General features: G+C 71.5%; 203 protein-coding genes, 1 tRNA gene and 2 pseudogenes (2 of these 206 cut by a window edge). 81 read left to right on the top strand and 125 right to left on the bottom strand.

Going from position 1 to position 229546, the window contains the following annotated elements:
• On the bottom strand, positions 1-371 hold the 5' end (the start) of the coding sequence (locus AB0J55_RS16875) for an FAD-dependent monooxygenase (protein WP_364248718.1). 841 nt of this gene lie to the left of the window's left edge; the window shows 371 of its 1212 coding nt (coding positions 1-371); the start codon lies at positions 369-371; its stop codon lies off the left edge, out of view.
• Positions 372-448: 77 nt separating this feature from the next.
• On the opposite strand from AB0J55_RS16875, the gene AB0J55_RS16870 reads away from it, so the two are divergent.
• Both AB0J55_RS16870 and AB0J55_RS16865 read left to right on the top strand, forming a co-directional pair.
• Positions 449-982: a TetR/AcrR family transcriptional regulator gene (locus AB0J55_RS16870; protein ID WP_364248716.1), complete on the top strand. Its 534-nt coding sequence runs from the start codon at positions 449-451 to the stop codon at positions 980-982.
• Positions 983-1063: 81 nt separating this feature from the next.
• Positions 1064-1558, top strand: coding sequence for a pyridoxamine 5'-phosphate oxidase family protein (locus AB0J55_RS16865; RefSeq protein WP_364248714.1), 495 nt, complete (start codon positions 1064-1066; stop codon positions 1556-1558).
• Here AB0J55_RS16865 and AB0J55_RS16860 read toward each other — a convergent pair.
• The 3 genes from AB0J55_RS16860 to AB0J55_RS16850 are packed head-to-tail and all read right to left on the bottom strand — an operon-like array spanning position 1555 to position 4255.
• Positions 1555-3177 (bottom strand): acyl-CoA dehydrogenase family protein, encoded by a 1623-nt coding sequence (locus AB0J55_RS16860; protein WP_364248712.1) that lies wholly within the window; start codon positions 3175-3177, stop codon positions 1555-1557. The genes AB0J55_RS16865 and AB0J55_RS16860 overlap by 4 nt on opposite strands.
• Entirely contained in the window at positions 3161-3766 is a 606-nt protein-coding gene (locus AB0J55_RS16855; protein ID WP_364248710.1) for a TetR/AcrR family transcriptional regulator, read from the bottom strand. The genes AB0J55_RS16860 and AB0J55_RS16855 overlap by 17 nt, the downstream gene beginning before the upstream one ends.
• Before the next feature lie 33 nt (positions 3767-3799).
• Positions 3800-4255, bottom strand: a complete 456-nt coding sequence (locus AB0J55_RS16850; protein WP_364248708.1) for an SRPBCC family protein — start codon at positions 4253-4255, stop codon at positions 3800-3802.
• A gap of 22 nt (positions 4256-4277) precedes the next feature.
• On the opposite strand from AB0J55_RS16850, the gene AB0J55_RS16845 reads away from it, so the two are divergent.
• Positions 4278-4889: a TetR/AcrR family transcriptional regulator gene (locus AB0J55_RS16845; RefSeq protein WP_364248706.1), complete on the top strand. Its 612-nt coding sequence runs from the start codon at positions 4278-4280 to the stop codon at positions 4887-4889.
• Here the strand turns inward: AB0J55_RS16845 and AB0J55_RS16840 are convergent.
• Positions 4873-5436 carry a helix-turn-helix domain-containing protein gene (locus AB0J55_RS16840; protein ID WP_364248704.1) on the bottom strand — a complete coding sequence of 188 codons (564 nt, stop codon included), beginning with the start codon at positions 5434-5436 and terminating at the stop codon, positions 4873-4875. The two genes, AB0J55_RS16845 and AB0J55_RS16840, sit on opposite strands and share 17 nt — an antisense overlap.
• 43 nt (positions 5437-5479) lie before the next feature.
• On the opposite strand from AB0J55_RS16840, the gene AB0J55_RS16835 reads away from it, so the two are divergent.
• The 5 genes from AB0J55_RS16835 (at position 5480) to AB0J55_RS16815 (ending at position 8762) form a co-directional block, all read left to right on the top strand.
• A complete protein-coding gene (locus AB0J55_RS16835; protein WP_364248702.1) occupies positions 5480-5995 on the top strand; it encodes an N-acetyltransferase family protein in 516 nt (171 codons plus the stop codon).
• A gap of 32 nt (positions 5996-6027) precedes the next feature.
• Positions 6028-6474, top strand: a complete 447-nt coding sequence (locus AB0J55_RS16830; RefSeq protein WP_364248700.1) for an SRPBCC domain-containing protein — start codon at positions 6028-6030, stop codon at positions 6472-6474.
• Complete coding sequence (locus tag AB0J55_RS16825; protein WP_364248698.1) at positions 6471-6803, top strand: helix-turn-helix domain-containing protein; 333 nt, start codon at positions 6471-6473, stop codon at positions 6801-6803. Before AB0J55_RS16830 ends, AB0J55_RS16825 begins: the two co-directional genes overlap by 4 nt.
• Positions 6804-6805: 2 nt before the next feature.
• Positions 6806-7246: an SRPBCC domain-containing protein gene (locus AB0J55_RS16820; protein WP_364248696.1), complete on the top strand. Its 441-nt coding sequence runs from the start codon at positions 6806-6808 to the stop codon at positions 7244-7246.
• Between the two features lie 535 nt (positions 7247-7781).
• A complete protein-coding gene (locus tag AB0J55_RS16815; protein ID WP_364248694.1) occupies positions 7782-8762 on the top strand; it encodes a tyrosine-type recombinase/integrase in 981 nt (326 codons plus the stop codon).
• Between the two features lie 124 nt (positions 8763-8886).
• On the opposite strand, the gene AB0J55_RS16810 is transcribed toward AB0J55_RS16815, so the two are convergent.
• Positions 8887-9267, bottom strand: a complete 381-nt coding sequence (locus AB0J55_RS16810) for a hypothetical protein (RefSeq protein WP_285991781.1) — start codon at positions 9265-9267, stop codon at positions 8887-8889.
• Positions 9268-9333: 66 nt separating this feature from the next.
• On the opposite strand from AB0J55_RS16810, the gene AB0J55_RS16805 reads away from it, so the two are divergent.
• Positions 9334-10125: a glycerophosphodiester phosphodiesterase gene (locus AB0J55_RS16805; RefSeq protein WP_364248691.1), complete on the top strand. Its 792-nt coding sequence runs from the start codon at positions 9334-9336 to the stop codon at positions 10123-10125.
• A gap of 43 nt (positions 10126-10168) precedes the next feature.
• On the opposite strand, the gene AB0J55_RS16800 is transcribed toward AB0J55_RS16805, so the two are convergent.
• Complete coding sequence (locus AB0J55_RS16800; protein WP_364248689.1) at positions 10169-10837, bottom strand: transglycosylase family protein; 669 nt, start codon at positions 10835-10837, stop codon at positions 10169-10171.
• A 234-nt stretch (positions 10838-11071) separates the two neighbouring features.
• Between AB0J55_RS16800 and AB0J55_RS16795 the strand changes: the two genes are divergently transcribed.
• The 3 genes from AB0J55_RS16795 to AB0J55_RS16785 all read left to right on the top strand — a co-directional run bounded on the left by AB0J55_RS16795 (position 11072) and on the right by AB0J55_RS16785 (position 13820).
• A complete protein-coding gene (locus AB0J55_RS16795; protein ID WP_364248687.1) occupies positions 11072-12472 on the top strand; it encodes an MFS transporter in 1401 nt (466 codons plus the stop codon).
• 21 nt (positions 12473-12493) lie between these two features.
• The gene (locus AB0J55_RS16790) at positions 12494-13246 is read left to right on the top strand and encodes a thymidine kinase (protein WP_364248685.1); all 753 of its coding nucleotides are present in this window, start codon (positions 12494-12496) and stop codon (positions 13244-13246) included.
• A gap of 226 nt (positions 13247-13472) precedes the next feature.
• A complete protein-coding gene (locus tag AB0J55_RS16785) occupies positions 13473-13820 on the top strand; it encodes an RNA polymerase-binding protein RbpA (RefSeq protein WP_003081521.1) in 348 nt (115 codons plus the stop codon).
• A gap of 233 nt (positions 13821-14053) precedes the next feature.
• Here AB0J55_RS16785 and AB0J55_RS16780 read toward each other — a convergent pair whose 3' ends face one another.
• On the bottom strand, positions 14054-14662 hold the full coding sequence (locus AB0J55_RS16780; RefSeq protein WP_364248683.1) for an NUDIX domain-containing protein: 609 nt from the start codon (positions 14660-14662) through the stop codon (positions 14054-14056).
• Between the two features lie 48 nt (positions 14663-14710).
• Between AB0J55_RS16780 and AB0J55_RS16775 the strand changes: the two genes are divergently transcribed.
• On the top strand, positions 14711-15460 hold the full coding sequence (locus tag AB0J55_RS16775) for a DeoR/GlpR family DNA-binding transcription regulator (protein ID WP_364248681.1): 750 nt from the start codon (positions 14711-14713) through the stop codon (positions 15458-15460).
• On the opposite strand, the gene AB0J55_RS16770 is transcribed toward AB0J55_RS16775, so the two are convergent.
• From AB0J55_RS16770 to AB0J55_RS16755, 4 genes are read right to left on the bottom strand one after another with little or no spacing between them, the layout of a single operon-like run.
• Positions 15393-16187 (bottom strand): PIG-L family deacetylase, encoded by a 795-nt coding sequence (locus AB0J55_RS16770; RefSeq protein ID WP_364248679.1) that lies wholly within the window; start codon positions 16185-16187, stop codon positions 15393-15395. The genes AB0J55_RS16775 and AB0J55_RS16770 overlap by 68 nt on opposite strands.
• 34 nt (positions 16188-16221) lie before the next feature.
• Positions 16222-16989 (bottom strand): polyprenol monophosphomannose synthase, encoded by a 768-nt coding sequence (locus AB0J55_RS16765; protein WP_364248677.1) that lies wholly within the window; start codon positions 16987-16989, stop codon positions 16222-16224.
• A gap of 26 nt (positions 16990-17015) precedes the next feature.
• Entirely contained in the window at positions 17016-18626 is a 1611-nt protein-coding gene (gene lnt / locus AB0J55_RS16760; protein ID WP_364248675.1) for an apolipoprotein N-acyltransferase, read from the bottom strand.
• Between the two features lie 11 nt (positions 18627-18637).
• Positions 18638-20233, bottom strand: coding sequence for an amidohydrolase (locus AB0J55_RS16755; protein WP_364248673.1), 1596 nt, complete (start codon positions 20231-20233; stop codon positions 18638-18640).
• A 120-nt stretch (positions 20234-20353) separates the two neighbouring features.
• Here AB0J55_RS16755 and AB0J55_RS16750 point away from each other — a divergent pair, with 120 nt between their 5' ends.
• The 9 genes from AB0J55_RS16750 to AB0J55_RS16710 all read left to right on the top strand — a co-directional run bounded on the left by AB0J55_RS16750 (position 20354) and on the right by AB0J55_RS16710 (position 42753).
• Positions 20354-21742: a lysine 2,3-aminomutase gene (locus tag AB0J55_RS16750; protein WP_364248671.1), complete on the top strand. Its 1389-nt coding sequence runs from the start codon at positions 20354-20356 to the stop codon at positions 21740-21742.
• A gap of 424 nt (positions 21743-22166) precedes the next feature.
• Positions 22167-22673, top strand: coding sequence for a hypothetical protein (locus AB0J55_RS16745; RefSeq protein ID WP_364248669.1), 507 nt, complete (start codon positions 22167-22169; stop codon positions 22671-22673).
• An 896-nt stretch (positions 22674-23569) separates the two neighbouring features.
• Complete coding sequence (locus AB0J55_RS16740) at positions 23570-25144, top strand: hypothetical protein (protein ID WP_364248667.1); 1575 nt, start codon at positions 23570-23572, stop codon at positions 25142-25144.
• A gap of 73 nt (positions 25145-25217) precedes the next feature.
• A complete protein-coding gene (locus AB0J55_RS16735) occupies positions 25218-26843 on the top strand; it encodes a hypothetical protein (RefSeq protein WP_364248665.1) in 1626 nt (541 codons plus the stop codon).
• Positions 26836-31419, top strand: a complete 4584-nt coding sequence (locus AB0J55_RS16730) for a DUF6603 domain-containing protein (protein WP_364248663.1) — start codon at positions 26836-26838, stop codon at positions 31417-31419. The genes AB0J55_RS16735 and AB0J55_RS16730 overlap by 8 nt, the downstream gene beginning before the upstream one ends.
• Before the next feature lie 16 nt (positions 31420-31435).
• Entirely contained in the window at positions 31436-32593 is a 1158-nt protein-coding gene (locus AB0J55_RS16725; protein ID WP_364248661.1) for a kelch repeat-containing protein, read from the top strand.
• Positions 32590-35733, top strand: a complete 3144-nt coding sequence (locus AB0J55_RS16720; protein ID WP_364248659.1) for a hypothetical protein — start codon at positions 32590-32592, stop codon at positions 35731-35733. The genes AB0J55_RS16725 and AB0J55_RS16720 overlap by 4 nt, the downstream gene beginning before the upstream one ends.
• Positions 35730-40949, top strand: a complete 5220-nt coding sequence (locus tag AB0J55_RS16715) for a hypothetical protein (RefSeq protein ID WP_364248657.1) — start codon at positions 35730-35732, stop codon at positions 40947-40949. The genes AB0J55_RS16720 and AB0J55_RS16715 overlap by 4 nt, the downstream gene beginning before the upstream one ends.
• Positions 40942-42753 (top strand): hypothetical protein, encoded by a 1812-nt coding sequence (locus AB0J55_RS16710; RefSeq protein ID WP_364248655.1) that lies wholly within the window; start codon positions 40942-40944, stop codon positions 42751-42753. Before AB0J55_RS16715 ends, AB0J55_RS16710 begins: the two co-directional genes overlap by 8 nt.
• 206 nt (positions 42754-42959) lie before the next feature.
• On the opposite strand, the pseudogene AB0J55_RS16705 reads toward AB0J55_RS16710, so the two are convergent.
• Both AB0J55_RS16705 and AB0J55_RS16700 read right to left on the bottom strand, forming a co-directional pair.
• Positions 42960-43772, bottom strand: a pseudogene (locus AB0J55_RS16705) (NACHT domain-containing protein); the annotation flags it as partial.
• Between the two features lie 136 nt (positions 43773-43908).
• Complete coding sequence (locus tag AB0J55_RS16700; RefSeq protein WP_364248653.1) at positions 43909-44553, bottom strand: TetR family transcriptional regulator; 645 nt, start codon at positions 44551-44553, stop codon at positions 43909-43911.
• Positions 44554-44655: 102 nt separating this feature from the next.
• On the opposite strand from AB0J55_RS16700, the gene AB0J55_RS16695 reads away from it, so the two are divergent.
• Genes AB0J55_RS16695 through AB0J55_RS16685 form a run of 3 tightly spaced genes read left to right on the top strand, consistent with a single transcriptional unit; the run spans position 44656 to position 48382 of the window.
• Complete coding sequence (locus tag AB0J55_RS16695; RefSeq protein WP_364248651.1) at positions 44656-45144, top strand: 2Fe-2S iron-sulfur cluster-binding protein; 489 nt, start codon at positions 44656-44658, stop codon at positions 45142-45144.
• Complete coding sequence (locus AB0J55_RS16690; protein WP_364248649.1) at positions 45141-46136, top strand: xanthine dehydrogenase family protein subunit M; 996 nt, start codon at positions 45141-45143, stop codon at positions 46134-46136. The genes AB0J55_RS16695 and AB0J55_RS16690 overlap by 4 nt, the downstream gene beginning before the upstream one ends.
• The gene (locus AB0J55_RS16685; protein WP_364248647.1) at positions 46133-48382 is read left to right on the top strand and encodes a xanthine dehydrogenase family protein molybdopterin-binding subunit; all 2250 of its coding nucleotides are present in this window, start codon (positions 46133-46135) and stop codon (positions 48380-48382) included. The genes AB0J55_RS16690 and AB0J55_RS16685 overlap by 4 nt, the downstream gene beginning before the upstream one ends.
• On the opposite strand, the gene AB0J55_RS16680 is transcribed toward AB0J55_RS16685, so the two are convergent.
• The 11 genes from AB0J55_RS16680 to AB0J55_RS16630 form a co-directional block, all read right to left on the bottom strand.
• Positions 48372-48551, bottom strand: a complete 180-nt coding sequence (locus AB0J55_RS16680) for a hypothetical protein (RefSeq protein WP_364248645.1) — start codon at positions 48549-48551, stop codon at positions 48372-48374. The genes AB0J55_RS16685 and AB0J55_RS16680 overlap by 11 nt on opposite strands.
• 374 nt (positions 48552-48925) lie before the next feature.
• On the bottom strand, positions 48926-49231 hold the full coding sequence (locus AB0J55_RS16675; protein ID WP_364248643.1) for an AraC family transcriptional regulator: 306 nt from the start codon (positions 49229-49231) through the stop codon (positions 48926-48928).
• 7 nt (positions 49232-49238) lie between these two features.
• Positions 49239-50093 carry a hypothetical protein gene (locus AB0J55_RS16670; RefSeq protein ID WP_364248641.1) on the bottom strand — a complete coding sequence of 285 codons (855 nt, stop codon included), beginning with the start codon at positions 50091-50093 and terminating at the stop codon, positions 49239-49241.
• 98 nt (positions 50094-50191) lie between these two features.
• A complete protein-coding gene (locus AB0J55_RS16665) occupies positions 50192-51922 on the bottom strand; it encodes a hypothetical protein (RefSeq protein ID WP_364248639.1) in 1731 nt (576 codons plus the stop codon).
• Between the two features lie 101 nt (positions 51923-52023).
• Positions 52024-52641: a hypothetical protein gene (locus tag AB0J55_RS16660; RefSeq protein WP_364248637.1), complete on the bottom strand. Its 618-nt coding sequence runs from the start codon at positions 52639-52641 to the stop codon at positions 52024-52026.
• A 14-nt stretch (positions 52642-52655) separates the two neighbouring features.
• The gene (locus AB0J55_RS16655; protein ID WP_364248635.1) at positions 52656-53486 is read right to left on the bottom strand and encodes a G1 family glutamic endopeptidase; all 831 of its coding nucleotides are present in this window, start codon (positions 53484-53486) and stop codon (positions 52656-52658) included.
• Between the two features lie 106 nt (positions 53487-53592).
• The gene (locus tag AB0J55_RS16650) at positions 53593-54354 is read right to left on the bottom strand and encodes an AfsR/SARP family transcriptional regulator (RefSeq protein ID WP_364248633.1); all 762 of its coding nucleotides are present in this window, start codon (positions 54352-54354) and stop codon (positions 53593-53595) included.
• A 120-nt stretch (positions 54355-54474) separates the two neighbouring features.
• Positions 54475-55935 carry a non-reducing end alpha-L-arabinofuranosidase family hydrolase gene (locus AB0J55_RS16645; RefSeq protein ID WP_364248631.1) on the bottom strand — a complete coding sequence of 487 codons (1461 nt, stop codon included), beginning with the start codon at positions 55933-55935 and terminating at the stop codon, positions 54475-54477.
• 190 nt (positions 55936-56125) lie between these two features.
• Positions 56126-56575 carry a redoxin domain-containing protein gene (locus tag AB0J55_RS16640; RefSeq protein ID WP_364248629.1) on the bottom strand — a complete coding sequence of 150 codons (450 nt, stop codon included), beginning with the start codon at positions 56573-56575 and terminating at the stop codon, positions 56126-56128.
• Between the two features lie 13 nt (positions 56576-56588).
• Entirely contained in the window at positions 56589-57113 is a 525-nt protein-coding gene (locus tag AB0J55_RS16635; protein ID WP_364248627.1) for an RNA polymerase sigma factor, read from the bottom strand.
• Positions 57114-57181: 68 nt separating this feature from the next.
• On the bottom strand, positions 57182-58084 hold the full coding sequence (locus tag AB0J55_RS16630) for an alpha/beta hydrolase (protein ID WP_364248625.1): 903 nt from the start codon (positions 58082-58084) through the stop codon (positions 57182-57184).
• 120 nt (positions 58085-58204) lie between these two features.
• On the opposite strand from AB0J55_RS16630, the gene AB0J55_RS16625 reads away from it, so the two are divergent.
• Positions 58205-59119, top strand: a complete 915-nt coding sequence (locus tag AB0J55_RS16625; protein ID WP_364248623.1) for a helix-turn-helix domain-containing protein — start codon at positions 58205-58207, stop codon at positions 59117-59119.
• Here the strand turns inward: AB0J55_RS16625 and AB0J55_RS16620 are convergent.
• Complete coding sequence (locus tag AB0J55_RS16620; RefSeq protein ID WP_364248621.1) at positions 59036-62011, bottom strand: hypothetical protein; 2976 nt, start codon at positions 62009-62011, stop codon at positions 59036-59038. The two genes, AB0J55_RS16625 and AB0J55_RS16620, sit on opposite strands and share 84 nt — an antisense overlap.
• A 445-nt stretch (positions 62012-62456) precedes the next feature.
• Here AB0J55_RS16620 and AB0J55_RS16615 point away from each other — a divergent pair, with 445 nt between their 5' ends.
• The 4 genes from AB0J55_RS16615 (at position 62457) to AB0J55_RS16600 (ending at position 70716) form a co-directional block, all read left to right on the top strand.
• On the top strand, positions 62457-65996 hold the full coding sequence (locus tag AB0J55_RS16615) for a hypothetical protein (protein WP_364248619.1): 3540 nt from the start codon (positions 62457-62459) through the stop codon (positions 65994-65996).
• Between the two features lie 6 nt (positions 65997-66002).
• Positions 66003-66770, top strand: coding sequence for a hypothetical protein (locus AB0J55_RS16610; protein ID WP_364248617.1), 768 nt, complete (start codon positions 66003-66005; stop codon positions 66768-66770).
• 61 nt (positions 66771-66831) lie between these two features.
• A complete protein-coding gene (locus AB0J55_RS16605; RefSeq protein ID WP_364248615.1) occupies positions 66832-70491 on the top strand; it encodes a hypothetical protein in 3660 nt (1219 codons plus the stop codon).
• The gene (locus AB0J55_RS16600) at positions 70492-70716 is read left to right on the top strand and encodes a hypothetical protein (protein ID WP_364248613.1); all 225 of its coding nucleotides are present in this window, start codon (positions 70492-70494) and stop codon (positions 70714-70716) included.
• Here AB0J55_RS16600 and AB0J55_RS16595 read toward each other — a convergent pair whose 3' ends face one another.
• From AB0J55_RS16595 to AB0J55_RS16495, 21 genes are read right to left on the bottom strand one after another with little or no spacing between them, the layout of a single operon-like run.
• Complete coding sequence (locus AB0J55_RS16595) at positions 70717-70998, bottom strand: hypothetical protein (RefSeq protein WP_364248611.1); 282 nt, start codon at positions 70996-70998, stop codon at positions 70717-70719. It abuts the gene before it with no gap.
• The gene (locus AB0J55_RS16590) at positions 70995-73067 is read right to left on the bottom strand and encodes an ATP-binding protein (protein ID WP_364248609.1); all 2073 of its coding nucleotides are present in this window, start codon (positions 73065-73067) and stop codon (positions 70995-70997) included. The genes AB0J55_RS16595 and AB0J55_RS16590 overlap by 4 nt, the downstream gene beginning before the upstream one ends.
• Positions 73064-74638: a hypothetical protein gene (locus AB0J55_RS16585; RefSeq protein ID WP_364248607.1), complete on the bottom strand. Its 1575-nt coding sequence runs from the start codon at positions 74636-74638 to the stop codon at positions 73064-73066. Before AB0J55_RS16585 ends, AB0J55_RS16590 begins: the two co-directional genes overlap by 4 nt.
• Positions 74635-75180 (bottom strand): hypothetical protein, encoded by a 546-nt coding sequence (locus AB0J55_RS16580; RefSeq protein WP_364248605.1) that lies wholly within the window; start codon positions 75178-75180, stop codon positions 74635-74637. The genes AB0J55_RS16585 and AB0J55_RS16580 overlap by 4 nt, the downstream gene beginning before the upstream one ends.
• Positions 75180-76310: a hypothetical protein gene (locus AB0J55_RS16575; RefSeq protein WP_364248603.1), complete on the bottom strand. Its 1131-nt coding sequence runs from the start codon at positions 76308-76310 to the stop codon at positions 75180-75182. The genes AB0J55_RS16580 and AB0J55_RS16575 overlap by 1 nt, the downstream gene beginning before the upstream one ends.
• Entirely contained in the window at positions 76307-78250 is a 1944-nt protein-coding gene (locus AB0J55_RS16570) for a hypothetical protein (RefSeq protein WP_364248601.1), read from the bottom strand. Before AB0J55_RS16570 ends, AB0J55_RS16575 begins: the two co-directional genes overlap by 4 nt.
• 2 nt (positions 78251-78252) lie before the next feature.
• A complete protein-coding gene (locus AB0J55_RS16565) occupies positions 78253-79431 on the bottom strand; it encodes a hypothetical protein (protein WP_364248599.1) in 1179 nt (392 codons plus the stop codon).
• Positions 79432-79444: 13 nt separating this feature from the next.
• On the bottom strand, positions 79445-81322 hold the full coding sequence (locus tag AB0J55_RS16560; protein WP_364248597.1) for a phage tail protein: 1878 nt from the start codon (positions 81320-81322) through the stop codon (positions 79445-79447).
• Positions 81319-83283: a putative baseplate assembly protein gene (locus AB0J55_RS16555; protein ID WP_364248595.1), complete on the bottom strand. Its 1965-nt coding sequence runs from the start codon at positions 83281-83283 to the stop codon at positions 81319-81321. Before AB0J55_RS16555 ends, AB0J55_RS16560 begins: the two co-directional genes overlap by 4 nt.
• Positions 83280-85145: a baseplate J/gp47 family protein gene (locus AB0J55_RS16550; protein ID WP_364248593.1), complete on the bottom strand. Its 1866-nt coding sequence runs from the start codon at positions 85143-85145 to the stop codon at positions 83280-83282. The genes AB0J55_RS16555 and AB0J55_RS16550 overlap by 4 nt, the downstream gene beginning before the upstream one ends.
• Positions 85142-85537 carry a GPW/gp25 family protein gene (locus tag AB0J55_RS16545; protein ID WP_364248592.1) on the bottom strand — a complete coding sequence of 132 codons (396 nt, stop codon included), beginning with the start codon at positions 85535-85537 and terminating at the stop codon, positions 85142-85144. The genes AB0J55_RS16550 and AB0J55_RS16545 overlap by 4 nt, the downstream gene beginning before the upstream one ends.
• Complete coding sequence (locus AB0J55_RS16540; RefSeq protein ID WP_364248590.1) at positions 85534-86229, bottom strand: phage baseplate assembly protein V; 696 nt, start codon at positions 86227-86229, stop codon at positions 85534-85536. Before AB0J55_RS16540 ends, AB0J55_RS16545 begins: the two co-directional genes overlap by 4 nt.
• Complete coding sequence (locus AB0J55_RS16535; RefSeq protein ID WP_364248588.1) at positions 86229-87404, bottom strand: type IV secretion protein Rhs; 1176 nt, start codon at positions 87402-87404, stop codon at positions 86229-86231. Before AB0J55_RS16535 ends, AB0J55_RS16540 begins: the two co-directional genes overlap by 1 nt.
• A 10-nt stretch (positions 87405-87414) precedes the next feature.
• Complete coding sequence (locus AB0J55_RS16530) at positions 87415-88086, bottom strand: LysM peptidoglycan-binding domain-containing protein (RefSeq protein WP_364248586.1); 672 nt, start codon at positions 88084-88086, stop codon at positions 87415-87417.
• Positions 88083-88265 carry a putative phage tail protein gene (locus tag AB0J55_RS16525; RefSeq protein ID WP_364248584.1) on the bottom strand — a complete coding sequence of 61 codons (183 nt, stop codon included), beginning with the start codon at positions 88263-88265 and terminating at the stop codon, positions 88083-88085. Before AB0J55_RS16525 ends, AB0J55_RS16530 begins: the two co-directional genes overlap by 4 nt.
• Before the next feature lies 1 nt (position 88266).
• Positions 88267-88749, bottom strand: coding sequence for a phage tail protein (locus AB0J55_RS16520; protein WP_364248582.1), 483 nt, complete (start codon positions 88747-88749; stop codon positions 88267-88269).
• Entirely contained in the window at positions 88746-90212 is a 1467-nt protein-coding gene (locus AB0J55_RS16515) for a phage tail sheath subtilisin-like domain-containing protein (protein ID WP_364248580.1), read from the bottom strand. Before AB0J55_RS16515 ends, AB0J55_RS16520 begins: the two co-directional genes overlap by 4 nt.
• A gap of 2 nt (positions 90213-90214) precedes the next feature.
• Positions 90215-90670, bottom strand: a complete 456-nt coding sequence (locus AB0J55_RS16510) for a phage tail protein (RefSeq protein WP_004561206.1) — start codon at positions 90668-90670, stop codon at positions 90215-90217.
• Between the two features lie 20 nt (positions 90671-90690).
• On the bottom strand, positions 90691-92934 hold the full coding sequence (locus AB0J55_RS16505; RefSeq protein WP_364248577.1) for a phage tail sheath C-terminal domain-containing protein: 2244 nt from the start codon (positions 92932-92934) through the stop codon (positions 90691-90693).
• 22 nt (positions 92935-92956) lie between these two features.
• Complete coding sequence (locus AB0J55_RS16500; RefSeq protein WP_364248575.1) at positions 92957-93640, bottom strand: carboxypeptidase regulatory-like domain-containing protein; 684 nt, start codon at positions 93638-93640, stop codon at positions 92957-92959.
• The gene (locus AB0J55_RS16495) at positions 93637-94215 is read right to left on the bottom strand and encodes a DUF4255 domain-containing protein (RefSeq protein ID WP_364248573.1); all 579 of its coding nucleotides are present in this window, start codon (positions 94213-94215) and stop codon (positions 93637-93639) included. The genes AB0J55_RS16500 and AB0J55_RS16495 overlap by 4 nt, the downstream gene beginning before the upstream one ends.
• 182 nt (positions 94216-94397) lie before the next feature.
• Here AB0J55_RS16495 and AB0J55_RS16490 point away from each other — a divergent pair, with 182 nt between their 5' ends.
• Positions 94398-94616 carry a hypothetical protein gene (locus tag AB0J55_RS16490; protein WP_364248571.1) on the top strand — a complete coding sequence of 73 codons (219 nt, stop codon included), beginning with the start codon at positions 94398-94400 and terminating at the stop codon, positions 94614-94616.
• A 94-nt stretch (positions 94617-94710) separates the two neighbouring features.
• Complete coding sequence (locus tag AB0J55_RS16485) at positions 94711-95439, top strand: bacterial transcriptional activator domain-containing protein (RefSeq protein ID WP_364248569.1); 729 nt, start codon at positions 94711-94713, stop codon at positions 95437-95439.
• A gap of 63 nt (positions 95440-95502) precedes the next feature.
• Here AB0J55_RS16485 and AB0J55_RS16480 read toward each other — a convergent pair whose 3' ends face one another.
• Both AB0J55_RS16480 and AB0J55_RS16475 read right to left on the bottom strand, forming a co-directional pair.
• Complete coding sequence (locus AB0J55_RS16480; RefSeq protein ID WP_364248567.1) at positions 95503-96444, bottom strand: GH25 family lysozyme; 942 nt, start codon at positions 96442-96444, stop codon at positions 95503-95505.
• A 108-nt stretch (positions 96445-96552) separates the two neighbouring features.
• Positions 96553-97071 (bottom strand): MauE/DoxX family redox-associated membrane protein, encoded by a 519-nt coding sequence (locus AB0J55_RS16475; RefSeq protein WP_364248565.1) that lies wholly within the window; start codon positions 97069-97071, stop codon positions 96553-96555.
• Between the two features lie 133 nt (positions 97072-97204).
• Here AB0J55_RS16475 and AB0J55_RS16470 point away from each other — a divergent pair, with 133 nt between their 5' ends.
• The 5 genes from AB0J55_RS16470 to AB0J55_RS16450 are packed head-to-tail and all read left to right on the top strand — an operon-like array spanning position 97205 to position 99666.
• Complete coding sequence (locus tag AB0J55_RS16470) at positions 97205-97885, top strand: hypothetical protein (protein WP_364248563.1); 681 nt, start codon at positions 97205-97207, stop codon at positions 97883-97885.
• Positions 97882-98403 (top strand): hypothetical protein, encoded by a 522-nt coding sequence (locus AB0J55_RS16465; protein WP_364248561.1) that lies wholly within the window; start codon positions 97882-97884, stop codon positions 98401-98403. Before AB0J55_RS16470 ends, AB0J55_RS16465 begins: the two co-directional genes overlap by 4 nt.
• The gene (locus AB0J55_RS16460; RefSeq protein WP_364248559.1) at positions 98369-98935 is read left to right on the top strand and encodes a hypothetical protein; all 567 of its coding nucleotides are present in this window, start codon (positions 98369-98371) and stop codon (positions 98933-98935) included. Before AB0J55_RS16465 ends, AB0J55_RS16460 begins: the two co-directional genes overlap by 35 nt.
• Entirely contained in the window at positions 98932-99093 is a 162-nt protein-coding gene (locus tag AB0J55_RS16455) for a hypothetical protein (RefSeq protein ID WP_364248557.1), read from the top strand. The genes AB0J55_RS16460 and AB0J55_RS16455 overlap by 4 nt, the downstream gene beginning before the upstream one ends.
• 18 nt (positions 99094-99111) lie before the next feature.
• Positions 99112-99666 carry a hypothetical protein gene (locus tag AB0J55_RS16450; RefSeq protein ID WP_364248555.1) on the top strand — a complete coding sequence of 185 codons (555 nt, stop codon included), beginning with the start codon at positions 99112-99114 and terminating at the stop codon, positions 99664-99666.
• Here the strand turns inward: AB0J55_RS16450 and AB0J55_RS16445 are convergent.
• From AB0J55_RS16445 to AB0J55_RS16430, 4 genes are all read right to left on the bottom strand, one after another.
• Entirely contained in the window at positions 99641-102958 is a 3318-nt protein-coding gene (locus tag AB0J55_RS16445; protein WP_364248553.1) for a S8 family serine peptidase, read from the bottom strand. The genes AB0J55_RS16450 and AB0J55_RS16445 overlap by 26 nt on opposite strands.
• 230 nt (positions 102959-103188) lie before the next feature.
• Positions 103189-104166 carry a trypsin-like serine protease gene (locus AB0J55_RS16440; protein ID WP_364248551.1) on the bottom strand — a complete coding sequence of 326 codons (978 nt, stop codon included), beginning with the start codon at positions 104164-104166 and terminating at the stop codon, positions 103189-103191.
• A gap of 384 nt (positions 104167-104550) precedes the next feature.
• On the bottom strand, positions 104551-105684 hold the full coding sequence (locus AB0J55_RS16435; RefSeq protein WP_364248549.1) for an aminotransferase class V-fold PLP-dependent enzyme: 1134 nt from the start codon (positions 105682-105684) through the stop codon (positions 104551-104553).
• A complete protein-coding gene (locus AB0J55_RS16430; protein WP_364248547.1) occupies positions 105681-106826 on the bottom strand; it encodes a fatty acid desaturase family protein in 1146 nt (381 codons plus the stop codon). Before AB0J55_RS16430 ends, AB0J55_RS16435 begins: the two co-directional genes overlap by 4 nt.
• A gap of 698 nt (positions 106827-107524) precedes the next feature.
• Here AB0J55_RS16430 and AB0J55_RS16425 point away from each other — a divergent pair.
• Positions 107525-108739, top strand: coding sequence for a helix-turn-helix transcriptional regulator (locus AB0J55_RS16425; RefSeq protein WP_364248545.1), 1215 nt, complete (start codon positions 107525-107527; stop codon positions 108737-108739).
• Positions 108740-108742: 3 nt separating this feature from the next.
• Here the strand turns inward: AB0J55_RS16425 and AB0J55_RS16420 are convergent, their stop codons facing one another.
• The 3 genes from AB0J55_RS16420 to AB0J55_RS16410 form a co-directional block, all read right to left on the bottom strand.
• Positions 108743-109138, bottom strand: a complete 396-nt coding sequence (locus tag AB0J55_RS16420; RefSeq protein ID WP_364248543.1) for a RidA family protein — start codon at positions 109136-109138, stop codon at positions 108743-108745.
• Between the two features lie 20 nt (positions 109139-109158).
• On the bottom strand, positions 109159-110133 hold the full coding sequence (locus tag AB0J55_RS16415; RefSeq protein ID WP_364248541.1) for an alpha/beta hydrolase: 975 nt from the start codon (positions 110131-110133) through the stop codon (positions 109159-109161).
• A 251-nt stretch (positions 110134-110384) separates the two neighbouring features.
• A complete protein-coding gene (locus AB0J55_RS16410) occupies positions 110385-113546 on the bottom strand; it encodes a BTAD domain-containing putative transcriptional regulator (protein WP_364248539.1) in 3162 nt (1053 codons plus the stop codon).
• A gap of 145 nt (positions 113547-113691) precedes the next feature.
• Here AB0J55_RS16410 and AB0J55_RS16405 point away from each other — a divergent pair, with 145 nt between their 5' ends.
• From AB0J55_RS16405 to AB0J55_RS16385, 5 genes are all read left to right on the top strand, one after another.
• Complete coding sequence (locus tag AB0J55_RS16405; protein WP_364248537.1) at positions 113692-115128, top strand: M1 family metallopeptidase; 1437 nt, start codon at positions 113692-113694, stop codon at positions 115126-115128.
• Between the two features lie 68 nt (positions 115129-115196).
• Positions 115197-115838: a pyroglutamyl-peptidase I gene (gene pcp / locus AB0J55_RS16400; RefSeq protein ID WP_364248535.1), complete on the top strand. Its 642-nt coding sequence runs from the start codon at positions 115197-115199 to the stop codon at positions 115836-115838.
• A 120-nt stretch (positions 115839-115958) separates the two neighbouring features.
• Positions 115959-116321 carry a hypothetical protein gene (locus AB0J55_RS16395; RefSeq protein ID WP_364248533.1) on the top strand — a complete coding sequence of 121 codons (363 nt, stop codon included), beginning with the start codon at positions 115959-115961 and terminating at the stop codon, positions 116319-116321.
• A gap of 4 nt (positions 116322-116325) precedes the next feature.
• A complete protein-coding gene (locus AB0J55_RS16390; protein ID WP_364248531.1) occupies positions 116326-117387 on the top strand; it encodes a hypothetical protein in 1062 nt (353 codons plus the stop codon).
• A complete protein-coding gene (locus AB0J55_RS16385) occupies positions 117380-117847 on the top strand; it encodes a YbaB/EbfC family nucleoid-associated protein (RefSeq protein WP_364248529.1) in 468 nt (155 codons plus the stop codon). Before AB0J55_RS16390 ends, AB0J55_RS16385 begins: the two co-directional genes overlap by 8 nt.
• Position 117848: 1 nt before the next feature.
• Here AB0J55_RS16385 and AB0J55_RS16380 read toward each other — a convergent pair whose 3' ends face one another.
• Together AB0J55_RS16380 and AB0J55_RS16375 are read right to left on the bottom strand one after the other, a co-directional pair.
• Positions 117849-119534 carry an Hsp70 family protein gene (locus AB0J55_RS16380; RefSeq protein WP_364248527.1) on the bottom strand — a complete coding sequence of 562 codons (1686 nt, stop codon included), beginning with the start codon at positions 119532-119534 and terminating at the stop codon, positions 117849-117851.
• 241 nt (positions 119535-119775) lie between these two features.
• Positions 119776-122331, bottom strand: a complete 2556-nt coding sequence (locus AB0J55_RS16375; RefSeq protein ID WP_364248525.1) for an ATP-dependent Clp protease ATP-binding subunit — start codon at positions 122329-122331, stop codon at positions 119776-119778.
• Between the two features lie 363 nt (positions 122332-122694).
• Between AB0J55_RS16375 and AB0J55_RS16370 the strand changes: the two genes are divergently transcribed.
• The gene (locus tag AB0J55_RS16370; protein WP_364248523.1) at positions 122695-123507 is read left to right on the top strand and encodes a (2Fe-2S)-binding protein; all 813 of its coding nucleotides are present in this window, start codon (positions 122695-122697) and stop codon (positions 123505-123507) included.
• 1 nt (position 123508) lies between these two features.
• On the opposite strand, the gene AB0J55_RS16365 is transcribed toward AB0J55_RS16370, so the two are convergent.
• Entirely contained in the window at positions 123509-124078 is a 570-nt protein-coding gene (locus AB0J55_RS16365; RefSeq protein WP_364248521.1) for a TIGR03086 family metal-binding protein, read from the bottom strand.
• Between the two features lie 35 nt (positions 124079-124113).
• Here AB0J55_RS16365 and AB0J55_RS16360 point away from each other — a divergent pair, with 35 nt between their 5' ends.
• On the top strand, positions 124114-124977 hold the full coding sequence (locus tag AB0J55_RS16360) for a helix-turn-helix domain-containing protein (RefSeq protein WP_364248519.1): 864 nt from the start codon (positions 124114-124116) through the stop codon (positions 124975-124977).
• 138 nt (positions 124978-125115) lie between these two features.
• Here the strand turns inward: AB0J55_RS16360 and AB0J55_RS16355 are convergent, their stop codons facing one another.
• Positions 125116-125466, bottom strand: a complete 351-nt coding sequence (locus AB0J55_RS16355) for an Lsr2 family protein (protein WP_020641935.1) — start codon at positions 125464-125466, stop codon at positions 125116-125118.
• 147 nt (positions 125467-125613) lie between these two features.
• The gene (gene lysS / locus AB0J55_RS16350; protein ID WP_364248517.1) at positions 125614-127125 is read right to left on the bottom strand and encodes a lysine--tRNA ligase; all 1512 of its coding nucleotides are present in this window, start codon (positions 127123-127125) and stop codon (positions 125614-125616) included.
• A gap of 77 nt (positions 127126-127202) precedes the next feature.
• Between lysS and AB0J55_RS16345 the strand changes: the two genes are divergently transcribed.
• Together AB0J55_RS16345 and AB0J55_RS16340 are read left to right on the top strand one after the other, a co-directional pair.
• On the top strand, positions 127203-127964 hold the full coding sequence (locus AB0J55_RS16345; RefSeq protein ID WP_364248515.1) for a class I SAM-dependent methyltransferase: 762 nt from the start codon (positions 127203-127205) through the stop codon (positions 127962-127964).
• A 45-nt stretch (positions 127965-128009) separates the two neighbouring features.
• A complete protein-coding gene (locus AB0J55_RS16340; RefSeq protein WP_364248513.1) occupies positions 128010-128411 on the top strand; it encodes a DUF6640 family protein in 402 nt (133 codons plus the stop codon).
• A 6-nt stretch (positions 128412-128417) separates the two neighbouring features.
• Here the strand turns inward: AB0J55_RS16340 and AB0J55_RS16335 are convergent, their stop codons facing one another.
• From AB0J55_RS16335 to AB0J55_RS16305, 7 genes are all read right to left on the bottom strand, one after another.
• Positions 128418-129194 (bottom strand): type III pantothenate kinase, encoded by a 777-nt coding sequence (locus AB0J55_RS16335; RefSeq protein WP_364248511.1) that lies wholly within the window; start codon positions 129192-129194, stop codon positions 128418-128420.
• 5 nt (positions 129195-129199) lie between these two features.
• A complete protein-coding gene (gene panD, locus AB0J55_RS16330; RefSeq protein WP_086853279.1) occupies positions 129200-129697 on the bottom strand; it encodes an aspartate 1-decarboxylase in 498 nt (165 codons plus the stop codon).
• 10 nt (positions 129698-129707) lie between these two features.
• Positions 129708-130613 (bottom strand): pantoate--beta-alanine ligase, encoded by a 906-nt coding sequence (gene panC, locus AB0J55_RS16325; protein WP_364248509.1) that lies wholly within the window; start codon positions 130611-130613, stop codon positions 129708-129710.
• A complete protein-coding gene (locus tag AB0J55_RS16320) occupies positions 130610-131515 on the bottom strand; it encodes a DUF2520 domain-containing protein (RefSeq protein ID WP_364248507.1) in 906 nt (301 codons plus the stop codon). The genes panC and AB0J55_RS16320 overlap by 4 nt, the downstream gene beginning before the upstream one ends.
• 143 nt (positions 131516-131658) lie before the next feature.
• Positions 131659-132762, bottom strand: coding sequence for a PrsW family intramembrane metalloprotease (locus AB0J55_RS16315; protein ID WP_364249527.1), 1104 nt, complete (start codon positions 132760-132762; stop codon positions 131659-131661).
• 362 nt (positions 132763-133124) lie between these two features.
• Positions 133125-135509, bottom strand: coding sequence for a DUF6779 domain-containing protein (locus tag AB0J55_RS16310; RefSeq protein WP_364248505.1), 2385 nt, complete (start codon positions 135507-135509; stop codon positions 133125-133127).
• A gap of 69 nt (positions 135510-135578) precedes the next feature.
• Positions 135579-136040 (bottom strand): DUF3180 domain-containing protein, encoded by a 462-nt coding sequence (locus AB0J55_RS16305; protein ID WP_364248503.1) that lies wholly within the window; start codon positions 136038-136040, stop codon positions 135579-135581.
• 61 nt (positions 136041-136101) lie between these two features.
• Between AB0J55_RS16305 and AB0J55_RS16300 the strand changes: the two genes are divergently transcribed.
• On the top strand, positions 136102-137037 hold the full coding sequence (locus tag AB0J55_RS16300; RefSeq protein WP_364248501.1) for a MerR family transcriptional regulator: 936 nt from the start codon (positions 136102-136104) through the stop codon (positions 137035-137037).
• A gap of 325 nt (positions 137038-137362) precedes the next feature.
• Here the strand turns inward: AB0J55_RS16300 and folK are convergent, their stop codons facing one another.
• From folK to dacB, 13 genes are all read right to left on the bottom strand, one after another.
• Complete coding sequence (gene folK / locus AB0J55_RS16295; protein ID WP_364248499.1) at positions 137363-137854, bottom strand: 2-amino-4-hydroxy-6-hydroxymethyldihydropteridine diphosphokinase; 492 nt, start codon at positions 137852-137854, stop codon at positions 137363-137365.
• Positions 137851-138210: a dihydroneopterin aldolase gene (gene folB / locus AB0J55_RS16290; protein ID WP_364248497.1), complete on the bottom strand. Its 360-nt coding sequence runs from the start codon at positions 138208-138210 to the stop codon at positions 137851-137853. Before folB ends, folK begins: the two co-directional genes overlap by 4 nt.
• Positions 138203-139009, bottom strand: coding sequence for a dihydropteroate synthase (gene folP, locus AB0J55_RS16285; protein ID WP_364249524.1), 807 nt, complete (start codon positions 139007-139009; stop codon positions 138203-138205). The genes folB and folP overlap by 8 nt, the downstream gene beginning before the upstream one ends.
• 35 nt (positions 139010-139044) lie before the next feature.
• Positions 139045-139650, bottom strand: a complete 606-nt coding sequence (gene folE / locus AB0J55_RS16280) for a GTP cyclohydrolase I FolE (protein WP_364248495.1) — start codon at positions 139648-139650, stop codon at positions 139045-139047.
• Positions 139628-142036 carry an ATP-dependent zinc metalloprotease FtsH gene (ftsH, locus tag AB0J55_RS16275; protein ID WP_364248493.1) on the bottom strand — a complete coding sequence of 803 codons (2409 nt, stop codon included), beginning with the start codon at positions 142034-142036 and terminating at the stop codon, positions 139628-139630. Before ftsH ends, folE begins: the two co-directional genes overlap by 23 nt.
• A gap of 186 nt (positions 142037-142222) precedes the next feature.
• Positions 142223-143050, bottom strand: a complete 828-nt coding sequence (locus AB0J55_RS16270) for an ESX secretion-associated protein EspG (protein WP_364248491.1) — start codon at positions 143048-143050, stop codon at positions 142223-142225.
• A gap of 95 nt (positions 143051-143145) precedes the next feature.
• Positions 143146-143907, bottom strand: a complete 762-nt coding sequence (locus AB0J55_RS16265; protein ID WP_364248489.1) for an ESX secretion-associated protein EspG — start codon at positions 143905-143907, stop codon at positions 143146-143148.
• A gap of 60 nt (positions 143908-143967) precedes the next feature.
• Positions 143968-145359 (bottom strand): hypothetical protein, encoded by a 1392-nt coding sequence (locus AB0J55_RS16260; RefSeq protein ID WP_364248487.1) that lies wholly within the window; start codon positions 145357-145359, stop codon positions 143968-143970.
• A 22-nt stretch (positions 145360-145381) separates the two neighbouring features.
• Positions 145382-145747: a hypothetical protein gene (locus tag AB0J55_RS16255; protein ID WP_364248485.1), complete on the bottom strand. Its 366-nt coding sequence runs from the start codon at positions 145745-145747 to the stop codon at positions 145382-145384.
• 157 nt (positions 145748-145904) lie between these two features.
• On the bottom strand, positions 145905-146456 hold the full coding sequence (gene hpt / locus AB0J55_RS16250) for a hypoxanthine phosphoribosyltransferase (protein ID WP_125308269.1): 552 nt from the start codon (positions 146454-146456) through the stop codon (positions 145905-145907).
• A 3-nt stretch (positions 146457-146459) separates the two neighbouring features.
• A complete protein-coding gene (gene tilS / locus AB0J55_RS16245; protein WP_364248483.1) occupies positions 146460-147428 on the bottom strand; it encodes a tRNA lysidine(34) synthetase TilS in 969 nt (322 codons plus the stop codon).
• Complete coding sequence (locus AB0J55_RS16240; protein ID WP_364249521.1) at positions 147425-148435, bottom strand: zinc-dependent metalloprotease; 1011 nt, start codon at positions 148433-148435, stop codon at positions 147425-147427. Before AB0J55_RS16240 ends, tilS begins: the two co-directional genes overlap by 4 nt.
• A 91-nt stretch (positions 148436-148526) precedes the next feature.
• Positions 148527-150881, bottom strand: a complete 2355-nt coding sequence (gene dacB, locus AB0J55_RS16235; RefSeq protein WP_364248481.1) for a D-alanyl-D-alanine carboxypeptidase/D-alanyl-D-alanine-endopeptidase — start codon at positions 150879-150881, stop codon at positions 148527-148529.
• Positions 150882-151056: 175 nt separating this feature from the next.
• Here dacB and AB0J55_RS16230 point away from each other — a divergent pair, with 175 nt between their 5' ends.
• Positions 151057-151569 (top strand): inorganic diphosphatase, encoded by a 513-nt coding sequence (locus tag AB0J55_RS16230; RefSeq protein ID WP_364248479.1) that lies wholly within the window; start codon positions 151057-151059, stop codon positions 151567-151569.
• A 51-nt stretch (positions 151570-151620) separates the two neighbouring features.
• Here the strand turns inward: AB0J55_RS16230 and AB0J55_RS16225 are convergent, their stop codons facing one another.
• The 6 genes from AB0J55_RS16225 to AB0J55_RS16200 all read right to left on the bottom strand — a co-directional run bounded on the left by AB0J55_RS16225 (position 151621) and on the right by AB0J55_RS16200 (position 157821).
• Complete coding sequence (locus AB0J55_RS16225; RefSeq protein ID WP_364248477.1) at positions 151621-153276, bottom strand: MDR family MFS transporter; 1656 nt, start codon at positions 153274-153276, stop codon at positions 151621-151623.
• A gap of 171 nt (positions 153277-153447) precedes the next feature.
• A complete protein-coding gene (gene glyA / locus AB0J55_RS16220; RefSeq protein ID WP_364248475.1) occupies positions 153448-154716 on the bottom strand; it encodes a serine hydroxymethyltransferase in 1269 nt (422 codons plus the stop codon).
• Between the two features lie 143 nt (positions 154717-154859).
• Positions 154860-155285 (bottom strand): 50S ribosomal protein L11, encoded by a 426-nt coding sequence (gene rplK / locus AB0J55_RS16215; protein WP_364248473.1) that lies wholly within the window; start codon positions 155283-155285, stop codon positions 154860-154862.
• Between the two features lie 33 nt (positions 155286-155318).
• Positions 155319-155837, bottom strand: coding sequence for a gamma carbonic anhydrase family protein (locus AB0J55_RS16210; protein ID WP_364248471.1), 519 nt, complete (start codon positions 155835-155837; stop codon positions 155319-155321).
• 84 nt (positions 155838-155921) lie between these two features.
• Entirely contained in the window at positions 155922-157127 is a 1206-nt protein-coding gene (locus AB0J55_RS16205; protein ID WP_364249518.1) for a M14 family metallopeptidase, read from the bottom strand.
• A gap of 106 nt (positions 157128-157233) precedes the next feature.
• The gene (locus AB0J55_RS16200) at positions 157234-157821 is read right to left on the bottom strand and encodes a TetR family transcriptional regulator (RefSeq protein ID WP_013230483.1); all 588 of its coding nucleotides are present in this window, start codon (positions 157819-157821) and stop codon (positions 157234-157236) included.
• 124 nt (positions 157822-157945) lie between these two features.
• Between AB0J55_RS16200 and AB0J55_RS16195 the strand changes: the two genes are divergently transcribed.
• Complete coding sequence (locus AB0J55_RS16195; protein ID WP_364248469.1) at positions 157946-158401, top strand: GreA/GreB family elongation factor; 456 nt, start codon at positions 157946-157948, stop codon at positions 158399-158401.
• Positions 158402-158744: 343 nt separating this feature from the next.
• On the top strand, positions 158745-159059 hold the full coding sequence (locus AB0J55_RS16190) for a hypothetical protein (RefSeq protein ID WP_364248467.1): 315 nt from the start codon (positions 158745-158747) through the stop codon (positions 159057-159059).
• A 766-nt stretch (positions 159060-159825) separates the two neighbouring features.
• On the opposite strand, the gene AB0J55_RS16185 is transcribed toward AB0J55_RS16190, so the two are convergent.
• Positions 159826-161109: an IS256 family transposase gene (locus AB0J55_RS16185; protein WP_364249515.1), complete on the bottom strand. Its 1284-nt coding sequence runs from the start codon at positions 161107-161109 to the stop codon at positions 159826-159828.
• A gap of 196 nt (positions 161110-161305) precedes the next feature.
• Between AB0J55_RS16185 and AB0J55_RS16180 the strand changes: the two genes are divergently transcribed.
• Complete coding sequence (locus AB0J55_RS16180) at positions 161306-161764, top strand: hypothetical protein (RefSeq protein WP_364248465.1); 459 nt, start codon at positions 161306-161308, stop codon at positions 161762-161764.
• Positions 161765-161976: 212 nt separating this feature from the next.
• Positions 161977-164682 (top strand): tetratricopeptide repeat protein, encoded by a 2706-nt coding sequence (locus AB0J55_RS16175; protein WP_364248463.1) that lies wholly within the window; start codon positions 161977-161979, stop codon positions 164680-164682.
• Between the two features lie 114 nt (positions 164683-164796).
• On the opposite strand, the gene AB0J55_RS16170 is transcribed toward AB0J55_RS16175, so the two are convergent.
• On the bottom strand, positions 164797-165948 hold the full coding sequence (locus tag AB0J55_RS16170) for a helix-turn-helix transcriptional regulator (protein WP_364248461.1): 1152 nt from the start codon (positions 165946-165948) through the stop codon (positions 164797-164799).
• A 73-nt stretch (positions 165949-166021) separates the two neighbouring features.
• On the opposite strand from AB0J55_RS16170, the gene AB0J55_RS16165 reads away from it, so the two are divergent.
• The 6 genes and pseudogenes from AB0J55_RS16165 to AB0J55_RS16140 all read left to right on the top strand — a co-directional run bounded on the left by AB0J55_RS16165 (position 166022) and on the right by AB0J55_RS16140 (position 167528).
• Entirely contained in the window at positions 166022-166261 is a 240-nt protein-coding gene (locus AB0J55_RS16165; protein ID WP_364248459.1) for a hypothetical protein, read from the top strand.
• A complete protein-coding gene (locus AB0J55_RS16160; RefSeq protein ID WP_364248457.1) occupies positions 166258-166455 on the top strand; it encodes a hypothetical protein in 198 nt (65 codons plus the stop codon). Before AB0J55_RS16165 ends, AB0J55_RS16160 begins: the two co-directional genes overlap by 4 nt.
• Positions 166452-166748, top strand: coding sequence for a hypothetical protein (locus AB0J55_RS16155; RefSeq protein ID WP_364248455.1), 297 nt, complete (start codon positions 166452-166454; stop codon positions 166746-166748). The genes AB0J55_RS16160 and AB0J55_RS16155 overlap by 4 nt, the downstream gene beginning before the upstream one ends.
• Before the next feature lie 49 nt (positions 166749-166797).
• A complete protein-coding gene (locus AB0J55_RS16150) occupies positions 166798-167001 on the top strand; it encodes a hypothetical protein (RefSeq protein ID WP_364248453.1) in 204 nt (67 codons plus the stop codon).
• Positions 166931-167158, top strand: a pseudogene (locus AB0J55_RS16145) (helix-turn-helix transcriptional regulator); the annotation flags it as partial. The gene AB0J55_RS16150 and the pseudogene AB0J55_RS16145, both read left to right, overlap by 71 nt.
• A 160-nt stretch (positions 167159-167318) precedes the next feature.
• Positions 167319-167528: a HEAT repeat domain-containing protein gene (locus tag AB0J55_RS16140; protein WP_364249512.1), complete on the top strand. Its 210-nt coding sequence runs from the start codon at positions 167319-167321 to the stop codon at positions 167526-167528.
• 440 nt (positions 167529-167968) lie between these two features.
• On the opposite strand, the gene AB0J55_RS16135 is transcribed toward AB0J55_RS16140, so the two are convergent.
• Positions 167969-168042: transfer RNA gene (locus AB0J55_RS16135), tRNA-Thr, on the bottom strand.
• A 133-nt stretch (positions 168043-168175) separates the two neighbouring features.
• Here AB0J55_RS16135 and AB0J55_RS16130 point away from each other — a divergent pair.
• Positions 168176-169843, top strand: coding sequence for a hypothetical protein (locus tag AB0J55_RS16130; protein ID WP_364248451.1), 1668 nt, complete (start codon positions 168176-168178; stop codon positions 169841-169843).
• A gap of 52 nt (positions 169844-169895) precedes the next feature.
• Here the strand turns inward: AB0J55_RS16130 and AB0J55_RS16125 are convergent, their stop codons facing one another.
• The 8 genes from AB0J55_RS16125 to topA all read right to left on the bottom strand — a co-directional run bounded on the left by AB0J55_RS16125 (position 169896) and on the right by topA (position 179876).
• Positions 169896-171101 (bottom strand): DNA polymerase III subunit delta', encoded by a 1206-nt coding sequence (locus AB0J55_RS16125; RefSeq protein ID WP_364248449.1) that lies wholly within the window; start codon positions 171099-171101, stop codon positions 169896-169898.
• The gene (locus AB0J55_RS16120; protein WP_364248447.1) at positions 171098-173209 is read right to left on the bottom strand and encodes a dTMP kinase; all 2112 of its coding nucleotides are present in this window, start codon (positions 173207-173209) and stop codon (positions 171098-171100) included. Before AB0J55_RS16120 ends, AB0J55_RS16125 begins: the two co-directional genes overlap by 4 nt.
• Before the next feature lie 138 nt (positions 173210-173347).
• Entirely contained in the window at positions 173348-173965 is a 618-nt protein-coding gene (locus AB0J55_RS16115; RefSeq protein ID WP_364248445.1) for a hypothetical protein, read from the bottom strand.
• Between the two features lie 326 nt (positions 173966-174291).
• The gene (locus AB0J55_RS16110; RefSeq protein WP_364248443.1) at positions 174292-175083 is read right to left on the bottom strand and encodes a hypothetical protein; all 792 of its coding nucleotides are present in this window, start codon (positions 175081-175083) and stop codon (positions 174292-174294) included.
• 110 nt (positions 175084-175193) lie between these two features.
• On the bottom strand, positions 175194-175355 hold the full coding sequence (locus tag AB0J55_RS16105; protein WP_364248441.1) for a hypothetical protein: 162 nt from the start codon (positions 175353-175355) through the stop codon (positions 175194-175196).
• A gap of 34 nt (positions 175356-175389) precedes the next feature.
• Positions 175390-176187 (bottom strand): ESX secretion-associated protein EspG, encoded by a 798-nt coding sequence (locus AB0J55_RS16100; RefSeq protein WP_364248439.1) that lies wholly within the window; start codon positions 176185-176187, stop codon positions 175390-175392.
• A gap of 86 nt (positions 176188-176273) precedes the next feature.
• Entirely contained in the window at positions 176274-176882 is a 609-nt protein-coding gene (locus tag AB0J55_RS16095; RefSeq protein ID WP_364248437.1) for a hypothetical protein, read from the bottom strand.
• Positions 176883-176999: 117 nt separating this feature from the next.
• Entirely contained in the window at positions 177000-179876 is a 2877-nt protein-coding gene (gene topA / locus AB0J55_RS16090; protein ID WP_364248435.1) for a type I DNA topoisomerase, read from the bottom strand.
• A gap of 296 nt (positions 179877-180172) precedes the next feature.
• Here topA and AB0J55_RS16085 point away from each other — a divergent pair, with 296 nt between their 5' ends.
• Complete coding sequence (locus AB0J55_RS16085; protein ID WP_364248433.1) at positions 180173-180979, top strand: serine protease; 807 nt, start codon at positions 180173-180175, stop codon at positions 180977-180979.
• Positions 180980-180997: 18 nt separating this feature from the next.
• Here the strand turns inward: AB0J55_RS16085 and AB0J55_RS16080 are convergent, their stop codons facing one another.
• From AB0J55_RS16080 to AB0J55_RS16070, 3 genes are all read right to left on the bottom strand, one after another.
• Positions 180998-181642: a hypothetical protein gene (locus tag AB0J55_RS16080; protein WP_364248431.1), complete on the bottom strand. Its 645-nt coding sequence runs from the start codon at positions 181640-181642 to the stop codon at positions 180998-181000.
• A 51-nt stretch (positions 181643-181693) separates the two neighbouring features.
• Positions 181694-182272 (bottom strand): hypothetical protein, encoded by a 579-nt coding sequence (locus tag AB0J55_RS16075; RefSeq protein ID WP_364248429.1) that lies wholly within the window; start codon positions 182270-182272, stop codon positions 181694-181696.
• A gap of 145 nt (positions 182273-182417) precedes the next feature.
• Positions 182418-184715, bottom strand: coding sequence for a sodium-translocating pyrophosphatase (locus tag AB0J55_RS16070; protein WP_364248427.1), 2298 nt, complete (start codon positions 184713-184715; stop codon positions 182418-182420).
• A gap of 350 nt (positions 184716-185065) precedes the next feature.
• On the opposite strand from AB0J55_RS16070, the gene AB0J55_RS16065 reads away from it, so the two are divergent.
• Entirely contained in the window at positions 185066-187960 is a 2895-nt protein-coding gene (locus AB0J55_RS16065) for a DEAD/DEAH box helicase (protein WP_364249509.1), read from the top strand.
• A gap of 84 nt (positions 187961-188044) precedes the next feature.
• Here AB0J55_RS16065 and AB0J55_RS16060 read toward each other — a convergent pair whose 3' ends face one another.
• From AB0J55_RS16060 to ssd, 7 genes are all read right to left on the bottom strand, one after another.
• The gene (locus AB0J55_RS16060) at positions 188045-188662 is read right to left on the bottom strand and encodes a bifunctional DNA primase/polymerase (protein ID WP_364248425.1); all 618 of its coding nucleotides are present in this window, start codon (positions 188660-188662) and stop codon (positions 188045-188047) included.
• 573 nt (positions 188663-189235) lie between these two features.
• On the bottom strand, positions 189236-189607 hold the full coding sequence (locus AB0J55_RS16055; protein ID WP_364248423.1) for an Rv3654c family TadE-like protein: 372 nt from the start codon (positions 189605-189607) through the stop codon (positions 189236-189238).
• On the bottom strand, positions 189594-189932 hold the full coding sequence (locus AB0J55_RS16050; protein ID WP_364249506.1) for a TadE family type IV pilus minor pilin: 339 nt from the start codon (positions 189930-189932) through the stop codon (positions 189594-189596). Before AB0J55_RS16050 ends, AB0J55_RS16055 begins: the two co-directional genes overlap by 14 nt.
• A gap of 20 nt (positions 189933-189952) precedes the next feature.
• Entirely contained in the window at positions 189953-190129 is a 177-nt protein-coding gene (locus AB0J55_RS16045) for a DUF4244 domain-containing protein (RefSeq protein WP_364248421.1), read from the bottom strand.
• Positions 190130-190151: 22 nt separating this feature from the next.
• Positions 190152-190874, bottom strand: a complete 723-nt coding sequence (locus AB0J55_RS16040; protein WP_364248419.1) for a type II secretion system F family protein — start codon at positions 190872-190874, stop codon at positions 190152-190154.
• Positions 190875-191971: 1097 nt separating this feature from the next.
• Entirely contained in the window at positions 191972-193117 is a 1146-nt protein-coding gene (locus tag AB0J55_RS16035) for a TadA family conjugal transfer-associated ATPase (RefSeq protein WP_364248417.1), read from the bottom strand.
• A 187-nt stretch (positions 193118-193304) separates the two neighbouring features.
• On the bottom strand, positions 193305-194375 hold the full coding sequence (gene ssd / locus AB0J55_RS16030; protein ID WP_364248415.1) for a septum site-determining protein Ssd: 1071 nt from the start codon (positions 194373-194375) through the stop codon (positions 193305-193307).
• Between the two features lie 616 nt (positions 194376-194991).
• Between ssd and AB0J55_RS16025 the strand changes: the two genes are divergently transcribed.
• The 7 genes from AB0J55_RS16025 to AB0J55_RS15995 all read left to right on the top strand — a co-directional run bounded on the left by AB0J55_RS16025 (position 194992) and on the right by AB0J55_RS15995 (position 204734).
• Positions 194992-195822, top strand: coding sequence for an HAD family hydrolase (locus AB0J55_RS16025; RefSeq protein ID WP_364248413.1), 831 nt, complete (start codon positions 194992-194994; stop codon positions 195820-195822).
• A gap of 824 nt (positions 195823-196646) precedes the next feature.
• Positions 196647-198392, top strand: coding sequence for a glycoside hydrolase family 3 protein (locus AB0J55_RS16020; protein ID WP_364249503.1), 1746 nt, complete (start codon positions 196647-196649; stop codon positions 198390-198392).
• Positions 198389-199645: a DUF1343 domain-containing protein gene (locus tag AB0J55_RS16015; protein WP_364248411.1), complete on the top strand. Its 1257-nt coding sequence runs from the start codon at positions 198389-198391 to the stop codon at positions 199643-199645. Before AB0J55_RS16020 ends, AB0J55_RS16015 begins: the two co-directional genes overlap by 4 nt.
• Positions 199646-199656: 11 nt before the next feature.
• Positions 199657-201423, top strand: a complete 1767-nt coding sequence (locus AB0J55_RS16010) for a serine hydrolase (protein WP_364248409.1) — start codon at positions 199657-199659, stop codon at positions 201421-201423.
• Between the two features lie 211 nt (positions 201424-201634).
• Positions 201635-202636 (top strand): MurR/RpiR family transcriptional regulator, encoded by a 1002-nt coding sequence (locus AB0J55_RS16005; protein WP_364248407.1) that lies wholly within the window; start codon positions 201635-201637, stop codon positions 202634-202636.
• A 23-nt stretch (positions 202637-202659) separates the two neighbouring features.
• On the top strand, positions 202660-203589 hold the full coding sequence (locus tag AB0J55_RS16000; RefSeq protein WP_364248405.1) for an N-acetylmuramic acid 6-phosphate etherase: 930 nt from the start codon (positions 202660-202662) through the stop codon (positions 203587-203589).
• A gap of 53 nt (positions 203590-203642) precedes the next feature.
• Entirely contained in the window at positions 203643-204734 is a 1092-nt protein-coding gene (locus AB0J55_RS15995; protein ID WP_364249501.1) for a HoxN/HupN/NixA family nickel/cobalt transporter, read from the top strand.
• Here AB0J55_RS15995 and AB0J55_RS15990 read toward each other — a convergent pair.
• Positions 204731-205453, bottom strand: a complete 723-nt coding sequence (locus AB0J55_RS15990) for an oxidoreductase (protein WP_364248403.1) — start codon at positions 205451-205453, stop codon at positions 204731-204733. The two genes, AB0J55_RS15995 and AB0J55_RS15990, sit on opposite strands and share 4 nt — an antisense overlap.
• Entirely contained in the window at positions 205446-205943 is a 498-nt protein-coding gene (locus AB0J55_RS15985; protein WP_364248401.1) for a phosphoribosyltransferase, read from the bottom strand. The genes AB0J55_RS15990 and AB0J55_RS15985 overlap by 8 nt, the downstream gene beginning before the upstream one ends.
• A 112-nt stretch (positions 205944-206055) precedes the next feature.
• Between AB0J55_RS15985 and AB0J55_RS15980 the strand changes: the two genes are divergently transcribed.
• The 3 genes from AB0J55_RS15980 to AB0J55_RS15970 all read left to right on the top strand — a co-directional run bounded on the left by AB0J55_RS15980 (position 206056) and on the right by AB0J55_RS15970 (position 209351).
• On the top strand, positions 206056-206658 hold the full coding sequence (locus AB0J55_RS15980; protein ID WP_364248399.1) for a GNAT family protein: 603 nt from the start codon (positions 206056-206058) through the stop codon (positions 206656-206658).
• Positions 206659-206758: 100 nt separating this feature from the next.
• Positions 206759-208741: an acetate--CoA ligase gene (gene acs / locus AB0J55_RS15975; protein ID WP_364248398.1), complete on the top strand. Its 1983-nt coding sequence runs from the start codon at positions 206759-206761 to the stop codon at positions 208739-208741.
• 142 nt (positions 208742-208883) lie between these two features.
• Positions 208884-209351 (top strand): DUF6319 family protein, encoded by a 468-nt coding sequence (locus AB0J55_RS15970; protein WP_364248397.1) that lies wholly within the window; start codon positions 208884-208886, stop codon positions 209349-209351.
• Positions 209352-209407: 56 nt separating this feature from the next.
• Here AB0J55_RS15970 and AB0J55_RS15965 read toward each other — a convergent pair whose 3' ends face one another.
• Positions 209408-209761, bottom strand: coding sequence for a cupin domain-containing protein (locus AB0J55_RS15965; RefSeq protein ID WP_364249499.1), 354 nt, complete (start codon positions 209759-209761; stop codon positions 209408-209410).
• Between the two features lie 117 nt (positions 209762-209878).
• Here AB0J55_RS15965 and AB0J55_RS15960 point away from each other — a divergent pair, with 117 nt between their 5' ends.
• Complete coding sequence (locus AB0J55_RS15960) at positions 209879-210607, top strand: VIT family protein (RefSeq protein ID WP_364248396.1); 729 nt, start codon at positions 209879-209881, stop codon at positions 210605-210607.
• On the opposite strand, the gene AB0J55_RS15955 is transcribed toward AB0J55_RS15960, so the two are convergent.
• The gene (locus AB0J55_RS15955) at positions 210604-212061 is read right to left on the bottom strand and encodes a peptide MFS transporter (protein WP_364248394.1); all 1458 of its coding nucleotides are present in this window, start codon (positions 212059-212061) and stop codon (positions 210604-210606) included. The two genes, AB0J55_RS15960 and AB0J55_RS15955, sit on opposite strands and share 4 nt — an antisense overlap.
• A 188-nt stretch (positions 212062-212249) precedes the next feature.
• Here AB0J55_RS15955 and nhaA point away from each other — a divergent pair, with 188 nt between their 5' ends.
• The 3 genes from nhaA to AB0J55_RS15940 all read left to right on the top strand — a co-directional run bounded on the left by nhaA (position 212250) and on the right by AB0J55_RS15940 (position 214971).
• Complete coding sequence (gene nhaA, locus AB0J55_RS15950) at positions 212250-213449, top strand: Na+/H+ antiporter NhaA (protein ID WP_364248392.1); 1200 nt, start codon at positions 212250-212252, stop codon at positions 213447-213449.
• 98 nt (positions 213450-213547) lie between these two features.
• Positions 213548-214042 carry a phage holin family protein gene (locus tag AB0J55_RS15945; protein ID WP_364248390.1) on the top strand — a complete coding sequence of 165 codons (495 nt, stop codon included), beginning with the start codon at positions 213548-213550 and terminating at the stop codon, positions 214040-214042.
• A gap of 5 nt (positions 214043-214047) precedes the next feature.
• Complete coding sequence (locus AB0J55_RS15940) at positions 214048-214971, top strand: alpha/beta hydrolase (protein WP_364248388.1); 924 nt, start codon at positions 214048-214050, stop codon at positions 214969-214971.
• Here the strand turns inward: AB0J55_RS15940 and AB0J55_RS15935 are convergent.
• Positions 214958-216046: an FAD-dependent monooxygenase gene (locus AB0J55_RS15935; RefSeq protein ID WP_364248386.1), complete on the bottom strand. Its 1089-nt coding sequence runs from the start codon at positions 216044-216046 to the stop codon at positions 214958-214960. The two genes, AB0J55_RS15940 and AB0J55_RS15935, sit on opposite strands and share 14 nt — an antisense overlap.
• Before the next feature lie 109 nt (positions 216047-216155).
• Between AB0J55_RS15935 and AB0J55_RS15930 the strand changes: the two genes are divergently transcribed.
• A complete protein-coding gene (locus AB0J55_RS15930) occupies positions 216156-217037 on the top strand; it encodes a GntR family transcriptional regulator (RefSeq protein ID WP_364248384.1) in 882 nt (293 codons plus the stop codon).
• Here the strand turns inward: AB0J55_RS15930 and AB0J55_RS15925 are convergent.
• From AB0J55_RS15925 to nth, 4 genes are read right to left on the bottom strand one after another with little or no spacing between them, the layout of a single operon-like run.
• Positions 217034-218218 carry a MarP family serine protease gene (locus AB0J55_RS15925; protein WP_364248382.1) on the bottom strand — a complete coding sequence of 395 codons (1185 nt, stop codon included), beginning with the start codon at positions 218216-218218 and terminating at the stop codon, positions 217034-217036. The genes AB0J55_RS15930 and AB0J55_RS15925 overlap by 4 nt on opposite strands.
• On the bottom strand, positions 218215-218913 hold the full coding sequence (locus AB0J55_RS15920) for a CoA pyrophosphatase (RefSeq protein WP_364248380.1): 699 nt from the start codon (positions 218911-218913) through the stop codon (positions 218215-218217). The genes AB0J55_RS15925 and AB0J55_RS15920 overlap by 4 nt, the downstream gene beginning before the upstream one ends.
• A complete protein-coding gene (locus AB0J55_RS15915) occupies positions 218910-219509 on the bottom strand; it encodes a TlpA disulfide reductase family protein (RefSeq protein WP_364248378.1) in 600 nt (199 codons plus the stop codon). The genes AB0J55_RS15920 and AB0J55_RS15915 overlap by 4 nt, the downstream gene beginning before the upstream one ends.
• The gene (gene nth / locus AB0J55_RS15910; RefSeq protein WP_364248376.1) at positions 219506-220189 is read right to left on the bottom strand and encodes an endonuclease III; all 684 of its coding nucleotides are present in this window, start codon (positions 220187-220189) and stop codon (positions 219506-219508) included. The genes AB0J55_RS15915 and nth overlap by 4 nt, the downstream gene beginning before the upstream one ends.
• Positions 220190-220415: 226 nt before the next feature.
• On the opposite strand from nth, the gene AB0J55_RS15905 reads away from it, so the two are divergent.
• From AB0J55_RS15905 to AB0J55_RS15890, 4 genes are all read left to right on the top strand, one after another.
• Positions 220416-220667 carry a hypothetical protein gene (locus tag AB0J55_RS15905; RefSeq protein ID WP_003081722.1) on the top strand — a complete coding sequence of 84 codons (252 nt, stop codon included), beginning with the start codon at positions 220416-220418 and terminating at the stop codon, positions 220665-220667.
• Between the two features lie 149 nt (positions 220668-220816).
• Positions 220817-221491: a Crp/Fnr family transcriptional regulator gene (locus AB0J55_RS15900; RefSeq protein ID WP_003081747.1), complete on the top strand. Its 675-nt coding sequence runs from the start codon at positions 220817-220819 to the stop codon at positions 221489-221491.
• Between the two features lie 419 nt (positions 221492-221910).
• Positions 221911-223167 (top strand): MFS transporter, encoded by a 1257-nt coding sequence (locus tag AB0J55_RS15895; protein WP_364248374.1) that lies wholly within the window; start codon positions 221911-221913, stop codon positions 223165-223167.
• A gap of 51 nt (positions 223168-223218) precedes the next feature.
• Positions 223219-224280, top strand: coding sequence for a DNA polymerase III subunit beta (locus tag AB0J55_RS15890; protein WP_364248372.1), 1062 nt, complete (start codon positions 223219-223221; stop codon positions 224278-224280).
• Here AB0J55_RS15890 and AB0J55_RS15885 read toward each other — a convergent pair.
• The 8 genes from AB0J55_RS15885 to AB0J55_RS15850 all read right to left on the bottom strand — a co-directional run.
• Complete coding sequence (locus AB0J55_RS15885; RefSeq protein ID WP_364248370.1) at positions 224270-225238, bottom strand: hypothetical protein; 969 nt, start codon at positions 225236-225238, stop codon at positions 224270-224272. The genes AB0J55_RS15890 and AB0J55_RS15885 overlap by 11 nt on opposite strands.
• A gap of 62 nt (positions 225239-225300) precedes the next feature.
• On the bottom strand, positions 225301-225552 hold the full coding sequence (locus tag AB0J55_RS15880; protein ID WP_003068087.1) for a glutaredoxin domain-containing protein: 252 nt from the start codon (positions 225550-225552) through the stop codon (positions 225301-225303).
• Positions 225549-226319, bottom strand: coding sequence for an MBL fold metallo-hydrolase (locus AB0J55_RS15875; protein WP_364248367.1), 771 nt, complete (start codon positions 226317-226319; stop codon positions 225549-225551). The genes AB0J55_RS15880 and AB0J55_RS15875 overlap by 4 nt, the downstream gene beginning before the upstream one ends.
• A complete protein-coding gene (locus AB0J55_RS15870) occupies positions 226316-227134 on the bottom strand; it encodes an NUDIX hydrolase (protein WP_364248365.1) in 819 nt (272 codons plus the stop codon). The genes AB0J55_RS15875 and AB0J55_RS15870 overlap by 4 nt, the downstream gene beginning before the upstream one ends.
• A gap of 111 nt (positions 227135-227245) precedes the next feature.
• Positions 227246-228373, bottom strand: coding sequence for a hypothetical protein (locus tag AB0J55_RS15865; protein ID WP_364248363.1), 1128 nt, complete (start codon positions 228371-228373; stop codon positions 227246-227248).
• A 36-nt stretch (positions 228374-228409) separates the two neighbouring features.
• Positions 228410-229036, bottom strand: coding sequence for a hypothetical protein (locus AB0J55_RS15860; RefSeq protein ID WP_003068077.1), 627 nt, complete (start codon positions 229034-229036; stop codon positions 228410-228412).
• Positions 229036-229491 carry a RidA family protein gene (locus AB0J55_RS15855; protein WP_364248361.1) on the bottom strand — a complete coding sequence of 152 codons (456 nt, stop codon included), beginning with the start codon at positions 229489-229491 and terminating at the stop codon, positions 229036-229038. The genes AB0J55_RS15860 and AB0J55_RS15855 overlap by 1 nt, the downstream gene beginning before the upstream one ends.
• Before the next feature lie 4 nt (positions 229492-229495).
• Positions 229496-229546 carry the 3' portion of a DUF4177 domain-containing protein gene (locus AB0J55_RS15850; RefSeq protein ID WP_003068074.1) on the bottom strand. The gene runs 111 nt beyond the window's last position, so 51 of the gene's 162 nt are visible here — the last part of the coding sequence; its start codon lies beyond the right edge, outside the window; its stop codon occupies positions 229496-229498.

Here is a 229546-nt window from a genome sequence, read left to right as displayed (position 1 = left end):
TCGCCGAAGAGGTACTCGACGTCGTCGCGGCCGGCGTCGTAGTAGATCTCGCTGAGGTCGTCGCGCATGATCTCGACGTGCCGGTCCGAGGCGGCCTGGAAGACCTTGGCCAGGTCGACCCGGAGGGGACGGCGGCTGCCCTCGCGGTGCAGCGTCATCCGGGTCGTGCCGGTGGCCAGCGCCTCGACGCGGGGCAGCACGCCCATCCGTTCGGTGATGTCCATGGCGGGCCGGAACAGGTCGACGGCGTGGCCGCCGGTTTTGCGCAGTGCCGGGGCGCGCTCCACGACCGTGACGTCGAAGCCGTGCCGGGTGAGCCAGTACGCCAGCACCGGGCCGGCGATGCTGGCGCCGGAGACGAGAATCCGCATGAGTACCTCCCTGACTTAACGGTAGGTAAGTTGTACCACGAGTCCTTACCTATCGTTAAGTCAGTTATGCTGGGACCGTGCCGAAGCCCTCCGACACCAAACAGCGCATCCTCGACGTCGCCCGCGACCTGTTCACCACCCAGGGCGTGCAGCGCACCAGCCTGCAGGACATCGCCGACCGCCTCGGCATCACCAAACCCGCGCTCTACTACCACTTCCCGTCCCGAGACGACCTCGTCCTGAGCATCGTCCAGCCGATGCTCGACGACGGCGAGAAGTTCCTCCTCGACCAGGAAGCCCGCGGAGACGCCCCCGTGCGTGAGCTGATCGAGGGCTTCTTCGAGTTCAACCACCGCCACCGCGGCGACGTCATCATGCTGCTGGCCGAGATGCCGACCCTGGCCGACCTCGGCCTGATCGACCGGGTCCTGGGCTGGCGCACCCGGCTCACCGCGCTCATCTGCGGCCCGTCACCCACACTCGAACAGCAGGCCCGCGCGATCCTCGCCCTCGGCGGCCTGCAGGACGTCTGCATGCAGTTCCCCGACGTCCCCGTCGCCGAACTCAAGGCCGCCGCGGTCGCCGGCGCCCTCGACGCGCTCGGCCGCTGAAAACACTTCCGCCGAGCGTGTCGAGAACACGACGGCGGCTCCGTCCCCGGGATGTCAGCCACCCCGAGAACGGAGACGACCATGCAGCCGCACGAGATCGCCGAGATCCTGGACCGCCCGCTCAGCCGCGAACTGCTCGCCCGCGACCTGACCCGCCTGGCCTACGTCGCGAAGGACGGCACCCCGCGCACGATCCCGATCGCCTTCACCTGGAACGGCTCGCAGATCGTCATGTGCACCTCGAAGAACGCCCCGAAACTGCCGTCCCTGCGCGCCAACCCCGCGGTCGCCCTGACCATCGACACCGAAGTGCACCCGCCCAAGATCCTGCTCGTCCGCGGCCGCGCCGAACTCGACGTCGTCGACGGCATCCCGCAGGAGTACCTGCAGATGAACGGCAGCTACGAGATGACGCCCGAGCAGCGGGTCGAATGGGAACGCGAGGTGCGCTCCCTCTACGACGGGATGGTCCGCATCGTGGTGACGCCGACCTGGGCCAAGCTGATCGACTTCGAGACCACCCTGCCCAGCGCGGTCGAGGAACTGGCCCGGCAGCGCGCCGAACGCGTCGGCTAACGCGCCGCGGCACGCTCGATGATCGCTCCCGTGTCGACGCCGGCCGGGAGCGTGCCGAACGCGATGCCCCAGTCACCGCCGAAGCGGGACGCGCAGAACGCGTCGGCGACCGCCGGGTGACCGTGGCGCACCAGCAGGGAACCCTGCAGCACCAGCGCCATCGCCTCGACCAGCCGCCGCGCCCGGTACTCGATGCCGTCCAGATCGGTCAGCTCCTTGCGGAGACGGTCGACGGCGTCGTCCAGCCGGGCGTCACCCCCGGCCGCCTGCCCGACCTCGGCGAAGAACGCCGCCACCGACTCCGGCTGCCTGCCCATCGCCCGCAACGCGTCCAGCGCGGCGACGTTGCCCGAACCCTCCCAGATCGACGACAGCGGCGCCTCCCGGTAGAGCCGCGGCATCCCCGACTCCTCGACGTACCCGTTGCCGCCGAAGCATTCGAGGGCCTCCGCGGCGTGCACCGGCGCCCGCTTGCACACCCAGTACTTCGACACCGCCAGCCCCAGCCGCCGGAACGCCTGCTCCTGCGCGTCACCCGGCCGGTCGCCCGCCGCGGCCAGCCGCATCGCCACCGTCGTCGCCGCCTCGGCCTCCAGCACCAGGTCGGCCAGCACGTTCGCCATCAGCGGCTGGTCGACCAGCGCCTTGCCGAACGCCCGCCGGTGGGTCGCGTGGTGCACCGCGCGCACCGCACCCAGCCGCATGCCCGACGCACTGCCCAGCGTGCAGTCCAGCCGGGTGTTGTTGACCATCTCGATGATCGTGCGGACCCCGCGGCCCTCCTCGCCGACCAGCCAGCCCACCGCGTTGTCGTACTCGATCTCCGAAGAGGCGTTCGAGCGGTTGCCGAGCTTGTCCTTCAGCCGCTGCAACCGGATCGCGTTGCGCGAGCCGTCGGGCAGGACGCGGGGGAGCAGGAAGCACGACAGCCCGCCGGGCGCCTGCGCCAGCGTCAGGAACATGTCCGACATCGGCGCCGAGGTGAACCACTTGTGCCCGACCAGGGTGTAGCTGCCGTCCGCGCTCGGGGTCGCCGTCGTCGTGTTCACGCGGACGTCGGAGCCGCCCTGCTTCTCGGTCATCGACATGCCCGCGATCAGGCCGCGCTTGCCGGTCGGCTCACGCAGCCCGAAGTCGTACTCCGTCGCCGCCAGCAGCGGCTCGTACCGCGCCGCCAGATCCGGGTTCGCCCGCAGCGCCGGGATCGCCGCGTACGTCATCGAGATCGGGCAGCTGTGCCCGGCCTCGGCCTGGCTCCAGACGTAGAACTTCGCCGCCCGCGCCGCGTGCGCGCCCTCCCGCGGATCCCGCCACGGCGTGCCGTGCATCCCGTGCGACACCGCGACCGTCATCAGCTCGTGCCAGTACGGGTGGAACTCGACCTCGTCGATCCGGTGGCCGTACCGGTCGTGCGTGCGCAGCACCGGCTCGTTCTCGTTGACCAGCCGCCCCCACTCCTGCACCTGCTCGCTTCCGGCCAGCCGGCCCAGCTCGTGCAGTTCCTCGGCGGCCCAGCCGGCCCCGGCCCGCTCGAGCCCGGCCAGCAGCGCCGGGTCGTCGGCGACGTCGTGCCCCGCCAGCGGCGGAACCTGGTTGGTGACCTCATGCGTGGCGGGCATCGGAACCTCCTAGAGCGCGCAGGATGAAGGTGCGGAGCTCGGCGACGTCGCCGGCGTTCCCGCTGGTCAACGGGCCGATCAGAACTTCGGCGGCGGCACCGACCAGCGCCGCGGCGGTCAGCCGCCCGTCCTGGGGCGGCAGCACGCCCTGCCGCACCCCGGCGGCGACGTGCTCGGCGATGACCTCGGTGTAGGCCCGCCGGAACTCGAGCCGCTCGGCGTCGATGAGCGCGTCGACCGGCTCGGCGAGCAGGGCGTACGCCTGCTTCGGCGCCTTGAGCGCACGCTGGGCGAACGTCTCGACCGCGGCCAGCACCCGCTCGGCGGGCTCGCCTGCCGCCGCGGACGCCACCCGGACCGCGTCCACCTCCCGCGTCACCACCTGCCGGAACACGTGCACCACCAGGTCGGCCTTGGTGGGGAAGTGCCGGTAGACGCTGCCGACGGCCACCCCCGCCCGCTCGGCGACCGCGGCCACGGAGCACCCGCTGTAGCCGTGTTCGGCCAGCTGGCGCGTGGCGGCGGCGACGATCGTCTCGCGCTGGGCGTCCAGGCGTTCCTGCACCTTCGGGGTGCGGCGGTAGGGCACGGCAAGAAGTGAAGCACTGATTCAGTGCTTCAGTCAACGCTCCAGCAGCCGCTTCGCACCCCGGACCTCCGCCTCGACGTCGGCCCGCAGCTTCCGCCGCAGGATCGGCTCGACCAGCGGGCGCAGGGGAGCAGCGAACCCGAACGCGATCCGGCGCGTCACCCGGATCCCGCCGTCCACGGGCACGCACTCGAAATGCGCCTCGAACGTCGAAAACCGCCGCGCCAGGCGGTTCTCCGGCCGATCCGGCAGCCGCACGTCGACCCGCCGGCCGGGGGTCAGCGTCATCCGCGACACGACCTTCGGCCCCGGCCCGAGCCCGGGCAGCACCGAGCGGAACCGGAACTCGGTGACGTCGCCGTCCCGGCGCACCCACTCGATCCGGCCCAGCTTGCGGTCGACCTCCGCGTACCGCCGCGGGTCCATCACCAGGGCCAGGAACTCTTCCGCGGGACACGACACGGTCTCTTCCACGATCACTTCCACCATAGAAAGAGAGTAGTTTCTCACTATGGCTCGAACAACCCCCGGCGTCACCCGCCGCCGCATCCTCGACGAAGCGATCCACCTCTTCGCCACTCGCGGCTACGACGCCACGTCCATCGCCGACATCCAGACCGCCTGCGGCCTCAACCCCGGCAGCGGCGCCCTGTACAAGCACTTCCCCTCCAAGGCGGCTCTGCTGGAAGCGGCAGTGCACGACAACCTCGAGCGACTGGCCGCCCGCACGGCGGGCACCGCCGACGCCCGGCTGCCCGACGACCCCCGCGAAGCACTGCGCGTGCTCGCCGACGTCGTCTGGGCGTTCATGGCCGCCGACCGCGAGCTGATCCGCCTGATGATCCGCGAATTCACCGGCTTCCCCGGCCTGTTCGAGCAGATGTGGCAGGGGGTCGTCGCCACGGTCTACCGCCGGGGGACCGAGTGGATCACCACGCTGCGGGACCAGGGGAGAGCGGCGGTGACCGACCCCGAAGCCACCGCCGCGGTGCTCGTAGCGTCCCTGACCTACTACCCGATCCTCGACGTCCTCATCGGACACACGCCGGGAGACCTTGCTCCGGACCGCTTCCTCGCCGCCTGGCTCGATTCTTCGGTCGCCGCCCTCAACCTGCGCGCTTGACCAGCGCCACCAGATACCGGCACGGCACCGCACCCGGGTTCACGAACACGCAGTCCGCCGGCGGGCCCAGCTGCAGGCAGTCCCCGGCCTCGAGCTCGTGCACCTCCGGCCCCTCGTGGAACCGCAAGTGCCCCGCCAGCACCCAGATCTGCTGGTGCAGGAACGCATACGTCCCCGACACCAGCGGCACCTCCACCCCCGGCGGCAGCTCGACCTCCACCAGCTCCAGCGGACGGCCGGCCGCGGGGGAGACCGATCGCCGCCGGTAGCCGGTGTCCGGGTCCACCCACACCGGCTGCTCCGCCGCCCGCACCAGGCGCCGCTCGTCGCCCTCGGCCCGGGCGATCAGCTCCGACAACGTCAGGCCCAGTGCCGCCGACAGCTTCGCCAGCAACGCCGCCGTCGGCTGGACGTCACCCCGCTCGATCTTGCCGATCATCGCCCGCGACACCCCCGACACTTCGGCCAATGCCGCCGCCGAAAGGCCTCGGGACGTCCGGGCTGCGTGCACCGTGGCGGCCAGGCGGGCAGTCAGGGGATCGGTCATAACTCTGGATACTATACGAGTCTCTGTGGCTACCATATGAGCCATGATCCGAGCCGCCACCGAACACGACGCCGCCGCCTGCGCCACCCTCTACGCCCCCTACGTCACCGACACCGCAATCTCCTTCGAAACCGAACCACCCGGCACCGCCGAAATGGCCCGCCGCATCGCCGGCGCCCACGCCTGGCTCGTGCTCGAAGACCACGGCCACATCGCCGGCTACGCCTACGCCGGCCCCTTCGCCCCTCGCGCCGCCTACCGCTGGTCCTGCGAAACGAGCATCTACCTCGAACAGCACCGCCGCCGCACCGGCGCCGGCCGCGCGCTGTACGAAGCCCTGTTCGAGCACCTGCGCGAACGCGGCTTCTGCCGCGCCTTCGCCGGCATGACCCTGCCGAACGAAGCCAGCGCCGGACTGCACCGCGCGCTCGGCTTCGAACCCGCGGGCGTCTTCCGCCGCGTCGGCTGGAAGCACGGCGCCTGGCACGACGTCGCCTGGGTCCAGAAGGACCTACGCGCAACTGAAGGTTGCACATCGGAGCCCATCGAGCTAACGTGACACGCAACCGAACGTTGCACAAGGAGCCACCGATGGACCACGGCACACTCGAACGCGAAATCCACATCGACGCCGCCCCCGAAGTCGTCTTCGACGTCGTCAGCGACCCCGAACACGTCCGCGAATGGTGGCCCGACGAAGCCGAATACCCCGTCGAACCCGGGGGAGCGGGCCGCATCGCCTTCGGCGGCAACTGGGTCCAGTTCACCGTCGTCGACGCGATCCCCCCGAAACTCTTCTCCTTCCGCTGGGCCCACGCCGAAGGGGAGACCGCCGCACCCGGCAATTCGTTCCTCGTCGTCTTCGAACTCGAACCCGCCGGCACCGGCACCCGCCTCAAGATGACCGAAACCGGCTTCCGCGAGCGCGGCTGGGAAGAAGCCAAGCTCATCGCCGAATACGACGACCACGCCGCCGGCTGGGACCACTTCCTGTCCCGGCTCCCCGCCTACGCCGCCAAGGCCGGAGCCACCCGGTGACCACCACCGTCGACGACGACCTCTGGTCGGCCATCGGCGACCCCACCCGCCGCCGCCTGCTCGACCTGCTCCTGAACGAGGGGAGCGGCACCGCGACCAGCCTCAGCGAACACCTCCCGGTCACCCGTCAAGCCGTGGCCAAACACCTCGCCGTCCTCGACCGCACCGGCCTCGTCCACGCCCAGGCCGAAGGACGCGAAAAACAGTTCCGCGTCGACGAAGACCAGCTCGCCCGCGCCGTCGCCCAGCTCGCCGACGTCGGCCGCGCCTGGGACGCCCGCCTCCGCCGCATCAAGCGCATCGCCGAAACCATCGAAAGGAACCGCTAGCCATGGACATCCTGCACCGCATCGGCATCCGGAACACCACACCCGCCGCCGTCTACGACGCCCTCACCACCATCGACGGCCTCGCCGGCTGGTGGACCGAGAAAACCGAAGGGGAAACCGGCCTCGGCGGCGTCATCGCGTTCCGCTTCATCCCGGGCGGCTTCGACATGAAGGTCACCGAACTCGACCCGGGCCGGCTCGTCCGGTGGGAAGTCGTCGACGGCCCGCCCGAGTGGATCGGCACGACGATCCGCTGGGACATCGACCAGCGCGACGACCACACGATCGTCCTGTTCAAGCACGAAGGCTGGCGTGAGGCCGGCGAGTTCATGCACCACTGCAGCACCAAGTGGGCCATCTACCTGATGAGCCTCAAGCAGCTCCTGGAGACCGGGGAAGGCGCCCCGGCGCCGCGGGACGTGATGATCAGCGACTGGCACTGACGTTACTTGACATAATGTACATTATCGGCACTTGGTGACGTGCTGCGCCGAGGGCTGAGAGGGGTGCGAAACCGAGGGTTGCACCAAGCTTGCGCGCAAGCAGGCACGGCTTCGCCAGGACGGCTCCTGTGGCAGTTTCTCGGCCGCCCGGCCGGCGGCTGCACGCCTCGGAGCTTCCAGGAGATCCGAGAGGATCCCCTGGAAGGCGTGAGCCCGAGGTCCAGCCACTCGACCGTAAAACGTCACGGTGACGAAACTATGCAGGCGCCGACAGGTCCAGGGAGCGCCGTGCGGCATGGTTTCGGAGGTATCGGGTTCACGTCGCTGACTCCGCCGCGGCGTCCGGTCGCCGGTGTCGAACAGGTGTGCGCATGCCCCGCCGCGCGTCTCAGAGGCGTCTCAAGGCCCATGACGGGCTCGAGAGAGATCTGGATCCCCCGGGAAGCGGGTCCTGGGTTGCACCGGTGTTTCATGCATAATTGCGGTTATGCATGAAACACCGGGTGACCGGCCGGGCACGGAAACTGTCGGTGGTGTGCGGTACAAGATCCACATGAAGGTTCCCGAGGCGCAGCAAGCCTTCTTCGCCGCCCGCCGTCCCCGCAAGGACTCCCCGCACACCACCGACGCCTACCGCCGGGACCTTGCCGGGATCACCACTCTCCTGGCTTCGGAGCTCGGCCGCCCGGTCGAGGACCTGGAGGTCGCGGACCTGACCGGGCCGGCGCTGCGGGCGGCGTTCGGCGTGTTCGCGGACGGGCACGCGAAGAGCTCGGTGCTGCGGGCGTGGTCGACGTGGAACCAGTTCCTGACGTTCTGCGTGGCGGACGGGCTCTTGGCGGGCAATCCGATGGGTGCGGTGGCGCGGCCGCGGACGCCGGCGTTGACGCCGAAGCCGTTGCGGGGTGAGGAAACTCCGGAGCAGCTGCTGTCGGCGGCGGCCGCGGGGTCGCGGCGCGCGCGGGATCCGTGGCCGGAGCGGGACGTGCTGGTGATCGCGCTGGGGCTGGTGGCGGGGTTGCGGGCGGCGGAGATGCGGGCGTTGACGTCGCGGTCGCTGGTGGGGCGTGCGGGTGAGCTGCGGTTGCACGTGAAGGGCAAGGGCAGCCGGGACCGGTCGATCCCGGTGCAGCCGGTGCTGGCGGAGCTGATCGAGCGGTACCGGGCGTCGTGCCGGGTGCGGTTCCCGAACGTGCGGTTCTCCCCCGGTTCGCCGTTGCTGCTGGACCGGGCGGGTGAGCCGATCGGGCGGGGTGCGCTGGAGTACCTGGTGAAGTCGTGTTACCGGGGTGCGGGGTTGCACGATCGGGTGCCGGTGGGGGCGAATCTGCACGCGTTGCGGCACACGTTCGCGACGCGGCTGGCGGAGGACGGGGCGACGGCGTCGGAGATCATGGCGTTGCTGGGGCACGCGAGTCTGGCGACGAGCCAGAACTACATCGAGGCGACGGGCCGTGAGCAGCGTGCGGCGGCGGCGAGCAACCGGACGTACCGGGCGTTGGACACCTTGAGCTGAGGTGCCGGAACGGACGACACGCGTGCTTGAACGGACGACACGTGTGTCTGGATGGACGACACGGCGCCGGGCAGGTGGTGCGCTGTGTCGTGGCTGAGTACGCGTGTCGTCCGGCTGGGGCGGGTCAGCGGAGTTGTTCGAGGTCTTTGGCGGCGCGGGCGATCTCTTCGGCGAGGCCGCGGAGTTCGCGGGCGTCGGCGCCGTCGTCGGCGGCGGTGACGATGTCTTCGGCGGCGCAGCGGAGCTGGAAGAGGCGGTCCTGGAGGGCGGCGATTTCGGTGTCGGAGAGCACGACGGCGTCTTCGGGGAGGCCGCTGCGCTGGAGGGCGGTGCGGCGTTCGTAGGCGCGCTGGCGGCAGGACTGGCCGCAGTAGCGGCGGCGGCGGCCGACGTTGCCGCCTTCGGGGAGGCGTCGTCCGCACCAGCCGCAGTGCTTGGGGGCGCCTCGGCGGGCCGGGGCGAGTTCGATCGTGGTCGGCTGGGTCAGTTCGGCGGCTTCCCTCACCCGGGAGACCCTAGCTGGCCACCGGTTGCTCATGCCGGGGTCATGGCGGAAGGGCACACTTGGGGGATGCAGGCGTCGTTTCCGTACCTGGCCGATCCGCTCCCCCGTGCCTTCGCTCACCGGGGGTGGCACCTCGGTGAGCTGGAGGGGCTGGAGAATTCGCTGCCGGCGTTCCAGCGGGCGTGTGCGGAGGGGTATCGGTACCTCGAGACGGATGTGCACGCGACGGCGGACGGTGTGGTGGTGGTGCACCACGACGCGAGCCTGGACCGGACGACGGACGGTGCGGGGCCGATCGCGGCGCAGACGTGGGAGCAGCTGAAGAACGTCAAGGTGGGCGGGAAGGTGCCGCTGTCGCGGCTGGAGGACGTGCTCGAGGAGCTGCCGGACGCGCGGTTCAACGTGGATGTGAAGGCGGATCGGGCGGTGGAGCCGTTCGTGCGGGTGCTGGAGCGGACGAAGGCGTTCGACCGGGTGGCGGGGGCGGCGTTTTCGGATGCGCGGCTGGTGCGGTTGCGGAAGCTGGCGGGGCCGAGGCTGGTGACGGCGATGGGGCCGCGGTCGGCGTTCGCGTTGTGGGCGCGGGGGAAGCTGCCGCTGCTCCCCCTGGGCCGGCTGGTGCTGGGGGCGATGGCGCAGGTGCCGGTGCGGCAGGGGGCGCTGCGGGTGGTGGACAAGGCGTTCCTGACGATCGCGGGGCGGTCCGGGATCGAGGTGCACACGTGGACGATCGATGATCCGGCGGAGATGCGGATGCTGCTGGACCTGGGGGTGCACGGGATCGTGACGGACCGGCCGGACCTGTTGCGCGAGGTGCTGATCGAGCGGGGTGTGTGGCGGCAGTCGCAGGAGTCGTGAGTGGGTAACAGTGTTCTAACACTGTTACCCACTCACGAGGGGGTCAGCGGGGTGGTTTGCCGGTCCAGGCGGCGTCCCAGGTTTTGGGGCCGAGGAGGCCGCTGTCCTTGATGCCGTTGGCGCGCTGGAGGTCGAGGACGGCGGTGCGGGTCTTCTCGTAGTAGCAGCCGGTGCCGCTGAAGCCGTAACCGAAGGCGTTCATGCGGAGCTGGAAGGTCTTGAGCGGGGTGGCGCAGTCGCCGTAGTTGTAGACGACGCCGGGCCAAGCGGGGCGGGGGCCGCCGGGGCCCGGGGGTGGTGCGGGGAGGCCGCCGCCGCCGATGTAGGCGGCTTCGGCGTAGGTGGGGACGCGTTTGCTGCGGGCGTCGGCGTCGCCGGTGAGTTTGAGGGTGCCGGCGCACTGCCAGGGTTGCCAGCCGCGCATGCGGTAGAGGTAGAGGGCGCGGTAGTCCTGTTCGGCGGGGGCGGCCTGGTCGGGGCGGCCCTGTCCGCCGACGCTGCGCCAGGTGGGCAGGTTGAACTGGTAGGCGCCGTAGTAGCCGTTGCCGGTGTTGGTGTTGTAGCGGTTGCTGGACTCGCACATGCGGAGTTTCGCCCAGGCGGCCGAGGCGGGGTCGGCGGCGGCGAGGCCGGGGGTGGTGAGGGGCAGACCCGTGACGGCGAGCGCGAGGAGCAGGAGTCTCAGCACGGTGCGCGGACGGTTACGGATCATGCGAGCACAGTAAGAGCGTGTCCCGTTGTCCACAACAGACACAGTGCGCTCACGAGTCTCGCATGAAACACCGTTCACATTTGCCGGCGACACGGGATGGAGGGTGGCCGCGGGCGTGCGGGGTGATCATCAAGCGACAAACCGGACACGGTTTCGGTGGTGTGGTCACGGGGGTGGTCCGCGGCCCGTAGTCTCCGCGCTGACCTGGAAGTTCTTGACCTGAAGGAGCCGTGGATGACGCTGGCCGGGACGCGCTCGACCAAGCGCGAGCGCTGGGGCTGGTATTTCTACGACTGGGCGAACTCGCCGTTCTATTCGTCGACGACGACGGTGTTCGGCGCGCTGTCGATGAGCTCGATCGCGGCGGAGGACGCGAAGACGAACTTCACCCTTAACGGGGATCGTCCGTGCGTGAACGCGGCGGGGGCGGCGGACACGCTGCAGCACTGCGACGTGACGTTGTTCGGGCTGCACTTCCCGGCCGGCTCGGTGTGGGGTTATCTGCTGTCGGTGGCGACGGTGGTGCAGGTGCTGGTGCTGCCGATCGCCGGTGCGGTGGCCGACCGCAGCCACAACAAGCGGCGGATCCTGGGCGGGTTCGCGTTCCTGGGTGCGGCCGCGGCGGCGGCGATGTTCTTCCTGGCCGGGTCGGACTGGCAGCTGGGGGTGGTGCTGTTCGTCGTGGCGAACATCGGATACGGGGGTTCGCTGGTCGTCTACTACTCGTTCCTGGTCGACATCGGCGGGCCGGACGAGCGGGACGGCATTTCGGCGAAGGGCTGGGCGTTCGGGTACCTGGGTGGCGGGCTGGCGCTGGCGTTGCAGCTGGGGTTCTACCTCGGGCACGACAGTTTCGGGGTGAGCAAGGGCCTGGCGGTGCAGATCTGCTTCCTGACGTCGGGGCTGTGGTGGGCGGCGTTCACCGTGCCGGCGGTGCGGGCGCTCCCCCGCCGGCACACGCCGGTCGACGTCGCGCCGGGGCGTTCGGTGTTGCGGGCGGGCTTCGCGGAGTTGCGGCAGACGCTGGTGGCGGCGAAGGCGTACCCGTTGACGCTGGCGTTCCTGGGCAGCTACCTGGTCTTCACCGATGGGATCAACACGGTGGTGACGGTGTCGGCGCAGTACGGCAAGGACGAGCTGGGGTTCGGCAACGAGGTGCTGATCGTCACGATCCTGGTGATCCAGTTCGTGGCGTACCTGGGTGGCACGCTGCACGGGCTGGTGGCGCGGCGGATCGGGGCGAAGCGGACGATCCTGGGGAGCCTGGTGCTGTGGGTGGTGGTGCTGGCCGGGGCGTACTTCGTGCAGCCGAAGCAGATGCTGCAGTTCCTGGCGGTGGCGGTGGGGATCGGGCTGGTGCTGGGCGGGACGAACGCGCTGTCGCGGTCGCTGTTCAGCCAGATGATCCCGGCGGGCAAGGACGCGCAGTACTACTCGCTCTACGTCGTGGGTGAGCGCGGGACGTCGTGGCTGGGGCCGCTGGTGTTCGCCGGGGTGGGGCAGGCGACGGGGTCGTTCCGGCTGGCCATCGTGGCGCTGGTGGTGTTCTTCGCGGCGGGGCTGGTGCTGGTCGCGCTGGTGCCGGTGCGGCGGGCGATCGTGGCGGCGGGCAACCGTCCGCCGGAGGTTCTGTAGTCACCGATAGGGTCGGGCGTCGTGACCTTGCTCAACGACCCAGATCCCACGGACGCGCTGTCGTCGGTCCCGGCGGCCGGTTCGCGCCGCGGGACGCCCCCGGTGGGCAGGCTGAAGTTCTGCTACGGCCCGATGGACTGCGGGAAGTCGACCCTGGCGCTGCAGATCGACCACAACCACGCCCGGCAGGGCCGCCGGGGGCTGGTGCTGGTCCGCCACGACCGATCGGGCGCGCCGCAGATCTCCAGCCGGATCGGGCTGACCCGGCAGGCGGTGGAGGTCGGCGAGGACACCGACGTGCGTGACCTGGTGCGGCGGGAGTGGGCGCAGGGCAGGCACGTGGACTACGTCGTGGTGGACGAGGCGCAGTTCCTCTCCCCCGGGCAGGTCGACCAGCTGGCGGAGCTGGCCGACGAGGTCGAGATCGACGTGTACTGCTTCGGGATCGCCACGGATTTCCGGAGCCGGTTGTTCCCGGGGGCCGCTCGTCTGTTCGAACTGGCGGACGAGTTGCAGCCGGTTCAGGTGGAGGTGCTGTGCTGGTGCGGGCTGCCCGGGCGGTTCAACGCGCGGGTGGTCGACGGCGAGGTGGTGCGCGAGGGCGACACCGTCGTGGTGGCAGATACCGAACAATCCGTAGTTGAAACTTCAGCTTCAGCACGTTTCGAGGCCGAATTCGCTACCGTGCGTTATCAGGTATTGTGTCGGCGCCACTTTCGATCGGGTGACTTGGGCGCGGTTACCGCTCATCACGGTCAGTTACGGTTGACCTGAGCGAGACGCTAGTAGCCCATCCGGGGGATATCAGCACTAAGAAGGCCGTATTGACGTCACGCCGGAGCGCGAAACGCCTCCTACTAGAGGAAGCTGATCCCGGTGGGTGACGCAGCTCATCGTGAGCAACGACATGGTGCTCCGGGAATCCTCCCGGGGCCTGGGTCGTTGCATAGGGTGAGCACCACCCTGGCTCCACCCCGGAGCTGACTGAAAGGACCCCATCATGGCCGACCGTGTTCTTCGTGGAAGCCGGCTGGGAGCGGTCAGCTACGAGACCGACCGCAACCACGACCTCGCCCCACGCCGCACCGTGCGCTACGCCTGCCCGAAGAACCACGAGTTCGAGGTGCCGTTCTCCGACGACGCCGAGATCCCGACGGTCTGGGAGTGCCGCCTGCACGGGAGCGAATCGGAGATCGTCGATGGCGGGCAGCCCGAGCAGAAGAAGGTCAAGCCGCCGCGCACCCACTGGGACATGCTGCTCGAGCGGCGCACGATCCCCGAGCTCGAGGACCTGCTCAACGAACGTCTCGCCGAGCTGAAGGGCCGCCGCACCTCCCGGTCGGCGTGACCCCGCGGAACTCGGCCCAGTAGCCCAGCTCCCACCACAACGGAAAGGCCCCCGCGACCTCCCCCCGCGGGGGCCTTTCGCATGCCCGCCCCGAGCGTCGGCTTACGTACCTGGGCGGTCGGCTCGCGTACCCGAAGGGTCGGGTGGCGTACCCGAAGGGTCGGCCGGGCAGCCGACCGTCCAGGTACGCAAGCCGACCGCCGGGGTACGCGAGCCGACCCTTCAAGTACGCGTCAGGCTGGGCGGAAGGGGCCGTGGAGGGCCGCCCACTGCAGGAGCATGATCGTCTTGGCGTCCGCGATCTCGCCTGTGGCGATCATCTCCAGGGCCTTGGTGAACGGGAGCTCCAGGACCTCGATGTCCTCGCCCTCCTCCGCCAGCCCGCCACCGGTGCCGCGGTTGGCCGGGTCGTAGGGGGCCGCGTAGCAGTGCAGGCGCTCGGTGACCGAGCCCGGGCTCGTGTACACGTCGAACACGTGCTCCAGCGCGCCGATCCGCACCCCCGTCTCCTCCTCCGCCTCCCGCCGGATCGCCGTTTCCGGGTCGTCGGTGTCCAGCAGGCCCGCCGCGGTCTCGATGAACATGCCGTCCGGGTGGTCGTTGACGTAGACCGGGTAGCGGAACTGGCGGGTCAGCAGGACCGTCCCGCCGGCCAGGTCGTAGAGCAGTACCGTCGCGCCGTTGCCGCGGTCGTAGGTCTCGCGCTGCTCGGTCGTCCAGCGGCCGTCGGTGTGCTGGTAGTCGAACGTCGTGCGGCGCAGCACGTACCAGGCCGAGGACAACAGCTCGACGCCGGTGACCCGGACCCGCGGGTTGCGGGACAGGCTTGTCGAAGAGGTCATGCCCCGACCATAATGTGCACGACTCGGAAGAAACAAGGAGGATCGTGCATGCTGGTCGCGGAACGCCGTGAACTGCTGCTCACCCGGCTCGCCGCCGACGGCAAGGTGCTGGCCAAGGACGTCGCCGCCGAGCTGGGGGTGTCCGAAGACAGCATCCGCCGCGACCTGCGCGACCTCGCCGCCGCCGGGCTCTGCCAGCGCGTCTACGGCGGCGCGCTGCCTGTCTCCCCCGCCGTCGCCGACTACGCCAGCCGGACGGCCATCGCCCAGGACGGCAAGGACCGGGTCGCCAAGGTCGCCGCCACGCTGGTCCGGCCCGGCTCCACGGTCATCCTCGACGGCGGCACCACCACGCTCGCCGTCGCGAACGCGCTCCCGGACGACCTCGAAGCCACCGTCGTCACCCACAGCCCGACCGTCGCGGTCGCCCTGCTCGGCCACCACGGCGTCGAGGTCTTCCTGCTCGGTGGCCGGCTGTTCCGGCACTCCGCCGTCACCTGCGGCGCCGCCGCGGCCGAGGCCGCCCAGTCGATCAGCGCCGACGTCTTCCTGCTCGGCGTCACCGGCGTCCACCCCGAGGCCGGGCTCACCACCGGCGACGCCGACGAAGCCGCGATGAAACGCGCGCTCGCCCGGCGCGCGGCCGACACCTACGTGCTGGCCAGTGCCGAGAAGCTCGGCACGGCGTCGCGGTTCACCGTGCTGCCGTTCGCCGATGTCGCCGGCGTGATCACCGACGCCGACGACCAGAACGTGCAGAAACTTGCAGACCAGGGTGTGGCGGTCCTGCCGGCGTGACCTCGGTGTACCACTCGCGGCCGGCCACCAGCCCGAACAACGGCGCCGGCAGCCACACGAGCAGCCGCAGCACCGCCGAGAGCCGCCCGGTACCGCGGACGTCGGACACGTGCGCGGCCAGTGCCGCCTGCTTGCGCCCGGCGAAGCGCCGCACGTCGAACCGGTGGGTGACCGCCGAGGCCGGGCTGTAGGCGTGTTCGAGCGCGTCGACGTCGTAGTCGAACGGGATCCGCAGCGCCCGGACCACCCGCACGAACCGCAGCGCGAAGTCGCGCGGCAGGGTGGCCTCCAGCAGCCGAGTCCCGGTCAGCCGGGCCGCCCGGCGGGCGACCTCGTGCACCTTCACGTGGTCGCGGTGCCCGTACCCGCCGTTGCCGTCGTAGCCGAGCAGCAGGTCGGCGCGCTCCTCGTGCAGCAGCGCCGCGAGCCGGTGCGCGGCCTCCTCGGTGTCCGCGCGGGCGAAGCGCTGCCGTCCGGGCGGGTCCGCGTACAGCTGGGGGCCGTGACCGCTGTCGGCGTACCCCAGGTGCACCACGCGCCGGACGCCGAGGATCGCCGCCGCGGCCTCCAGCTCGGCCCAGCGCGGTGTCGGGTGCTCGGCGGCCATCCCGTCGGTGGCCACCACGACCACCACCCGGTGCCCGTCGGCCGCGGCGCGGGCCAGGGTGCCGCCGCTGAGCAGGACCGGATCGTCGGCATGGGCGTGGAAGGCCACGATGGTCGTCACCGGGCCATCATGGCCCAGAACGGCCGGAACCGGCTCAGGCGCGCTTGACCAGCCGGCGCAGCTGGTGCCAGCGGCGCCCCAGGCCCCACTTGGCCACCCGCAGGAACGCCTCCTGGATGATCGAGCCGTTCATCTTCGACTCGCCGATCTCGCGCTCGGTGAAGGTGATCGGGACCTCGACGATCTCGAAACCGGCCTCGTCGGTGCGGATCGTCAGGTCGATCTGGAAGCAGTAGCCGTGCGAGTTGACCTCGTCCAGGGCCAGCTTCTCCAGCACCGGACGGCGGTAGGCGCGGAACCCGGCGGTGATGTCGCGCACCCGCATGCCCAGCGCGATCTGCGAGTAGAGGTTCGCGCCGCGGGAGAGGACCTGCCGTTTGACCGGCCAGTTCACCACCGCGCCGCCCGGCACGTACCGCGAGCCGATCGCCAGGTCGGCGTCGCCGACCGCGTCCAGCAGCCGCGGCAGGTCCTCCGGGGCGTGCGAGCCGTCGGCGTCCATCTCGACGATCGTGTTGTACTCGCGCGCCAGGCCCCAGCGGAACCCGGCGATGTAGGCCGCGCCCAGGCCGGCCTTCTCGGTGCGGTGCAGCACGTGGACGTGGTCGTCGGCCGCCGCGCGCTCGTCGGCGAGCTCGCCGGTGCCGTCCGGGCTGCCGTCGTCCACCACGAGCACGTGCACGTCCGGGAGTGCCTTGTGCAGGCGGTCCAGGATCGGGCCGAGGTTCTCCCGCTCGTTGTAGGTCGGGATCACCACCAGCACCGGCTCGATTTCCCGGGCCCCCCGCGGCGCCTGCGACATCCGTGCTCCTCCGATATCCGCGGCGGTCAGTCCGCCGCTTCCCCTGCCGTGCCGGCGCTGCCGCGCCGGGTGCGAAAACGGAGTACGAGCCCACCGGCCACCCCGGCGATCGCCAGAGCCAGCAGCCCGTACTCCGTCCACGCACCTAGTTGATCCGACAGCGTAGTCTGCGTCCGCAGCGGGACGCGCCCGACCAGGGAATCCGCCGTGAAAAGGCCCGTTGAGCTGGTCACCGTCCCGTCGGGGGCGACGATGGCGCTCACCCCGGAGACCGCCGACACCACGACCGCGCGGCCGTGTTCGACCGCCCGCAGCCGCGACATCGCCAGCTGCTGGTAGCTCATCTCGCTGCGGCCGTACCAGGCGTTGTTGGTCGGCACGACCAGCAGTTCGGCGCCGTCGCGCACGGCGTCGCGGGCCGGGTAGTCGAAGGCGGATTCGTAGCAGATGAACACGCCGACCTTCGTGCCCGCGGCGGTCATGGCCTGGTTCGCCCCGTCGCCGGGGACCATGTCCACGGTCTCGGCGTCGAGGAACGGCGTGACCAGCTCGGCGACCTTGCGGGCCGGGACGTACTCGCCGAAGGGCACCAGCTGCTGCTTGGCGTACCGCGGCCCCGGCCCGGTGCGCGGGTCCCAGGCGAGCACGGAGTTCTGCAGGTGCCCGTCCGGCAGCGCGTAGATCGCCCCGATCAGCGCCGGCACGCCGAAGTTCGCCACCAGCCGGTCGACCTGCGGGTCCGGGCCGGTGACCGTGGTCGCGCTCTCCGGCCACACCAGCAGGTCCGGCTTGGGGACCTGCCCGGCTTGGACGGCCGCCAGCAGCCGTTCGCTCTCGGCGAGGGTGTTGCGGCGCAGCAGCGTCCGCTCCCCCTGCAGGGCGAGCCCGATGTCGGGGGCGTTGCCCTGGACGGTCGCGACCGTGCGCTCGCCGTCCTGCGCGCCGGTGCCGATCGACGGCCACAGCGCGAGGCCGGCGGCGACGGGCAGCAGCGTGCCGAGGGCGGCGAAAACCGCAGGCCGGGTCGGCTTGCGGGTCTGCCACAGCCGGGCGGTGAGCGCGGCCAGGCCGAAGCCGGTGCCGACGACGGCCAGGCCGACCAGCGGGGCACCGCCGATCGAGGCGAGCGGCAGGAACGCGCCCTCGGGCTGGCTGAACGCGACCCGGCCCCACGGGAACCCGCCGAACGGGAACCAGGCCCGCGGGGTCTCCAGCGCGATGAACACCAGCGCCGACCACAGCGGCGCGGCGGGCAGGCGGGACACCAGCGTGATCAGCCCGCCCGCCAGGCCGTGGTAGAGCGCCAGCGCGAAGGACAGGCCCAGCCACGGCCACGGGCCGAAGTCCGGGCCGAGGAAGTCCAGCAGCCAGGTCAGCAGCGGCAGGAAGAACGCCAGGCCGAACGCGAAACCGTAGCCGAAGCCGCCCCGGAACCGGCGGCCGCGCAGCACCAGCGCGAACCCGGCGAACGCCAGCGGCGCCAGCCACCACAGCGGGCGCGGCGCGAAGCTCAGGTAGTAGGCGAAGCCGGACACCAGCGCCCCGGCCGTGCGCAGCAGCCAGGCACGGGGGAACCGCCGCGGGCGGGCGGACTGGTGCGGGGCGCCCGGCTCGGGGTCCGCCACGGTGACTGCCACAACCCAGAACTCTAGGTGATGGTGTCGTGGAGGACTTCACCCGCGCGGACCGTGCGCAGGCAGTGCGGGAGGGTGGCGTCCGGTTCGAGCCGCGGCAGCGGGGGGACACCGGCCCGCGGGTCGGTGGACCAGCGCTGCACGCGGCTGTCCGGAGTGGCCACGACCAGGTCGGTGGCGTCCCAGATGGCGTAGTGCGCCGGCGCGCCCGGGACGAGGCTGCCGGTGACGCCGTCGTTGACCCCCGCCGCGCGGTGCCCGGCGCGGGTGTGGGCGGTGAACGCCGCCCGCGGCGACAGGCCCGCGCCCGGGGTGCGGTGGTAGGCCGCGGCGCGGACGCTCGCCCACGGGTCCAGGGGCGTCACGGGCGCGTCGGAGCCGAAGGCGAGCAGGACGCCTTCGGCGGCCAGGGCCGCGAAGGGGTTGAGGGCGGCGGCGCGGTCCGCGCCGAGGCGTTCGGCGTACATGCCTTCCGTGCCGCCCCAGAGCGCGTCGAACACCGGCTGGGCCGAGGCGACGACACCCCAGCCGGCCAGCAGCCTGGCCTGCTCGGCGGTGACCATCTCCAGGTGTTCCAGCCGGTGGTGGCGGGCGGCCAGGGCGCGCTGCCCGACCTCCTTCTCCGCCAGCCGGAACCCTTCGACCACCTCGCCGACCGCGGCGTCGCCGATGACGTGGAAGCCGGCCTGCAGCCCGGCTTCGGTGCAGGTGGCCAGGTGCTCGGCGATGCGGTGGGCGTCGAGGTAGAGCGTCCCCGCGCCGGGGTGGTCGGCGTAGGGCTCGCTCAGGGCGGCGGTGTGGGAGCCGAGGGCGCCGTCGACGAACAGGTCGCCGGCCAGGCCGCGGGCGCCCAGCGCGCGGGCGGTTTCGACGGCGCCGAGCTCGCCCCAGTAGCCGACGACCTCGGGTGTGCCGGGCCCGGCGAGGGCGAGGAGGGCGGTGAGGTCGTCGCGGCCGGAGATGTCGGGGCCGGCGCATTCGTGGACGCTGACGATGCCCTGCTTGGCGGCCTCGGCGAGGAACGCGCGCTGGGCGCGTTCGCGCTGCTCGGGCGTGACCGCGGCGCGCACGGCCGCGCGGACGGCGTGGTGGGCGGCGCGGGTCAGCGGGCCGTCGGACGACCAGCCGTCGGCTTTTTCGGCGGCCGGGGCCAGTTCGACCAGGGCGGTGGAGACCAGCGCGGAGTGGACGTCGACGCGGCTGAGGTAGACGGGCGCGCCGGAAGCGGCGTCGTCGAGCTCGGCGCGGCTGGGCAGGCGCGGGTCGGTCCAGGTGGTCTCGTCCCAGCCGTGGGCGAGCAGGACCTGCCCGTTCCCGGCGGTTTCGCGCACGCGGGCCAGCAGCTGGGCGGCGCTGCGGACGCCGGTGAGGTCGAGGCCGGTCAGGTGCAGGCCGGTGGCGGTGGCGTGGACGTGCGCGTCGACGAACGCGGGGGCGACGAAGGCGCCCTGGAGGTCGATTTCCTCGGCGCCGGGGTGCAGGGCGCGGGCCGGGGCGTCCTGGCCGACCCAGACCACGGTGCCGCCGGTGACCGCCATCGCCGTGGCGTCGGGGCCGGAGGGGGTGTAGATGCGCCCGCCGAGCAGGAGCGTCGTGTGTTCGTCCGTCACGTCCCTGAGTCTGCCCCCTTCGTCCACGTGGGGGAACGCGACCCGGCAGGCAGGAAGATTTACTCCGTGAGAACGTTATGACAGGATATTTTAACGCGTTCCCGACGACTAGGAGTACAAGTGACTGCGATCCAGGAACCTGTGACGCCTGCCGCCGCCTTCGACCAGCCCTACGAGTACGCCCGCGCCGAGCTGGTGGAACCCGACTGGCGCCGCTTTCCTGGCTGGCACGACGTGACCGAAGCCGAGTGGCGTGACGCGCAGTGGCAGCGGGTGCACTGCATCCGCAACGTCAAGCAGCTGCGCGCGCTGATGGGCGACCTGCTGGAGGAACGCTTCTACGACGACCTGCTCGCCGACCAGCGCGAGCTGGCGACGATGTCGATGCTGCTGCCCCCGCAGATGCTCAACACGATGGCCCCGACGGCCGGCACCGACCCGGCCAAGGTCACCGAGGCGTTCTACGCCGACCCGATCCGCCGCTACATGCTCCCGGTGCGCAGCGACCGCGACCCGGTCTGGACGAGCCACCCGCACGCCGAACGCGACTCCCTGCACGAGGCCGAGATGTGGGTCGTGGAGGGCCTGACCCACCGCTACCCGACCAAGGTGCTGGCCGAGATGATCTCGACCTGCCCCCAGTACTGCGGCCACTGCACCCGCATGGACCTGGTCGGCAATTCGACGGAGACGGTCGAGAAGCACAAGCTGACCCTCAAGCCGGTCGACCGCCAGGACGCGATGATCGCGTACCTGAAGAAAACCCCGGGCGTCCGCGACGTGGTCGTCTCCGGTGGCGACGTGGCCAACGTCCCGTGGCCGCAGCTGGAGTCGTTCCTGATGCGCCTGATGGACATCGAGACGGTCCGCGACATCCGCCTGGCGACGAAGGCCCTGGCCGCACTGCCCCAGCACTGGATCCAGCCGAAGGTCGTCGAAGGCCTGGAGCGCGTCGCGGTGACCGCCCAGCGCCGGGGCGTGAACCTGGCGATCCACACGCACGTCAACCACGCCCAGTCGGTCACGCCGCTGGTGGCCGAGGCGGCGCAGACCGCGCTGAACGTCGGGGTCCGGGACGTGCGCAACCAGGGCGTGCTGATGCGCGGGGTCAACGCGACCCCGGCGGCGTTGCTGGACCTTTGCTTTGCGCTGCAAGGGGAAGCGAACATCCTGCCGTACTACTTCTACATGTGCGACATGATCCCGAACGCCGAGCACTGGCGGGTCGCGGTGTGGGAGGCGCAGGAGCTGCAGCACGCGATCATGGGATACCTGCCGGGGTACGCGACGCCGCGGATCGTGTGCGATGTGCCTTATGTGGGGAAGCGGTGGGTGCACCAGCTGGCCGAGTACGACCGGGAGCTGGGGATCTCGTACTGGACGAAGAACTACCGGACCGGGATCGAGCTGGAGGACCCGGAGGCGTTGCAGCGGCGGTACCCGTACTACGACCCGATCTCGACGCTGCCCGAGGCCGGCCAGGCCTGGTGGGCGAACCGCTCCAGCTGACGCCGGCGCGCCACCGTCCCAGAGGTGTGTCGAGGGGGTGCCGCGGAGCCCGATCGGGGCCGCGCACACCCCTCGGCCGTCTCGGACGCTTGGGCTGGTCAGGGCCGGTGAGGACCGGTTGCGACCGATCACGATATGCCCCGGATATGCCCCCGAGATTCCATTGTAGACAGACAGGTGCGCCTGGCGACCAGTGTAGGCGAGTCAGTCAACCAAGCCTCTTCGAGCCCTTTTCGTGGAGCTGATTCCTCTGTCTGCACGTCACAAATCCCGAAATAGCGCGGTATCCTTAGGGTGGGATTGTGAGACCATTCTTCTCGGCTTATTGTCGTGCGGAAAAAAATTGCTACATGGCCCGAGTCGGGGTTGATCAGGACGGTCACTTAGCGTAGTTTCGTCACAGGGTGAGACACGAGGTAGCGCCGTGCCCTGGTGGTCCGAGCTGCGAGAACGGTCGACTGACCCGAAGGCGCCCAAGCGCCCCGACGTCGATCTGCGCCCATCGATCGTGCGGCAGTACTCCGCCAAGACACTCGCGTGCTACCGCGCCCGACTCGGGCACTACCAGCACTGGTGCCGCATCCGCGGCTACCAGCACGCGACCGATGCGATCACGACCTCCAAGCTCGTCGAGTACGTCCACGACCAGATCAACCGCTGGGACGACTCCCCCGATGCCCCGGACCCCGCCGGTTACCCGCGGTACCGGCCAGACACCATCCGGCAGACCGTCAACGCCCTCATCTACTGGGCCGAACGCAGCACCGGCCAGCCACCCGACGACCGCGCCGAGAAGGAAGCTCTCCGCCGCTTCGCCGACGACTTAAACCAGACCCATCCCGCAGCGTGGCGAGTAACCGCACGCCGATCGCCGAAGGTCACCGGAGCGGACCATCGCCGCCAGGAGCTGCTGCTGGAACTGGTGGACTGAGTCGTCAACGTGCCAGAAGCCGGCAGGCGCACCTGGAAGCGGCATCCGTCGTCGGGATCGTGCCGACCGGCCCATCCGCACCAGCAGCCTCAACTCGGCGCGTTGGCGTTCGCCGCTGCCGTCGCGGCGCAACCCCGCCGCGGTCGGCACCAAACAGCCCCTCCATCGTGAACGGCCCACCGCTCCCGCCCTTCAGGCGGTTCGTCGTGTAGACGACGGCCGGCCACTGGTTCGTCCACGTCAGCCGGACGTGGCCGACGCTGCCGGCGAGGTGGTCCTGATGATCGTCGTGTCGGTTGCCGCGGCCGCGCTGGGTGCGGGTCCGCCGGGACGGCCGCTCTGCGTTCTTGATCCAGGCTGTGTGACCGCCGCATCGCCGAGATGGCAGCCAAGCACGACCGCTCCAGCCGAATGATCGCGCGGTAGTCGTACCGGCTGCTCAGTCGATTTTCAGGTCAGGGAGAATACCTATTTCGGTTGCGCCAGACCGTTGAGCACGCCATGCGCAGCCGCCCGGCCAAGTACTTCGCTCGACCGCGCGGTGAATGCGCCAGAACTCGAGGTCCCCTCAGGCAGCTTCGTGACCGCTCCGCCCGACGGTGAATCGACGAAAGTCAGGCGGATCAACGCAAATTTGACGACCATCCGAAATACTGGACAAAAGCCGGTCAAGGCTTCACAGCGCGTGATGGGCATATTGCACCCAGGACGGCTCGTGGCTTACCGTCGCCGGACCGGAACCAGCACGGCAGGCGCTGAACGGCCCACCCGGGATTTCCTCCGCCGGCCTGAAACGGTTCGACACGACCGAGCGACAAAGGAGTAGCTCGCGATTTGGGCGACGGTGTCCCGTCACCGGAAATGACCGCGGCGTGCCTGATGAAGGGAGCTGGGGGGTGGCGACGGACGAGGCGCGACTGTTCGAGATCAAAGAACGCGCCGCAGCTGTCTTCATGGCGATGCCCGGCGTCACGGGCGTCGGCATCGGCGGCCGCTGGCGGGACGGACGACCCACAGGTGAGGTCGTGCTCAAGGTCTTCGTCGAGCGGAAGCGGCCGGCCGGCGAACTGCCGGCCGACCAGGTGCTGCCCGAACGGTTCGAGGGCGTCGCGATCGACGTGGACGAGTTGCCGCCGTCCCGGCTGGAGGCCGGGCCCCCACAGCCACCGACACCCGGGTCGCCCGAGGTGCCGACCACCTCGACCGACGGCACCAAGTACCGCCCGCTGGTCGGCGGGTCCCGGATCGAGGTCGACCTGACCGGGTCGGGGTTCGGCACGCTCGGCTGCTTCCTGCGCCACACCACCGACGCGAACCGGGTCTTCGCGCTGACGAACTTCCACGTGGTCAGCGTGCGCGAGGCGGGCGGGACGCGGATCCTGCGGTCACCCACCGCGAACAGCACGCAGGTCGGGAACCCCACCAACTCGACCAGCTCGACGAAGTGCTGCGACGACACGTTCGGCGTGTTCGTCGCGGGCAGCAAGGACACCGTCCGGGACGCCGCGCTGGTCCAGCTCCGGCCCGGTACGCAGTACCTCGCCGAGGTCGTGGGCATCGGGCGGCTGACCGGCACCCACGACATCACCGTCGCGGAGGCGGCCACCGGGACCTACCAGGTGCGCAAGCGTGGCGCGCGCACCCTGCTGACCGGCGGTGTGGTGGAGGCGATCAACACCACGCACACGACCGGCGGCTTCACCCGCACCAACGTGACCGTGGTCCGGCCCAACCCGAACGCGGCCATCCCGGCCACCGGCACCACGTACTTCAGCGACAGCGGCGACTCCGGCAGCGTCGTGGTCAACGCCGCCGCCGAGGTCGTCGCACTGCACTTCGCCGGGTCGCCCAACCCCGCAACGAAGGTCCACAAGGGACTGGAGTTGCCGATCGCCACGATCCTCGGCCTCTTCAACACCGTGGACAGCACCGCCGTCACGGTCGCGACCGCGGCGACCGACGGGCTGGTGCAGACCGTTCCCGGTGGGTCGGCGCAGCGCATCCCTGCCGAACTGGTGCCCGGTCTCGTGCAGCCGCCGCCGGGGGTGCGGGTGCTGGCAGCGGGGGCGGACCCGGCAGGCCCGTCCCCCACGCCGGACCTGCTCGCGGGCGTGCGGGCGCGGCTGGACCGCTCGCCAGGCGGCAGACAGGTCGCCGCACTGTGGGTGGACCACCGGCCGGAACTGGTGTCGCTGGTGAACGAGCACCGCAGGGTCGCGGTGGTGTGGCAGCGCAACGGCGGGCCCGCGCTGGTGCAGACGCTCATCCGGATGACGGACCAGCCCCAGCTCAGACTCCCGGCGACGGTCAACGGCGAGCCGCTGACCAGCTGCATCGACCGCATCCACGACGCGTTCGCCGCGCAGGCGGGGCCGGACCTGCGGCACGCTCTCGGCTCGGCCCGCGCGGCGCTACCCGACCTGGCCGGGCTCACGTACTCGCAGATCGTCGCCGCACTCGGCGCGGACTGAGGTGGGCGACGTCTTGCACTCGCAGATCGTCACCGCGCCCCGCGCGGACTGCGCGGACTGAAGGAGGAGCGCGATGCCCGACCAGCATCCACTGCCGGACGCCGCGCGGGTCGCGCACGTCGAGCGGGTTCACCGTGACGCCGCGGCCTCGTTGCTCGCGATCCCCGGCGTCCGGCTGGTGGCGCTCGGCGGCAAGGAGGTCGACGGCCGCAACACCGGTGAACTGGTCATCCGTGTGCATGTCGCCGCGAAACTGCCCGAGGGCGAAGTTCCGCCAGAGGAGCTGATCCCCGCCGAGATCGAGGGTGTGCGCACCGACGTGATCGTCAACGGTGGCAAGAGGACCATCGCGGCACCGCCCGGTGGCCTGGTGCGCGACACCAGTACGGACGGGCAGACGAAACGGCCGATCGCGGGCGGGGTGCGGTTGAACACCGCGAACGCTCCTGGCGCGGGCACACTCGGCTGCGTGCTGTGGAACACCAACAGCCACGACGCGGGCTACGCGCTGACCAACCAGCACGTGATCGACATCGTGGGCACGTTCACCGTCACCAAGGACGTCACCGAGGTCGGCCAGCCGGACGGCAACGACAGTTCCTGCTGCTGCAACGACATCATCGGCGTCTACGTGGCCGGTGAGCGGACCGCGAACAGCGACCAGGCGATCGTCCGCCTGTCAGCGGGCGAGAAGTGGGTCGCCGAGATCGTGGACATCGGCGTGGTCAAGGGCACTCACGTGTTGACCGCGATCGACGCCGTGGTCAACACGCCGGTTCGCAAACGTGGCGCCCGCACCCGGTTGACCGGCGGCATCGTGACCGACGTCGGCGGTCTCGACCCCTCCGGTGACCTGTCGGTGCTGGTGAAGGCGAACGACAACCCGGACCGCAAGCCGAACGAGCTGCTGTTCTTCGTCGACCAGGGCGACTCCGGGTCGGTGCTCGTCGACGACGACAACAAGGTGTGCGCGCTGCTCTACGCCCGCGAGCTGACCGGAGCGGAGGTGACCGCCGGCGGCGGGACACCTTCTCCCCTGCCGCCCGACGGCATCGAACGGCCCAAGGCCTACGCCTACCCGATCAACGACGTCCTGACCCGCTTCGCGAACGGCCCCTCCGGGCGACCGCTGGAGGTCGCGACGGCGACCGCCCCGAACCAGGTGCACACGGTCCCCGGCGCGTCCACGGTCGCGGTGCCCGCCGAGCTGGCCGCGACGATCGCCGACGACGACTTCCTCGGCGAAGGCCTGCGCGCCCCGGTCGGCAGGCCGTGGTTCGCCGGGAACCCGCCACCGGCCGAGACGGTCGCCGCGGTGCGTGCGCAGCTGGCCAGGTCGGCGGCGGGGCAGCTGCTCGCCGAACTCACGGACCGGCGAAGAGCCGAGGTCACCCGGCTGGTGCGCACCGACCGGCGGGTCGCGATCGCGTGGCACCGCGGCGGCGGGGCCGCGCTCTTCCAGCTGCTGCTGCGCATGCTGGCCCGCCCGGAGGTGGAGATGCCCTCGACCATCGCGGGCACCCCGGTCCTCGACGTCGTCGACGACTTGATCCGGATCCTGTCCGAACGCGGCAGCCCCGGCCTCGCCACCGACCTCCGGCTCGGGCGTGCCGTGCTGCCGGACCCGGCGGGCCGGACCCTGCCGGAGATCATGGCCGGGCTCGGTTCGGCGCACGTGGTGGTGAGCGGCAATGCCTGACCAGGCCGGGACCCTCGAGCGGCTGGCGATCGAGCTGGCCCGCGCGATCGCGCGGATCGCCGGGAAGCTCTCCGACGACGTCGTCCTCGACACGTTCGAGGAACTCGGTGTGCGGTTCCCCGACGCCTTCGTGACCGACCCGGTGATCGCCGCCGCGCGGAACACGATCGTCACCGTCACCGGCGAACTAGACGGTCTCGTCGCGCAGGTCGGCGATGCCATCGACAGCGGCGACACCGCCGGCATGGTCGCCGCCGGGCTCGCGCTCGTCACCCAGGTCGGCCGCGTCGCCGCCGCGATTCCCGAGCTGGGCACCGCGGTCCAGAACCGTGGCCCCACCTTCCCCGGTGTCACCCCGGCCCAGATCACCGAGCTGGTCACCGACCTGCCCCGCAAGCTCACCGACCTCGCGTTCGCCGACATCCTGGAGCTGAGCCCGTCCACCGGCGCCGTCCTGACGCTGCTCGGCATCGTCGAGCGCACGTTCGTCCCCGCCGATCCGGCCAACCCGACCAGGCCGCCGCACGAACGCGTGTCCGTTCACCTCGACCGGCTCCTGCCCGCGTTCACCAACCCGGTCGCCCACCTCCAGTCGCTGTACGGGTGGGGCGGCGGCACGTTCGACGCGCTGCGGGTGCTGACCGTGCTGGAAGGGGTGGTCGGCAGGCTCGGGCTGCCGGTGCTGCTGGTCCCGGGCAACCCGCCGGAACTGCAGGCGTTCGCGGTCGACCTCAAACCCAGCGCGGACGGGCAGGGGCTGTCGATCTCGTTGGTGCTACGTGGTTCCGGCGGCCTCACGACCGACATCCCGGTCTCCCCGCCGACGTGGCACGCGCACGTCGTGATCAGCGGCGAGCTGGCCGCCGAGGCGACGGGCACGCTGCGACCGCCGTTCGACATCGAGCTGTCCGCGCCGGAGGGGGTGATCTCCGGTGAGGTGTCCGTCGGCCTGACCGCAGCACCGGCCGAGCCGTTCGTCCTGCTCGGCCAGGCGGGCGGCAGCCGCATCGAGTTCGGCGAGCTGTCGCTGGACGCGGGGCTCGCGCTCGAGTTCGACGCGGCGACCGGGCAGTTCCGGGCGTCGCCGACCGCGTCGGGTGAGGTTCTCGGCGGCAAGCTCGTGATCGACACGTCTTCCGGTGACGGCTTCGTCGCCACGCTCCTCGGCGGTGCCCGCATCGAGGCAGGCTTCGGCGTCGGGTTCGGCTTCACCGCGGCGGGTGGCCTGCAGTTCCACGGCAGTGGCGCGCTAGAGATCGCCGTGCCGGTGCACGTGGAACTCGGGCCGGTCGAGGTGCAGACGGTCTACCTGGCCGCGAAGATCGCGGGCGGCAGTGTCCCCTTGGAACTGTCAGCCGCGCTGTCCGCGGAACTGGGCCCGATCACGGCGAGCGTCGACCGGCTCGGTGTGGTCGTCGACCTCGGTTTCCCCGACGGTGGCGGCAATCTGGGGCCCGCCAACGTCGCGTTCGCGTTCAAGCCACCCAACGGCGTCGGTCTCGCGCTGGACGCCGGGCTGATCGCCGGTGGCGGTTACCTGTTCGCCGACCCCGGCCGCGGTGAGTACGCGGGTGCACTGGAGCTGGAGTTCGCGGGGTTCATCGCGCTCAAGGCGATCGGGCTGATCTCGACGCGGATGCCGGACGGCTCCGAGGGGTTCTCGCTGCTCGTGGTGATCGCCACCGAGTTCGGCGGCGGCGGGATCCAGCTCGGCTACGGCTTCACGCTGCTCGCGGTCGGCGGGATCGTCGGGCTCAACCGGGGCATGAACCTGGCTGCACTGGTCGAGGGCGTGCGCAGCGGATCGATCGAGTCGGTCGCATTCCCCCAGGACGTGGTGGCGAACGCGCCGCGGATCCTGTCCGACCTGCGGGCGTTCTTCCCGCCGGAGCAGGGCACGTTCCTCGTCGGCCCGATGGCCAAGATCGGCTGGGGCACACCGACGCTGGTGAGCGTCTCGCTCGGGGTGATCATCGAGATCCCTGGCAACATCGCGGTTCTCGGTGTCCTGAAAGTGGTTCTGCCCACCGAGCAGCTGCGCCTTCTGGTACTTCAGGTGCAGTTCGTCGGCGCGCTCGAGTTCGACCGCAGCAGGCTGTGGTTCTTCGCGCAGCTCTTCGACTCGCGGATCCTGACCATGTCGCTGTCCGGCGGGATGGGCCTGCTGGTCGACTGGAGCGACAACCCGGACTTCGTGCTGACCGTCGGCGGTTTCCACCCGTCGTTCAAGCCGCCGCCGCTGCCGTTCCCGGTGCCGGACCGGCTGTCCGTGGACATCCTCAACCGGCCGGGTCAGCTGATCCGGGTGTCCGGCTACTTCGCGGTGACCAGCAACACCGTGCAGTTCGGCGCACGCGCGGAGCTCCGGCTGGGGTTCGGCGGGTTCGGCGTCGAGGGGCACATCGCGTTCGACGCGTTGTTCCAGTTCTCGCCGTTCCGGTTCATCATCGGCATCTCGGCCCACGTGTCGCTCAAGGCGTTCGGGGTCGGCGTGTTCGGCATCTCGCTGGAGTTCGAGCTGGAGGGCCCGTCGCCGTGGCGGGCACACGGACGTGGCTCGATCGGGTTCCTGTTCTTCGAGATCTCCGCCGACTTCGACATCACGTGGGGCGAGAACCGCGACACCACGTTGCCACCGGTCGACGTGCTTCCGTTGCTGGAAGCCGAGATCAAGAAGGTCGAGGGGTGGCAGACCCGGCTCCCGGCCGGCCGTGCCGCGCTGGTCACGTTGCGGACGCTGCCGCCGGCTGACGAGCTGGTGCTGCACCCACTGGGCACGTTGCTCATCCGCCAGCGCGCCATCCCGCTCGACGTGCGGATCGACCACATCGGCGGCCGGAAAGCCCGCGACGGCCACCGGTTCGTCATCGAGCCGGCGCACGACAGCGGGCTCGTGCGGGTGTCGGTGACGACGGACAAGTTCGCACTGGCGCAGTTCCAGAACCTCACCGACGCACAGAAGCTGTCCCTGGCCGCGTACGGCGACGAGGACGCGGGGCTGGAGCTGGCCGCCGCGGATGGGGTGCTCCAGACGCCGCGCGTCGTGAAACGCAGCGCCCGGTACGAGGCGATCGTGCTGGACACCAAGGGACGGCAGTCCGCGAGCCTGGTGCGGACCTCCGTGGCCGGGCGTCCGGCCACGGCCGCACCCCGGGCGGCGGTCGGCAGCGGTGTCCCGGCGGGACGCCGGCTGACGAGCGTCAGCACGACCGTGTTCGGGCAGATGCTGAACGGGAGCAGCACGAGCAGATCGGTGCTGTCGCACCAGGACGCGGTCCGCAAGCAGCCGTTCGCGCCGGAGGACAAGGTCCGGATCTCCGGGCAGCGGTTCGTCGTGGCGTATGCGCGGAACAACCTGCAGGCGTTGCCGCCGACCGTCGAGGGCCTGCCGCCGACCGCGACGTTCCGCAGCCTCGCCGCCGCGGCAGGCGCGCTGGCCGACTGGATCACCGCGGCCCCCACCCTGCTGGGTGCCCTGCACGTGATCCCGGCCGCGGACGCGTCGGCACCACTCACGGTCCCGGGCGGCTGGTCGAGCGCCGGTGCGCTGCCGACCGCCACGGCGTCGACCACCGCGGTACGGCTGGCGAACGGGCGGCTGCTGGTCACCGGCACGGCGACCGCGTTGTTCGACCCGGTCGGCAACCGGTGGACCGCGGGCCCCGCGCCGGCCACACCTCGGCGCGGGCACACGACGGTGGTGCTGGCGAACGGCCGGGTGCTGGTCGCCGGTGGCCGGACCGCCACGGGTGTGCTGGCGTCGGCGGAACTGTACGACCCGCTGTCGAACACGTGGACCGCCACCGGCAGCCTGTCGACGGCCCGCACGGACCACTCCGCGACCGTGCTGCCGGACGGCAGGGTCGTCGTCGCGGGTGGCACCGGCACCCGGGCTTCCCTCGCGTCGGCGGAGATCTACGACCCCGAGACCGGCACCTGGTCCACGGCCGCGCCGATGACCGAGGCACGCGCCGGGCATCCAGCGGTACTGGTCGGCGGGAAAGTGCTGGTGGTGGGAGGAACCGTCGCGACCGACGGCCCGCCCGCGCCGCTGGCGTACTGCGAGCTGTACGACCCGGCCACGAAGACGTGGACCCCGGCCGGTGACCTGGCCACCCCGCGCACCGGCCACCAGGCGACCCGCCTCCCCGACGGCACCGTGCTGGTCACCGGCGGCGATACGGCAGGCACGCGCGCGGACGGCACGTACAGCGCGCGCAGCCTCGCCACCACCGAGCGGTTCCACCCGGCGACGGGTCAGTGGACGGCCGCCGCGCCGATGCCGGGACCACGCACCAGGCACCGCGCCATCGTCGTCCGCACCGGACGGCTCCTGGTGACCGGCGGCACCGGCGGTCCGACGTTCACGGCCGGGTACCCCGGCGCACTGACCTACGACCCGGCCGCCGACCGCTGGACCGCGACCAGTGCCATGCGCACCGGCCGCTGGGCACACCTCGTGGCCGAGCTGACCGACAGCCGGATCGTGGTCGCGGGCGGGATCACCGCGGCGGGCGCCGCCACCCGCGACCGGAAACCGGCACTGACCGCCACCACAGAACTGTTCACGCCATGACCCCGGAGGCCACGCCATGACCGCGATCTCCCCGGCCGCCACCGGCGCCTGGACCACGACGGACGAGCTGCCGACCCCCGGCAGCTGGGGCGGACAGCACGACGGACCGGTCGTGCTCGGCGACGGCAAGGTCCTCGCCGCGGGCGGTGCCGGTGCCACCGGTGGCCCGCTGAACCGGGTCGCCCGCTACGACCCGGCCGCCGGCACGTGGGCCACCACCGGCAACCTCCTCACCGCGCGCCGCCTGCACTCGGTGACCCTGCTCGCCGACGGGAAGGTCCTCGTGGCCGGCGGCACCAGCGTCGGGAGCGCGCAGTTCCCGCCACCCGGGCTGGCCGCCGCCGAGGTGTACGACCCGGCCGCCGGCACCTGGACCTCCACGGGGAACCTCCACACCGGACGGTGGGGCCACAGCGCCACCGTCCTCGCCGACGGTTCCGTTCTCGTGGCGGGCGGGAGTGCGGTCCGGTCCAGCCAGTCCCTGACCGCGCTGCGCACGGCCGAACGGTGGGATCCCGGCTCCGGTCACTGGACCGAGGTCGGCCCCATGACCGACGCCCGCAGCGGCCACACCGCCGTGCGCCTCCCGAACGGCACGGTCCTCGTCGCGGGCGGCAGTGTCCCGACCGGACGGAACACCGACGCAGCGCTCGCGTTCTGCGAGCTGTTCGACCCGGGCGACGGCAGCTGGGCGCCGACCGGTTCCCTGACCGTGCCCCGGGCCTGCCACCAGGCGACCCTCGCGGGCACCACGGTCCTCGCCACCGGCGGCACCGCACCCGGTCCCCGTGGCGACGGCACGTTCGACCCGTTCGCCAGGGCCACCGCCGAGATCTACCAGCAGGCGACCGGCCTCTGGACCGCGACGGACAGCATGCCCGCCGGCCGTGAGCTGCACCGCGCGGTCGCCATGAGCGCCGACCGGATCCTGGTCGTCGGCGGCACCGACGGGGTCACCGACACGGCCGGGTTCGCGAGCGCGTTGCTCTACGACGTCTCCGACGGCAGCTGGGAGGAGGCCACGGGGCTCGACGCGGGCCGCTGGTCGTTCGGCGCGGCGAAACTGGCCGGGCAGAAGGTGCTCGTCACCGGTGGGGTCGCGCGGTCCGGTCAGGCCGGGTCGGCGCTCGCCGCCAGTACCGAGGTGTTCGACGCGACGGGCCCCACGCCGTGAGCGAGAACGCCTACTCCTTCCTGCCGTGGCTGCGTACCGGGCTCGCCACGCAGATCACGACGCCGCCCGGTGCCGCGGACCGGGCGAGCATCGAGGTGCGGCTGCTCATCACCGGTGACGGCGGTGCGCTCACCAAGGACGTCAAGCAGGACGTGCAGGTGTACGGGCCGGGTGACGTGCTGGGCATCGACCCGCGCGCGATCTCCCGGGTCGAGCCGCGCGGCTGGGTCACCAACGCCGAACCGGACTTCCTGCCCCACGTCGAGTTCTACGACGAGGACTTCCCGTGGCGGTACAGCCCGGCCGTGCCGGACGAGGGCACGATCCGCCTCGCGCCCTGGCTCGCGCTGGTGGTCCTCGCGGGCGGGCGCGACCCCCACGACCCGGACGCGGAGTTCGACGAGGGCGCGAGCGCGGACCAGCCACTGCCGTTCATCACGGTGAAGGACCCGGACGGCACGCTGCCGCCGCCCGGCCAGCTCGGCGCCTGGGCACACGTGCACGTCAACGGCCCGCTCGCCAATCTGATCGAGACCAACGACATGTCGGTCGCGCTGCCCGCGTTCCGTGCGCTGCTCGCGGCGAACCCGGACAACGCGTGTTCCCGGCTGGTCTGCCCGCGCCACCTCGAACCGGACACCGGCTACCACGCGTTCGTGGTGCCCGCGTTCGAGACCGGCCGCCTCGCGGGCCTCGGTCTCGACCCCGCCGCCGCACCGGGTGCGCTGCGGTACGCGTGGCGCGACCCATATGACGGTCAGCAGCTGCCCGGGATGCTGCCGTACTACCACCGCTGGTTCTTCACCACCGGCAGCGCGGGTGGCTTCGAGGAGCTGGTGCGCCTGCTGCAACCCCGCGAGCCGGACCCGATGACCGGCCGCAGGGACATCGACGTGCACGCCTCTCCCGGCTTCGGCCTGCCCGGCATCACGACGCCGGCGACGATCGGCGGGGTGCTGCGCCTCGGTGGCGCACTCCAGGTGCCGTTGCGGGACGAGGACGACTTCGACACGTGGGACGAGCCGTACCCGCACGACTTCCAGAAGGCGCTCGCCGCGCTGATCAACCTCGGCGACGACTACCTCGACCTCGAAGCACCCGCCGCCAACGCGCGGCTGTCCACGGTGCACGCCGTGCCGGATCCCGGGCCGGACCCGGTGATCACGCCGCCGATGTACGGGCGGTGGCACGCGCTGACATCCCGGCTGCTGGTCGGCCGGGACGGCACGACACCCGTCGAGAACAACCGCAACTGGGTGCACAAGCTCAACCTGGACCCCCGGTTCCGGGTTGCGGCCGGGTTCGGCACGAAGGTCGTGCAGGACCGGCAGGAAGAGTTCATGAACGCCGCGTGGGCGCAGGTCGGCGACGTGCTCGCGGCCAACGCCCGCATCCGGGCCGCGCAACTGGCCCGCGAGGTCGGGCACGTGCTGCAGACCCGCCACCTCGACCCACCGGCGGCCGCCACCTTCGCCGCCGCCGAGGGCACTCCGCCGTCCGGCCGCGCGCTGACCGTCACCGCACCGGCCCACAACCGGCTCACCGCACCGGCGTCGGCGTCGCTGCGGCCCCTCGCCGACGGCGACGTGGAGACCGTCGCCGTCGGGTGCCGGGTCGCCGAGAGCCGGGTCGGCCCGGCACCCGTGTCGGCCGCCATGCGCCGGATCATCCGGCCCGGCGCCCGCGTGGCCCGCACGGTCTTCGACCCCGCCCACCCCGCCGACGCGCTGCTCCCCCGGCTCGACGACGAGGTCGGCGGGATCACCGCCGCACCACCGAAAGCCGTCCCGGAGGCCGTCGTCACCGCCGACCGGCTCGACGACGTCCTGCACCCCGTGGTCGGCGTGCAGGCCGCCGACCCGGACGACCTCCCGACGAACCAGAACTTCGTGATCTCCCTGCCCGGCGACGGGTTCATCCCCGCACCGGGCGGGCCGGACAGCCCGGAAGCGTTGCGGTACAAGGAAGCCCTGCGGGACGTGAACCGCGGGCAGGGCGCCGCGGAGCTGGGCGGCAGCGTGACACCGCCGGATCCGCTCGGCGTGGTGAGTGCGACCGGGTCCGTCCTCGATGGACTCCGCGCGGACAAGACGGTGCCGCGGACACTGCTGTCGGCGCTCTCGCTGCCGGAGCGGTTGCAACCGTTCGCGGCGCGGTTCATCGAGGCGATGGCGTACCCGGTGATCGACCTGCCGATGTACCAGTCGCTGATCGACCTGTCGACCGAGACGTTCGTGCCGAACCTGAACTCGTTGCCGCCCAACACGATCACGCTGCTGGAGACCAACCAGCAGTTCATCGAATCGTTCCTCGTCGGGCTCAACCACGAACTGGCGCGGGAGCTGCTGTGGCGGGAGTACCCGACCGACCAGCGCGGCACGCCGTTCCGCCAGTTCTGGGACCCGCGCACGGCCCTGTCCCGCCCCGGCGAGACGGCGGACGAGCGCCGGGAGCGGCTGTACGACATCCGCCCGATCCACAAGTGGCTCCCGGCGAACAAGCTCGGCGACAACGACAACCGCGAGGAAGGCGGACCGGCCGAGGAGGAGCTCGTCCTGGTGATCCGCGGTGAGCTGCTGAAGAAGTACCCGACCGCGGCGATCTACGCGCACCGCGCCCGCTGGGACCCGAGCAACGCCAACCCCGACCCGGATCGGGAACGCGTGCCGGTCGGCATGTTCGAGGTGAACGGCCCGAGCGACGATGACATCCTGCTGCCGCTGTACGAGGCGAAGGTCGAGCCGGACATCTCCCTGCTCGGTTTCGACCTCACCGCGGAGAAGGCAGCGGGTGGCGGGCCGGGCGGTGACCCCGGCTGGTTCTTCGTCATCAAGGAACGGCCCGGCGACCCAAGGTTCGGCCTGGACGCCGGGCCCGCCGTGGAGGTCGAGACCTGGAACGACCTTTCCTGGCCGGTGGTCGACCCCGGCAACCGCCGCTTCATCGAGCTGGACGCGAACACCCCGCAAGTCACGCTGGACGAACTCGAACTACCGGCCGACCAGGAGAAGGAGATGCAGGCACGGGAGGACGCCGCGCTCCCCCTCTGGCACGCCGGGCTCAGCTCCGCCGACCTCGCCTACATCCTGTTCCAGGCGCCCGTGCTCCTGGCCGTCCACGCACAGGAGATGCTGCCGTGACCGCCCCGCTCAGCGACGACTTCCCGGTCCTGCTCGGCCCGGTCCGGGTGGAGACCCGGTTCACGGCCACCGAACTGCTGGTCCGAATGTTCCCCGACGAGTGGCAGATCGAGAAGTTCGAGCCGAAGCCGACCGCCGCCGAGGTCAGCGCGCTCGACGCGTACTGGACCGCGTTGTGGCGCGGTGGCGACGACGCAGTCGCCGAGCGGGCCGCGTTCGCCGAGCTGACCACGCGGATCCCGGCGGGCCGGGCGACGTGGCTGCTGCAGAACCGGGCGCCTGCCAACCCGGCGGACCGGCCGTCCGGGGTGCCAAAGGATACGACGGTGCTGGTCGTGCTCACCACGACCGCGGTCGCCGCCAACGACCGGGCGCCCAGCGTCACCTACTGGATCGCCGTCTGGCGTGCGCACGGCGACCGGGAGGCGATCCGGACCGCCGACCGCGCGTTGATCACGGCCGTCGGAAACACCCGGGCCACCACGATCCGGCGGCGCAGACCAGTCGGCGTCGACGCGTCGCTCACCGAACTGAGCGACGCCGTCCAGGTCGTCTTCCTCGTACTGCCGACGCCGGCAGCCGCCGACCTCGCGACGCAGTCGTGGACACAGGCCGCGTGGGCGCGGCTGCTGCCGGACCGGTTCACCGTGCTCGGTTTCCGCGGCGGCCAGCAGGTGATCTCCGTGACCGGCGCGGCGATCCCCGACACCCTCGCGGTCAGCCCCGACCCGGCCGGGCAGCAGTTCAGCGTCAACGAGCAGACCGGCGCGCTGACCGTGCCCGACCAGCTGAAGTGGCTCACCGACTTCACCAGGGCCGTACAGGTCGGCATGGGCGTGCGGATCCCGCTCACCGACCAGATCCGCGGCGGCGTCGACCGGTTGGTCGTCCTCGGGCTGCGCCGCAAGTCCGCCCCCGCACAGGCGGCGGCGGAGCTGGCCGACCTCGTCACCAGGCAGGTCCGCAGCCCCAACGGTTTCTCGGTGCTGCCGCAGGGCACCACCACCAACAACTCCGAGCAGGCCGACGCCGGTCCCGACCCGGCAGCGCAGGCCGACGCGGCACTGCGAGCGGCCACGTTCACCACGGCCGCCGCCCCGGCCGACTGGGCCGCCAAGAGCGACGGGCAGTGGCTCGCCGAACTGCTCGGCATCGACCCGGTGGCACTCACCGGCGCACCGAACGCCGACCGCACCGACATCCGCGACGCCCGCGCGGCGAACACCGCGCTGTGGCCTGCGACCTGGGGATACTACCTGCAAGCCGTGCTACACCCGGCGCTCGGCGCGGCCACGGTAGACGCCACCCGTGCGTACTTCACCGGCCACGTCTCCGGCCGCGGCCCGGTCCCGGCCGTCCAGATCGGACGCCAGCCGTACGGGATCCTGCCCACGACCGCGTTCTCCCGCCTCGCCTGGCCCGACACGCACCCGGCTGCCGGACACCGTCGCGGGCTGCACCAGCTGCTCACGAAGATCACCGGGGACTGGCGGGTGGCGAGCAAGAAGGTCTCGCGGCTCGGCAGCGACAGCGATGGGAGCGACGACCCGCACCAGGTGCTGCTCGACATCCTCGCGCTGCACCCGACGTCCGCGGAGTTCCACCAGCGGTACGCCCGCAGCGTCGAGGACATCTACAACCGCGAGCAGCTCGGCGGTGCAGGCCCGACCGTCGTGTCGACGCTCGAGACCCTGCACATGCCGCAGCCGATCCGCGCGCTGCTGACCCGCCTCGGCCTGCCCGCCGCGCTCGAACCGGGTGTGGTGCGCAGGCTGTTCGTCGGCACCCAGTTCCCGCTGCTGGCGCCGCTGGTCGACGACGTGCCGCTGTCGGAGACGAACCCGATCCGCGACTACACCACCGACCAGCGCAACTACCTCCAGTGGCTCGCGGACCTGGCCGCCACCGACCTGGACGCGATCCGCCTCGAGGCAGGGTTCGCCGGCGACCGGCCGCCCGCCACGCTGCTGTACATGCTGCTGCGGCACGCTGTCCTGCTCGGGTGGGCCGACGCCGCGGCCGCGCTCGCCGCCGCCGCGGGCAGCCCGGTGGCGCCGCCGAGCCCGGCCGACGAGCTGTTCATCCACATCCGGCAGTCCACGTCGGGCAGCGAGAGCCGCTTCCGGCAGCTGTACTCGCCGGATCCCGCGGTCACCGGAAACCCGAACACGCTCGTGGTCGACCACCTGCCGTCCACACTGGACGACCGCCCCGCGACCCGGCCGCTCGCCGAGCAGATCCAGGCACTGGGGCTGCTGGCGGACCTGCCGACCGCGCGCCTGGAGCGGGTGCTGGTCGAGCACCTCGACTGCGCCACCTACCGGCTCGACGCCTGGCGCCTCGGCCTCGCCAACGAACGGCTGACCGAACTGCGGTACGGCGCCGCGGGCACGCCGCCCCGGCGTGGCGTGCACCTCGGCGCGTACGGCTGGCTCGACGACGTCCGCCCGCGCACCGGCACCCTCACCCCGGTACCGCTGACCGGCGACCTCGCGCAACTGTTCACCCCGCCCGGCTCGGCGCCGCTCCTGCACGACCCCGGGAACGCCGGGTACGTGCACGCGCCTTCGCCCGCTCAGGCGACGACCGCGGCCGTGCTGCGTTCCGGTTATCTGGCGAACGCGACGCCGGAGAACCCCGGCACGTTCGCGGTGAACCTCAGCTCCGACCGGGTCCGCGAGGCACTGTCCATTCTGGACGGTCTGCGGCAGGGACAGTCCCTGGGCGCGTTGCTGGGTTACCGGTTCGAGCGTGGCCTGCACGACCGGTGGGCAGAGGCCGAGCTGGACTCGCTCATCACCGCGCTGCGGGGCGCGTTCCCGTTGCGCGCCGGCCGGTTGACCGAGACCGAGCCACCACCCGGCACCCCGGTCGAGGTGGTCGAGGCACGGAACGTGATCGACGGCCTCGAACTCGTCCGCCGCGTCACCCGCACCGCCGACACGACGTACCCGTTCGGCGCCGACGGCCTGCCGGAGGACCCGTCCGAGGCCCAGCTAACCGCGATCGGCGCCGAGGTCGACCGCCTGCTGGCACTGCACGACGCGCTCGCCGACCTGGCCGTGGCCGAGAGCACCCACCAGACCCTGGCGGGCAACACCGAACGCGCGGCGGCGACCCTCGACGCGTACGCGAAGGAGGGCTTCCCACCCGACCCGGCCGTGATCCGCACGCCCCGCAGCGGCATCACGCTCACCCACCGACTCGGGCTCGAGTTCGACGCCAAGGTGGCGCCGCCCGGACCGAACCGGACTCCGCGCGCACAGGCGGAACCGGCGGTCGACGACTGGCTGCCCAGCCTACTGCCGGACCGCCACGACGTGGGCGTGGTCGTCCGGTGGACCGACCCCGACGGCGACCACCGCAGCCGGGTGGTCACCCAGGAGGACGTCGACCTCGCGCCGATCGACCTGCTGTGGGCGGTCCGCCCGGCCGGTGAGGCCACCGCGACCGACCTGGACGACCGGATCATCGGCGTCGTCGTGGACCGCGACCACCCGCGCCCGGACGTGTCACTGACCATCCACTACACCGAGCGGATCACCGGCAAGGTCTCGTTCTTCGAGCTGTCGCCGCTGATCGCGGCGCTGCGCACGATGATCACGACCGCCCGGCCGCTGCGGCCGTCGGATCTGGTGCCCGCCGCCGGTCCGGCCACTGTGGACCGTGCGGCGGACGACGCGGTGACCGTGCGGCGCAACCGCCCGGAGGCCGTCCGTGAGTCACTGGACGACCTCGCCGAGGAGATCGAGGACCTCCTGGATGACCTCGCGCCGCTCTACCCGGCGCCCCCGGCCGAACAGACCCAGGCGCAACTCGACCACATCGTCGAGGGCATCGACTCATTCCTCACCCGCTACGCCGGCCTGGTGACCGTGGCCGGTGGGTTCGGCATGCTCCGCAGCGGCTGGGGTGAGCTGACCGCGTGGCGGCGCGGTGTGTTCACCGATGTGCTGGCGGCGGTCGCGGCGACCGCCGAGCGCATGGGCAAGTCGCTGTCCGCGGCGAACGCGTTGATCACCCAGTACGAGGCCTTGCCCGGGAACACACCGAACGAGGTGCGGTTCTCGCTGCTTCAGCGGGCGGAACGGCTCCTCACGACCACCCCGACGAGCCCGCGCCCAAGCCAGCCGAGTGCGCTGCGGGCCATCGTCCTCAACCGGCGCAACGCCTTCGACAACCAGCTCGACGACCTGCGGGACGTGGCGGGCACGAACCGGAACACGCTGTCCGGCCTGCTGGACAAGGTGTCGTCGCTGCTGCCGCTGACCCAGTTCGACGCGACGGGCCTCGATCTCGGGCCGTTCCGTGACCGGGTCGTGGTGTTCGGCCGTGACCTGCTGGACCGCACGCTGATGTTGCAGAAAGAGGTCACCACGCGGTTCGAGACAGCCGGCGCGGCACTTGCGGACTACGACCTGGCGGTCACCGGTCCCGACCGGGTGACCGCCGCGACCGCCGCGCTGACCGCCATGATCGGCGAAGACGTGCTGGTGGTCCCCGAGTTCACGCCGAGCGACGCGCTCCACGACGAGCTGCGCGCAGCCCGCCGGGACAGCGACGACCTGGTAGAGCACCTGGTGGACGCCGGGCGGGACTTCCCGGTCGACGACTGGCTGCACGGCGTCGCGCGGGTCCGCGAGGCACCTCGGCTGTGGGAACGCGTGGTCCTGCTGAGCGATGCACTCCGCGCCCGGGGTCTCGGCGACCTGTTCGACCACGACGACCCGGCGCTGGAACCGATCCAGCTGCCGTACCGGGAGAACGACCACTGGCTAGGCATGGAGTTCGCGCAGGGCACCAGCATCACCGAGGACCGGTTGCTGTACACGGCGCACTACGCGAGCGACCCGCCGCTGCTGGGTGGCGGCAACCAGGTCGGCCTGCTGCTCGACGAGTGGACCGAGGTGATCCCCGCGGTGCGGGAGACGACCGGGATCGCGGCCGACCTCGACCGCCCGAACTCCGAGCCACCGCAGGCGATGCTGCTCGTGGTGCCGCCGGTGAAGACGGGCGCCTGGCAGACGGACGACCTCGTCGCCGCGATCGCGGACACCTCCGAGCTGGCGCGGCTGCGTGCGGTGGAGCCGAGTCACCTGGACGACACGGCCTACGCCCAGCTGTTGCCCGCGACCGTCCTGTCCGCCACGCGCCGGCCCATCACGATCAGCACCGACCTCGCGGTCGCCAACCTGCGCTGGAGAGCCCGTGACTGAGCCGCCCCGCATCACCGACCTCCGCGAAGCCCTGACCGGGCGGCAGTTCCCGACCCTCGGCATGTGGAACCGGCTCGAAGGGCGACCGCGTGCCACCGACTTCGGGCGTGCCCTGCAGGCCGAGGTCCGCGACCCGCTGTGGCTGCTCACGCGGCAGTGGCAGCTCGGCGAGTTCCTCGGCGAGGACGCCGGTTCGCCGGTCACCGCGACGTACTCGGTCGCGACGGCCGTGCCGTCGCGGTTCCGGGCGCAGGACGGGACAGTCGTCGACCTTCCGACCGACCGTCCATTGGAGACACTGGCGGAGCGGCGCGCGATACCGTTCACAGCCGGCCCCGACCGGGTGTCCTACGACCTGCGGCTCGTACTCGGGCGGCATTGGCTGAAGCTCCTCGCCGCGCGGGCCCAGCTGCGGCACTTCCGGCAGGACTACGTGGCGCGGTGGCCGATCGAGCTGCCGGACGCGACCGACGACTCCGACACCGAGATCGTCGCGCACCCCGAGGTGTGGGCCGGGGTTGCCGCGGTGGCGGGTCGCAGAATGGACGGCTACCTGTTGTACCGCCACATCAAGGACGGCGGGAAGGCCTACGACGGCATCACGAACAACAACTCGCTGCGCAGCCAGCTCACGACGCTGGGCACGCGGCTGGTGAACTGGTTCGAGGGGTTGATCGACCAGCCGGCCTCGGGTGCCGCGTGGGACGGCCGACGGCTGGAGCACCGGTTCTCGGTGTCCGCGGTCGACGGCTCCGAGACCGTGCTGACCGCACCCGAGTACCCGGGCGGCGAGCTGGACTGGCACGCGTTCTCGGTGGACCCGCGTGGCCCGCTCGGCGGCGCAGACCCAGCGCCCGCGCCGCTGAACCGGACCGTTTTCCCGTCACCGGTGCGGTTTTCCGGCATGCCGCTCGCGCGGTGGTGGGCCGTCGAGGACGGGCAGACCAACTTCGCGGCCGTGCGCCCGGACAGCACCGACCTGGCGCGGCTGATCTTCCTCGAATTCGCGCTCGTGCACAGCAACGACTGGTACCAGCTGCCGTGCGACCTCCCGGGAGGCACCCTGGCCCGGATCCGCGGCCTCGCCGTGACGGACGTGTTCGGCCAGAAGCAGTGGATCACCCCGGCGGGAGCGGGAGACGACGAGAACTGGCAACGCTGGTCGATGTTCACGCTGGACACCCTCGGCACCGAGGACGTAGCCGCCGACACCCGGCTGTTCCTCCCGGCGACCGTGCCCGCGACAGCCACCGGGCCGGCGCTGGAGGAGGTGTCGCTGATCCGGGACGAGAACGCGAACCTGGTGTGGGGCGTGGAACGCACGGTTCGCGTCCCGACCGGCGAGCCCCGGCGCGGCGTCGAGGTCGCGAACGAGGTGGTCGCGCACCGCCGCCGCCTGTTCCCGGCCCCGGACCCCGGCGACCCGACGGCGGCCGTCGCGTATCAGGTGATGAGCGCGGTGCCGGAGAACTGGATCCCGTTCCTACCGGTCCACGTGCCCGACGACACCCGCAAGGTCCAGCTGCAGCGGGCGACACTCCCGAGTGCCGTGGACGGCAGGCTGATCCGCCCACGCACGGCATTGTTGCGCGAGGGCCTGGACAGCCCGGTGCCGCATTCGTACTTCGTGAACGAGGAGGAGGTGACGCAAACCGGTACCACGATCAGCCTCGCGTACAACAGAACCCGCTGGCACGACGGCCGGGTGACGGTGTGGCTGAGCGCAAGCCGGGGCACGGGCCGGGGCGCGGGTTCGAGCGGGCTGCGGTTCGACTTCCTGACGGACACCGCCCCGTCGTCGTGAGGTATCACCGGGCTGCTTGCCGCATCTCTTCTCGGACAGATGCCGTTCGGCAACTTACGGAGAGACCATGAGACGACGGGTGTAGACCGAGCCACGCGCGTTGTCCTGAGCCCGGATGGAGGGTCACGCCTTCGAAGTTGCCGGTCAGGGAGTGCCCCGGGCCGAGATCGGTACCCCTGCGGACGGGACGTGATCACGAAGTCGTTGGCCGGGTGGTGGTGGATCTGCCGCTCGATCCAGTCCGCGACCTTCCGGCGGTCCTCCTGCCGGGCGACTTCGTCCAGCCCGTCCAGGAGCACGACGCAGTTCCCGTCGCGCAGCCGGTGTTCGAACCAGCCGGGTGGCTCTTCCCCGCAATGGCGTCCGGCGGCGCGGCGGACGAGCTCGGCCAGGCCGATTTCGGGCTCCGACACCACGGCGTCGACGTGGTCGCGCAGGTGCAGCAGGATCGGCACCCGCCGGTGGTGGCGCCGGTGGTCGAGGCAGATCAAGCGCGCGGTGTGCCGCAGCAGCGTCGTCTTCCCGCTGCCGGGCGCGCCGACGAGAGCCAGGACCACCGGCCGCGGTCGCCCCAGGAACTCCTGCAGCGACCGCCGGTCGGCGCCGGTCGGCCGGCGGTCGGGGAGCAGGCTGTCGGTCACGTCCTGTGGCGGGCGGAAGGTGAGGCTGACGTCGACGAAGACCTCGTCCAGCTCGGGGGTGTGGAAGCCGATGGTGGCCAGGCCCTTGAGATCGATGAAGCGCAGGCTGCCGAGCAGGAAGTCCCGGTAGCGGCGGCCGAACAGCGAAAGCCGCCGGACCAGCCACCGGTCGACGCGGTCCACGATCCGCGCCCGCCATCGTCCGCGCAGCTCCCGGGCGATCTCCCCGGTGACGGCGAGCGCCCCGGCGACCAGCGCGTATCCGGTCAGCAGCAGGACCGCCGACACCGGCCGGCCCGCCCAGACCGCGACGACGACGGGCGAGGCGGCCAGCGGCAGCAGCACGAGCTTGCGCACCGTACCCGTTCGGCTCCCCATGGTGACCCCACGATACGGGCCCGGCTTCCGTTTCGCCGCGTTTTTCGCCGAGAACCGGCCGTATGGAAGCCGGCGCGATTTTGACCAGGATTTGTCGGGTATTGATCGTGAATTGCCGGGACAATTCGACGGGTATTCAGCGCAGGGACGGCAAGCCGGCGGCGAAGGCGGCGAGCGCGCGCTTCAGCGTCGGGACGAGAGGCACGCACGCCGCGGCGAGGTCGGGGTTCTGCGCGTAGACCTCGAGCAGCGTCGGCGGCGGGTTCGCGGCCGGGTAGAGCATCCCCGCCAAGCCGCTGGCCACCGCAGCCAGCTCGAATCCCTCGCCCTCGGTCAGGTCCGGGTGCGCCTGGGCGACCGCCGCGCCGAGTTCGGTGATGGTGCCCAGCACCAGTCGCTTGAAATCGCGGGCGGTCGGGACCGAGACGTTGTGCTCCAGCGAAGTCGCGGTGTGACCCAGCAGGTCGCAGAACAGAGTCCGTTCGGCGAGCGTCTCGGCCAGGACGTCGACGACGTCGTTCCCGGACGCGAGCCGGCGGGTGACCTCGGCCGCCCAGTCGCGCCAGCAGGCGGAGGCCAGCTCGAGGTAGATCTCCTCGCGGGTGCCGAAGTAGCGGGTGACGTTGGACTTGGCCAGTCCCACGGCCGTGGCCACGCTGCCCAGGCTCACGTTGCGCACGCCGGATTCGAGCGCGAGCTCGCGGGCCGCCGCCAGGATGGCCGCGCGCCGCTGCTCCTTCTGCTCCGGCCGCCTGGCCCGCATGAACATCGACTGAGACATATCTCAGCCATCATACGGTCCACTTAACAGAACAACGTTCTCTTGTTAAGAGAACATCGTGCTGTTAAGTTGGCGGCACCGTCACGAGCGAAGGGGATCCACGTGGTCGAGGTGCGATTGCGGGTCAACGGGGTCGACGAGCTGCTCGATCTCCCACCACAAGTCAGCCTGCTCGACGCCCTGCGCGAGCGGCTGGGGCTGACCGGCACGAAGAAGGGCTGCGACCAGGGCGCCTGCGGCGCGTGCACGGTCCTCGCCGACGGCGAGCGGATCAACTCCTGTCTCGCGCTGGCCGCGCAGTACACCGGCCGCGAAATCACCACCATCGAGGGCGTCGACGACCCGTTGCAGCGGGCTTTCGTCCGCAACGACGGCTTCCAGTGCGGTTACTGCACCTCCGGCCAGATCTGCTCGGCGATCGGGATGCTGGCCGAGCACTCCGGCGGCGCGCCGAGCGCGGTCACCGAACACCTCGCCGCCACCGGCGGCGAGCTGACGGACGCGGAGATCCGGGAGCGCATGAGCGGCAACCTGTGCCGCTGCGGCGCCTACAACGGGATCGTCCAGGCCATCCAGGAGGTCGCGAGATGAGGTCGTTCACCTACCTGAGCGCCCCGGACGTCGAGACGGCCGTCCGCGCGATCGCCACCGAACCGAACGCGAAGTTCCTCGGCGGCGGGACGAACCTCGTCGACCTGATGCGCGAGGACATCGAACAGCCCGACGTGGTCGTCGACATCACCCGGCTGCCGCTGACCGGGATCGAGGAGCTGCCCGGCGGCGGCCTGCGGATCGGCGCGCTCGTGCGCAACAGCAGGCTCGCGGCCCACCCCCTGGTCCGGACCCGCTACCCGGTGCTGGCCCAGGCCATCCTCAACGGCGCTTCGGCCCAGCTGCGGAACATGGCGACCGTCGGCGGCAACTTGCTGCAGCGCACCCGGTGCCTGTACTTCTACGACGGAGCGGCCGCGTGCAACAAGCGCGCACCGGGCAGCGGGTGCGCCGCGATCGGCGGGTTCGCCCGGAACGCCGGCGTCCTCGGTGTCAGCGAGCACTGCGTCGCCACCCACCCCTCGGACATGGCCGTCGCGCTGGCCGCGCTCGACGCGGAAGTCGAGGTGGAGAGCACCCGCGGCGTCCGCCGCCTCCCGCTGACCGAGCTGCACCGCCTGCCCGGCCGCACTCCGCAGGTCGAGACCGCGCTGGCCGCGGACGAGCTGATCACCGCCGTCGAGCTGCCGGCCCTCCCGGTGGCCGCGCACTCCCGCTACCGCAAGGTGCGCGACCGCGCGTCCTACGCCTTCGCCCTCGTCTCCGTCGCGGCCGCGATGGAGATCGACGACGGCCTCGTGGCCGACGTCCGGCTGGCGCTGGGCGGCGTCGCCGCGAAACCGTGGCGCGCCCGCGAGGCCGAGCGGATCCTGCTCGGCGCACCGGCGACCGAAGAATCCTTCCGGCGGGCGGCCGCGGCCGAGCTCGCGCCCGCGGTGGGCCGGCCGGACAACACCTTCAAGATCGAGCTGGCGCAGCGCACGATCGTGGCGACACTGCGCCACCTGCGCACCGACGGGAGCGCGGCATGACCACGACCCTGCCCGCCACGGAGACCGTCGGCCCGGTCGTCGGCAAGCCGATCGACCGGGCCGACGGCACGGCCAAGACCACCGGCGCCGCCCGCTTCTCGGCCGAATACCCCCTCCCCGACCTGGCACACGCGGCGCTGGTGCACTCGACCATCAGCCGCGGCCGGATCACCGCGATCGGGACCGAGGCCGCGGCGGCCGTCCCCGGCGTCGTCGCGGTCCTCACCCACCTGAACGCTCCCCCGGTGAAACCGGCCCCGAAGGTGAACCCGCTCAACCTCGCCACCCTGGTCTCCGGCACTTCGGTCGACTACCTCAACACCGACGAGGTGCACTGGGACGGCCAGCCGGTGGCGGTCGTCGTCGCCGACACCCTCGAGGCCGCTCGCGAAGCCGCCGGGCTGGTCACCGTGACCTACGAACCGCGGCCGTCCATCGTGGACTTCGCGGCCGAGGAGAAGAACGCCAAGCCGCAAAAGAGCAACCTCATCATGTCCGGCCGAGCGAGGAAGGGGGACGCCGAGGCCGCGCTCGCCGCGGCACCGGTGTCGCTCGACCTGCGGTTCACCACGCCGACGCACCACCACAACGCGATCGAGCCGCACGCGACCACCGCGGCCTGGGACGGCGACCGGCTGACCGTCCACGACGGCACGCAGAACATCGACTGGGTCCGCACGCACCTTGCCCTGCGGTTCGGTATCCCGGCCGCGAACGTGCGGGTCATCGCCCCCTTCGTCGGCGGTGGCTTCGGCGGCAAGGGCTCGGTCTGGCCCGGCACGATCCTCGCCGCGCTCGCGGCCCGCGCGACCGGACGGCCGGTCCGGCTGATGCTCACCCGGGAAGGCGTCTACCGCACGGTCGGCGGCCGCACGCCGTCCACGCAGCGGGTCGCTCTCGGCGCCGGTACCGACGGCAGGCTGACCGCGCTCATCCACACCAGCGTGACCCGCACCGGGCGGGTCGGCGGCGGACCCGAGCAGGTGACATCGCAGTCGAGGCACCTCTACGCCGCCGAAAACATCCTGGTCCAGCAGAACCTGGTCGAGCTGGACCTGATCTCGAACACCTTCATGCGCGCGCCCGGTGAGTCGATCGGGACCTACGCGCTGGAGGCGTCGATCGACGAGCTCGCCTACCGGGTCGGCGTCGACCCGATCGAGCTGCGGATGCGGAACGAACCGGCGGTGAATCCCATCGACGGCAAGAAGTTCGCGCACCGGATGCTGCGGGAGGCCTACGCGCAGGGCGCCGAGCGGTTCGGCTGGGCCGACCGGACGCTGGAACCGGGCTCGATGCGCGACGGGCGGTGGCTGGTCGGGATGGGTGTCGCGTCGGCGTACCACCCGGCTCTGCAGTTCGCCGCCAGCGTCACGGTCCGGCTTTCGGTCGACGGCACCGTCCTGGTGCGGTGCGGCTTCCACGAGATGGGCATGGGCGGCGCGACGGCGCAGGCGCAGATCGCCGCCGACGCGCTCGGGGTGCCCTTCGAAGCGGTCCGGGTCGAGTACGGCGACTCCACGCTGCCGGTGAGCCCCGGGGCCGGCGGGTCCATGCAGACGGCGAGCATCGCCAACAGCCTGCTGGCCGCGTGCGAGAAGCTGAAGAAAGAACTGGACGCACTGGCGAAACGCTCAGGCTCCACCGGCGAAAGCCCGACGACGATCCTGGCCGAGGCCGGCGTGCCGTCGGTCGAAGCCGCCGTCGGCTCCGACACCCGGTTCGGCCGGGTGGCCGGGCAGCTGAAGTTCATGGCGAAGTTCGTCCGCGACCAGCGGCGCTGGGTGAAGGCCGCCTGCGGGGCCCAGTTCTGCGAGGTGCGCGTCGATCCGGACACCGGCGAGGTGCGGGTGTCGCGGTGGGTCGGGGTGTTCGACGTCGGCCGGGTCATCAACGCGAAGACCGCGTCGAGCCAGCTGCGCGGCGGGATCGTGATGGGTATCGGCATGGCACTGGCCGAGGAGACCCTGGTCGACCCGCGCACGGGACGGATCATGAACCCGAGCCTCGCCGAGTACCACGTCCCGGTGCACGCCGACATCCCGCCGATCGACGTCGGCTACCTCGACGACCCGGACCCGACGATGCCGCTCGGCCTGATCGGGGTGGGCGAGGTGGGCATCACCGGCGTCGCGGGAGCGATCGCGAACGCGGTCCACCACGCGACCGGCAAGCGGATCTACGACCTTCCCATCACCCTCGACAAGCTGTTGCAGGCCCCGGCGGCTTCCGTGCTCAGGCCTTGAGGTCGAACCCCGTGACGTACCAGGCGCCCTCGTGTTCCGCCACCTTGATGCCGAGGCTGAACGAGCCGGTGTCGCCGGTGGTACCGACGAGTTCCAGATCGCGCAGGGTACGTCCGTCGAGCTTGACCGCCGTGTCCGGCACGATGGCCTTGCCGTCCTTCGGAGTCACGGCGGCCACCTCGACCTTCCCCCGCGGGGGAAGGTCGAGGCCCGGCTTCGCCCAAGCCGCGTGCAGCGACTCGGGCCGGGCTCGCCGACCCGGCCCCGCGGGCCGGATCGCACGCCGCCACGACCAGGATCGCCGGCGGGAGGAACCACCGCGCCGCCGACCGCATCGGGCTGCCGATCAAGGACTTCCTCCTGGCTCAGCCAGCGTTCCGGCGCCGGGCTCCGACCGCCGGATTTCGTGGCCGGAGCCCGGGAAGGTCAACCAGCGCCGGGGAAGACTGCCTCTTCGGCCATCTTCGGGTGCCCGCCGCCGACGCCGCGAAGTCCGGCAGCCGCGCCGGTCGCGAGCCTCACCGCAACCCGGATCAGCCGCGGTCAGGCGAGCGCCCGCCGGCGGAACTCCGCCGGGGTGACGCCGACGGCCGCCTTGAAGCCCTGGCCGAAGTGGGGCGGATCGCCGAACCCCCATCGGGCTCCGATCGCCGCGACCGGGACGTCGCGGGCGGCCGGGGTTCGCGAGGTCGCGTTGGCAGGCTTCCACGCGGCGGTGCCGGATCCACCCGGCCACCGTGTGGCCGCTGTCGCGGAACAAGGCGTGCAGGTGGCGCACGGTAACGAAGCAGGCGGCCGCGATGGTGTCGACGTGACCGATGAGGCCTGCGCCGCGGCCGCCGACCTCATCCGACGGCTACGGCCGCGATCCGGGTGACTCGGCGGCCGGGGCACCACCGGTTGCCGAGGCACCCGCCGTGGTGGTCCGCGGCCCGGCCAGGCGGCGCTGGAGGTCGAGCACCGCTTTGGCCCTCGCGAATTCCACCGGGGTGAACGGCAGCAGGGGCCGGCTCACCACCACCGCGCCGCCGTCGGTGTCCAGCCGCAGCACCGTTCCGTCGATGCCTTCACCGGCCCCTCTCCCCCGGCGTCCGGCAGGTTTCCGTTCGACGGCGCAAGCGCCCAGCACCGCCGGCAGCAACTGGACCAGGTCCGTTTCCGCCGCGGCCGCCATCGTCAGCACGCGGGTCGGCAGATCGACGAACTCGTGCAGGTCCGCCGGCACCACCCGCACATCCCGGCCGCCGCCCAGCTCGACGACCGTGGCGATGTCCGCCGCGGTCGCGCCGGCGGGCGCGCGGACGAGGAATTCGTCCACCACGCCGTCCGGTACCGCGAGCACCTGCAACGAGACGATGTCGTAGCGGTGCGCCGCCAACGCGGCCGTCACCCCCGCCAAGCTCCCCGGTACGTCGCGGACCGTGGCGCGCATCCGCCACGCGACCCCGGTCCGCCCCGGAACTTCGTCCGCGGCGCGGCGTGCCGGGTCGGGCCGCGGACGGTGGGTCCACCACCGGCGCGCCGCGGCGGTGGCGATCAGCAGCCCACCCAGTCCGAAGAGCGCGATCGGCCCGACTCGGTTGTGCGACAACGTGCTGACGAACAGATCGGCGACCCCGGTGGCGATGAACAGCGCGGCGAGCTCGATCAGCTCACGGGTGATCGAGCTCGCTCGCCCGGCGGTTTTCGGCGGTACCTCGGCTTCGGTCATGCAGCCAGCGTCGGTGCCTTCCTTTACCCCGCCCTCGCTGTTCTGTCACGATTCAGTTAACCAAGGCGACCGGCTGCGGCTGGGCGCGCCGGGCCGAGTCAGCGGAACCACCGTTCGAACGTCCCGTCACCGTGAGCGTCGTCCAGCTTGCGGAAGATCTTCAGGTACACGGCGAGGTCGCCGGGCTGGCCGGCCATGGCCTTCTGCACGGCGGCCACGAGGGGGCCGCCGCGGTGCTCCACCAGGACACGGATGTCCTCGGCTTCCGGGTCGAACAGCACCGGCTTGAGCTTCTCCTCCGAGGAGAGGTGCGCCCGGCCTTCGTGGATGTTGAGCGACGGGGAGTCCGGCAGCCCTTCGTGGACGGACGGGCGTTCGATCGTTCCGGTGCTGCTCTCGACCTTGACGGTGTCGGGCGCTTGGCCGAACTTCCCGCCCATCAGGCGCTCGAACCGTCTCGGCGGCAGGTAGCCGGCGATCGTGTCCAGGCCGGACTTGACGTTGGGAGAATGGGTGTTCCGGCCCGTCGTCGTGACGACGATGGTTCCCCCCGAGGACTGCGGCAGGATCTTCGCGGTCAGGAAGAACTCGAGGAGTTGCTCCACGCTCTTCGCCTTTTCGGAGCCTGGGATGAGCTCCTTCCGTTCCCCTGCGGTCAGTTTGAGGTAGGAGGACACGGGAATGGAGTGCGTGACGTGCTGGATCTTTTTCGGGGTCACTTTGTTGGCGTTTCCGAGAATTCGCAGCCCCGGCGCGAGGCGCGCCAGCGCAGCGGTCCCCTCCCATCCTGCGGATTCGAGGGCCGCTGACGCGGCGCCGGAGGTGGTTCCGAAGTCTCGCACCGGGAAATTCCTGATGGATTCGTCGATTTTCTTCTTTAGGTCGGCCGGCTTTCCGCCGGCAAGTTCGGCGTTCTTGAAGGGACGGGTCCGGAACTCGATCTGCACGAGCGGTTCCCCGCTCTCCTCCCGGATGTCGTCGATGAGGAACTCGAGTGCGTCGGTGGTGGCGAGCGTGACGTTGATCAGGCTTTCGGCCATGGCCTTGAACCTGGGTTTGACGACGAAGTGGTTCCCCGTCTCGATCTCGAAGCCCATTCTCGTCGTCGGTTCCACCAGCGACCGGAGCTTCCTGACCCGCCCCTGCACCATCGTCACGTAGTCCCGGCACAGCCTGAGGTCGGAAACCGTGATGCCGTCGCCGCCCAACCGCTCGGCGAAGTGGCCGATGTTGGACCACAGCACGTCCACGGAGAGGGAACGAGCGGCCAGCGGAACCGACTTGAGCACGCCTTTCACCGCTTCGTCCCACCTCGGGGCGCGTGCGACGCCCAAGATCTCCTGACCCACGGCGGCGTGGATGTCGTTGACCTTCACGGTGATGCCGGGGAGATAACGACGGCACAGATCCAGCTCCGCGGCGTCCGGTGGATCCGTGCGGCGGAGCAGATACCGCACGTTGCCCCACCACACGGCGAGCGACGCCTGCTCCGCCTCGGCGGGGAATTCACGTATCGTATCTTCGACTATCCGGGTGAAGGTTTCCCCGTGACGGTTGACCGGGCCCGCCACGTAGGCGCGCAGCGACTGGAGGTCGATCGGGCCGGTGAGGACCACGTCGGGGTGATGTGCCCCGTCGATGACCCGCTGGACCACCGTGCGCGCGGACCGGGAACCGGTCACCAGGCCGGTGACCGCGCGGTTTCCGGCGGCGCACTGCAACTCGAGGAAACGAGCCCGGTGCCCGGGCACCGGCCCGTCCACCGGCGGGCGGCGAGCGCGAACGGGGTGCACTTCCGGTGCGGATTCCCTTTCGTGACCCGTTTCCATGGCACCCACCGCGCTCGGTTTTTTTCAAAATATCAGCGCGGCTCCGGCGTGTCGATGGGCGGCGGTCGCGCAGAGCCGCACGACCGCCGCCCGGGAAGCGGTCAGCCGGTGGTGCCCGGCGGGCGGGCGCACGCCGCCAGCACCGTGCCGCCCATCTTGATCCGCAGCTGCGTCGCCGTGGCCTCGCCGAACAGCTGGCCGGTCGGGACCAGCGGTGGCGGGCCCGGGCAGAGGATCGTGCCGTTGTCACTGCGGTAGATGCCCAGCCCCGCGACCGTCGTCCCGGTGGGCGCGAACACGAAGAACGCGTCGCCGGTTCCCACGCTGAACTGGACGCCCGGTGAGCTCACCGCCGCCGAACCGGCCAGTACCGACAGGATCGGCCGCTCGGTGGGGGGTGTGGTCGTGAAGTCCACCAGCGACACCGAACGGGTGCCGCCGCCGGTCGGCGTCTCCAGGAACAGGACATGGTTGCGGGTGCCGATGAACATGTACCTGGACACGCCGAGCGTCTGGTGGAACACCGACCCCGTCGGGCCGCTGGCGACCAGGCCCGTGGCGCTGCGGGTGACGGTCCGGTCCCCCATGGTCGTCGTCGGCGCCGAGGACCAGGCCAGCGCGGCGCTGTTGTTGAACAGGCCGTTGGAGATCGTGATCGGGTTCGCCGCCACCGCCGGTGCTCCGACCGCGATCACCGCCGCCAGGACGGCGCCCGCCACCGTCGCCGCCCGCCTCACTGGTGCGCCCAGGTGACCGCGAAGTTCTGGCCGTTCGTGCTGGTGTCACCGGTCGTGGCGTAGGTGGTGGTCGCGTCCTGCTCCTGGATCTTGGTCCGCTGCCAGGTCGAGCTCGCCGTCATCGACCCGCTGTGGCCGGCGTCGTCGCTGCCGACCGAGTTGTTCATCAGGGCCCGGCCGTAGTTCGCCAGGGGGAAGAAGTCGCCGGTCCCGAACCGGCCCACGTCCTCGACGACCCAGTCGGCGCTGCTGCGCGAACAGACGAGGCCGGCCGCGCAGGTCTGGGTGGTGGTGAAACTCGTGTGCTGGGTGGCGTCGGCGACGGTGATCGTGTACTGCGCGGTGGCCGCGTTGTAGGTGACGTCCGCGCTCACCGAGTCGCCGGCGTTGATGGTCAGGACCGGCTGGATGGCGTTGGTCGGGAACATCTCCCACCACAGCTGGTAGACCGGGGTGCCGTTGATGCACCGGGCCGAGCTGCCGCCCTGCTCGACCGTGCCGTTGGTCCACCCGTCGAAGCCGACCCAGAACACCGCCCAGGCGTCCGACGCCGGGCAGGTGACCGGCCGCTGCGTCCACGAACCGTGCACGTGGGTGAAGGTGGCGGCGGGCGAGGACAACGAGGTGATGGCGTAGCCGGCCCAGTTCCGCGAGGTCGCGTTGACCAGCGGACCGGCGACCGCGGGAGCGAAACCGGTGTGCTGGGCTGGGCCGCCGGCGTACCCGGTGGGTGCGCTCGCGGCGCCGGCCGGAGCCGTGGCCCCGGCGCTGGACACCACCGCCGCCGCCGCGAGTGCGGCCAGCGGCAGAAGCCGTCGAAGTTTCATGCGAGTCCCTGTCTGCGAAGATCGGCGCCGGCATCGGCAGCCGGGCCCGCGCCGACTCTGGCAACCGGCGCTGAAACGGCCCTGATGCGGCGCTGAAAACCGGTGGTCAGCCGGCCAGCAGCCGGACGGCGAGCGCGGATTCCTCGAGCACCGGGTCCTGCCGCAGGATCGCGATCTCCAGGTCCCGCAGCCGCTGGTTCGGGTCGATGCCCAGGTGGTCGGCCAGCGTCGTGCGCAGCCTGCGGTACACCGACAGCGCGTCAGCCTGCCTGCCGGTGCGGTACAGCGCGAACATCAGCTGCGCGTGCACCTGCTCGTCGAACGGGCGCGCGTCGGCCAGCCGCTCCAGGTCCGGTTCGAGCTGGGCGTGCTCACCGAGGGCCAGCCGGGCCCGGACCAGCGCCAGCTGGGCCCGCGTGCGCAACCGCTCCAGCCCGGCGGCCTGCTCGTCCAGCCACGCCACCCCGCCGACGTCGACCAGCGACCGGTCCCGCCACAGGGCCAGCGCCGCCCGCAGCGTCGCGGCACTCTCCACCGGGTCGTCCGCGCGTTCACCGCGCTCGACCAGGCGCCGCGCCTCGGCCACGTCCGTGGTGCCGGTGGCGAGCAGGTAACCGGGTGGCCGGGCGATGATCGCGTTCCGGTTCCCGAGCAGGCGCCGGAGAGCGGACACGTGGCTCTGCAGGGTGTTCGGCGACACCTTGGCCGCCTGGTCGCCCCACGCCGCTTCGATCAGCCGGCCGGTGGCGGCTATGCCTCCGTCGTGCAGGCCGAGGACCGCGAGGCCCGCTTTCCGCCGCAATCCCGGTATCGCCACCGGCGCACCGCCGACGACGGCGTCGACCGGGCCGAGGAGTCTGACACGCACATGGCCTCCCGTCCATCGCGGGGACTGGCCCGTCCCCCGCGTTGGACATTCCCATGCTCCGTCGACAATCGGTCGACAGTGTGTGGGGGGACCCCGGCCGGGGTCCCCCCACACAGTTCGCTAACGCTGCAGGGTCAGCACGCCCGGCCGCCAGGGCAGCTGGTCGTACGGGCCGCTCGCGTTCGGGGCCTTGCCCTGGTACAGCAGCTGCAGGTTGCACGGGTCGACCGTCATCGTCTGGTCCGGGTTGGTGCGGACCAGGTCGCCGTGGCTGATGTCGTTCGTCCAGGTTGCTCCGCTGTTGGCCTTGCCCGCGAACGGGTTGCTTTCGCTGGCCGCCTGCGGGGTCCACGAGCCGCTCAGGCTGCTTGCCGTAAACGAGCGGAAGTACCGGCCGCCCGAGCCCATGGCCTCGACGATCATCAGGTACTGGTTCTGGCCCTGGACCTTGTACACCTGGACCGCTTCGAACAGGTTGGCCTGCGAGTCGCTCATGATCGTCGTGTAGTTGGAGCCGAAGCTGCCCGGGAAGTTGCCGATCGGCATGCTGGCCCGGTAGATCTTGCCGTTGTCACCGGCGAAGAACAGGTACATGTTCTGGCCGTCGGCGATCAGGGTCTGGTCGATCGGGCCGGTGCCGGAGCCGGAGATGCTGCCGGTGAACAGTGGCTGCGGCGACGACCAGCCGTTGGGGTTGGTCGGGTCGCTCGACGTGCGGTAGATGAACGGCCACGCGCCCCACTGGTAGGCCAGGACCCAGATGTTCTTCGGCGCGAAGTAGAACAGCGTCGGCGCCACCGTGCCCTGGTTCATCCCGGTCTGGCCGGCCGAGGCCATGTCGGACCAGTTCGTGAACGGCGTGAAGGCCATCGAGCCGTACGAGGAGCCCGAGACGTTCGACGCGTAGACGAGGTGCTTGCCGTTGTAGACGACGTTGGTGAAGTCCTTGAGCGAGACCCACCCGTTCTTCGGCTGCGCCAGCGCGCCGGTCGACGACCAGCGGTAGGAGGACGGCAGGGAGCAGGTGCCGCCCGGGGTCGTCGTGGTGGTCGTGGTCGTCGGCGTCGAGCCCGACAGGCCCGTCCACTTCTGGTTGCTGCCGCCGTTGCACGTCCAGATCTCGACGGCGGTGCCGTTGGCCGTGCCCGCGCCCGTGACGTCCAGGCAGAGCCCGGACTGCACCCCGACCACCGTGCCGTCGGCGTTGACCTGCCACTGCTGGTTGGCGCCGCCGTGGCAGGTCCAGATCTGCACCCGGGCGCCGGCGGTCGTCGCGGCCCCGGCCACGTCCAGGCACTTGCCGCCGAGGACCGTCAGCTGGCCGCTGGCCGTCGACGTCCACTGCTGGCCCGCGCCGCCCGAGCAGTCGTAGATCTGCAGGGCGGTTCCGTCGGTCTGGCTGGCGTTCGGGACGTCCAGGCACCGCCCCGAGCCGACGCCGCGCAGGGCGCCGGTGACGTCGGCCGAGGCCGGGCCGGCCCCCAGCGTCACGCCCACCACCGAGGCCGCCGCGACCGTGACCGCGGCGGCGAGCACGGCGATCCGGGAGCGGCTGCCGCCGCTGGTCCTTGCTCTGTTCATGACGACTTCTCCCCGTCACCTGCAAGTGTTATCGCTAACATTGAGTTGCGACAGCCTGGGCCGGGGCCGGAAGGATTGTCAATCCGCGTGCCCGGCCGTCCGGGGGCCGGACGGCCGGGCACGCGACCTTGCCACCTCACGGGCGTGCGTCGGGTCCACAGTGGACAGCCGGGCGATGAAAGTTACACGGTCAGGCGGTGGTGCGCAGCCGCGCGACGGCGGCGAAGATGCCCTTCCGGTCGTAGCTGCCGGTGGGCAGGGTGGCGCCGTGGGCGTGGCGGACGATGCCCTGCGCGTCGACGAGGACGCTGCCGGACTGCTGCATCGAGCCGAACACCTTCCGGCTGAGGCCGACCAGCTCGTGGGGCGTGTCGCGGCGGCCGGTGAGGACCGGGAACGGGATCCGGTGCTTCGCCCGCCACGCGGCGGCCTCGGCGCGGTCCTCGGGGACGGCGATGTACACCCGGACGCCGGCCAGCGCGCCGGCGCTCTCGACGAGGTCGCGGACGTGCCGGTTGCAGACCGGGCAGGAGGTCGACCGCATGAAGTAGAGCAGCGCCGCGTGATCGGCGAGGCGGACGGTCCGGCCTTCGGTGTCCTCCAGTTCCAGGGGCGGTGCGGGTGATCCGGCTTCGAGCACAGGGAACTTCCTTTCAGGCGTGGGGAGAGCCGTGCAGCCGGAGCCGGACGGTGGTCCGGGCCCGGTGGAGGTGGGACTTCATCGCCGCGGTGCTCAGGCCGAGGCCGTCGGCGACCGCGCGGCCCGGCTGCCCCAGGACGTCGCGCATGATGAGCACGCGGCGCTGGACGTCCGGCAACGCCCGGATGGCTTCGGCGACGCGCTCGGCTTCCAGGCGCCGGAGCACCTCGTCCTCGGCCGACGCCGCGAGGGCGGGCTCCGCCGCTTCGTCGCGGAGCCGCTGGACGCGGCGCAGGCACTCGTTGCGGACGATCCGGAACATCCAGGACGCCAGCGCCGCCGTGGCCCGCAACGACCCGATCTTGCGGTAGAGGACGATCAGCGCCTCCTGCGCGGCGTCCTCGGCGTCCTGCGGCGAGGCGCACAGGTGGTCGGCGAAGCGCCGCACGTGGGGGTGCGCCCCGTGCACGACCGCGGTGATCGATTCCAGGTCACCCTGCTGCGCGGCTTCGACGAGCTGCTCGCTGACCCACCCCATCGCACTCTCTCTCCCTCTCGACGTGACCAACACCCATAAGAGGGGCCGTCCCCGCGAAAGGATTCACCTCACCGGCCGAGGTGGGCGGTGTAGAACCCGGCCAGCTCGTCGACGGCCGGCCCAACGTACTGCTCGCGGTCGTACAGGTCGACGTGGGTCGCCCCCTCGATCCACCGCAGCTGCGCCGGCTCGGCGGCGACCTCGGTCGACATCCGCGCGGTGACCGCCTCCGTGCCGACGACCATCAGCAGCGGCCGGGGCGCGATCAGCGGGGCGAAGCGGCCCGCGTCGAACGCGACGATCCGGTCGAGGCTGTCCCAGGTGAACTCCGCGGCCGCGCGGGGGTGGAACGCCCGGCCGGTGCGGTAGTAGTCGAACCCCTCGAAGCCGTGCTGCCCGCCGGCGGCGCGGGCGTCCTCGGCGGTCGGCGGGAAGATCGGGAACGACGTCATCTTCTCGCCGCGGGCTTCGGCGGTGCGGGCCGCGGCCGCGGCGTCGAGCATGCCCTGGACGACCGCGGGGTCCTGGGTGCCGTCGGCGCCCTCGCGGAACATCCGGCCGATGTCGGCGGCGCTGACCGTGGCGACGGCTTTGATCCGGTGGTCGGTGGCCGCCGCGGGGAGCACGTAGCCGCCGGAGGCGCAGATGCCGAGGGCGCCGATGCGGCCGGCATCCACCTCGGGCCGCGTCGTCAGGAACGACACGGCGGCCTTGAGGTCTTCGACGCGCTGTCCCGGGTCCTCGAGGCCGCGCGGGAGGCCACCGCTCTCGCCCTGGTGGGCGGCGTCGAAGGCGAGGGTGACGAATCCGCGTTCCGCCAGGCGGCGGGCGTAGAGGCCGGCGGTTTGTTCCTTGACGCCGCCGGCCGGGTGGCCGACGACCACGGCCGGGTGCGGGCCGTCGTGGGCGGGCAGGTACAGGTGGCCGGCGATGTCGACGCCGGCGCTGGGGAAACTCACGTTCTCGGGCATGCCTCCACCTTCGGCTCCCTCACGCCGCGGGGTAAGAGACAGGTCTTTGCCCGGGACAGCGCGTTCGGGGGAAGGATCCTGCCCACCCTGGGGCGTCGCGGGCGAGGGACAATCGGCGGTATGGAGCCCACCGGACGGCCGAAGGAGCTCGGCGACTTCCTCAAGGCGCGCCGCGCGCAGTTGAGCCCGCGCGAGGTCGGGCTGCCGGACACCCGGCGCCGCGTCGCGGGCCTGCGCCGGGAGGAGGTCGCCCAGCTGGCGGCGATCAGCGTCGACTACCTGACGCGGCTGGAGCAGGGGCGCGTCCAGGCGTCGGCGTCGGTGCTGGCGACGCTCGCCCGGGCGCTGCGGTTGAGCGAAGACCAGCAGTCCTACGTGTACGAGCTGGCGGCCAAGCCGTTCCGCCGACCGCGCCGCCGGACCGCGGAGAAGGTGCGTCCGGCGATGAAGCGGCTCCTGGACCAGCTGGCGGAGACGCCCGCGATGGTGCTGGGGCGGCGGCTGGACATCGTGGCGTGGAATCCTTCGGCGGCGGCGCTGTTCACGGACTTCGCCCGGTATCCGGCTGCGCGGCGGAACTACGTGTACCTGCTGTTCGCGGACGCCGCGGTGCGCTCGCTGCACGTCGACTGGGAGGACGCGGCCCGGACGGCGGTGGCGGCGCTGCACCTGGAGGCGGCGCAGGATCCGGATGCGCCGGAGCTGGCGGATCTGGTGGGTGAGCTGGCGGTGCACCATCCGGAGTTCCGGAGTTGGTGGGCGGCGCATCATGTGACGAGTGCGAGTTATGGGGTCAAGCGGTATCGGCATCCGGTAGTGGGGGAGCTTTCACTGGACTGCGATATGTGGGAGAGCCCGGATGGGAGTGGGCAGCGGCTGATGGTGCTGACAGCGGAGCCGGGGTCGGCTTCGCATGAGGGGTTGCGGATTTTGGCGTCGTGGACGGCGGTTTCACCTGGTGACGGTCGGGACGCGGGCGAGGGCCGCACGAATGGTGTCTCCGAGGTCGGGGACCTGGATGCCCAACTGCCGTAGCCAGTCGACGACCTGCGCTATCGAGGTGTGGTTCCGGCGGGACAGGTCGATCAACGGCTGCAGCAGCAACGGTGCCTCCGGTTCCAGATTGATGTCTTCCAGGCCGTTGTACTCCAGCAGGCTCAGCGCGCTGTCCGACGTCAGGCCCCGGGGCAATACGGAACTCGAGATGTCCAATCCGTACGAGCGGACGAGGTTTTCCAGCTCGGACATCGGTGCGCGGAGCCGACCGGATGCCAGGATGAGGTAGCCGTACGGCATGGCCTGGTCGGTTCGGAAGTTCCACCACGTGGATGGCTCGAACAGTGATCGTTCCAGGTTGGTCAGCTCGTCCGGCACGTGGAGGTGCACGTCGAACCCGAATCCGCGCAAGCGTTCGACAACCTCGCCGATCCGGAGATCCAAATTTTCCGCAAGCTCGAAAATGTGCCGATACGGAATCGGGCCGGGTGGAACGAGCATATTCCGGATATGCCTGCCGAAGAACCACACCGAATCGAAAGAGTTGACTCCGCGCGGCAAAGAGATGCGTCTTCGGTGGCCGCCACCAGTAGGCCGCGGCTCGCAGGCGAATTTCGCGCGCAACTCGGCAATCCGCGTTTCCGCCTCCCGTGCGGTCCAACCCAACGTGGCGACCACATCGCCGACGACAGTGCTGACATATTCGCTCTCGCTTCGCCATCTGAGCCTGACTCCGTCAGGAAAACCCGTCGCCAAAATCAGTTCATCCGATGGTAGAGCGGGCCGCAGGTCGTCGAAACCTGACAGTTCGGGACAGAAGGCCGTCAGCTCGTCGAGTATGGGGCTCGATCGGTGGGCTAGCAGCCGCCAAAGAAGAATGCTATTGGGTACCGGACCGGGGAATTCTACCATTTGGCGATAAGTCAGTTTTCTTTCATTGATTCCGGCAGTCCAAAAAATCTTGAAGTCCGCCGGTAAGCAGCCGGACCGCGCGAGCTCGACCGAACGGTCACCGAGGCTCACGGTGCGGCCCGCACCGATGCATGCCTCGGTCACCAAGTCGGCGATGATCGGGCTCCCGGCTGCGACGTGGCAGATCCATGCATAACTGAGCGGGATGTGCTCCGAAGCCGCCAGCTCCCCGGCCGCCGCCGTCAGGAGCGATTCGACGAGGTCCGACACGTCGTCGACCAGTTCGGTGCGGTCGACCGAGAGCCGCTCGGGCGCACACGGTCCGCTGAGGTCGACCACGACTCCGCGGACCGTCACGCCGGGACCGGCGCACACTCCTCGCCGCTGTGCCGGGTGCACGACCAGGCCGTCGACGAGCAGTGCGCCTCCTTCTTTGCACCAGAAGACCCGGCCCCCTTCTACCGCGCCACGCCATTTGGCGATTTCTCCACTCGCATGGAAACCGAACCGCTCGCCCGCGACGGCCGAACGGGCCTGCAGTTCTCCGGGACGCCAGGTGGCCGTCTCCTCGCCGTCCTGGGCCGTTGTGTCGAATTCGGCCACCGCGAGCAGCCGCCGTAACACCTTGACGCACGACCACGGCCGGTCGCTGTTGAGGTACAGCCGGACCGTCGTCCCCGGCTCGTCACCCCGCTCCGCCACCCGGACGATCCGGAACAGGTGCGCCGGACCGTGGATCCCCACCTCGAACACGGGCCCGGGAACCCCGTCCAGTCCCATCCGGCACGTCGTGACCCGGATCTCGTCGGCCAGCATGAAGTAGCTGAACACGCCGATCCCGAACCGGCTGTTCGGGTAGAGCCGGATCGGCGGATCGAGTTCCTCCCAGCCCGCCCGCTCGTGCCGGAACTCCGCCTGTCCGGGGAACCGCCCACCGGCGTTGGAGAACACCCCGCGCAGCTCGCTCTCCCCCATCCCGATCCCGTTGTCCCGGCACTCGAGGTACGGCCGCCCATCCTCGACGCCCTGCGCGAACGAAATCGCGCCCGCGTACGAGTACGCCGCCGGGCGGGTGCGGTCCAGGTACTGCGTCCGGGTTGAGCGGTAGCGGCACGCGTCCAGGGCGTTCTGGTACAGCTCCCGCACCGCCAGGTCCGGGTCCTTGTACAGCTGCACCCCCATCAGCAGGTCGCGCATCCGGTGCTGGTCCAGCCGGAACCGCGCCCAGCTGTCGAACATGCCCGGCGCCGGACCGACCCCGGCCGCCGACAGGCGGGCAGGCAGCTCCGGCATCGGGTGGGTGATGCGTTCCCGCACCAAGCGGCGCACGCCGTGCAGGAGCTCGTCGGCGATGGCCGTGTGCTCGCGCAAGCCCTCGACCAGTGCCTCGTGGGGGCAGCGCGCCCGCAGCACCGGCAAGTCGTGCGGGCCTCCCCACACCGCGTCGTCGAGGCACGAGACCGCCGCGGCCGGGTCGACCGGGACAGGGATGCCCAGGTGCTCGCCCACGACGTCCGGCAGCGCCGTCACCTCGATCGCCAAGGCGGCCGCCAACGCCGTCATGAGCCCCAGGCGCTGGTCGCGGATCCGTTGGCGGCCTGGGGCCCGGACGTGGTCCTCCGGTGACAGGGCACCGAGGAACTCCGGGTGGCACACGTCCGGCCCGAGCCGCAGGCCCTCCAGCAGCGCACCCACGCGATCGACCGCGAACGTCTCCCCCAGCTCCGCCACCGGGGCGCCGATGTCGCGAAGCAGCTGCCCGATCCGACCAGCGTCCACGAACGACTCGTGCCGCGCCAGCCAGCGGTGGAACAGCCACCAGCCGATCGACGGCGCGGACTCCGGTCGCAGGCCCGCTCGGTGGACCAGGACGTCGTGGCCGTCGAGGAACGCCTCGAACGAGCGGGCCCCCGCCGTGTCGCCGGCATCGCGGCCCAGCTGGGCCGGGTTCAGGCCCGCGTGCTCGACGGCCAGCCGGAGGAGGTTCGCCTGCCGGAGGAACGGGAGCAGCGTGAGCAACGCCGCCTCGGACGCGCTCAGTTCCGGGGCCGGTTCGTTCCAGAGCCACTCGATGCGCTCGAGGAACCGCGTCGCGAACCCGGGCTCCAGCCACGGGTCGTCCGCCAGCCGCGGCAGCAGCGCCGTGACCACGTCCTCCAGAAGCGCGGCCGCGGCGCACACCCGGCCGCGGTAGAAGTCCGTCTCCTGGCCGACGTGCTCCCACAGGCTGGAGCCGAAGACGCGGGCCGCCCACCCGTCCGGCGCCTCCGACACGCCGCCGACGTCCCGGGCCTGCACGACCGAGCCGAACACGACCGAATCCCGGATGACGTTGTGCGTTTCGCCCCCTCGATCGGCCTTCATCCACCCTCCCGTGGTCCGGCGGGCAGTCTAGTCCGCCGGACCACGGCGTGATGACGTCGTCGTGACGCTGCGGTCATCCCCGGGCTGGCATGCTGCGGCGATGGCGCCGCCCCTCAAGGTTCTCGCGCCGCAGCCCGCGGTCACGGCGGCGCCCGAGGCTCCGGTTGCCGCCAGGAAACCGCCGGCGGGCCGGGGGCCCGCGCCGGTGTCGAACGCCGCCGTGTCCGCCTTGCTGGCCAAACGGGTCGCCCTCCCGCCGGCCGCCGGGCAGGACCTCGTGGGCAACAGCGCCGTGGCCGCGGAGAAGACGGCCACGGAGAAACCGGCCAGGGGGCCCGGCTCGGATCCGAAGTTCGCCGCGCTGAAGAAGGACGTCCAGCACAAGAAACGCACGCTCGCCGCGTCGCACCCGCCGCCGAAGGCCGAAGCCGGTGCGGCGCAGGATGCCGCGCGGCCGCCCAAGGACGACGAAGAGGCGCAAGGCAAGACCGCCAACGCCGAGAAGATGAACGACGCCAAGCCGAAGGAGTTCGACAAGGCCGCGTTCATCCGGGCCGTCGAGAAGGCCATCGCCGACAAGGCGCCCAAGAACCTCGACGAGGCCGACAAGTTCGCCGAGTCCGGCAAGCCGGCGGAGATCAAGGCGGACGTCCAGGGCCAGGTCGGCGCCGGCAAGCAGACCTCCGCCGAAGAGATCTCCGCGACCACGTCCGCGGCGCCCGACACGGCCGCGGCGGTGCCGAAGAAGGTCGTCCCGATGCAACCCGACCGGCCGCCGGGGACGCCGGCCGCGCCGAACGCCGCCGACGCCGTCCCCGGCAAGCTGCCGCCGTCGGCCACCGACCTGTCCGCCGGCCCCGCCAAGGTCGACCGGCAGCTGGCCGACGCGCACGTCACCGAAACCCAGCTGCAGAAGTCCAACGAACCCGCGTTCACCGGCGCCCTCAACGACAAGAAGACCGCCGAACGCGACGCGGAGGCCGCGCCCGGGCGGATGCGCAAACACGAAGCCCAGCAGCTGCAGGCGTCCACCGCGCAGGCCCACCGGCTCGGCGCCGCGGCGATGGGTGCCATGCGGGCCCAGCGGGTCCGCACCGGCCAGCAGGTCACCGCGGGCAAGGGCGGCGCGAAAGGCCGGGACGAGGACAAACGCGCCGAAGTCACCGCGATCCTGCAGGCGGTCTTCGACACGATGCAGAAGGACGTCCAGCACATCCTCGACGGTCTCGACAAGAAGGTCGACGACCAGTTCACCCGCGAGGAGAAGGACGCGCGCGACGCGTTCACCGCCGAACACCGCCGGAAGATGGACGAGTACAAGGACCGGCGGTACTCCGGCGCGATCGGCAAGCTGCGCTGGGTCAAGGACCAGTTCGCCGGGCTCCCCGACGAAGCGAACCGGATCTTCGACACCGCCCGCGACCACTACCTGCAGCGGATGCGGCAGGTCATCTCCGACGTCGCCGACACCATCGGCACCGAGCTGGGCCGCGCCAAGCAGCGCATCGCCCAGGGCCGCACCGAACTGCAGGCCGCGGTCAAGAAGCTCCCCGCCGACCTGCAGAACATCGGCAAGCAGGCCGCCGCCGACTTCGACGGCAAGTTCGACGAGCTGTCCGAATCCGTCGACGACAAGGGCACCGAACTCGTCGACACCCTGGCCACCAAGTACACCGACGCACTCAAATCCGTCGACGACGAAATCGCCGAGGAGAAAGAGAAGAACAAGGGCCTGGTCGACAAGGCCGTCGACGCGGTCAAGGGCGTCATCAAGACCATCATGGAACTCAAGGACCTGCTGCTGTCCGTGCTGGCCAAGGCCGCGCAGGCGGTGTTCCTGATCCTCGGCGACCCGATCGGGTTCCTGCGCAACCTGGTCACCGGCGTCGGCGCCGGGCTGCGGCAGTTCCTCCGCAACATCGGCACGCACCTGCAGCAGGGCATCATGAGCTGGCTTCTGGGCAAGGCCACCGAAGCCGGGCTGCAGCTGCCGGACAAGTTCGACACCCGCGGTGTCCTGACGCTGCTGGCCGGGCTGCTCGGCCTGACCTGGCAGGCGATCCGCGCCCGCATCGTCCGGCGCGTGCCCGAGCAGGCCGTCGCCGCCGCGGAGACCGCCGTGCCGCTGGTGGCCGAGGTGCGCCGGCGCGGGGTCGCGGGCATGTGGGACGACCTGCGCGAGCGCGTCGGCGATCTGCGCAAGACGCTGCTGGACAAGGTCATCGAGTACGTCACGCCGACCATCGTCGTCGCGGGCATCACCTGGATCATCTCGCTGTTCAACCCGGCCTCGGCGTTCATCCGCGCGGTCAAGCTGATCATCGACATCGTCACGTTCGTCGTCACCCGCGCCCGGCAGATCCTCGAGTTCGTCAACGCGGTACTCGACGCCGTCATCGCCATCGCGCGCGGCGCCGTCGGCGGGGTGGCCGGGCTGATCGAGCGGGCGCTGGCGAAGTCGATCCCCGTGCTGCTCGGCCTGCTGGCGTCGATCCTCGGCGTCGGCGGCATCGCCGACCGGGTCAAGAAGATCGTCCAGGCGCTGGCCAGACCGGTCGGGAAAGCGGTCGACTGGGTGATCGGCAAGATCGTCGGCCTGGTCAAACGCCTGTGGGGCAAGCGGCGCACGAAACCCGGGCGCGCGAAGCCGAAGAAGCCCGCGAAACCGGGGAAGAAGGACTTCCAGCGGATGCTGGCCGCGGCGATGCGGGACGCCCGGGCGCTGGTCAAGGCCGGGCTGACGGTGCGGCAGATCAAGCCGAAGCTGGCCGGGATCCGCCGGCGGCACAAGCTGACCAGGCTGGACATCGTCGTCGAGGGGGTCAGGGGCACCGAGCACGTCGCCCATTTCGCCGCGGCGGTCAACCCGGAGCTCGACGGGCCGAAGGAGAACATCGCCTTGACCCGGGAGGAAGTCCGGGCCGACTACGGCATCCTGTCGGCCAACCAGAGCGAATTCCAGCGTTATGCGGACCTGAACGAGCTGATCATCGAGGTCCGGCCGACCAACCCGGCTTCCGTGCGGCACCTGGAAAAGAAAAAGGCCATGTACAAGCCGCAGGCCATCAAGGCCAAGACGATCAACGACGCCGACCTCCTGCTCGGCCAGCCGCCGGTGATCAAACCCGCGAAACGCGGCCTCGTCGGGTTTTTCCTCCGCACCCCGCCGCAGCCCCGCCCGGGCCTGAAGGCCGAGCGGCGGGAGGCGGCCGTCAAACGGTGGAACAAGCGGGAGGAAGAACGGCAGGAATACGGCGACACGATGCGGAAACTCCGGAACGGGAAGCGGGGACCCGGCCGGTTCGACGTGATCGACTACGTCGTCTTCGGCTACGACGAGCACGGCAGGCGGCGGCCGATCGCCGGGGACCACGACCTGTACGACATCCGCTTCGCCGATGGCAGTGAACTGTCCGAGGCCGAGTACGAGGAATTCATCCAGGAGCTGATCGAACGCGAGATCGGCGTGATGCACGGTGCCGTCGTGCGCTGGAAGACGAAAACGGAAAAAGAGGCGAAGATCCGGGAAGAACTCGTCGAACAGGGCAAGCGTGGCGGCGAAGGGGTGGTCCGGTTCGCGCCCGGCCAGCCGGTACGGTTCGTCTACGCCGAAACCCCGCTGAGCCGGAGGAGAAGCTGATCCGCGATGACCGAGGACACCGGTGCCGAGCGAAAGCGGCTGACCGCCGAAGCAAACGAGTTGAAAGCACGTGCGCTCGAACTGCGTGCCGCCGGCCGCGGCGAGGAGGCGTTCCCGCTGTGGGACCGCATCACGGAGATCAACCGCTGGTACCGCCGGATGCTGCCGGCGGTGACTGTCGCCCGGTGCCCGGACACCGGCGAGGTGGTGCGGTGGCCCATCGACACCTACGGGCTGGACGGGAAGTTCTGGGCGTACGACGCCACGATCCGCCGGCTCCCCACCTCGGTGCCGCCGGCCTGGCTGGCGATGGCCGGCGCGATGCGTCTCGCGGATCCGGTGGAGGACATGCCTTTCACGGCGGTTCCGGGCCCGGGGGTGCCGTTCGTGGTGCCGCGGATCCTGGCCGCGCCCGGTGTCCGCGCGGTGCTCGCCGAGGTGCCCGTCGGCCGGCACACCGGCTGGACGATCAGCTACTTCGGGCCGGAACCCGAGGGGGTCCCGCTGATCAACCTGTGGGGCACCAACGACTACCCGGTCTACGAGCCCGGCGAGCCCCGCGGCTGGGCCACCGCCGCGGCCGACGTGGCGGACTACGACTTCGAGCTGGCCGGCTGGCTGGAATCGGGGAAGCTGCGGTGGATCGAGCCGGGTGACGAAACGGCGTCGCTGCGCGAAGGCGCCGACGGGTGCCCGTTCCTGGGCCTGCCGGGTGAGCGGCTGATCGCAGTCGTCACGAACGGGTCGGTCCGCCGGGTGGAGGCTCTCGGGTAGCGGACGGTCCGGCGATCCCTCGGTGACGGTCTGGCCACGGCCTGGCTGGCAGCCTTGGCCGATGCCACCGCCTCCACTGGCCCTCGCGCCGCGAGTCGAGGCGGCGGCGCCCACCGTGGCCGCGGCCAAGGCGACCCGGGAACGGCCGGCCGACGCGGCGCCGGTTTCGAACGCCGCGGTGTCCGCACTGCTGGGCCGTCGGGGTGCGCTCCCCCTGCCGCCCGGGCCGGTTCCGCGCGGCGGCCAGGACCAGGTGGGCAACGGCGCTGTCGCGGCCGCCCGGCAAGCCGAAGGGCCCACGGAGCCGGCCGCACCCGATCGGCGGCCGGGTCCCCACGCCGATCCGAAATTCGTCGCGCTGAAGAAGGACGTCCAGCACAAGAAGCGCACCGTGGCGGGGTCCCATCCGCCGCCGAAGGCCGAGGCGGGTGCGGCGCAGGACGCCGCGCGGCCGCCCAAGGACGACGAGGAGGCGCAGGGTAAGACGGCCAACGCCGAGAAGATGAACGAGGCGAAGCCGAAAGAGTTCGACAAGGCGGCCTTCATCGCCGCGGTGGAAAAGGCGATCGAAGCCAAGACGCCCAAGAACCTCGAGCAGGCGGACGATTTCGCCGGCTCGGGCAAGCCCGAGGAAATCAAGGCGGACGTCCAGGGCCAGGTCGGCACCGGCAAGAAGGACTCGGCCGAGGAGATCTCCGCGACCACGGCCGCTCCCCCGGACACTTCCGGCGCGGTGGCGAAGAAGGTCGTCCCGATGGCGCCGGACCGGCCCCCGGGGGCACCTGCCGCGCCGGATGCCGCCGACGCCGTCCCGGACAAGCTGCCGCCGTCGGCCACCGATCTGTCCGCCGGTCCCGCCAAGGTCGACCGGCAGCTGGCCGACGCGCACGTCACCGAAACCCAGCTGCGGAAATCGAACGAGCCGGTGTTCACCGGTGCCCTCGACGACAAGAAAGCCGCCGAGCGTGATTCCGAGGCGGCGCCCGGGCGGATGCGCAAGCACGAGGCTCAGCAATTGCAGGTGTCGACCGCGCAGGCCAAACGGCTCGGCACCGCAGCGATGGGCGCTATGGGGGCGAAACGCGTCGCCGCGGGGCAACGGGTGGGCGCGGGCAAGTCCGGCGCCAAGAGCCGTGACGAGGCGAAACGCGCGGAGATCACCGCACGGCTGCAGAGTGTCTTCGACACGATGAAAACCGACGTCGAAGGCATTCTCCACGGCCTCGACAAGCTGGTCGACGACCAGTTCACCCGCGGCGAGAAGCAGGCTCGCGCCCAGTTCACCGTCGAATATTCGCGCAGGATGATCGACTACAAACGCCGGCGGTACGGCGGTCCGCTCGGCGCGTTCAAGTGGGCGGGCGACAAGCTGTTCGGCCTGCCGGACGAGGTCAACCAGTTCTACGACGAGGCCCGGGCCGGCTACGTCCAGCGGATGAAGCAGGTCATCTCCGACGTCGCCACGACCATCGGCACCGAGCTGAACCGGGCGAAGAAGCGGATCGCGCAGGGCCGCAGCGACATCCAGGCCGAGGTCAAACGGCTCCCGGAGGATCTGCGGGCGATCGGCCGGGAAGCCGCGGAGGGTTTCGCGGAGAAGTTCGACGAGCTGGCCCAGGAGGTGGACGACAAGGGCACCGAGCTGGTCGACACCCTGGCCACCAAGTACACCGACGCGCTCAAGGCCGTCGACGACCAGATCGCCGAGGAGAAGGAGAAGAACAAGGGACTCGTCACGAAGGCCGTCGAGGCGATCAAGAGCGTGATCGACACGATCCTCGAACTCGGACGGCTCCTGCTCGCGATCCTCGCGAAGGCGGCCCAGGCCGTCGGCGCCATCCTCGGCGACCCGGTCGGCTTCCTCGGCAACCTCGTCTCCGCCGTCGGCGCCGGGTTGCGGCAGTTCATGCGCAACATCGGCACGCACCTGCAGCAGGGCATCTTGAGCTGGCTGCTGGGCAAGGCCACCGAGGCCGGGCTGCAGCTGCCGGATAAGTTCGACACCCGCGGCGTGCTGACGCTGCTGGCCGGCCTGCTCGGCCTGACACCGCAGGCGATCTGGGCCCGGATCAGCCGCCGCCTGCCCCCGCAGGCCGCGGCGGCCGCGGAAACCGCCGTCCCGCTGGTGGCCGAGGTGCGCCGGCGTGGCATCACCGGGATGTGGGACGACCTGCGGACCCGCATCGGCGACCTGCGCAAGACCCTGCTCGACAAGGTGATCGAGTACGTCACGCCGACCATCGTGATCGCGGGCATCACCTGGGTGATCTCGCTCCTGAATCCGGCGTCGGCATTCGTCCGCGCGGTCAAGCTGATCATCGACATCGTCCGGTTCGTGGTCACCCAGGCCCGCCAGATCTTCGACTTCGTCAACGCGGTCCTCGACGCGGTCATCGCCATCGCCCGCGGCGGCGCGGGCGGTGTTCCGGGCCTGATCGAGCGGGCGCTGGCGAAGGCGATCCCGGTGCTGCTGGGCTTCCTGGCGTCCCTGCTGGGGCTCGGCGGCATCGCGGACAAGGTCAAGAAGATCGTCCAGGCCCTGGCCAAACCGGTCGGGAAGGCGATCGACTGGGTGATCGACAAGATCGTCGGCCTCGTCAAGGCGGCGTGGCGGAAACTCAAGGCCAAGCTCGGCCGGAAGAAGAAGCCGAAGCGTCCCCGGCACAAGCGTCCCGACGGCCGCAAGCCACGGATACCCCGAAAGCCGCGGAAGGATCCACGCGACACCCCGCACCAGGCCGCCGGACACCGCAAACCCGACCAGGACGCCCCCGTGAAGGGCGCGGTGGCGACGGCGCTGCGGGAGGCGATGGCCCTGGCCCGGCCCGGCGCGTCGGTGACGGGGATCGACGAGGGTCTGAAGCCGATCAAACGGAAGTACAAGCTCAAGCAGCTGTCGCTGATCATCGACCGCTTCGGGCCGACGAAGACGACACTGCGGTTCGCCGGGGTGAACAGCCCGGAGGAGAAGAGCGGGCCGGTCAACCTCTGGCACAAGTCCTACGACGGGATCCGCCACCTGGTGGAGCTGACGAAGGGAATTCCCCAGCTGGTCGTCAAGCGGACGCCTTTGGACGAATCGGTCGAGGTGGAACTGCTCACGTTCAAAACCGGGGAAAAGGCGGTGCGAAAGGTTCCGGTTGACGACTCCGACATCATGCACCTGGTCTCCCCGTCGGAGCGGCGGGTCCTACGGACCGGGCACGACCGCGCCGACGCCGAACGGCTGGGTGCCGCCGTCTCCCGCGCCGTCGGGGCGCCGGTTCCGGCGGCGTTCCGCTACTCGCAGACCGAGGTGCTGATGGACTACGCCGAGGGAAGGCGAGGACTCCTCCTGCCCGAGGCCGAACAGGAGCGGCTGATGGCCTCCGAACGGGGCAGGCGTATCGGTCTCCTGGACGTGCTGATCGGCAATCCGGACCGGAACCCCGGCAACTACGTGGTCCTCGACGGCAAGGTCACCGGGATCGACCAGGGCGAGGCGTGGTCGGAGGCCGGCAAGGAGCTCTCGGGCTGGACGTACCAGACCTTCGGGAAGGCCTATTACGACTTCGCCCGGAATGAGTGGCGCAAGAACGATTTGAGCCGCAGCGAGGTCGAACGACTACAGGCGGCACTCGAAGCCCTCCGGCCGGAATTCCTTCCGTCGCGGCAGGAATGGTACGATGACATGATGAAACGCTTCGCGGAAGTGAAAAAGCAGAGTCGCTGGGGCGAATAGATGACCACTCGCATCCTCTACGCGGTCGACACCTCCACAGGTGAGAGGTTGCGCTTGATGACGTTGCACCCCGACGGATCGCTCACCGCCGAAGCGTCCTACATCGCCGAAGCCGTCCCCGTCTACCGCGACAAACACGGGTTTTCCGACGAGTTCATCTTCGAGTACACGAAACGCCGGGGCAACGGCTACGTGCGGTACGTCGAAGAGACCGTCGAGGACTGATCAGCGGCCCGGGTGCGTCTCCGCTTTCGGCAGCGCCATCGGGATCATCCGCATCGCCGCGCCCGCCACGGCGGCGTTGCCGGCGCGGTCCTGACCGGCCGCGATGGCGGACTCGACGGGCCCGGTCTTCGACTCCATGCTTTTGGCCGTCTGGGCGTTGCCGACGACGGCGGGGACCAGGACCAGCGGCGTGTGACCCCGTTCGGCGGCGGCCGCCACCCGCAGTTCCTGGGCCGTGACCGGTGGCGCCGGTGGGCGCTGGGGCGGGAGCAGTTCGGTCATGGCGCCTCCGGATCCAGCAGGTGTGCGAACGAGCCGAGTTCCGCGGGGCGCAGCAGGCGGGCCTCGCGGTGGAACTGGCGGGCCACGCCGCGGACGACGTGCGGCATCCCGATCGACGCGGCCGTGGCGTCGGCGGCGGCCAGTGCGGCGGTGCGGGCCGCCGCCGCGATGCTCGCCCCGGTCATGTCCAGGCGGGCGAGGACGTCGAAGTCGACGTCGGTGGCCAGGGGCGCTTCGGGTGGGAAGGCGAGGCGCCACAGGCGGCGGCGTTCGCCGGCGCCGGGGCGCGGGAAGTGCACGACGAAGTGGAAGCGGCGGGTGAACGCCGGGTCGATGTTCTCCTTGAGGTTGCTGGTCAGGATGACCAGGCCGTCGCTGGCTTCGAGCCGCTGGAGCAGGTAGCCGACTTCGAGGTTGGCGTACCGGTCGGTGCCGTGCCGGACCTCGCCGCGCTTGCCGAACAGCGCGTCGGCCTCGTCGAACAGCAGCACCGCGTGGCTTTCCTCGGCCCGCCGGAACACCGTCTCCATGTTCTTCTCGGTCTCCCCCACCCACTTCGAGACGACCTGGGCGAGGTCCACCTTCAGCAGTTCGAGCCCGAGCATCCCGGTGACGATTTCGGCCGACATCGTCTTCCCGGTGCCGGGTTCGCCGGTGAACAGCGCCTTGACCCCGCCGTGGGCCGTGCGCCGGGCGAACCCCCACGTCTCGGCGATCCGCGGCCAGGCGCGGAACGCCGACGCGATCTCCAGGATCTGGTTGAGCTGCGGGCCGGGCAGGACCAGGTCGTCGAGCCCGCGCCGCGGCAGGATCGCCTGGACGGCGCCGCCGGAGCGGCCGCGGGTGACGGTCGCGATCGCGGGTTCGACGTGCTCGGCGACCGGCTGCCCGTCGCCGGCGAGGCGGGCCCCGGCACCGGCCACCGAGGCGACCGCGCGCAGCTCGCCGCCGCTCATCCGGTACCGGACGGCGAGCTCCTCCAGCAGCGGCCCGGTCAGCCCGGGCAGCGCCGCCGACCACATCGCCCGGCGGTCCTGGAAGCCCGGCGACGGGATCGTCAGCTCGCCGTACGAGCGCGCCGCCAGCAGGCTCGCCGGGCGCCACGGTTTGAGGCCGGTCAGGCAGACCGGCACCCGGGACCGCACCAGCGCGGCCACCAGCGTCTCGTCCGGGACGTCGTCGACCGGGATCCACAGCAGGGCGTCCACCGCGGCCGCGATCCGCAGGTCGTCTTCGACGGCGGAAGTCAGCCGCCGCAACGGCTTCCCGGCCGCCTGCGCCAGCGCGCGGACCGCGTCGAGCTGCCCGTCGGGCGGGCCGGCGGGAGGCGGGAACCACAGCCCGGCCAGGTCGACGTCGCCGGTCCCCAGCGCCCGTCCCAGCCGCGTCAGGCCGTCCGACGACAGGACCGGCAGGACGACCCGCGGGGCCGCGACCTCGCCGGGATCGTGGCCGAGCAGGCCGACGTCGCCGCCCCAGCCCAGCAGGAACTCGAACACGCCCGGCCCGAGCACCAGCTCCTGGTCCAGTTCCAGCGGCGCCTCACCGGACGCGCGCAGCAGGCCGAAGCGCCGCAGCGGGCCCGCCGGGCCGAGCGCGCGCCGGCGCGCGAGCCGCGGGCCGTCGCCGACGGTGACCAGCAGCTCCACGCTCGGCAGGCGCCGGTTCAGGTTGTCCACGATGTAGGCGTAGATCCGGCCGTAGCCGGGGTCGAGCTCGGGCGCCGCGACCAGCACGAGCGCGTCCTGGTCGGCGCGGGAGAGCCCGAACCGGGTCGCGAGGGCGTCCAGCGGCAACGTCCGCCCGGCCGCGGCCGCCGCGCGCCGCAGATCGCGTTCGGCGCCGGTTTCCGGCGGTGCCCCGGCCTCCGGTTCGGTCATCGCGCCGGCGATCGCGTCGACCTGGTCGAGCAGCACGCCGACCTGTTCGTCGGTCACGCAGTACGGCGTGAGGTCGGGCCGGGTCAGCCGGGCGGCCAGGGCGGCCTGCCGCTCGACCGCCGCGCGCAGCGCCCGGTGCGCGCCGGCCAGGCGGATCCGCAGGTGCTCGATCGCGGTGTCCATGCTCATCCGCCCGAGAAGGTCAGGGTCCGGCCGCCGAGCCAGGGGACCCGGGGCACGTCGGCGAGCAGCCCGGCCCGCAGCAGGTCCGCGTGCCGGCGGCCCAGCGGGATCCGCACGCGCACCGCGTGGGCCTCGAACCGCACCGACGCGTCCAGGTCGCCGAACCGGCTCAGCGCGAGCACCGGCTCCGGGGTTTCCCGGTCGTGCCACAGCTGCCAGGCGATCAGGCCCAGGCTCAGCGACGCCGCCAGGGTGACGCTGCGTTCGAGGTCGGGCGCGGCGGCGAGCGGGACGGCCCGGCGTTCCAGCACCAGGGCACGGACGAAGCCGGCCAGCCGCGCGGAGTGGGCCGGGAAGTCCGCGGCGAGCCGGAGGTCGACCGCGCCGGCCGTCCACAGCGGGGTGCGCCAGGGCAGCCGGGCCAGCGGGTCGCCGCGCACCGGCCGGACGTCGGTGATCAGGGGCACCCCGGCCGCCACCAGGTCCGCGAGGCACCGGCGTGGCAGGGGGCTGTCGCAAACCAGGACCGGCGGCCGCCCGCACGCTTCCCAGTGCGGCAGCAGGTCCGCCAGCGACCCGGACCACGCGATCGGGAACAGGCCCTGCGCGTCGGCCAGCAGCAGCCCGCCGGCGGCCCCCGCGAGCAGCAGCGGCACACCGGGGTCGTGACCGCGGCACAGCGAGAGCGCGAGCACGCCGTCGAGCACGCCGAGCGCGGGCCGACTGCGGCGGGCGAACGCGGTGAGGTCGTCGTCGGGCACGTCGGCCAGCCCGGCGAAGGCGGCGGCGGTCCCGCGGTCGGCGTCGGTGCGCCGCCAGCCGCGCGCGACCGGGCCGAGCACCTTGTACGCCAGTGCCGCGGCGAACAGCGGCGCGTCCTCGGCCAGCACCGGCCCGATGGCGTCGAGGTACCCGATCCGCGCCAGCGGTCCGGTCAGCAGGAACGGCAGCGCCGACGCGGTCTCGACCGCGGTGCCCGGCCGCGCCGCCGGGATGTCCACTGTGGACTCGGTCGCGGAGTTCACCGGCGGCCCGGGCGCGTCCGGCGCCGGCAGTGCGGCCCGCAGCCGGTCGGCGACCGCGGGCGGCAGCGCGCCGGGATCGGCACGGAGGTGGTCGAGCGCGGCCTGCACGTAGTGCCGGCGGGCGGTCTCGGGCAGCAGGGCCAGCATCGGTTCCAGTTCGCCGCGCTCGGCCAGTTCGGCGAAGAATCCGGCGATGGTCTGCGGTTCCGGCGGGCTCTCCCCCGTGACCGGCTCTTCGAACGCCGCCGGAGCCGCGGCCGGTTCCGGCGCGGCCGGCGACGGCGCCGGCGTATCGGTCACGACGACCGGGGAGGCCCGCACCGCCGTCATCGTCGCGGCCCGGACCACCAGCGTCACCGGGGCCGCGATCTCCACGTCCGGCCCGGCACCGGCCAGCTCGGCGGCGTACTCCGCGGCGAGCAGGTCCGGCAGCCGGGCGAGCAGCTGCCGGACCAGGCCCTCGGGGTCCGGGCCCCAGCTCCACCCGCCCTGCCGCACGAGGGTGACGCGGCACTGCCGCACGGTCACCTCCGGCGCGGTGGGTGCGCTCACGCGTCCGCCACCACCTTCGCCGCCAGCAGCCCGGCCTGCCCGGCGATCAGCACCAGCACGCCGTGCTCGTCGCCGTTGCGCAGCCGCACCTGCACGCCCACCTCCTGCTGCCCGGCCTGCAGCTGCCCGCTGGTCACCGACGGCTCGGTGTCGCCGGAGACCAGCACGAGCACCGGCGTGCCCCGGGTGACCGGCGCCGGCAGCGTGACCGACAGCGTGGACGTCGTCAGCGTCACCGGATCGGTGACCGGCCACGGCGAAAGCTGCGCCAGCGCCGGTTTCGGCTGACCGGCCGCGGTCAGCTCGACGCCGAAGGCCAGCGGGTCGGTGAACGCCCCCGGCTCGTCGTCGACCGCGGCCGCCCCGAGCCGCCGCGCGGCCATCGGCAGGTTCAGCGCCGTGCCGCCGAGCTTGGCGGTGACGCGCAGGGGCAGGCCCGGGCCGACGAGCGCCGCTACGTCGGCGGGGGTGCCGCCGCCGGTCAGCTCCAGCGCACCCAGGACGTGCCCGGTGTCCGCCGCGTACACCACGGACAGGCTCATCAGTCACCTCCGTTCGTCGCCGCGACCGCGGCCAGCACCAGGAAGTCGACCGCCCCGGGCCGTTCGGCGATCTCCGGCGGCGCGGTCTGCAGGTCGTAGGTCCGGATCCGGCAGCGCACCCGCCGGTCCGCGTCCACCCCGGCCTCGGCCGCGCTGTGCAGCTGCATCCCGGTGACCGGCGGGATCCGCGGCGTGACCTGGACGTGCAGCACCGCGCGGCCGTCGGCGACCTCCTGCGCGGTGACGCCGGCGGGCAGCGGCAGCAGCATCCCGTCGGTGGCGGTCCCCGACGTCACCAGCACGCTGCCCACCGACATCCGGCCGGCGAAACTGCCCTTGATCGACAGGTTGCCGTTGGCGGCGACGGTCAGCAGCGGATCGACCTCGCCGTTGCCCTGGTACAGGCCGAAGACCAGGCTGGGCGGGTCCTCGCCGGACAGCACCACCGCCGGCTTGCCTTCGCTCGCCGACGTGCGCAGCGTCAGGGTGCCCGACTGCGCGGCCACGACGTCGGCGCGCACGCCCGCGTACCGCAGCCCCACCCGGCGCGCGGACTTGGTCACCCCGGTGAAGTGCCCGTCGGTCCAGCGCACGTACCCGAGCAGGACCAGCCAGCGCACCGGCGGGTCGGCCGAGGCCGCGGCCACCGACGGCGGCTGCTGCCCGGCGACCAGCCGCTCGTCGCCCAGCCGGCCGAACAGGATCTGGTACGACTCCTCGACGCGCGTGCGCACCGCCGGAGCCCCGCACGAATCCGGCCGCGCGGGGCCGCCGGGATCGCGGTCGACGGCGGCGAGGAACACCGGGTACGGATCGGTGGTGGCGGGTGCGGCGCCGTTGACCGCCTCGAAGTCGGCTTCGCGCAGCACGACCGGCCGCGGGACGACCACCTCGCGCCCGGTCCCGTCGACCGCCAGCCCGGCGGACACGGTGACCTCGGTGAACCGCGCGCCCGACAGCGGGTCCGTCCGGGGTGCGGTGACCAGCGCCAGTCCCTCGACGATCCCCCACTCGTGCAGGTACCGCGCGTGCCGGGCGGCGGCGGTGCGCGCGTGCTCGACCGTGGCCGACAGGTCCGCCGCGGCCAGGACCTGGCCTTCCCCGAACGCGGGGCGCAGCGGGCCGGTCATGACGTCTCACCGGTCGCCGGTTTCCGGGCCCGGGTGGCCCGCGGCCGCTTCGGCTTCTCCGGCTCACCCTCCGCTTCCGCCGGTTCCGCCGGTTCCGGAGCCGGCTCCGGCACCCGCTCGGCGACGGCGGACACCTGCTCCTGCGCCGAGGCCAGCTGCGCCCGCAGCCCCTCGACCGTGGTGGCCAGGTCGCTCACCCGGGCCCGCAGCACGGCGAGTTCCTGCAGGCTGTCGACGACCTCGCTCGGCGTGGCCTGGACCTGTTCGTGCAGCGCCTTCGGCGGTGTCTCGCCCGGTGCGCGCGTGAACACCAGCTCCAGCAGCTGGTCCAGCTCGTCGGTGCGCGGCCACGCCTCGAGCAGCTCTTCGACGTACCGGCGGGGCACCGGCCCGTCCGCCGGCAGCTCCGGCTTCTGGTACGCCGGAACGGGACGGCAGCACAGGCGTTCGGCCAGCTCCCGCAGCGGGTACAGCTTCGGCAGCCACTCGCCGTAGGCCGAGCCGCCCGGCAGGACCTGCTCCCGGGTCGCCGAGCAGACCCGCACGACGTCGCAGTCCGCCAGCTCGACGTGCGCGAGCAGGACGTCGGTGTCGGCGCAGTCCGGGGACGGCGGGTTCAGCGTCGCGCAGGCCGCGTCGGTCACGAACCGCCGGAACGCCACGGTCAGGCGGGCGGCCGCCTCCTGGATCTGCTGCAGGCCGACCAGCGGGACACGCTCGGCGCTGTCCGGTTCCGGCGACGGCAGCAGCACCGGCAGGGCCGTCCCGGCGACATCGGCGCGCAGGCCGCAGTCCCCGCCGCCCGACTGGTCGAGCCGGCCCAGCAGCCAGTCGCGGATCCGGTCGAGGTCGCCGCGGAACGCGGCCTGCAGCGCGTCGCCGACCGGCGTGCCCTGCGCCAGCAGGCGGACCTGCGCGGGCGCCTCCGCGTCCGGCTGCACGACCCGGGCCCGGGTTTCGGTCACCACCGCGACGGCGATCGCGCGGTGCACCGCATCCGGCCACACCACCGAAGCATCGGCCGCGGCCAGCCGCCCGCACGCCGCCGCCAGCACCTCGCGGGCCCCGGAAACACCGTCCAGGTCGGTGAAATCCTTGACCAGCTGGGCCTGTCCGGCCGGGTCGTAGGTGTCGAACCGGGCGATCGCGCTCGCCACCGCGCGGACCTGTTCGGTCATCGCCCGCGCCAGCGGCGGTTCCGGCGGTCCCTCACCGGAACCGTTCTCGCGCAGCCAGGCCACCCCGTCGCGGAAGCGGGCGGCGTCGGCGGCGTCGAACCGGAACGTCCGCCCGGACGCGGTCACCGCGGCCGACAACGGGTCGAGGTACCGCCCGAGCCGCGCGGCCAGGGCGCGGATCTCCTCGAACCGGTCCGGGTCGCCGAGGCTCGCCAGCAGCCGGGTGCGCGGGTTGTGCCGGTGGTCGTCGGCGTCGTCGCACTTCACGACGAACTTGAAGCCCTCCCGGACCCGCGACGGCACGCACGCCGGTGACGGGCACGGCTCCTCGGTGGCGAACGGCGTCACCGGCTCGACGGGCAGCTCCTCGTACCGCACGAACAGCCCGTAGGAGCGGTCGTCGTCGCAGCCGGTGCCGCAGTCGACGCCGAGCCCGCTGACCCGCAGTTCCCGCACGAGCGCGTCGACGTCGACCTTCTCCGGGCAGGTCAGCACGATGTCGTTGCCCGCGCAGTCCAGGGCGTGCCCGGGCTGCACGACGACGGCGCCGCCGCCGCAGGGGTCGCAGCTCACCTCGAGACCGCACACCACACCGGGCCCGGACAGGCTCCGGTTGTGCAGCCGGTTCTTGCCCGTCAGGTACGTCACCAGCAGCCCGAGATCGTCCTCGGTGAGCAGCTGGCCCGCGAAGAAGCGGGGCCGCACGAAGGTGGACGGCCGGGCCGAAGTCCCCCCGCAGCCGCAGCCGCAGTCTGTGCGCATGATCAGCCCTCCTTCACGAAGAACCAGCTCTCGAAGACGTCCCCGCCCGCGCCGGTGCCGGACGTCCACGGCCCGATGCCCGACGGCGGCCGCGCACACCCCCCGCCGGGCGTGGAGTCCTCGGCCCCGATCAGCGGCACGCGGCCACCGACATTCGTGCCGTCGACCGGGCGGCAGCAGCGGTCGAGCAGGAACGCGGCCCGGACGGTGATCACCACCTGGTCGCCGTCCTGCAGCGTCTCCCGCGTGGTCTGCCGGTAGCGGAACTCCCGGGTGAACTCCCCGGCCGAGCCGTCCGGCGCGGTGAACTTCCCGCCCATGTACCAGGTGTCGGCGTTGCGGCCGGCGCCGCCCTCGATCACCTGGACCTGCACGACCCCGGGCTGCAGCGAGTCGACGCGGACGTCGTCGGAGAACCGGACCACCAGCCCGGCCGCCTCGTCCTGGGTGCCGAGCAGCTTCTTCGCCTCGTCGACGCCGTAGGTGTGGCCGTGGATCCAGTTGACGCCGGTGATGACCGTGGGCACGTGCCTGCCGAACGGGCGCCGGATGTCCTGGCGGATCCGCTCCTGGCGCACCGGCTCGCCGAAGTCGACGCCGGTGATCTCGGCCAGCCACAACGTCCGGTGCGCGCACGGCTCGCAGCAGGTGTCGCAGCGGTCGTCCACCGGGGGCTCGCACCCGGTCACGCGCACCGAGAAACACTCCTCGATCCGGGTGAACTCGCACTCCGGCGAGTCGGCGCAGCCGTCGTCGAACACCGCACGGGCCGGCTCCACCGGCCGCTCCGCGTACCGGACACCGACCCAGACCGTGGTCTTGTCCCGTTCCTCCGGCGGCAGCGCCTTCCAGAGGTCCACCGCGCAGCTGCCGCGGACGACGACCTCGTTGCCCTCGCAGTCCACCGCCAGCCCCGGGGTGATCCGGACCTTCGCGCGGTGCCGGTGCGCCCCCTCGGACTCGGCCTCGGCGGCCGCGTGCTCGTCGTCGGACGCCGGCTCGACGTGCAGGCCGCACACCACGCCGTAGCCCAGCAGGCAGCGCAGGCGCAGCTTCAGCTTGTCGCGGAAGTAATCCTGCTCCCGCTGAAAATCCCGCGCGCTGAGCAGCTCGCCGTGGAAGTACCGGAGCCGGCGCAGCGGCGGGGCGTCGAACCCCGTGGTTTCCTGTGTTTCCGTCATCTCCCCTGCCTTCTCAGGACATCTGTGTGTGCACGCCGACGGCGGAAACCACCCCGACGCCCACTCCGTCGCGGGGACCGCGCGGACCCGGCCGCAGCACCCCGCCCTGGTTCAGCCGGACCCGGCCCAGCACGGCCCGCGGCGCCGGCACGAACGCGCTGTCCACCCCGACCCTCGACCGCGTGCCGACCACGAACCCGCGCCGTCCGGACCGCACCGAACCCGCCGTGTGCGCGGGCGCCTGGCGCGCGGCCAGCCGCCGGACCGCGTCCTCGTCGGCCGCCCCCGCGGGCAGCAGCAGCCGGTACCGGTGGGCGTGCGCGGTCAGCGGATCGTCGGCGGGATCGCCGAACGCCCGCAGCGGCGCCGAACCGAGAGCCGAGGCCCCGATCCGGAACCGCGCCGAGGACCGCCCGGCCAGCCGCACCGAACCGAGACCGCTGCCGCCGCCGACCCGGGCCCAGTTCCGCTCGGCAGGCAGCTCGTCGATCACCGGCGTCACCCCGGTCACGAGCTCGACGGCCTTCCCGACCGCCCACGGCGTGCCGCGCCGCCGGTACAGCTCGGGCGCGGCGGCCAGCAGCGCCCGCCGGGCCGGCGCGTCCCACCCCGCCTCGAACGACAACCCCAGCAACCCGGCCAGCCACGGCAGCACCCGGTCCGGCACCCCGGCCGGGTCCAGCAACGCCGGGTACCGCTCGATGACCTCGTCCAGCTCGGCCAGGGTGGCGTCGAACAGCGCCAGGAACCGCTCGGTGAAGTCGTCGGCCACCGGGTCCTGCCGGAACGCCGGCGGCAGCAGGTCCGCGCTGGTCGACCGCGGGAAATCCAGCCGCACCCGGTGCACGACCGGGGTCGCGGTGCCGTCCCCGGACAACCGCAGCCGGAGCGTCAGGTGGCGCCCGGGCGGCTGGTCGACCAGGAAGTCGGTGACACCCGCCGGAGCGGTCTGCCAATCCGCACCGGTGTAGTGCTCGTCCTCGGACATGACGAGCTGGACGGCCACCGCGGTCCCGGCCGGCAGCACCGCCTCGACCCGCACCCGGTGCCAGCGGCACCGCGAAATCCCGCTGTCGATCAGGCTCGTGGTCAGCGTCCCGGCCGTGACGAACGGGCCGCCGGCCACCGCACGCGCGGGCTGCGGCTCGCCGTGCCAGTCGTAGCACGAGACGACCTCGCCGTCGCAGTCCTGCTCCCGCAGGCAGAACCCCTCCTCGTCGACCGCGAAGAGCGTGCTCGACGGCACCTCCCGCAGCTCATCCATTGTGGACGTCCGAAACGGACCACGGCGGTCGCGCCGGTGGATCGTGAGGTCGTCGGTGAGCAGCCAGAGCGAGCCACCGGGACCGGACCGCAGGCCGATGACCACGCCATCGACACCCGTGCGCAGCACGCCGCGCGGATGGCCGTCCGAGGAGAACCGCCACAGATCCGTCCGGCCTTCCCGGGTGACCAGAACTTCGTCACCGGGCCCCAACGCGGCCAGCCGGGCCCCGGGCACCCTGATCACCCCGGCGAGCTGCTCGCCCTCGCGCCGCCAGACCAGCACCCGGTCCGAGTCCACGACCGCCACGCGGTGCCCGCGCGCCGCCACCGAGACCGGCGCACGCAGGCGATCCTCCAGCCGGAAGGCTCCGCCGCAGGCCTCGCGGCGGAGCAGGTCGCCGTCGACCAGGTACCACCCACCGGGCCGGCACCCGGGCGCCAGCCGCGGATCCGGGAACCACGGCAGCAGCTGCGCACGGGTCGGACCATCCGGCGACACGCCGGCGTGGGCCAGGCGGAGCCCGGCCGGATCGGCCAGCCCGACGACCCCGTCGACGCCCGCCTCGTCCCACCCCGTGAGGAAATCGAGCAGGCGGAAGGTCGCCGGTGCGGGACCACAGCTCATGACCGGCCTCCTTCGGCCGGGATCAGGACCGGCCGCCCGGGCCGGACCAGGGCGTTCGCCGGGATCGGCGCGTCGGCACACGGCGGCAGCCGCACCCCGTCGACCGTCAGCGAAAGCTGCGAAACCGCCAGCACCCCGTCGACCGCCAGCAGCCGGCGCACCAGCGGCGTCTGCCGGACCGCGCCACCGAACGGCCAGCCCCCACCGGATTCACCGCCGCGCACCGGATCCAGGTACGCCGTCACGGCGTCACCCGCCCGCGTCAGCACCGCCGCCCGGTCCTGGCCGGGATCCAGCGAAACCCGCGCCTCGACGACCACCTCCGCGAACGGAGCCGGCGCGGCCACGACCGTCACGCCCGCCGGAGCGACCTCACGCGCGAGGAAGTCCGACACCGCCCGCAGCGTCGCCTCGGTCGGCGTGGACCCGTCGGGCGGCACCACCAGCACCCCCACCACCCCGGGAATCGGACGGCCCGGAAACCCCGGGTGCAGACCGGGAACACCCTGCGCCCGCGCCACGGACGCCCCCGGCGCCCGCCCGGCCAGCAGGCCGTAGTCGGCCGGGGCGACCGCCCGCCCCCGCGCCCGCAGCTCACCCGCACCACGACGGACGGCATCGGCATCGGACTCCGCATCCGTGCCACCCTCGGCGGGGAACGGATTGGTGACCCCGGTGACGAACCGCAACGCGGTCACCACACTCGTCACCGCACCGGCCCGCACCGCACCGGCCTGACCACCGCCGACCCGGTAACTGACCGCGCGCACGTTGCGGAACCCCGGCGGCACGGCCGCACCGGTGCTGCCGTCACCGAAGAGGACCTCACCGGTCTCGTGGTCCACCACGAACACCCGGTCGTCCGCGCCGAACCCCGCCAGGCTCGCCACCTCCTGCCACCGCGTGCCCACCCCACGGGTCGTGCCGAAGACATCGCCACCCGGATCGTCGTCCACCTCGATCACCACCGTGCCCGCCAGGATCGGCACCTGACTGAGCTTCATCCGCCGCCGCGACCCCGCCGGGTCGCGGACCGGCTGCAACGGCTCGTTCCGGATCGTCCGCGCGGCCGTCGCGGCCACCGTGTTCAGCCGCAACCCCGACAGCAGCACCGGCCCCGCCGCATCCGCCTGCACCCGCAACCACCGCAACTGCGGACCCGGCCGGAAGCCGGGCGGACTGCCCGGCGCCCACGTGCGCGGAACCCGCAACTCGACCGTCCCGCTCGCCCGGAAACCACCGGTACCGTCACGCACCAGCTCCGCCGGCACGAACCGGCCACCGTCCAAGACGTCCCAGCGCAGCACCGGCGCCGGCCGCACCGCACCGGACACCGCCGGCGACGCAGCCCCCGGATCGACCACGAACCCCAACGACAACGCCGGATACGGGCTCGCCGCCCCGGCGAGCCCCAGCCACAGGCCGTTGCCCGGCTCGGGCGCCCGCCCGAACGGCGCGAACGACCGCCCCGGCCCCGACGGCCCGAGCGCCAGCTGCGCCAGCGTCCCGGACTCCTCGACCGCGATCGCACCCAGCGTCGCCGGCGTCGCAAAAAGGTCCTCATCGGTCTCGAAGACGACCTGCCCCGACGCCGCCGCCTGCGTCCCGGCCGGAACCAGCACCGACGCACCATCGGGCGGCCTGACCGTGAACTCCAGCAACACCGTCGCCGCGCTCGCCGGCCGGCGCCGGACACCCGCCGTCGCCAGCTCCTCGGCCAGGATCTTCTCCGGCAACCGGTTGACCCGGTCCAGGACCGGCTCGGCCTGCGTCCCGAACAACCGGACCAGCGCCACCCCCGCATCCTGACGATCCGGGTTCGTCCAATCCGGCGTGTAACCGGCAATCCGGCCGCGCACCCCCGACCGGACCGCCTCGCGCGTCGCGTCCACCAGCTCCGGCCGGCCCTCACGCAGCCGAGCCTCGCCCGCCGCACCCCGCTCCCACCAAACCGCGCTCACACCAATCCCTCCCCCGGCTCGGTCACCGGCACCACCCGGGTCCGCACCGCCCGCAGCACCGGCAGCTCCCCTGCCCGCAACGGAACCTCCCGGCAGTCCTCCACCGGCTCGGCCCCGTCGAGACCGATCGCGACACCCGTCACGTCCGCCAGATCCCCCAGCGCCGCCTGCGCGGCACGGACCAGCGCCGACGGCCGCAGCGCACCCCCGAACGGCCAGCCGGCCCCGTCCGCACCCGCACCCAGGTGACGGCGCAGCGCCGAAGTGACCACACCGGACACCCGAGCACGGTCGGCGGGCCGGCCGGACAGGTCCACCCGCACACCTACGTCCCGGTACCGCGGACCCCGCACGAAAACCTCCGTGGTCAGCAACCGCGCCCGCCCCAACCGCGCGGCGACCGCGCAGACCATCGCCGGATCCGGCTGCGGCGCAACGACCTCCTCCGGCACGGCCGGAACGATGTGGACAGTCACCGCACCCGGCACCCGCGAACACGGATACCCCGGATGAGCACCCAGCGCCGCATACGCCCGCGCGACCGCCACCCCGGGAGTCGTCCGGGCCACCGTCACGAAATCGTCCGCCGTCACCGCACGCGTCACCTCACCGAGCGCACCCGCCGCACGTTCACGAGCCTCCGCGACCGTCTCCGGATCAGCACCCTCCTCCGCCTGCACCGGATTGGCCGCCGTCAGACCACCCTCACCGACCCAGTTGGCGGTGACCCCACCGTTCCCCGCCCGGCCACCACCGACCGAGTACTCCACCCGGACCTCGCCGGCCGGCCGCGGGATGCGCCCGGTGAGACCATCGCCGAACACACACGCACCATCGGCCCGCGACACCACGAACGTCCGGTCACCGGACGCCCCGAACGTGAAATCCGGCACCGCCGTCCACTTGTCACCGCCCAGGTACACCACGGCATCGAGCAACCGGCCCACGGCATCCGGCAACACCAGACGCTGACCGGGCAACTTCAGCCACCCCCCGGTCTGCCCCGCCAGATCGGCCGTCCGGTGCTCGAGCTGACGCGCCGTCGAGACATTCACCGCAACCTGCAGCAGACGCGGCGGCGCCGCGAACGTCGCCGCACCCGTCGACACCAGCAAATCCCGCTCGTCCGACGCCCAATCCGCCGGCAACCGCAGGCGCACCACACCGGACCGGCGGAACCCGCCCGTACCGTCCACCACCTCCGCGACCGGCCGCGGCTGCGCACCCTCCCGGAACACCGACCACGTCAGCTCCGCCGGCGAACCAACGTCCACCGCACGCCGCGACCACGACGGCGGCACCGGACTGTCCACTTCGAACAACAACGACAACCACCCCGGCGCCGGGTACGAACCGGTCAGCGGCAACGTGAACCGCACCGACGCCGGCCCCCCGCCCCCGTCGAACAACGGAACACCCCGCCGGGCGACCAGATCGGCCGTCCGGTCCCGGTCCGTCCACACCCCCACGACCCCGTCCAGCGGGAACACCGCCACGTCCTCGTCCACCGTGAACCGCACCGCACCCGCCGGATCACGCCAGAACGCCGTCCCCTTCGGCACGACCAGCCCCGGCCGCCCCGCCGACCCCAGCCGCAACACCGTCACGGCCGGTCGCGCCGGCCGCGGCAACTCCAGCCCCAGCAGCCGCAGGATCGCCACCACCAGCGCATCCGGCACCTGATCCAGCCAGAACAACCGCTGCTCCAGCAGGTACGCGAACAACTCCAGCAGCGTGACACCCGGATCCGCAGGCCCGTGCAACGTCCAGCGGCCATCCGACTCCGCCGGAATCCGGCGGCGGATCGCGGCCATCAGATCGGCCCAGGTCAGATCGTCCAGCTTCGGCGCGGGCAGCGTCACGGCGTCCCCCCGGTCAAGCCGAGGTAGAACGGGAACACCAGGTTCGCCTTCGTGTTGCTGTGCCGCACCCGGTAGGTCACCGACACCGTCACCCGCGAATCAGCCGCCTCCGCCCGCACCTCGTCGAGCTCCACCCGCGGCTCGAAGTCCCGGATCGCCCCCGCCACCGAATCCTCCAGATCCCGCAGGCTCTGCACACTGCCGGGCGCGAACACCGACTCCTGCACCCGCGTCCCGAAGTCCGGCCGCATCACCCGCTCACCGACGTTGGTCAGCAACAACGCACGCAGGCACGCCTCGATGCTCCGCTCACCCTCGGCGTACCCGAGCCGCCCGGCCTCGTCCGGCACCAGCGGGAACGGCCACCCGGTGCCCAGGAAGTCCTCGCTCACGCCGTGCTCGCCTTCTTCGACAGGACGGCCGGGGTCAGCGGCGTCGGCGGCCCGCTCGGCCCGGCGGCCGTCGGATGGGTGTGCGTGTTGAACGCCTGCAGCAGCGCGTTCCCCAGCACCAGCGGCTCGGCGGCCCCGCCGAGTTCGATCCGCGCCGAATCGATGGTCACCTTCGGCGCGGTCACCGTCACCGAGCCGGACGCCGACACCGTCACGCTCCCGCCGTCGGCGGCGGTGATCCGGACGGCGTTGCCCGTGTCGTCGAGTTCAACCACGTGGCCCGCAGCGGACTTGACCCGCACCGCGGCTTGTCCGCCTGTGTCGTCGAGGAGTAGTTCGTGCCCGTGGCGAGTGCGGATCAGTTTCTGGTCGCGGCCATCGGCGCGCGATGTCGGCGGCCTGTCTACGCCGTTATACAGTCCACCCAGGACGATCGGGAAGCGCATGTCGCCGTGCACGAAGGCGACGAGGACCTCGTCGCCCTTCTCGGGGACGAACACCGAGCCGTAGCCGTTGCCCGCGTACAGCTGGCTGACGCGGCACCAGTCGGTGACCGTCGTGTCGTCGAACCACGGGAAGCGGACCTTCACGCGGCCCTCGTCGTCGCCCTCGTTCTCCTCGACGATCGCTTCCACGACGCCGTAGAACCGGCGGTCGGTCGTCCGGGCGCGCGGGGCCGTCCTGGTCGTCATCACGCGTCTCCCTGGTGGATGCGCCGGGCGGTGAACTGGGTGAAGAAGCCGTTGGAGTCGAGCGTGTGCTCGACCCGTTTGACGAAGTACGGGCCGGAGAACCGACGGCCCAGCCCGTACATTTCGAGGTTGTCGCCGGGCTGCAGCTCCGGCAGTCCGGCCACCCGGCCGGTGGCGGTGATGAACTCGTACGCGCGCTCGCGCAGCAGGCTGATCGCCAGCTCGCGGGCCTCCTCGTCGCTGGTGACCGGTGCGTCGACCAGCACGTCCTGCCGTCCGCCGAGGGTGCTGTCGGCCGCCTGCGGCCCGCTCTGGCCGTCCGCGCCGTTCTGCCCGGCCGGGAGGTTGTCGGCGGTCGCGGTGAACGCGATCGGCTGCTTGGTGCGCGGGTCCCAGCCGCGCACGGTCAGCTTGCCGACCTGTTTGGACACCGTCAGGGTGGGCGTGAAGTCCAGCAGGTTGGGGACCAGGCCCTCGGGCAGGTCGGCCGGCCCGGTCGTCAGGCCGGGCGCGTAGGCGAGGCGGAAGACGTTGACCGCGCCGCCGTCGCGGCCGTCGGTCGGCTTGACGAAGTACAGCGTTTCCTCGCCGGTCTCCGGGTCGGGGAGGATGTAGCAGTCGAAGTCGAGGCGCTTGGCCCGTTCCATCAGGAAACTCGCGTCGTCCTGGTTCTTCTGCACGACGATGTCGTGCGTCGGGCCTTCCTGCGTCACCACGATGCGCAGGTGGTTGCGCGCGGCGACCTGCTCGGCGATCTGCCAGTCGGGCAGGTTCCGGTAGATCTTGACCTCGTTTTCGGCCGGCTTGCGGTCCTTGAGCCGCATCATCCCGTCGACGCCGCTGACGGCGACCGTCGGCGAGCTGCTGTCGGAGAACTTCGGGGCGAGCGTGCTGATCGTGCCGGTCGCGACGGTCAGCAGCCGGTCCGCGTAGCCGAGCCGGACCGCGACCCGGCCGCCGAGCCGGAACTGCGCGGAATCGCTGTGCTTGAACTTCAGGTTCGCGTCGTCCCAGTTGTTCAGCGTCAGGTCGAAGCCGGACATCTCGTCGAGGTCGCGGTGCACCTTGACGTCGATGATGTCGTGCTTGGTCGTCGGATCGAGCTGCAGGCCTTCGATGTCGACGTCGAATTCGGGCGCGTACCGGTCCGGGGACGCGACTCGGGGCGTGGTCACCGCGTCCTCCTCACGTCAGCCGGGGCACGGTCAGGACCCGGCCCGGCCGCAGGTCGCGGGGGTCGGTGATGCCGTTGGCGCGGGCGAGTTCCCGCCACGCGTCCGGCCGCCGGTAGACGGCGTTGGCGATGCTCGGCAGGGTGTCCCCGCGCCGCACGACGTAGCTCTTCTCCACCGTCGGCGACGACCGCGGCTCCTGGGCCACCTGCACCGCCGCCGGCCGGAACTCCTTGAGCGAGAGGTCCAGCTGCGCGCGCAGCGGCACGCCGTCGGGGCGGAACAGCTGGTAGGTGACGTCGAGCTTCTCCAGCACGCCGGTGAACACCGACTCGTCCCACACGAACCGGACCACCGGCGGCGCGTGCTCGCGGGAATCCGGCCGCAGCAGGTTCCGCACCGCGTCGACGTAGACCGTGCGGACGTTCTCCAGGGTGTCCGACGTGTCGACCAGGGCCTGCACGGCGAGGGTCTCGGAGCCGCCGCGGACGTACTGCAGCGGCGGCGTTTCGAGCCCGGGGATGGTGATCTCGGCGAAGGTGTTGGCCTTGCTCAGCTTGTAGTCGGTCGGGTTGAACCGCAGCGGGATCCGCCGCGCGCGCTCGTCGGCGATCACCGGCCGGACGATCTCCAGCCGGGCCTGCGCCGCGCCGGTGCGCGCGAACGACACGGGGGTGGCGCTCACCGGTCCTCCCCGTCGCCGAGCCGGCGTTCGCTCTCGGCGTGCCGGGCGCGGGCGCACTCGTCCTCGTACAGCCGCGACCACGCCTGGATGTGCTGGTTGAACAGCCGGGTGAAGACCTGGCCGTCGTCGCCTTCGACGTGCAGCCGGACCTCGAGGTTGTGGATGATCACGTTCGCCACGTCAGCTCCCCAGCACCTTCGTCAGACCTTCGTGCGCGATTTCCAGCGACTCGATCGCCACCGCGTTCTGCTCGGCGTGCAGGTCCGGTCCGCTCCACTTCGACGCGAGGCCGCCGTGGAACGCCCACGCCGCGCCGGGCGTGCCGTCCGGGCCGAGCAGGATCACCGCGCCGTCACGCCGCGCGCCCAGCGAGTCCGCCAGCCCCGCCTGGTACCACGACCACAGCCCCGGCTCGCGGACCACGCCGCGCTTGAGCGTGATCGGGTTCCACTTGTGCCGCAGCGGCAGCTGGTGGGTGGTGTCGTTGCGGCCGCCCTCGGCGTAGCTGGTGACTTCCAGCTGCGCGCCCAGGCCGGTGATCTCCTGGAACGCCCCGGCCGCGACCAGCGGCAGCAGCACCGCCTGGGCGGGCGGCAGGTAGGCGTCACCGGGGTCGAGGGTGACCACGAACCGGTACTTCGGCAGGGGCTCGGCGGACGTCACGCCTCGATCACCTCCAGGCTGCGGTCCTGGCCGAGCACGAGGCGCAGCCGGACGAACTCCATCGGGACGGCGGGCGCGACGCCGATCTCGCACACCACCCGGCCGGGGTCCTGCCCCGGCGGGTTGACCGTGTCGTCGCAGACCACGCGAAACGCCTCCTCGGGCCGGGCACCGGCGAGCGCGCCGGCGCGGAAGGCCGCCAGCAGCACCGACGTCAGCGACCGCACCAGGGTGAGCCGCAGCTCGGCCGAGTCGACGTCGAACACGAGCGGGGTGGCGACCCGCCGGATCGCGCGGACCAGCAGGTGCAGCAGCCGCCGGTGGGCGACGTACCGGCGGTCCGGGGCGAGGGTCCGCCCGCCCCAGACCACCAGCCCGCGGCCGCGCGTGCAGCGCAGGAGGTCGACCCGGGCGTCGAAGAGCCGGACCTGTTGCGGCTCGGGGTATTCCGTGGCGAGGTCGACCGCGTCGAGGATGACCGCGTTGGCCGGGGTGTGGTGCGCGCCGCGCTCGGCGTCGAGCCGGGCGATGACGCCGAGCACGTGCCCCGACGCCGGCACCGTCCGGCCTTCCGCCAGCCGCAGGGCCGGGTGGTAGACGGCCGCGTTGGCCACCAGCAGGGGGTCTTCGGCCAGGCCGTCCACCCAGGACACGACTTCGTCCACTGCGGACCGCTCGGGCGGGACGTCCAGCACCACCAGGCGGTCCAGTGAGGCCGCCGCGGCGGCCAGCAGGTCCCGGACGGTGTCGGTGTGCGCGCCGCCGCCGAGGTCCGCGCCGAGGTCCGGCAGCGCCACCAGGGCCGGCTCCGGCAGGTCGGCCTGCACGGCGACGGCGGCGGCGTACTCGGCCCGGCCCGGCGGGACGTCCGTGCCGCCGGCGAGCCCGAGGGTCCACGACGTCGAGAGCGGGCCGGGCTCGCCCGGCGGCTCCGGGCCGTCCGGCACCAGCGTGATCAGCCGGGACGCCGCGACCCGGCCGGTCACCTCCGCGGGCGGCCCGGTGAACGTCTCGGGCGGCTCGCCCGGGACGTCGACCCGCACGGTCACCGTGGGCGGACCGGCGACCGTGCTGGCCTGGAACCGGATCCGCACCCGGCCGCCGTTGGCCCAGCTGCCGGGGCTCGTGGCGGTCACCCGGTACTGCCGGTGCGCGAAGCCCGCGATGTCCCCGACCGTCCACAGTGCACTCGCCGGGGCGCCGGGCCCGGCCACGCGCAGCACCCAGGCCGTCCGGCCGCCGTTCTCGAAGAAGCCCCGCAGGGCATCCGGCGTCGCGCTGGCGGCGTCGGGTGCGCCGAAGGCGGCCACGACGTCGTTGCGGCTCTCCACGCGGACCGGGGTGAGGACCGGCCCGCGGCGGGTCCGGCCGGCGAAGACCGCCACGTCGGTGCGCAGCGGTTCCTCGTCCGGCTCGTGGCCGGCGAACGTCAGGGACACCCCCGGCAGGGCTTCGGCAGTCATGATTACGCGTCGATCTCCAGCTTTTCCACGGCCAGCACGAGGGTTTCCATCGCGATCTCGTTCTTGGTCGCGCTCAGCGTCGGGCCGGTGTACTTGGTCGGCCAGCCGCGGTCGAAGTTCCACCGCATGGCTTCCTGCCGGTTCTCGTCCAGCAGGATGATCGTGCCGGAGGTGCGGCGGACCTTGCCGTTGAGCGCTTCCACCACCCAGTTCCAGAACCCGACGTGCCCGGTGATCCCGCGCTTGAGCGTGATGTTGGTGAACTTCTTCAGCCCGGGGATCTTGCGGACGGTGGTGTCCTCGGCGCCGGTGCGGTACTCGATCGGCGGGATCTCCAGTTCCAGCCCGCTCGCTTCGGTGAAGGACCCGCTCACCGCCACCCCGTCGTCGCTGACGTTGGTGACGATCACCTGGAAGTTGTAGGACGCATAGGGATCGTCCCTGGTCACGGGCGGCATGACCGCCCTCCTCTCCGATGTCAGGCGAGCTGGGTCTCGCGGGCCTTCTGCTGGATCCGGAAGATCACGAACTCGGCCGGGAAGACCGGCGCGACGCCGATGACGCAGACGAGCCGGCCGTTGGCCAGGTCGTCCTCGGTCATCGTGGTGCGGTCACACGCCACGAAGAACGCTTCGGCGGCGGTGGTGCCCGCCAGCGCGCCGCTGCGCCAGACCGTGGTCAGGAAGTTCGACACCGTCTGCCGCACCAGCGCCCACAGCGCCTCGTCGTTCGGCTCGAACACGACCCACCGCGTGCCCTTGTCGATCGACTCCTCGAGGAACAGGAACAGCCGCCGGACGTTGACGTACTTCCACGAGCTGTCCGAGGACAGCGTGCAGGCGCCCCAGACGCGCTGACCGAGGCCGGGGAAGAAGCGCAACGCGTTGATCCCGCGGGGGTTCAGCAGGTCCTGGTGCCGCTTGGTGATGTCCGCGGCGAGGCCGTCGGTGAGCTTGATGCCGCGGACGACGACGTTCGCCGGCGCCTTGTGCACCCCGCGTTCGGCGTCGACGCGGGCGTAGATCCCGGCGATGTGCCCGGACGGCGGTACCTGCACGTCCCGGCCGGTCGACGGGTCGGTGGTGACGAGCCACGGGTAGTACAGCGCCGCGTCCTTCGTGTCGAACGCCTCGCGGAAGGCCTGGATGCCCTCGATGTCCAGGCCGTCCTGCGGGTCGAGCACGGCGAAGCGGTCCTTGAGCGTCTCGCAGTGCGTGATCAGCGCGGACTCGACCGTCCCGGCCCACACGCCGGGCACCGCGCACACCGACACCTCGTCGATGTCCTCCAGCGCGACGATGCCGGTCCGCGCGCCGCTGCCGCCGTCCACGCCGACGAAGTCGGCCACGCTCAGCGAGCCGGGCGCGTCGTCGCCACCGGCCAGGCCGAGCCACGACCCCGTGGCCGGCACCGGGAAGGTCCCCGGGTCGGGCGACAGGTCCGGCAACGCGGCCAGCGTCACCAGCTGCGAACGGGCCAGCGCCGAAGCCACCCCCGCCGCGTCACCGGTGAGCCGGACGTTGCCGAACGTCTCGGTCGCCGTCGCGCCGCCCGGATCGGTGAACCGCGTGTCGATCTGCGCCTCGACGAGCGCGACCCGGTCGGTCTCGAACAGGTCCGGGGCGGTGCCGTCGAAGGTGACGACGTCGTCGGCGACGGCTTCGACGTGCCGGACGCTCAGGTGCTGCCCGTCGTCGAACTGCACGACCGCGCCGGGGTACAGCCGGCTCGCGCCGCCGATCCGCAGCGTGGACCCGGCCGCCGGGTTGGCCCGCCGCACGCGCTGCACGCCCAGCCCGCTGCCCCAGGCGCCGTGGGTGGTGCCGTCGGCGAAGGTGAGCGTGACCTTGCCGTCGGCCGGCTGGCCGGCCTGGGCCCGGAACCGGCCGGAGCCGATCCGCACCCAGACCTCGCCCGGTGCCAGCCCGGTCACCTCGGCGACCTCGGCGGTGGGGCTGTCGGCGGCCGCGTCGGCGGTCAGGCGGGTCACGAACAGGGCGCCTTCGGCCGGGTCCGGGAGCACCGGCAACGCCGCGCCCACCACCGGCCGGACCCGGACCTGGACACCGCTGCCCCAGGCACCCGGGCTGACCGCGGTGAACTCCAGCGTCGCGTCGGCGTGCCGCTCGCCGACCTGGACGTAGTCGCCGCGGGCGGACCGGACGCCGGCGGCCAGCGGCGGGTCGAGCTCGACGCGCCGGGTGGCGAAGTCGTAGCCGGTGATGGTGGCGGTGCCGATCGGCTGGTCGTCGTCCCCGCGGAAGAGCCCCACCTGCTGGCCCTCCCCGGTGAACCCGAGCAGGTGACCGAGCTGGACGCCGGTGGCGCCGCTCGCGGCGTCGGCGACGATCGGGCTGACCAGGCCGTGGCCCAGCCGCCCCGACGCGGGCTTCGCGTTGCGGCTCACGACGCGCTTGACGTAGAGGCGCTCGCCGCCGTTGTCGAAGAACCCCTTGACCGCCAACGGGAACAGCCACCAGCGGCCGCCCTCGGCGGCGTTGTCCGCCCAGGCGTCGCGCACGGCGGCGCCGGGTTCCGGCAGGAAGCCGCCGAAGGTGCGCTGGAACTCCAGGAAGTTCGTCACCAGCTTGGGTTTTCCGGTGGCGGGGCCGCGCACGGTAACCCCGGCCATGCCCGCCGTGCTGGTGCTCACCCCCGCGATCGGCCGCGGCCCCGCGTCGATCTCCTCGACGAAGACCCCGGGGCTCAGGTAGTCGGGCATGGCTGGCTCCTCACTTCTTCCCTCACTGCTCGCGGATCTCGATGACATGGCGGGTCGCGGCGCCGGCGGGCAGCCGGACGTCCAGCGACCCGGTCCGGCCGGGCCGTTCGGTGGCTTCCAGCCGGAACGTCTCGGTGTTGCCTTCGCCCGGTTCGCCGTGCCAGCGCAGCGCCAGCCGGAAGGCACCGAGCTCGCCGGTCAGCGTCCGCTCGTGCCACGGGACCAGGTCGCCGCTCGTCCGGCCGCGCGCCTCGACCAGCGCGTTCGCCACGGGATGGCGCGTCGCCGCGTCGACGACCACGCCGTGCACCGTGCGCACACCGGGCGGGTAGGAGAAGGTCTCCGACGGCAGCAGCCGGACGAGCCGGGGTACCGGTGTGCTCTCCCCCGGTGCCACGAACTCGACCCCGGTGGCGGCGGCGTCGAAGGGCTCGCCGTCGGCGGGGTAGAGCGGCCGGTATCCGGCGGCCGCGAACCGGGCGCGGTGCCGCTGCTCCCGCCCCGTGCGCCCGCCGAGGCCGGGATAGGCGAACGCGGCGCTCGGGGTGCGCACGGCCGTGGTGTCCTGCGGCACCCAGGCGCCGTCGGCGAACCGGTCCAGCAGCACCGCAACGCCGGCGCTGCGGACCTTGCGCGCGAAGTCGTCGAACGGCACGAGCCAGACCGGGCTGGACAGCGTGTCGCGCTCGAAGGGCAGGAAGCTCACGAGGCCGTCACCCCGTCGATCACCCGGCTGCGCACCGGCCGGACCGGCAGCTCGGTCGCGACGTCGAGGTTGACCACGCGGACCTCGTAGTTCAGCGAAAGCCGGTAGGGCTTCTGGATCGCGTACCAGACCCAGGACTTCTGGTCGAGCGTGAGCGCGGTCAGGCTCAGGTGCAGCGCGTCGGTCGTGCCGGCGAGGCTGCCCGAAAGCTGCGGCCCGTCGAGGATCGCGTCGTCGTAGAACACCTGCAGCGCCCGGCCGAGCATGCGGTGCTGGGTCGGCTGGTCACCGCCCCACGGCGTGATGAGGTACCGCAGCAGCAGCGCCATCGGCGGCTTGCGGGTCACCGGCGGGTCCGGGGGCAGCGACCGCACCGGCGGGCGGTTGCGCGACGCCGGGTCTTCGGCGATCTCGTACAGGAAGACGGTGAGCATCGGCGGGGGCGGGGTGACCGGCTCGGACAGGTCGTGCAGCACGGCGATCGGCGGCTGCTCGCCACCGAGGCCGCGCAACGCCGCCGTCAACGCGGCCACGATCGTGGTCGAGACGTCGGCGATGACGCCGAAGTCGCCCATGCGATTCCTCCCCCGCTGTGCACCCTTCCCCGGTGCGTTTCGAAAGGATGGCCGCACCGCCGTGGCGCGATCGCGATTCCGCCGTCACGGCGGCGTCACCGCCGCGTTTTCCGGTTCCGGTTGACGGCGGAACACACGCGGCGGCAACGCCCGTGTGACAGCGCTCGGGCATTCTTCACAGCGTGGAGGTCCCCTCGGAGCGCAACGGCATCCTGATCCTCCGCGTCTGGCTGGAAAGCGGCCGGCCGGACAATTTCCGCGCGCGCGTGCTGCGCTCGATCGGGCCGGATCAGGCTCCACCGCTGGTGTTCAGCGACGTGGACGACGTTCGCTCGGCCGTGCAGGACTGGCTCGACGAATTGCTCGGACGGGGCGGTGACGGGCCTGCGACGCCCTGGTGACGCCCCGGTCACCGCAATTTCCGGACACGATCTTGGAATTGCTCGTAATATGGTGGCGGAGCTTCGCATTGGATCACATCGTCCGGGGGGATCGATGACCTCGTCCGTCATCTCGTTACGCCTGCTGCACAGTTTCGCCCTGACCGTCGACGAGTCGAGGGTGTCGATTTGCCTGAGCGCGCAACGGCTGCTCGCGTTCCTGGCCCTGCAGAACATCCCGCGCAGCCGCGCCTACGTGGCCGGCTCGCTGTGGCCGGACACGACCGTGCCGCGCGCGAACGCGAACCTCCGGTCGTCGCTGTGGCGGGCGACGCGGACCGGTCACCCGGTGATCGACGCGTCGGTGCAGGAGATCGCCATCGCCGCCGACGTCGTCGTCGACGTGCACGACGCGGTCGACCGCGCGCACCGGCTGCTCGACCCGACGTGCCCGTGCGATGACATCCTGACCACGCGGACGCGCGCCGACCTGTCCGCGGACCTGCTCCCGGAGTGGTCGGAAAGCGAGTGGGTGCTGATCGAGCAGGAGCAGTACCACCAGCTGCGCCTGCACGCCCTGGAGGCGATGACCGCCCGCCTGACCGCGGCCGGCCGCCACGGCGAGGCGGTCGCGGCGGGCCTGGCCGCGGTCCGCGCCGAGCCGCTGCGGGAAAGCGCGCACAGTGTGCTGATCAAAGCCCACCTGGCGGCGGGCAACCGCGGCGCGGCGCTCGGGCAGTACGACGTCTGCCGCCGCGCCCTGGCCCACGAACTCGGGCTGGAGCCGTCGGACACCCTGACGGAACTCCTGCCGAAGGGGCTCGTGATCGCCGCCGCCGGGTGAGACCGGACCCGTTGCCGGGACGGTGCGGCGGCGCCCGGCCGGGGCGCCGCCGCACCGTCCCGGCTAGTTCGGGGTGACCAGGCGTTCGACCAGCATCTGGCGCACCTCGTCGGCGGTCTCGGCGCCGGCCGCCTGGGTGACGGCCTGGGTCACCGCCGGCACCAGCTCGGCGACCAGCTTGCCCTGGAGCGCGCCGGCGAGCTGCTGGGCGTCGACCGGGTGGGTGGCCGAATCGGTGATCAGCTTCGTCACCGAGTCCAGCGCGGCGCCGAGGGCGCTGAGCTTCGCGTCCATGTCCTTGATGAACTGGGCGAAGTTGCGGTTCCCGCCGGCGTCGAAGACGTTGCCCCACATCATGGCCCGGAAGTCTTCGGGAGTGAACGGCATGTCAGCCTCCGTGGTGAGGTGGTTGTTCGTGTAGGACTCGTCGAGGTCGACGGCACCCGCCGAGCCGGGCAGGGCGCCGCTGCTGGTGTACTGGTGCACGTCGTAGCGGCCGACGTACCGGGCCGGGCCCGCCGCCTCCGGCCGGGCCCCGTAGCGGGCGATCACGATCACCAGGTCGGGCACGTCCCACCGGTCCGGCCGCAGCGCGGCGGCGAACGAGGCGCTCATGTAGACCGCGGGCCGCAGGCCCGCGGCTGCGACGTGCCGGCAGAAGGCGACCGCGAAGTCGCGGGCGAACCCGTTCGGGGTGAACGGGCTCTCCAGGTCCAGCATCGGGGCCACGCCGGTGGCACCCAGTCTCGCGACCTGCCCCAGCAGGACGTCGGCCTGGGTTTCCGGGCCCGGCTTGAGCTGCGCGTAGTGGTAGCCCCCGACCGGGATGTCCCGCGATCTGGCGCCGGCCACGTGCGTGTCCGGCCGGTAGGTCACGCCCCCGCGGGTGACCGTGTAGGGCGCGCCGCCGTCGGACACCTTCACCCAGGCGAACGCGATGTCGTTGACCTGATCCCAGCGCAGACCCCGTTGGTAGTAGGGATGCAGGTCGGTTCCTCTGGCCATAGCCGGCCTCCCTCGCTGGTAGGACCCTCCCTTCGATACCGGACGGGCAGTGTGCGCAAGCGCGTCCGAGACGTCACCGCGACCGCGGAATGGGCGGAAAGAAAATAATCAACCCCGCCGCAGGCGTTTTCGCCCGCCGATTTCCCGCAGGACCGGCAACAGGTGGTTCGCCATTGCGAGAACGGCCCCGGCGGCCACGCACGGCCAGGGGTCCGATATCGGACCGGTTGCCGCATATCCGGCACTGCCCGCCGCGAGCACGACCGCTCTGGCCACCACCGCCCACGAAACCTTCTCGGCGCCGAAACAGCCGCACGGAACGCCCGCCCGCCGCACCCGCAACACCGCCGCATAGCCGGCCAAAGCGCCGTAGACCGCCGCCTGGACCACCGCGGGCAGCACCATCGCCACCACCGCCGTGACCAGGACAGACAGGCCCACCAGGAGTTCCGCGCCGGTGGTCACGGCCGCGGCGAACGGTGTCCACTCCGGCGGGAACAGGCGGTGGACGCGCAGCACCGCCCGGTGCTCCGCCGGGCGCGCCGCGTGGGCGGTGCCCGCCGTGATCAGAAGAATCGCCCCTGCCGCCGTCAGGACGGCCATTCCGGGCGGCCAGAAAACCTGCATACACCCAATGTATTCACCGACAAAAGTACCGTCCCCGTTCGGACCAATCTCGAAACCGTTGCGAAACGATCGTGGCGACCGCCGAATCCGTCGGCTAGTCTCACCGGGCGGATTCGGCGGAAACGGAGGTCCGATGGCGGCACAACGGTTGCGGCTGGTGGCACCCGGGGGTGACCGGGTCACCGTGGACCTTCCCGCCGCTGCTCCCGTTTCGCACGTCGTGGCCGGGGTCCGGTTCGCCGGCGGCTCGTTCGGCACCGGGTTCCAGATCGGGCCGCGCGGTTACCACGACTTCGCCTGCACCCACGTCGCCCCGGCGCAGACCCGGGAGCGGCTGGTCGTGCACGGCCGCGAGGTCGTCGTCGCCGAGGCCGGCGACGGCCAGACGTCGCTGGCCACCCTGATCGGGACCTACCACGAACTGATGACCGTGTACGCCGGGCCGGCCCCGCACCGCGAACGCGTGCTGTCCCTGTTCGGCTCGCTGCGGATCGAAGACCACGTCGACGGCATGACCGTGCTCCCCCGCGCGGCGACCCTGCTGGACTCGGCCGGCGAACACCTCGTCGTCGTGGTGCGCGACCACGGCTCGCTCTCGATCCCCGCCCCGCGGCACGCCGCGGGCCTGCTCCCCCGCCACGCGGGCGCGCCCACGAAACACGGCGAGGTCTGGAAGACCGGGTACGCGCGGTCGTTCGTCCTCGGGTGCCCGGCGGGCGTGGCCGAGGTGCACCTCGCGGACACCCCGGCGAAGACCGAGCAGGAACGGCTCGACTGGCTCGACGGCATCGGCGTCGCGTGGGAGCGGGGATGACCCCCTCGCTGGCGTTCACCGTCATCACCTGGGCGGCGATCGTCCTGCTGTTCTTCGGCCTGGCGGCCGTCCTGCGCGAAGTCCGGCTGCTGCGCGGGGTGGTCACCCGGACCACGGACGGATTCGCCGCCGTGCCCCCGGATCTGGTCCTCGGCCCGCGGTTCGCCGGGGACGGCCGGATCGTCGCCGCGGTCGACTCCGGCTGCCCCTTGTGCCTGACCGTCGTCGAGCGGCTGGCCCGGCTCGGCGCGGACGCCACGCTGCTGACCCACGAACCGGCCGCCACGTGGACCGACCTGGCCCACGGGCTGCCGGTGATCAGCGACGGCGAAGCGTGGCGTTCGGTCTCCCACCTCTCGCCGCCGGTGCTGATGCTGCTCGACGGGACCGGCCGCGTCCGCCGGGTGGTGCTCCCCGTGCGGGCCGGCGAAGTGGACACCACCCTGGCCGGCTGGACCGGCCCGACCGCAGGAGGCGATCCCGGTGACGCTGGAGTTGGCGCGCATTCCCGACGTTGACCGGCCGGCGCCCGGCGCCGCGGGCACCCGCGCGGGCCGGAAGCTGAAGACCGGCGGCACCCGGCGGGCGTTCCTGCGCGCGGTGGCGCTGGGCGCGCTGACGATCGGGGCCACCGCCCTCGACTGGACCGGCCTGTCCCGCACCCGGCGGGCCGCCGCCGAGTACAGCCCGTACGGCATGCCGGGCTACGACCGCAACGACTGCAAGGACGCCTACCCCACCGGCTACGCGGAGCGGCCCGACACCAGCGGCGCCTACGTCAACGCCTACTCCGCCTGCTTCGGCGGGTTCTGGCGCGGCAGCACCTACTGCGACGCGGGCTGGCACAAGTACGGCACCTACAACGAAAACGGCATCCAGGTCGACCACCAGCCCGTGTCCAACACGTGCGGCCAGTTCGCCGGCAAGAACGCCTGGCGGTGGACGACACCGGACCAGCAGGTCTACCGTTGCTCGGACGGCTTCTCGACCTTCTGGGGCGGCGGGTACACCGGCCAGACGTACCTGACCATCTGCCGGGCCGCCCTTTGACGCACGCGCCTTCGCGGCGCCGGTGGCACCCGCTGACCATCGCCGCCGGGCTCCTGCTCGCCGCCGGGGTCACGAGCGCACTCGGCTGGTGGCTGCCGTCCGGCGCGTGGCTCGTGATGTGCGCGGCGGCCGGGTTCGCCACCAGCGGCTCCAGTTGAAGCCGGAACTCGGCCTTCGTGCTGAGCTCGCCGGTCTGGCGAGGCACTCCGGTTCTCGCGTTCTGCGCGGGACTCCTCGGCGGCGGCGCCCTGACCGCGCTCGTCCTGCTCGTGGCCGGTTCGCTGCTGCGCGCGCCGCTTCCGCCGGCCGCCCGCTGGGCGCTGGTGGCCGTGGCGCTCGTGGCCGTGCTGCTGCGGGAAACGGGCGTGTGGTCGTTCCGGCTGCCGGAAAACCGGCGGCTCGTGCCGGACACGGTGTTCCGGCTCGGCCGGCACCTCGGGCCGCTGCAGTTCGGCTTCGAGATGGGCACCGGCGCGCGCACCTACCTGCCCAGCAGCCTGCCGTACGCCGCCGCGGTCGCCGTGGCCCTCACCGCGTCCGTGCCCGCCGCGCTGTGCGCGGGCGCGGGGTTCGGGATCGGCCGGGCGCTGATGACCACGGCGAACCTGCGCTACGACAGCGAAAACGGCTGGGACGGCGAATGGCGGGCCCACGGCCGGGAACTGAAGTTCCTGACCGGGGCCGCCTTCGTCGTCCCGCTCGCCGTCACGGCGTGGTCTGGTACGCCCTGATCACCGTCTGGGTGAGCGTGTTGCCTTCCGTGTCACGGGCGGTGATGCGCAGCGACACGAACCCCGTGGGATTGCGCACCACGGCGAGGCCGCCGTTCCCGATGCGTGCGGTGGGGGCGGCAGTCCACGTCGAGCCGTCGTCGGCGGACGTCTCGACCCGCAGGTCCGCCAGCCGGAACTCGCCCGCACCCGGCTGGCGCTGGGCGGTCAGCGCGAGCACGAACGGACGGCCCGCCGGGGCCCGGCTCTGGTCGTCGACCGCGCCCTCGGCCCGCACAACCAGCAGCGGCAACGGGACCGCCGGCGCCGCCAGCCCCGGCTCGTGGAACGTCCACCGAACGTCGACCTGCGTGCCCACCACCGACCACGGCACACTGCGCGTGCCCGTCGAGTGCAGCGTGTAGGTGCCCGCGCCGTCCGGGATGGCGAACGCCCCGATGGCCGGGTTGTCGGCGGTGCCGAGGGGAACGCCGTCGCGCGACAGCGTCGCGGTGCCGGTGAGGCCACCCGGCGGCGAGGTGTACTGCTCCGGGTCGCTGCCCGACACCAGCGGGATCGCGTACGCCAGCTGGTTCCCGGCGCGGATGACACCCCAGCCGTCCTCCGGCGCGCCGAAGGCGGGCCCGACCGGGGCCCGGTTCCACCCCGCGTGCTGCGGGCCGGGCCGGTAGGTCCGGTGCGAGTAGTTGCTCTCCGCGTCGGTCAGCGGATCCGGGTACACCGCCACGACGTGCTGCCAGGGCAGCCCGGGCGTGTAGTACTCGGTGCGCCGGCTCGGCAGCGCCTGGGGCGCGACCTCGTAGGTTCCGCTGTCGGCACCCGGGAAACCGAAGGTGACGGCGTCCACGCGCAGGCTCTGGGCCGGTGCGCCCTGCGTGTGGTAGCGCGCGTCGACCACCGCGAGGTCGCGGTCGTGCACCCGGAACACCGGGTCGGCCGGCACGCGGCCGCGCTCCAGCAGCGCCAGCCGGTAGACGTAGCCGTCCGGGTCCACCCCGGGTGGGCGGGCGGCCAGCGTGGCCCGGAAGTACAGCGCGTACGTGTGGTCGGAGATCTGCCGGTCCGAGCCGACCGCGTAGAGCTCGTTGCCCGGCTGGACGGTCCAGGCCAGCGTGCTGGTGCGCGTCCCGGCCGGGTTGCCCGAGATCAGGCCGAGCTCACCGCCCTGCAGCCGCGCGTCCGGGCGGTCGACCACCGCGCGCACCGGTTTGCCGGCACGGGCGTCCAGGGTGAGCGAGACGTCGGCGGTCACCGGCTGGCCCGGCCGCGAGAACGCGGTCACCGCAGCCGGCCGCGTCTGGCCAGCTGGGTCGCCGGACACGTCGAACGCGTTGAGGTCGTAGGTGCCCTTGGGCACCCGCACCACGGCGGTGCCGTCCGCGCCGAACGGGCGGACGCCGAAGGCCGCGCCGGTTGCGGTGTCGACCAGCGTGGCGACCCCCGCGGTGAACTTCCCGTCCCGGCCGATCATCCGGACGGCCACGGGGTAGCTCTCCCCCTCGAGCACGGCGCCCAGCGCGGTCTGCACGGCGATCCCGGGGGCCGTCGCGGTCAGCCGGCCGCCGTACTGCCCGGCGCCTGCCGTGCCCGCGCGGAGGGTGACGCCGACGTCGGCGCTGCCGTGGGCGGGCACGACCACCGAGGACGCCGACGGCGTGAACAGCTGCGCCGGAGCGCCGTCCGGTCCCGTGGCGGTGGTGGCGAGCGCCAGCGTGACGGCGGCGTCGCCGTCGTTGCGGTAGGTCACGGTCTTCGTCACCGCCTGGGGGTACGGCCAGGTCAGGAAGCCGTAGCCGAGGCCGCCGGTGGTGGCGGTGACCTGCTGCGTCACCGCGCGGCCCACGTCGACGCGGCCGGCGCCCTGCTCGGCGACGCCGGCGGTGGGTTTCGCGGTGCTCGTCAGCGCGGGCTTGAGGCGTCCGGCGAACCAGTCCGGGTGCCGCTGCAGCAGCAGGGCCGCCGAGCCGGCGACGTGCGGTGCCGCCATCGACGTGCCGGACAACCGGGCATAGCTGTCGCCGACCGGCGCGGTGTCGCCGTCGCGGGTGCCCGCGGCCCGCGCCGAGACGATGCCCTCGCCCGGGGCGGCGATGTCGGGTTTGAGCGCGTGGTCGCCCAGCCGGAAGCCGCGGTTGGAGAACGCGCTGGTGGTGTCCTGGGCGGACACGCTGCCGACGGCGAGGGCCGCGTCCGCCGCCGCGGGCGCGACCACCGGGCCGGGCTCGGGCAGGTCGGTCGAACGGTCGTTGCCCGCCGGCGCGACGAACAGCGTGCCGTACCGGTCGCTGAGCGCGTCGACCGCCTGGGACACCGGATCGGTGCCGTCGGTCGCGTCGCCGCCGAGGCTGAGGTTCACCACGCGCACCTTCGGCGCGATCCACTCCAGGCCCGCGATCACCGCGGATTCCGGGCAGCCGTAGGCGACGCAGACCTTGCCGCTGACCAGCTGCGCGTCCGGGGCGACGCCGCGGTAGCGGCCGCCCGACGCGGCACCCGTGCCGGCGATGATGCCGGCGACGTGCGTGCCGTGCCCGAGGTCGTCGCCCGCGTCGGGCCGGGTGCCGGTGAAGTCCTTCACCTCCACGACCTTGCCGGCCAGGTCGGGGTGGCCGGCCTGCACACCGGTGTCGAGCAGCCCGACCGTCACGCCGCGGCCCGTGTAGCCCGCCTGCCAGGCGGCCGGAGCGCCGATCTGGGGGACGCTGACGTCGAGGGCGGGCTGGGCCAGGCCGTCGAGCCAGACCTTGTCGATCCCGGCGCGCAGCGACGAGCCGGCCGTGAGCCAGCGCCAGAACTCCGCGCCGCGGCGCCGGTCCTGGCGCAGTGCCGTGCCGTGCACGCTCGGCAGGTCGCGGACGGCCGTGGCGGCGGGCGGCTCCGGGGCCGACGCGGCGGCCGGGCGGGTCACGATCAGCGGCAGGGCCGGCGCGGCGTCGGCGAGGTGCTGCCGCAGCAGCTCGGACACGTCGAACAGCCGCGGATCCAGCCGGCCGGCGGCCACCAGCGGCAGCGCGTCCGCCGGCACCACCGAGATGTCACCGGTCTTCGTGCCGGTCCGGGTCTCGCGGACGAAACCGATCCCTTCGCGGCCCGGCCCCGGTTCGACCACGACCGCCTCGCCGCGGCCGGAACGCGGCAGCACCCGCACGCGGTCGCCGGTGAGCAACGTGACCGTTTCCCCGCCCGGACCGGTCACCACGGGCGTCGCGGCCGGTTCCGCCGCGGCCGGCGGCGGGACCACGACCAGCGCGGCCACCACGGCGGCCGCCACCGCCTTCTGTTCGCGACGCATGTCAGTAACCCCTCCGCCGAGATCGCTCACCATTGCCGGACCGCACAATGCCCCAGTTGTCGTCGGCGCTTTTCGACCGCGCGGTACGTTACACGCCATCGTCGCCCGCGCCGGACTTCCGGATTCGCGAATCACCCGGGTGTCGCAATGGGAAATTGATCTCGAAGAAGCGGGAAAAAGGCGCGCCCGCCGGAGACGGCTCCGGCGGGCGCAATCGGGGTGGAAAGTGGTCAGAAACCGGCGGCCTGGGCCGCGTTGAGCACCGGCACCCACGTGTTCGACGCGGCGCGCGCGTAGAACGAGTTGGTGGACCGGTCGCTGCCGGAGGTCACCGCGAGCAGCTGGTTGCTGCCGTTGATCACCGGGCCGCCGCTCCAGCCGCCGAAGGCGACGCAGTTGTTGGTGAACAGGTAGGTGTCGCCGTTGAAGCCACCGGCGTCCCGGCCGTTGCCGATGCAGTGCAGCTGGTTCTGGCCGCCGTACATCTCCTGCGGGTAGCCGTGGGTGTCCCAGCCGTTGATGGTGCCGGAGTTGTTCGACAGCCAGCCGAGGCCGCCGACGACGTTGGTGATCTTGGACGTCCCCTGGGCGGAGATCGCCACGGTGGCCACGTCGTCCTCGTGGGTGAAGCCGTCGTTGCCGTGGTTGAAGTACGTCGTCGGGATCCAGAACGTCGCCGCGTTCCACGTGCCGAGCGGGCGGCTGTTGTTGTCGTAGGAGGGGATGAAGATGAGGTTCTGGCTCCAGAGCTGCTGGTTGGCCGCGCCCTGGAACACGCAGTGGGCCGCGGTGGCGACCACGCTCTTGCCGGTGGAGTTGATCACCGAGCCGGAACAGACGTAGGTGAGGTTGTCCCGGGGGTTGACGAAGAAGATCTTGCCGGTCACCCGGGTCTTGAAGTCCGAGGTGTACGGCCGCGCCAGCTGCGCGTTGCCGAACTGGTCACCGCCCGGGGTCAGCACCGGCGAAGCCGAGCGGGGCTGGGCGGCCACCTTGGGGACGTCCTGGGCGACGGGTCTGGCGCTGCGCAGCCGCTCCGGCGTCCAGAACTTCCCCGCCTGCTCCTGGGTGAGCCGGTCGGCCTGCGGGGACTGCACGACCCCGTCCGCCGGCGCGGCGGACGCGACCGGCGCGGCGACCAGCACGGCGCCGGCCACCAGGCCGGCCGAAGCCAGCAGTGTTTTCAGCCGCAAAGCGCGGATTCCCATATATCCTCCTCCGGATGAATGCACACAAAGCCGGTATCGCGAAAACGGGTGCACGGTAAAAGCGGCGCTGAATGCGAGCTGTTTCCGATCCCCCATGATCGGCGACCCGGCAACCCCGCGAAAGTGGCGGCAGCTCGGGGCCGTCACACAGTGTTCCGCGCTCCCGAAGTGCCGTCAAGGTGAATGGGCACCCGGAACATTCATGATTCTTTTCCGCCTGCACGCCGGGAAAGAACCGTGAAACTTGCCGCGGCCGATTGCTCCGGCCGGGCCAACGGCGGGGCACGAGTGGGCTATGGCGCGGTGGGCTCGGCTACCAAGGTGCCCGGCGGACCGTCAATGCCCTTCGGGGCAGGCTTTCCAGCCCGAGCGCCCGCGCAGCGTTCAGCCCACCGCCCGGTGCAACGCCCGGCCGAACGCCTCGACCTCGCCGACGGTGTTGTGGTGGTGGGCCGACATCCGCACGAACCGGTCCACCCCGGCGGCCGCCAGGTACAGCGGGGTGTGCGAGCCCAGGGCGACCCACCCGGTCACGCCGTCCTCGGCGAGCACCGCGCGGATCCGGTCGGCCGGCACGCGTTCGTGCCGGAACGACACGATCGGCGTCCGGCTGTGCGGCGGGCCCAGCACCCGGGCGCCGGGTGTCCCGGTCACCACGTCGTGCAGGGCGTCGATCACCTCGGGCGCCGGCCCGTCCGGGTGGGCCAGCGCGTGCTCGGCCGCCGTGAGCAGGCCCAGGGTGACCGCGTTGCTGCGCTCGGCCGTCTCCAGGCGGGCCGCCGTCGGGTCCGTCAGCCGGAAGCTGTGCAGGGAATCCACGTCGGCGACGTGCAGGTCGGCGAACCCGGGCTCCAGCCGGTCCCAGAGATCCGGGTGCACGTAGGCGAATCCGCTGCCGCGCGGCCCGCGCAGGAACTTGCGGCCGGCCGCCGTCAAGGCGTGGCAGCCGATCGCCCCGACGTCGACCCGGCGCTGCCCGACCGTCTGGCACGCGTCCACGACGTAGACCGCCGCCGAACCCGCCAGTACCGCGCCGATCCGCTCGACCGGCAGCACCACCCCCGCCCCCGAAGGCATGTGCACGACCGACACGAGCGCGACCCGGTCGTCGAGGTGGGTGCGCATCCACTCCAGGTCGAGCTCGCCGTCCGCGGCGAGCGGGACGACCTCCAGCGTGCACCCGCGGCGGCGGGCCAGCTGCTGCAGGGCGATCAGGTTGCCGGCGTACTCGTAGGGCGTCAGCCAGATCCGGCTGCCGGACGGTACGTGCAGCCGGTTCACCACCCGACACCACGCGTCCGTCGCGCTGCCGAACAGCGCGATCTCCGCCGGCCGCGCGCCCACCAGTTCCGCGAGCCGCGCGTACACCGTGCCCGTCAGCTCGGGTTCGTGGAGCGCCTCGGCCTCGTACGGGCCCACCTCGGCTTCCAGCGCCAGGTAGGCCGCCATCACCTGCGGCACCCCGGGCGCCGGGAGACCCGCGCCCGCGGTGTTGAAGTGGATGCGCCGCCCGGTCACGAACGCCCGGACGCCGGGTCCCCGGCCCCGCCGGACCGGGCCTCCTCCAACGCCGCCAGCGCGGCCATTTCGGCGAAACTGCGGTCCGCGGTGCGCGGATCCCCGCCGGCGCGCCGCCAGTCGCGGTACTTGGCCGCGTAACTGATCAGCGTTTCCTTTCCCCGTTCCTTCCGGGTGCGGGTGACGATTCCGGCCCACAACGCGTCCCAGCGGGCGTAGGCGCGGTCGCCCAGCAGCACCTCGTGCGCCTTCTTCATGTTCCAGAACGGCACCCCGGTGTTGAGGTGGTGCACCAGGTGGAAGTTGTCGTTGTGCCGGCCGAGCAGGAAGCGCTCCACCGCCCAGCCGTGGCGGTTGCGGGTCATCAGGATCTGCCGGTCTTCGCTCTCCGGCAACGGGTAGTGCTCGGCCAGTTCCGACAGCCAGCCGATCGCGATCGCCGTCGTGAACAGCGGGACGATCCACAGCAGCAGGAATTCCGGCAGGAACCCGCCGATGGCGAGGAACGTGAGGATCACGGCCCACAAACCGGCGAGCATCCAGCGTTCCGCACGCAGGCTGACCGGCATCGACACCGTCACCTGTTCCTGTTTGAACAGCACCCGGTCCTCGACGACGTAACGCACGTATTCGAGCGTCCGCAGGCCGAGCACCGCGAACAGGATGTTGCGCAGGAAGAACGTGCGGTTCGACGTGCGGGGATCGTAGATGCCGACCTCGCGGTGGAAGCTGTAGTCCGGGTCGAGTTCTTCGTCGCCGAGGTTGCGGTGGTGCAGGCCGATGTGCGAGCTGCGGTACGGGTTGTACAGGTGGAAGACCAGGTGCGCGGAGAACACCGTGCCGAGCAGCAGGTTCAGCGCCGGGTTGCGCGCGAGCACCTTGTGCGACGCCTCGTGCAGGATGTTGACCAGCGCGCGCTGCGTCGAACCGATGAGCACCAGCGAGACGGGATAACACCACCAGGACACCCCGACGCACAGGAAGACCGCGGCGGCGATGACGGCGTAGTCGAACAGCAGCCCCAGCACGGCGTGGTAATTGTCGGTCTTGCACAGCTCGCGGAGCCGCCGCCGGATTTGCGGGGAAAGCCTGCTGAAATCGAAGTCGAGATGGGCAGGCTGGTCAGCGAACGCGGAGGACATCGGGCCTTCCTCTGGACAAGGGCAGCGCGCCGGCGTTCACCGGAACGGCGGCACACCGCGGCTCTTGCGCCGGCGAGCCGCCCGGCACCGGCCTCGGCGGCCGGTGCCGGGCCGCAACGCCCGGCGGCCATGACGGCGGCGCATGGAATGGTGGAGCGGGATTTTCCCCGTTATCCGGAAAACCGGCCGGTCAGGAGGGCCAGTCGATGTCGGAGTCCGAATCGGAACCACCGCCCGAAGGCGAGTGGAGCCGGGCCGACGACGAGCCGTCGAACGACGGCGAAGGGCACGCGAAAGCGGAACGAATGTCTATCCGAGAGCAGACCATGATTGAAGAACATCCCCCGACGTGATCTTGTGAGATTCACCCCTGGCAAATAGCCACGAAAGCCACGAACCCACACTACGACGGCTGGCAAAGTTTGGCAATACCGGACTGCGGCCGGAACCGGGGAACTCCTGACCATCGCGTCCCGCCCCGCCCGGGGCCGGTACCTGCGGCAATGCGTTCACACGGCGGAGCGGGCGGAGAGCACGTAGGCTGGACGCCGCTCCGATGGACGCAATCCCGGCGCCCGGCCCGACGTGCCGTGCGTCGCCGGGGTTTGCCAACGGTTGCCCGGGTAGGCACAATACAGGGAACGTCCCCTCGCCGACGCCCCCCGCGCCCGGCCCTAGCGAACAGCCTCGAGGTTCAAATGCTGAAACAGCCCGATTTCGGGCAGCGACTGAGGGCCCTCCGCCTGGCCAGCGGCCTCTCCCAGGCCGACCTCGCCGGCGGCACCATCTCGACCGGCTACCTGTCGCGCCTGGAGTCCGGTGCCCGGCCGCCGACGGCCCGGGTGATCGCCCACCTGAGCGAACGGCTGGGCCTGCCCCTCTCGGCGTTCGAGAGCGAGCAGGCGTCCTCACTGGCCCAGGTGCTGGCGTCGGTGACCTCCGCCTCCGAAGCCGACCTCACCGAACTGCTGGTCGAGGCGCTGCAGTCCGACGGCGAGCAGGCGCCCGCGCTGCGCTGGCAGGCGCTGTGGCTGCTGGCCAGGATGCGCGACACCCAGGGGCGGCACGAGGACGAGCACGCGCTGCTGCTCGAGCTGACGGACCTCAGCGAGCGGCTGGCCGCGCCGGAACTGCAGGCCCGCGTGGCCACCCGGCTCGCCCGGTGCGTGCGCATCCTCGGTGACATCGACCAGGCGCGCGACTACGCCGCCAAGGCCGTCGAGCTGACCACCACGCTGTCGGTGTCCGACCGGGTCGCCGCGCTGCACGAGCTGGTGTCCGCGGAGGCCGAGGGCGGCCGGCTCGCCGAGGCCAGCGCGCACGCCGACGACCTGTGCAAGCTGACCGAGACCGGCGGCGGCAGCGCGTACACGAAGGCCCTGTGGGCCTCGGCGACGGTCTGCATCCGCCGCGGCGCCCACACCGAGGCCCGTGACGCGCTCGAGCGGGCGCTGGAGAGCCTGGACAGCCGCGAGGACCTGCACCTGTGGATGCGCCTGCGGCTGGCCGCGGCGTCGCTGTACCTGCAGGTCACTCCCCCGCAGACCGCGCAGGCGCGGCAGCGGCTGGACGAGATCGGCCCGGTGCTCGACCTCATCGGCACCGAGCTGCACCGGCAGCAGGCCCTCTCGCTGCGGGCCCACCTGGCCTACGACGAGGGCGACCTGGCGACCGCGCGGGAGCTGTGCGCCGAAGCGGAGGGCATGGGCATGTGGCTGTCCTTCCGCGACCGGATCCGGCTGGAGGCCCTGCAGAGCAAGCTGGCCATCCTGGACGGGCAGGCCGAAAGCGGGGTGCTGAAGCTGAAGGAACTCGCCCAGCAGGCCCAGGAGCAGCACAACGTCGACCTCGCGGCGGACATCTGGCGGAGCGTGGCCGAGATCCTGGCCAGCATGCGCCAGGCGCAGGTCTGAACGTCACGGCGACAGGAGCGCCAGCGCGTCGATCTCCATCAGCAGGTCGGGCCGGTACAGGGCCACGACCTGCACGACCGTGCTCGCCGGGAGGCGGGCCGGGTCGAAGAACTCGTCGCGCACCGCGAGCACGGCAGGCACATGCGCGACGTCGGTGAGGTAGTAGTTGAGCCGGATGACGTCGGCGAACCCCGCGCCTGCGGCCGCGAGGCAGCCCCGCATGTTCTCGAACACCTGGCGGGCCTGGGCGGCGGGGTCGCCGGCGCCGACGAACGTGCCGTCCGGCGCGAACGGCAGCTGCCCGGCCAGGGCGATCACCCGGCCGGTGCCCATGACGACGTGGTGGTAGCCGTCGCTGGGGAACACCCCGTCGGGCTCGGCGATGCGGGTGAGTGCCATGGTCGTCTCCTCGGCGGAAGTCAGTGGCCGGCCAGCAGCCGGCGCAGCCAGCCGACGCGGGTGTCGTGGGCGGTGCGGGAGATCCGGGCGCCGGGCACCCATTCGTCGAAGCTGTGGAAGGCGCCGGACCAGACGTGCAGCTCGGCGCTGCCGCCCGCCCGCCACAGGCGGGTGGCGAACTCGATGCCCTCGTCGCGCAGCGCCTCGACCGAGCCGACCTCGAGGTAGGCCGGCGGCAGGCCCGAGAGGTCCGCGGCCCGCGCGGGCGCGGCGTAGGGCGACACTTCGCCGGTGCCCCGGCGCTCGCCCAGCAGCGCCGTCCAGCCGGTCCGGTTGGACCGGCCGTCCCACATCCCGACGGTCTCCATCCGGATCGCCGAGGGCGAGGCGCAGCGGTCGTCCAGCATGGGGAACTGCAGGAACTGCCCCAGCAGGGCCGGGCCGCCCCGGTCACGGGCCAGCAGCGCCAGCCCGGCCGCCAGCGCGCCGCCCGCGCTGTTGCCGCTGACGATGATCCGCGCGGGGTCGAGCCCGAGTTCCGCGGCGTTCGCGGCCAGCCAGGCCAATCCCGTGTAGCAGTCTTCGACGGGGATCGGGTCGGGGTGTTCCGGCGCGAGCCGGTAGTCGACCGCGACGACCGCGCAGTGCGTCGCCTGGGCCCGGTCGAGCTCCCCCACCAGCTCGCTGCTGCGGGGGTGGCCGGCGACCATGCCGCCGCCGTGGGTGTGGTAGATGACCGGGTGCGGCCCGGGCCCGGTGGTGGGCAGGCAGAGCAGCAGGGGGACGTCGCCGTGCGGCCCGGGCACCAGCCGTTCGGCCGTCGTGAAGGCGCCGCCGCGGTGGATCTCGGCGTCGGACAGGCTCGCCGCCTTGCTGGCGGCCCGCCGTTCCGGGATCAGTTCGGGGGTGAGGGACGGGCGGCCGTCGAGGATCGCGCGCAGGGGCGCGTCGAGCTCGGCCTCGAACGGCGGCACCGGGGTGTCCGGTGTGGTCACAGTGTCGCTCCGGTGCTCGGGCGCGGACGGGGCGCGCCGGGAGTGGTCCGTGGACGGGCCGCGGGGGGGGGGGGGGGGGCCCCGCCCCCGCGCCCCCCCCGCCCGCCCCGCCCCCCCCGGCGGGACGCCCGGGGGGGCGCCGGGCCCGCCGGCGGGGGGTCGGGCCCGCCCCCCGCCGGGGGGGTTTCCGCCGTGGGGTTGGTCGTCTGCCAAAACCTGTCTCCCCCCCTTGTTCCCCCCCCACGACCATGTCAGCCCAGGTCGGCCAGGAGCCAGGCGATCGTGTCCTTTTTGGACACCGCGCGGCCGGCTTCGTAGCGGGACTCGTAGTCCGGCAGCTCCGCGCGCAGCTCGGCGATGAGGGCCCGGACCTCGGGACTGCCGAGGTCGAGCCGGCCCCGGATGACGGCGGACGCGGCCAGCACCCGCGCCGCCGTTTCGGGCCGGCCCTGCCGCGCCCGGATCATCGCCAGCACTTCCACCGAGCCCGCCAGGTCCGGCATGTCACCGCGCTGGTTCGTGGCCCGGATCGCGATCGCCGCGTGCGGTTCCGCCTCGTCGGCGCGGTCGTGGGCCAGCAGGAGACGCGCCTCGAACGCGTGGATCCACTCGTCGCCGATGCCGCCGGGGAACCACTCGTCGCCGCCCATCGTGGCCACGCGGTCGAGCAGTGTGCGCGCCTCGGCCAGCTCGCCCGTCCGGAGCAGCAGCTCGAGCCGGCCGAACATCAGGATGGCGCGCTGCTGCGGGTTCGAGATGTCCTTGCCGTAGCGCTCCGCCGCCTCCTGGTCGCGCCAGGCCGCCTCGAAGTCGCCGGTTCGCGCGCGCTCGACGGCCAGCCGCCACCAGTGCTGCACGGCGTCCTCGTGCGACCGCAGCTCCATCGAAAGCGCCAGCCCGCGCTGGTAGGTCTCGATGGCCTTCGCGCTGTCGCCGTCCTGGGACAGCGCGTACGCCTTGAAGCTCAGCGTCATCGCGATGCCCCAGCGGTCGCCGACCGCTTCGAACCCGGCGTGGGCCAGGTCGCGCGCCCGGTCCGCGCCCTCGACGTCACCGGCGTCGTCGAGCAGGAAGCTGTCCACCCAGTACGCGCCGGCCCGGGTCCACGGGTCCGGGTGCTGCTCGGCTCGGCGCACCTCGCGGACCGCGACGTCGCGGTCACCGCCGAGGAACGCCAGCATCGGCAGGGCCACCGCGAGCCCGGGGTAGCGGTCCACCGCGCCGGTGCGCACGCAGTCGTCGACCAGCTGCAGGATTTCGGCCCGGTCCGACCGGACCGGGATCGAGTCCATGAGGTAGACGAGGGCCCGGTAGGCGGCGTTGACGTCGGGGGGCAGCCGGTCGCCGAAGGCCAGCGTGTCGCGGATCAGGCTGCCCACCCGGCCGCCCTGGCCGAGAATCGTGAGGTACCAGAACATCCCGTCCAGCAACGCGACCGCATTGTCCACATCGGACATCTCGATGGCGCCGCGCAGGGCCGCGATCATGTTCACGCTCTCGGCTTCGAACCTGTCGATCGCCGCCAGCTGGTCGGCGGTGCGCAGCGTCGGCTCCAGCCGCTCGGCGAACTCGGCGTAGTAGGCCGCCATCACCCGGCGCGTCCGGTCGTGCTCGCCCGACTCCACCAGCCGCTCGGTGGCGTACGCGCGCAGCGTCTCGAGCATCCGGTACCGCGGCTCGCCCGCCGCGCCGTCCACGGTGTCCACAATGGACTTCTCGACCAGGCTGCCGAGCACGTAGGGCACGTCGGCGGCGGGCAGCAGTTCGTCGGCGCAGACGGCTTCGATCGCCGCCGCCTCGGCGCCGCCGGTGAACACCGCGAGCCGCCGGGCCAGCACCAGCTCGGCCTCGGCCAGCAGGTCCCAGCTCCACTCGACCACCGCGCGCAGCGTCCGCTGCCGTGGCAGGGCCGTGCGGCTGCCCGAGGTGAGCAGCCGGAAGCGGTCGCCGAGCCGTCCGGCGATCTGGGCCACGGTCATCGACCGCAGCCGCGCCGCGGCCAGCTCGAGGGCCAGCGGCATCCCGTCGAGCCGGCGGCAGATCTCGCCGACGCTGTCCACAGTGGACTCGTCCAGCACGAAGTCGGGGCGGACGGCGGCCGCCCGGTCGAGGAACAGCCGGGTCGAGTCGAGCTCGGCGGCCTCCTCGGGCGCGGCGCGTTCCGCGGGCACCGGCAGCGGGCCGAGCGGGCACAACGCCTCCCCGGTGATGGCAAGGGGCTCGCGGCTGGTCGCCAGGATCCGCAGCTTCGGCGCCCGCTGCAGCAGTTCGTCGGCCAGCCGGGCGGCGGCGTCGACGACGTGCTCGCAGTTGTCCAGCACCAGCAGCGCTTCCGCGCCGCCGAGCACCTCGACGGCCTGTTCCACCGGTTCCGGCTGCCGGCGGTTGATCTCGGTCTCGGCGCGGATCTCCCGGATTTCGAGCGCGCCGAGCAGCGCGCCGGTGACGTCGTCGGGGTCGCGGACACCGGCCAGCGCGGCGAACCACACCCGGCCCTGCTGGTGCGCCGGGTGCCGTGACGCCGCTTCGGTGGCCAGTCGCGTCTTGCCCGCCCCGCCGGGCCCGGCCAGGGTGACCAGCCGGGCGGAACCGAGCAGCTCGGCCAGCAGCTTGAGCTCGTCGTCGCGGCCGACGAACGTGGTCAGCCGGGTCGGCAGCCGGTCGGCCACCGGCGACGGCGGCGCGAACTCGCCGCGCAGCGCGGCGACGTGGATCTCCTGCAGCTCGGCCGAGGGGTCGACGCCGAGCTGGTCGGCCAGCGTGCGGCGGATTCCGGCGTAGACACCCAGGGCTTCCGACTGCCGTCCGGCGGCGCACAACGCGCGGATCCGCAGGCCGGCGAGCCGTTCGCGCAGCGGGTCGGCGTCGGCCGCCACGGCCAGGTCGGCCAGGACGGCGGCGTGGTCGCCGAGCCGGATCAGGGCTTCGAACCGGTCCTCCGCCGCTTCGGCCCGCAACGCCGTGAGCCGGCGGGCCGGCGCCGGCGCGAAAGGCGCGTCGAGGACGTCGGCGAGCGCGGCGCCCTGCCACAGCGAGAGGGCTTCGGTGAGCAGGTCAGCGGCGTGGGCGTCGCGGCCCGCGGCCAGTTCGCGGCGGCCGTCGGCGGCGAGACGTTCGAACCGCTCGGCGTCGACGTCGCCGGGAGCCACCGCGAGCCGGTAGCCACCCGGCCCGGATTCGACGGCCACCGGCAGGGCTTTGCGCAGCCGGGACACCAGCGACTGGAGGGCGTTGGCCGCGTCGGACGGCGGTTCGGCGCCCCAGAGCCCGTCGACCAGCGCGTCGGCGGGCACCGCGCGCCCGGCGTCCAGGGCGAGCCTGGCCAGGAGCATGCGGAGGCGGGCGCCGCCGATGTCGATCGGCGTGCCGTCGTCTTCCGCCGCCCGCAGCGGGCCCAGCAGCGCAACGCGCATGTGTCCAGCTTTCCAGACGGACGCGCGGCGCCGGGGCGGGCCGACGTAAGTGCTGATTATCCGGACAAATGCGACGCGATCCCCGTTGTCACCCGTTCGTGGCGATACGTTGCGGGCGAGGTCCACCGACAGGACAGGAGCCTTCATGAGAGGACAGAAACCGGCCGTCGTGGCGGCCGCCGTGGTCGCCAGTCTCTGCCTCGGCACCGGCGTCGCCGCCGCGGCGGGCGACGGCTGGGGCCCGGCCAAGCCGGGCAGCGACGGCGCGGGCGACAGCTACTACCCGCAGGACGGCAACGGCGGCTACGACGTCGCCGACTACAACCTCAAGGTCGGCTACGACCCGGCGTCGCACCAGCTCACCGGCCACCAGGACATCACCGCGCGGGCGACGCAGTCACTCAGCTCCTTCGACCTGGACCTGCACGGCCTGACCGTCGACTCGGTGAAGGTCGACGGCCGGGACGCGAAGTTCGCCCGGACCGGCGACCACGAGCTGGTCATCACGCCGGCGCGGCCATTGTGGCGGGGCCAGAACTTCAAGGTGGCGATCGCCTACCACGGCGTGCCCGCCCCGATCAGCGACCCGTCCCTCGGCGACAACGGCTGGCAGTACGCCAAGGCGGGCGGCGCGTTCGTCGCCGGCGAGCCGAAGTCGGCCACCACCTGGTACCCGGTCAACGACACCCCGCTCGACAAGGCCACCTTCCACCTGGCGATCACCGTGCCCGACGAGTGGGGCGTGATCGCCAACGGCCGCGAACGCGGCTCGGTCAAGGTGCCCGGCGGCACCACGCACGTGTGGGCCGAAGAGACGCCGATCGTGCCGTACATGACGACGGTCGCGATCGACAAGTGGACCTTCGACCGGCAGCAGCGCAAGGACGGCACCCCGGTCGTCAGCGCGTTCGCCCCGGGCGTGCCGGACTCGGCGAAGCAGGCCGAAGCCCGCCTGCCGGAGATCCTCGACTTCCTCGAGTCGAAGTTCGGCAAGTACCCGATCGACGCGGCGGGCGGCATCTTCCTCAACGAGCAGATCGGCTTCTCGCTGGAGACGATGAGCCGCCCGATCTACTCCGCGGGCTGGGCCGGCACGGTGCCGGTGATCGTCCACGAGAACGCCCACCAGTGGTACGGCGACTCGGTGGCGGTCGCGCACTGGCGGGACGTCTGCCTCAACGAGTGCTTCGCCTCCTACGCCGAGTGGCTGTGGGACGAGGCGAAGGAAGGCGTCGACCTGAACAAGCAGTACGCCGACGACGTCAAGAAGGCGTCGGCGAGGTTCTGGGACGGCAAGCTCTACGACATGGGCGCCGGCCACGAGTTCACGTACGTGTACTCGAAGGGCCCGCTGATGCTGCACGCACTGCGCAACTACATCGGGCAGCCGGCGTTCGACTTCGTGCTGAAGACGTGGCCCTCGCTGCACCGCGGCGGGAACGCGAGCATGCAGGAGTTCCAGTGCTACACCGAGCTCGTCGCGCACCGGAGCCTCAAGGGCTTCTTCGACGCGTGGGTGTACGGCACCGGCAAGCCCGCCGACCAGTACCTCTTCCCGGGTGGGCTCAAGCCCGCCGCCTGATCGCCGTCGGCGTCGAGGCCACCCTGCGGACGTAGGGTGGCCTCGACGCTTTCGCCTCGGGAGGGTGCATGGCCAGGGTGCTGATGACGGGTTTCGCGCCGTTCGGCGGCGAGCCGGTCAACCCGTCGTGGCAGGCGGTTTCGCTGGTGGCCGCGCGCCGGGACGACGTCGCGGCGGTGGAACTGCCGTGCGAGTTCGCGGCATCGCTGCCGGCGCTGCGGCGGGCTCTTTCGGAACACCGGCCCTCGCTGGTGGTCTGCGCGGGCCAGGCGGGCGGCCGGAGCGAGGTGACGCCGGAGCGGGTCGCGATCAACCTGATCGACGCCCGCATCCCGGACAACGCGGGCGCGCAGCCGCTGGACGCCCCGGTGGTCCCGGACGGCCCGGCGGCCTACTTCACAACGCTGCCGGTGAAGGCGTGCGTGGCGGCGATCCGCGCGGCGGGCGTCCCGGCGTCGGTGTCCCACACCGCCGGGACATACGTCTGCAACCAGGTCTTCTACGGTTTGATGCACCTGCTGGCCACGGAGTTCCCGGGCGCGCGCGGCGGTTTCGTGCACGTGCCGTTCAGCCCGGAGCAGGTGGCGGCGTCGGGCAAGCCGGCGCCGTCGCTGGGTGTCGACCGGGTCGCGGACGCGCTGGAAGCCTTGGCGGACACGGCATTGCGGGTGACGGAGGATCTGGCGGTCAGCGCGGGCGCGGAACACTGACCACTCCGGCCGGTGAGCTCGACGGCCGGTGATCTGGGGCACACCACCGGGAAACCCGCCTGGCGGGTGATCGAACGGTGTTTACATACCCGGAACCCGCAGCCGAAGAAGAGGTGAGTGATGATCGGATTCGAGACCGACCTGCAGGACCTGCGGGACTCGGCCGGAGCCCTCCAGTCCGCGGCCGACGCCGCGGAATCCGCGTCGACCGGCCTGCGCGGCACCGACGTTCCCGTGTCCGGCGGCGTCTTCGGTGGCCTGTTCCCCGCGGACAACGCCTTCGGCCGCACGCTGGGCATGCCCGCGGTCGCGGCGGCCTACGACGACCACCTGGCGAAGATCCAGCAGCTCGTCGCGCAGCTGCACCAGACCACCGCCGACACGAGCCACGCGCTGATGCGGGTCGCGGAGCTGTACGAACAGGCCGACCAGGACTCGAAGCAGCACGTCAACCGTGCGGCCGCCGGCCTGGAAGGGAACTGACGACGTGGACGGCTACTTCGGCACCGGCCTCGACGCCGAACCCATGTCCGCGGGCGAAGATCGCCGCGCCGAACTCCTCGAAGGCGTCTCCGAAGACCTGAAGGACGGCGCGAACGACGCGCTGGACGCCGTCGACGTGCTCCGGACGACCGACTTCCTGCTGTTCGGCTTCGACGACTCCAACGAGAACGTCCGGAAGATGCAGGACGAGATCGCCGGGATCTACCGCGAGTTCTCCGACGCCGACATCGACCACGAGTCGGCCGACGGCCTGCAGCACCTGATCATGCGGCACGACGCCACCTGGAAGGCGCTGCAGCGCGACTCGAAGCCGAAGCTCGACGACGCCCGGCAGTTCCTCACCGAGTGGCGGGGCTCGGCCGCGAACGCGGTCAAGGCCTACCTCAACGAGCTCGCGGACGCCTTCACCCAGGTCGAATCCAAGATCACCGTGCTGGAGAGCGACCTCGTCGCCGCGCGCGAGGCCGTCGCGGCGGCCCGGCAGGACCTGAGCAACCTCGGCACCACGTTCCTGCAGACCGCGGAGGACTACCAGAAGGAACAGTCCCGCAAGCGCGAGGCGGCCCTGTCGAAGGTGCTGGCGGCGACGTTCGCCGGCGCGGTCGCCGGACTGCTCACCGTGGCCAGTGCCGGCGTCGCCGCCCCGGCGGGCGCCGCGATCTTCACCGCGGCCAACGGCGCGCTGGTCGCCGGGAACGCCGCCGGCGGCGCGATCAGCGCGGCGGTGGCGAACCAGGCCGAGATCACCGGCGACAACGCGTTCGACCTGTACCAGAGCTTCCTCGACAGCGCGGGCAAGATCCGCGACGGCGCCGCCGACGCGGCCCGGACGCTGGCGGACCGCATCGGCGACGAGGCCGCCGACCTGCCGAAGATCCCCGATTCGCCCGACGTCAGCCCCGGCTCCAGCTTCGACCCGTCGAACTTCGAAACCGGCCACACCTCGCGGCAGACCGAGAAGAACGTCCGGGACCGCAGCGTCGACATCGCTCCCGACGGCCGCGTCTCGCAGGACAACGGCCACCTGGAGCGGATGGATGGCTGACCGTCCGGCCAAACCGGACCGCGAAACCCTGCTGGCCGAACTCGACGCGCTGTCGGCGACGGCGACGTCCGCCGACGGCGCGGTTTCGCTGTCGGTCAACACTGACGGCGTGCTGACCCGGCTGCGGCTCACCGACGCCGTCTCGGGGATGTCGCCGTCGGAGATCGCGGACGCCGTCCTGCGCACGTACGTCGAAGCGCAGCGCGAGTCGGCGAAGCGGACCGGGCAGCTGCTGGCGCCGCTGGGCAGCGGCGGCTACCTGATGGACCGGCTGCGCTGGCGGGTGCAGTTCGAGCCGGAACCGGTGCCGGTCGCCGCGCCGGCGGTCCCGGCCGCCGAGCCGGACGGCAAGGTGCTGAAGGACCGGTCGGCGGACACCCCGGCCGAGGCGCCACCGGACGGGCCGGTCGCGGACGACGACTGGTACGGCCGGGGCATGCGGCTCGACCGGGCCTGGTGAGTCAGGCCGGCTTGAGCCGGCTGGTGAAGAAGGCGACGAGGTCGGCGGGGCGGCGGTCGTTGCGCGAGGTGAAGAGCCCGGCCGCCCGGAGGTCGTCCGCGCCGAAGAGCACGATCGCCGACGACCGGCCGACCCCGGCGACGTACCGGCCGTGCCGTCCGCCGCCGTCCCAGGTGCCCCGTTCGAGCGCGCCGCCGTCCGCCTGCAGCTTGGCGGTCTCCTCGATCTCTTCGACGGTCACGCCCTGGTAGTAGCTGACCGCGCCGCCGGTGATCCCGCAGGTGACCGCCGCCTGGGCGTGCAGCAGCTCGCCGATCCCGTCGGCGGCCCGGCAGGTGGCCCGGTCCGGGACGGTGCCGGCCAGCGAGCGCAGGCACGGGGTGAACCCGGCCTGGTCCCGCTGCGCGGTGGTCGTGCAGTCCACTGCGGACGGCACGGACGCGTCGCCGGTGACGAGCACGGCGACGGTGGTCACGACCGCGACGACCAGGAACGCGGCGAGCGCGAGGAACCAGGGCTTGGGTCTCCGGCGCGGTTCCGGCGGGGGCGCTTGCTGCGGGGCCGGTCGCCACGGCTGCGGCGGCGTCACGGGCGGCCGAACGGGCGCGAACGCGGGCACGGTGAGGTCGGTGTCGCCCAGCGGCACGTGGTGGAGCCCGAACGCGACGGCCGTCTCGGGCTGGTCCTGCGTGGTCGGTGTGACGCCGAGCTGGCGGGCGAGCAGGGCGGCCAGCAGCGGCATCCGGCTCGGCCCGCCGACGAGGTAGACCCCGCCGAGCTGCGCGGGGGTGAGGCCGGCGCGGCGGATCGTGGCGGCCAGCAGTTCGGCGCTGCGCAGCAGGCTGGGCCGCACGAGCGCTTCGAGCTCGTCCCGGCTGACGAGGACGTCCCCGAACGGCTCGGGCATCGGCACGTGGGTCTGCGCGTGCCGGGAGAGGCTTTCCTTGGCGTCGCGGACGTCCTGCAGCAACGCCCGGCGGGTGCGCCGGTCGGCGGTGGTCTGCGGGCGCAGGAGCCGTTGCCACTGCGCCGGATCGGCGTGCGACACCGACCGGCCGATGTGGACGAGCAGGGCCTGGTCGATGTCGAGGCTGCCGAGATCGGGCAGCCCGTCCTCGGCGAGCACGGTGAAGCCCCGCTGGGTGACGCCGACAACGGCGCAGTCGAAGGTCCCGGCCCCGAGGTCGTAGACGCCGATGGGACCTCGGGTCCGGCTTCCGAGACTGGCGTAGTGCGCGGCGGCGGCCACGGGCTCGGGAATCAGCCGCACATCGCCGAGCCCGGCCTTCGCGGCGGCGGCCCGGAGGACGTCCTGCCGGTCGGCGCCCCAGCCGGCGGGGTGCGAGATCCGGGTCTGCGCGGGCGGGCGGCCGAGCTGCCGTCCGGCCTCCTCACCGATCCGGCGCAGGACGGCGGCGAAGGCGTCGGTGATCGGGACGTCGTGGTCACCGAGCCTGATCGTGCCTTCGTCGATGCGCCGCTTGGGGTTGGGTTCGAACCGGCTGGGATCGAGCCGGGCCCGCCGTTCGGCGTCCTGGCCGACGACGAGCAGGCCGTCGTCGTTGACGAAGACGGCGGAGGACATGGTGACGGACCCATCGACGTCGACGGCCCGCGGGCCCCGTCCGAAGGTGGAGAGGACGCCGACGGTGCTGGAAGTCCCGAAGTCGATCGCCAGCACGTCCACGCGGATTCCCCTCCCAAGGTCCGCGGGCATCGTCTCACGCGCGTGGGGCGCGGCTCCGCTCAGGCAGAGTCCCGCTGAGCGGCCGAAACGGTGACATCGCGGTCCGCGAAGTCGCCCGCATCCGCCCGCCGAGGGCCGTCAAGGTCCGCCGCTCGGCCGACCGGGAGCGCTCGGGCCCGGAAAGCCGAAGGGCGGCTCCCCCGAACCGGGGGAACCGCCCTCCTGGCGTACTACTCGGCGATCACTCGCCTTCGGCTTCGCCCTGCTCCTCGTGGCCCGCGCCGATGCTGACCGGCGGGGCGTCCGGGATGGACGACGGACGGCGCTCGCCGCGGAAGGTGAACCGCGCCTGGTCGTCCTTGTCCTCCGGGTTGCCGCTCCAGCCCTCGACGTCGACCAGGATGATCTGGCCCGGCTCGACCTCGCCGAACAGGATCTTCTCCGACAGCTGGTCCTCGATCTCGCGCTGGATCGTGCGGCGCAGCGGCCGCGCGCCCAGCACCGGGTCGAAGCCGCGCTTGGCCAGCAGCGACTTCGCCTTCGCCGTGAGCTCCAGCTCCATGTCCTTGGCCTTGAGCTGGGTCTCGACCCGGCCGATCATCAGGTCGACCATCATGATGATCTGTTCCTGCGTCAGCTGGTGGAACACGATGATGTCATCGATCCGGTTCAGGAACTCCGGGCGGAAATGCTTCTTCATTTCCTCGTTGACCTTCTGCTTCATCTTCTCGTACCGGGTGCCGGTGTCGTTGGACCCGGCGAACCCGAGCGAGACGGACTTCGAGATGTCCGACGTGCCCAGGTTGGACGTGAAGATGAGGACCGTGTTCTTGAAGTCGACCGTGCGGCCCTGACCGTCGGTCAGGCGGCCGTCCTCCAGCACCTGCAGGAGCGTGTTGTAGATCTCCTGGTGCGCCTTCTCGATCTCGTCGAACAGGACCACCGAGAACGGCTTGCGCCGCACCTTCTCGGTCAGCTGGCCGCCCTCTTCGTAGCCGACGTAGCCCGGAGGGGCACCGAAGAGCCGCGAAGCGGTGTAGCGGTCGTGGAACTCACCCATGTCGATCTGGATGAGCGCGTCGTCCTCGCCGAACAGGAACGAGGCCAGCGCCTTCGACAGCTCGGTCTTACCGACACCGGACGGGCCGGCGAAGATGAACGAGCCCGACGGGCGCTTCGGGTCCTTCAGGCCGGCACGCGTGCGGCGGATCGCCTGCGAGACGGCCTTGACCGCGTCCTCCTGGCCGATGATGCGCTTGTGGAGCTCTTCCTCCATGCGCAGCAGCCGGGTGGTCTCCTCCTCGGTCAGCTTGAACACCGGGATGCCGGTCCAGTTGGCCAGCACCTCCGCGATCTGCTCGTCGTCGACCTCGGCGACGACGTCGAGGTCGCCGTCCTTCCACTGCTTCTCCCGCTCGCCCTTCTGGCCGAGGAGGGTCTTCTCCTCGTCACGCAGGCGGGCGGCCCGCTCGAAGTCCTGCGCGTCGATCGCGGACTCCTTGTCGCGGCGGACGTTCGCGATCTTCTCGTCGAACTCGCGCAGGTCCGGCGGCGCGGTCATCCGGCGGATGCGCATCCGGGCGCCGGCCTCGTCGATCAGGTCGATCGCCTTGTCCGGGAGGAACCGGTCGTTGATGTACCGGTCCGCCAGGGTCGCGGCGGCGACCAGCGCCGAGTCGGTGATCGAGACGCGGTGGTGCGCCTCGTACCGGTCGCGCAGGCCCTTGAGGATCTCGATGGTGTGCTCCAGCGACGGCTCCCCGACCTGGATCGGCTGGAACCGGCGCTCGAGGGCGGCGTCCTTCTCGATGTACTTGCGGTACTCCTCGAGCGTGGTCGCGCCGATCGTCTGCAGCTCACCGCGGGCGAGCATCGGCTTCAGGATCGAAGCCGCGTCGATCGCGCCCTCGGCGGCACCCGCCCCGACCAGCGTGTGCAGCTCGTCGATGAACAGGATGATGTCGCCGCGGGTCTTGATCTCCTTGAGCACCTTCTTCAGGCGCTCTTCGAAGTCACCGCGGTAGCGGGAGCCGGCGACCAGGGAGCCCAGGTCCAGCGTGTAGAGCTGCTTGTCCTTGAGCGTCTCGGGCACCTCGCCCTTGACGATGCTCTGCGCGAGGCCCTCGACGACGGCGGTCTTGCCGACGCCCGGCTCGCCGATGAGCACCGGGTTGTTCTTGGTCCGGCGGGACAGCACCTGCATGACCCGCTCGATCTCCTTGCCGCGCCCGATGACCGGGTCGAGCTTGCCCTCGCGGGCGAGCACGGTCATGTTGCGGCCGAACTGGTCGAGGACCAGCGAAGACGACGGGGTGCCCTCACCGCGGCCGGAACCGGTTTCGGTGGACTCCTTGCCGCCCTGGTAGCCCGAGAGCAGCTGCAGCACCTGCTGGCGGACCCGGTTGAGGTCCGCTCCCAGCTTGACCAGGACCTGCGCGGCGACGCCCTCGCCCTCGCGGATCAGGCCGAGCAGGATGTGCTCGGTGCCGATGTAGTTGTGGCCGAGCTGCAGCGCTTCGCGAAGCGACAGCTCCAGCACCTTCTTGGCGCGCGGCGTGAACGGGATGTGCCCGCTCGGCGCCTGCTGGCCCTGGCCGATGATCTCCTCGACCTGCTGGCGCACGCCCTCCAGGGCGATGCCCAGCGACTCCAGCGCCTTGGCGGCGACACCCTCACCCTCGTGGATCAGACCCAGGAGGATGTGCTCGGTGCCGATGTAGTTGTGGTTGAGCATCCTGGCCTCTTCTTGAGCCAGGACGACCACCCGCCTCGCGCGGTCGGTGAACCTCTCAAACATGTGCACTCCCTCGACTGCTGCGCCGGCGGCCCGTTTCCATCGCGTGCTTTCACCGCGATGGATTCAGCACCGTGAGACCACTCTAGTAGCCAAGCGGTCGCGCTGGCTTACCACTACGGCTTCTCGCGGTCGTTTCCGCACCCGGACGTGGCATCTCCCGGGTGCTCCCATCATCAGGTTGCCCTGCACCTTTACGTCAAGCCCAACGTGCGGAGCGCCATCCGGATTCCGCCATCCGCGCGGTGTCCGCTCACCGCGAACAGTCCGCAAGCTGGGAGTGCCCCACCCGATTGGCGCAGCCCCCGAAAGTCTGTAAGGTTAGGCACGCCTAATACCCCTACGGCGCTTCGAGGAGGACCGCGGTTGAACCAGCAGCGGTCCTTCCGTGACGCACGCGAGGTCGGCGACGGCCTCGCGTCGTCGTTGCGGCGGGTTTCGGGCCTCCAGGGCCGCAGCGAGCTGCGCCGCGACGTCCCGGCGGGCTGGATCCGCTGTTCGGAGCTGCTGGAGACGCCGGCCTACTTCGACGAGTGGCGCGGCCTGCTGGGCGACTGGCTGCTGCGCGAGCACTCCGCGGCGCCGGCCCGCACGACGGCCAGCTGGGTGCTGACGTGGTACCTGCACGTCCCGGCGTACGTCGGCGCGCTGCTGCTGCACCACGAGCGCCGGGTGCCGTCACTGAAGCCGTCGGAGCTGGCGTTCCGCCTGGCCGACGACCGGCCCCACCCGGACGGCATGGCGGTACTGGGTGACGCGTTCCACTGCCTCCCGACGGACCCGGGCTCGGCCCGCCCGGAGGCCACCGTGGTCCGCGACGAGCGAGCGCTGGCGGCGGTCCTGCGGGCCCGCTACCTGGCGCACGCGAGCCAGTTCGTGCGGGCGTACGCGCCGCTGAGCAGACTCGGCCGCCGAACGCTCTGGGCCGCGGCGACGGACGCGCTGGAGAACTCGCTGTGGTGGGCGGGCCGGCAGGGCGGGACGCCGGAGGCGGAGGGCGCGGGGGTGGCGGACGCGGCCCTGGTGCTCGACGAGCGGTACCCCCCGCTGACGTCGGCGTCGACGCTGCGCCTCACGGACGACCGCGAGTGGACGCGGCGGCGCGAGAGCTGCTGCTTTTCCTACCTGCTGCCGTCGTCCGGGGAGTGCGACGGCTGCCCCCGCACCTGCCCGCGCTGATTCAGGGCGTCCAGCCCGGGTCCCGCCCGGCCGCACCCAGCGCCCGCGCCAGCGGCGACGCGTCCGCCGCCACCGCCACCGCCGGCCCGTAGACCCCCATCGACCGGGCCTGCTCGCCCATCGCCACCGCCGACTCGTACACCGCCGTGGCGGCCTCGGCGGAGCACCGGAGCTCCTGGCCGCTCGCCCGGGCCAGGTCCCAGCCGTGCAGGACGAACTCGCCCAGCACCATGTCCCCGACCACCGCCGACGGCAGCTCCGCCGTGCCCAGTGCCGTCATGCCCGCCCACGCCGACGGGGTCCCGAAGACGTCCACCAGCGTCTCCGTCTGCTTCTCCAGGGCCGCACGCCAGCCGTCGGTCACCAGGGCCGCCTCGGCCTCGCCGACGGCCGGCGACGGCGGGTCCTCGCGCCGTCCCGCCGCGACGAGCCACGGGCCCCAGTACAGGAGGTGGTTGAGCAGCCCGCGCACGTCGTAGCCGGCGCAGGGCGTGGGGGCGGTCAGGTCCGGGACCGCGCGGGCGATCCGGAGGAACTCGGCGGCGGCGGGCCGCACCAGCTGGGCGTTCATGCCTGTGATCCAAACCCGCGGCCCGCCCGGGCGTCTTGGACGAACGCGACAGCTACCGTGGGCGCGTGGGCGAGCACCGGATCCCGCGCGGCATCGTGGCCGAGGCCACCGCGCGCACGATGTTCACGCTGACCCGGCACCCGCCCGCCCCGGAACTGGCCGAATTCGTCGACTACCACTGGATCCTGCGCTGGGACCGCACCGGCAAACCGCCGTACGAACAGCGCGTGCTGCCGAACCTCGCGGTCCACGTGACGTTCTTCCCCGGCGCTTCCGGCGTCCACGGCCCGGCCCGCGACGTCTTTTCGCACCGGCTGACCGGCCGCGTCCAGGGGTTGGGTGTGCGATTCCGGCCCGGGTGCTTCCGCGCGTTCCTCGGCCGCCCGGTGCGTGACATCGCCGACCGCACTGTCCCGCTCGCGGCCGTTTTCGGACCGGCGGCGGCACGGACCGCGGAATCGGTGCAGTCGGCGCGCGACGACACGGAAATGGCCGGTGCGGTCGACAACTTGCTGATCGCAAATCCCGTGCGGCTCTCACCCGCGGCGCGGGAGGCGGCGGAGGTCGTGGAATCAATCGCGCGCGATCCGGGAATTACCCGGGTGGCGCAACTGTGCGCGGATACTGGACTAACCACCCGCTCTGTCCAGCGTATGTTCGCCGAACACGTCGGCTGCCCGCCCAAGTGGGCGATCCGGATATACCGCCTCAATGACGCAGCGCAGCGGCTCGTCACGGAAGGCCAGCCCGATTACGCCGGTCTGGCGGTCCGACTGGGCTATAGCGACCAATCGCACTTCATCCGCGATTTCCGCACGGTCACCGGGCTGTCGCCTGCCGAGTACGTCCGGACGGCCCGCGCGGACGGCGGCGGGGAACCGGACAGCGATCGGACATGACAAAGCCGCCGGGTGCCAATTCACCCGGCGGCCACCACTGGAAACCCCCGCGTCGCCAGAATTCGCCACGCCCGGGCGCGGGACAACGGCTGGCCCGGTGACCGGCCGTCAGCCCGTGCGGGGCGGCGTGAACAGTCTTCAGTTCTTCTTGTGGTAAGCCTCGACGACCTCGGAGGGGATGCGCCCGCGGTCGGAAACCGCGTATCCGTTCTTGCGCGCCCACGAGCGGATGGCCTGGTTCTGCTCCCGGTCGACCGCCGCGGGACGGGCCGAACCCTTACCCGCGACCGGGCGCACCGAAGCGCGCTTGCGACCACCCGCACGACGCGCGTGCTCGACATACTGGGCGAGGGCGTCCCGCAGCTCCTCGGCGTTTTCCGAGGAGAGATCGATCTGGTAGCTGACGCCGTCCAAACCGAACTCGACGGTCTCTTCCGCCTCACTGCCGTCGAGGTCGTCGACCAGCGAGACGAGCACCTTCTGTGCCATCCGTTTCCTCCTGCGGGGCTTACTCAATGATCTGGGGTTACGGGGCGAGCCCCGGGACAGAAGACTTTGTCCAGAACATTAGTACCCGCTTCCGCACAGCAGCGCAAATCTCATATCCATAACCCGGCCGCTATGCACACGGCCGGGTTATTCGGGACGCACCAGCGGGAAGAGGATCGTCTCCCGGATACCGAGACCGGTCAGCGCCATGAGCAGCCGGTCGATCCCCATTCCGACACCACCGCTCGGCGGCATTCCGTACTCGAGGGCACGGAGGAAATCCTCGTCCAGCCGCATGGCTTCGCTATCGCCCGCGGCGGCCAGCCGGGACTGTTCGGTGAGGCGTTCCCGTTCGACGACCGGATCGACCAGCTCGGAGTATCCGGTGGCGAGTTCGAATCCGCGCACGTAGAGGTCCCACTTCTCCGCCACACCGGCCCGGGAGCGGTGCTGGCGGGTCAATGGGGAGGTCTCCAGCGGAAAATCACGGACAAACGTCGGGGCGTGCAGGTGATCTCCGACGAGGTGTTCCCACAGTTCCTCGACCAGCTTGCCGTGCCCGAGCTTCGGATCGACTTCCAGGCCCCTGGCCTGCGCGAATCCGAGCAGCTTGGCGGCCGGCGTCTCCGGCGTCACCTCTTCGCCGAGGGAATCGGACAGCGACTCGTACATTCCGAGTGTGGTCCATTCGCCGGAGAGGTCGTACTCCGAACCGTCGGGCAGGGTGACGACCTGGGTGTCCAGCACCGCCTGCGCGGCCTCCTGGATCAGCTCCCGCGTCATCACCGCGTTCGTGTCATACGTGGCGTAGGCCTCGTAGTACTCGAGCATCGCGAACTCGGGCGAATGCGACGAGTCGCTGCCCTCGTTGCGGAAGTTGCGGTTGATCTCGAAGACCTTCTCGATGCCGCCGACGACGCAGCGCTTGAGGTAGAGCTCCGGCGCGATCCGCAGGAACAGCTCCATGTCGAACGCGTTGGAGTGCGTGACGAACGGGCGGGCCGCGGCGCCGCCGTGCAGCGTCTGCAGCATCGGCGTCTCGACCTCGGTGAACCCGCGCCGGTGGAACGACTCCCGCAGCGACCGCACCACGCCGGCGCGCGTGCGCACGACGTCCCGCGCGCGCGGGCGCATGATGAGGTCGACGTAGCGCTGGCGGATCCGCGTCTCCTCGGCCAGCTCCTTGTGCGCGGTCGGCAGCGGGCGCAGCGCCTTCGACGTGATGCGCCACGCGTCGGCCATCACCGAAAGCTCGCCGCGCTTGGACGTGATGACCTCGCCACGCACGAACACGTGGTCGCCGAGGTCGACGTCGGACTTCCACGCCGCCAGCGCGTCTTCGCCGACCTTCGCCAGGCTGATCATCGCCTGCAGCTCGGTGCCGTCGCCCTCGCGGAGGCTCGCGAAGCACAGCTTGCCCGTGTTGCGCAGGAACATGACCCGGCCGGTGACGCCGACGACCTCGCCGGTGGCGGTGTCGACGGGCAGCCCCTCGTGCGCCGCCCGCACCTCGGCGAGCGTGTGCGTGCGGGGTACCTCGACCGGGTAGGGATCGATACCCTCGGCGAGGATCCGGTCGCGCTTCTCCCGGCGCACCCGCATCTGCTCGGGCAGTTCGTCTTCGGCGGGCACGCTGGTGGAAGCGGGGTTTTCGGTCATGGCCCATAGGGTACGAACCCCGCCGCGCGCTACGCCAACCGGATTACCTTTCCTTTCGGTCGATTAACCTGGGGTTCGTGAGTGAACCCACACCCGAGCACCGCGCGCGGCGGGCCTCTTCGTTCGGCACTCGCGCGGCCGAGTACGCCCAGCACCGGCCCGGCTACCCGCGGGAAGCGATCGAGTGGGGCCTTTCCGGAGCGACGGGAACCGCGCGCCGGGTGCTCGATCTCGGCGCCGGAACCGGCAAGCTCACCCTCGGCCTCACCGCACTGGGCCTCGACGTCACCGCCGTCGAGCCGGACCCGGAAATGCGCGCGGAACTGGCGCGGGCCGTACCGTCGGTGACGCCGCTGGCGGGCCGCGCGGAACGGATCCCGCTGCCGGATGGCGGCCTCGACGCGGTGTTCGTCGGCCAGGCGTTCCACTGGTTCGACGTGCCGGAGGCGATGACGGAGATCGCCCGCGTGCTCCGCCCGGGCGGCGTGTGCGTGCCGGTGTGGAACTACGAAGACGAATCGGTGCCGTGGGTCGCCGAGTTCACCGAACTGGGCCGCGACGGCGCCCGCCGCCCGGCGAGCGTCGAAGATTTGCGCCACGTGACCCACCCGGCATTCGAGTCTTTCGAATGCGAACGGTTTCGCCATGTGCAACGCCGCACGGCGGAGAGCCTGCTGGAAACGATCGCGACGTATTCGATGGTGATCGTCTCGTCCCCGGAGGAGTCGGCGGCCCTGCTGAACCGGCTCCGGCAGTTCCTGGCCACGAATCCGGCGACGGCGAACGGCGAGTTCGACCTGCCGCTGGTCACCACGGCGTTGCGCGCGCGGCGCCGCTGAGCCGACGCTTGACCTCGATCTAAGTGGAGGTCGGATACTGCGGGAATGCGCAGGAAATCACTGGGGCGGGCGCTGATCTCGCTGACCTCGTTGGTGACGGCAGTGGGCCCCTACCGGGCCGACTGGAACGAAACGCACGTGTACAACCCGGACTGGCCACCGCACGCGAAGTTCCACAACGGCCAGACGATGAGCCTCGGGCTCGCCTTGGGGGCGACGAGCCTGTGGCAGCTCTGGCGACGGCCGACCCGGGCCGGCCTCGACGCGGGGGCCGTGCTCGCGTCGCTGTACTGGGTGACGCAGATTTCGGCGCTGGCCTACCCGGGGTCCCGCGCGGTGGACCCGCCGGGGGCCGGCCGGTTCCCGCAGGCGAAGATCGCGTTCCCGGCGCTGGCCGTGACCGCACTGGGGTACGTGCTGGAGCGCCGCCGCCTGGCCCACGGCTGAGGAGGGTCAGGCCCGGATGTTGCGCTCGTACACCAGCCGCAGCCCGAGCAGCGTCAGCTCCGGCACGTGGTCGGTGATCGTCTCCGACTCGCCGAGCACCAGCGGGGCCAGGCCGCCCGTGGCCAGCACCGCCACCGGTTCCGTGCCGCCCGGCGCCAGCTCGCGGACGATCCGGCGGACCAGCCCGTCCACCTGGCCGGCGAAACCGTAGAGGATTCCGGACTGCAGGCACTCCACCGTGTTCTTGCCGATCACCGACCGCGGCGGCACCAGCTCGACCTTCCGCAGCGCCGCCGCGCGCAACGCCAGCGCGTCCACCGAAATCTCGATGCCCGGGGCGAACGCGCCGCCCAGGAACTCGCCGCGGGCGGAGATCGCGTCCACGTTGGTCGACGTGCCGAAGTCGACCACCACGCACGCCGTGCTGTGGAGGTGGTGCGCGGCCAGCGTGTTCACCAGCCGGTCCGCGCCCACCTCCTTCGGGTTGTCCACCAACAGCGCCACGCCGGTGCGCACGCCCGGCTCCACCACGATCTTCGGGATCCGGGCGTAGTACCGGGCGAGCATCACCCGCAGTTCGCGCAGCACCGCCGGCACCGTCGACAACGCACTGATCCCGGTCACCGCGTCCGCGTGCGGGCCGAGCAGGCCGCGGACCGTCAACGCCAGCTCGTCGGCCGTGATGCGCGCGTCCGTGCGCATCCGCCAGTCGCCGACCAGCGCGTCCCCGGACCACAGCCCCAGGACGATGTTCGTGTTGCCGACGTCGACGGTGAGCAGCAAGCGGGTCAGCTTTCCGCGTGCAGCAACGCGTCGAGGCGGCGGGCGTCCGCCGTCTCGGCGACCGGGAAGACCGCGGTCTCCTCGTCCGGCGGCAGCGTCACCGTGCCGGACAGCAGCCCGGAGCCCTCCGGCGCGTGGCCGGGGTCGGTGTGCCGGTGGACGATCCGGTTGTCCGCGTCGACGAACACCACGCGCGGCTGGTACGTCGCCGCCTCGGCGTCGTCCATCTGGCCGTACGAGATGAGGATGACCAGGTCACCCGGGTGCACCAGGTGCGCCGCGGCGCCGTTGATGCCGAGCACCCCGCTGCCGCGTTCCCCCTTGATGACGTAGGTCTCCAGCCGCGCCCCGTTGGTGACGTCCACAATGGACACCTGTTCCCCCGGCAGCAGGTCCGCGGCCTCCATCAGGTCCTCGTCGACCGTCACCGAACCGACGTAGTGCAGGTCGGCCTGGGTCACGGTGACCCGGTGGATCTTCGACTTGAGCATCGTGCGGTACATCGTGGACTCCTTATTCCCCTGCGTCCAGCCGCTCCGGGTGCTCGACGGCAGCGCCGAGCAGCACCGGAACGTTGTCGATCAGCCGGGTACTCCCCACCCGGGCCGCGATCAACAGTCGTGCTTCACCATCGACGGGCGCCGGCCCGAGGTCGGTTCCCCGCAACTCCAGGTAATCCACCTCGACCGCGGGCCGCGCGGCGAGGGTCTTCCACGCGGTCTCGAGGACCGCGTCGGCCCCGTCCCGGCCGACGAACGCCCCCGCGGTGAGAGCGGCCGACAGGACGATGGCGTCTTCACGCTGCTCAGGCGTCAGGTACACGTTGCGCGACGACAGCGCGAGACCGTCGCGCTCCCGCACGGTCGGCACGCCGATGACGCGCGTGTCGATGTTCAGGTCGCGCACCATCCGCTTGATCAGCACCAGCTGCTGGTAGTCCTTTTCGCCGAAGAAGGCGTAGTCCGGACGGAGCAGGTTGAACAGCTTCGCCACGACGGTGAGCACGCCGGCGAAGTGTCCGGGCCGGACGGCACCTTCGAGCTCTTCGCCGAGCGGTCCCGGGTGGACGGTCACCACGGCCCCTTCGGCGTAGAGGGCGTCCGCGCTGGGCGTGAAGGCGATTTCGATGCCGTCTTCGCCCAGGATGGCGAGGTCGGCCTCCAGCGGCCGCGGGTACGCCTCGAAGTCTTCGCCCGCGCCGAACTGCAGCGGGTTGACGAAGATCGAGGTGGCCACGACGGTGTTCGGCAGCCGTTTCGCGCGGCGGATCAGCTCGCGGTGCCCGGCGTGCAGCGCGCCCATGGTCGGCACGAGCGCCAGCTTGCGGCCGACGCCGTGCAGCGCCCGGCTGACCTGGCTCACGTGCTCGGGCGACGCGAACGTGTTCAGGGTGCCGCGGCTGAATTTCGGTGTGGTCACTGGTCTGGGTGCCCTTCGGCGGGATCGTCGAGGAGTTCGGTGAGGTCTTTGGCGGCCGCGGTGTCCAGCAGCCCGGCAGCCGTCGAACGCGCCACCGTGCGCTTGGCCAGCGCGCGGTAGGCCGGCGCCACGTCCGGCGCCCGGTCCGCCAGCACCGCGAGGTGCTTGCGGACAGTGCCGGCGTCGCCACGCGCGACCGGGCCGGTGAGGGCGCGGTCGCCGTGTCGCAGCACATTATCCAACGCCGCCGAGAGCAGTGGTGCGACCAGGCGTTCGGATTGCCCGATTCCGGCCTGGCGCAACAGGTCCGCGCAGTCCGCGACCAGCGTCATCAGGTGGTTTGCGCCGTGGGCCAACGCAGCGTGGTAGAGCGCTCGCGCGGAGTCGGGGATGCGCACCGGTTCGGCACCCATCTCGACGGCCAGCGCTTCGCCGACGTTCCACGCCGCTTCGTCGTCCTCGGCCGCCGTGACGCCGATGCTGCACGCCGCCAGCCGCTCGAGGTCCTCCTCGCGGCCGGTGAAGGTCATCACCGGGTGCAGCGCGAGCGGCAGGGCCCCGGCCTCGGCGGCGGGGGCCAGGACGTCGATGCCGTGCGCGCCCGAGGTGTGCACGACGATCTGCCCGGGCCGCAGCGACTCGGTGGCGACGAGCCCGCGGACCATCCCGGCCAGCGCGTCGTCGGGGAGGGCGAGCAGCACCAGGTCCGCCCGGCGGACGGTCTCGTCGGGCGGCAGCAGCGGCACGTCGGGAAGGAGGCGTTCGGCCCGGGCCAGCGACGAGGCGGACAGGCCGGACGCGGCGACCACGGTGTGCCCCGCCCGGGCCAGCGCGGCGCCGAGCACGCTGCCCACCCGGCCGGCGGAAACGACGCCGACCGCGAGGCGGGCGGGCCGCATCATGGCGTGCGCCTGTGGACGCTCATGGCTGGCAGACTCCCTCTGCTCTCGTTCCAGTCCCTTCGCGGGTACCGGACGACGGCGCGAGACTAACTCGGGTGGGCGCGCGCCGTTGAGCCCGGGTGACCAGCTTCACCCGGACCGGGTCACCCGCGGGCGGCCTCGTCGGCGAGGCGTGTCGCCTCCGCACGGGCAGCCTTCAGGGTGCGCAGCAGCTCCTGCTGGCGCTGCCGGTCGGTGTCGCTGGTGAGCTGATGCCGGTCGAGGAACGCGAGCTCGGTCACGCTGGCCTGGTAGACGGCGACGGCCTTCGCGGCCTGCTTGCCGGACTGCCGTTTCGCCTGGCGGCGCCACGCCCGGCGGCCGGGCAGGCTGGCCAGCAGCTCGACCTCCGACGGCGCGATCCACCGGGCGGCGGCCATGTGCGGCAGGGCGGCGGCGATGATCCGCTGTTCCCGCCGTCGTTGCAGGACGACCAGGTAGACGACCCCGAAGAACAGCGGCAGCATGATCAGGAAGTAGACGGTGAGGAACTTCGAGCCGCCGAGCAGCGCGGCGCTGTTCCAGAGGGCGTGCAGGCAGACGGCGGCGAGGTACCCGGCGATCGGCGCGACGATCTTCAGCGCCTTGGTGGTCGTCCGCGCGGCGATCCCGATCCCGATGCCGGTGAGCACGGCGAACAGCGGGTGCGTGAAGGGGGCGAGCACGCCGCGGAGGAAGAAGGCGGTGATGACGCCCTGGCTGTGGCCGTCACCGAAGCCGTAGTCGTAGAAGGCCCGCCCGAAGTAGTAGATGTTCTCGGTGAAGGCGAACCCGGCGGCGCTGAACCCGGCGTAGACGACCCCGTCGACGACGCCGTCGAACTCGCTCGAACGTCGCCAGAGGATGAGCACGACGAAGAGGGCCTTCGCGGCCTCCTCGACCACGGGAGCGGAGACGAGCGCGGCAACGGTGTTGCCGCTGCCCTGCCCGAGCAGCTCGTCCCCGACGGCTTCGGCGGTGGTGTTGATGAGCAGCGCGGTGATGGTCGCGATGCAGGCGCCCCAGGCGAAGGCGAGCAGCAGGAACTTGGCGGGCTCGGGTTCCCACCGGTCGACCCAGAGGAACCCGGCCACGACGCCGGCAACGGGCACGAGAGCGGCGAGAACCCCGATGGTGACGGCGAGGGGCCCGACCCGCGCGGTGGCGAGGCCGAAGAGGAACAGCCCGCACAGGGCCACCACGATCAGCCCGAGCACCGGCAGCAGCACGGTGATCCGGCGAGGCCGCCGTCCGCGATCCAGTCCCGTCGCGGGCGAGAGGGTTCCGCTCACAGCCGGTCACCCTACGCAAGAGTGGACAGGGAGAGGAACGCCACCTCGGTCTTGCGGCTCCGCCAGCACTTGCACCAAGCGCCCGGCCGGCTCGCTCGAGAGCGGTACCCGCAGGTGCTCTTGGTGGGCGCTTGAGGTGCGCTTGGCGGCCATGCTCGGCTGGCCGCGCGGCAGCTGTGCTCGGCGGGGCCACCTTCGCGGAGCGGTCCACAGGTGCGCCTCGGTGGGCCCGCGCTCGTGAGGCCCGCATGGCTGCCGGGCCATGCCGAAGAACCGCTGCCAGGCGCCCCCCGCCAGGCTCAGTCCTCCGCGCGGCGGCGGCGTCGCGGTGTCGAACCCGTGCCGCCGTTTGCGGCCAGCAGCTCGCTCACCGAACGGCCTGCCGCGTGGGAGCCGCTGCCCGGGGCGGGCTCGGGGGCGGCTCGGCGGCCGTTGCGGGATCCGTTGTGGCCGTTGCCGTTCTGCTCCACGTCGGCCGGGTCGACCGGGGTCATCCCGCGGCGGGACATCGAGGCGCGCTCGGCGACCATGCCCTCCCAGGCCGGTGGCTCGCCGTCCGGGCGACGGCGGCGGCCGCCGCCTGCCGGCTCCGGAGCCGCCGGCACCGCCGGGAGCTGCTGCGATTCGTCCGGCTTGCGGCGGCGGCCGCCCGAGCGGCCCTGGAAGTTGCGGACCGACTCCGGCAGCGTCGGGTTCGCCAGCGGCCCCGCGTCGGCCTGGGCCGCGGCCTCCCCCGGCGCGCGGTGGGACCCACCGTGCCGGGACGGCGGCTCGTCCAGGATCGGCGACATGTCCGCCCGCGAGAACTGCTCCAGCCGCGACGGGCGGCGGCCGTCGGCGGCCGGGACCGGCGTCGTCGGCGGCACCACCGGGGGCAGGTCCGTGCGCGACGGCTGCCGCGGCGCCGGGCTCTTGCTCGGCACCGGCGTCGTCGGCGGGACGACCGGCGGCAGGTCGGTGCGGGACGCCGCGGCGTCCCGCGGCATCGGCGCCTTCGGCTCGGGCGGCTTGGGCCGGTTCGGGCGCTGACGCTCGGCGAAGTCGTCGCGGTTCTGGAACGCCGCGCTCAGGTCCTTGACCGGCCGGATGTCCGAACGCGACATCTCGGACGGCTTCGGCGGCGGCACGTTCGCCCCCGGACGCCCCGGCGCCCGCGGCGGCTCGGGCGCCTTGCGCGGATCGGGACGCACGCCGTTCGGCTGGCCACCGACCCGCGGCAGGTCCGGACGCGACATCTCGACACGCGGGATATCGGGCCGCGACATCTCCACCCGCGGAATGTCCGGACGGGACATCTCCACGCGGGGGATATCGGGCCGCGACATCTCCACCCGCGGAATGTCCGGACGGGACATCTCCACGCGGGGGATGTCCGGGCGGGACATCTCCACCCGCGGGATATCGGGCCGCGACATCTCCACCCGCGGGATGTCCGGACGCGACATCTCCACGCGCGGAATGTCCGAACGCGACGCTTCACCGCGCGGGACGTTCGGCCGCGGCGCCTCCACCCGCGGGATGTCCGGACGCGACATCTCGACACGCGGGACGTTCGGCCGCGGCGCCTCGACGCGCGGAATATCCGGACGCGACATCTCGGCGGGCCGGAGGTCCGACCGCGACATCTCCGCCCGGCGCGCCGGCGGCGGCTCGGGGCGGCGGATCTCGGTCTGCGGCTCCGGCGGGCGCCGGATTTCCGTCTTCGGCTCCGGCGGGCGGCGGATCTCGGTCTTGGGCTCGGCGGGCCGCGGCACGTCCCGGCGCGTCGGCTCGGCCGCGGCCTCCGGACGGCGCTCAGGCTGCTTCGCGACTTCGTCCGGCTTCGGCAGCCGCATCGGCTGCGACTCGGCCTGGCGGCGCGCCGCCTCGGCACGCAGCTCCGCGGCCTTCAGCTCGCGCTGCGCGGCGTTCAGCGCCGGGTCGACCGGCGGCACCGGCGGACGGCGTTCGCTCAGCGGCTTCGGCCGGGCCATCTGCTGGGTGCTCTGCACGGACACGTTCGCCGGTGTCTTCGGGACCGGCTTGCCGCCGAAGCCCTTGCCCTTGCCGAGGCCCTTGCCGTTCGCGGGCTTCGCGCCCGACGCCTTGCGGCGGCGCTCGTCGAGGACGCGGTCGATCAGCTCGGTCGGCCGCTCGCCGCCCTCGACCACCGGCTTCTTCCCGGCCATCAGCTGGGCGGGCTTCTTCTTCGGCGCGCCGTCGGTGACCAGGCGGTTCTCGTCGGACAGCTTGCGCATCCGGGTCGCCTGCGCGGTGAGCGCGACGCGTTCGAGCAGCACCTCGCCGCCGAAGAGCGACTGGAGGCTGTCGCGCAGCGCGGAGACTTCGGCGCGCAGCGCCTCCAGCTCCTCGCGGCCCTTGGAGTCGGCGACGGAACTCTTCTCCGCCTCCACCTCCAGCTCGAATTCGCGCCGGGCCGCGATCTCGCGTTCCAGCTCCAGTTCGTACACAGCCTGCGCCTCGGCGACCGCGTCCTCGCTCTGTGCCGCGTGCTTGCGGTACTTCACGGCGAGGAAAGCGCCGATCAGGGCGGCCCAGAGGGCCGCGACGATCCCCAGCCGGAGATAGCGGAGGTCGTCGCTGAGCACCAGTGCGAGGGTGGCTCCGATGGCGAGGACAAAGCCGACAACGAGCCACGGCCTGCCCAAGAGGCGGCCGCGCGAGTCGTCACCCACGCCGGTCATGTCTGACACCGTACCTGCTCGTAATCCGAACGAGACCTACTCGGTCCAGCGAGCGGTGGGATTCCAGCGCTAACCGGTCGTCCCGCGGGTGCGCTCACGATCGTGGTCCTGCGGGGTCCGGCAGCAGTGTTCGAGCCACAAAGCCGCAGCTACCAGGGCTGCGGCGGAGCCGACGCCGACCACCGCGGCGCGGGTGTCGAGCACCGCCGCGACGAGTTCGTCACGTCGCGGAAAAAGATAGGCGAGCGCGGCCAGCCAAGCGCCCGCCATGAAGGCTCCGGCGAGTGACGACGCCTTGGCCAGCGCCACCGATCGGGCGACCCCGATCGCGGCAACGACGCGGCCGTTCTTGATCCGCGACCGGATCGAGAACGCCAGCACGAGCTCGATCACGGCCAGCACGGCGAAGGTGATGCCGGCGAGCAGCGGCAGCTGCGGCAGCGAGCCGTAGGCGACCTGGAAGAGCAGGTAGCCGAGGCCCAGGCCGAGCAGCCCGGCCACCACCAGGTCACGGGGCCGGGTGAAGTGCATGCCTCAACCGTACCGTGGCAGGGTTGACTCTCCCCCGACTGGAGAGTTCACCATGCGTCTTGTGGGCACCACCGCAACCTTCACCATCGGCGAGCTGGCCCGCCGGACCGGCCTGCCGGTCAAGACCATCCGGTTCTATTCGGACGAGGGCCTGCTGCCCCCGACCGACCGGACGGACGCCGGCTACCGCCTCTACGACGCGGCGGCGATGGCCCGCCTGGAACTGGTCCGCACCCTGCGCGAGCTGGGCCTCGGCCTCGCCGACGTCTCCGCCGCGCTGACCCAGTCCGCGACGGTGGGCGAGCTGGCGACCCGGCACGTCGAGGCCCTGGACGAGCAGATCCGGCGGCTGCGGCTGCGCCGGGCGGTGCTGCGCGCGGTGGCCAAACGCAACTCGGAGCTGGAGGAAGTGAACCTGATGAACCGACTCGCGTCGATGTCCGACGAGGAGCGCAAGCGGCTGGTCGACGAGTTCTGGGACGAGATGGTCGCCGGGCTCGACATCGACCAGGAGTTCTACCGCCGGATGCGCGCGGGCAAGCCGGAGCTGCCGGACGACCCGACGCCCGAGCAGCTCGAGGCCTGGATCGAGTTCGCCGAGCTGGTCCAGGACCCGGACTTCCGGGCCCTGATCCGCGGCATGAGCGAAACCCAGGCCCGGCAGATCCGCGACGGCGAGTTCCAGCAGCCGGCGGACGCCTGGCGAACGCACTGGAACGAGTGGACGGCGAGCGCCCAGGAGGCGGTCGACGCCGGGGAAAGCCCCACGTCGGAACGGGGGCAAGCGCTTGCGGCAGCGATCGCGGCGGCCTCCGCCCGCCCGGACCAGGACGCGAACTCGGCGGAGTTCCGCCGCGAGCTGGCGGACCGGTTCGCAGCCAGCGGCGACGCCCGCGCCGAGCGCTACTGGCAGCTGCTGGCGATCATCAACGACTGGCCACCGGTCGCGACCACCCAGCCCGCGGTGGGGTTCATGATCGCGGCCCTGCGCGGCTGAGCGCACGGCCGCGGTCGCGGTCGCGGGTCATGATCGCGGCCCGGCGCGGCTTAGCGCACGGAGCCGGCAGCTCGGCGACGAACTGGCGGTGATCGGTAACGGTCACCCCCGGTTCACCGATGAGTCACCTTTCCGGCCCCTGGCGCTTGGGGGACCCCCGGTTTCAACGTTACTCGCGGGGACCGACAGTTCCGGGGCCGCGAGTGCAAGTTATCCACAGGGTTCCCGGGTTGCGCACAGGCGCCGGGCACTGTTTGGGGGCAACTTGAGGCTCGCCGGGCGACCGCCGCTATTTCGACCTCCGACCGGGCGCCAAGGCTCAGGGTCAGCGCAGTTCGAGGTCCGTCCGGCGAACAGACGCCACCTCGTCCGCCGGGCGCGCCTTCAGCAGCTCTGCGATCGGGCCGTGGCCCGGCAGGACCGCGTCCGGGGCTATTTCCACCCAAGGCACCAGCACGCTCGCCCGGTCCGGGGTGCCCGGGTGCGGGAGCAGCAGCTCGGGGTCGTCGGAGGTCACGCCGTCCACCGTCACCACGTCGACGTCCAGGGTGCGCGGGCCCCAGCGCAGCTCCCGGACGCGGCCCGCCGCCTGCTCGGCCGCCTGGCCCGTGCGCAGCCATGCCCAGTGGTCGCGGTGCGGGTCGTCGACCAGGCACACCGCGTTGAGGAAGTCCGGCTGGTCCTCGACGCCCCACGCCTTCGTCTCGTAGACGCTCGACACCGCGACCAGCGCCGGCCGCACCGCGTCCAAGGCCAGCTTCAGGAAGCCCAGGCGGTCGCCCAGGTTGGAGCCGAGCGAGAGGACTGCCCGGCTCACCGGTCGCGCCGGACCGTGACGGCCACGTCGTCGAACGTCAGCGGGATCGGGGCCGACGGCTTGTGTACCGTCACCTCCACCGCGCCCAAGCGCTCATCGCGCATCACCTCGTCGGCGATCTTGCCGGCGACGCTCTCGATGAGGTCGTACGGCTCGCCCGCGACGATCCCCGCCGCCAGCTCGGCCAGCTCGCCGTAGTGGAGCGTCTTCGTCAGGTCGTCCGACGCCGCGGCCGGCCCGAGGTCGAGCCACACCGTGATGTCGACGACGAACTCCTGGCCGTCGCGCTTCTCGTGCTCGAACACCCCGTGGCGCCCGAACACGCGCAGGCCGGTCAGCGTGATCCGGTCAGACATCCGGCGAACCCTTCCACCAGGCCGCGGCCACCGCGACCGCGTCGAGCGAAGCCCCGACCTCGTGCACCCGGACGCCCCAGGCGCCGGCCGCCGCGGCGAGCGCGGAGATCGCGGCCGTGGCGTCCTCGCGGCCGTCCGGCGGGCGCGGTGTCCCGTCCTTTTCGGACAGCAGGCGGCCGAGGAACCGCTTGCGGGAGGCTCCGACGAGCACCGGGAAACCCAGCGACAGCAACGAATCGAGACCGCGCAGCAACGCCCAGTCGTGCTCGGCGTTCTTGGCGAAGCCGAGCCCCGGGTCGAGCACGATCGCGCTCTCGGCGACCCCCGCCGCCAACGCTTCGTCCACTCTGGACAGCAGCTCGGCGCGGACGTCCGCCACCACGTCTTCGTACTTCGCGAGCGCCTGCATGTCCTTGCTGTGACCGCGCCAGTGCATCAGCACCCACGGCACACCGCTCTCGGCCGCGACGCGCGCCATGCCGGGATCGGCCAGCCCGCCGGAGACGTCGTTGATCACCTTCGCCCCGGCGTCCAGCGCCGCGGCGGCCACGGTCGCGCGGGTGGTGTCGACCGACAGCTGGATGCCTTCGCCGGCGAGCGTCCGGATGACGGGCAGGACACGCTGCAGTTCGGTTTCGGCGTCCACCCGGGCCGCGCCCGGCCGCGTCGACTCGCCGCCGACGTCGATCAGGTCGGCCCCGCGCGCCCACATTTCCCGGGCGTGCTCCAGCGCCTGGTCGAGCCCGAGGTACCGGCCACCGTCCGAGAAGGAATCCGGCGTCACGTTCAGCACGCCCATCACGACGCACCGCCCGGGAGCGGGAAGCCCCACGCTCACCGGCGCGCCTTGATGAGGTCGAGCGCCTCCGCCCGCGAAGACGGGGAGTTCTTCAGCTGTCCCCGCACGGCGGAGGTGGTGGTGCGGGCGCCCGGCTTGCGGATCCCGCGCATGGCCATGCAGAGGTGCTCGGCTTCGATCACGACGATCACGCCGCGGGGCTCCAGCTTCCGCACGAGCGCGTCGGCGACCTGGGAGGTCAGGCGCTCCTGGACCTGCGGGCGCTTGGCGTAGAGGTCGACGAGCCGGGCGAGCTTCGAGAGCCCGGTGACCTTCCCGGCGGCATTCGGGATGTACCCGACGTGCGCGACGCCGTGGAAGGGCACCAGGTGGTGTTCACAGCTGCTGTACATCGGGATGTCCGTGACCAGCACGAGTTCCTCGTGGGACTCGTCGAAGGTCCGGTCCAGCACCGCGTCCGGCTCGGTGTAGAGCCCCGCGAACATCTCGCGGTACGCGCGGGCCACCCGGGCGGGGGTCTCCTTGAGACCGTCCCGCTCCGGGTCTTCGCCGCACGCCAGCAGGAGCTCGCGGATCGCCTTCTCCGCCCGGTCGTGGTCGAAGACCGGGCGGTCGGCGTCACTGGGACTTTTCGGGTCCATCCACGTCACGTCGTTCTCCCTCGTTCTGCTGGTTGCCCGCCTGATCGGCGAACCAGCCGTGCTCACGAGGGCGTTCTTCACCGCCTGGCCGCCACGACTGGCCCGGCTGACCGCCCGGCGAGGTCGCGGGCGTCCAGCCCGGAGGGGCACCGTAGTTCGGCGGGCCGCTCTGGCCGGCCGCGCTGCCCGGGTAGTTGCCGCCCGGCTGCTGGCCGCTGTAGCTCTGCGGCCAGTGCGCCGTCCCGTTGGGGCCGCCGTTCGGGCCGCCGTAGGGCCGGCCGCCGTTCGGGTAGGCGCCCGGCGGGGCGTACGGGTTCGCGTTCGGGTCGACCGGGGACGGGTACGGCGGGCCACCGGGCAGGTCGCCCGCACCCTGCGCGGTGCCGACCGGGGTCGGCTCCGGCTTCAGGACCGGCTTCTCCTTCTCCGGCGGCGGCCACGGCTCGCCGCGCTCCATCGCCAGCTCGCCCGGGGTCTTGATCGGCGGCTTGTCCGACGGCGTCCGCTCACCGAACTCGTTGAACACGGTGATGTGCGGGCGCTTCTCGACCGTCGCGAAGATCCGCTCCAGGTCCTTGCGGGTCAGCGTCTCCTTCTCCAGGAGCTCGATGACCAGCTCGTCGAGCACGTCGCGGTAGGTGTTCAGCACGTGCCACGCCTCGGTGTGCGCCGTCTCGATGAGCTTGCGCACCTCCTCGTCGATCTCGTGCGCCACTTCCAGCGAGTAGTCCGCCTGCCGCCCGGCCGACCGGCCGAGGAACGGGTCGCCCTGCTCCTGGCCGTACTTGACCGCGCCGAGGCGGGCGCTCATGCCGTACTCGGTGACCATCGCGCGGGCGATCTTCGTCGCCTGCTCGATGTCGGAGGACGCGCCGGTGGTGGGCTCGTGGAAGACGAGCTCCTCCGCCGTACGGCCACCCATCGCGAAGACCAGCCGCCCGATCATTTCGGAGCGGGTCATCAGGTCCTTGTCGTCCTCGGGGACGAGCAGCGCGTGCCCGCCCGTGCGGCCGCGCGGCAGGATCGTCAGCTTGTAGACCGGCTCGATGTCCGGCATCGCCCACGCGGCGAGCGCGTGCCCGCCCTCGTGGTAGGCCGTGATCTTCTTCTCCTTCTCGGAGATGATCCGGCTCTTGCGCGCCGGGCCGCCGACGACGCGGTCGACCGACTCCTCCAGCGCCGCGTCGGTGATCACGTGCCCGTTCTGGCGGGCGGTGAGCAGCGCGGCCTCGTTGAGGACGTTCGCCAGGTCGGCGCCGGACATGCCGACCGTGCGCTTGGCCAGGCTGGTCAGGTCCGTGCCCTGGGCGATCGGCTTGCCCTTGGCGTGCACCTCGAGGATCGCCTTGCGGCCGCGCAGGTCGGGCGCGGACACCGGGATCTGCCGGTCGAACCGGCCCGGGCGCAGCAGCGCCGGGTCCAGGATGTCCGGCCGGTTGGTGGCCGCGATCAGGATGATGCCGCCGCGGGCGTCGAAGCCGTCCATCTCGACGAGCAGCTGGTTCAGGGTCTGCTCGCGCTCGTCGTGCCCGCCGCCGAGGCCGGCGCCGCGCTGGCGGCCGACCGCGTCGATCTCGTCGACGAAGATGATGCACGGCGCGTTCTGCTTGGCCTGTTCGAACAGGTCACGCACACGCGAGGCACCGACACCGACGAACATCTCGACGAAGTCCGAGCCGGAGATCGTGTAGAACGGCACGCCCGCCTCACCAGCGACGGCTCGCGCGAGCAGCGTCTTGCCGGTACCCGGCGGCCCGTAGAGCAGGACCCCCTTCGGGATCTTCGCCCCGAGTGCCTGGTAGCGCGCCGGGTTCTGCAGGAAGTCCTTGATCTCGTACAGCTCTTCGACGGCCTCGTCGGCACCCGCGACGTCCCCGAAGGTCGTCTTGGGCATGTCCTTGTTCAGCTGCTTGGCCTTGGACTTGCCGAAGTTGAGGACGCGGTTGCCGCCGCCTTGGGCGTTGTTCATCATCCACATCAGCAGGCCCAGGACGAGGGCGAGCGGGATGGCGAAGATGAGGATCTGCGTCAGCACGCCCTGCTGGGTCACCTTGGTGGTGAACTTGATCGGCTGGCCGCCGTTCTTCGCCGCGATCAACGAGTCGTAGATCGGGCGGGTGGCGTCCGAGGGGTACTGCGAAATGATCTGGGTGACCTGCTGGCCGTCGACGTCGATGGGCTTGGTCAGCAGCAGCTTGAGCTGCTGTTCCTTGTCCTCGAGGCTGGCTTCCTTGACGTTGTTCGAGGTGATCTGGGAGTTCGCCACCGAGATGGGTGCCTGAGTGTACCCACGATCACTGTCGAAGATCGTGTTGTACGCGAACAACGCCAGCAACCCCGCGACGATCCACAGCAGTGGGTTCCTGAGCACGCTCTTCCGGTTCATACGACTCGGCCCTGGTGGCCTCGACCCTCCCTGGTTGGGCGGCTCCTGTGATACCCGCCATCACGATCTTGACAACCCGTGGTGCCTGGACACCTGCCCATCAGGGTACCGCCCGCTGCCGCGTTCATCCCCTGTGAGCCTCTCGCAGGTCAACGGGCGATACCGCCCCTGGGTTCCCGGGCCACGCTAGCGCGTGCCGTCGGACACACTGCTCACCATCTCGCCCAGGCGGGTCCGCAGCGTCTTCGGGTCCGCCGGCGCCACGGTCACCCACTCGCGCCCGTCCGTCCCCGCGCGCGAAAGGCTCAGGTAGCGGCCGGTCGCGGTGTCGAACCAGCCCAGCACCCGGGACCGCTGCCTGGCCCCGACCTGCGAACGGCTGTTCGCTGCCAGCTGACCGCCCCGCTGCCGGGGTTGCCCCGCGATGCGGCCGTACGCCTCGCGCGGATCGACGGCCAGGCGTTCGCTCAACGGGGTGCGCCGGGGCCGCCCCCGCCGCTTGCCGTCCTCTTCGGCCGGCCCGGACGGGGAGGACACCGGCACCCGGATCGGCGCGGTGTGCAGGGCCTCGTCCAGCGGCAGGGTGACCGACGCCTCACTGCCGCGCGGGGCGGCCGGCAGCATTCCGACGACGGCCGAGACCAGGCCGTCCGGCGGGACGTCCCGCAGCCAGATGCCGTCGGCGTCCTGGATCGCCAGCACGCCCTTGGTCTCGTCGGCCGCCGCGAGCACGCCGACGGTCGGGGCCTCGAACTGCGGGATGTGCAGCGCGTCGATGGTCAGCGGGGCGAAGGCCAGCAGGTGCAGGGCGTCTTCGATCGGCGGGGCGAGCCTGCCCCGCGGGTCGCGGATGCCCCGCGCCTTCAGCTCGACGTCGGCGCGGTGGCGCAGCGAGACGCGCTCGTCCTCGGTGGCGCCGTGCGACCGGATGATGAGCGGGTACGGCAGCTCACCGGCCTGCGCCGACTCCCACAGGAAGTCGAACGCCAGCGGCGAGAAGAACTCTTGCATCATCACTCTCCCGGATCGGACTCTTGCCCAGCGTAGCCCCCACCCCCGACAAAACCGGACGGCTCCGGGCCGGGCTGGGCACGTCCGAAGACAGGAGGTCAGACCGCGGTGGTCGTCGCGGCGCCCGCGAGCATCTCGCCGAGGCGGTGGCGCAGCGTGGCGGCGTCGGCGGGGGCGATCGTGATCCAGTCCCGGCCGTCGCGGCCACGGCTGGACTGGGCGAGGTAGCGGCCGGATTCGGTGTCGAACCAGCTCAGGACCGGCGTGCGGGTGCGCCCGCCCAGCCGGGTGCGGGCGTTGGCGCCGATCTGGCCGCCGCGCAGCCGGGGCTGGGCGAACAGGCGGGCCAGCGCCTTGCGGTCGTCGTCGGCCGAAGCGCGTCCGTCCAGGGCACCGGACCCGCCGGGCAGCTGGTCCCGCGGCACGGTGATCGACTTCTCGGTGCCGCGCGGGCCACCGGGGAGCAGCGAGACGATCGCGCTCGCGAGCCCGTCGGGCGGGCACGGCTGCAGGTGCAGGCCGCGGGTGTCCTGCACGGCCAGCAGGCCCTGGCCGCCCAGCACACCGGCGACCGAAAGCAGCGGCTCGGCGTCCGGGGCGATCAGCTGGACGGCGTCCAGGCTCAGCTCCGGGGCCGCCAGCACGCCGAACCAGTCCTCGATGTGCGGCTCGGGCCGGCCGCGGCCGTCGGCGGCCCCGCGCGCGGTGAGCCCCTCCAGCGTGCGGCGGCGCAGCATCGCCCGCTCGTCGACGGTCGCGCCGTGCGAAGGGATCTTGAACGGGTACGGCAGCTCGCCCAGCCCGGCCGACTCCCACAGGAAGTCCACCTCGACCGGGGTGAGCAGCTCAGCGTGCGGCATCGAGCCACCCCCAGGAGATAACGGGCCGGGCACACCCACGGCGTGCCCGGCCCGAACGGATCAGCGGTCTTCGTCGTCCTCGGACCACGCGCCGATGACCGGCGGCGGGGTCGCCTGGTTCGCGCCGAAGGCCTCGTCCGGATCCGCCTCGATGAGGAAGGACGCGTGCGTGTGCTCCTCGTCCTGCTCGCCCTGAGCGCCGTGCGGGGCCATGCCGCCCATGCCCGGGTTCATCGGCGGCGGGGTCTGGCCGCCGATGGTGCCCGCCGGCGAGACGACGCCCTGCTGCGGCGCCTGGGCCGACGCGGCGCTCTGGCCCTCGGCCGACGCCAGCTTCGTGTCGTTCTCCGCCTTCGAGCCGGACTTGCTGCCGGCGCCCAGCGCCCGCGTCGCCAGCGCGCCGAGGCCGCCGGCCAGGCCGCCGACGCCGAGGCCCATGCCGATCTTGCCGAGGGGGTTGCCGCCGCCGGGGTGGCCGCTGCCCGAGCCGGCGCCCGCGCCGGTGACCGAGCCGGCCCCGGTGACCGAGCCGCCGGCCGCGTCGCCGCCGAGCGTCGCCGCCGCGTCCTGGCCGAAGCCCGCCGCACCCGGGACACCGCCGTGCCCGCCGTTCGGGCCGACGACCCCGGCGTGCTGCGCGCCGAACGCGCCGCCGTGGCCGCCGAAGCCCGCGCCGCCGGAGGCGAAGATCGCGTCGCCCGCGCCGGGCAGGGCGTCGACCGGGCCGGTGCTGCCGACGGAGTTCACCGCGTTGAACGAGATGGAGTTGTGCGACGCCGTCGGCTTCATGCCGAGCGACTCCGGGCCGAAGCTCGGGGTCGAGTTGTCGACCTCCTTCATCGCCTGCGTGTAGGCGTTGAAGAACGCGACCTGCTGCGCCTTGACGTCGTTGGCCGCGTCCGCCTGCGCCTTCTGGTCGGCGATGAGCGCCGCCGGACCGCCCGCCAGCGCGGCCGCCATGGCCTGCTTGGGGTCGTAGTCCTTCGGGGCCGGCATCTTCTTGACCTCGGCGGCCGCCGCGGCCTGCCGGGCGAGCCGGTCGGACATCGTGTGCGCGGCGTCGGAGGCCTGCGAACCGGAGTTCGCGATGGCCACCAGCGCGCCCTGCGCACCCGCGGCGCCCCGGCCGACCCACGCGTTGCCCAGCTCGGCGATCGCGTTGTAGAGGTGGTCGGAGGCCTGCTTCAGCTCGGTGCCGTGGTGCGCCCAGGCGTGCCCGGTCGCCTCGGCCGTGCCGGGGTCGTTGTTGTTGACCGCGCCGGCGTAGAGCTGCTGGCTTTCCTGCGCGTTCCAGTTCGGCGGGTTGGCGATCGCGCGGTCGCTGCCCATGTCGAAGCCGCCGGCGCTGCCGCGGGCGTTGTCGACGATGTTCTGCGACGCCGAGTTGTCGCCGAGCGGGACCAGCGAGCCCGGGTCGGTCGTGGCCGGCTGGTTCGTGTTCTTCGGAGCCATGACTACGAGTTCCCCTCTGGACTCAGGCGTTGCGGAACGGGTCGGCCGCGGCCTGGTCGATCTCGTGGTACCGGGACATCGCCGTGACGATGCCCTCTTCGGCGGCGGAGTACTGATCGAGCAGGTTCTGCAACGCGGCGGCGTAGGAGTCGCCCCCGCCGTCGGCGCGCTGGACAAACTTCGCGGCCATCGCGTTGCCGACCGGGTTGTCGCCGAGCTTCGGCGGCTGCGCGAGCGCACCCGCCCCGGCGAGCAGGGCCTCGACCGCGTCCTTGCCGGTGCGGATCTTGTTCAGCACGGTCTGCGCGGCGTCGGGGTCGATCCCGACCTGACCCGCCGCGGCCGCGGCCTTGAAGGCGTTCGCGTCGGCAGCGCTGCTGTTCCCCATCTGCACTCTCTCCCGTTCCCCCGACCCGGACACCGCGGGCACGAATGGTCTTCGCATAGGTTAACGCACGTGATCAGAGCCTATGACGCAAACTTCGTGCCCGGGGTTCCGCGGATCCGGTAAATGCGGTGAACGGTCGGTGAACACCGCCGATGGACTACGAGGTGTAGACCTTCGGGTCCAGTGTCCCGATGTAGGGCAGGTCGCGGTACCGCTCGGCGTAGTCGAGGCCGTAGCCGACGACGAACTCGTTGGGGATGTCGAACCCGATGTACTTCACCGGCACGTCCACCTTCACCGCTTCCGGCTTGCGCAGCAGCGAAACCACTTCGAGCGACGCGGGGTTGCGGCTGGCGAGGTTCTTCAGCAGCCACGACAGCGTCAGGCCGGAGTCGACGATGTCCTCGACGATCAGCACGTCCCGGCCCGCGATGTCGCGGTCGAGGTCCTTGAGGATCCGCACGACACCCGACGACGAAGTCGCCGAGCCGTACGAGGACACGGCCATGAATTCCAGCTGCGTCGGCAGCGGCAGCGCACGGGCGAAGTCGGTCATGAACATGACCGCGCCCTTCAGGACGCCCACCAGCAGGAGTTCGCCCTGCCCGTTGGCCGGATAGTCGGCGGCGATCTGCTCCGACAGCTCCGCGATCTTGTCCTTGATCTGCTGCTCGGTGACGAGCACGGAGGCGATTTCGCCCTCGTACACGGGTCATTCCCCTCGTGTGGTGGGTTGGGAGGTGAGGCAGAGCCTGCCACGGCACCGGCTCGCCTCCAAGTTGCCGGGTAGCCACACACCGCCCTGACCACGCCACCGGGCGACGAGGTCGTCGACCGCCCGCAGGTGCGCGTCGGTGAGCTCGCGCACACCCGATTGCAGCAACCACCTGCGAAGAACCCGCCGCCGCAGTGCCGCGGGCTCGGCCTCCAGAACGCCGGTATCCAGTCCTCCGGGGCCGCCCGCGCGGGTGAAGATCAGGTCCGCCAGTGTGTCCAGCGCCTCATTGTCTTCACGCAGCTGCGCCGCCGTGCGAGCGAGCGCGGCGGCGACTCCGCCGTTGAGGACGTCCTCCAGCAACGGCAGGACTTCGGTGCGCAACCGGACGCGCGTGAACCGCGGTTCGGCGTTGTGCGGGTCGTGCCACGGTTCGACGCCGAGTTCGGCGCACGCCGCCCGGGTCGTCGCGCGCGGCACGGCGAGCAGCGGCCGTCCCCACGGCGGGTCGTGCGGCCGCATCCCGGCGACGCTGCGCGGGCCGGAGCCGCGGCCGAGCCCGAGCAGGACCGTTTCGGCCTGGTCGTCGAGGGTGTGGCCGAGCAGGACGAGGCCGTGCCCGGCCAGCGCCCGGTAGCGGGCCTTGCGCGCGGCGGCTTCCGGGCCGCCCGGGCCGGTCACGTCGGCCCGGCGCACCTCGGCTTCGTCGACGCCGAGGGACTTCGCGGCGGCGGCCGCGTCGAGCGCGATCTTCGCCGAACCCTCCTGCAGGCCGTGGTCGACGACCAGCGCGCGGACGACGTGCCCGCGGCGGTGCCCGACGTACGCGGCGGCCTCGGCCAGCGCGAGCGAGTCGGCGCCGCCGGAGACCGCGACGCAGATTTCGGACGGGGCTGCGGTGCTCTCCATGCCCGCCAGGAAGCCGCGCACGGCCCGGCGGACGGCCGCGACCGCCGGCCCGGTCATCCGTGCAGGCGCCGGACCCACGCCGCCGGATCGGAGATCTCGGCGCGCGACGGCAGGGTGTTCGGCGACCGCCAGACGGCGTTGAAGCCGTCCATGCCGACGGCGTCCACGACGTGCTTCGTGAACTTCGCGCCTTCTTCGTACTGACGGATCTTCGCGTCGACGCCGAGCAGCGCCCGCAGCAGCCGGTCGAAGACGCCGCCGCCCTTGCGCCGGGCGGTGAACCGCGCGCGGATCGTGTCGACGCTCGGCACGACCTGCGGCCCGACGGCGTCCATCACGTAGTCGGCGTGGCCCTCCAGCAGCGTCGAGAGCGCCAGCAGCCGGTCGAACACCGCGCGTTCCTTCGGCGACTGGAGCAGCTCGGCCAGGTTGAGCTTGGGGCCCTGCTTGATCGCGTCGGGCAGCCGGCCGAACAGGTCGGCGAGGCTGTCGCTGCCGCCCCCGGCGAGGCCGGAGACGAGCCGCTCGACCTCGTCGGCGAAGTAGTCGCGCAGCCACCGGACCGCGGTGAACTGCAGCCGGTGGGTGCACTCGTGCAGGCAGACCCAGAGCCGGAAGTCGTGGCCGGACACGTCCATCGCGCGCTCGGCGGCGACCACGTTCGGCGCCACCAGCAGCAGCCTGCCCTCCTTGTCGGGCCCGCCGAAGGGGTCGTACTGGCCCAGCACGCGGCTGGCGAGGAAGGCCAGCACCAGCCCGGTCTGCACGCCCGCGCCGCCGGCCAGGATCGGCCCGAGCGGGCCGCCCTGCTGCGGCAGGGCCCGCCCGGTCAGCGCGTTCAGCCCGGCCGCGGCCGACCGGACCCAGCCGGGCCGGTCGACGACCTCGCCGGGCAGCAGCGGCAGGTCCAGCCCCAGGTTCGTCAGCCCGCGCACGTGCCCCTCGGCCTCGACGGTCAGCTCGCGCAGGTCGGCGACGGCTTCTTCGGCCTGTTCGCGCGGAACCTGCGGGCCGCCGCGCACGAGCAGCGCGCCGGTCTGCGCGGCGATCGCCCAGTCGACCATGGGCCGGGTCTGCGTTTCCTGACTCACCCTTCCGACGCTACCTGCCCCGGCGCGGGTTTCCGGCCACGATCTTCGTACGGTTCGGCCTCCGCTACGCGCAACCGCACTTTCGGAGGCTCGTGGCGAGGGCGTCGATCGCGTCGCGGCCGGATTCGGTGTCGGAGCCGTTGGACATGAACGCGAAGACCAGCACCCGGCCGTCCTGGTCGAGAACCAGCCCGGCCAGGGTGTTGACGCCGGTGAGCGTGCCCGTCTTGGCCCGCACCCAGCCCCGGCCGGCCTGCGACGCCGGCGTGTCGAACCGCTTGTCCGCGAGGGTGCCCGAGCCGCCGGCCACCGGGAGGCCCGCCAGCACCGGGCGCAGCTTCGCGGTGCCCGGGTTCTTGCCCTCCGGCGCCGCCGCGGCCGCCAGCAGCTGGGTCAGCAGCCGCGCCGGGATGCGGTTCTGCGACGAGATGCCGCTGCCGTCGGACAGCACGACGCCGGTGACGTCGAAACCGTGGTCCTTCAGGACCTTGATGGTCGCCTTGGCGCCGCCGGCGTAGCTCGCCTCCTCGCCGTTCGCGAGCGCGACCTGCCGGGCGACTGCCTCGGCGAGGACGTCGTCGGACAGCTCCATCAGGTCGGACACCAGCTCGGTCAGCGGGGCCGACTTGACCTCGGCGACGACCTTCGCGCTCTTGGGCGCGGTCGCCTGGCCACCCGCGGAGGCGCCCAGCTTCGAGGCGATCGACTGGGCGAGCGCGCTGCCCGCGTTCGCCGTGCGCTGCGAGTTGTTGTCCTTGGGGTTGATGCGGCCGCCGTCGGCCATCACGGGCGCCATCTGCGTCGCGTACGTCGACGGCGCGTCACCCGCTTCCCAGCCCGGCGCGGTCGTCGCCCCCTTGAACAGGGTCAGGTCGACCTGCACCTTCTTGACGCCCGGCACCGCCTTCTTGACCTGCGCGACGAGGTCGTCGACGTGCGCGGCCCCCGGGTACAGGGGCGAGTCGGTGCCCAGCGGCAGGTTGGTGAGCGTCGTGTCGCCGCCGCCGACCAGGATCACCGTGCCCGGGTCCGCGCCCTGCACGATCTTGGTCGACAGGCGCAGGTTGTGGTCCAGCGACAGCAGCGCGGCCGCGGACGTGAGCACCTTCGTCGTCGACGCGGGCGTCACCGGGGTCGCCGAGCTGTGGTCCCACAGCGTGGTCCCGGTCACCGGGTCGACCACGCTGCCGGTGAGCTGGCCGAGCGCGCCGCTGCCGGCCGCGCCGGCCAGCGCGGACTTGACGCCGTTGGCACTCGGCGCGGTGCCGGCCGTGGCGGGTCCCTGCAGCTGGTGCGTCGCCGAGGCGGGCGAGGGCGGGTCCCCCTTGGGCGCGTTCGGCGCCCACGGCAGGGCCAGCCGGTTCGCCACCTTCGGCATCGCGGCGGCGACCCCGCCACCGGCCAGCACCAGCAGGACGACCACGACCAGCGCGATCAGCTTGCCCTTGCGCCGTTTCTTCGGCGGCTCTTCGCCGGACGGCGCCTCGGCCGCGGGCGGGACCGGCGGCTCGGCGGGCGGCTCGGCCCGCGGTGGCTCGTTGCGCAGCTGGGGCTGCTGCTGGAAGACGCCGGGGAACTGGGTGGGCCGCTCGATCCCGACGGTCGCCTCGGCGTCGAACCGCTGCCCGTCCGGTTCGATCCGCTGCGGGCGGGCCAGCGTGCCGGCGGACGCCGAGGGCACCACCCCGCGCGGCGGCTCCGGCGGCAGCGCGGGACGGCGGTCGCCCGGCTCGGCCGGCCGGTCGCCGGCCCGCTCCTCGCGCAGCTCGATGCGCTGGCTCCAGGGTGCGTCGGCCCGCTGCTGGGCGTCGGTGCGCTGCTGCTGGGATTCCGGACGCTGCTGCTGAGGTTCCGGGCTCTGCTGCTGGGCCTCGGCACGCTGCTGGTCGTCGCGGCGGTTCAGCTGCTCTTCGCGGCGTTGCTGCTCCTCGCGCCACAGCTGCAGCTCTTCGCGCCACTGCTGCTGCGGCTCCTCCGGGCGATCCTGCTGTTCGCGAGACCAGACATCGCGCTCGACCGGCACCACCGGCGTCGGCTGCTTCACCTCGATGAACTGGGTGCTCTCCGCGGCCGGCTTCGGCTGCTCGACGCGGATGTACTCGGTGCCCTCTTCGGCGGGCTTCGGCGGCTGCTTGGGTTCGCGGCTGCCGAGCCGGTCGGCCAGGTCCTGCTTCGGCGGGGCCGGCGGCGGCGCGGGCTCCTCCGCGGGCACGTTGAGCCCCGGGATCGGCTCAGGCGGCACGTTCGGCGCGAACCACGACCCCTTCGGCGCGTCGCTGCCTGTGACCTTGGGCACGCCGGCGCGGTCGCCGCCGGCCGCCGGCGGGTCGGGCAGGGCCATCGGAGTGGTCTCCCGCGCGCCGGACGACGAGCGGTCTTCGTCCGACGAAGGCCACATCGGCTGGTCGTTTTCCGGCACCCACCACTCCTTCTCACCTGCCCCGGAAGGGGCCAAGCTCACATGCCGCGAGGCCGACATCGATGCGACCCCGCGGCAGGGCGTAGTCCACACTAGGAGACGTCAAGACAGTCATGAAGGTTGCCGCCCACGACGCGTGGTGCCTGGATCCGACAGAAGAAGCAGCGAGGACGGCGTGGAGTTCGACGTCACGATCGAAATCCCCAAAGGGGAGCGCAACAAGTACGAGGTCGACCACAAGACCGGCCGCATCAAACTGGACCGGACCCTGTTCACGGCCACGCAGTACCCGGCCGACTACGGCTTCATCGACGACACCCTCGGCCAGGACGGCGACCCGCTCGACGTGCTCGTCCTCGTGCAGGAGCCGACGTTCCCGGGCTGCCTGATCCGCTGCCGCGCGATCGGCATGTTCCGGATGACCGACGAGAAGGGCCCGGACGACAAGGTCCTCGCGGTCCCGACGAACGACCCGCGCCTGGAGCACCTGCGCGACATCCACCACCTGAACGAGTTCCACAAGCTGGAGATCCAGCACTTCTTCGAGGTCTACAAGGACCTCGAGCCCGGCAAGAGCGTCGAAGGCTCGTCCTGGGTCGGCCGCGCCGAGGCCGAGAACGAGATCGCCCGCTCGTACGAGCGGGAGACCGACCGCCTGGCCAAGGAAGACGCCAACGGCGGCCACTGAGCCCACGAAAAAGGCCCCCTCGGATCTCCCGAGGGGGCCTTTTTCACGCCGTCAGTGCGCCAGGGCGAGCGCCGGGGCGGCCTCTTCGGCCTCCGCGCGCTGCTCCATCGCCGATTTGTCCGACAGCGGCTTCTCCTTGAGGAACCACACCAGCACGAAACCGGCGGTCAGCACGATCCCGCCGACCAGGAACACCGTGCTCATCGACTCGGCGAAGCCCTGCAGGATCGGCCGGGCCAGCGTCGGGTCGAGCGTCGACAGGAACGACGTGTCGTTGACGTCCAGGGCTCCGCTCTTCAGCTGCTGCGCGAAGGCGGGGTTCCGGCCCAGCGCCGACACGTAGGCCGGGCTGGTCAGCGCCGAGCGGATGGCGTTCGCGATCCGGTCGCCGACCGTGCCGAACAGGATCGACAGGAACACCGCGGTGCCCGCCGTGCCGCCGATCTGCCGGAAGAACGTCGCCGCCGAGGTGGCGACGCCGATGTCCTGCGGGCGGACGTCGTTGGTCGCGGCCAGCACCAGGGTCTGCATCGAGGAGCCGAGGCCGAGGCCGATCACGAAGGCGATCACCATGACCAGCGCCAGCGAGGTGTCGACGGTGATCGTCGACAGCGCGAACAGCGCCGCCGCCATCAGGCCGATCCCGGCCACCGCGAACATCTTGTACCGGCCGGTGGCCGCGATGATCCGGCCGCTGGTCAGGCTGGCGACCATGATGCCGAGCGTCAGCGGCAGCATCTGCAGGCCGGCCTGGGTCGGCGTCGCGCCCTTGACGATCTGCAGGTAGAGCGGCAGCGACATCATCGCGCCGAACATCCCGGCACCCTGCACGACGGTGACGATCGTCGACATCCGGAAGACGGACCGGTTGAACAGGCGCAGCGGCAGCAGGGCGGCGTCGCCCATCCGGCGTTCGATCCCGACGAAGGCGGCCACGCCCAGCGCGCCGACGACGTACATCGCGATCGAAGCAGCGGAGCCCCAGCCCCACTCACGGCCCTGCTCGGCGACGATCAGCAGCGGCACCAGGCCGGTGGCCAGCGCCACGGCACCCCAGTAGTCGACCTTCTGGTCCACGCGGGTGTGCGGGAGGTTCAGCACCTTGGAGACGACGACCAGCGCGGCCAGCGCGATCGGGACGTTGACCAGGAAGACCCAGCGCCAGCCGGTGATGCCGGCGAAGGTGTCGATCCCGGCGAAGAACCCGCCGACGACCGGCCCGGCCACGCTCGAGATGCCGAAGACGGCCATGAAGTAGCCCTGGTACTTGCTGCGTTCCCGCGGCGCGGTGATGTCGGTGATGATCGCCAGCGCCAGCGACATCAGGCCACCGGCGCCGAGGCCCTGGAAGGCGCGGAACGCGGCGAGTTCGTACATCGACGTCGCCATGCCGCTGGCCAGCGAGCCGACCAGGAACAGCGAGATCGCCGTCAGGTACATGGGCTTGCGGCCGTAGAGGTCGGACAGCTTGCCGTACAGCGGCGTCGAGAGCGTCGCGGTGATCAGGTACGCCGTGGTGGCCCAGGCCTGCAGGGACAGGCCGTGCAGCTCGTCGGCGATGGTGCGCATCGAGCTCGAAACGATGGTCTGGTCGAGCGCAGCGAGGAACATGCCGAGCATCAGCCCGGACAGGACGGTCAGGATCTGGCGGTGGGACAGCTTGCCTTTCGTAGCGGCTGCTCCTTCCGCCGTGGTGGTGTCGCTCATGGTGGTCTCCCTCGGAAGCCTTCGGCGTAGTTGCTTGTACCTCTCAACTACTTGCTTGAGCCAAGTATTCCGCGAGACGCTTGTATCGTGCAATCAAATATTCTGTGACGCCGGTCTCGGACACGCCGGAGGCCGCCTCCGGCATCCGGAGACGGCCTCAGGGGTGCTGGATCAGGCGGAGTAGCCCGGGATCGGGAACGGCGCCAGGAACTCGCGGATCTCCGCGGCGATCGTGTCCAGCGCGGACTCCTCGGACGCGGCCACCGCGGTGATCGTGCGGTCGATCCACTCCGCCACCTGCACCTGGTGCTCCGGCCGGAGACCCCGCGTCGTGATCGCGGACGTGCCGAGCCGGATGCCGGACGGGTCGAACGGCTTGCGCGGGTCGAACGGGACCGTGTTGTAGTTCAGCTCGATGCCCGCGCGGTCGAGGGCCTGCGCGGCCGGCTTGCCCGCGACGCCCTTGTTCGTCAGGTCGATCAGCAGCAGGTGGTTGTCCGTGCCGCCGGACACGAGGTCGTAACCGCAGGCGAGCAGGGCGTCGGCCAGCGCCCGGGCGTTGGCCACGATCGTGTGCGCGTACTCGCTGAACGACGGCTGCTGCGCCTCACCCAGCGCGACGGCGATCGCCGCGGTCGTGTGGTTGTGCGGGCCGCCCTGCAGGCCGGGGAACACGGCCTTGTCCACGGCCTTCGCGTGCTCGGCGTCGGACAGGATCATCGCGCCGCGCGGGCCGCGCAGGGTCTTGTGCGTGGTCGTGGTGATCACCTGCGCGTGCCCGACCGGCGACGGGTGCGCGCCGCCCGCGACCAGGCCGGCGATGTGCGCGATGTCGGCGACGAGCACCGCGTCCACCTCGGCGGCGATCTCGGCGAAGGCCGGGAAGTCGATCGTGCGCGGGATCGCCGTGCCACCGGCGAAGATCAGCTTCGGCCGGTGCTGCCGGGCCAGGTCGCGCACCTGGTCGAGGTCGACGCGGCCGGTCTCCTTGGCGACGCCGTAGCGCACGGGGGTGAACCACTTGCCGGTCGCCGAGACGCTCCAGCCGTGCGTGAGGTGGCCGCCGTCCGGCAGCGCCATGCCGAGCACGGTGTCCCCGGGCTGGGCGAAGGCCAGGTAGACGGCCAGGTTCGCCGGCGAACCGGAGTACGGCTGGACGTTCGCGTGGTCGGCGCCGAACACGGCCTTCGCCCGGTCGATGGCGAGCTGCTCGACCTGGTCGATGAACTGCTGGCCCTCGTAGTACCGCTTGCCCGCGTAGCCCTCGGAGTACTTGTTGGTGAGCACGCTCCCGGTCGCCTCGAGCACGGCCTGCGAGACGTAGTTCTCCGAGGCGATCAGGCGGATCTTGTCGTGCTGGCGCTTGGCTTCGTCCTCGACGAGCCCGGCGATGGCGGGGTCGGCGGTGGCGAGCGCGTTCAGTTTCGGCTGGTGTGTCATGGCGTACTCCGGCTCTGGAGTGGCCTTCACCCAGGCGCGCGGTGCCGGCCTCGTCGTCGCTTCCCGGTGGTGCTCCACCTCGATGGCGCCAGTCGCTGCTGCGCGTAAGAGCCTAGTCCACCGCGCTCGAAGCGCGATGCACGTCAATCCACGACCACGACCCCCATCGAGCGGGCCGTGCCGGCGATCGTGCGCATCGCCGCCTCGACGTCGGAAGTGTTAAGGTCCGGCAGCTTCCGTTCGGCGATCTCGCGGAGCTGCTGCGTCGTCAGCTTGCCCGCGACCTCGTGCCCCGGACGCGCGGAACCCTTGTCCCCCAGCACTTTCTTGATGAGGAACGACGTCGGGGGTGTCTTGAGCCGGAGCGCGAACGAGCGGTCCTCGAACACCGAGACGACCACGGGGACGATGTCGCCGCGCTGGGCCGCCGTGGCCGCGTCGTAAGCCTTCTTGATCTCGACGAGGTTGACCCCGGTCTGCCCCAGCATCTTGCCGAGGTCGACGACCGGGGCGTTGCCCGCGGTGAGTTCCAGGGTGACCTGGTGGGTGAGTTTCTTCTTCGGAGCCATGCCCCGAAGCTAGAGTCTCCAGTTACTGGAGGGTCAAACCGGTTTTGTGCCGGCCCGGTGCCGGCGCGCCAGCTCCTGGTAGATCGCCGCGTTGTGCTCGACCCACATCCGCGCCGAGTCGGTCAGCGGGACGAACTTCTTCGCCGGGCTGCCCATCGCGATGACCTCCTCGGGCACCTCCGTCGACGGCGTGACCGTCGCCCCGGCCGCGACCAGCGCCCGCGCGCCGATCTTCGCCTTGTCGAGCACGGTCGAGCCGTTGCCGATCAGCGCCTGCTCCCCGATCGTGCAGTCGTGCACCAGGCACTGGTGGCCCACGGTGACGTTCCTGCCGACCTCGCAGACGCCGTCGTTGACGTGGATCACCGAGTTGTCCTGGATGTTGGCGCCCTCCCGGATGACGATCCGGCCGAAGTCGGCCCGGATCACCGCGCCGAACCAGACCGAGGCGTCCTTCTCGACGACGACGTCGCCGATGAGGGTGGCGGTGGGGGCGATCCAGGCGTCCGGGTGGACCTGCGGGCTGAGCCCTTCGAACGAGAACAGAGGCATGCCCGCACCCTAAACCGCGCAGGCCCCCTTCCCCGGCCGAGCGGGGAAGGGGGCCGTTCGCGAGCCGCGGCCGGTTGCTGGGGGTCAACCGGTGATCGCGGCGTTGATCAGGAGGTCGACGGCCTGGTCGTTGCGCGTGGTCTGCGGGACGATCTGCGTGTCACGCGGGTAGAAGCCCGGGTTGCTGCCCGTCGGGTACATCTCGAAGGTGAAGCTCCAGATCTTGTGCGTCGCCCACATCCAGTCGTTGACGCTGCCGTCGGTGATGTAGAGGTCGCTGGACTGCTCCGGCGTGTAGCCGTTGGTGGCGGCCATCTGCTTGCCGAGTGTCTGGAACTTCTGCGCCTCGGCCGCGGTCATGCCGGTCGCGGTGTCGGCGTAGGTGTAGCCGAAGGGCCAGAGCACCAGCTCGGAGTAGGTGTGGAAGTCGATGTGCGTCTTGATCTGCTGGACGCCGCCGACGACCCGCGAGTTCACCCAGTTCGAGACGGCCCGGGTCTCGGGCGCCGAGAAGGCCGCCGTGCCGCGGTAGGTCTCGCTGGACGTCGAGCCCGACGAGCCGCCGCAGCAGCCCCACTTGTAGCCCCAGTTGCGGTTGGTGTCGGTGCCGGGGCCCTGGCGGTTCTTGCGCCAGCTGTGGAACGTGCCGCCGGAGATGTCGTACTCGGAGCCGTCCGGGTTGACGCTGGGGATCACCCAGATCTCGGTGCTGTCGACCAGCCGCTTGATCGCGCTGTTCGTGGCGTATCCGCTGGTCAGCCGGTCGACGATGTGCAGGCACATCTCGGTGGTGAGGTGTTCGCGGGCGTGCTGGTTGCAGGTGAAGAGGACCTCGGGCTCGTTCTCGTCGGTGGCGGCGTTGTCGCTGATCTTGATCAGCGAGAGCGCCCGGCCCTCGTACGACGTGCCGGCGCTGCCGAGCTTGGTCAGCGACGGGTAGTTCGCGACGGCCTTCTGCAGCTCGGTCTGCGTCTCGGCGTAGGTGTGGTAGCCGGTGTAGCCGGCCGGGAAGTCCTCGACGGTCTCCGTGCCCTGCGGCCGGTTCACCTTGCCGAGCGACTTGACACCGAAGCCGAGCGCGCGCAGCTGGGCGGCTTCGCCGGGGTTGGCGATGACGGTGGTCGTCGCGCCTTCGGCGTCGAGGATGTCCGCGCCGGTGCGCGCGACCTCGGTGCGCTGCTGGGCGGTGGCGGCACCGGTGATCTCGTAGACCTGCGGGCCGCCGGGCTGGGCGGCACCGGCCTGGCCGCCGACGGTGAGCACCAAGAGGGCGGCCGCGGCCGCTGCCATGCACGTTCGTGTGCGCATCACGTCTCCTGCTCTCGGGGGTTCCTCGACCTTGGCCGGAGCCGGACGGAGGGCGCAATCCGGAGCAGTACGGATCTATTGGCGGTTTCTACCCGTAGTTCGCGAAGCAGAGCGCCTCGATGTCGGCACGCAGCGTGGCGAACGGCCGCGGGCGCACGCGCTGCTGGACGACCGTGCCCAGCAGGTAGGACAGCAGCGCCCGGGCGCGGGCCCGCGGGTCGTCGACGTCGAGCGGGGCGAGGAGCTCGGCGAGCAGTTCGGTGAGCGAGGTGAGCATGACGTCGATGGCCTGCGGGTGCTGGGCACGGCCGGCGGCGATCCAGTACTCGAACCAGAGGAAGGCGGCGTTCGGGTTGGCGGCGAAGACGCTCAGGTACTCCTCGAGGACGGCGAAGAGCCGCTCGCGGGGTTCGTCGTGCTTCGCGGCGACCTCGCGCAGGCCCGCGGCGAAGGCGGTGATGTGCGCAGCCATGGCCCGGTCGATGAGGACGTCGATGTCGGCGAAGTAGTAGTGGATGGCGCTCTTGGTGAGCGGGCCGGCGTCGGCGATGGCCCGCACGGTGCACCCGGCGAGGCCATCGCGGGCGAGCACGACACGGGCGGCTTCGACGATCTGTTCCTGCTTGGCCAGCTGGTTGGGCGAGAGCCGCTCGCTGCGACCGGGGACTGCGCTCACGGTGATTCTCGTTACCTTCTTCCTGGACGTCAGCCTGGAAATCCTAGGGCAGACGTCCTGTGGGTGGCGTTCGGGTGAAAAACCGGATTGGCCACCCCGCTCCGCGCAGCGGACAATGCCCGGCATGGTGATCTCAGGGGACAAGGGGCTCAGCCCGGCTGCGCGCAGCCAGCTGGAGAAGGAAATCGCGAACTTGCGCGCACAGCGGGAGGCCCTCGCGCCGCAACCGGGCGAGCAGGAGCGCACGGGCGACGCGGCGGACCAGGCGGACGTGATCGACCGCGCAGAGGCAGCGGCCCGCCTCGACCGCCAGATCGCCGACCTGGCGGCCAAGATGGAACACGGCGGCTACGGCAACAGCCAGCTCCCGGACGGCACGGTGGTGTCACTGCGCTTCCCGGACGGAGACGAAGAGACGTTCCAGGTGGTGACGGTCCCCGGCGAGGATGCGGACGCGATCACCTCGGACAGCCCGTTGGGCCTGGCCTTGGTGGGCGCCAAGGCGGGCGACGAGATCACCTACCGAACGCCCCGAGGCGACGCCAAGGCCACGGTGGTGAAGGTAACGCCGCCGAAGTAGTACGTCCCCACGAAGGGCCCCCGGCGTCAGCCTGGGGGCCCTTCGCTGTCTGGATTCGACCCGGACGAGTGGTTCCAGAACAAATCCGCGCCCAGGGCGACCACGACTGGGGTCTGGGGAGGGCACCCTGCTCTCGAGGGCAGCGGGCTTTCACCTGCGCCTCCGGGAATCGAGCCCCCGACCCATTGATGAGCAAAGACCGGACTCCGCGCAGACCTCTCCGGAATGCTCACCTTTTACGCCGAATCGAGGGGACGCCTCGGCGAGCACGGACCGCCGAGCGGCCGATCCACTAGCCGGCCGGTGTGCAGGCCTCGGGGCACGTCGGCGGTACGGGACGCTCGTGTCTACTGAAGCCATCGTCACCCGCATCGCGGAGATGTCGACCGGCAGCCTCTGGGCCCTCGTGGCGCTTTTCGCCGTAATCTTCAGTGGCGCATTCCTCCTCGTGCGCCAGTTCCTGAAGAATCGCCAGCCCGGCGACCGCGTTCGAGTCAAAGCTCCCTTCTTCGAGATCGAGGCCGGCCCTCCACCGGTCGCCGAGGCTCAGCTCCAAGAGCAGCGCAACGACGATGACGGGACGACGCCCAAGCCGAAGGGGACCAGCCCGCCAGTCGCCCGATCTCCTCGACGCACTGGCGGAGCCGAGCAACGTTGAAACCGACCGGCTCGCTGGTCGAGGGTGCGACTGTCGAACCCGTGTTCACCACGGACTTCGTCGGGCCCGTCATCGGCAGGCTCATGCCGCTGCCAAGCAGCCCTTGGCTGGGTGAATCTGCGGACTTTCTCCGCCCACCAGCCGGGGGCCTAGTCACCCAGCAGACGAGTCAGGCCCCACCCGAGGTATCTCGGATGGGGCCTGACCTGCGGAGCCGCCTGGGGGAATCGAACCCCCGACCTATTCATTACGAGCAGAATTCGTCACTTGTTGACCTTGGTCGCAGGGCTCTGACCTGTAGGTTCATAGTCTCCAGGCGTCCGTGGACGTCCGTCGCTTGCCGCCCTGATTGCCCCTCAGTTCGACACTCAGCAAACGCCAACGCGGCTGGACCAGCGGAGGCGCAGTTCCCCGCGTGGCAACCCATTACATGACCCGTGTAACTCATCGATTCGATCATCACGAGACAGCAGAGACCGGCTCGCGAGCGAGCCGGGAGTCCCTTGACCTGCGTATGTCCAGCAGACTTGGAGCTGAGACCTCGTCGTTATCAAGGCAAGACGCGACACGAACTGCTCACTGCGAGCCCCTGGCCCACGCTTCAGTGTCCGTATACGTCCACCAACGACTACGGGCTAAACCCGGCGCTTGTCACTCAGTTCGTCGCTCACCGCGCTGTCCTGACGAGAAGAACGTGCCGGCCACAACTTCAGGCCCGAATCTACGGGTCTGTCAAACGAGCGGTGTAACTCGGGTTGAAGGGGAACTATTTGCGTCCGGCGGCCAGGCGGCCGTCGAAGGCGATCTCGAAGGCGTTGAGGGCGGGTTTCCAGCGCATGGTCCAGCGTTTGCGGCCGGTGCCTGTTGGGTCGAGGCTCATGATCGCCATGTAGACGCACTTGAGCGCGGCCTGCTCGTTGGGGAAGTGCCCGCGGGCTTTCACGGCGCGGCGGATGCGGGCGTTGACGCTTTCGATCGCGTTGGTCGAGCAGATCACCCGCCGGATCTCCGGGTCGAACGCCAGGAACGGCACGAACTCCGCCCACGCGTTGTCCCACAACCTGACGATGGCCGGGTATCGGGTGCCCCAGACCTCGGCGAATTCTGCGAACCGCTCGCGAGCGGCGGCCTCGGTGGGCGCGGTGTAGACGGGTTTGAGTGCCCTGGCGATCGCGTCCCAGTGCTGGCGGCCGGCGTAGCGGAAACTGTTGCGCAGCAGGTGAACAACGCACGTCTGGGTGATCGTGGCCGGCCAGACCGCGGTGATCGACTCGGGCAGGCCGGTCAGCCCGTCGCAGACGACCATGAGCACGTCAGAGACGCCGCGGTTCTTCAGCTCGGTGAGCACGTGCAGCCAGTGCTTGGCGCCCTCGCCGCCCTCGCCGGCCCACAAGCCGAGGATGTCGCGACGCCCTTCGCAGGTCACCGCCAACGCGACATAGATCGGCCGGTTGGCGACCTTGCCGTCGCGGATCTTGACGTGGATCGCGTCGATGAAGATCACCGGATAGACCGGGTCGAGGGGCCGGTTCTGCCACTCGACCATGCCCTCGATGACCTTGTCAGTGATCGTGGAGATGGTCTGCCGGGACACCTCGGCGCCATAGACCTCGGCTAGATGCGCGGAGATCTCCCGGGTCGTCAGGCCTTTCGCGGCCAGGGAGATCACCATCTCGTCCACGCCGCCCAGGCGTTTCTGCCGTTTGGCCACGATCTTGGGTTCGAAGCTGGCGTCCCGGTCCCGCGGCACGTCGATCTGGACCGGGCCGACGTCGGTGAGCACGGTCTTGGAGCGGGTGCCGTTGCGGGAGTTTCCGGTCCCACGGCCGGCCGGGTCGTGCTTGTCATAGCCAAGGTGGTCGGTGATCTCGCCCTCGAGTGCTGACTCCAGCAGCCGTTTGGTCAGCTGCGCCAGCACCCCGCCCTCGCCGGTCAGCGCCAGCCCACCGGCCTTCGCGCGGCTCACCAGCTGCGCCACGAGCTGCTCGTCCAAGCCGTCCAGGCCGGTCTCGGGCGTCGAGTCCTCAGCGTTCTCCACGCCGGACATCATGTCGGTCATCAGGTGCACTTCCATGATCAGGAGTTACACCGCTCGTTTTACAGTCCCCGATCTACACGACGACTCCCACTCGACAGCTCTTTGCGTCGCCCCAACGGTGGCGAGGGGGCTGTTGCATTCTGAGCTAGTTCGACGACTCTAGGTTGCATCACCTGGGATCAGCATGTCGACGAGGGGAAAGATAGCCGTGGGTATCGAAGTCGTGTTGGGGGCTTTGATCGCTTGGGCCGCGAGCAAGGCGCGCCGAGCGGGCAAAGCGCTGGACGGTGTGACCGACGAGGTTGTCGATGGTCTTGCGGTCAAGGCGCGAACGAAGATTTTAGAGCTGGTACTGGGCAAGGTTGGCGACACACCAGCTGTGAAGGCGCTGGAGGCGGAGGTCGCCACGGGCGGCGAGGTGTCCGAGTTAACCCGGACCAAGGTGGAGCTGGCGGTAACAGCCGCGGAACGTGATGACACCCAGTTCGCTCAGGCCCTGCAGGCGGCAGTGGCAGAGGCGTTATCGCACGGTGGAACAGTCGCAATGCCCGGCGGGACGGTGATCACCGGCACGGCCAGCACCTCCGGATCGGGGGATGCATTTGGCGCAGTTGGTGCGGTGTACAAGGGGCAGGCGCCGGACCCTCAGCAGCCGGACCGGGCATAGCGCCGCTCGGCCCGGCGACCACCTATGCAGCCCAACCGGCGCCGGCGTCCACCAAGATCACCGGGCACGGCCACGCTGGCCCGGGCGGCACCGCAATCGGTGCAGTCGAACAGCTCATCATCAGCTCAGCTACCGAACCGGAATCCGCGGCGGTCGTCGAGGCACTGCGCCCGGGGCGGACCGCAGGTGTGTTCGTGGGCCGGGAAACTGAGGTGAAGCAGCTACTCGAGCTCCTCGGCCCCGCCCAGGCGAACGAGAAGGGCGCCGATGGCCACAGCGCCACGTCGGTGGTGGTGTCGGCAGTATCAGGAATGGGCGGAATCGGCAAGACCGCCCTGGCTGAACGCACCGCGCTGCTCGCCGCCGAACAGGGCTGGTTCACCGGCGGAGTCCTGCGGGTCGACCTGCGGGGCAACACGCCAGGCCGACCGCCGGTACGGCCGGAACAGACCTACGGCTGGCTGCTGCGAGAGCTGGGCCTGAACGCCGAGCAGGTGCCCAGCACGATCGACGCGCAGGCTGGTGCCTACCACCAGCTCCTCGATCAGCTTGCCACCGCCGGCCAGCGGGTGCTGCTGGTATTGGACAACGCCGCCGACGCCACCCAAATCGAAGACCTGCTGCCACGTCATCCCGCGCACCGGGCATTAATAACCACCCGCGATGTCCTGGCGCTACCCCGCGCCCGACGGATCTCTCTGGATGTTTTGCCCGAGCCCGACGCGGTCGTGATGCTGACGCAGCTTTTGCGCGAGGCTGATCCGCAGGACTTGCGCCCAGACGGTGATTCGGCTGCTGTTGTGCGACTGGTCAAGTTGTGCGGCCGTCTGCCGTTGGCGGTGGAGATCGTGGCCGCGATCCTGATCGACGAACAGTCCCTACCAGTGGCGGAGCTGGTTGCCCAACTGAGCGACGCAGATACTCGACTTACCGGCATCACCCACGCCATCGGTGACGTCGAGGCGGTCATCGACTTCTCCTACCGGCGTCTCGCCGCCCGAGACCCGGACGCCGCCGCGCTGCTGCCCCTCCTGACGACCAACCCCGGCCCGGACTTCGCCACTGACTCCGCTGCAGCTTTGGCAAACGTAGAGGTGACGTTGGCCGCGCCGCGGTTGCGAGTTCTGCGGGCTGCGTCACTGCTGCAGCACACGCCTGCGGGCCGGTGGCGGCTACACGACCTGGTGGCTCTCTACGCCCGCAGCCTGATCACCCCCGATATCGCCGCCCTGGCCACGACCCGCCTTCTGGATTACTACAGCGTTACTGCGGATGCGGCCGACGATCACCTGCGGGCGCTCCCCGGACAACCAGTCCCGGACCGCTTCACCGTCCGCCAGGACGCCATGAACTGGTTCGATGCTGAGCACACCAACTTGGTTGCCGCGGTCGCCCATGCCCTAAACACGGGCCACCTCGCCCATACCATTAACCTCGCCAGCTACCTGGGTAGGTACTTGACCTGGCGACGGTTCCTGCAGGACTGGGTCACCGTTGCCATCCACGCCTCCACCGCCGCCATGGCCCTCGACCACCGACCGACCTCCGCCGCGGTGTGGAACAACCTCGGGAGCGCGCTGCAGGAGGTCCGGCGGTTCGACGATGCCATCACCGCCTACGAACAAGCCCGCGACCTCTACCAGGAACTCGGCGACCGCCACGGCGAAGGCGCTGCCTGGAACAACCTCGGCATCGCGCTGCAGCAGGTGCGGCGGTTCGACGACGCCATCACCGCCCAACAGAACGACCTTGAAATCTGTCAGGAGCTCGGTGATCGCCACGGCGAAGCCATGGCATGGGGCAACCTTGGGAACGCGCTGCAGCAGGTGCGGCGGTTCGACGACGCCATCACCGCCCACGAACAAGCCCGCAACCTCTTTCAGCAGCTCGGCGACCGCCACGGCGAAAGCAATGCCTGGAACAACCTCGGGAACGCGCTGCGGCAGGTGCGGCGGTTCGACGACGCCATCACCGCCCACGAACAAGCCCGCAACCTCTACCAGGAACTCGGCGACCGCCACGGCGAAGGCGCTGCCTGGAACAACCTCGGGAACGCGCTGCAGCAGGTGCGGCGGTTCGACGACGCCATCACCGCCCACGAACAAGCCCGCAACGTCTACCAGGAACTCGGCGACCGCCACCGCGAAAGCGGTGCTTTGAACAACCTCGGCATCGCGCTGCGGCAGGTGCGGCGGTTCGACGACGCCATCACCGCCTACGAACAAGCCCGCTACCTCTACCAGGAACTCGGCGACCGCCACCGCGAAAGCGGTGCTTTGAACAACCTCGGCGTCGCGCTGCAAGAGATCCGGCGGTTCGACGACGCCATCACCGCCCACGAACAAGCCCGCAACGTCTACCAGGAACTCGGCGACCGCTACGGCGAAGGCAATGCCTTGAGCAACCTCGGGAGCGCGCTGCGGCAGGTGCGGCGGTTCGACGACGCCATCACCGCCTACGAACAAGCCCGCGACCTCTACCAGGAACTCGGCGACCGCCACCGCGAAGCTATGGCGTCAAACAACCTCGGGAACGCGCTGCAGGACGTGCGACTGTTCGACGACGCCATCACCGCCTACGAACAAGCCCGCAACGTCTACCAGGAACTCGGCGACCGCCACCGCGAAAGCGCTACCTGGAACAACCTCGGCGTCGCGCTGCAAGAGATCCGGCGGTTCGACGACGCCATCACCGCCCACGAACAAGCCCGCAACCTCTACCAAGAACTCGGCGACCACCACCGCGAAGGCATAGCGTGGAACAACCTCGGGAATGCGCTGGCAGACGGCGCGCGGAGCATTGAGGCAGTGCATGCATGGGGCAATGCGCTTGCAGCGTTCGAGAACGCTGGTGACGGTGAGCAAGCCGCCCGGCTTCGAACCTTGCTGGCCAGCCATGAACCAAACGAGTCGGGCTGAGAGGCCACTCTTCTCCCTGCCGGTCCACGATGCCAATCAGGATTCTGAGGGTCCGAAGCCGCAGCTGATCCCCTCCACTTTTCGCTGCGGCCAGCGAAGGTGACGAGCCCTACTCTAGGAGGCCTTGATCAAGCCCATACGGTCAGCCATGCCGCGGACCTCCCGAGCTACACCTTCGCGCCGGGCGCGGGCAAGCATGGTGGAGATAATCTCCCGCACAAACGGGTTGGTACGCGTTCGGATGCGCCCCAGCTTCTCGGCTTTGACCAGCAAGGCGAGCACCTCCTCATCGGGACGCCGAATGCCGTAAAGCGCGCGGGCGTGCTCGATCAGGAACGTGGTGCGACGCGAGTCGATCGTCAACTCGGCCGGATCAACGGTCGCCGCCAACTGCGCAGCTTCGGCGTGGTCGCCGCGTTCGAGGGCTGATGAGATGCGCCAGAGCACGACGTTGGCTGGGCTGAACAGCAGGAAGTTCCGGTTGCCGTACTCGACGTGCTCGGCCAGGCCGGCGGCCTCGTCGAGCGCTGCGGTGGCGTCGCCGCCCAGGACGGATTCGGTGTAGCCGGTGGTGAGGGTGAGCGCGCCGCGGACGTCGTAGGCGTCGGGCGGCACGTAGTCCAGGGCGCGTTCGGCGAGCTTGGAGGCTCGCTTGTGGGCGCCGAGGCCGGAGAGGGCCTGAGTGCGCGCGAATTCGGCGAGGGCGATCCAGGCGGGTTCGCCGAGGCGCTGCGCTGCCTCGTGGCCGCGATCGGCGGCGATCCAGGCCAGCTCGAACGCCCCCAGGCCCTTCGTGAGCAGGGCCGTGGTGTGGGTAGCGGTGACGAGCGAGCGGAGCGCGTCCGGCTTGTCGACATGGGTGTGCAGGGCCAGCAGCAGCTCAGGGAGCCGGGCGCCGACCTCGGCGTCTTGGTTCGCTTGCCGCAGCGCTGCGACCAGCTGTGTTTCGGACAGCAGCTGCGCAAGGTCGCCGATCGGCGGCTCGGTGCCGTCGAGGTCGGTGCTCAGCAGAGCGTCGCGGATAGCGGGGATGGCGGAGTCGGCCTGCGGGTCGCGGATCTCCAGCCCGTCGCCGGTGATGTCGGAGAGGCTGACGCGGAGCGCGCCGGCGATTGCGACCAGGGTTGAGCGCTTGTCGATCGCTGTGCGTTCGTTTTCGATCTTGGACAGGTAGCCCTTCGACAGGCCGGACAGGCCGGCGAGCTGTTCGAGGGACAGGCCACGCCAACGGCGAAGCCGGCGGATCGTGATGCCGATCGAGTCCATGCGCCTCAGGGTACAGACTGGGGTTTCCCAGCAGGAAACGTTCGTGACCTGCATCTTTGTACCGTCACTAACTATGCGTGATCGACGACGTACGCGACAGCACACCGAGGGTGTCGACCAGCTCGGCAGTCCCGCCCAGGTCGAGGTCGAGGTACGGGATGACGACCGGATCGCGCTGACCAGCTCGACGCCCCCAGGCGAGCCGATCCTGTTCAGCGCCGAGTCGGCCGCCCAGCTTCGGAACCAACTGGGTGACGCGTTGACCGTCTCGCTGCGCGACGCTCGCACAACTCGGGGGTGCAAGGCGCCATGACCGCGGAGCACTTCGACGACCGACCGACGTTCTGGTGCGGGGCGTCGCTGTTCAACTCGGGTGGTCAGCGGCTCAACGAGAACGATCTCGATACCTACCGGCATCCGCAGAAGCACGCGGACATGACCGATGCCGACTGGGAACAGGCCGCCGCCGCAGTCCGGGCGTTCGAGGTCGAGCGAGGGCTTCGATGACCGCGTTGGATGACGGGCCGATGACCGGCACCGGCTCGCATCAGGACTTCTGGGAGTGGCACGAGTTCACCGGGGGCGACGGTTGGGCTCACCTGTACCTGGACTCGGAGGTGACCAGTCCGCGGCTCGTCATGCTGCTGCCCTGGTGCCTGACCGACGTCCGCTTCCCGCTGGAGCACGACCGGCCCAGCGTCAGCCGCCGCCGGGTCATCCCGAGGCCCGGCCGGTTCTGCCCCGTCTGCGCGGCCCAGAACGAGCACCGGCGGATCGGGGTGCCACGTGCACGCTCGTGATCGCGAACTGCTCGCTGCGCTCTCCAAGGTCAACTCCAAGATCGGGAGAGTGACGGTCGAGCTGCTGACCCTCCAGGCGGACGACGCGGCCTATGCCGCCGGGCTGCGCACCCTCGGCCGCCAACTCGTCCATATCGGCGTTGCCCTCACCCAGCGCGCCGGAGAACTGGACGGCGCAGAACTTGACGTCTTCTCCCTGCTCATCACCCCCGACACAGAGACCCACGACCGAACGGAGCGGTCTAAACCGTGACCGAAACTCCCTCCGACCAGCCGTCATCGCCCTGGCCGGCGGCCTGCGCGAAGCCCGCACCCAGCGCGGCATCGGCCTGCGCCGACTCGCCGACATGATCGGCATCTACCCCGCCGTGCTGTCGAGCTTCGAACTCGGCCAACGCGCACCACAGGACACGATCGTCGCCCACATCCTCGGAGTCCTACGAGCACCACAACACGTGCGCGAACACCTCATCGACCTGGCCCGCCGGTCCCACGATCGCGACTTGATCGACCGCACCGGACGCGCCGAGAACTACCTGCGCACCGCCTTCGAACAGCGGTGGCTGCCGGCTGGCGGGAAGACCCCGACACCCTCCCGCTACTCCGCGACCGCGCCACCACCGACCCCGGCAAAACGTACGGCGAGCGGCAGTAGAAGCCTTGGCCACAGGCTGGCCCACAGACCCCCACACCCTCCCGCTACTCCGCGACCGCGCCACCACAGACCAAGACGAAGACGTACGACAGGCCGCCGCAACTGCCGTGAACCGATTCAGCTGAGGCAGCTACATCATTGGGAGCCATCGTCACAGCCTGACATTTGCTTTTGCCGAAATGGTTGACTACGGCGTGTCCTTGATCGGTTACGCGCGGCGTCGATGGGCACTTACCGACGGTAAGTCCACCGCCATCGAGCCGGCGATCGGCGGAGCGACTAGCGGCGACAGCTGCCACGTGCACTTATTGGTGAGCAAGCACAGCACAGACACAACTCCACAACTCCGTTGTCCACCCGCGTCGATCCACCACACTGCGCAAGTCCGTGCTTCGGGGCCAGCGGGCGCCGCCAATGCCCACACTCCATCGCGACACCAGTCGCGAGGCAGATCACTGACAACCCGTCAAGCTTCCCTGCGACAGGCTCTTAGTCACGCACTTAGTCACCCCACCAGACGAGTCAGGCCCCATCCGAGGTGTCTCGGATGGAGCCTGACCTGCGGAGCCGCCTGGGGGAATCGAACCCCCGACCTATTCATTACGAGTGAATCGCTCTGGCCGACTGAGCTAAGGCGGCATGTCTCCGGCTCGCGCTGGCGACGATAGCAAGTGTAGCGGAGGCTGCGCGCGTCACTTTTCGGGGGGACCGTCGTTAGGGCCCTATGACGTCGGTCTCACTCCCCGGTTGACCTGTCTGGAGGCTCTGGCACATGCGGCGAAGACTGCCCCGTTCGGTGGCGCTGCCGGCGGCTGCGGCGTTGCTGCTGCTCAACGCGGCTCCTGCGAACGCCGACACCACCTATCCGACGACGCCGATCCCGCAGCCCGCGAATCCGGGGCAGGCGCCGATCTCGGCGCCGATCGGGCCGCAGCCGCTGGGACAGGCCGTCGGGGATGCCGGGACCGCGCTCGGGATCATCCGGTTGCTGCCCAACGCCGTGCCGACGAGCACGATTCTGCCGGGGTTCGGGCAGACGCTGCCGAAGCAGTCGGCGCTCGAGGCCGGGATGGGGCTGTCGAGCGCGTCGGCGAACTCGGATGCCTACCTGAACTACGAGAAGGCCATCGCGCAGGCGTCGCCGTTCGGGCTGTCCGTGGGCGGGAACGCGCCGCAGACTCCCGGCAGCGTCGTGCAGACCGCCTTGCCCGACAACCCGCAGCCGATCAGCGGTGGCCTGAATGCGCCGTCGAATCCGCTGCTCAACGTCGGTTTGCTCAACGGGAGCGCGCACGCGCGGTGGAGCCAGACCCTCGGGCCGTGCGTTGACACCATCGCCGACGCCAGCACGTCCGTGGCCAGCCTGTCGCTGCTGAACGTCGTGCCGTCGATGCCGAACCTCGGGCTGGACGCCCTGAAGCCGAAGCTCGACCCCAGCTCGCTGGCGAGCGGGTTCGATCTGACGAAGGGCCTGCAGAGCCTCGGCGGCCTGCTGCAGGGCGGCGGGCAGACCGCCGCGGACGGCACCGGGTCGCTGCTGAGCCTGCCGAACACGCTGTCGTCGCGGTCGCAGGTGAAGCTGGTCGACATCCCGGGCTCGAAGAACAAGGCCGTGCAGTCGACGTCGACGCTGCAGGCCGCGGACATCGAGATCCTCAAGGGCACGCCGCTCGCGCTGAGCATCAAGGTGGCCAGCCAGCCGACGCTGAAGGTGACCTCCACCGGGGACGCGAAGACGTCCGAGGTCGAGTACACCGCGCCGGTGCTGACCATCGCGGCCGGGGGGAAGACGCTCTACACGCTCGACGCGGCGCACCCGACCAAGGACATCCCGATCGGGCTGCCGCTGAAGGGACTCAGCGACCAGTTCGGGCAGGTCGACGACATTCCGGTGGTCGGCGGCCTGGTTTCGACGCTCACCAAGGGCCTGCAGCAGGTCGGCAACACCGCGGGCACCGTGCTCGACCTCGGTGTGCTGCGGCTGAGCATCGCCGGGCTGGACCAGAAGTCGGCGGACATGACCACGCCGTTCAAGGGGTTCCAGCTGGGCGCGTCGGCGCGGATGTTCGACCTGCAGCTGCTGCCGACGACCAAGCTCAAGAGCCTGCTGCCGGACGACCAGGCGAAGAACCTGCCGTCGTCGCTGGCGCAGCTGTCGCTCGGCGAGCAGATCGCCCGGGCGTACGCGCCCACCGGCGGCGTGGTCTGCGGGACGACGTCGACGCCGCCGCCTGCGGGCGGTGAAGCGCCGAAGGGGCCCGTGAAGAACCTCGCCTACACCGGCGGGGCGTACGACACCGTGCCGCTGTTCTGGACCGGCACGGCGATGCTGCTGCTCGGCGTGGTCATGGTGGCCGCGATGCCGGGTGCACGGCGGCGCCCGCTGGCCGTGGCCGTCGAGGAGAAGCCGTTCAAGCCCTCGCCGCGTCCGCGCGAATGACCCGAGGGGTATGAAGGAGCCCGTCAGGTTCGCCTGGCGGGCTCCTTCGTCTTCAGCCTTGGCGAAGCGTCGTGACCATGGCCTCGACGGCGATGCGCGGCTTCACGTTCAGCTCGATCGCTTCGCGGCATTCCAGCACCGCCTCGAGCCGGCGCAGCGTCGACTCCGTCGTCCACGACGAGGCCGCCTCGCGGATCTGGTCGGCGTGGTCCGGGTGGTTGAGCGTCGCGCCGGAGCGGGTCGCCGTCACCAGGACGTCGCGGTAGAAGCCCGCGAGGTCGACCAGGGCCAGGTCGAGCGTGTCGCGCTGGGTGCGCGTCGCACGGGACTTCTGCTTCTTCTCCAGCTGCTTGACCGCGGCTTCGGCAGCCCGCTTGGCGCCGGCGACACCCTTGCCGACGCCGTCGCCGCCCATCGCGGTCCGCAGCTCGTTGCGCTCGTCCTCGTCGCGGGCCTTGCTGGCCTCGCCCGCGTCCGCCTCGGCCGCGCTGATCAGCTGGTCGGCGCAGGTGAAGACGTCGCTCATCCGGCGGAGGCCGAGCGGGATCCGCAGCACGGTGGCCCGGCGCTGCCGCGCGGCCTCGTCGGTGGCGAGACGGCGCGCGCGGCCGACGTGGCCGCCGCACACCGAAGCGGCCCACTGCGCGCGTTCGGCGTCGACGTGGTCGCGACGCATCAGCACGTCGGCGATCGCCTCCGGCGGCGGCGTCCGGAGCGTCACCAGGCGGCAGCGCGACCGGATCGTCACGGAGACGTCTTCGGGGTGGTCCGAGGGCGCGCAGAGCAGGAACACCGTGCGGTCCGGTGGCTCCTCGACGGCCTTCAGCAGGGCGTTCGACGCGCCTTCGGTGAGCCTGTCCGCGTCCTCGATGATCACGACCTGCCAGTTGCCGGTCGTCGGGCGGCGCGCGGCGGCCTGCACCAGCGCGCGCATCTCGGCGACCGAAATGGACAGTCCTTCCGGGACCACCAGCCGGACGTCGGCGTGCGTGCCCGCCATCGTCGTGTGGCAGCCGGGGCAGGCGTCGCAGCCCGTGCCGGTGCTGCACTGCAGGGCCGCGGCGAACGTCCGGGCAGCCACCGAACGGCCGGAGCCGGGCGGGCCGGTGAGCAGCCAGGCGTGCGTCATCGCCCCCGGCGGCGCGGGCTCACCCGCGACGATCTTGGCGGCGGCCGACGCGGCGGCGCTCAGCGTCTCGACCGCGGGCTCCTGGCCGACCAGCTGGTTCCAGACGCCGATGCGTTCGGTCGTCGTCACTTCGCCTCCACGCGAGGCTCTTCCGGGGTCTCGACGGGCAGGGTTTCCATGGGCAGGGTGACCGGCTTCTCCGTCGTCGGCGCCAGCGCGGCCAGGCGGCCGACGAACACGGCGCGCAACGCGGTGCGGATGCGCTCGGCGACCTCGGCGTCGGTGCCGTCGGCGTCGATCACGACGTACCGGTCCGGGTCCGCCGCGGCCATCTCGGTGAGCAGGTGCTGGACGCGCCACTGGTCGTTCATCGCGGCCGACTTGTCGCGCGGTGCGCCGTTCGGGGCCGCGTCCAGCAGGACGGTCAGGTCGGGGCGCAGGCGGCCGGTCGCCCAGTCGGCGAGGCCTTCGAGCTCGTCGCTGTCGAGTCCGGCGATGGCGGACAGGTGCGCCAGCGGGGAGTCGACAAATCGTTCCATCACGACCACCGAACCGGCGTCCAGCGCCGGCTGGACGTGCCGCTCGACGATGTCGGCCCGCACCGCGGCGGCGGCCAGGGCCTGGGCCCGCGCCCCGGTGAGCGAGGCGCCGGAGACGAGCGCGGTGAGCCGCTGGTCGTCGAGCGCGGGGTCCGCGGCGACGACGACCGGCCGGGTGCCGCCGCGCATCCAGTCGGCGAGGTTGACGGCCTGGATCGCGGTGTTGATCGCGGTGGTGCCCTCGACGGCGATGAGGAAGCCGTTGACGCGCCGCGGCGTGCGGCGCAGCGCGTTGCGCAGGTCGGCGAGGATCGGCTCGGTGCGCTTGTCGTCCATCTGCCGATAGGCGAAGAGGCCGGCGACCAGCGCGATCGCCGCGCCGCCGAGCATCACCGGGCGCGTGCCGTCGATGGTCAGCGGGTTGCCCCAGACGGTGATCGTGTTCCGCTGCACCGCGCCGACGAGCAGCGGGACGGTGACCGTGGTGCCGAACAGGACCAGCTTCATCATCAGCTGGTAGATCGCGTTGATCCGGCCGCGGATGGCGTCCTCGACGCGTGAGCCGATGATCGTCACGCCGGTGAGGAACGCGGTGCCGGCGCAGATGCCGACCAGCACCACGGTGATCAGCGAGATGGTCAGATGCGGGGACAGCGCCACCAGGGCGAGCGAGACCGCGGCCGCGACGATCGAGAGGCCGAACAGCCGGTCGTGCGGGAGCCGGCGGGCGAGCTTGGGCGCGAAGACCATGCCGGTGGCGAGGCCGAGGAAGACGGCGAGGACGAGCAGGCTGAACGCGGAGTCACCGGCCCCCAGGCTGGAGGAGTACGGCTTGGCCGAACCGATCACGGCGCCGCCGGCGACGAACGCGCCGAACGCGCCCACCAGCAGCCCGCGCACGAGCGGCGTGCTGCGGATGAACCGGAAGCCGTCGGCGATCATCGCGCCGATGCCGAGCTTCTCCTCGTCGGCCTGCTTGACCCGCTGTTCCGGCAGCATGTGGACGTTGCGCAGCGAGAGTTCGGGGATCCGGGTGGCGATGAGGATCGCGCTGGCGAGGTAGAGCAGGCCGGTGATGATGACGACGAGCTTCGCGATGTTGAGGCTCGGGTCGCCGGGGAACACGTGGAACGTCGTGTTGACGCCGGTGATGACCGCGTTCGCGCCGGCCGCGGTGATGACGGCGAGCCCGTAGGTCATCACCATGCCGAGCTGGTTGGCCGTTTCGACCTGGTCGGGACGGCGGAGCAGGTTCGGGACGGCCGCCTCTTTCGAGGGGATCCACATGCTCGACGCGCAGCCGACCAGGAAGTTGCCGGCCAGCAGCCACCAAGGCGCGCTGACGATCGCGATGGACAGCAGGAAGACGCACCGCAGCAGGTCGGCGACCACCATCACCTTGCGGCGGTCGAACCGGTCGGCGAGCAGGCCGCCGACCGGGGCGAACAGCAGCCCCGGCGCCAGGCCGGTCAGCACGACGCCGACGAAGGCGAAGTTCTGCGCGAAGTAGTTGTCCGTCAGCTTCGTGGCCAGGCCGGTGAGGGCCAGGATGTTCAGCCAGTCGGCCACGCTGCACAGGTACGTGACGCCCCAGAGGCGCCGGAACGGTTTGATCGCCAGTACCCGCCGGACCCGGTTGATCGTGGACGCCTCGGCGCCCGACGACGCACCCGGGCCGGCCCCGGGTACCGATCGCACGCCCTCGCTGATACGCCCACCCCACTAGTCACCGCGGTGCCGGACGCCCTCGCGCGAGAGCCCGACCGTGAAGTCAGGGTAGCCCGATCGGCGTCTGGCACGCGGCACGGCCCCGTGGTGCGGGGCAGGTGGTGACCGCTAGTCGAACAGTCCGGTAACGCTGCTGACCAGGCTGGACACCATCTCGATGGCGACGAACCCGAACACGATCAGCAACGCGACGGCGAGCATGACCCCGGCCGCACTCGACGACGGCCGGTTGAAGGCCGGCATCGTCACCGACGGCATCCGCGGCAGGCGCCGCCGCTTGACGGGCACGACGTCGACGTCGTCGGCATCGTCCTCGGCCAGCGGATCCTGCCGCACGGGCCGCATGATCTGCGGCGGCCGGCTCGGCCAGGTGGCGCGCGGCCGGTTCCGCTGCCGGGGCAGCAACCCCATCGGCGGTGCGCCGGCTTCGCCCAGGGTGCCGGCGGGCGGGATCGCCGCCGGCGTCTTCACGCCGGCCTTGTCGTCGTCGCGAAGCGTTTCCTCGACCATCCGCCGCACGGCCTCTTCGTCGGGTTGCACCGGCCCGGCCACCGGGATGGCGGCGGGCTCGTGGCCATTCGCCACCGCGGCGCGTGGCTCCGGAGCCGCAGTGACCAGCCCCGATACCGGGTCCGCGAACGTCTCGCCAGGTGCTTCGGACAGAGTGCCGTCGCGCTGAGTGAGCTCGGGGGCATTGAAGAAGGGAGCCTCACCGTTCGCGCTCATGGTGACCACCTCACTACTGAATGTCCTCGCCTTTCCAGGGTAGCGACGCTGGCGGATAACGCATCCGCCCAATGGCTCTGTCTCCAAAGGATGGTCGGTCACGCAGCGCAAGCCCGCGCCCGAACCCCCTGCAGTGTCCAGTCCGCCGGTGGTCCGGTCGACCGCCAATGGTGACAGATCGTAGTGAAACCGATCACAGGGGCGAGCGACGGGTGGCTGGCCAGTGACTGACCGTAGGTGGCCAGTTTGCCGGGTCGGGCTCGGCCGGCGCATGGGGAGCGATGGAGGCCAGGGCCCCACCCTCCCCTCTGCCTGACCCTCTCCGCTCAGGGCATCTCCTCCTGTCCGAGGTCGATCATCTTGCGGCACCAGTCGCGGAGCATGCCGCGGCTGAAGGGGCTCAGGACCAGCTGGCGGCGGCCGTCGCCGCGGTCGAGGGCGGCCAGGGCGAAGCGGCCCAGGTCCGTGTCCACCAGGACGAATCCGTTGTCCGGGAACTCCGCGCACAGGCCGCCGAAGGCCAGCATGTCCAGGACCGCCGTTCCCGATCTCGGGCGGCCCAGGAGCTCACGCATTGCTCCCACGTCGTCGTCCTGGCCGTCGTGGATCAGGCCGTCCGCGTCCACCGAAAGCCAGATCGCGCGGGGCGAGGCGCCGAACGGGGCCTCCGGCAGCTCGGCCACCAGCATCTCCGGCAGCTCGTCGAAGTCGGCCAGGTGGATCGCCGTGCGGCCGGGGAGAGAGCCCATCATGAACGCCCGCTCTCCGTCGGCGTAGCACCGGATGTCCGCCGTCTCCGGTCCTTCGTCGAACACACCGCACAGCGCTGCCCGGACCGAGCCGCGCAGCATCAGCGACACCACCTCGAAGCCGATCTCGTTGAGCTCGCCGTCTTCGCCGAACGGCGTGCCGTCGATCCAGGCGGCCCACGCCATGTGCCGCTCGACCTCCGCCACCAGGTCCGCCGGGTCGTCCGACACCGGGCCGTGCACCAGGATGTCGTCGTCGCTGACGTCCGGGTTGTACAGCCGGTCGACCGGCTCGCGGTCCGGCATCGCCGCCAGCACCGGGCCGGCCGCCAGCTCGAGCAGCTCTCGCGCCGCCGTCCGTTCAGCCATGCCGCCGCCTTCCGGCCGCACCACGCTCACCCGCGCACGCCTCGGCCGCCGCCGGCGCGGCCGTCTGCCGCGGCACCACCGCCTCCAGCAGCTCTCGCACCCCTCTGCGTTCAGCCATGCCGGCGCCGCTCGCCCGGACCGCGCTCGTCGTCCGCGCCGGCCTCGGCCGCTGCCTGCCGCTGCTCCGGGACACCGTTGTTGAGCTCGGCGGCCGCCAGGATCGCCTCGCGCACCGTCAGGTCCCTCGGAGCCGCCGCGACCACCCTGTCCACGCCCTCCCCTTCCGTCGTCCGCACCGCCCCTTCCTCACGCATGGCTCTGCACCGCCTCGACGATCCACTGCTCGGCCGTGCTCCGCGACGCCGGACCCCACGTCACCGTCCAGCGCCCGCTCCGGGCCACCGCGGCGCTGAACTGGTACCGGCCCAGGTCGTTGTCCACCAGCCCGAACGCGCCGTGCGGGTACTCGGCCAGGATCGCGTTGCGCACCGCGAGGTCCACCAGCACCGTGCCCAGCCGCGGCCGGGCCGCGCACTCCCGGATCAGCTCCACCGCCCGCTCGCACCGGCGCGGGATCAGCCCGCGCTCGTCGGTTTCGATGCGCAGGTGCTCGCCCGGCCCGGGCGGCCGGTCGGGCAGGCCGTCGAACACCCAGCCCGGCAGCTCGCTGAGGAAGCCCGACCGCAGCCGCGCGCGGTTGCCCAGCTTGTGCAGGACCGTCGTGTAGTCCTCGTCGCCGAAGAACCGCACCTCCCACGGCTTGGCCCGGGCCGGGAAGACGCCGGTGACGACGCCGCGGATGAACCCACCGCGCAGCGCCCGGTACAGCCCGACCGCTTCCGCGGTGACCTCGCCGCCCGGCGCGAGGCCGATCGCGGCCATCCCGGCGACGAACCGGGTGTACTGCTCCACCTCGTCCGCGAGGCTCCGCGCGGCCGGCGGCGAGGGGCGACGGCCCGGCAGCGGTCCGGTGTCCGCCAGCACCGGCGGGATCTCGAACTCCGGGTCGTAGAACTCCATCACCGAGGGCCGCTCCGGCACCTCGGCCGAGAGCGGGGCGATGACCTCGTCGATGACGTCGAAGACGGCGACTGCGTTGCTCACCCCTAGATTGAACACCCTGGCACCGACAATTTCTCGCACATATGTTCGAGAGGGGGAGATCGGTCGGTGAGCGGTCGCCGAGCGGCTCAGCCACGGTCCGGCACCCGCCCTTCGACGAACTCCGCGAGCCGGTCGACACTTCCGGGCAGCCACCAGAACCGGCGGTGGCCGCCCCTGGGTCTGCCAAGGGCCGCGAGGTGCCGGCCGCGGTCGTCGTCGACGAACGCCAGCATCTCCCACCGCCGCGGCGAGCCGTCGACGGCGACGTCGAACTGCACGGTACCGAGCCGGGGGCGCCGCAGGTCGTCCATCAGGCCGAGGACGAGACCCTCCTGCCCGGGCTCGAGCACGCCGCGCTCGTCGGCGTCGAGGCACAGGCCCTCGCCCGGCGCCGGCGGGAGCGGCTCCAGGCGAGCCAGCGCCGCGTGCAGCACCTTCACCGCCGAGCCCGGCGAAGCCCCGAACAAGCGCAGGCCGTCCCCAGCGATGCCGAAGGTGGTCCGGTCGTCGTAGAACGCCGAGGTCCACGGCTCGCCGGACATCGCGACGGCGACACCGCAGACGCCGCCGCTGCCGACGAAGCCGGGCAGCGACCCGACGAGGTCCAGGGCGGTGGAACTGCCGGCGGCCGCCGCCCGGACCGGCTTCAGGATCTTGGTGGTCACCGTGTGCACGGTGCGTGGTGTTTCGGTCACGCGTCCATGAAACCCGGCAGCACCGACAATTTCCCGAACATCCGTTCGAGGTGTCACTCGAAGGTGTGACAACGAAGGCCTCCCCACCAGCGGCGGGGAGGCCTTCGCAACGCGGCTTTACTTGGCCTTCGTCGCCGTCGAGCCGGACCGCTTGGCCGTGGTCGTCTTGGCGGCAGCGGCCTTCTTGGTCGTGCCCGCCTTGACCGTCTTCGCCGTCGTCGAAGCCGGCTTGCGCGCCGGCGCCTTCCGCTTCGGCGCCGGCCCCTTCGCCCGCTTCTCCGCCAGCAGCTCGGACGCCCGTTCCGCGGTCAGCGACTCGATGTCGTCGCCCTTCCGCAGCGTCGCGTTGTACTCGCCGTCGGTCACGTACGGGCCGAACCGGCCGTCCTTGACCACCATCGGCTTCTTCGACACCGGGTCCTCGCCGAGCTCCTTGAGCGGCGGCTTCGCCGTGGCGGACCGCCCACGCTGCTTCGGCTCCGAGTAGATCTTCAGCGCTTCTTCGAGGGTGATCGAGAAGAGCTGGTCCTCGGTCGAAAGCGAACGCGAGTCCGTGCCCTTCTTCAGGTACGGCCCGTAGCGCCCGTTCTGCGCGGTGATCTCGTCCCCGGACTCCGGGTCCTTGCCGACCACGCGCGGCAGCGAAAGCAGCTTCAGCGCGTCGTCCAGCGTGATCGTCTCGATGTCCATCGACTTGAACAGCGAGCCCGTACGCGGCTTCGGCGCCTTCGCCTTCAACGCCTTCTTCTGCGCGGCCGTGGCGTCTTCGGGGATCTCGATCTCCGGCAGCACCTCGGTCACGTACGGCCCGAAGCGGCCTTCCTTCGCCACGATCTCGTGCCCGCTCACCGGGTCGGTGCCCAGCGTGCGGCCCTCCTGCGGGGTCGCGAACAGCTTCTCCGCGATCTCCTGCGTGAGCTCGTCCGGCGGGAGGTCCTCCGGCAGGTTCGCGCGCTGCGAGTTCCCGTCGACCTCACGTTCCAGGTACGGCCCGTAGCGGCCGACGCGGACCACGACGGTGTGCCCGTTCTCGTCGCTGAACAGCGGGATCGAGTTGATCTCGCGCGCGTCGATGTCCTCGACGCTGCCCTCGACCAGCTTCTTCAGGCCGCCGAGGCGCCCGATCGAGCCGTCGACGCCCATGTCGCCGCCGAAGTAGAACTTCGACAGCCACTGCGCGCGCTGCTCGTCACCGGCCGCGATGCGGTCGAGCTCGTCCTCCATGCCGGCGGTGAAGTCGTAGTCGACCAGCCGCTCGAAGTGCCGTTCCATCAGGCCGATCACGGCGAACGCGACCCACGACGGGACGAGCGCGGAGCCCTTCTTCCAGACGTAGCCGCGATCCTGGATGGTCTTGATGATCGACGCGTACGTCGACGGGCGGCCGATGCCCAGCTCTTCCAGCTTGCTGACCAGGCTCGGCTCGGAGTACCGGGCCGGCGGCGAGGTCGTGTGGCCGTCCGGGCTCAGCTCGGCCGCGGTCAGCGCCTGGTCCTTCTCCAGCACCGGCAGGCGGCTCTGCTTGTCGTCGGCTTCGCCACCGGTCTCGGTGTCGACTGCTTCGACGTACGCCTTCAGGAAGCCCGCGAAGGTGATCGTGCGGCCCGAAGCGGCGAAGGTGCACTCCTCGCCCGAAGCCGCGTTGCCGACGATGCGCACGGACATCGTGGTGCCCTTCGCGTCCGCCATCTGCGACGCGATCGTGCGCTGCCAGATCATCTCGTAGAGCCGGAACTCGTCGGTGTCCAGCTCGCCCGCGACCTGACCCGGCGTGCGGAAGACCTCGCCCGAAGGCCGGATCGCCTCGTGGGCCTCCTGCGCGTTCTTGACCTTGCGCGTGTACTGGCGCGGCGACGGCGAGACGTACTCCTTGCCGTACAGCTGCGTGGCCTGGCTGCGCGCGGCCGAGATCGCCGACTCCGACAGCGTCGTGGAGTCGGTACGCATATAAGTGATGTAGCCGTTTTCGTACAGCTTCTGCGCGATCCGCATGGTGCGCTCCGAGGTGAACCGCATCTTGCGGCCCGCCTCCTGCTGCAGCGTCGAGGTCATGAAGGGCGCGTACGGCTTGCGCGTGTACGGCTTCTCTTCGACGCTCGCGACCTTGAAGTCACGCTGCTTCAGCGCTTCGGCCAGACGCCGCGCGTCGGCCTCCGCGAGCACGCGGACCTCGGTGTTCGACGCCTTGAGCTGTCCGTCCGAGCCGAAGTCGCGGCCGGTGGCCAGGCGCGCGCCGTCGACGGCGACGAGCCGCGCGGGAAAGTTTCGCGGCGAGGCTTCCTCGCCGGCGTCCATCGTCGCCGAGATGTCCCAGTACGACGCCGAGGTGAACCGCATCCGCTCGCGTTCGCGCTCGACCACGATCCGGGTCGCCACCGACTGCACACGGCCCGCCGACAGCTTCGGCATGACCTTCTTCCACAGCACCGGCGAGACCTCGTAGCCGTAGAGGCGGTCGAGGATGCGGCGGGTCTCCTGGGCGTCGACGAGGTCGGCGTCGAGCTCACGGGTCGAGTCGGCGGCCGCGCGGATGGCCTGCTCGGTGACCTCGTGGAAGACCATCCGGCGCACCGGGACCTTCGGCTTCAGCGTCTCGAGGAGGTGCCACGCGATGGCCTCGCCCTCGCGGTCGGGGTCCGTGGCGAGGTAGAGCTCGTCGACGTCCTTCAGCAGACCCTTGAGCTCGGTGACCTTGGACTTCTTGTCCGGGGTGACCACGTAGAGGGCCTTGAAGCCGTTGTCGACGTCGACGCCGAGCCGCGCCCACGCCTCGCCCTTGTACTGGGCGGGCACGTCGGCGGCACCGCGCGGCAGGTCGCGGATGTGCCCGACGGAGGACTCGACGACGTAACCGCCGCCGAGGTAGGGCGCGATCTTGCGGGCCTTCGTCGGCGACTCGACGATGACCAGCCGCCGGTGCCCGGCGCCGTTGCCCGCCGCGGCTCCGTTCTTCTTGGTCCGTGCTCCTGCCACGCTGTCCTGCTCTCCGCTCATCTCGTCCCACCGCCGCGGGACTGCACCACGTCCCTGCCAGGGTCCGTGTCTCGACCTGCCAGTGTGCACGCTGTTCCGGCCCGGACGGCGCGGAGGTGGCCCAACACGCCGCCGGTCCTGTGCCCAGCGCATCGCCGTTGACCTCGACGATGTTTCCCCAACGTACCTGCCACGTGATTTCGGCCACGTCCTGCGCAGCCTAGCGCGTGACCGTCCGGATACCCTCCGTTCGACGGTGGTGGGCACGGGGACGTCACCGCTTCACTGGTTTCCCCGCCCAGCCGAAAGGATCCACCATGACCCGACGCCTGCTCGGCGCCCTGTTCGCCGCTGCGACCGCCACAGTATTGCTGGGTGTCACTCCGGCGAACGCGGCCGCGGCGAACTTCGCCGGCACCGTGGCCCTGTCCAACTGCTCGGGGTCGGTGGTCAAGCCGGCCGCGACACCCGACACCGCGCCCGCGCTCGTCATGTCCAATGGGCACTGCCTCGAAACCGGCTTCCCGGGGCCCGGCCAGGTGATCACCAACCGCGCCTCCAGCCGGACGTTCACGCTGCTCACCGCCAGCGGCAGCAACAAGGCGACGCTGCGGGCGAAGAAGATCGTCTACGGCACGATGACCGACACCGACGTGTCGCTCTACCAGCTCACCACCACCTACGCGCAGATCAAGGCCAGCTACGGGATCTCGCCGTTGGAACTGTCGAACGCCCACCCCGCCGCGGGCGCGGCCATCGACGTCGTCTCCGGCTACTGGAAGCGCATCTACTCCTGCAACATCGACGGGTTCGTCTACCGGTTGAAGGAGGGCAGCTGGACCTGGAAGGACTCGATCCGCTACACCTCCGCCTGCCAGACCATCGGCGGCACCTCCGGCTCGCCGATCGTCTCCGGCGGCAAGGTCATCGGCGTGAACAACACCGGCAACGAGGACGGCGAACGCTGCACGGAGAACAACCCGTGCGAGGTCGACCAGGCCGGCAACGTCACGGTGCACTACAAGACGAACTACGGCCAGGAGACCTACGGCATTCCCGCCTGCCTGACCGCGGCCAACGAAATCGCGCTCACCCAGGCCGGCTGCACCCTGCCCCGCCCCTGACGCGGCTGCCGCACCCGGTCAGGCCGTGCTCGTCGCGGCCTCCGGGTGCGGTTGCGGTTCCGCGCCGGGCCACGCCGCTTCGGCACCCGGTGGCGGCTCCCCGATGAGCTCCAACAGCGCTTCCAGCCGGCGTTTGCCGGTGATCTTCACCGCCGGGACTTCGGCCTTCGGGCCGGTCAGCTTCGCCGCGACACCCAGCGGCGTCAGTGCCTCGACCAGCCGCTCGTGCATCCCGGGCGCGAGCGGGTCGACGCCCAGCAGATAACCCTGCGTGCCGGGACGGCCGCCGGCCAGCACCCACATCCGCAGCATCGCGCCGCTCAGCCGGAACCCGTCCGGCACCGCCTTGCCCGAGTCGTCCTCGGCCGGGCCCGCGCAGCCCTCACGCAGCCACCGCAGCGCCAGCGGCAGCAGGTCGACCCGGAACGACGTGCGCACCTGCGGGCGCCCGCAGTCGGCCTTCGACACCTGGGCGTCCGCGCCGCGGCAGCGGAACTCGCGCGCCAGGACGTGGGCCCGCCACGGCTCCTCGACGACCACCGACAGCCGGGCGGCGGTGCGCCCGAAGCCGGTGATCTGGCCGTGGCAGCACAACAGGCCGGCCAGGTCGCCCAGGCCCGGCCCGCTGGCCTCGGCGGAGAAGAGCGAGATCGTCCGATCCACCGCGCTATACTAGAACACAAGTTCGATTCGTGGCGAGCGTCACGGCGATCTTCAGCCGGCCGGCTGATCCAGCCGTCGGCATGCCGGAGCGCGCTGTTCCGCCGCCGCCAGGGCGGGGACGTCCTTGAGGCCCTTGAGGTAGTCGAGGGCGTCGATGCGGTCGAGGGCGGCCTTGGCCTCCCCGAGGGCCGCCTTCGTCGCGGGGGCGTTGCCGCGGACGGTCTCGATGCGTTGACGCGCGTTCTCGGCCTCGGCGCGGATCTCGGCGAACTGCCGGATGACGTCCTTGCGGCCGGCGTCCGCCGACGGCACCGGTGGCGCACCGAGCGCGTTCAGCCCGGCCAGGCTCTGGTCGAGGCCGCCGACGACGGACGAAAGGAGGTCGCTCGACGTCCGGGACGCCTTCTGCGGCGTGCTCGGATCGACGGCGGGCAGATCCGCGAGCGTGCGGACCAGGTGCGTCACGGCGTCGCAGTAACCGGCCGCCCAGTCCGCTGTGGGATCGGCGTGGGGAACGATGGTCGTGACCGGTGGATCCGGCGGCGGCTCCGTGGCCGGCTGCCCGCACCCGGCGAGACCGATGGCGAGCATCGTGGTGAGAGCGGCGAAAACGGTCGGCCGCTGCCGCACTCGCGTACCTCCTGCCCGACGACGCCCCGGCAGGCCCGACGGTACCGACTCAGTGCTGCTTCGCAAGTCGCCGGGCCTTTCTGGGATGGCAGGCCCCGGGCCCGGCGCACGTGGTTGCGCACCGGGCCCGGGGTCACCGTGGAACTCAGGCCTTGATCTCGGCCGGGGTGTCGGAAATGACGGTGCCCCGCCGCTTCGACACCACGATCGCCGCCACGATCACGGCGACCGCGACCAGCGAAATGATGATGCGGACCGCGGTGTTCTCGTCGGGACCGATCGAGAACTGCACGACGGCCGGCGCGATCAGCACGGAGACCAGGTTCATCACCTTGATCAGCGGGTTGATCGCCGGGCCGGCGGTGTCCTTGAACGGGTCACCGACGGTGTCACCGATGATGGTGGCCTCGTGCGCGGCCGAGCCCTTGCCGCCGTGGTTGCCGTCTTCGACGAGCTTCTTCGCGTTGTCCCACGCGCCACCGGAGTTGGCGAGGAAGATCGCCATCAGGGTGCCGCAGGCGATCGCGCCGGCCAGGTAGCCGGCGAGCGCGCCGGTGCCCAGGCCGAAGCCGACCGCGATCGGGGCGAAGACCGCCAGCAGACCCGGCGTCGTCAGCTCGCGCAGCGAGTCGCGCGTGACGATGTCGACGACCTTGCCGTACTCGGGGCGGGTGGTGCCCTCCATGATCCCCGGGATGTCGCGGAACTGGCGGCGGACCTCGTAGACGACCGCGCCGGCGGCACGGGAAACCGCGTTGACCGCGAGGCCGGAGAAGAGGAACACCACGGCCGCACCGATGATCACGCCGACCAGCGTGTTCGGGCTGACGACCTCGTTGATGAACGACTTCGCCGCGTCGAGACCGGTGACCACCCCGGTGCCCATGCCGGACAGTGCCTTCTGGATGGCGTCCGAATAGGAACCGAACAGCGCCGTCGCGGCGAGGACCGCGGTGGCGATCGCGATGCCCTTGGTGATCGCCTTCGTGGTGTTGCCGACCGCGTCGAGCTCGGTCAGGATCTGCGCGGCCTTCTCGTCGACGTCACCGGACATCTCGGCGATGCCCTGCGCGTTGTCCGAAACCGGGCCGAAGGTGTCCATCGCGACGATGACGCCGACCGTGGTCAGCAGGCCGGTGCCGGCCAGCGCCACGGCGAACAGCGCGACGCCGCCGCCCAGCAGGTAGGCACCGAACACGGCGGCGCCGATGACGAGCGCGGTGTACACAGCGGACTCGAAACCGACCGAGATACCGGACAGGATGACCGTCGCCGGGCCGGTTTCCGACGTCTTGCCGACGTCCTTGACCGGCTTGTACTCGGTGCCGGTGTAGTAGCCGGTCAGCTTCAGGATGATCGCCGCGAGCACGATGCCGATGATCACCGCGATGGTCGCGATGACCGCCGGGTTGCCGGCGTTCTCGTAGCCGGCGCCGAAGTCGCGGAAGCTGCTCGGCAGGTACACGAACGCCGCGATCGCCGACAGCACCGCGGAAATCACCGCGGAGATGTAGAAGGAGCGGTTGATCGTGACGAGACCACCCTCGCCCGGACGCGCCTTGGTGATGTAGACACCGATGACGGCGGTGATGACACCGATGGCCGGGACGATCAGCGGGAAGATCAGGCCGTGCACGCCGAAGGCGGTGCTGCCCAGGATCAGCGCGGCGACGAGCATGACGGCGTAGGACTCGAAGAGGTCAGCGGCCATGCCGGCGCAGTCGCCGACGTTGTCGCCCACGTTGTCCGCGATGGTGGCGGCGTTGCGCGGGTCGTCTTCCGGGATGCCCTGCTCGACCTTGCCGACCAGGTCCGCGCCGACGTCGGCGGCTTTGGTGAAGATACCGCCGCCGACACGCATGAACATCGCGATCAGCGCGGCGCCGAAGCCGAAGCCTTCGAGCACCTTGGGCGCCTGGCCGGTGTAGACCAGCACGACGACCGCGGCACCGAACAGGCCGAGGCCGACGGTGATCATGCCGACCACGCCACCGGTGCGGAACGCGACGCGCATCGCCTTCTCGCGGCCGCCCTCCTCACGCGAGGCGGCGGCGACCCGCAGGTTCGCCTGCGTGGCCAGCCACATGCCGAGGTAGCCGATCGCGAACGAGAAACCCGCACCGACCAGGAAGAAGATCGAACGGCCGATCTTCTCGTTCCAGTCGTCCGCGGGAAGGATGAAGAGCAGGAGGAACACGATCACGCCGAAGATGGCGAGGGTGTTCCGCTGCCGCTTGAGGTACGCGGCCGCGCCTTCCTGCACCGCCTTGGCGATGTCCTGCATCTTGGCGGTGCCCTGGCCTGCGGCCAGCACCTCCTTGAGCAGGACGTAGCCGATGACGAGTGCGGCAAGCGCGACCACGGCGACTACACCGACAATCGTGTAGCCACCTCCGGAGAGGGCGATATTTCCGCCGCCCTCCGCGAGGAACTGCCGTGACATTCGTCCTCCATGAGACGTCGCCGTGCGCCAGCGTCGACGGCAAGCCGAGGGTTCGACACGGCCGGCGCTGGCATGGACCCTGTACCGAGCGACACGCTAGCCGGGCAGCAATGCACGTCTCACATGACGCTCACCACAGAGGGTGTGGATTGCGGGAGTGTATTGGTATCGCAACCAGCGTCTTCACGCCGTCCCGGGGACGGTACATTCCGTTACCTTGTGAGCCTCCTCACTTGAACGATCACTCTGATGCCGATCCGTTGGCGCAGCTGGGGATGGGCGGAACTGTCGGACCCCTGTGCCAAGCTCGGCAGGTGGACGAATCACGTGGGCAGCGGCTGCTGAGGCGGGTGACCGCCGGCATCCCGTCGCGCGAGCACCCGGTCACGCACGTGGCGGACCTGCCGGGCCGCGCTGCGCGCTACGCAGAGTGGCCGTCGTGGGTGGATCCGGCGGTTGTCGCTGCGCTGCGTGACTGCGGGGTTTCGGCTCCCTGGGCGCACCAGGCCGAGGCGGCTTCGCACGCGTACGAGGGCCGTCACGTCGTGGTCTCGACGGGCACGGCGTCGGGCAAGTCGCTGGCGTACCAGCTGCCGGTGCTCTCGCGGCTGGCCGCGGGCGAGAAGGCGAACGCGCTGTACCTGTCGCCGACCAAGGCGCTGGGTGCGGACCAGCTGCGGTCCGTGTCCTCTTTGGACGTACCGGGGGTGCGGGCGGCGTCGTTCGACGGGGACACGCCGATGGCGGAGCGCGACTGGGTGCGCGCGCACGCGAACTGGGTGTTCACCAACCCGGACATGCTGCACCGCGGGATCCTCTCGGCGCACGGCCGGTGGGCCACGTTCTTCCGGCGGCTCAGGTACGTGGTGGTGGACGAGTGCCACAGCTATCGCGGCGTCTTCGGCTCGCACGTCGCTTTGCTGCTTCGCCGGCTACGGCGGGTGGCGGAGCACTACGGCGCTTCGCCGGTGTTCGTGCTCGCTTCGGCGACGACGGCTTCGCCGGCTTCGTTCGCTTCACGGCTGACGGGCGTCTCGTGTGTCGCGGTGACGGAGGACGCGTCGCCTCGGGGGGCGCGCACGGTGGCGTTGTGGGAGCCGCCGTTGCTGGAGGAGCTGACCGGGGAGAACGGCGCGCCGGTCCGCCGGCCGGCCGGCGCGGAGGCGTCGCGGATCCTCGCCGACCTGGTGGTGGAAGGGGCGCGGTCGCTGGCCTTCATCCGGTCTCGGCGGGGCGCGGAGCTGGCCGCGCTGGGAGCGCGTCGCATATTGTCCGAAGTGGACTCTGCGCTGGCGGAAACCGTTGCGGCGTACCGGTCTGGCTATCTGCCGGAGGAGCGTCGCGCGCTCGAGGCGGCCTTGTTGTCGGGTCGTCTGCTGGGGGTGGCGACGACGAACGCGCTGGAGCTCGGCGTCGACATCGCGGGGCTGGACGCGGTGGTGCTGGCCGGCTACCCGGGCACGCTCGCGTCGTTCTGGCAGCAGGCCGGGCGGGCGGGCCGGTCGGGCGACTCGGCGCTGGTGGTGTTCGTCGCTCGGGACGACCCCCTCGACACGTACCTGGTGCACCACCCGGCGGCGCTGCTTTCGCGGCCGGTCGAGACGGCGGTGCTGGACCCCGCGAACCCGTACGTCCTGGCACCGCAGCTGGCGTGCGCGGTGGCCGAGCTGCCGCTGACGGTCCCGGAGCTGGAGGTGTTCGGCGGCGCGGCGGCCCAGGAGGTGCTGGCCGAGCTGGCGGAACAGAAGCTGCTGCGACGCCGGTCGAGCGGCTGGTACTGGACTTCCCGGGAGCGGCCGCACGCCGAAGTCGGCATCCGCGGAACGGGCGGCGAGCAGATAGCGGTGGTCGAGTCGGACTCGGGCCGGATGCTCGGAACGGTCGACCCGGGCTCGGCGTGCTTCGCGGTCCACCCGGGCGCGGTGTACCTGCACCAGGGGTCGTCGTACGTCGTCGACGAGCTGGACCTGGAGACGGGGCTGGCGCTGGTGCACGCGGAGAACCCGGACTGGACGACGACGCCGCGCGAGGTCGTGGACATCTCGGTGCTGAGCACCCAGGAGAAGCAGGACTACGGCGGGGTGAGCATCTGCCTCGGCGAGGTGGCGGTGACGTCGCAGGTGGTGGGGTACTTACGGCGGCGGCCGTCCGGGGAGGTGCTGGACCACACGGCGCTCGATTTGCCGGAGCAGAGCCTGCGGACGCGAGCGGTTTGGTACACGGTTTCGACGGAGTTGCTTGGACCGGCTGTCGGTGGTGGGAAGGGCTGGCGCGGCGGTTCGCGCGGTTCCGTGGCTGCGGTCGGCGCCGAGGCTGCGGAGGAACCGGGCGGCGAGGCCGGCTTCGCGGACGGCTCCGGCGCGGGCGGCTCCGCGACCGCGGCTGGCGATTCGATCGAGGCTGCGGCCAGCGCCCAGGCTGTAGGCGATCCGGGCGGCGCGCCCCGCTCCGCGGCGGCCAGCGCCCAGGCTGTAGACGGTCCGGGCGGCGCGCCCCGCTCCGCGGCGGGCTGCGGCACTGTGGGCGGCTCGGCGACAGTCAGCGCTGAGACTGCGGGCGGCCCGGGCAGGGCGTTCGGCTCCGCGGTGGACTCCGGCACCGTGAGCAACCCGGGCGGTGCGCCTGCCTCCGCGGCGACGGACAGCTCCGGTGGTGTGGGCGAGCTCGCGGCGGCCGGGAGTTCGGCCTCAGCCGCCGGCCACTCCAGTGCTGCCGGTGGCTCCGGCATTTCGGGTGATGGCGAGGCGGGGACCGGGGGCCATCGGGTGGGGACCGAATCTGCGGGGCCGGTGGGGACCGGGGAGGAGTCCCTGGCGAGCGGTCGGGGGCCCGCTCACGAGGGTGGCAGGACACCGGGGGGTGCCGGATTGGTTCCGGCACGGGTCCCCGGTGCCCTGCATGCCGCCGAGCACGCGGCGATCGGCCTGCTACCGCTGTTCGCTACGTGCGACCGGTGGGACATCGGCGGGGTGAGTACCGCGTGGCACGAAGACACCGGGGAGGCGACGGTGTTCGTGCATGACGGGCATCCCGGGGGTGCGGGATTTGCCGAACGCGGTTATGCCGCGATTGTCCCGTGGCTGGCCGCAACGCGGGAGGCGATCGTCTCCTGCGAGTGCCCGACGGGATGCCCGTCCTGCGTCCAGTCGCCGAAGTGCGGGAACGGCAACGAGCCGCTGGACAAGGCGGGGGCAGTGGCCGTTCTGGACACCGTGCTCGGGGCGTTGCGTCAACACGGCGCCTAGGACGGCCACATGGTGGTTCATGGAGTTGTGTCCTGCTCCGCCTCGCCCGGGCTGGGACCGGCCGGCGGCGGTGGTGCGGGTGGTTCAGGCCGCGCTGGTCTGGACCAGCTGCGGGGCGCGCTCGCCGGCGAGGGCTCGCACGAGGACGTCGTGCACCTCGGCGGCGTCCGGCAGCTGCCAGCCGCACACCTCGGGCTTCACGCGCCAGTGCACGACACCGTGCTGGAACGGCGAAGGCGGCAGCGGGATGTAGCTGTCCTTGCCGTGCCACTGGATGGCGGCGCGCTCGGCCAGCTCGGCCGGAACGCTGTCGGCGACGGTGGTGAGGAACAGCCAGCGGCCGTTCGGCAGCGCGATGATCGGCGCGGGGTGGCCGATGGCGCGGAGGAGGCGGCAGGCGCGCTTGCCGAGTTCGTCGTCGACCTCGATGGCGTCGAGCACGGTGCCGGTGGCGACGAGCAGGCTGTGCGTGCGGTCGGAGAACCAGGTGGCGACCTCGTGGGCGTGGGTGCCCAGCTGCTCACGCCAGGCGTCGCTGGCCGGAACGGGACGGCGCCAGGTGAGGTCGTCGCCGTCGGTGAGCGGAGCGGGGTTGACGCCCGGGAGCACCGGCCAGCCGCGCCAGGCGAGACCGATCGCCTCCGCCCGCAGTTCGATGCGGAAGGCGCCGCGCCAGCTGTCCGGCCAATTCGCGTCCAACATTGTCTTTCCTGCCTTCAAGGTCCGGTTCGCCGCGACCCCGCTAGACCCTGTCGTGGTGTCGCACATCTCACTTAACGGCAAGTTGCACATTGCCCGGAACCCCCGCGCGACAACCGGTGGTTACGGGGCGATGAACGCCCAGTGATCCATACGGCCCGACCGAACACCCGGGCGCGGATGGGCGGTAAACGGCAACCACACACGGACCGTTCGTCGTGCGAAAGCCCAGGATCCTTCACGTTTCGGAGGCGCGGCCGGCGGCCGGGAAGCCGCCCTTCGGCCCAGGTGAGCAGCGGATTCGACCGCTCGCCGTGCACCAACGACCGCTGCCCGTGACAATCAGCCGCTCATCGCGAGGCCGGACGGATCAGCCGGTCATCGCCGCATACCGACCGGTCGGCGTCCGGCGAACGGCGCCGTGGGCGCGCGACCGGGAGAGCCGCCGGCCGGCGACGGCGGTCGGCCTGCGGGCGGGCGCGGTCTTCTCCGGCGGCCGTCAGCCCGCGAGACCGGCGCTGTCACCTCGGCCACCACGATGGTCGGCTCCTGAGGCCGGCGTGGAGGGCACGGTCGTCAGCCTGCGGGGCCGGCGCGGGCGCGGGCCGAGGGGTTGGGCAGGCCGATGAGACCGGGGCTTGGGGCCTCGACCTCGACCAGGGCATCCAGCTGCTGCCATCGGCAGGTCATGAGGGTGACCCCCATCTGCTTCGTCACCCACCTCGCGCGCTCGCACGCTCCGGTCGGGCCTTCCGCCGCGTGGGAGGCCGCTGCGAGGGCGGCCAGGTCGGCCGCCGACTCGGCTCGGTGGCGGGCTATGACGGCCGCCGCCAGCCAGCATGCCAGCGCCGCCACTCCCGCCAGTGCTGTTACTGACAGCGCTGTCCAGATCGTGGCTACTCCGCTGTCCCGTCCTTGTGCCGGTGGTTGCCGGTCAGCCTGGGGCATCCGTCGCCTCCTCCGTGCCTGGCTCGGCCACTGCGTAGGCCGTGGCGTTCAGGTGCACCGCCGGGAGGAGGCCGCCGGCTGGGAGGGCCGTCACCTTCACCTTGATGGTGTCGCCGACCTGCTCGAACGTCAGGTTCGCGCCCGGTGGGGCGATCTGGTGGACCGCCGCTGCGGCCTCGTGGGGTTGGCCCCTCGCCAGCAGCCGGGCGGCCTCGCGGGCCGCGTCCGTGCAGCGCAACTGGCTCGTCAACGCCGTGAGGCCCGCGATCAGCAACACGGTCACCACCGTCAGACCGGCCAGGCCGAGCGCCGCCTCGACGGTCACCGAGCCTTCGTCACGGCGGCTCATGACGGCACCGACAACGCCTTCATGACCAGATTCGTCAGCCACGAGACGACCGAGTCTCCGGTGAGCAGGGCGTAGAGGACAGCGGCGAAGGCCGCGACTGCGACGGTGACGATGGCGTACTCGACCGTCGTGGAGCCGTCGTCCGAGCGGGGTCGGCGGCGGAACGTGCGCATGAGGATTCCCTTCGGTTCGTAGTCAGAGGAGGGGGCCGAGCCGTCCGGCCAGGCCGAGGACGACCGGCAGCACGCCCAGGCAGAAGAAGGCAGGCAGGAAACACAGGCCGACCGGCAGGGCCAGGGCCACGCCGGCCCGTTCGGCGCGCTCCTCCGCCTCGGTGGCCAGCTCGTCGCGGATGCGGGCGGCGAGGTCGCCGGCCGATGCGGCGAAGGCTGCGCCTGAACGTGACGTCCGGATCGCTGCGGCCACCAGCTCGCCGAGGCCCGGGATCGTTCGCACTGGCTCCCACGCCTCGTTGGGCCGGGAGCCGAGGGCGAGCAGTCCGGCGGTGGAGCTCAGCGCCGCGTCGACCGGGGTGGGCGCTGTGCCGGCCACGGCGTCGAGGGCCGATGGCACCGGCAGCCCGGCGCGCAGGCAGGCGGCGAGGAGGTCGAGGGTTCCTGCCAACCGCAGCCTGGCGGCGATGTCCGCGGCCGGTGGACGCGGGCGGCGGGTCCGGCGGATCGCCCACCAGCCGGTCGCGGTGAGGATCGCGCCCACGACCGCGCCGGTGATGCCGCCGATCAGGACCGCTGCCGAGGCGCCGCCGAGGGTGGCCGCGATGTGCGGGATGGCTCGGTGCCACTTGCGGGTGCGGTCGGGTTCGGGGGTGCCGGTCAGCCAGGCGAATCGCCGCGCGGCTGTGTTGTCCGGCCAGGTGAGCAGGGCTCCGGCGAGAAGGAGGAGGGCGGTCGCGTTCATCGGGTACGCGCCCGTCCGGTCAGGGGGCGGCGGCAGACCGCGCCTGCTGGTGGCAGGGCCGCTCCCGGCCAAGGTGGGAACGCAGGCACGTTCACCGCAGCGGCAGCCGTCCGGTCAGCGCATGGAACCGACCTCGACCAAGGTTGCGCTGCGGCCGCGTTCACCGGGCACGCACCAAATCCGGTCAGGGCGTGACGGCAGACCGCGCCTGCTGGTGGCAGGGCCGCTCCCGGCCATAGTGGGAACGCAGGCGCGGTCACCGCAGCGGCAGCCGCCCGGTCAACGACTGGAACCGATTCCGGCCGAGGTTGTGCTGCGGCCGCGTTCATCGGGCGCGGACCTTGCTCGTCAAGGAGCGGCACCAGGTCGTTCCTGCCCAGAGGAGGGCGCTGCCTGTTACCAACAGGACTTGGCCCGGGATGCTGTCTGTCAGTACCGGGAGCGGAGCTGCGCCCATGAGTTGTCCGAGCAGCACGCACAAGGCCGGGAGGGCCGTCAGTACCGCCGCGCTTGCCTGGGGGCCTGCCAGCTTTGCCCGGGCTCGGCGGGTGAATGCCAGGGCCGCTTCGGCGTCTCGGCGGGTTGCTTCCAGTACGTCGGCCATCGGGAGGCCGTGGCGCCTGGCCAGCTTCCAGGCCGCTGCCAGTTGGGGAAGGGCCGGTGCGGTCGGTTCCGTGTCGAGGCGGGCCGCTGTTGCCAGGGCTTGGAAGTCCGGTGCCAGCGAGGGGACGGCGGACGCTGCTGCTTCTGCTGCCGTTACCGGGTGGGCTCCCGCTCGGAGCTCCGCCACCATTGTCCGCAACGCCGATGCCGTGTGTGCCGCCGTTGTCAGGTCCGCGGTGGCTCGGTGGTGGGCTCGCCACTCCTGGCTCCACGCCAGCGTCAGGACGCCGGCCGCGATGGCGCCGCCTGGGCCGGCGAGCAATCCCGCCAGTGCGAGCGGGAACAGCCAGCGGAGGGTGCGCCACACGCCTGGGATCCGGGTCGTCGCCGGTGGCTCGAGTGCGGCCTGGAGGCGGGTCGGTGCCGCGGGCCAGCAAGCCAGGGCCGCTCCCGCGCACAACGGGACCCATGGGGTGATCATCGCTGCCTCCTGATCAACACGGAGATGTGGTGGTGAAGAGGTGGCGGTCGACCGTCCAGCGGCCCGCGCGCCACACCGGCACGACCCGGGCCCGGCCGCGCTCGGTGCGGAGCACGCCCACCTCCGTCAGGCGTCGGCGGCCGCTTGGTTCGCGCCGCATGTGCAGCACCACGCGGATCGCCGCGACCAACTGGCTGTGCACCGCGTCGCGGCCGAGGCCGCCGAGGGCCGCCAGCGCCTCGATGCGGGCCGGCACCTCGGCCGGGGAATTGGCGTGGACCGTGCACGCGCCGCCGTCGTGGCCGGTGTTGAGCGCCGTGAGCAGGGCGCCGACCTCGGCGCCGCGGACCTCGCCGACCACCAGCCTGTCCGGGCGCATGCGCAGCGCCTGGCGGACGAGCTCGGGCAGGCCCACCGCGCCCGCACCCTCCACATTGGCCGGACGGGCGACCAGGCTGACGAACTGCGGGTGCGCCGGCCGGAGCTCGCCGGCGTCCTCGACGCAGACGATCCGCTCGCCCGGGTCGACCGCGCCCAGCAGCGCGGCCAGGAGTGTGGTCTTGCCCGCTCCCGTGCCGCCGGTGACGAGGAACGCCAGCCGCCGCGAAACGACGGTCCGGAGCAGGTTCGCGCCGTCGGCGTCGAACGCGCCCAGTTCGCCGAGGGTGGTGAGGTCGTGCGTCGCCGGGCGGAGGATGCGCAGGGACAGGCACGTGCCGCCGGCCGCGATCGGCGAGAGGACGGCGTGCAGGCGGATACGGCCGTGGGGACCGGAGCCGGGGAGCCAGCCGTCCACGTACGGCTGAGCGTCGTCGAGGCGCCGTCCCGCCACGAGGGCGAGGCGCTGGGCCAGCCGGCGGACCGATTCTTCGCCCTCGAAGCGGATGCCGGTGCGCTTGAGGCCCGCCGGGCCGTCCGTCCAGACCTCGTCCGGACCGGTGACGAGCACGTCCGTGGTCGCCGGGTCCTCGAGGAGCGGGGCCAGTGGACCGGGGCCGACGAACTCGTCGCGGGCCTGGCGGGCCGCGTCGAGCGCGGCGTCGTGGCCGAGGACGCCGCCGCCTTCGGCGCGGACCGCGGTCGCGACGGCGACCGGGTCGGCCTGGCGGCGATCGCCGGCGAGGCGGTTGCGGACGCGGTCCACGAAGTCGGTCGTCATGAGTTCATCGCCTTCGTCGGGGGGACGCAGGCTGTGACGCGCGTGCCGGAGCCAGGCGAGGACGCCAGCAGCGTCGAGAAGTTCGCCGCGCTCCGGGGACCTCTGGTCGTCAGGTGCAGGACCGTCGGGAGCAGGAGCTCGCCCACGGCGACCGGGCGGCTCGAGGGGCGGAGGCCGGCGGGCGCGGTCATCGGGACGCCGCCCGGGCTTCGCTGCGGACCGCCGTCAGCACTTCGGCCGCTGCCGTGGCCAGCGGACCTGAGGGCTTGGCCGGGAACTCGCCGCGCTCCACGTCGGCCGCCAGGCCGCGCTCCGGGGGCATCGCGGCGAGCAGGGGCGGGCCGAGGAGGGCCGCCGTCCGGGCGGCGGACGCGGCCCTCGACCGTCCACACGCGACCACGCCGAGGCGGGCCGTGAGATCCGACAACCGGCGCAGGACCTGCTTCGCCGCCAGGCACGCCCGGACCTCCGTCGGCACCACCAGGACCACCATGTCGGCCACCGCAACCGCTTCCGCGGCCGCGCCGCCGAGGGCGCGGGGCAGGTCGCACACCACCGTGCGGCCCGAACGGCGGCCCGCGGACACGACCGCCGACAGCGATTCGACCGCCGGCCCTTCGCCCTCGTTGCCGCACGCGAGCACCGGGAGGCTGCCGCCGCGATGCCTCCGCCGTGGCAGGACCGCCGCCAGGGACGACACCGAGACGCGGCCGCTCAACCGGACGTCCGGCCAGCGGGGTCCGGGCGTCTTTTCCAAGCCCAGCAACACATCCAGACCGCCGCCGAGCGGGTCGCAGTCCACCAGCAGGGCGCCGCCCTGGTCACGGTCGGCCGCCAGCGCCAGTGCCGCGGCGAAGACCGACGCGCCCGCGCCACCCCGGCCGCCGACCACGCCGAGCACCAAGCCGGCTTCCTCCGCCGGTGTCTCGACGACGTCGGCGAACGTGCCGGCGAGCTCGGTCTCCTCGTCCGGCAACGAGATCACGCGCTCGATGCCGCAGCGGAACGCGTGCTCCCACGTCGCGGTGCCCGGGCTGCCCTTGCAGACCAGGACGACCCCGCCGCGCCGGGGCAGTACGGGTGCCAGCCGCACGGTTTCTTCGTCGAGCACCACCAGTGGTGCCCTGGCCCAATGCCCGCGGGCCGCGGTCAGGTCCGGTGCCCGGTCGAGCTCGCAGCCCGCGACCGCCGCCACGCGCAGTATCTCGTCGAGCACGGTTTCGTCCGCGGCGACCACCAGCGGTCGTTCCCCCGTCATGCGTTCCTCCCCCGTCGTCGGTGCGGGCCTTGGGTGGCCCGGCTTCCACCGTCGGGGGCGGGGGTGGGGCGGCGCAACGGGGTGGGTGGCCGGTTGTGGACAACCGGGGTGTTGTGGACAACTTGGGCCCGGGGAGCCGCTCGCGAGCCGGTTCTGTCGGTGGGCTGTGGCAGGATCGCGCCCGCCCGCGACGCACCTGCGACGGAAATGGGCGCGGATATCCGCATCCGGGTTCGATCACGATCGGCGTCCGGCCGGCGACGGAAATCGCCGAAGGTAAGAGGAAGGCAAGAAGATCGAGGCCGCCGGAATCCGTTCGCGGAAAAGAAAACCGGCGAAGGCAAACGGAAGGTAAGAGGGCGGCCCCCGCCAGGGGGGAGGGACGGGGGCCGCCGTGGGTTCAGCCCCGGGGGGTCGGACTGAACCGGCCCGGTTGGACACCGGGCTCCCTCACTGTAACTCCGCCGAGCGCCGGTTCGCGCGCCGGGCGAGGCACACAGTTCGGTAACGGCACGGCGCGCCCGAAGTGCCTGCCTGTCATGGATTTTCCGCCCGCCGCGACGCGCGCGTGGTGGATCAACGGGACGTGCCGCGATCAAGCTCCTATCCTGGGCGGGTGGCCGAACCGAGCAGCGCGCCGTCGCGCATCCGGAAGCCGGGCCCGGAGCACGCGGTGGCCGCGTTCTTCGACCTGGACAAGACGATCATCGCCTCGTCGAGCGCGCTGGCGTTCAGCAAACCGCTGCTGAAAGAAGGATTGATCAACCGCCGTGCCGCATTGCGGAGTGCGTACGCGCAACTGGTGTTCTCACTCGCCGGCGCCGACGAGAACAAGACCGAGCGCCTGCGCGCCGAAGTTTCCGCGCTGTGCGCCGGCTGGGACGTCGCGCAGGTTTCCGCGATCGTGCGCGAGACGCTGCACGACGTCGTCGATCCGCTCGTGTACGCGGAGGCGGCGGAGCTGATCGCGCGCCACCGCGCGGACGGGCACGACGTGATCGTGCTGTCGGCGACCGGTGAGGAGGTCGTCGCGCCCGTCGCGGAGATGCTCGGGGCGAACCGGAGCGTCGCCACGCGGATGCAGATCGTCGACGGCCGCTACTCCGGCGAAGTCGACTTCTACTGCTACGGCGCCAACAAGGCCGTCGCCGCGAAGCAGCTCGCCGCCACCCACGGCTACGACCTCGCCGAGTGCTTCGCGTACACGGATTCGAGCACCGACATCCCGCTGCTCGAGGTCGTCGGGCATCCGCACGCGGTCAACCCGGACAAGCTCCTGCGGCGGGAGGCCCTCGACCGCGGCTGGCCGATCCTGGCCTTCGAGCGGCCGATGTCGCTGCGCACCCGGATCCCCACCCGATCGGCGGGAATCGTGGCGCTCGGCGTCGGCGCGGTGGCCGCCGGTGCGACCTGGTACGGCATCAGCCGTCGCCGACGGTCCCGGTAGCCGCACGACGGCCACCCACACGGCCGTACGGCTGCCACTTTGCCAGGCCCAGCCCCGAATTGTCCGTCGCGCAGGGTGCCGATGTCACCCGATTCAGCCTCTGTACCGGTGCACCCGTCCGCGCACTTGAAGTGATCCGGCTCACGGCGTAGAAAGTAGGTGCGGACGTTCGGTCGGCCAGGGAGCAGGTAGAAGAGAAGCCTGTTCCACCCCGGCAAACCTCCGTGCGCGGACTCCGGGTACCCACGCGCAGCGCGCCGCGGGAGGCTCGTCGTCTAGGGACTGCGTAGTGGGACGCCACACGCCGAGTCCATGTAGGTACGACCAGAGTTGCACGCTTGGTCGCCCGAGAAGTTCGCGCTTTGCAGGCGGCGCCCGTGGCCATTGGCTACGGGCGCCGCCTCGTCTATTCGGGGGGTCGGCACCGCGGGCCTGCGTGCGGAATCGGGCATCACGCGTGATCAGCCGGGCATCGGCCGTGATTGGCGGGGCATCACGCGTGATTGGCGGGTCGACACGCGTGATTGGAGGGTCGACACGCGTGACTGGAGGGTCGACACGGGGCGTCACTCACGTGATTGAGCGCGGGACTCGGCCTTCACTCGTTCGGCCGCAGCGTGGGGGCGCTTTCTTACCGATCCGGGTACGACTGGCGCGTTCGTGCGGTCGGTCGATGGACAGCGCCGGATTCGGTGAGTAGCTTCCCGATACTGGCGCCTCCGAGTGGACTTCTGACGTCCTGACCGGCGCCCGCTACTTCTGGGAGGCTGGTCGTGACGACCCGAAATCGGAGGTTCCATGCGCTCGCCCTGCCCGTTGCGGGGGTGCTCGCCCTCACCGGTGTGGGTGTCGCGACCGCGGCGAGCTCACCCGCGGTGAGCGCGGAAGCCGCCGCGACGCAGGCGCTGCGTGGCCTGACGCTCGAGCAGAAAGTCGGCCAGCTGTTCGTCACCTGGGTGAACGGGAAGACCGCCGACGAGGTCAACCCGAAGAACCGGACCGACTTCGGGGTCGACACCCCGGCGCAGGTGATCGAGAAGTACCACCTCGGCGGGGTCATCTACTTCAACAACGACTCCCGCGACAACTTCGACGACCCGGTGCAGGTCGCGAAGCTGTCCAACGGCCTCCAGCAGGCCGCGGTGACGAGCGGGGCGCACATCCCGCTGCAGATCGCGGCCGATCAGGAAGGGGGCACGGTGACCCGGATGGGGGCGCCGGCCACCGAGTTCCCGAACTCAATGGCCATCGCTGCCGGGCGGGACCCGAACCGGGCCACCAAGGCCGCCACCATCCTCGGGCACGAACTGCGGGCCGTCGGCATCAACCAGGACTTCGCGCCCGACTCCGACGTCAACTCGAACCCGGCCAACCCCGTCATCGGCGTGCGCTCGTTCGCCGGGCAGCCCGGCCTCGCGAGCCAGTTCGTCGCCGCCGAGGTCAAGGGTTACCAGGACTCCGGCCTGCCGACGAAGACCGTCGCCGCCACCGCCAAGCACTTCCCCGGGCACGGTGACGCCGCCACCGACAGCCACACCGGCCTGCCGCGGATCGACCGCACCGAACAGGCGTGGCGCGACATCGACGTGCCGCCGTTCAAGGCCGCCATCAAGGCGGGCATCGACGCGATCATGACCGCGCACATCCAGTTCCCCAGCCTCGACCCGTCGCTGGAGCCCGCGACGCTGTCGAAGCCGATCGTCACCGGGAAGCTGCGGGGCGAACTCCACTACAACGGCGTCGTCATCACCGACTCGCTCGAGATGCAGGGCGTGCGGGAGATGCACAGCGACGCCGAGATCCCCGTCCTCGCCCTCAAGGCCGGTGTCGACCAGCTGCTGATGCCGGTGCACCTCGACGTCGCGATCAACTCGGTCCTCGCCGCCGTCAAGTCCGGGGACATCCCGATGTGGCGGATCGACCAGAGCGTGCTGCGCGTTCTGAAGCTCAAGTTCGAACGCGGCATCCTGTTCTCGCCGTTCGTCGACCCGAACCGGGTGATGCAGACGGTCGGCGTCCCGTCCAGCCTCAAGACCGCGCAGGACATCGCCGACCGCGGCATCACGGCCATCGCGAACGACGCCGGTCTCCTGCCGCTGACGCAGAAGCCCGCGACCGCGCTCGTCACCGGCTGGGGCGTCTCCACCACCGCGTCGCTGGCGCAGAAGCTGACCGCCCACGGCACCGCCGCAACGGCCTACCAGACCGGCCAGGCCCCGACCGACGCCCAGATCGCGCAGGCCGTCGCGAACGCGGGGAACGCGGACCTGGTCGTCGTGCTGACCAACAACATCGGCGCGTTCCCCCGGCAGACCAAGCTGCTCGACGCCCTCCAGGCCACCGGCAAGCCGGTCGTCGCGGTCGCCGCGCAGATCCCCTACGACGCCGGCTACCCGACCACCGTGAAAACCTGGCTGGCCACCTACGGCTACATCACGCCGACCCTGGAGGCGCTGGCCAAGGTCATCCTCGGCGAGACTAAACCGGTCGGGAAACTGCCGGTGGACATCCCGGCGGGCGCCGACCTGAAGACCGTGAAGTACCCGTTCGGCCACGGGCTGACCTGGTGAACCTCAACCGGCGCCACTTCCTCGGCGCGAGCGCGCTGGCCGTCCCGGCCCTGGCCGGCGGCTCGGCCGTGGCCGGGGCACACCCGGAGCAGGCCGAAAGCCACGGACGCGTCCTCACGGGCGCGGAACAGCTGGCCGCGCAGGGCTGGCGTCCCCTGAAGGGCCGCAAGCTCGGGGTCCTGTCCAACCCGACCGGCGTGCTGCTGAACGGCGACCACATCGTCGACTCGATGGTCGCGGCCGGCGTCAAGCCGGTCGCGGCCTTCGGGCCCGAGCACGGCTTCCGCGGCAGCGCGCAGGCCGGCGGCTCCGAGGGCGACTACACCGACCCGAGGACCGGCGTCCCGGTGTACGACGCGTACGGCGTCGACGCGACGAAGCTCGCTTCGCTGTTCACCAAGGCCGGCGTCGACACGGTCGTGTTCGACATCGCTGACGTCGGCGCGCGCTTCTACACCTACATCTGGTCGCTCTACACCGCGATGGCCGCCGCCGCGCAGACGAACGCGGCCCTCGTCGTGCTCGACCGGCCGAACCCGCTCGGCGGCCGCGCGGCCGGGCCGGTACTCGACCCCAAGTTCGCCTCCGGCATCGGGCGGCAGCCGATCGCCCAGCAGCACGGCATGACCGTCGGCGAGCTCGCGCGCTTCTTCGCCGGGGAGTTCCTGCCGGACGCAAAACTCCAGCTCGACGTCGTGCAGGTCCGCGGCTGGCAGCGCGACACGCTCTTCGCGCGGACCGGGCTGAACTGGGTGCTCCCGAGCCCGAACATGCCCACGCCGGACACCGCACTCGTCTACCCGGGCACCGGGATGTTCGAAGGCACGGTGTTCTCCGAGGGCCGCGGCACGACCCGGCCGTTCGAGATCATCGGCGCGCCCGGGCTCGACTGGCGCTGGCGCGAGAAGCTCGAAGGCGAGCGGCTGCCCGGAGCGAAGTTCCGCGAGACCTACTTCGTCCCCACGTTCAGCAAGTTCGCCAACCAGACGTGCGGGGGCGTGCAGGTGAGCGTCGAGGACCCGCGGGCCTTCGACGCGATCCGGACCGCGGTCGCCATGATCGTCACGGCGAAGGCGCTGCACCCGGACGTCTTCGCCTGGCGCCCCGACAACTACATCGACAAGCTGTCCGGGTCCGACCGGCTCCGGACCATGGTCGACGCCGGCGCGGGCGTCGACGAGGTCACCGGGGCCTGGCGGGCCGAGCTGGCCGAGTTCGACCGGAAACGCCGCCGCTACCTGCTGTACCGCTGAGGGGGAGACTCATGCGTGCTAGGAAGGTCCTCGTCGCGGCCACCGGAGTGCTGGTCGCGCTGACCACGTTGACCGTGTCCGATTCGGGAGCCGGCGCCATCACCAGCCACGATCCCGCGGCCGGGCGCTTCGACCGGCCGCAGCACGGGTTCGCCCCGCCGTGGACGACGCTGCGCGACGGCCGCCCGCAGGAGGTCAACCTGGACCCGGCGCCGATCAGGGCGGCCGAGGACTTCCTGGCGAGCTGGACGAAGCCGGACACGACCGGGCACCCGCACTTCTCCGGCGCGGTCGGCCTGCTCGCGCACGACGGCGTGGTCGTCGACCGGTACGTGGTCGGCGGGGCGCTGCGGTACGCCGACGCGAAGGGCACCGAACTGCCCGCCGACCAGCAGGTTCCGATGCGGAACGACACGATCTTCGACATGGCGTCGATCTCGAAGCTGTTCACCTCGATCGCGGTGATGCAGCTGGTCGAACGCGGGCAGCTCACCATCGACACCCCGGTCAGCCGCTTCTTCCCGGAGTTCGCCACCGGCGACAAGGCCGCCATCACGGTCAAGATGCTGCTCACGCACGTCTCCGGGTTCGACGCCGACCCGATCCCGTCGCTGTGGGCCGGCTACCCGGACATCCCGTCGCGACGGCAGGCCGTGCTCGACAGCCCGCTGAAGAACAAGCCGGGGACGACGTACCTCTACTCGGACATCAACCTGCTGACCCTCGGCTTCATCGTCGAGAAGCTGACCGGGCAGCCGCTCGACAAGGTCGTCCACGACCGGATCACCGCGCCGCTGGGCATGGTCGACACCGGCTACAACCCGCCCGCGGCGAAGCTGAACCGGATCGCCGCGACGGAGTTCGAGGCCAACCCGCCCCGCGGGATGGTGCGCGGCAGCGTGCACGACGAGAACGCCTGGTCGCTGGGCGGCGTCGCCGGGCACGCCGGCGTGTTCAGCACCGCGGGCGACATGGCGAACCTCGCGCAGGCGATCCTCAACGGCGGCAGCTACCGCGGGCACCGGATCCTGGGCCAGGAGACCGTCCGGCAACTCCTGACGAACTACAACCAGCAGTTCCCGGACGACTCGCACGGCCTCGGCTTCGAACTCGACCAGCCCTGGTACATGGGCGCGCTGGCGTCGCCGGTCACCGCCGGGCACACCGGGTTCACCGGAACGACGCTGGTCATCGACCCGGAGTCGAGGTCGTTCGCGATCCTGCTGACCAACCGGGTGCACCCGACCCGGAACTGGGGCTCGATCAACACCGCCCGCCAGGTGTGGGCGACGTCGCTGGCCAGGGCGATGGCGGTGCGGCCGGTGGTCGGCAAGGACGCCTGGACGAGCACGCTGGGTAACGCCGGTGTCGCTACGCTGAGCACTCGCGCGTTCACCACGCAAAGTGATCGTGCCCGCGTCTCGTTCGCTGCCTTCGTGGATACCGAAGGTCCGGGTGATCCACTTCAGCTGCAGGCCAGCACCGACGGCGTTAACTGGCAACCGATCACGTTATCGGTATCGGGCCCGGGGGCACCCTCCGGAGCTGTGACGTCGCTCTCCGGACACGGGCACCGCACCTGGTGGCGGGCGGTGGGCGCGCTGCCGCAGGGCGCCACGGTGAGCCTGCGCTGGCGTTACAGCACCGACCCGAGTTACACGGGCCGCGGAGTTTCGGTGGACGGTGTGAAAGTCACCGAGAGCGGCCGATCACTCCTCGACGGTGAACGAGACCCCGCCGTTTTCGTTGCAGAGGGTTGGCAGTTGAGCTCCCGGTGACCGCCTGGTCGCCGAACGTCGACCACAAGCCGGAATTTACCGTCCGCTTGCTGCTTGCACCGCGACACTAAGTTGCCAAGTCGTTAGCTTGACCTCGTTAACAAGGTTGACCCTGTTGGCGACTTTCTGGTCAACGATTAATCGCAAATCCAGATCCGCAGACACGGACGGGTTGCGATCGTACCGAAGGGTGTGGGTAGCCTTGTCGCAAATGCCAACGGTTAGTAACTTTCCGACGGTGAGTGATACCGAATCCGTAGTCGGCACGGCACCGTCCGAGCCCGTATCGGTCCAGACGACCGTGCGTGACGCCGACTCCAGCCCGCTGGTGCGGATCCGGTCGCTCCTCCCCGGCCTGGCCCGCGCCGAGCAGCGCGTGGCCAAGGTGGTGCTGGAAGACCCCGCGTCGGTGGCGCGGCGCAGCATCACCGAGGTGGCCCTGGCCGCCAACACGAGCGAGACCACGGTGACGCGGTTCTGCAAGGCCGTCGGCGTCGGCGGGTACCCGCAGCTGCGCATCGCGCTGGCCGCGGACACCGCCCGCACCGAGGCGCGCACCACGCGCAACCTGGGCGGCGAGATCGGCCCGGAGGACGACCTGGCCGCCGTGATCGGCAAGGTCAGCTTCGCCGACGCGCGCGCGGTCGAGGAGACGGCCGACCAGCTCGACGTCGCCACCCTGGAGCGGGTGATCGAGGTCGTCGCCAGCGCCGGCCGCGTGGACGTCTACGGCGTGGGCGCCAGCGCGTTCGTCGCCGCCGACCTGCAGCAGAAGCTGCACCGCATCGGCCGCGTGTGCTTCGCGTGGTCGGACACGCACATCATGCTCACCTCGGCCGCGGTGCTGAGCCCCGGTGACGTCGCGATCGGCGTCTCGCACACCGGCGCGACCACCGACACCGTCGAGGCGCTGCGCGTGGCGCGCGAGCACGGCGCGATCACCATCGCCGTGACGAACTTCCCGCGCTCCCCGATCACCGAGGTCGCCGACCACGTTTTGACGACCGCGGCCCGGGAAACCACGTTCCGTTCGGGAGCGACGGCGAGCCGCATCGCCCAGCTCACCGTCATCGACTGCCTGTTCATCGGCGTCGCGCAGCGGCACATGGACGCGTCGGTCAGCGCCCTGGACGCGACCAGGGACGCCGTCGGCTCGCACCGCTTGGGGGTCAGGCCGGACGGTCGTCGCCGTCCGCGGGAAACCGGCAAGTAATGCCCGGAGAAAAAGTGAGGCGCATGATGACCGTCCCCATGCAGGCGGTGCACGTCGATTCGCCGACCGAGACCCGCAATCCCCGCACCAAGGACATCGACCTGATGTCCACCGCGGGGATCCTGGGCGCGATCAACGCCGAGGACCGCACGGTCCCCGGTGCCGTCGCCGCGGTGCTGCCCCAGGTGGCGCACGCCGTGGACTACGCGGTCGACGCCCTGCGGGCGGGCGGCCGGGTGCACTACGTCGGCGCGGGCACGTCCGGGCGCCTGGCCACCCTGGACGCGGCCGAGCTGGTGCCGACGTTCAACGTGCCGGGCGACTGGTTCATCGCGCACCACGCCGGCGGCGAGCGCGCGCTGCGCCACGCCGTCGAAAACGCCGAGGACGACTCGGCGGCGGGGGCGGCCGAGATGGCCGCGATGGTCCAGCCCGGCGACTTCGTGCTGGGGCTGACGGCGTCGGGCAGGACGCCGTACGTGCTGGGCGCGCTGCTGGCCGCGTCGCGCCAGGGCGCCCGCACCGGCCTGGTGTCGGGCAACCCGAAGGCCGCCAAGCCGGCGGGCGTCGACGTGCTCATCGCCGTCGACACCGGCCCGGAGGCGATCGCCGGCTCGACCCGGATGAAGGCGGGCACGGCCCAGAAGATGATCCTGACGTCGTTCTCCACGGCGACGATGATCAAGCTGGGCCGGACCTATTCGAACCTGATGGTCAGCATGCGGGCCACCAACGCGAAGCTGCGCGGCCGGACCATCCGGATCCTGCAGGAAGCCACCGGCATGACGATGGCGGACTGCTCGGACGCGCTCACCGAGGCCGGGGGCGACCTCAAGGTGGCGCTGGTGCACCTGCTGTCCGGAGAGGATGTGAAGAGCGCGGCCAAGGCGTTGCACACGTCAGGCGGGCACGTGCGCAAGGCTCTGGACTCTCTCAGGGTGCGCGCGAGCTAGACCGTCATCTGTTCATCTGCCTAACCTCTCAGATGAGGAAGGGCGGGTGGCGGATGGCGGGCATGACGGAGGACTCGCGGCGTGGGCTGTCGCGTCGCGAGTGGGTGTCGGTCGGCGGGATGGGCGGGTTCATCCTGCTGCTGAACGTCGTGGGCTGGGGCGTGCTCACGGCGTTCGTCGCACCGCACCACTACGCGCTGGGCACGTCCGGGGTGTTCGGGATCGGGCTCGGCGTCACGGCGTTCACGCTCGGCATGCGGCACGCCTTCGACGCGGACCACATCGCCGCGATCGACAACACCACGCGCAAGCTGATGGCCGACGGCAGGCGGCCGCTGTCGGTCGGGTTCTGGTTCTCGCTCGGGCACTCGACGATCGTCTTCGCGCTGTGCCTGCTGCTGTCGCTCGGCGTCCGCGCGCTGGCCGGCCAGGTCGAGGACGGTTCCTCGGCGTTGCACCAGGCCACCGGGCTGATCGGGACGTCGGTGTCCGGGGTGTTCCTGTACGTGATCGCGATCCTGAACCTCGTGGTGCTGGCCGGGATCCTGCGGGTCTTCAAGCAGATGCGCCGCGGCGAGTTCGACGAGGCCGCGCTGGAGCGCCAGCTGGACAACCGCGGCGTGCTGAACCGGCTGCTGCGCGGTGCGACGAAGGCCGTGCGCAAGCCGTGGCACATCTACCCGGTCGGGCTGCTGTTCGGGCTCGGTTTCGACACCGCGACCGAGATCGGGTTGCTCGTGCTGGCCGCGGGCGCGGCGACGTTCGCGCTGCCGTGGTACGCGATCCTCGTGCTGCCGGTCCTGTTCGCCGCCGGGATGACCCTGTTCGACACCGTGGACGGCTGCTTCATGAACTTCGCCTACGGCTGGGCGTTCGCGAAGCCGGTGCGCAAGATCTTCTACAACCTCACGGTGACCGCGCTGTCGGTCGCGGTGGCCCTGCTCATCGGGACCATCGAGCTGGTGTCGATCCTGGCCGAGAAGCTGGACATCACGTCCGGGCCGCTGGCCGCGATCGCGTCGATCGACCTGGACTACGTCGGGTTCGGGATCGTCGGGTTGTTCGTGCTGACGTGGGTCGTCGCGCTCGCGGTGTGGCGGTTCGGGCGGATCGAGGAGAAGTGGTCGGCGAAGCTGTCCAATTAGGAAGCCGCGTCCGAAATGGACTTCGCTTCGCGCGCACCGGCTTCGAAGGCTTCGCAGCAGAAGAGCAGCCACGCGCGTACGCCCTCCGGCGTCCCGCTCGCGAAGCCCTCCGCCGCTTCGAGGTAACGCGGCACCCGGCGGAAGAACGCCACCTCGGGAACGCTCAAGGACTTCGGGTCCAGACCGGTCGCCACCATCGTCAGCCGGGCGGCCGCGCGGGCGACGACGCCATCCGCGCTGCCGAACGGCTTGAGCGCCAGCAGTTCTCCGTGCACGACCGCCGTCAGGACCGGGCCCGGCACCGACGTCGCCCCGGTCACCAGCTGGGCGAGCAGCTCAAGCCGGCCGCCGCCGGAGTGCGGGCGGCCCAGGGCGTCCGGGTGGTCGACGAGGTCGGCCGCGGCGAGCACGTGCAGGCGCGCCAACGCCTGCAGCGGCGCGCGGCGCCACGTCGGCAGCAGCGACTCCAGGGTCTCCGCGACGCGCAGGGCACCCGCGAGGACCGGGTCGGCGACCGCGCCGTCAAGAGGTAGTTCCGGGTTGGCGCCTTCGATGCCGGCGGACGCGCGGGCGGCCCGCACCGACGCTTCCGCCGCCGTCGCCGCGCCGCCGCGGAGGTTGGCCGGGAGGCGGTGGACCGCGAACACGGCGTCCTGGGCGGACTTCGCCGCCGCCGCGACGCCTTCGAGGTCGAGGAGGGGCTTCAGGGGATCAGGCATCGAGCACCTGGCCTTCGCGGGAGACCACGGGCGGCAGGACCGACCACGGGAAGTTGATCCAGCGGTCGGTGTGCCGCCAGACGTACTCGCACTTCACCGTCGAATGCGGCTTCTCGTAGACGACGGCCGAGCGGACCTCGGCGACGTGCTCGAGGCAGAAGTCGCGGACCAGCTTGAGCGTGGCGCCGGTGTCGGCGACGTCGTCGGCGATCAGCACCTTCTTGCTCGCCAGGTCGACGACGTTGGGCACCGGCGGCAGCATCACCGGCAGGTCGAGCCGCTGGTCGACACCGGTGTAGAACTCGACGTTCATCACGTGCAGGTTCTTCACGTCGAGCGCGTAGCCGAGGGCGCCGGCGACGAACAGGCCACCGCGCGCGATGGAGAGGATGAGGTCCGGCGCGAAGCCGTCTTCGGCGATGGTGTGAGCCAGTTCACGGCTCGCCGTGCCGAACAGCTTCCAGCTCAGCTCTTCCCGCTCTTCGGCCATCGAGCCACCCTTCCGTCGTGGTCCGCCGAGCATAGGCAACCCGGAAGTGGCCTGCGGAAATGCTCGGAAATTGGCTCTCCTGAGCAGCCAATGCCCGCTCTACCGTGATCGGGTGAGCGACTGGAACACGCACCCGACCCTGGCCGGCGAGCACGTCCGCCTGGAGCCGCTGACGCCCGCGCACGCCAAGGGCCTCTGGGAAGCGGGCACCGACCCGGGCATCTGGGCGTGGCTCAGCATCCGGCAGCCGGGGGATCTTCCCGCGGCCGAGCGGATGGTCGAGCAGGCCCTCGCCGACCCCGCACGCCGGGCCTTTGCGCAGATCGACGCCGCCTCCGGCCGGGTCGCCGGGACGACGTCGTACTACCAGGTCGTCGAGGCGCACCGGATCCTCTCGATCGGGCACACGTGGCTCGGCGCCGACTGGCAGCGCACCGCGCTGAACACCGAGTCGAAACTGCTGTTGCTCACCCACGCGTTCGAAACCCTTGGCGCGCAACGCGTTTCGTGGGAGACCGACATCCGCAACCTCCGTTCGCAACGCGCCATCGAACGGCTTGGCGCGCTTCGCGAAGGCGTCCTGCGGGCGCACCGGATCCGGCCGGACGGCTCGTCCCGCGACACCGTCACCTACTCGATGCTGGCGCCGGAATGGCCCGCCGCGAAGGCGCGGCTGAGCGAACGCTTAGTCACCGGAGCTCGGCTGCGGCGGTGAAACCACAGGGCAACGTGGGTGCAACCTTTTACAAGGCGGACTAACGTCGCTAGCGTGCCGCTAGCCGTCATGTCGGCGCACTACAGGAGGCCTTGCAACCATGACCGAGCAGTCCCCCGCCCTGGACAACCTGCTCACCGAGAGCCGCACCTTCCCGCCCAGTGACGAATTCGCTGGCCAGGCCAACGCGAAGGCCGATCTCTACGCCGAAGCGGATGCCGATCGCGAAGCGTTCTGGGCGAAGCAGGCCGAGCGGCTCACGTGGGACACGAAGTGGACCACGGTACTGGACTGGACCAATGCGCCGTTCGCGAAGTGGTTCGTCGGCGGCAAGCTCAACGTCGCCTACAACTGCGTCGACCGGCACGTCGAGTCCGGGCACGGCGAGCAGGTCGCGATCCACTGGGTCGGCGAGCCGGGCGACACCCGGGACATCACCTACGCCGAGCTGAAGACCGAGGTTTCCAAGGCCGCCAACGCACTCGCGTCGCTGGGCGTCACCGCGGGCGACGTCGTGGCGATCCAGCTGCAGATGGTGCCCGAGGCCATCTTCGCGATGCTCGCGTGCGCGCGGATCGGCGCGCTGCACAACGTCGTCTTCGGCGGCTTCTCCCCGACGGCGCTGCGGGCCCGCGTCGACGACGCCGCCGCGAAGATCGTGATCACCTCCGACGGCCAGTTCCGCCGCGGCAAGGCCGCGCCGATGAAGGCCAACGTCGACGAAGCGCTCGAAGGCGCCGAAACCGTCGAGAAGGTCATCGTCGTGAAGCGCACGGGCGACCAGCTCGAGGGCGACGTCCCGTGGACCGACGGCCGCGACTTGTGGTGGCACGAGCTCGTCGACGGACAGTCCGAAGAGCACACTCCCGAAGCGTTCGACAGCGAGCACCCGCTGTTCATCCTGTACACGTCCGGCACGACCGGGAAGCCGAAGGGCATCCTGCACACCTCCGGCGGCTACCTGACGCAAACCGCGTACACGCACCACAACGTCTTCGACCACAAGGCCGGCGAAGACGTCTACTGGTGCACCGCGGACATCGGCTGGATCACCGGCCACAGCTACATCGTCTACGGCCCGCTCGCGAACCGCGTCACGCAGGTCGTCTACGAAGGCACGCCGAACACCCCGCACGAGGGCCGGCACTGGGAGATCATCCAGAAGTACAAGGTCTCCCTTTACTACACGGCGCCGACGCTGATCCGCACCTTCATGAAGTGGGGCGCGGAAATCCCGGAGAAGTACGACCTTTCGTCGCTGCGGGTGCTGGGTTCGGTCGGCGAGCCGATCAACCCCGAGGCGTGGATCTGGTACCGCGAGAACATCGGCGCGGGCCGGACCCCGATCGTCGACACGTGGTGGCAGACCGAAACCGGCGCGATCATGATCTCGCCGCTGCCGGGCGTCACCTCGACCAAGCCGGGCTCGGCGCAGAAGGCGCTGCCGGGCATCTCCGCGAAGGTCGTCGACGACACCGGCGTCGAGGTCGGGCCCGGCGGCGGCGGGTACCTGGTCCTCGACAAGCCGTGGCCGTCGATGCTGCGGGGCGTCTGGGGCGACGAAGAGCGCTTCAAGGAGACGTACTGGTCGCGGTTCAAGGACCAGGGCTTCTACTTCGCCGGCGACGGCGCGAAGTACGACAACGACGGTGACGTCTGGCTGCTGGGCCGCGTCGACGACGTGATGAACGTGTCCGGCCACCGCATCTCGACGACGGAGGTCGAGTCGGCGCTGGTCTCGCACCCGACGGTGGCCGAAGCCGCGGTCGTCGGCGCGACCGACCCGACGACCGGCCAGGGCATCGTGGCGTTCGTGATCCTGCGGGGCAACGCCGTCGACGGGGGCGAAGAGGCCATCCAGGCGCTGCGCAACCACGTCGCGAAGGAGATCGGGCCGATCGCGAAGCCGCGGCAGATCATGGTCGTGCCGGAGCTGCCGAAGACGCGCTCGGGCAAGATCATGCGCCGTCTCCTGCGCGACGTCGCGGAGAACCGGCAGGTCGGCGACGTCACCACGCTGGCCGACTCGTCGGTGATGGACCTGATCTCGTCGGGCCTGAAGTCGGGCAAGTCGGAGGAGTGAGCTAGCGTTCTCCCTGTCAGAGCCCTTCCGGCTTCGCGCCGGGAGGGCTCTGTCATGACACCCCGTGTGGCACGACTCGAACGCATGTTCTACGCTGTGCCGCGAACCACACCCACTTCCCGGGCAAGGAGACGACACGACGATGACCGTGGATGTCCTGACGCACGACGAGGAAACGGCTGCCGAAGCCCCGGCTGTTGCTGTTGCCACTGACGAGGCGGCCGTCACCGAGTCCGCGTCCCCGGCCTCTTCGGAGGGCGACGCTGCGCCCGCCGAGGAAGAGGCCCCCAAGCCGAAGCGCGGCCGCCCGAAGGGTGCGACGGCGTCGACGGCGAAGAAGACCCGCACGGTCGAGCTGACCCTGACGGTGACCGGCACGGCCGACGGCGAGTGGCAGGCCGAGCTGAAGAACGGCTCGAAGTGGGTCGCGAAGGGCCTCGAGATCCCGGCGGCCGCCGTCTCGCGCGCGGCCAAGGAGCTGCACGCGGACCTGTCCGGCCCGATCGACGAGGTGATCAACCAGGCCCGCGAGGCGCAGGCCGCGAAGGTCGCCGCGCTGGAGGCCGAGCTCGAGAAGGCCAAGCAGGCCCTCGCCGAGCTGGACGCCTGAGGCTTCACTCCGGGGAACGCCCGGTCCGCCTTGCGCGGGCCGGGCGTTTCCGCTTTTCAGGCGATCGGCGGGCGGCCCGGCAGCGGCGACTTGAACTCGACCCACATCGCGTCGGTCAGCGCCTCCACATGGTGGGACGCGCCGCGCGGGTGCACCACCGAATCCCCCGGTTCGAGCACCGCCTCCACCCCCTCGACCGCGCCCCGCAGCCGGCCGGACAGCACATAGACGATCGAGTCGTGGTCGTGCGCGTGCGGTGGCGACGCCACCCCCGCCGGGTAGTGGATCAGGTACGCCAGGCCACTCGCCGCCCGTTCCAGGAGCCGGAAGCGGCCCTCACCGCCCAGGAGCGGCAAGCCCTCCACCGCGGTCAATGGTTGCCACACCTGGTCGTCCATGCCTTCCATCATGACCGGCACCGGCTGAGAGTCCACACAGGACCACTTAGGTAAGGCAGTCGTTATTTAGGCGCACCTGAAAACAGTCCGAGTCTCGCCACGATTCCGCTTCCGTGTTTCACTGGTCCGGTGACCGAGACGATCGACGGTGACGCCGTGGAACACGCCCACGAACCGCACCAGGGCGTGGGCGGGAAGCTGAACTGGCTGCGGGCCGGGGTGCTGGGCGCGAACGACGGCATCGTGTCCGTGGCCGGCATCGTCGTCGGCGTGGCCGGGGCGACCACGGAAAGCACCACGATCCTCACCGCCGGAATCGCCGGGCTCGTCGCCGGCGCCTTTTCCATGGCCGGCGGGGAATACGTCTCCGTCAGCACCCAGCGCGACACCGAACAGGCCCTGCTCCGGCTCGAAAAGCACGAACTCAAGACGATGCCGGAGGCCGAGGAGCGCGAGCTCGCCGAAATCTACGAGGAAAAGGGTCTCTCGCCGGAGCTGGCGACCCAGGTCGCCCGCGAACTGACCGAAAAGGACGCGCTGCAGGCGCACGCCGAAGCCGAACTCGGCATCGACCCCGGCAACCTCACCAGCCCGTGGCAGGCGGCGTGGGCGTCCCTGCTCGCGTTCTCGATCGGCGCGCTGCTGCCGATCCTCTCGATCGCCTGGGCCGGCGTCTCCCTGCGGGTGTGGGCGTGCGCCGCCGCGGTCGTCGTCGGCCTCACGCTGACCGGGTGGGTCAGCGCGAGGCTCGGCGACGCGAACGTGGTGCGCGCGATCATCCGCAACGTCGGCGTCGGCGCACTCACCATGGTCGTGACCTACTTCGTCGGCGTGATCTTCGGGGTCACCGTCGGCTAGTGCACGCCCTTCATCAGCCGGCGGATGAAGGGGATGCCCAGGAACAGCAGCACGCCGACACCGATGGCGACCAGGCCGACCGTGCTGAAGTACGGCGCCTCGTCGTCGACCGAGTAGTACTCGGCGAGCTTGCCGGACATCGCGGTGCCGAACGAGATCGACAGGAAGTTCAGCGCCACCATCTGGGTCCGGAACGCCTCCGGCGCGAGCTTCGTCGACAGCGACAGCCCGACCGGGGAGAGGCACAGCTCGGCGATCGTGAACACGAACAGGATGCCGACCAGCGCGAGCATCGGGCTCGCGTTCTTGCCGCTGCCCACCATGGGCAGGAACAGCAGGAACGCCGCCCCCATCAGCACCGTGCCGAGGACGAACTTCATCGGCGTCGACGGCTGGCGCTCGCCGAGCTTCGTCCACAGCGCCGCCAAGAGGGGCGCGAAGACGATGATGAACACCGGGTTGATCGAGTTGACCCAGGAGACCGGCATTTCCCAGCCGAACAGGGTCCGGTTCAGCCGCTGGTCGGTATAGGCCGCGACGACCGTGAACTGCTGCTGGTACAGCGAGAAGAACACCGCGCTGGCGATGAACATCGGGATGAACGAGAACACCCGGCTGCGCTCGACCGCGGTGATCTTGCCGCTGGTCAGGATGACGAGGAAGTAGATCACCGAGATCACGCCGACCACCCACACGACGACGTCGGCGAGGTTGCCCGGGTTGACGACGCCGGTGACGACCAGGGTCACCACCGCGGCCACCAGCAGGACGGCGGCGCCGATCGCCAGCACGCGCCGGGACGACGGCAGCGGGTTCGGCACCTCCTTCGCCTTGTCGCCGAGGTTCTTGCGGCCGAACGTGTACTGGGTCAGGCCGAGGGCCATGCCGATCGCGGCGAGGCCGAAGCCGAGGTGGAAGCCGACCTCGGTCTGCGCCAGCCCGGTCAGCAGCGGCCCGACGAACCCGCCGAGGTTGACGCCCATGTAGAAGATCGTGAAGCCCGCGTCGCGCCGCTCGTCGCCTTCGGCGTAGAGCGTGCCGACGATCGCCGTCGCGTTGGACTTCAGGCCGCCGCTGCCGACCGCGACGCACACGAGGCCGACGCCGATGCCGGCCAGGCCCGGCAGCAGGGCCAGGCTGAGGTGGCCGATCATGATCAGCACGGCGCTGTAGAAGAGCGTCCGTTCGGAGCCGAGGAGGCGGTCGGCCACCCACGCGCCGATGACGGCCGAGAGGTACACCAGGCCGCCGTACGCGCCGACGATGCCGAGCGCGGACTCCTGCGCGAGGCCCAGGCCGCCCTGCTCGACCTTGTAGTAGAGGTAGATCGGCAGGATGCCGAGCATCCCGTAGTAGGAGAACCGCTCCCACATCTCCACGCCGAAGAGGTTCGCCAGCCCTCGTGGGTGCCCGAAGAACCTCGTGTCCTGCTGGACCTCGGTTGAGGTGCTCACAACTCGTCTTCCTTTGTCCGGGGACTTCGTTGTCGCTTGGCATGCTATGAGCCCAGCTGGTTGCCCACCACCGGCACCCCGTGTGGCGGCCGTCATGACAATGCGTGACAAAGAGCCGGTAAACTGGGCCGAGGTGCGCCGGGAAGCCTGGTCGGCAACAGTGATCAGCGACCCCTGGAGCCGCCCCGATGACCCGCCCGTTGAGCGAATTCGCCCGTTACCTGCGCACCGAGACGACCGGCGGGTTCATCCTGCTCGGCGCGACGGCGGTCGCGCTGCTCTGGGCCAACTCGCCGCTGCGCAACAGCTACCACGCGCTGCGCGAATTCCGGCTCGGCCCGGAGTTCCTGCACCTGAACCTGACGATCGGCGACTGGGCCGCGGACGGCCTGCTCGCCCTGTTCTTCTTCGTCGCCGGGCTGGAGCTCAAGCGCGAACTCGTCGTCGGCGAGCTCTCCCGCTTCAAGCAGGCGGTGCTGCCGGTGGTCGCCGCCATCGGCGGCATGGTCGTGCCCGCGCTCGTCGCGCTGGGCGTCGGCTGGGGGACGCCGGGGATCGAGCGCGCCTGGGCGATCCCGGTCGCCACGGACATCGCGTTCGCCCTCGGCGTGCTCGCGCTGACGGCGTCGAACCTGCCCTCGAGCGCGCGGGTGTTCCTGCTTTCCCTGGCCGTGGTGGACGACCTCGGCGCGATCATCGTCATCGCCGTGCTGTTCACGATCGGCTTCGACCCGGTCGCGCTGGTCGTCGCCGTCGTGGCGCTCGCCCTGTACGCGTTCCTGCAGCACCGGCGGGTCCGGACGCCGTGGCTGTACGTCCCCCTGGCGCTGGTCACCTGGGTGGCCGTGCACTCGGCGGGCATCCACGCCACGATCGCCGGCGTCGCGCTGGGCCTGCTCACCCGCGTCCGCGCCGACGAGGGCGAGGCCGAGGCACCCGCGCTGCGGTTGGAGCACCGGCTGCAGCCGTGGTCCGCGGCCGTCGCCGTGCCGTTGTTCGCGCTGTTCGCCGCCGGGATTTCAGTCGACGCCGACGCGCTCGGCGCGGTGTTCACGACGGCGTTGCCGCTCGCGGTGCTGGCCGGGCTGCTCGGCGGCAAGGTCGTCGGCATCCTCGGGGCCAGCCTGCTCGCCGTGAAGCTGCGGCTGGCGGAGAAGCCGCGCGGGATGGGCTGGCGGGACATGGCCGCGTTGTCCGTGCTGGGCGGGGTCGGGTTCACGGTGAGCCTGCTGATCGCGGAGCTGGCGCTGCCGGGTGACGCGAGCGAGCTGGCGAAGGCGGCGGTGCTGATCGCGTCGGCGACAGCGTCCCTGCTGGCGGCGGCGTTGCTACTCCGCCGTAGCAAGGTTCACGCGCAAATGTCCGACACTCCGCCCTCCGGGGCCTAGCCCCGGACCCCGGCCGGGGGCGAGCCCCCTGGACCCCCAAAAGCGACTCGCCGTGACGCCGCCGCGCCCGGTTTCGGGACACATGGCACGATGACCCGGTGAGCAGCCCCAAGCACGAGCGAACCGGCCCCGACGGCGTGGGGGCCGTGCCTTACCTCCCGCTGTCCTCCGCCGCCGACGTCCCCGGCGACCAGTCGATCGGCCGCCTGGTCGGCGACGCGACCCAGCACATCTCCACCCTGGTCAGGGCCGAGATGGAGCTGGCGAAGTCCGAGCTGGTCGGCGAGGTGAAGAAGGGCCTCAAGGGGGCCGTTTTCTTCCTGATCGCGCTGACGGTCTTCCTGTACAGCACGTTCTTCCTGTTCTTCTTCGCGGCCGAGGGGCTGGCCCAGTGGCTGCGCTACCGCTGGATCGCGTTCGGCATCGTGTTCGTCCTGATGCTGCTCGTCGCCGGCGTGGCCGGGTTCCTCGGCTACCGCAAGGTGAAGAAGTTCAAGGCACCGGAACGGACCATCGCCAGCGTCAAGGAGACCGCCGCCGCGCTCAAGCCGCAGCGTGCGCCCGAAGCCGACTTGACGACCACGCGCGACTGAGTTCGTTGCACGCGTCCCCCGACCCGTCGATCGTCCGGCTCGACGGCCCGTGGGTCCACCGCGACGTGTCCGCGAACGGCATCCGCCTGCACGTCGCCGAGCTCGGCGACGGGCCGGTCGTGGTGCTGCTGCACGGGTTCGCCGAGTTCTGGTGGACCTGGCACCACCAGCTGACGGCGCTGGCCGAGGCCGGGTTCCGCGCGGTCGCCGTCGACCTGCGCGGCTACGGCGACTCCGACAAACCGCCCCGCGGCTACGACGCGTGGACGCTCGCGGGCGACGTCGGCGGGCTGATCAAGTCGCTCGGGGCGCGCCGCGCGCACCTCGCCGGGCACGCCTGGGGCGGCCTCCTCGCCTGGACGGTCGCGGCGCTGCACCCGCGGCTCGTGTCGTCGGTGACGGCGATCGGCGCCGCCCACCCGCTCGCGTTGCGCTCGTCGGTCCGCCCGTGGCGCGGCCAGGGCCGCGCGGCCGGCCACCTCTTCCGCTTCCAGGTGCCGATGGCGCCGGAGAAGTGGCTCGTGAAGGACGACGCCCAGGCCGTCGGTGACCTCTTCGGCGGCTGGGCCGGCCGGCGCTGGCGGGCCACCCCGGACTTCGACGACAGCGTCGGCGCCTTCCGGCAGGCGATGCTCGTGCCCGGGGTCGCGCACAGCGCGCTGGAGTACTACCGGTGGGCGTTCCGCGCCCAGTTCCGCGGCGAGGGCCGCCGCTTCACCGACGCCGTGGGCACCCGGATCGCGGCGCCGACGCTGCAGCTGCACGGCGCCGAGGACACCTGCATCCTCCCCGAAACGGCGACGTCGTCGACGCGCTGGGCGGGCCCGCACGCCGAACCGCAGATCTGGTCCGGCGTCGGGCACTTCCCTCACCTCGAGGCCCCGGACCGCACGTCGGCGGCCCTGGTGGAGTTCCTCAACCGAGGCTGATGGCGTTCTTCGCCCGCTCCACCGACTCTTCCGGGGCCGGGCCTTCCGGGTTCTCCGTGGCCAGCGCCTGGTTGAGCGCGACGAACGGCCGCATCCGCGTTTCGTAAGCCGCGAAGGCTTCTTCGTAATCCGCCCGGCCGAGCTCCTGCGCGAGGACGTACGCCCCGACCAGCGCGAGGCTCGTGCCCTGGCCGGACAGGGCCGACGCGCAGTAGCCGGCGTCGCCGACCAGCACGACCCGGCCGGCCGACCAGCGGTCGAGGTGGATCTGGGCCATGGCGTCGAAGTAGAAGACGTCCGCGGCGGCCATCGCTTCGAGCAGCTTCGGCACCTCCCAGCCGACCCCGGCGAGCCGCTCGGCGACCAGCCGCTTCTGCTCTTGGACGGTCAGCCGCGGCAGCGGTTCCGAGCCGAAGCCGAGGGTGACCCGCAGTTCGGTGTTGCCGCGAACCGGGTAGACCACGCCGCCGGTGTGCTCGTGCCGGAACCAGACCTGCCAGTCCTCCAGGCCCAGGAAGTTGGCCGTCGGGAAGATCGCGAGGTACTGACCGAGGTGGCGGGTGAAGTCCTCCTCCGGGCCGAAGGCCAGCCGCCGCACGGCCGAGTGCAGGCCGTCCGCGCCGACGACCAGGTCGAACGTCCGGAAACCGCCGTGCTCGAACTCGACGCGCACGCCGTGCGCCTCTTCGGTCAACGCCGTGATCGAGTCGCCGAAGACGTACTCGACGCCGGGCGCCTCGCCCAGGATCGCGACGACGTCGTCCCGCAGCAGCTCGAAGTCCGCGCTGTCGAGCCGTCCGCTGCTGAAGGTGTGTTCCTCGGACCGCATCAGCTCGTGGCCATCGCCGTCGACCACGGACATCCCGCGCATCCGGGTGCGGACCGCCCGCATCCGCTCGCCGAGGCCCATCCGGTCGACGACGTCGAGCGCGACCCCGCGCACGTCGATCGCTTGGCCGCCGGTGCGCGGGCCCGGTGCCCGCTCCACCACGGTCACCGCCCAGCCCTCGCGCGCCAGGAACCAGGCCAGGGTGCCGCCGGCGACACCGGCGCCGGAGATGAGAATGTTCCGCATGTTCCCTCCAGAGTCGTACGCTTGTCCGCACCACAGTGGAGTTCATGCAGTTCGAAAGCCATTTCTGTCCTAGTACAGATGGCCTGCTGTACTAGGTCAGGAGTCAGCCGTGAAGTACGTGGCCATCGCCGACGAACTGCGTGACCGGATCACGCGCGGCGAGCTCCCGCCGGGTGCGCGGGTCCCGTCGACGCGCCGGCTGGCGGCCGACCACGGCGTCGCGATGGCGACCGCGGCGAAGGCGCTGGCCCAGCTGAGCCAGGAAGGGCTCGTCCGCGCGGAGCCGCGATCCGGCACGGTCGTCGCCGGACCCGACCGCCGCGGCGGGCAGCGCGGGCTGACCCGCGAACAGCTCGTGCGGACCGCCATCGCCATCGCCGACGCGGAGGGCCTCGCCGCGCTGTCCATGCGCGGTGTCGCGGCCCGGCTCGGCGTCGCGGCGATGGCGCCGTACCGGTACGTGCGGGGCAAGGACGAGCTCGTGCTGCTGATGGCCGACGCCGCGTTCGGCGAGCGCGGGTACCCGGCGAAGCCGTCCGGCGACTGGCGCGAGCGGCTGACGCTCGGCGCCCGCACGCTCTGGTCGCTCTTCCGGCGGCACCCGTGGCTGGCCCAGCTGGGCCCGATCACCCGGCCGCTGCCGCTGCGCAACCTCGGCCTCCACGGCGAATGGGCGCTGACGGCCCTGTCCGAACTCGGCGTCGACGCGGCGACGCTGTGCGACCTGCACGTCCTGTTCTTCAGCTACGTCCAGGGCATCGCGATCCACCTCGAACGCGAGCAGCACGCGCTGGCCGCGTCCGGGCTGTCCGAGGACGAGTGGATGGACCGCCAGCTCCCGTCGATGGGCCCGATGACCACCGGGCGCCCGGTGTTCACCAAGATGCTCCGCGAACTCGAGGAAACCGGCTACGACCTCGTCCTGGACGACCTCTTCGAGTCGGGCCTGCGGGCCCTGCTGGACGGCGTCGCGCTGCGGTTCGGGCGTTAGGCCGCGCAGGAGCCGGTGGACACGTTCGTCGTCTGGGACGGTGCCGCGTCGACCTCGGCGCGAACCTGCTCGGCCGTCAGCGTGAAGCCCGTCTCCGGGTCCTCCACCGCGGCGCCGAAAACCACGCCGATCACCTTGCCGTCCGGGGTCACCATCGGGCCGCCCGAGTTGCCGCTGCGGATTTCGGCGCGGACCGTGAAGACGTCCCGCTGGACGGTGTTCGCCTCGTAGATGTCCGGGCCGCGGAGGTTGATGCGGCCGCGCACGCGGGCCGGTGTCGCGCGGTACGGGCCGTCGAGCGGGTAGCCGAGCACGATCGCGCTGTCGCCCGCCGTCGCCGTTTCCGGAGCGAACGGCAGCGCCGGGGCCCGCAGCCGCGGGACCGCGAGCACCGCGATGTCGACCTCGGGGTCGAAGTAGACGACGCGGGCCGGGTAGTCGCCCTGCGTCGTTTCGATGCCGACGGTGTCGGTGCCCGCCACGACGTGCGCGTTCGTCATCACCCGCTGCGGCGAGATCACGAACCCGCTGCCTTCCAGCGACCGCGAGCACGAGCTGGCGGTGCCGCGGATCTTGACCACGCTGCCGTGCAGCTCCTGGACGATCCCGCTGCGCTGCAGCGCGGGGTCCGGCGGCGAGGTGTCCGCCGTCGGCGCCTTCTGGAACGGGTCCACGATCGACGGGAAGCCCGACGCGTCGAGCAGCTTGCGCAGCTGGCTCGGGAAGCCCTGGGCGGCCTCCGGCATGGCGTCGTTGACCTTGCCGAGCACCACCGAGCCGTTGATCGCCTTGGCCAGCCCGGGCAGGCCGGACACGGTCGTCAGCGGCGTCGCGATCAGCCAGGCCACCACGAACACGACCAGGGCCTGGACCACCGCGCCGAGCGTCTTGTCGATGCCGGAGAGCTTGTCCGGGTTGATCTTCTGCCGGAGCCGGCGGCCCACGTAGACACCGATCGCCTCGCCGAAGGCGACCAGGAACACCACCGTCGCCACCGCGAAGGCGACCTTCCAGACGGGGTCGTCGAAGAACGAGACCACCACCGGCGCGAGCTTGATCCCGGCGACCGCACCGAGCACCACGCCGACGAGCGACGGCAGCGCGATGATCACACCCTGGAACGCGCCCGACACGGCCGCCAGCAGGGCCAGCAGCAGCACCAGCACGTCGACCCAGTTCACCGCGTCTCCTTGACCCGGGCATCGAACGCGGCCAGCGCCTCGTCGAGGTCCCGGACGTCGTCCGAGGCCCATTCGCGCTCCCAGCCTCCCAGGCTCAGGAGAACCGACAGCAACCCGGCGGTGAACCCCCAGACGAACAGGCCGTCGACCTCGAAGGCGGGTCCTTTCCAGGGCGCGCCCTTCTTCTTCACCGTGAACCGGTTGGCCGGGTCGACCAGGTCGGCGATGGCGACGCGCGCCACGGACGCCGTCTCGGCCGGGTCGACCGCGTGCACCGGCGACGGCTCCGCCCAGTGCGCCAGCACCGGCGTCACGGCGAAGCCGGACACCGGGACGAACAGTTCCGGCAGCACCGCGACCGGCCGGACGCCGGACGGGACCACGCCGGTCTCCTCCTCGGCCTCGCGCAGTGCGGTGCCGACCGGACCGCCGTCGCCGTCCTCGGCGCCGCCGCCCGGGAAGGCGACCTGCCCCGCGTGCGAGCCCAGCGTGTCGGCGCGGCGCTGCAGGAGGACGTCCGGCTCGCCGTCGGCTTCGCGCTCGCCGAAGAGGATGAGCACGGCGGCGGGCCGCGTGTAGGCGTTCTCGGGCGGGCTGAACCGGGTGAACGTCTTCGAATCGACCTCGCCGCTCACCTTGACCAGCGGCCGGAGCCACTCGGGAACCGACTCGGGTTCGACCAAAGGTCCGATCACGATGCCCCCTCGACTGCCGCGCGCACCTGGTCAGTGTTCACGAAGGTGGGTGGGTTGGCGATGAACCGGATGTCGCCGGCCGCGGTGACGAGGTAGGACGCCGGGAGTCGCGGCGGCACCTTCAGCGCCGTCCGGACCGCACCGGTCTGGCCGTTGCCGTCGTACACCGACGGCAGGTGCACGCCCAGCTTCGCCAGCAGGTCCAAGCCGTCCTTCGCCGGGCTCTGCACCTGGACGCCGAGGACGCGCGCGGCCCCCGGCTGCTTCGCGTACTCCTGGAGCACGGGCAGCTCGGTCCGGCACGGCTCGCACCACGACGCCCACACGTTGACCAGCACCGGAGCCCCGGCGAGGGCCTTCCCGACGTCCACGCTCCCGCCGTCGCCGAGGCACTCCGCCGTGACCCCTTCGAGCTGCTTCACCGGCTGTGCCGCGGCCGCCGCCGGACACGGCTGCAGCGCCGCCGCGGCCCGGGCCGGCGCGAGGTCCTCGCCCGGCTTCGCGGCGGTCTCCGAGCCACCACGCGGCAGGAGCGCGACGATCAGCGCCACCGCCAGCACGGCGGCGGCCAGTGCCCACTTGGTGACCCTCGTCACCGGGGCGCCGCCAGGGCCAGGATGTGGTCCTTTTCTTCGCCTTTGACCAGCTTCGCGGCTTCTTCGAAGCCAGTGGGGCCGGTGCCGTACGACGGGCAGTCCCTGGCCAGCGGGCAGGCGCCGCAGGCCGGCTTCTTGGCGTGGCAGACGCGGCGGCCGTGGAAGATCACCCGGTGCGAGTGCATCGTCCACTCCTTGCGGGGGATCAGCTCGCCGATCGCGTGCTCGACCTTGACCGGGTCCTCCTCCGCCGTCCAGCCCCAGCGGCGGACCAGCCGGCCGAAGTGGGTGTCGACGGTGATGCCCGGGACGTCGAAGGCGTTGCCGAGGACGACGTTGGCCGTCTTGCGGCCGACGCCGGGCAGCGTGACGAGGTCGTCGAGCTTGGCGGGCACCTCGCCGCCGAAGCGCTCGACCAGGGCCGCGCCCAGGCCCATGACGGAGTTCGCCTTGGCCCGGTAGAAGCCGGTGCTGCGGAGGTATTCCTCGAGCTCGGTGCGGTCGGCGCCGGCGTAGTCGGCGGCGGTCCGGTAGCGCTTGAACAGCGCGGGCGTGACGAGGTTCACCCGGACGTCGGTGGTCTGCGCGGACAGCACGACCGCGACCAGCAGTTCCAGCGGAGTGGTGAAGTCGAGCTCGCAGTGGGCGTCCGGATACACGTCGTCCAAGCAACGCTTCATCCGCCTGGCGCGTCTCACCAGAGCTAACCGGCTTTCACCAGCGCCCTCACGGGGGGCGTTCGTGGTGGCAGGTGGCACCCCGATAGCCTACGGGCGCCGTCGGACGAGCCGGTGACTGCACCGGTGGACGACCGACACGCCAGAGCACCACCTCGGCGCGTTTTCCGGCCGCCATGAGCGAGGATCTGGAGTAGATGCTTTCCATCGAGTGTTTCGGGGTCCGGTCATGACCGTCTGGTTCGTCATCCTGGTCCCCCTGGTGATCATGTTCTTCGCGCTGGGCATGGAGCGCGTCGAGAGCAGGCTGAAGCACGTCGCGGTGCAGGAGAACGAGGTCGAAGAGTTCCTCGAGCAGGCGCAGCCCAACGAGGTCAGGGCGCTCTACGGGCACGGCATCGGCCGCGCGCTGGAGCTGTTCCGGCTCCGTAGGCTGGGCGGACGGGCAGCCAGGCTACGCGCGCGTCGCGTGCGGAGTTAGGCTCCACGTTCGAACGAGATCGTTTCGCCGGACCGCGCGTCCGACGGGCGATCTCGGGAGTACGCCCTAGACTGACGCGCAAGTGATCGGCGTCACGCTCCTCCAGCCCCGGGGGAGCGCGCACGTTTCTCGACGAGGAGGCACCCGAGGTGGACGAAACCCTGGCCCGTGCGGGCATTTTCCAGGGTGTTGAGCCGGCAGCGGCGGAGGCGCTGGCCCAGACCTTGGAATCCGTGGAGTTCCCCCGCGGCCACGTCATCTTCAACGAGGGCGAACCCGGCGACAAGCTGTACATCATCCAGTCCGGAAAGGTGAAGATCGGCCGCAAGTCCCCGGACGGCCGCGAGAACCTGCTGGGCATCTTCGGCCCGTCCGACATGTTCGGCGAGCTGTCCATCTTCGACCCCGGCCCCCGGACGTCGAGCGCGACCACGGTCACCGAGGTCCGCGCGGTCACCATGGACCGCCCGGCGCTGCGCCAGTGGATCTCGACCCGCCCGGAGATCGCCGAGCAGCTGCTGCGCGTGGTCGCGCGCCGCCTGCGCCGGACGAACAACATGGTCGCGGAGCTGATCTTCACCGACGTCCCCGGCCGCGTGGCGCGGGCGCTGCTGCAGCTCGCGCAGCGCTTCGGCAGCCAGGAGGCGGGCCTGCTGCGGGTCACGCACGACCTGACGCAGGAGGAGATCGCCCAGTACGTCGGCGCCTCGCGCGAGACCGTCAACAAGGCGCTCGCCGACTTCGCCCACCGCGGCTGGCTGCGGCTCGAGGGCAAGAGCGTGCTGATCCTGGACCCGGAGCGGCTGGCCCGCCGCGCCCGCTGAGTCTTCTCACGGCGAAGGCCCCCTCGGTTCGCCGAGGGGGCCTTCTTCTTGCCGCACAACAAAGAGCCGGGCGCCACCCCCGACGTGGCGCACCGGCTCTTCGTTGTTTGCGCGGACCATCCCCCGACGATCCGCGCTCCCCGCCCTCCGGGCCAGGCCCCGACCCGTGTGCCGGAGGGAGCTGGGTTTTTCTGTGCTGTTGTTCAACCATCACGGCCCATACCCACGAATTCAAGGCCATTCACTCTCAAGGACGCCGTCCGGGCCGTTTCGTTGCAGGAGTTCACGGAGAATATCGTGAGTGTTACCCGATCGAGACCAATCGCACCGGCTTCAAGATCCACTCGCGGTCCGGCGGTGACGCACCTGACCCGGAAATAACTGGTACCTACGTACCACTCTGCGGCATACTTGCACGCGTGTCCCAGTCTGCCTCGAACCACGAAAGCCGCACGTCCCTCGCCGACTACCGCGCCGCGCTGACGACCCGGGCGGCCCGGCGGCCCGCCGCCGCGTCCGTCCTCGCCCGCCTGCCGATCGCCATGATCGGCATCTCGGCCCTGCTCTACGTCCAGCGCGAGACCGGTTCCTTCGCCGTCGCCGGGCTGGTCTCGGCCGGTTCACTCGTCGGTGTCTCGGTGGGCGCGGTGGTGCAGGGCAGGCTGATCGACCGGTTCGGGCCGACGCGCCCGCTGCTGACCGTCTCGCTGCTGCTGGCGCTGTCGATGACCGCGCTGGTGACCGCCATCGAGTCGCACGCGGCGACCGCCGTGCTCGTCGCGCTGGGCGCGGCCACCGGGCTGACGGAACCGATGGTCGGCTCGGCGTCGCGAGCGCTGTGGACGCGGCTGCTGCCCCCGGGCGGCGCGCGCAACGCGGCGTTCTCCTACGAGGCGATCAGCATGGAGGTCTTCTTCATCCTGGGCCCCGGCCTGGCCGGGCTGCTGGTCATGGCGCCGTGGGCGGGCACCGGCCTGGTGCTGGGCGTCGCCTTGCAGTTCACCGGCGCGGTGCTGTTCGCGTTGAGCCCGGCCGTGCGGGCGTGGGGCCCGTCCACCGCTTCGCACGGCTCGCTGCTGGGCGCGCTGGCGAGCCCGGGCATGCGCACGCTGGCCGTCGCCGCGCTCGGCTTCGGCGTGGTGATCGGGTTCGTCGAGGTCGCGGTCCCGGCCGCGGCCACCGAAGCGGGCCAGGCGTCCGTGGGTGGCCTGCTGCTGTCGGCTTGGTCGCTGAGCTCGGTGGCGTTCGGCGTCGCCTACAGCCTGCGGCCGTGGCCCAGGCAGCTGGGCCTGCGGCTGCCGATGCTGCTCGGCGGGTTCGGGGCGCTGGTCGCGCTGCTCGCGTGGCCGACGTCGCTGTGGGGCCTCGCGCTGATGATGCTGCCGGCGGGCGCGTTGATCACGCCGCAGTCGACGGCCCACTCGACGGCGATCGAGGTGGTCGCGCCGGCCGGCACGGCGGCCGAGGCGTTCGGCTGGGTGCTGACGGCGGTGACGCTGGGCCTGGCCGCGGGCCAGTCGGTCAGCGGGTACGTCGTCGAGCACGCGGGCCCGGGGGCGGCCTTCCTGGCGGCGAGCGTGGCCGGGGTGGTGCTCGCGCTGGTCGTCTGGCTGCTGCGCGGCACGGTCCGGCCCGTCCCGCAGCCGTCGGCGGCGCCTTCGCTGGTCAACGCCTGACGTTTCCGCAGGTCAGCGGTTTTTGTCGGGGGTGACCGCTAGCTTGTGGTCATGGACGTCACAGCGCCTGCCCACCGCCTCTCGGCGGCCGTCTCGGCCGCGTCGCGGCTGCTGCCCGCCCGCGCCGGGCTGCGGCTGCACGCGGCCGCGGCCGGGCTGACGGTCGCGGGCAGCGATCCGGATCTCGCCGTCCGGTTCGACTGCCCGGCCACCACGCACACCGACGGCTCGGTCGTCGTCCCCGCGGCTCCGCTGGCCGAGACGTTGAAGGTGCTCGGTGCCGAGCGGGTGCGCCTGGTCGTCGAAGGCAGCCGCCTGGCGTTGCGGCTGGACAACGCCCGGTTCGCGCTGCCGCTGCTGCCGGACTCCGGCGGCACCCCCGCCCCACCGGTCCGGGTGTCCGAAGTGGACGGAGCAGCGTTCGCGTCGGCGCTGCGGATCGTCGCGGGCACGGCGGCGAAGGACGACCCGCTGCCGCTGTTCACCGGCGTCCGGCTGCAGGCGGACGGCGAGCGGCTGACGCTGACCGCGTCGGACCGGTACCGGATGGCTGTCGCGCGGCTGCCGCTGCGTTCGCCAGGGGAGCTGGACGTCCTGGTGCCGGCGGCGCTGCTGTCGGAGGCGGCCCGCCAGGCGACGGGCGTGGTCGGGTTGCACGTCGGCCCGGGCCGGTTCGGGGTGAGCTGGGCGGGCGGCCTGGTCGGCACGGCGGTGCTCGACGCGGGCTTCCTGTCGGAGGACTCGATCCCCTCCGGCGCGGTCGACACCACGGTGACGCTGGAGGCCGACGCCCTGGCGGCCGCCGTCCGCCGCGTCGGGGTGTACGCGGAGGATCGGCGGGTGCTCACCCTCGAGGTCGGCGACGCCCACGTCCGGCTGGCCAGCGCGCGGCAGGACACCGGCGAGGCGGAGGAGACGCTGAAAGCCGAGGTCGGCGGCGGCCGGACGTCTCCTTCGTTCCAGGCGCGGTACCTGCTGGACGCCTTGGGCGCGTTCGCGGGCGAGCGGGTGGTGCTGTCGATCCAGCCGGGGATGCGGGCGTGCGTCCTGCGGCCGGCGGAGACCGGGGAGGTGGAGCTGACGTACTACCTGATGCCCATGCTCAGCCGATGAGCTCTTCCAGGTCACGGAGGACGACGCCGGCCGCCGGGCCGGCGGTGAACTGGCCGATGGTCAGGGCGGCGCTCCCGAAGCGCTGTTCGTAGGCCTGCCGGAGGTGAGGTGACGAGCGGCCGAGGGCCCACTCGACCGTCGAGGTGCTCGTGCGCAGGAAGTCGATGGGCCGGGAACCGAGCACGTACAACTCGGCGCGGCGGTCACCGCGGCCGAGGACCAGGCCGACCAGGTCGGCGACCAGCATGCGTTTGCGCATGCTGTCGCGGCCCTTCCACTCGGCGGCCTTGAACTCGGCCACGCGGCGGTCCGTTTCGAGGTCGAACGTGCGGCTGCCGTCGTTCCCCGAGGCCAGCGACGGGCGCCGGACGATGCGTTCGCCCGGTTCGAGGATCTTCGGCAGCGCCCGGACGATCATCGCCGCGTGGATGAGGTCGTTGACGCGGCCGGCGTGCTGCCGCACCAGCAGCGCGCCCCGGAGCAGGGCGTCGGTGAAGCCCTCGGGGGCCACCCGTTCCTCGACGGTCTCGCGGTCGGCGCCCTCCAGGCGGTCCTCCAGCCGGCTCACCCGGCTGGCGAGGTCTTCCCGGCCGAAGAACTCGTGCAGGTCGATGAACGACTTGACCGCCGTCCCGAGGTCGCTCCGGCCCGCCGGTGACCCGGCGGGCTCGGGCTGTCCGGCGCCGGCCGCGACCCCGGGCTCGTGGGGCAGCGGGCTCGTCGCGAAGCCGAGCCGCCGGAGCTGCCGGATCGCGTAGTGCGAGATGAAGTCGGTCCGCGGCACCCCGAGAGCACGTTCGAAGATCTGCCGCGGCGGCCACCGCTCCTCGCCGATGGACACCCAGTGCGTGCGGATCGGCTCGGGCGCGCCCAGGCCGGCGGCGCTCAGCACCTGCGCCCGGCTCAGGCGGTGCTGCTCGCCGTTGAGTACGAAGTCGATCGCGCGCTCATCGTCCACAGGCAGTGAGTCGCCCGCGCTCGTGATCCTGCTACACCGGCTCCCACCTGCCGGAGCGGCGGTCAGGCGGATGCGGCCTTGACCGCCGCCTCGACTTCGGCGAACGACGGGTTGACCATGGCCGTCGAGCCCACGATCACCGTCGGCACGGTCTCGTTGCCGTTCGCCACCTCGCGCACGCGGGCGGCCGCGGCCGGGTCCTCCCAGATGTTGATCGCGCGGACGTTGAAGCCGCTCTTCGACAACGGGCGCTCCAGGGCGGCGCAGAACCCGCAGCCCGGCCGCCAGTAGAACTCGACCTCGACGTTGCTCATCCGTTCTCCTCCGACCGCAAGTAGTCCAGCTGCGCCTGCACGCTCCACTCGGCGGGCGCCCACAGCGCCCGGTCGACGTCGGCGTACACGACCTCGACGACCTGGCGCGGGGTGGCGTCCGCCCCGAGCGTCTTCAAGGCCGAACGCACCTGGTCCAGCCGCTGTTCCCGGTGGGAAAGGTACTCCCGTGCGGTCGCGGGCAGGTCGGGGAGCTCCGGACCGTGCCCGGGCAGCCCCACCGTCCCCGCCGGCAGCTCGATCAGCCTGCGCAGCGAACGCAGGTAGTCGCCGAGGTCGTGCAGCACCGTCGTGCCGCGGCCGAGGATCGTGTCGCCCGTCAGCACCTGGCCGTCGAGGACCAGGCACACCGAGTCACCGGTGTGCCCGGGGGTGTGCAGGACACGCAGCGAAAGCCCGCCCGCCTCGATCGCCTCTCCGTCCACAAAGGACGAGGCGCCGACGCACAGGGCGGGGTCGAACGCCCGCACCGGCGCGCCGACGCGCTCGGCGAACCACGGCGCGCCCTCCGCGTGGTCGGGGTGGTGGTGCGTCAGCAGGATCAGCTCGACCGGAGCGACCCCGGCCAGCAGCTCGAGGTGCCCGAGATCGCGGTAACCCGGGTCGACGACCACGGCCGGGCTCGACGGCGTCGCCCGCAGCACCCAGCTGTTGGTGCCTTCGAGCGTCATCGACGAGGGGTTGTTCTCCAGCAGCACCGACGCCGTCTCGGAGACCTGGCGCAGCACGCCGTACGCGGGGGCGGTCATCGCTTCTCCAGCACGACTCGGACCTGGTCGTTCTCGCGGACCAGCGTCGGCGCGATCCGGACGATCTCGCGCGGTGCGTTCAGCACGTCGTCGGCGGTGGCGAACTCCGCCAGCTCGCTCAGCGTCAGCCAGGTCGGCGGCATCAGCATCCGGCGGCCTTCGCGGGCGTCGGCGATGGCGTCTCCGGGACGCTGCCAGCCGGAGCTCGACGCCTCCGACGTCGCCCCGTCGGCCTCCTGGCCTTCGGGCAGCTTCGCGACGTAGAACCGGGTGTCGTACCGGCGCGGCTCCTGCTCGGGCGTGATCCAGTGGGCCCACGGGCGCAGCAGGTCGGCCCGCAGCGTCAGCCCCGCGCCGGCGAGGAACCCGGCCAGCGACACCTCGCGCGTCTCCAGGGCCTGGCGGGCGGTCGCGTACGGCGAGACGTCGGTCAGCACCTCCTCCGCGCCGCCCGCGAGGAGCACGCCGGACTCTTCGAACGTCTCGCGCACCGCGGCGCAGGTCAGCGCCCGCGCGAGGGCTTCGTCACAGCCGAACCTCGAGGCCCACCACGACGGCTCCGGGCCGGCCCACGCCACCGACGTGTCGGCGTCGCGCTGATCGACCCCGCCGCCCGGGAACACGGTCATCCCGCCCGCGAACGGCATGCCCTTGACCCGGTGCTGGAGGAAGACCTCGACGCCCTCGGCGCCGTCCCGGACCAGGATCACCGTGGCCGCGTCCTTCGGTGTCGCCGGCGGGCCGTCGGCGTTCGCGCGGGTGGCCACCCCCGCGCCGACCGGGATGTCGAAGACAAACTCCTTTGGCTGCTCCACCGGGGCAACATACCTCCGGCACCCGACGTCCCGTCGCGCACTTGTGGCACGCCGGACACGGAAAAGGCGGCACCTCCCGGAGGGAAGTGCCGCCTTCTCGCGAAAAGAGTCCTACGGGGCGGTCCAGCCGCGCTGGTCGCCGCCGGAGCGGGACGCGCCGTTGAGCCGCATCTTCGCCGCCTCGGCCCGCTCGCGCTCGGCCAGCTCGGCGTGCAGCTCGCGCAGCAGCGCCCGGTCGCGCTCGCTCAGGCTCGGGTCGTCCAGGTCCAGCGCCGGCAGCTCGACGACCTCGTGCATCGACGGCTTGCCCGCGGCGATCTCGCGGCCCTTCTCCGGGTCCTCGGCCAGCGCCTGCCGCAGCTGCGCCACCTCGGCCGGGGTCAGGTCGGCGGTGCGCTCCGCCCGCGTCTCCGACCGCGCCTTGCGGGGCGGCTCGGCGGCGGGCGGCGGCGACACGATCGGCACCACCGGGGCGACCGGCTCGGCCGGCGCCGTCGTGGTGCTGCTCGACCGCATGCTGTGCCGGCTGCCCGACTCCGCGACCGGCTCCGAGTTCACCGGGGCCGACGGCTTCGCGGGCTCCGGCCGGTACGTCGACGCGGGCGCCGACGTGCTCCCGGTCACCCACGCCGGCGACGCGGCCGCCGAAGCGGCCTGGTGGTACTCGGAGTGCGCGACACCCGGGCCGCTGACCTCGACGACGGAGTGGATCCCGGCCCGGCGCAGCGCCGTGTCGACGCGGAACGCGACGGCGGGCGGGTTGCCCTCCGGCCCCAGCTCGACCAGCACCACGCGCTGCGGCAGCGCGCCCGGCACGCTGCCGGCCGGGGTGTTGCGCCACACCGCGTGCACCGACCGGACGTCCGGCAGCACCTGCAGCGTCCGGTCGAGCGCCTCGGCGATGCCGAACTCCGGGGAGTTCTCGCCGGTGAACCGGTGCGTGTTGACCGGCTCGGTCTCGTCGACCAGCAGGTCGTTCGCCAGCGTCGCGTCCGAGCGGCTCATCTCGAGGACCAGCGCGAGCTCGCGCTGCTCGGCGGAGCTGACCGGGATCCGGCCCGCGATGAGCGTGCCGGTGGTCAGCTCGACCGCCTCGTCGATGTGGGCCCGGGCGATCAGCTCACGCGCTTCGGTGAGTGCGCTGTCGTCGATCCGGCCCGCCAGGGCCAGCAACAGGTTGTGCAGGCGCAGGGGCACCGAGAACCCGTCCATGGGCGGGCCGTCGTGGACCTCCACCATTGCCTTGCTCCCTCCCAGCTCGCTGGCGGGCGAGCGTTATGCGGCTACTAGCCGGTTCCCCGTCACCGCGCCCACGCAGACCAGCTCTGAGTCGGCCAGCGCGGCCCGGTGGTACCCCGGCAGGTCGAAGCGCGGCGGGATGACCTCGACGCTGGGCTCTTCGTCGCCCAGGACCCGCAACACGCGCTGCAGTTCGCCCGTCAACCTCGGCAAGCCGGCCTGCGCGGTGATGAGCAGGACGCGCTTGGCGGTCCCCTGCCCGACCACACCGACGTGTCGCCAGCTCTGCCGCACTTCCCCCACGTCCGGGCGACCCCGCAACGTTGCGTGGATCAGAACGGACACGGAGTCGACCGAGTTAACCCATTCGGGCGCACTCGACGTGAATGTGTACCGGTTCTCGGAGACGTCGTCTACCCCCAGCGTCGAACTGACCTGGTGCCAGTCGGCGCCGTGCGGGATCAGCCCCGCCACGAGCAGGCGGTACTCCGTCTGGTCGAGGTCAATCCTGTGCTTAAGCAAAGACCTCGGCAGGGTCCGGGCGAGGGTGCCCATGGCGCCCTCGCCGAGCCAGTCGCGGAACCGCCACAGCAGCTGGTCGGGCAGCCGCCCGGCCAGCCGGAGCAGCAGCTCGTGCGTGGACTGCTCGATGTCCGGGTCCATCACTGCACCTCCACGATGAGTTCGACCTCCACCGGCGAGCCGATGGGCAGCTCCGCGACGCCGACGGCCGAGCGGGCGTGGATGCCCGCGTCGCCGAAGACCTCGCCGAGCAGCTCGGACGCGCCGTTGACGACCGCGGGCTGGCCGGTGAAGCCCTCCGCGGAAGCCACGAAGCCGACAACCTTGACGATCCGCGTGACGTTGTCAATGCCCACCAGGGCGTGCACGGCCGCGAGCGCGTTGAGCGCCGACGTGCGGGCGTGGCCCTTCGCCTCTTCGGGGCTGATCTCCGCGCCGACCTTGCCGGTCGCGGCGAGCACGCCGTCGACGAACGGCAGCTGGCCGGACGTGTACACGTGGTTGCCGCTCCGGACAGCGGGGACGTACGCGGCCAGCGGAGCCGCCACACCCGGCAGCTCGATGCCGAGTTCCTTCAGCCGTGCGCTCCAGCTCACCGGGTCAGCCCTTCGGACGCTTCAGGTAGGCGACGTGCTGCTCGCCGCTCGGGTT

This window comes from Amycolatopsis sp. NPDC049688, assembly GCF_040674975.1.
Lineage (GTDB): Bacteria > Actinomycetota > Actinomycetes > Mycobacteriales > Pseudonocardiaceae > Amycolatopsis.
Note: the sequence above shows the minus strand (reverse complement) of the source record. Positions and strands in the feature narration are given on the sequence as shown.

What these genes read in the sequence shown, in the direction of transcription:
- AB0J55_RS16255 (WP_364248485.1), bottom strand. Translation starts at nt 145,747, where the DNA reads ATGGGGAACAGCAGCGCTGCCGACGCGAACGCCTTCAAGGCCGCGGCC.
- AB0J55_RS16805 (WP_364248691.1), top strand. Translation starts at nt 9,334, where the DNA reads ATGCAGGCGTCGTTTCCGTACCTGGCCGATCCGCTCCCCCGTGCCTTC.
- AB0J55_RS15995 (WP_364249501.1), top strand. Translation starts at nt 203,643, where the DNA reads ATGGCGGGCATGACGGAGGACTCGCGGCGTGGGCTGTCGCGTCGCGAG.
- AB0J55_RS16410 (WP_364248539.1), bottom strand. Translation starts at nt 113,546, where the DNA reads ATGCGCGTTGCGCTGCTGGGCCCGCTGCGGGCGGCGGAAGACGACGGC.
- AB0J55_RS16600 (WP_364248613.1), top strand. Translation starts at nt 70,492, where the DNA reads ATGACCACTCGCATCCTCTACGCGGTCGACACCTCCACAGGTGAGAGG.
- AB0J55_RS16045 (WP_364248421.1), bottom strand. Translation starts at nt 190,129, where the DNA reads ATGCGCACGTTCCGCCGCCGACCCCGCTCGGACGACGGCTCCACGACG.
- AB0J55_RS15865 (WP_364248363.1), bottom strand. Translation starts at nt 228,373, where the DNA reads ATGGTGGAGGTCCACGACGGCCCGCCCATGGACGGGTTCTCGGTGCCC.
- nhaA (WP_364248392.1), top strand. Translation starts at nt 212,250, where the DNA reads ATGACCCGCCCGTTGAGCGAATTCGCCCGTTACCTGCGCACCGAGACG.
- AB0J55_RS16035 (WP_364248417.1), bottom strand. Translation starts at nt 193,117, where the DNA reads ATGACGACCGACTTCGTGGACCGCGTCCGCAACCGCCTCGCCGGCGAT.
- folE (WP_364248495.1), bottom strand. Translation starts at nt 139,650, where the DNA reads ATGGACCCGAAAAGTCCCAGTGACGCCGACCGCCCGGTCTTCGACCAC.
- AB0J55_RS16110 (WP_364248443.1), bottom strand. Translation starts at nt 175,083, where the DNA reads ATGGCTGAACGGACGGCGGCGCGAGAGCTGCTCGAGCTGGCGGCCGGC.
- AB0J55_RS16430 (WP_364248547.1), bottom strand. Translation starts at nt 106,826, where the DNA reads ATGTCCTCCGCGTTCGCTGACCAGCCTGCCCATCTCGACTTCGATTTC.
- AB0J55_RS16615 (WP_364248619.1), top strand. Translation starts at nt 62,457, where the DNA reads ATGGCGCCGCCCCTCAAGGTTCTCGCGCCGCAGCCCGCGGTCACGGCG.
- AB0J55_RS16735 (WP_364248665.1), top strand. Translation starts at nt 25,218, where the DNA reads ATGCCCGACCAGCATCCACTGCCGGACGCCGCGCGGGTCGCGCACGTC.
- rplK (WP_364248473.1), bottom strand. Translation starts at nt 155,285, where the DNA reads ATGGCTCCGAAGAAGAAACTCACCCACCAGGTCACCCTGGAACTCACC.
- AB0J55_RS16580 (WP_364248605.1), bottom strand. Translation starts at nt 75,180, where the DNA reads ATGAGCCTGTCCGTGGTGTACGCGGCGGACACCGGGCACGTCCTGGGT.
- AB0J55_RS16155 (WP_364248455.1), top strand. Translation starts at nt 166,452, where the DNA reads ATGACCGCGTTGGATGACGGGCCGATGACCGGCACCGGCTCGCATCAG.
- AB0J55_RS16785 (WP_003081521.1), top strand. Translation starts at nt 13,473, where the DNA reads ATGGCCGACCGTGTTCTTCGTGGAAGCCGGCTGGGAGCGGTCAGCTAC.
- AB0J55_RS15880 (WP_003068087.1), bottom strand. Translation starts at nt 225,552, where the DNA reads ATGAGCAACGTCGAGGTCGAGTTCTACTGGCGGCCGGGCTGCGGGTTC.
- AB0J55_RS16590 (WP_364248609.1), bottom strand. Translation starts at nt 73,067, where the DNA reads ATGAGCATGGACACCGCGATCGAGCACCTGCGGATCCGCCTGGCCGGC.
- AB0J55_RS15860 (WP_003068077.1), bottom strand. Translation starts at nt 229,036, where the DNA reads ATGGACCCGGACATCGAGCAGTCCACGCACGAGCTGCTGCTCCGGCTG.
- AB0J55_RS16420 (WP_364248543.1), bottom strand. Translation starts at nt 109,138, where the DNA reads ATGGCACTCACCCGCATCGCCGAGCCCGACGGGGTGTTCCCCAGCGAC.
- AB0J55_RS16605 (WP_364248615.1), top strand. Translation starts at nt 66,832, where the DNA reads ATGCCACCGCCTCCACTGGCCCTCGCGCCGCGAGTCGAGGCGGCGGCG.
- AB0J55_RS16470 (WP_364248563.1), top strand. Translation starts at nt 97,205, where the DNA reads ATGGCGGCACAACGGTTGCGGCTGGTGGCACCCGGGGGTGACCGGGTC.
- AB0J55_RS16375 (WP_364248525.1), bottom strand. Translation starts at nt 122,331, where the DNA reads ATGTTTGAGAGGTTCACCGACCGCGCGAGGCGGGTGGTCGTCCTGGCT.
- AB0J55_RS16260 (WP_364248487.1), bottom strand. Translation starts at nt 145,359, where the DNA reads ATGGCTCCGAAGAACACGAACCAGCCGGCCACGACCGACCCGGGCTCG.
- AB0J55_RS16185 (WP_364249515.1), bottom strand. Translation starts at nt 161,109, where the DNA reads ATGATGTCCGGCGTGGAGAACGCTGAGGACTCGACGCCCGAGACCGGC.
- AB0J55_RS16270 (WP_364248491.1), bottom strand. Translation starts at nt 143,050, where the DNA reads ATGATGCAAGAGTTCTTCTCGCCGCTGGCGTTCGACTTCCTGTGGGAG.
- AB0J55_RS16865 (WP_364248714.1), top strand. Translation starts at nt 1,064, where the DNA reads ATGCAGCCGCACGAGATCGCCGAGATCCTGGACCGCCCGCTCAGCCGC.
- AB0J55_RS16165 (WP_364248459.1), top strand. Translation starts at nt 166,022, where the DNA reads ATGCGTGATCGACGACGTACGCGACAGCACACCGAGGGTGTCGACCAG.
- panD (WP_086853279.1), bottom strand. Translation starts at nt 129,697, where the DNA reads ATGTACCGCACGATGCTCAAGTCGAAGATCCACCGGGTCACCGTGACC.
- AB0J55_RS16780 (WP_364248683.1), bottom strand. Translation starts at nt 14,662, where the DNA reads ATGACCTCTTCGACAAGCCTGTCCCGCAACCCGCGGGTCCGGGTCACC.
- AB0J55_RS16340 (WP_364248513.1), top strand. Translation starts at nt 128,010, where the DNA reads ATGCGCAGGAAATCACTGGGGCGGGCGCTGATCTCGCTGACCTCGTTG.
- AB0J55_RS16690 (WP_364248649.1), top strand. Translation starts at nt 45,141, where the DNA reads ATGAGGTCGTTCACCTACCTGAGCGCCCCGGACGTCGAGACGGCCGTC.
- AB0J55_RS16210 (WP_364248471.1), bottom strand. Translation starts at nt 155,837, where the DNA reads ATGCCTCTGTTCTCGTTCGAAGGGCTCAGCCCGCAGGTCCACCCGGAC.
- acs (WP_364248398.1), top strand. Translation starts at nt 206,759, where the DNA reads ATGACCGAGCAGTCCCCCGCCCTGGACAACCTGCTCACCGAGAGCCGC.
- AB0J55_RS16205 (WP_364249518.1), bottom strand. Translation starts at nt 157,127, where the DNA reads ATGGCAGCGGCCGCGGCCGCCCTCTTGGTGCTCACCGTCGGCGGCCAG.
- AB0J55_RS16480 (WP_364248567.1), bottom strand. Translation starts at nt 96,444, where the DNA reads ATGGCCAGAGGAACCGACCTGCATCCCTACTACCAACGGGGTCTGCGC.
- AB0J55_RS16795 (WP_364248687.1), top strand. Translation starts at nt 11,072, where the DNA reads ATGACGCTGGCCGGGACGCGCTCGACCAAGCGCGAGCGCTGGGGCTGG.
- AB0J55_RS16820 (WP_364248696.1), top strand. Translation starts at nt 6,806, where the DNA reads ATGGACATCCTGCACCGCATCGGCATCCGGAACACCACACCCGCCGCC.
- AB0J55_RS16665 (WP_364248639.1), bottom strand. Translation starts at nt 51,922, where the DNA reads ATGGAAACGGGTCACGAAAGGGAATCCGCACCGGAAGTGCACCCCGTT.
- AB0J55_RS16495 (WP_364248573.1), bottom strand. Translation starts at nt 94,215, where the DNA reads ATGGGCGACTTCGGCGTCATCGCCGACGTCTCGACCACGATCGTGGCC.
- ftsH (WP_364248493.1), bottom strand. Translation starts at nt 142,036, where the DNA reads ATGAACCGGAAGAGCGTGCTCAGGAACCCACTGCTGTGGATCGTCGCG.
- AB0J55_RS16320 (WP_364248507.1), bottom strand. Translation starts at nt 131,515, where the DNA reads ATGATGCGGCCCGCCCGCCTCGCGGTCGGCGTCGTTTCCGCCGGCCGG.
- AB0J55_RS16675 (WP_364248643.1), bottom strand. Translation starts at nt 49,231, where the DNA reads ATGAGGTCGGCGGCCGCGGCGCAGGCCTCATCGGTCACGTCGACACCA.
- glyA (WP_364248475.1), bottom strand. Translation starts at nt 154,716, where the DNA reads ATGACACACCAGCCGAAACTGAACGCGCTCGCCACCGCCGACCCCGCC.
- AB0J55_RS16850 (WP_364248708.1), bottom strand. Translation starts at nt 4,255, where the DNA reads ATGGTGGAAGTGATCGTGGAAGAGACCGTGTCGTGTCCCGCGGAAGAG.
- AB0J55_RS16625 (WP_364248623.1), top strand. Translation starts at nt 58,205, where the DNA reads ATGGAGCCCACCGGACGGCCGAAGGAGCTCGGCGACTTCCTCAAGGCG.
- AB0J55_RS15985 (WP_364248401.1), bottom strand. Translation starts at nt 205,943, where the DNA reads ATGGCCGAAGAGCGGGAAGAGCTGAGCTGGAAGCTGTTCGGCACGGCG.
- AB0J55_RS16385 (WP_364248529.1), top strand. Translation starts at nt 117,380, where the DNA reads ATGGCTGACCGTCCGGCCAAACCGGACCGCGAAACCCTGCTGGCCGAA.
- AB0J55_RS16130 (WP_364248451.1), top strand. Translation starts at nt 168,176, where the DNA reads ATGCGGCGAAGACTGCCCCGTTCGGTGGCGCTGCCGGCGGCTGCGGCG.
- AB0J55_RS16305 (WP_364248503.1), bottom strand. Translation starts at nt 136,040, where the DNA reads ATGCACTTCACCCGGCCCCGTGACCTGGTGGTGGCCGGGCTGCTCGGC.
- AB0J55_RS16860 (WP_364248712.1), bottom strand. Translation starts at nt 3,177, where the DNA reads ATGCCCGCCACGCATGAGGTCACCAACCAGGTTCCGCCGCTGGCGGGG.
- AB0J55_RS16835 (WP_364248702.1), top strand. Translation starts at nt 5,480, where the DNA reads ATGATCCGAGCCGCCACCGAACACGACGCCGCCGCCTGCGCCACCCTC.
- AB0J55_RS16475 (WP_364248565.1), bottom strand. Translation starts at nt 97,071, where the DNA reads ATGCAGGTTTTCTGGCCGCCCGGAATGGCCGTCCTGACGGCGGCAGGG.
- AB0J55_RS15970 (WP_364248397.1), top strand. Translation starts at nt 208,884, where the DNA reads ATGACCGTGGATGTCCTGACGCACGACGAGGAAACGGCTGCCGAAGCC.
- AB0J55_RS16240 (WP_364249521.1), bottom strand. Translation starts at nt 148,435, where the DNA reads ATGGTCGACTGGGCGATCGCCGCGCAGACCGGCGCGCTGCTCGTGCGC.
- AB0J55_RS15890 (WP_364248372.1), top strand. Translation starts at nt 223,219, where the DNA reads ATGGACGTCACAGCGCCTGCCCACCGCCTCTCGGCGGCCGTCTCGGCC.
- AB0J55_RS16610 (WP_364248617.1), top strand. Translation starts at nt 66,003, where the DNA reads ATGACCGAGGACACCGGTGCCGAGCGAAAGCGGCTGACCGCCGAAGCA.
- AB0J55_RS16160 (WP_364248457.1), top strand. Translation starts at nt 166,258, where the DNA reads ATGACCGCGGAGCACTTCGACGACCGACCGACGTTCTGGTGCGGGGCG.
- AB0J55_RS16465 (WP_364248561.1), top strand. Translation starts at nt 97,882, where the DNA reads ATGACCCCCTCGCTGGCGTTCACCGTCATCACCTGGGCGGCGATCGTC.
- AB0J55_RS16060 (WP_364248425.1), bottom strand. Translation starts at nt 188,662, where the DNA reads ATGTTGGACGCGAATTGGCCGGACAGCTGGCGCGGCGCCTTCCGCATC.
- AB0J55_RS16355 (WP_020641935.1), bottom strand. Translation starts at nt 125,466, where the DNA reads ATGGCACAGAAGGTGCTCGTCTCGCTGGTCGACGACCTCGACGGCAGT.
- AB0J55_RS16630 (WP_364248625.1), bottom strand. Translation starts at nt 58,084, where the DNA reads ATGCCCGAGAACGTGAGTTTCCCCAGCGCCGGCGTCGACATCGCCGGC.
- AB0J55_RS16010 (WP_364248409.1), top strand. Translation starts at nt 199,657, where the DNA reads ATGCGTGCTAGGAAGGTCCTCGTCGCGGCCACCGGAGTGCTGGTCGCG.
- AB0J55_RS16070 (WP_364248427.1), bottom strand. Translation starts at nt 184,715, where the DNA reads ATGTCACGGCAGTTCCTCGCGGAGGGCGGCGGAAATATCGCCCTCTCC.
- tilS (WP_364248483.1), bottom strand. Translation starts at nt 147,428, where the DNA reads ATGACCGGGCCGGCGGTCGCGGCCGTCCGCCGGGCCGTGCGCGGCTTC.
- AB0J55_RS16365 (WP_364248521.1), bottom strand. Translation starts at nt 124,078, where the DNA reads ATGAACGCCCAGCTGGTGCGGCCCGCCGCCGCCGAGTTCCTCCGGATC.
- AB0J55_RS16170 (WP_364248461.1), bottom strand. Translation starts at nt 165,948, where the DNA reads ATGGACTCGATCGGCATCACGATCCGCCGGCTTCGCCGTTGGCGTGGC.
- ssd (WP_364248415.1), bottom strand. Translation starts at nt 194,375, where the DNA reads ATGACGGGGGAACGACCGCTGGTGGTCGCCGCGGACGAAACCGTGCTC.
- AB0J55_RS16845 (WP_364248706.1), top strand. Translation starts at nt 4,278, where the DNA reads ATGGCTCGAACAACCCCCGGCGTCACCCGCCGCCGCATCCTCGACGAA.
- AB0J55_RS16405 (WP_364248537.1), top strand. Translation starts at nt 113,692, where the DNA reads ATGAGAGGACAGAAACCGGCCGTCGTGGCGGCCGCCGTGGTCGCCAGT.
- AB0J55_RS16085 (WP_364248433.1), top strand. Translation starts at nt 180,173, where the DNA reads ATGACCCGACGCCTGCTCGGCGCCCTGTTCGCCGCTGCGACCGCCACA.
- AB0J55_RS16645 (WP_364248631.1), bottom strand. Translation starts at nt 55,935, where the DNA reads ATGAACAGAGCAAGGACCAGCGGCGGCAGCCGCTCCCGGATCGCCGTG.
- AB0J55_RS16310 (WP_364248505.1), bottom strand. Translation starts at nt 135,509, where the DNA reads ATGACCGGCGTGGGTGACGACTCGCGCGGCCGCCTCTTGGGCAGGCCG.
- AB0J55_RS16775 (WP_364248681.1), top strand. Translation starts at nt 14,711, where the DNA reads ATGCTGGTCGCGGAACGCCGTGAACTGCTGCTCACCCGGCTCGCCGCC.
- AB0J55_RS16540 (WP_364248590.1), bottom strand. Translation starts at nt 86,229, where the DNA reads ATGACGACCAGGACGGCCCCGCGCGCCCGGACGACCGACCGCCGGTTC.
- folP (WP_364249524.1), bottom strand. Translation starts at nt 139,009, where the DNA reads ATGGGCGTGCTGAACGTGACGCCGGATTCCTTCTCGGACGGTGGCCGG.
- AB0J55_RS16000 (WP_364248405.1), top strand. Translation starts at nt 202,660, where the DNA reads ATGATGACCGTCCCCATGCAGGCGGTGCACGTCGATTCGCCGACCGAG.
- AB0J55_RS16395 (WP_364248533.1), top strand. Translation starts at nt 115,959, where the DNA reads ATGATCGGATTCGAGACCGACCTGCAGGACCTGCGGGACTCGGCCGGA.
- AB0J55_RS16425 (WP_364248545.1), top strand. Translation starts at nt 107,525, where the DNA reads ATGCTGAAACAGCCCGATTTCGGGCAGCGACTGAGGGCCCTCCGCCTG.
- topA (WP_364248435.1), bottom strand. Translation starts at nt 179,876, where the DNA reads ATGAGCGGAGAGCAGGACAGCGTGGCAGGAGCACGGACCAAGAAGAAC.
- AB0J55_RS16055 (WP_364248423.1), bottom strand. Translation starts at nt 189,607, where the DNA reads ATGCCCCAGGCTGACCGGCAACCACCGGCACAAGGACGGGACAGCGGA.
- AB0J55_RS16730 (WP_364248663.1), top strand. Translation starts at nt 26,836, where the DNA reads ATGCCTGACCAGGCCGGGACCCTCGAGCGGCTGGCGATCGAGCTGGCC.
- AB0J55_RS15990 (WP_364248403.1), bottom strand. Translation starts at nt 205,453, where the DNA reads ATGCCTGATCCCCTGAAGCCCCTCCTCGACCTCGAAGGCGTCGCGGCG.
- AB0J55_RS16005 (WP_364248407.1), top strand. Translation starts at nt 201,635, where the DNA reads ATGCCAACGGTTAGTAACTTTCCGACGGTGAGTGATACCGAATCCGTA.
- AB0J55_RS16700 (WP_364248653.1), bottom strand. Translation starts at nt 44,553, where the DNA reads ATGTCTCAGTCGATGTTCATGCGGGCCAGGCGGCCGGAGCAGAAGGAG.
- AB0J55_RS16445 (WP_364248553.1), bottom strand. Translation starts at nt 102,958, where the DNA reads ATGCGTCGCGAACAGAAGGCGGTGGCGGCCGCCGTGGTGGCCGCGCTG.
- AB0J55_RS16515 (WP_364248580.1), bottom strand. Translation starts at nt 90,212, where the DNA reads ATGACTGCCGAAGCCCTGCCGGGGGTGTCCCTGACGTTCGCCGGCCAC.
- AB0J55_RS16115 (WP_364248445.1), bottom strand. Translation starts at nt 173,965, where the DNA reads ATGAGCGCGAACGGTGAGGCTCCCTTCTTCAATGCCCCCGAGCTCACT.
- AB0J55_RS16225 (WP_364248477.1), bottom strand. Translation starts at nt 153,276, where the DNA reads ATGAGCGACACCACCACGGCGGAAGGAGCAGCCGCTACGAAAGGCAAG.
- AB0J55_RS16040 (WP_364248419.1), bottom strand. Translation starts at nt 190,874, where the DNA reads ATGAACGCGACCGCCCTCCTCCTTCTCGCCGGAGCCCTGCTCACCTGG.
- AB0J55_RS16570 (WP_364248601.1), bottom strand. Translation starts at nt 78,250, where the DNA reads ATGCGCACAGACTGCGGCTGCGGCTGCGGGGGGACTTCGGCCCGGCCG.
- AB0J55_RS16635 (WP_364248627.1), bottom strand. Translation starts at nt 57,113, where the DNA reads ATGGGGTGGGTCAGCGAGCAGCTCGTCGAAGCCGCGCAGCAGGGTGAC.
- AB0J55_RS16800 (WP_364248689.1), bottom strand. Translation starts at nt 10,837, where the DNA reads ATGATCCGTAACCGTCCGCGCACCGTGCTGAGACTCCTGCTCCTCGCG.
- AB0J55_RS16505 (WP_364248577.1), bottom strand. Translation starts at nt 92,934, where the DNA reads ATGCCCGACTACCTGAGCCCCGGGGTCTTCGTCGAGGAGATCGACGCG.
- AB0J55_RS16265 (WP_364248489.1), bottom strand. Translation starts at nt 143,907, where the DNA reads ATGCCGCACGCTGAGCTGCTCACCCCGGTCGAGGTGGACTTCCTGTGG.
- AB0J55_RS16670 (WP_364248641.1), bottom strand. Translation starts at nt 50,093, where the DNA reads ATGACCGAAGCCGAGGTACCGCCGAAAACCGCCGGGCGAGCGAGCTCG.
- AB0J55_RS16575 (WP_364248603.1), bottom strand. Translation starts at nt 76,310, where the DNA reads ATGACCGGCCCGCTGCGCCCCGCGTTCGGGGAAGGCCAGGTCCTGGCC.
- AB0J55_RS16765 (WP_364248677.1), bottom strand. Translation starts at nt 16,989, where the DNA reads ATGTCGCAGGCGCCGCGGGGGGCCCGGGAAATCGAGCCGGTGCTGGTG.
- lysS (WP_364248517.1), bottom strand. Translation starts at nt 127,125, where the DNA reads ATGACCGAAAACCCCGCTTCCACCAGCGTGCCCGCCGAAGACGAACTG.
- folB (WP_364248497.1), bottom strand. Translation starts at nt 138,210, where the DNA reads ATGTCTGACCGGATCACGCTGACCGGCCTGCGCGTGTTCGGGCGCCAC.
- AB0J55_RS15905 (WP_003081722.1), top strand. Translation starts at nt 220,416, where the DNA reads ATGACCGTCTGGTTCGTCATCCTGGTCCCCCTGGTGATCATGTTCTTC.
- AB0J55_RS16725 (WP_364248661.1), top strand. Translation starts at nt 31,436, where the DNA reads ATGACCGCGATCTCCCCGGCCGCCACCGGCGCCTGGACCACGACGGAC.
- AB0J55_RS16485 (WP_364248569.1), top strand. Translation starts at nt 94,711, where the DNA reads ATGACCTCGTCCGTCATCTCGTTACGCCTGCTGCACAGTTTCGCCCTG.
- AB0J55_RS16440 (WP_364248551.1), bottom strand. Translation starts at nt 104,166, where the DNA reads ATGGGAATCCGCGCTTTGCGGCTGAAAACACTGCTGGCTTCGGCCGGC.
- AB0J55_RS16195 (WP_364248469.1), top strand. Translation starts at nt 157,946, where the DNA reads ATGGTGATCTCAGGGGACAAGGGGCTCAGCCCGGCTGCGCGCAGCCAG.
- pcp (WP_364248535.1), top strand. Translation starts at nt 115,197, where the DNA reads ATGGCCAGGGTGCTGATGACGGGTTTCGCGCCGTTCGGCGGCGAGCCG.
- AB0J55_RS16685 (WP_364248647.1), top strand. Translation starts at nt 46,133, where the DNA reads ATGACCACGACCCTGCCCGCCACGGAGACCGTCGGCCCGGTCGTCGGC.
- AB0J55_RS16565 (WP_364248599.1), bottom strand. Translation starts at nt 79,431, where the DNA reads ATGACGGAAACACAGGAAACCACGGGGTTCGACGCCCCGCCGCTGCGC.
- AB0J55_RS16560 (WP_364248597.1), bottom strand. Translation starts at nt 81,322, where the DNA reads ATGAGCTGTGGTCCCGCACCGGCGACCTTCCGCCTGCTCGATTTCCTC.
- AB0J55_RS15965 (WP_364249499.1), bottom strand. Translation starts at nt 209,761, where the DNA reads ATGATGGAAGGCATGGACGACCAGGTGTGGCAACCATTGACCGCGGTG.
- AB0J55_RS16510 (WP_004561206.1), bottom strand. Translation starts at nt 90,670, where the DNA reads ATGCCGCCCGTGACCAGGGACGATCCCTATGCGTCCTACAACTTCCAG.
- AB0J55_RS16655 (WP_364248635.1), bottom strand. Translation starts at nt 53,486, where the DNA reads ATGAAACTTCGACGGCTTCTGCCGCTGGCCGCACTCGCGGCGGCGGCG.
- nth (WP_364248376.1), bottom strand. Translation starts at nt 220,189, where the DNA reads ATGAAGCGTTGCTTGGACGACGTGTATCCGGACGCCCACTGCGAGCTC.
- AB0J55_RS16840 (WP_364248704.1), bottom strand. Translation starts at nt 5,436, where the DNA reads ATGACCGATCCCCTGACTGCCCGCCTGGCCGCCACGGTGCACGCAGCC.
- AB0J55_RS15935 (WP_364248386.1), bottom strand. Translation starts at nt 216,046, where the DNA reads ATGCGGAACATTCTCATCTCCGGCGCCGGTGTCGCCGGCGGCACCCTG.
- AB0J55_RS15875 (WP_364248367.1), bottom strand. Translation starts at nt 226,319, where the DNA reads ATGACCGCCCCCGCGTACGGCGTGCTGCGCCAGGTCTCCGAGACGGCG.
- AB0J55_RS16830 (WP_364248700.1), top strand. Translation starts at nt 6,028, where the DNA reads ATGGACCACGGCACACTCGAACGCGAAATCCACATCGACGCCGCCCCC.
- AB0J55_RS16595 (WP_364248611.1), bottom strand. Translation starts at nt 70,998, where the DNA reads ATGACCGAACTGCTCCCGCCCCAGCGCCCACCGGCGCCACCGGTCACG.